Annotated in this window: 204 protein-coding genes, 1 tRNA gene and 2 pseudogenes (2 of these 207 only partly in view); 71 read left to right on the top strand and 136 right to left on the bottom strand. The window is 64.0% G+C overall.

All coding sequences use genetic code 11. From position 1 onward, the window contains the following. A protein-coding gene (locus tag NLM25_RS10505) for an MFS transporter (protein ID WP_254136892.1) crosses the window boundary here: on the bottom strand, positions 1-1215 show its 5' portion. It extends 117 nt beyond the left edge of the window; only the first 1215 of its 1332 coding nucleotides appear in the window; the start codon lies at positions 1213-1215; the stop codon falls past the left edge of the window. Between the two features lie 80 nt (positions 1216-1295). Between NLM25_RS10505 and NLM25_RS10500 the strand changes: the two genes are divergently transcribed. Continuing rightward, on the top strand, positions 1296-1724 hold the full coding sequence (locus NLM25_RS10500; protein ID WP_254141151.1) for a DUF2809 domain-containing protein: 429 nt from the start codon (positions 1296-1298) through the stop codon (positions 1722-1724). An 80-nt stretch (positions 1725-1804) separates the two neighbouring features. On the opposite strand, the gene NLM25_RS10495 is transcribed toward NLM25_RS10500, so the two are convergent. Both NLM25_RS10495 and NLM25_RS10490 read right to left on the bottom strand, forming a co-directional pair. Continuing rightward, a complete protein-coding gene (locus NLM25_RS10495) occupies positions 1805-2968 on the bottom strand; it encodes a winged helix-turn-helix domain-containing protein (RefSeq protein ID WP_254136891.1) in 1164 nt (387 codons plus the stop codon). Positions 2969-3173: 205 nt separating this feature from the next. Then, on the bottom strand, positions 3174-3419 hold the full coding sequence (locus NLM25_RS10490; RefSeq protein ID WP_254141150.1) for a hypothetical protein: 246 nt from the start codon (positions 3417-3419) through the stop codon (positions 3174-3176). A gap of 468 nt (positions 3420-3887) precedes the next feature. Here NLM25_RS10490 and NLM25_RS10485 point away from each other — a divergent pair, with 468 nt between their 5' ends. Continuing rightward, entirely contained in the window at positions 3888-4532 is a 645-nt protein-coding gene (locus tag NLM25_RS10485; RefSeq protein WP_254116812.1) for an OmpA family protein, read from the top strand. Positions 4533-4590: 58 nt separating this feature from the next. Here the strand turns inward: NLM25_RS10485 and NLM25_RS10480 are convergent, their stop codons facing one another. Beyond that, the gene (locus NLM25_RS10480; RefSeq protein WP_254136890.1) at positions 4591-6021 is read right to left on the bottom strand and encodes a phospholipid carrier-dependent glycosyltransferase; all 1431 of its coding nucleotides are present in this window, start codon (positions 6019-6021) and stop codon (positions 4591-4593) included. 51 nt (positions 6022-6072) lie between these two features. Between NLM25_RS10480 and NLM25_RS10475 the strand changes: the two genes are divergently transcribed. Further along, positions 6073-6774: a FecR domain-containing protein gene (locus tag NLM25_RS10475; protein WP_254136889.1), complete on the top strand. Its 702-nt coding sequence runs from the start codon at positions 6073-6075 to the stop codon at positions 6772-6774. 2 nt (positions 6775-6776) lie between these two features. Beyond that, positions 6777-7925: a hypothetical protein gene (locus NLM25_RS10470; RefSeq protein ID WP_254136888.1), complete on the top strand. Its 1149-nt coding sequence runs from the start codon at positions 6777-6779 to the stop codon at positions 7923-7925. Positions 7926-8048: 123 nt separating this feature from the next. Here NLM25_RS10470 and NLM25_RS10465 read toward each other — a convergent pair whose 3' ends face one another. From NLM25_RS10465 to NLM25_RS10455, 3 genes are all read right to left on the bottom strand, one after another. Continuing rightward, positions 8049-8537 carry a VOC family protein gene (locus NLM25_RS10465; protein ID WP_254136887.1) on the bottom strand — a complete coding sequence of 163 codons (489 nt, stop codon included), beginning with the start codon at positions 8535-8537 and terminating at the stop codon, positions 8049-8051. A gap of 35 nt (positions 8538-8572) precedes the next feature. After that, the gene (locus NLM25_RS10460; RefSeq protein ID WP_254136886.1) at positions 8573-9001 is read right to left on the bottom strand and encodes a VOC family protein; all 429 of its coding nucleotides are present in this window, start codon (positions 8999-9001) and stop codon (positions 8573-8575) included. Between the two features lie 128 nt (positions 9002-9129). Then, positions 9130-9645 (bottom strand): cupin domain-containing protein, encoded by a 516-nt coding sequence (locus NLM25_RS10455; protein ID WP_254116806.1) that lies wholly within the window; start codon positions 9643-9645, stop codon positions 9130-9132. 128 nt (positions 9646-9773) lie between these two features. Between NLM25_RS10455 and NLM25_RS10450 the strand changes: the two genes are divergently transcribed. Further along, entirely contained in the window at positions 9774-9992 is a 219-nt protein-coding gene (locus NLM25_RS10450; protein WP_254136885.1) for a CsbD family protein, read from the top strand. Between the two features lie 172 nt (positions 9993-10164). On the opposite strand, the gene NLM25_RS10445 is transcribed toward NLM25_RS10450, so the two are convergent. Together NLM25_RS10445 and ggt are read right to left on the bottom strand one after the other, a co-directional pair. After that, positions 10165-10629, bottom strand: a complete 465-nt coding sequence (locus NLM25_RS10445; protein WP_254116804.1) for an FKBP-type peptidyl-prolyl cis-trans isomerase — start codon at positions 10627-10629, stop codon at positions 10165-10167. 71 nt (positions 10630-10700) lie between these two features. Further along, the gene (gene ggt / locus NLM25_RS10440; RefSeq protein WP_254136884.1) at positions 10701-12287 is read right to left on the bottom strand and encodes a gamma-glutamyltransferase; all 1587 of its coding nucleotides are present in this window, start codon (positions 12285-12287) and stop codon (positions 10701-10703) included. A gap of 220 nt (positions 12288-12507) precedes the next feature. Here ggt and NLM25_RS10435 point away from each other — a divergent pair, with 220 nt between their 5' ends. Both NLM25_RS10435 and NLM25_RS10430 read left to right on the top strand, forming a co-directional pair. Then, positions 12508-13260, top strand: coding sequence for a rhodanese-related sulfurtransferase (locus NLM25_RS10435; RefSeq protein ID WP_254136883.1), 753 nt, complete (start codon positions 12508-12510; stop codon positions 13258-13260). Further along, complete coding sequence (locus NLM25_RS10430) at positions 13250-13468, top strand: SlyX family protein (protein ID WP_254116801.1); 219 nt, start codon at positions 13250-13252, stop codon at positions 13466-13468. The genes NLM25_RS10435 and NLM25_RS10430 overlap by 11 nt, the downstream gene beginning before the upstream one ends. A 10-nt stretch (positions 13469-13478) precedes the next feature. On the opposite strand, the gene NLM25_RS10425 is transcribed toward NLM25_RS10430, so the two are convergent. Both NLM25_RS10425 and NLM25_RS10420 read right to left on the bottom strand, forming a co-directional pair. Further along, on the bottom strand, positions 13479-15383 hold the full coding sequence (locus NLM25_RS10425; RefSeq protein ID WP_254136882.1) for a diguanylate cyclase domain-containing protein: 1905 nt from the start codon (positions 15381-15383) through the stop codon (positions 13479-13481). 186 nt (positions 15384-15569) lie between these two features. Continuing rightward, complete coding sequence (locus tag NLM25_RS10420) at positions 15570-15785, bottom strand: hypothetical protein (protein ID WP_254116799.1); 216 nt, start codon at positions 15783-15785, stop codon at positions 15570-15572. A 108-nt stretch (positions 15786-15893) separates the two neighbouring features. Between NLM25_RS10420 and hemE the strand changes: the two genes are divergently transcribed. Next, positions 15894-16928 (top strand): uroporphyrinogen decarboxylase, encoded by a 1035-nt coding sequence (gene hemE / locus NLM25_RS10415; RefSeq protein ID WP_254136881.1) that lies wholly within the window; start codon positions 15894-15896, stop codon positions 16926-16928. A 201-nt stretch (positions 16929-17129) separates the two neighbouring features. Here the strand turns inward: hemE and NLM25_RS10410 are convergent. Further along, positions 17130-17300 (bottom strand): annotated as a pseudogene (locus NLM25_RS10410) (hydroxymethylbilane synthase); the annotation flags it as partial. A 120-nt stretch (positions 17301-17420) separates the two neighbouring features. Here NLM25_RS10410 and NLM25_RS10405 point away from each other — a divergent pair. After that, on the top strand, positions 17421-18095 hold the full coding sequence (locus NLM25_RS10405) for a type 1 glutamine amidotransferase domain-containing protein (protein WP_254136880.1): 675 nt from the start codon (positions 17421-17423) through the stop codon (positions 18093-18095). A 43-nt stretch (positions 18096-18138) separates the two neighbouring features. Here NLM25_RS10405 and hemC read toward each other — a convergent pair whose 3' ends face one another. From hemC to NLM25_RS10390, 3 genes are read right to left on the bottom strand one after another with little or no spacing between them, the layout of a single operon-like run. Then, the gene (hemC, locus tag NLM25_RS10400; protein ID WP_254136879.1) at positions 18139-19119 is read right to left on the bottom strand and encodes a hydroxymethylbilane synthase; all 981 of its coding nucleotides are present in this window, start codon (positions 19117-19119) and stop codon (positions 18139-18141) included. Between the two features lie 25 nt (positions 19120-19144). Further along, on the bottom strand, positions 19145-20770 hold the full coding sequence (locus NLM25_RS10395) for a GMC family oxidoreductase (protein ID WP_254136878.1): 1626 nt from the start codon (positions 20768-20770) through the stop codon (positions 19145-19147). A 54-nt stretch (positions 20771-20824) separates the two neighbouring features. Continuing rightward, the gene (locus tag NLM25_RS10390) at positions 20825-21415 is read right to left on the bottom strand and encodes a TetR/AcrR family transcriptional regulator (protein ID WP_254136877.1); all 591 of its coding nucleotides are present in this window, start codon (positions 21413-21415) and stop codon (positions 20825-20827) included. 349 nt (positions 21416-21764) lie between these two features. On the opposite strand from NLM25_RS10390, the gene NLM25_RS10385 reads away from it, so the two are divergent. Next, positions 21765-22130 carry a nuclear transport factor 2 family protein gene (locus NLM25_RS10385; protein WP_254136876.1) on the top strand — a complete coding sequence of 122 codons (366 nt, stop codon included), beginning with the start codon at positions 21765-21767 and terminating at the stop codon, positions 22128-22130. A gap of 9 nt (positions 22131-22139) precedes the next feature. Here NLM25_RS10385 and NLM25_RS10380 read toward each other — a convergent pair whose 3' ends face one another. Both NLM25_RS10380 and NLM25_RS10375 read right to left on the bottom strand, forming a co-directional pair. Further along, positions 22140-26477 carry an S-layer family protein gene (locus NLM25_RS10380; protein WP_254136875.1) on the bottom strand — a complete coding sequence of 1446 codons (4338 nt, stop codon included), beginning with the start codon at positions 26475-26477 and terminating at the stop codon, positions 22140-22142. Positions 26478-26583: 106 nt separating this feature from the next. Next, positions 26584-26868 (bottom strand): hypothetical protein, encoded by a 285-nt coding sequence (locus tag NLM25_RS10375; RefSeq protein ID WP_254136874.1) that lies wholly within the window; start codon positions 26866-26868, stop codon positions 26584-26586. Between the two features lie 205 nt (positions 26869-27073). Here NLM25_RS10375 and NLM25_RS10370 point away from each other — a divergent pair, with 205 nt between their 5' ends. Together NLM25_RS10370 and NLM25_RS10365 are read left to right on the top strand one after the other, a co-directional pair. Further along, positions 27074-29035: a bifunctional diguanylate cyclase/phosphodiesterase gene (locus tag NLM25_RS10370; protein ID WP_254136873.1), complete on the top strand. Its 1962-nt coding sequence runs from the start codon at positions 27074-27076 to the stop codon at positions 29033-29035. 49 nt (positions 29036-29084) lie between these two features. After that, positions 29085-29849, top strand: a complete 765-nt coding sequence (locus tag NLM25_RS10365) for a hypothetical protein (protein WP_254136872.1) — start codon at positions 29085-29087, stop codon at positions 29847-29849. 215 nt (positions 29850-30064) lie between these two features. Here the strand turns inward: NLM25_RS10365 and NLM25_RS10360 are convergent, their stop codons facing one another. The 5 genes from NLM25_RS10360 to pgm form a co-directional block, all read right to left on the bottom strand. Next, positions 30065-30436: a hypothetical protein gene (locus NLM25_RS10360; RefSeq protein WP_254136871.1), complete on the bottom strand. Its 372-nt coding sequence runs from the start codon at positions 30434-30436 to the stop codon at positions 30065-30067. A 173-nt stretch (positions 30437-30609) separates the two neighbouring features. Then, the gene (locus tag NLM25_RS10355) at positions 30610-31590 is read right to left on the bottom strand and encodes a PDR/VanB family oxidoreductase (RefSeq protein WP_254136870.1); all 981 of its coding nucleotides are present in this window, start codon (positions 31588-31590) and stop codon (positions 30610-30612) included. 9 nt (positions 31591-31599) lie between these two features. Beyond that, a complete protein-coding gene (locus NLM25_RS10350; protein ID WP_254136869.1) occupies positions 31600-32352 on the bottom strand; it encodes a GntR family transcriptional regulator in 753 nt (250 codons plus the stop codon). Positions 32353-32358: 6 nt separating this feature from the next. After that, complete coding sequence (locus tag NLM25_RS10345; RefSeq protein WP_254136868.1) at positions 32359-33408, bottom strand: Rieske 2Fe-2S domain-containing protein; 1050 nt, start codon at positions 33406-33408, stop codon at positions 32359-32361. A gap of 305 nt (positions 33409-33713) precedes the next feature. Then, positions 33714-35360, bottom strand: coding sequence for a phosphoglucomutase (alpha-D-glucose-1,6-bisphosphate-dependent) (gene pgm, locus NLM25_RS10340; RefSeq protein WP_254136867.1), 1647 nt, complete (start codon positions 35358-35360; stop codon positions 33714-33716). Between the two features lie 146 nt (positions 35361-35506). On the opposite strand from pgm, the gene NLM25_RS10335 reads away from it, so the two are divergent. Further along, the gene (locus tag NLM25_RS10335) at positions 35507-36649 is read left to right on the top strand and encodes a S9 family peptidase (protein WP_254136866.1); all 1143 of its coding nucleotides are present in this window, start codon (positions 35507-35509) and stop codon (positions 36647-36649) included. A gap of 33 nt (positions 36650-36682) precedes the next feature. On the opposite strand, the gene NLM25_RS10330 is transcribed toward NLM25_RS10335, so the two are convergent. Beyond that, complete coding sequence (locus NLM25_RS10330) at positions 36683-37498, bottom strand: response regulator (RefSeq protein WP_254136865.1); 816 nt, start codon at positions 37496-37498, stop codon at positions 36683-36685. Positions 37499-37793: 295 nt separating this feature from the next. On the opposite strand from NLM25_RS10330, the gene NLM25_RS10325 reads away from it, so the two are divergent. Together NLM25_RS10325 and NLM25_RS10320 are read left to right on the top strand one after the other, a co-directional pair. Further along, positions 37794-38951 carry an acyltransferase gene (locus NLM25_RS10325; protein WP_254136864.1) on the top strand — a complete coding sequence of 386 codons (1158 nt, stop codon included), beginning with the start codon at positions 37794-37796 and terminating at the stop codon, positions 38949-38951. A gap of 95 nt (positions 38952-39046) precedes the next feature. Then, entirely contained in the window at positions 39047-39895 is an 849-nt protein-coding gene (locus NLM25_RS10320) for an MBL fold metallo-hydrolase (protein WP_254136863.1), read from the top strand. Positions 39896-39913: 18 nt separating this feature from the next. On the opposite strand, the gene NLM25_RS10315 is transcribed toward NLM25_RS10320, so the two are convergent. The 5 genes from NLM25_RS10315 to NLM25_RS10295 form a co-directional block, all read right to left on the bottom strand. After that, positions 39914-40798 (bottom strand): aldose 1-epimerase family protein, encoded by an 885-nt coding sequence (locus tag NLM25_RS10315; protein WP_254136862.1) that lies wholly within the window; start codon positions 40796-40798, stop codon positions 39914-39916. Positions 40799-40903: 105 nt separating this feature from the next. Further along, positions 40904-42217: a UDP-glucose/GDP-mannose dehydrogenase family protein gene (locus NLM25_RS10310; RefSeq protein WP_254136861.1), complete on the bottom strand. Its 1314-nt coding sequence runs from the start codon at positions 42215-42217 to the stop codon at positions 40904-40906. Positions 42218-42393: 176 nt separating this feature from the next. Beyond that, entirely contained in the window at positions 42394-43335 is a 942-nt protein-coding gene (locus NLM25_RS10305) for a GDP-L-fucose synthase (RefSeq protein WP_309143590.1), read from the bottom strand. Further along, positions 43316-44386: a GDP-mannose 4,6-dehydratase gene (gene gmd, locus NLM25_RS10300; protein WP_254136860.1), complete on the bottom strand. Its 1071-nt coding sequence runs from the start codon at positions 44384-44386 to the stop codon at positions 43316-43318. Before gmd ends, NLM25_RS10305 begins: the two co-directional genes overlap by 20 nt. Before the next feature lie 165 nt (positions 44387-44551). Continuing rightward, entirely contained in the window at positions 44552-45571 is a 1020-nt protein-coding gene (locus tag NLM25_RS10295) for an NAD-dependent epimerase (protein ID WP_254116777.1), read from the bottom strand. A 279-nt stretch (positions 45572-45850) separates the two neighbouring features. Between NLM25_RS10295 and NLM25_RS10290 the strand changes: the two genes are divergently transcribed. Together NLM25_RS10290 and NLM25_RS10285 are read left to right on the top strand one after the other, a co-directional pair. Beyond that, positions 45851-46966, top strand: a complete 1116-nt coding sequence (locus NLM25_RS10290) for a glycosyltransferase family 1 protein (RefSeq protein ID WP_254136859.1) — start codon at positions 45851-45853, stop codon at positions 46964-46966. Positions 46967-47048: 82 nt separating this feature from the next. After that, on the top strand, positions 47049-48209 hold the full coding sequence (locus tag NLM25_RS10285) for a glycosyltransferase (protein WP_254136858.1): 1161 nt from the start codon (positions 47049-47051) through the stop codon (positions 48207-48209). A gap of 11 nt (positions 48210-48220) precedes the next feature. Here the strand turns inward: NLM25_RS10285 and NLM25_RS10280 are convergent, their stop codons facing one another. After that, the gene (locus NLM25_RS10280; protein WP_254116774.1) at positions 48221-48364 is read right to left on the bottom strand and encodes a hypothetical protein; all 144 of its coding nucleotides are present in this window, start codon (positions 48362-48364) and stop codon (positions 48221-48223) included. 537 nt (positions 48365-48901) lie between these two features. On the opposite strand from NLM25_RS10280, the gene NLM25_RS10275 reads away from it, so the two are divergent. From NLM25_RS10275 to NLM25_RS10255, 5 genes are all read left to right on the top strand, one after another. Further along, positions 48902-50131: a polysaccharide biosynthesis/export family protein gene (locus NLM25_RS10275; protein WP_254136857.1), complete on the top strand. Its 1230-nt coding sequence runs from the start codon at positions 48902-48904 to the stop codon at positions 50129-50131. A 159-nt stretch (positions 50132-50290) separates the two neighbouring features. Beyond that, positions 50291-51583: a hypothetical protein gene (locus NLM25_RS10270; protein WP_254141148.1), complete on the top strand. Its 1293-nt coding sequence runs from the start codon at positions 50291-50293 to the stop codon at positions 51581-51583. Further along, entirely contained in the window at positions 51466-52812 is a 1347-nt protein-coding gene (locus NLM25_RS10265; protein ID WP_254136856.1) for a glycosyltransferase family 4 protein, read from the top strand. Before NLM25_RS10270 ends, NLM25_RS10265 begins: the two co-directional genes overlap by 118 nt. A gap of 58 nt (positions 52813-52870) precedes the next feature. Beyond that, positions 52871-54082, top strand: a complete 1212-nt coding sequence (locus tag NLM25_RS10260) for a glycosyltransferase family 4 protein (protein ID WP_254136855.1) — start codon at positions 52871-52873, stop codon at positions 54080-54082. A gap of 72 nt (positions 54083-54154) precedes the next feature. Further along, entirely contained in the window at positions 54155-55546 is a 1392-nt protein-coding gene (locus NLM25_RS10255) for a hypothetical protein (RefSeq protein ID WP_254136854.1), read from the top strand. Positions 55547-55650: 104 nt separating this feature from the next. Here the strand turns inward: NLM25_RS10255 and NLM25_RS10250 are convergent, their stop codons facing one another. Both NLM25_RS10250 and NLM25_RS10245 read right to left on the bottom strand, forming a co-directional pair. Further along, complete coding sequence (locus tag NLM25_RS10250) at positions 55651-56874, bottom strand: glycosyltransferase family 4 protein (protein WP_254136853.1); 1224 nt, start codon at positions 56872-56874, stop codon at positions 55651-55653. A 154-nt stretch (positions 56875-57028) separates the two neighbouring features. Next, positions 57029-58156, bottom strand: coding sequence for a hypothetical protein (locus NLM25_RS10245; protein WP_254136852.1), 1128 nt, complete (start codon positions 58154-58156; stop codon positions 57029-57031). A 442-nt stretch (positions 58157-58598) separates the two neighbouring features. On the opposite strand from NLM25_RS10245, the gene NLM25_RS10240 reads away from it, so the two are divergent. Then, positions 58599-62960, top strand: coding sequence for an RHS repeat protein (locus NLM25_RS10240; RefSeq protein WP_254136851.1), 4362 nt, complete (start codon positions 58599-58601; stop codon positions 62958-62960). Between the two features lie 66 nt (positions 62961-63026). Here the strand turns inward: NLM25_RS10240 and NLM25_RS10235 are convergent, their stop codons facing one another. From NLM25_RS10235 to NLM25_RS10210, 6 genes are all read right to left on the bottom strand, one after another. After that, positions 63027-63764: a bifunctional 2-polyprenyl-6-hydroxyphenol methylase/3-demethylubiquinol 3-O-methyltransferase UbiG gene (locus NLM25_RS10235; protein ID WP_254116766.1), complete on the bottom strand. Its 738-nt coding sequence runs from the start codon at positions 63762-63764 to the stop codon at positions 63027-63029. A gap of 265 nt (positions 63765-64029) precedes the next feature. Further along, a complete protein-coding gene (locus NLM25_RS10230; RefSeq protein ID WP_254136850.1) occupies positions 64030-64581 on the bottom strand; it encodes a serine O-acetyltransferase in 552 nt (183 codons plus the stop codon). Positions 64582-64612: 31 nt separating this feature from the next. Further along, the gene (locus NLM25_RS10225; RefSeq protein ID WP_254136849.1) at positions 64613-66067 is read right to left on the bottom strand and encodes a lipopolysaccharide biosynthesis protein; all 1455 of its coding nucleotides are present in this window, start codon (positions 66065-66067) and stop codon (positions 64613-64615) included. Between the two features lie 39 nt (positions 66068-66106). Further along, entirely contained in the window at positions 66107-67153 is a 1047-nt protein-coding gene (locus NLM25_RS10220; RefSeq protein ID WP_254136848.1) for an acyltransferase, read from the bottom strand. An 82-nt stretch (positions 67154-67235) separates the two neighbouring features. After that, positions 67236-68588 carry a hypothetical protein gene (locus NLM25_RS10215; protein WP_254136847.1) on the bottom strand — a complete coding sequence of 451 codons (1353 nt, stop codon included), beginning with the start codon at positions 68586-68588 and terminating at the stop codon, positions 67236-67238. A 4-nt stretch (positions 68589-68592) separates the two neighbouring features. Beyond that, positions 68593-69777, bottom strand: a complete 1185-nt coding sequence (locus NLM25_RS10210) for an acyltransferase (RefSeq protein WP_254136846.1) — start codon at positions 69775-69777, stop codon at positions 68593-68595. A gap of 268 nt (positions 69778-70045) precedes the next feature. Here NLM25_RS10210 and NLM25_RS10205 point away from each other — a divergent pair, with 268 nt between their 5' ends. The 6 genes from NLM25_RS10205 to NLM25_RS10180 all read left to right on the top strand — a co-directional run bounded on the left by NLM25_RS10205 (position 70046) and on the right by NLM25_RS10180 (position 76803). Then, positions 70046-71425: an O-antigen ligase gene (locus NLM25_RS10205; protein ID WP_254136845.1), complete on the top strand. Its 1380-nt coding sequence runs from the start codon at positions 70046-70048 to the stop codon at positions 71423-71425. A gap of 30 nt (positions 71426-71455) precedes the next feature. Next, positions 71456-72103: a hypothetical protein gene (locus NLM25_RS10200; RefSeq protein ID WP_254136844.1), complete on the top strand. Its 648-nt coding sequence runs from the start codon at positions 71456-71458 to the stop codon at positions 72101-72103. 158 nt (positions 72104-72261) lie between these two features. Next, positions 72262-72903 (top strand): transglutaminase-like cysteine peptidase, encoded by a 642-nt coding sequence (locus NLM25_RS10195; protein ID WP_254136843.1) that lies wholly within the window; start codon positions 72262-72264, stop codon positions 72901-72903. 368 nt (positions 72904-73271) lie between these two features. Further along, entirely contained in the window at positions 73272-73802 is a 531-nt protein-coding gene (locus NLM25_RS10190) for a hypothetical protein (protein ID WP_254116757.1), read from the top strand. Positions 73803-73820: 18 nt separating this feature from the next. Then, a complete protein-coding gene (locus NLM25_RS10185) occupies positions 73821-76031 on the top strand; it encodes a GNVR domain-containing protein (RefSeq protein ID WP_254136842.1) in 2211 nt (736 codons plus the stop codon). Continuing rightward, positions 76015-76803 carry a hypothetical protein gene (locus tag NLM25_RS10180; protein WP_254136841.1) on the top strand — a complete coding sequence of 263 codons (789 nt, stop codon included), beginning with the start codon at positions 76015-76017 and terminating at the stop codon, positions 76801-76803. The genes NLM25_RS10185 and NLM25_RS10180 overlap by 17 nt, the downstream gene beginning before the upstream one ends. 84 nt (positions 76804-76887) lie before the next feature. Here NLM25_RS10180 and NLM25_RS10175 read toward each other — a convergent pair whose 3' ends face one another. Beyond that, on the bottom strand, positions 76888-78312 hold the full coding sequence (locus NLM25_RS10175) for an undecaprenyl-phosphate glucose phosphotransferase (protein WP_256565414.1): 1425 nt from the start codon (positions 78310-78312) through the stop codon (positions 76888-76890). Between the two features lie 347 nt (positions 78313-78659). Between NLM25_RS10175 and NLM25_RS10170 the strand changes: the two genes are divergently transcribed. Together NLM25_RS10170 and NLM25_RS10165 are read left to right on the top strand one after the other, a co-directional pair. Further along, positions 78660-78938 (top strand): hypothetical protein, encoded by a 279-nt coding sequence (locus NLM25_RS10170; RefSeq protein WP_254116753.1) that lies wholly within the window; start codon positions 78660-78662, stop codon positions 78936-78938. 158 nt (positions 78939-79096) lie between these two features. Beyond that, positions 79097-79831, top strand: coding sequence for a metallophosphoesterase family protein (locus NLM25_RS10165; RefSeq protein ID WP_254116752.1), 735 nt, complete (start codon positions 79097-79099; stop codon positions 79829-79831). A 28-nt stretch (positions 79832-79859) separates the two neighbouring features. Here NLM25_RS10165 and NLM25_RS10160 read toward each other — a convergent pair whose 3' ends face one another. The 3 genes from NLM25_RS10160 to NLM25_RS10150 all read right to left on the bottom strand — a co-directional run bounded on the left by NLM25_RS10160 (position 79860) and on the right by NLM25_RS10150 (position 81229). Next, positions 79860-80282 carry a hypothetical protein gene (locus tag NLM25_RS10160; protein ID WP_254136840.1) on the bottom strand — a complete coding sequence of 141 codons (423 nt, stop codon included), beginning with the start codon at positions 80280-80282 and terminating at the stop codon, positions 79860-79862. Positions 80283-80332: 50 nt separating this feature from the next. After that, a complete protein-coding gene (locus tag NLM25_RS10155) occupies positions 80333-80611 on the bottom strand; it encodes a hypothetical protein (RefSeq protein ID WP_254136839.1) in 279 nt (92 codons plus the stop codon). Between the two features lie 411 nt (positions 80612-81022). Further along, complete coding sequence (locus tag NLM25_RS10150; protein ID WP_254116749.1) at positions 81023-81229, bottom strand: hypothetical protein; 207 nt, start codon at positions 81227-81229, stop codon at positions 81023-81025. 75 nt (positions 81230-81304) lie between these two features. Here NLM25_RS10150 and NLM25_RS10145 point away from each other — a divergent pair, with 75 nt between their 5' ends. The 5 genes from NLM25_RS10145 to NLM25_RS10125 all read left to right on the top strand — a co-directional run bounded on the left by NLM25_RS10145 (position 81305) and on the right by NLM25_RS10125 (position 83658). Then, the gene (locus NLM25_RS10145; protein ID WP_254136838.1) at positions 81305-81667 is read left to right on the top strand and encodes a hypothetical protein; all 363 of its coding nucleotides are present in this window, start codon (positions 81305-81307) and stop codon (positions 81665-81667) included. Between the two features lie 464 nt (positions 81668-82131). Continuing rightward, complete coding sequence (locus NLM25_RS10140) at positions 82132-82305, top strand: hypothetical protein (RefSeq protein ID WP_254116747.1); 174 nt, start codon at positions 82132-82134, stop codon at positions 82303-82305. Positions 82306-82540: 235 nt separating this feature from the next. Further along, complete coding sequence (locus tag NLM25_RS10135; protein WP_212487844.1) at positions 82541-82792, top strand: hypothetical protein; 252 nt, start codon at positions 82541-82543, stop codon at positions 82790-82792. A 186-nt stretch (positions 82793-82978) separates the two neighbouring features. Next, complete coding sequence (locus NLM25_RS10130; protein WP_254116745.1) at positions 82979-83143, top strand: hypothetical protein; 165 nt, start codon at positions 82979-82981, stop codon at positions 83141-83143. A 149-nt stretch (positions 83144-83292) separates the two neighbouring features. Then, positions 83293-83658, top strand: a complete 366-nt coding sequence (locus tag NLM25_RS10125; RefSeq protein ID WP_254136837.1) for a VanZ family protein — start codon at positions 83293-83295, stop codon at positions 83656-83658. 29 nt (positions 83659-83687) lie between these two features. Here the strand turns inward: NLM25_RS10125 and NLM25_RS10120 are convergent, their stop codons facing one another. The 12 genes from NLM25_RS10120 to NLM25_RS10065 all read right to left on the bottom strand — a co-directional run bounded on the left by NLM25_RS10120 (position 83688) and on the right by NLM25_RS10065 (position 95873). Beyond that, a complete protein-coding gene (locus tag NLM25_RS10120; RefSeq protein ID WP_254136836.1) occupies positions 83688-83972 on the bottom strand; it encodes a hypothetical protein in 285 nt (94 codons plus the stop codon). Positions 83973-84081: 109 nt separating this feature from the next. Then, a complete protein-coding gene (locus NLM25_RS10115) occupies positions 84082-84531 on the bottom strand; it encodes a hypothetical protein (protein ID WP_254116742.1) in 450 nt (149 codons plus the stop codon). Positions 84532-84680: 149 nt separating this feature from the next. Further along, on the bottom strand, positions 84681-86408 hold the full coding sequence (locus NLM25_RS10110) for a chemotaxis protein (RefSeq protein ID WP_254136835.1): 1728 nt from the start codon (positions 86406-86408) through the stop codon (positions 84681-84683). Positions 86409-86413: 5 nt separating this feature from the next. Continuing rightward, a complete protein-coding gene (locus tag NLM25_RS10105) occupies positions 86414-87505 on the bottom strand; it encodes a chemotaxis response regulator protein-glutamate methylesterase (protein ID WP_254116740.1) in 1092 nt (363 codons plus the stop codon). 16 nt (positions 87506-87521) lie between these two features. After that, a complete protein-coding gene (locus NLM25_RS10100) occupies positions 87522-88376 on the bottom strand; it encodes a protein-glutamate O-methyltransferase CheR (RefSeq protein ID WP_254136834.1) in 855 nt (284 codons plus the stop codon). A gap of 141 nt (positions 88377-88517) precedes the next feature. Continuing rightward, a complete protein-coding gene (locus NLM25_RS10095; protein ID WP_254116738.1) occupies positions 88518-90320 on the bottom strand; it encodes a methyl-accepting chemotaxis protein in 1803 nt (600 codons plus the stop codon). 60 nt (positions 90321-90380) lie between these two features. Beyond that, the gene (locus NLM25_RS10090) at positions 90381-90857 is read right to left on the bottom strand and encodes a chemotaxis protein CheW (protein WP_254116737.1); all 477 of its coding nucleotides are present in this window, start codon (positions 90855-90857) and stop codon (positions 90381-90383) included. A gap of 65 nt (positions 90858-90922) precedes the next feature. Then, a complete protein-coding gene (locus tag NLM25_RS10085) occupies positions 90923-92617 on the bottom strand; it encodes a methyl-accepting chemotaxis protein (RefSeq protein WP_254136833.1) in 1695 nt (564 codons plus the stop codon). Positions 92618-92654: 37 nt separating this feature from the next. Next, positions 92655-93116 (bottom strand): chemotaxis protein CheW, encoded by a 462-nt coding sequence (locus tag NLM25_RS10080; protein WP_254116735.1) that lies wholly within the window; start codon positions 93114-93116, stop codon positions 92655-92657. Continuing rightward, positions 93116-95188: a chemotaxis protein CheA gene (locus tag NLM25_RS10075; protein WP_254136832.1), complete on the bottom strand. Its 2073-nt coding sequence runs from the start codon at positions 95186-95188 to the stop codon at positions 93116-93118. Before NLM25_RS10075 ends, NLM25_RS10080 begins: the two co-directional genes overlap by 1 nt. After that, positions 95185-95550: a response regulator gene (locus NLM25_RS10070; protein ID WP_018644022.1), complete on the bottom strand. Its 366-nt coding sequence runs from the start codon at positions 95548-95550 to the stop codon at positions 95185-95187. Before NLM25_RS10070 ends, NLM25_RS10075 begins: the two co-directional genes overlap by 4 nt. Continuing rightward, positions 95550-95873: a lipid asymmetry maintenance protein MlaB gene (locus NLM25_RS10065; RefSeq protein ID WP_254116733.1), complete on the bottom strand. Its 324-nt coding sequence runs from the start codon at positions 95871-95873 to the stop codon at positions 95550-95552. The genes NLM25_RS10070 and NLM25_RS10065 overlap by 1 nt, the downstream gene beginning before the upstream one ends. Before the next feature lie 285 nt (positions 95874-96158). On the opposite strand from NLM25_RS10065, the gene NLM25_RS10060 reads away from it, so the two are divergent. Beyond that, entirely contained in the window at positions 96159-97295 is a 1137-nt protein-coding gene (locus NLM25_RS10060) for an HD domain-containing phosphohydrolase (protein ID WP_254136831.1), read from the top strand. 79 nt (positions 97296-97374) lie between these two features. On the opposite strand, the gene NLM25_RS10055 is transcribed toward NLM25_RS10060, so the two are convergent. The 17 genes and pseudogenes from NLM25_RS10055 to NLM25_RS09975 all read right to left on the bottom strand — a co-directional run bounded on the left by NLM25_RS10055 (position 97375) and on the right by NLM25_RS09975 (position 116982). Next, complete coding sequence (locus NLM25_RS10055) at positions 97375-98334, bottom strand: ABC transporter substrate-binding protein (protein WP_254141147.1); 960 nt, start codon at positions 98332-98334, stop codon at positions 97375-97377. 44 nt (positions 98335-98378) lie between these two features. Continuing rightward, on the bottom strand, positions 98379-100484 hold the full coding sequence (locus NLM25_RS10050; protein ID WP_254136830.1) for an adenylate/guanylate cyclase domain-containing protein: 2106 nt from the start codon (positions 100482-100484) through the stop codon (positions 98379-98381). Between the two features lie 21 nt (positions 100485-100505). Then, positions 100506-101522, bottom strand: coding sequence for a transporter (locus tag NLM25_RS10045; protein ID WP_254136829.1), 1017 nt, complete (start codon positions 101520-101522; stop codon positions 100506-100508). Positions 101523-101598: 76 nt separating this feature from the next. Further along, entirely contained in the window at positions 101599-103026 is a 1428-nt protein-coding gene (locus NLM25_RS10040; protein WP_254136828.1) for a DUF1254 domain-containing protein, read from the bottom strand. Positions 103027-103221: 195 nt separating this feature from the next. Beyond that, complete coding sequence (locus tag NLM25_RS10035; RefSeq protein WP_254136827.1) at positions 103222-104163, bottom strand: HlyD family secretion protein; 942 nt, start codon at positions 104161-104163, stop codon at positions 103222-103224. After that, positions 104163-104402 carry a DUF3302 domain-containing protein gene (locus tag NLM25_RS10030; RefSeq protein WP_254116727.1) on the bottom strand — a complete coding sequence of 80 codons (240 nt, stop codon included), beginning with the start codon at positions 104400-104402 and terminating at the stop codon, positions 104163-104165. Before NLM25_RS10030 ends, NLM25_RS10035 begins: the two co-directional genes overlap by 1 nt. 33 nt (positions 104403-104435) lie before the next feature. Further along, the gene (locus NLM25_RS10025) at positions 104436-104885 is read right to left on the bottom strand and encodes a hypothetical protein (protein WP_254116726.1); all 450 of its coding nucleotides are present in this window, start codon (positions 104883-104885) and stop codon (positions 104436-104438) included. Between the two features lie 140 nt (positions 104886-105025). Further along, the gene (locus tag NLM25_RS10020; protein ID WP_254136826.1) at positions 105026-106030 is read right to left on the bottom strand and encodes an HAD family phosphatase; all 1005 of its coding nucleotides are present in this window, start codon (positions 106028-106030) and stop codon (positions 105026-105028) included. Between the two features lie 36 nt (positions 106031-106066). After that, positions 106067-107754, bottom strand: a pseudogene (locus NLM25_RS10015) (arylsulfatase). 94 nt (positions 107755-107848) lie between these two features. Next, a complete protein-coding gene (locus NLM25_RS10010; RefSeq protein ID WP_254136825.1) occupies positions 107849-109243 on the bottom strand; it encodes a BatD family protein in 1395 nt (464 codons plus the stop codon). Next, complete coding sequence (locus NLM25_RS10005) at positions 109240-110763, bottom strand: VWA domain-containing protein (protein WP_254136824.1); 1524 nt, start codon at positions 110761-110763, stop codon at positions 109240-109242. Before NLM25_RS10005 ends, NLM25_RS10010 begins: the two co-directional genes overlap by 4 nt. Continuing rightward, the gene (locus NLM25_RS10000) at positions 110756-111754 is read right to left on the bottom strand and encodes a VWA domain-containing protein (protein WP_254136823.1); all 999 of its coding nucleotides are present in this window, start codon (positions 111752-111754) and stop codon (positions 110756-110758) included. The genes NLM25_RS10005 and NLM25_RS10000 overlap by 8 nt, the downstream gene beginning before the upstream one ends. After that, positions 111747-112238, bottom strand: a complete 492-nt coding sequence (locus NLM25_RS09995) for a DUF4381 domain-containing protein (RefSeq protein WP_254136822.1) — start codon at positions 112236-112238, stop codon at positions 111747-111749. Before NLM25_RS09995 ends, NLM25_RS10000 begins: the two co-directional genes overlap by 8 nt. Beyond that, positions 112231-113166 carry a DUF58 domain-containing protein gene (locus tag NLM25_RS09990; protein WP_254136821.1) on the bottom strand — a complete coding sequence of 312 codons (936 nt, stop codon included), beginning with the start codon at positions 113164-113166 and terminating at the stop codon, positions 112231-112233. Before NLM25_RS09990 ends, NLM25_RS09995 begins: the two co-directional genes overlap by 8 nt. A 58-nt stretch (positions 113167-113224) precedes the next feature. Further along, a complete protein-coding gene (locus NLM25_RS09985) occupies positions 113225-114226 on the bottom strand; it encodes an AAA family ATPase (protein ID WP_375167826.1) in 1002 nt (333 codons plus the stop codon). Positions 114227-114322: 96 nt separating this feature from the next. Beyond that, positions 114323-115963: an arylsulfatase gene (locus NLM25_RS09980; protein WP_254136819.1), complete on the bottom strand. Its 1641-nt coding sequence runs from the start codon at positions 115961-115963 to the stop codon at positions 114323-114325. Positions 115964-115974: 11 nt separating this feature from the next. Further along, complete coding sequence (locus tag NLM25_RS09975; protein WP_254141146.1) at positions 115975-116982, bottom strand: formylglycine-generating enzyme family protein; 1008 nt, start codon at positions 116980-116982, stop codon at positions 115975-115977. A gap of 565 nt (positions 116983-117547) precedes the next feature. On the opposite strand from NLM25_RS09975, the gene NLM25_RS09970 reads away from it, so the two are divergent. Continuing rightward, positions 117548-118216: a hypothetical protein gene (locus NLM25_RS09970; RefSeq protein ID WP_254136818.1), complete on the top strand. Its 669-nt coding sequence runs from the start codon at positions 117548-117550 to the stop codon at positions 118214-118216. Between the two features lie 19 nt (positions 118217-118235). Then, positions 118236-120383, top strand: coding sequence for an adenylate/guanylate cyclase domain-containing protein (locus NLM25_RS09965; RefSeq protein WP_254136817.1), 2148 nt, complete (start codon positions 118236-118238; stop codon positions 120381-120383). Positions 120384-120409: 26 nt separating this feature from the next. Here NLM25_RS09965 and NLM25_RS09960 read toward each other — a convergent pair whose 3' ends face one another. Continuing rightward, positions 120410-121474, bottom strand: coding sequence for an SDR family oxidoreductase (locus NLM25_RS09960; RefSeq protein ID WP_254136816.1), 1065 nt, complete (start codon positions 121472-121474; stop codon positions 120410-120412). A 173-nt stretch (positions 121475-121647) separates the two neighbouring features. Then, positions 121648-122820, bottom strand: coding sequence for a 4-hydroxybenzoate 3-monooxygenase (pobA, locus tag NLM25_RS09955; RefSeq protein ID WP_254136815.1), 1173 nt, complete (start codon positions 122818-122820; stop codon positions 121648-121650). Between the two features lie 51 nt (positions 122821-122871). On the opposite strand from pobA, the gene NLM25_RS09950 reads away from it, so the two are divergent. Further along, positions 122872-123777, top strand: a complete 906-nt coding sequence (locus tag NLM25_RS09950; RefSeq protein WP_254136814.1) for a helix-turn-helix domain-containing protein — start codon at positions 122872-122874, stop codon at positions 123775-123777. 358 nt (positions 123778-124135) lie between these two features. After that, positions 124136-124747, top strand: a complete 612-nt coding sequence (locus NLM25_RS09945) for an NYN domain-containing protein (RefSeq protein WP_254116711.1) — start codon at positions 124136-124138, stop codon at positions 124745-124747. 24 nt (positions 124748-124771) lie between these two features. Here the strand turns inward: NLM25_RS09945 and pcaG are convergent, their stop codons facing one another. Then, positions 124772-125398 (bottom strand): protocatechuate 3,4-dioxygenase subunit alpha, encoded by a 627-nt coding sequence (gene pcaG / locus NLM25_RS09940; protein WP_254136813.1) that lies wholly within the window; start codon positions 125396-125398, stop codon positions 124772-124774. Between the two features lie 3 nt (positions 125399-125401). Beyond that, positions 125402-126190 carry a protocatechuate 3,4-dioxygenase subunit beta gene (gene pcaH, locus NLM25_RS09935; RefSeq protein WP_254116709.1) on the bottom strand — a complete coding sequence of 263 codons (789 nt, stop codon included), beginning with the start codon at positions 126188-126190 and terminating at the stop codon, positions 125402-125404. A 94-nt stretch (positions 126191-126284) separates the two neighbouring features. Between pcaH and NLM25_RS09930 the strand changes: the two genes are divergently transcribed. From NLM25_RS09930 to NLM25_RS09915, 4 genes are all read left to right on the top strand, one after another. Beyond that, positions 126285-127211, top strand: a complete 927-nt coding sequence (locus tag NLM25_RS09930; protein WP_254136812.1) for a LysR family transcriptional regulator — start codon at positions 126285-126287, stop codon at positions 127209-127211. A gap of 120 nt (positions 127212-127331) precedes the next feature. Beyond that, the gene (gene pncB / locus NLM25_RS09925) at positions 127332-128636 is read left to right on the top strand and encodes a nicotinate phosphoribosyltransferase (RefSeq protein ID WP_254136811.1); all 1305 of its coding nucleotides are present in this window, start codon (positions 127332-127334) and stop codon (positions 128634-128636) included. A 246-nt stretch (positions 128637-128882) separates the two neighbouring features. Further along, positions 128883-130196: a GGDEF domain-containing protein gene (locus tag NLM25_RS09920; RefSeq protein ID WP_254136810.1), complete on the top strand. Its 1314-nt coding sequence runs from the start codon at positions 128883-128885 to the stop codon at positions 130194-130196. Positions 130197-130454: 258 nt separating this feature from the next. After that, positions 130455-133112: an autotransporter domain-containing protein gene (locus tag NLM25_RS09915; RefSeq protein ID WP_254136809.1), complete on the top strand. Its 2658-nt coding sequence runs from the start codon at positions 130455-130457 to the stop codon at positions 133110-133112. Between the two features lie 12 nt (positions 133113-133124). Here NLM25_RS09915 and NLM25_RS09910 read toward each other — a convergent pair whose 3' ends face one another. Then, positions 133125-133757, bottom strand: coding sequence for a TetR/AcrR family transcriptional regulator (locus NLM25_RS09910; protein WP_254141145.1), 633 nt, complete (start codon positions 133755-133757; stop codon positions 133125-133127). 675 nt (positions 133758-134432) lie between these two features. Between NLM25_RS09910 and NLM25_RS09905 the strand changes: the two genes are divergently transcribed. Next, positions 134433-137837, top strand: coding sequence for an acyl-[ACP]--phospholipid O-acyltransferase (locus tag NLM25_RS09905; RefSeq protein WP_254136808.1), 3405 nt, complete (start codon positions 134433-134435; stop codon positions 137835-137837). Beyond that, positions 137830-138528, top strand: a complete 699-nt coding sequence (locus NLM25_RS09900) for an alpha/beta fold hydrolase (RefSeq protein ID WP_254136807.1) — start codon at positions 137830-137832, stop codon at positions 138526-138528. Before NLM25_RS09905 ends, NLM25_RS09900 begins: the two co-directional genes overlap by 8 nt. Here NLM25_RS09900 and NLM25_RS09895 read toward each other — a convergent pair. The 4 genes from NLM25_RS09895 to tcuA form a co-directional block, all read right to left on the bottom strand. Then, complete coding sequence (locus tag NLM25_RS09895) at positions 138521-139087, bottom strand: disulfide bond formation protein B (protein WP_254116702.1); 567 nt, start codon at positions 139085-139087, stop codon at positions 138521-138523. The two genes, NLM25_RS09900 and NLM25_RS09895, sit on opposite strands and share 8 nt — an antisense overlap. A gap of 10 nt (positions 139088-139097) precedes the next feature. Beyond that, positions 139098-139256: a DUF5993 family protein gene (locus NLM25_RS09890; protein ID WP_254116701.1), complete on the bottom strand. Its 159-nt coding sequence runs from the start codon at positions 139254-139256 to the stop codon at positions 139098-139100. 72 nt (positions 139257-139328) lie between these two features. Then, complete coding sequence (gene tcuB, locus NLM25_RS09885) at positions 139329-140435, bottom strand: tricarballylate utilization 4Fe-4S protein TcuB (RefSeq protein ID WP_254136806.1); 1107 nt, start codon at positions 140433-140435, stop codon at positions 139329-139331. Further along, the gene (tcuA, locus tag NLM25_RS09880; RefSeq protein WP_254136805.1) at positions 140422-141813 is read right to left on the bottom strand and encodes an FAD-dependent tricarballylate dehydrogenase TcuA; all 1392 of its coding nucleotides are present in this window, start codon (positions 141811-141813) and stop codon (positions 140422-140424) included. Before tcuA ends, tcuB begins: the two co-directional genes overlap by 14 nt. 149 nt (positions 141814-141962) lie before the next feature. On the opposite strand from tcuA, the gene NLM25_RS09875 reads away from it, so the two are divergent. Further along, on the top strand, positions 141963-142646 hold the full coding sequence (locus tag NLM25_RS09875; RefSeq protein ID WP_254116698.1) for a GntR family transcriptional regulator: 684 nt from the start codon (positions 141963-141965) through the stop codon (positions 142644-142646). Positions 142647-142670: 24 nt separating this feature from the next. On the opposite strand, the gene ybaK is transcribed toward NLM25_RS09875, so the two are convergent. The 8 genes from ybaK to mobB all read right to left on the bottom strand — a co-directional run bounded on the left by ybaK (position 142671) and on the right by mobB (position 152623). After that, positions 142671-143144, bottom strand: coding sequence for a Cys-tRNA(Pro) deacylase (ybaK, locus tag NLM25_RS09870; protein WP_254136804.1), 474 nt, complete (start codon positions 143142-143144; stop codon positions 142671-142673). A gap of 307 nt (positions 143145-143451) precedes the next feature. Further along, complete coding sequence (gene fdhF, locus NLM25_RS09865; RefSeq protein ID WP_254136803.1) at positions 143452-146220, bottom strand: formate dehydrogenase subunit alpha; 2769 nt, start codon at positions 146218-146220, stop codon at positions 143452-143454. Next, a complete protein-coding gene (locus NLM25_RS09860; RefSeq protein WP_254136802.1) occupies positions 146217-147926 on the bottom strand; it encodes an NADH-ubiquinone oxidoreductase-F iron-sulfur binding region domain-containing protein in 1710 nt (569 codons plus the stop codon). The genes fdhF and NLM25_RS09860 overlap by 4 nt, the downstream gene beginning before the upstream one ends. A gap of 248 nt (positions 147927-148174) precedes the next feature. Further along, positions 148175-148450 (bottom strand): hypothetical protein, encoded by a 276-nt coding sequence (locus NLM25_RS09855; RefSeq protein WP_254136801.1) that lies wholly within the window; start codon positions 148448-148450, stop codon positions 148175-148177. Between the two features lie 93 nt (positions 148451-148543). Beyond that, complete coding sequence (locus NLM25_RS09850; protein ID WP_254136800.1) at positions 148544-150199, bottom strand: OFA family MFS transporter; 1656 nt, start codon at positions 150197-150199, stop codon at positions 148544-148546. A 322-nt stretch (positions 150200-150521) separates the two neighbouring features. After that, positions 150522-150785, bottom strand: coding sequence for a sulfurtransferase TusA family protein (locus tag NLM25_RS09845; RefSeq protein ID WP_254116692.1), 264 nt, complete (start codon positions 150783-150785; stop codon positions 150522-150524). Between the two features lie 44 nt (positions 150786-150829). Beyond that, positions 150830-152086: a gephyrin-like molybdotransferase Glp gene (gene glp, locus NLM25_RS09840; protein ID WP_254136799.1), complete on the bottom strand. Its 1257-nt coding sequence runs from the start codon at positions 152084-152086 to the stop codon at positions 150830-150832. Between the two features lie 9 nt (positions 152087-152095). Next, positions 152096-152623 carry a molybdopterin-guanine dinucleotide biosynthesis protein B gene (gene mobB / locus NLM25_RS09835; RefSeq protein WP_254136798.1) on the bottom strand — a complete coding sequence of 176 codons (528 nt, stop codon included), beginning with the start codon at positions 152621-152623 and terminating at the stop codon, positions 152096-152098. A gap of 207 nt (positions 152624-152830) precedes the next feature. On the opposite strand from mobB, the gene fdhD reads away from it, so the two are divergent. Then, positions 152831-153721, top strand: coding sequence for a formate dehydrogenase accessory sulfurtransferase FdhD (gene fdhD, locus NLM25_RS09830; protein WP_254136797.1), 891 nt, complete (start codon positions 152831-152833; stop codon positions 153719-153721). After that, a complete protein-coding gene (gene mobA / locus NLM25_RS09825) occupies positions 153666-154343 on the top strand; it encodes a molybdenum cofactor guanylyltransferase MobA (RefSeq protein WP_254136796.1) in 678 nt (225 codons plus the stop codon). Before fdhD ends, mobA begins: the two co-directional genes overlap by 56 nt. A 6-nt stretch (positions 154344-154349) precedes the next feature. Here the strand turns inward: mobA and NLM25_RS09820 are convergent, their stop codons facing one another. From NLM25_RS09820 to NLM25_RS09805, 4 genes are read right to left on the bottom strand one after another with little or no spacing between them, the layout of a single operon-like run. Then, complete coding sequence (locus NLM25_RS09820; RefSeq protein ID WP_254136795.1) at positions 154350-155480, bottom strand: FAD-dependent monooxygenase; 1131 nt, start codon at positions 155478-155480, stop codon at positions 154350-154352. Positions 155481-155533: 53 nt separating this feature from the next. After that, the gene (locus NLM25_RS09815; protein ID WP_254136794.1) at positions 155534-157483 is read right to left on the bottom strand and encodes a molybdopterin biosynthesis protein; all 1950 of its coding nucleotides are present in this window, start codon (positions 157481-157483) and stop codon (positions 155534-155536) included. A 13-nt stretch (positions 157484-157496) separates the two neighbouring features. After that, complete coding sequence (locus NLM25_RS09810; RefSeq protein ID WP_254136793.1) at positions 157497-158603, bottom strand: molybdopterin-binding protein; 1107 nt, start codon at positions 158601-158603, stop codon at positions 157497-157499. Between the two features lie 54 nt (positions 158604-158657). Next, positions 158658-159491 (bottom strand): substrate-binding domain-containing protein, encoded by an 834-nt coding sequence (locus NLM25_RS09805; RefSeq protein ID WP_254136792.1) that lies wholly within the window; start codon positions 159489-159491, stop codon positions 158658-158660. A 298-nt stretch (positions 159492-159789) separates the two neighbouring features. Here NLM25_RS09805 and NLM25_RS09800 point away from each other — a divergent pair, with 298 nt between their 5' ends. Continuing rightward, positions 159790-160683: a helix-turn-helix transcriptional regulator gene (locus tag NLM25_RS09800; RefSeq protein WP_254136791.1), complete on the top strand. Its 894-nt coding sequence runs from the start codon at positions 159790-159792 to the stop codon at positions 160681-160683. A gap of 100 nt (positions 160684-160783) precedes the next feature. Then, on the top strand, positions 160784-162007 hold the full coding sequence (locus NLM25_RS09795; RefSeq protein ID WP_254136790.1) for an ABC transporter substrate-binding protein: 1224 nt from the start codon (positions 160784-160786) through the stop codon (positions 162005-162007). Positions 162008-162115: 108 nt separating this feature from the next. On the opposite strand, the gene NLM25_RS09790 is transcribed toward NLM25_RS09795, so the two are convergent. Further along, a complete protein-coding gene (locus NLM25_RS09790) occupies positions 162116-163081 on the bottom strand; it encodes a TAXI family TRAP transporter solute-binding subunit (RefSeq protein ID WP_254136789.1) in 966 nt (321 codons plus the stop codon). Between the two features lie 107 nt (positions 163082-163188). Between NLM25_RS09790 and NLM25_RS09785 the strand changes: the two genes are divergently transcribed. From NLM25_RS09785 to NLM25_RS09775, 3 genes are all read left to right on the top strand, one after another. After that, positions 163189-164163 carry a tripartite tricarboxylate transporter substrate binding protein gene (locus NLM25_RS09785; protein ID WP_254136788.1) on the top strand — a complete coding sequence of 325 codons (975 nt, stop codon included), beginning with the start codon at positions 163189-163191 and terminating at the stop codon, positions 164161-164163. A 347-nt stretch (positions 164164-164510) separates the two neighbouring features. Beyond that, a tRNA-Ile gene (locus tag NLM25_RS09780) sits at positions 164511-164586 on the top strand. Positions 164587-164983: 397 nt separating this feature from the next. Further along, positions 164984-165781 carry a hypothetical protein gene (locus tag NLM25_RS09775; RefSeq protein WP_254136787.1) on the top strand — a complete coding sequence of 266 codons (798 nt, stop codon included), beginning with the start codon at positions 164984-164986 and terminating at the stop codon, positions 165779-165781. A gap of 505 nt (positions 165782-166286) precedes the next feature. Here NLM25_RS09775 and NLM25_RS09770 read toward each other — a convergent pair. The 7 genes from NLM25_RS09770 to NLM25_RS09745 form a co-directional block, all read right to left on the bottom strand. Then, positions 166287-166757, bottom strand: coding sequence for a metallophosphoesterase family protein (locus NLM25_RS09770; protein ID WP_254141144.1), 471 nt, complete (start codon positions 166755-166757; stop codon positions 166287-166289). A gap of 1249 nt (positions 166758-168006) precedes the next feature. Next, positions 168007-169122 carry a DUF2336 domain-containing protein gene (locus NLM25_RS09765; RefSeq protein WP_254136786.1) on the bottom strand — a complete coding sequence of 372 codons (1116 nt, stop codon included), beginning with the start codon at positions 169120-169122 and terminating at the stop codon, positions 168007-168009. A 248-nt stretch (positions 169123-169370) separates the two neighbouring features. Beyond that, on the bottom strand, positions 169371-169631 hold the full coding sequence (locus NLM25_RS44405) for a non-oxidative hydroxyarylic acid decarboxylases subunit D (RefSeq protein ID WP_375167825.1): 261 nt from the start codon (positions 169629-169631) through the stop codon (positions 169371-169373). Continuing rightward, entirely contained in the window at positions 169628-171055 is a 1428-nt protein-coding gene (locus tag NLM25_RS09760) for a non-oxidative hydroxyarylic acid decarboxylases subunit C (protein ID WP_254136785.1), read from the bottom strand. Before NLM25_RS09760 ends, NLM25_RS44405 begins: the two co-directional genes overlap by 4 nt. A gap of 27 nt (positions 171056-171082) precedes the next feature. Next, complete coding sequence (locus NLM25_RS09755; RefSeq protein WP_254136784.1) at positions 171083-171574, bottom strand: pyridoxamine 5'-phosphate oxidase family protein; 492 nt, start codon at positions 171572-171574, stop codon at positions 171083-171085. Continuing rightward, entirely contained in the window at positions 171571-172197 is a 627-nt protein-coding gene (locus tag NLM25_RS09750) for a UbiX family flavin prenyltransferase (RefSeq protein WP_254136783.1), read from the bottom strand. Before NLM25_RS09750 ends, NLM25_RS09755 begins: the two co-directional genes overlap by 4 nt. A 656-nt stretch (positions 172198-172853) precedes the next feature. Next, the gene (locus tag NLM25_RS09745) at positions 172854-173039 is read right to left on the bottom strand and encodes a hypothetical protein (RefSeq protein ID WP_254116659.1); all 186 of its coding nucleotides are present in this window, start codon (positions 173037-173039) and stop codon (positions 172854-172856) included. A gap of 237 nt (positions 173040-173276) precedes the next feature. On the opposite strand from NLM25_RS09745, the gene NLM25_RS09740 reads away from it, so the two are divergent. After that, the gene (locus NLM25_RS09740; protein WP_254136782.1) at positions 173277-173657 is read left to right on the top strand and encodes a hypothetical protein; all 381 of its coding nucleotides are present in this window, start codon (positions 173277-173279) and stop codon (positions 173655-173657) included. A 104-nt stretch (positions 173658-173761) separates the two neighbouring features. Here NLM25_RS09740 and NLM25_RS09735 read toward each other — a convergent pair whose 3' ends face one another. Both NLM25_RS09735 and NLM25_RS09730 read right to left on the bottom strand, forming a co-directional pair. Further along, entirely contained in the window at positions 173762-176278 is a 2517-nt protein-coding gene (locus NLM25_RS09735) for an arylsulfatase (protein ID WP_254116655.1), read from the bottom strand. Beyond that, positions 176268-177257 (bottom strand): formylglycine-generating enzyme family protein, encoded by a 990-nt coding sequence (locus NLM25_RS09730; protein ID WP_254136781.1) that lies wholly within the window; start codon positions 177255-177257, stop codon positions 176268-176270. The genes NLM25_RS09735 and NLM25_RS09730 overlap by 11 nt, the downstream gene beginning before the upstream one ends. A gap of 625 nt (positions 177258-177882) precedes the next feature. Here NLM25_RS09730 and NLM25_RS09725 point away from each other — a divergent pair. Then, complete coding sequence (locus NLM25_RS09725; RefSeq protein ID WP_254136780.1) at positions 177883-178194, top strand: hypothetical protein; 312 nt, start codon at positions 177883-177885, stop codon at positions 178192-178194. 187 nt (positions 178195-178381) lie between these two features. On the opposite strand, the gene NLM25_RS09720 is transcribed toward NLM25_RS09725, so the two are convergent. Next, the gene (locus NLM25_RS09720; RefSeq protein ID WP_254136779.1) at positions 178382-178999 is read right to left on the bottom strand and encodes a hypothetical protein; all 618 of its coding nucleotides are present in this window, start codon (positions 178997-178999) and stop codon (positions 178382-178384) included. A gap of 566 nt (positions 179000-179565) precedes the next feature. Between NLM25_RS09720 and NLM25_RS09715 the strand changes: the two genes are divergently transcribed. The 4 genes from NLM25_RS09715 (at position 179566) to NLM25_RS09700 (ending at position 184939) form a co-directional block, all read left to right on the top strand. Continuing rightward, positions 179566-180888, top strand: coding sequence for a hypothetical protein (locus tag NLM25_RS09715; RefSeq protein WP_254136778.1), 1323 nt, complete (start codon positions 179566-179568; stop codon positions 180886-180888). A gap of 248 nt (positions 180889-181136) precedes the next feature. After that, on the top strand, positions 181137-181595 hold the full coding sequence (locus NLM25_RS09710) for a hypothetical protein (protein WP_254116646.1): 459 nt from the start codon (positions 181137-181139) through the stop codon (positions 181593-181595). Positions 181596-181724: 129 nt separating this feature from the next. Further along, entirely contained in the window at positions 181725-183470 is a 1746-nt protein-coding gene (locus NLM25_RS09705; RefSeq protein ID WP_254136777.1) for a type I secretion system permease/ATPase, read from the top strand. A gap of 227 nt (positions 183471-183697) precedes the next feature. Beyond that, positions 183698-184939 (top strand): HlyD family type I secretion periplasmic adaptor subunit, encoded by a 1242-nt coding sequence (locus NLM25_RS09700; RefSeq protein ID WP_254136776.1) that lies wholly within the window; start codon positions 183698-183700, stop codon positions 184937-184939. Here NLM25_RS09700 and NLM25_RS09695 read toward each other — a convergent pair. From NLM25_RS09695 to NLM25_RS09675, 4 genes are all read right to left on the bottom strand, one after another. After that, the gene (locus tag NLM25_RS09695; RefSeq protein WP_254116641.1) at positions 184936-185718 is read right to left on the bottom strand and encodes a response regulator transcription factor; all 783 of its coding nucleotides are present in this window, start codon (positions 185716-185718) and stop codon (positions 184936-184938) included. The genes NLM25_RS09700 and NLM25_RS09695 overlap by 4 nt on opposite strands. A 212-nt stretch (positions 185719-185930) precedes the next feature. Continuing rightward, the gene (locus NLM25_RS09690) at positions 185931-186515 is read right to left on the bottom strand and encodes a hypothetical protein (RefSeq protein WP_254136775.1); all 585 of its coding nucleotides are present in this window, start codon (positions 186513-186515) and stop codon (positions 185931-185933) included. Positions 186516-186899: 384 nt separating this feature from the next. Then, positions 186900-187112 carry a hypothetical protein gene (locus tag NLM25_RS09685; RefSeq protein WP_254116637.1) on the bottom strand — a complete coding sequence of 71 codons (213 nt, stop codon included), beginning with the start codon at positions 187110-187112 and terminating at the stop codon, positions 186900-186902. A gap of 260 nt (positions 187113-187372) precedes the next feature. Next, positions 187373-187588, bottom strand: a complete 216-nt coding sequence (locus NLM25_RS09675) for a hypothetical protein (protein WP_254116635.1) — start codon at positions 187586-187588, stop codon at positions 187373-187375. 552 nt (positions 187589-188140) lie between these two features. Between NLM25_RS09675 and NLM25_RS09670 the strand changes: the two genes are divergently transcribed. After that, positions 188141-188983: an enoyl-CoA hydratase-related protein gene (locus tag NLM25_RS09670; RefSeq protein WP_254136773.1), complete on the top strand. Its 843-nt coding sequence runs from the start codon at positions 188141-188143 to the stop codon at positions 188981-188983. A 76-nt stretch (positions 188984-189059) separates the two neighbouring features. Here NLM25_RS09670 and NLM25_RS09665 read toward each other — a convergent pair whose 3' ends face one another. The 6 genes from NLM25_RS09665 to NLM25_RS09640 all read right to left on the bottom strand — a co-directional run bounded on the left by NLM25_RS09665 (position 189060) and on the right by NLM25_RS09640 (position 195103). After that, the gene (locus tag NLM25_RS09665) at positions 189060-189857 is read right to left on the bottom strand and encodes an adenylate/guanylate cyclase domain-containing protein (protein ID WP_254136772.1); all 798 of its coding nucleotides are present in this window, start codon (positions 189855-189857) and stop codon (positions 189060-189062) included. A 316-nt stretch (positions 189858-190173) separates the two neighbouring features. Further along, positions 190174-191364, bottom strand: coding sequence for an adenylate/guanylate cyclase domain-containing protein (locus tag NLM25_RS09660; RefSeq protein ID WP_254136771.1), 1191 nt, complete (start codon positions 191362-191364; stop codon positions 190174-190176). A 106-nt stretch (positions 191365-191470) separates the two neighbouring features. Continuing rightward, positions 191471-192055, bottom strand: a complete 585-nt coding sequence (locus tag NLM25_RS09655) for a HutD family protein (protein ID WP_254136770.1) — start codon at positions 192053-192055, stop codon at positions 191471-191473. A gap of 98 nt (positions 192056-192153) precedes the next feature. After that, positions 192154-192675 carry a hypothetical protein gene (locus NLM25_RS09650; protein WP_254136769.1) on the bottom strand — a complete coding sequence of 174 codons (522 nt, stop codon included), beginning with the start codon at positions 192673-192675 and terminating at the stop codon, positions 192154-192156. Positions 192676-192921: 246 nt separating this feature from the next. Beyond that, on the bottom strand, positions 192922-194130 hold the full coding sequence (locus tag NLM25_RS09645) for an ABC transporter substrate-binding protein (RefSeq protein ID WP_254136768.1): 1209 nt from the start codon (positions 194128-194130) through the stop codon (positions 192922-192924). 25 nt (positions 194131-194155) lie between these two features. Beyond that, the gene (locus NLM25_RS09640) at positions 194156-195103 is read right to left on the bottom strand and encodes an alpha/beta fold hydrolase (RefSeq protein ID WP_254136767.1); all 948 of its coding nucleotides are present in this window, start codon (positions 195101-195103) and stop codon (positions 194156-194158) included. A gap of 94 nt (positions 195104-195197) precedes the next feature. Here NLM25_RS09640 and NLM25_RS09635 point away from each other — a divergent pair, with 94 nt between their 5' ends. Continuing rightward, the gene (locus NLM25_RS09635) at positions 195198-195722 is read left to right on the top strand and encodes a MarR family winged helix-turn-helix transcriptional regulator (protein WP_254136766.1); all 525 of its coding nucleotides are present in this window, start codon (positions 195198-195200) and stop codon (positions 195720-195722) included. 29 nt (positions 195723-195751) lie between these two features. Here the strand turns inward: NLM25_RS09635 and NLM25_RS09630 are convergent, their stop codons facing one another. Genes NLM25_RS09630 through NLM25_RS09620 form a run of 3 tightly spaced genes read right to left on the bottom strand, consistent with a single transcriptional unit; the run spans position 195752 to position 198647 of the window. Then, positions 195752-196906, bottom strand: a complete 1155-nt coding sequence (locus NLM25_RS09630; protein ID WP_254136765.1) for an ABC transporter substrate-binding protein — start codon at positions 196904-196906, stop codon at positions 195752-195754. A 27-nt stretch (positions 196907-196933) separates the two neighbouring features. Then, positions 196934-197779, bottom strand: a complete 846-nt coding sequence (locus tag NLM25_RS09625; protein WP_254136764.1) for an amidohydrolase — start codon at positions 197777-197779, stop codon at positions 196934-196936. A 25-nt stretch (positions 197780-197804) separates the two neighbouring features. Then, positions 197805-198647 (bottom strand): shikimate dehydrogenase, encoded by an 843-nt coding sequence (locus NLM25_RS09620; protein ID WP_254136763.1) that lies wholly within the window; start codon positions 198645-198647, stop codon positions 197805-197807. 611 nt (positions 198648-199258) lie between these two features. On the opposite strand from NLM25_RS09620, the gene NLM25_RS09615 reads away from it, so the two are divergent. Beyond that, on the top strand, positions 199259-199525 hold the full coding sequence (locus NLM25_RS09615) for a hypothetical protein (RefSeq protein WP_254116623.1): 267 nt from the start codon (positions 199259-199261) through the stop codon (positions 199523-199525). Positions 199526-199620: 95 nt separating this feature from the next. Here the strand turns inward: NLM25_RS09615 and NLM25_RS09610 are convergent, their stop codons facing one another. Genes NLM25_RS09610 through NLM25_RS09600 form a run of 3 tightly spaced genes read right to left on the bottom strand, consistent with a single transcriptional unit; the run spans position 199621 to position 201706 of the window. After that, positions 199621-200466 (bottom strand): SDR family NAD(P)-dependent oxidoreductase, encoded by an 846-nt coding sequence (locus NLM25_RS09610; RefSeq protein WP_254136762.1) that lies wholly within the window; start codon positions 200464-200466, stop codon positions 199621-199623. Between the two features lie 9 nt (positions 200467-200475). Next, positions 200476-201027 carry a carboxymuconolactone decarboxylase family protein gene (locus NLM25_RS09605; RefSeq protein ID WP_254136761.1) on the bottom strand — a complete coding sequence of 184 codons (552 nt, stop codon included), beginning with the start codon at positions 201025-201027 and terminating at the stop codon, positions 200476-200478. Then, positions 201005-201706, bottom strand: coding sequence for a TetR/AcrR family transcriptional regulator (locus tag NLM25_RS09600; protein ID WP_254136760.1), 702 nt, complete (start codon positions 201704-201706; stop codon positions 201005-201007). The genes NLM25_RS09605 and NLM25_RS09600 overlap by 23 nt, the downstream gene beginning before the upstream one ends. A gap of 166 nt (positions 201707-201872) precedes the next feature. On the opposite strand from NLM25_RS09600, the gene NLM25_RS09595 reads away from it, so the two are divergent. From NLM25_RS09595 to NLM25_RS09575, 5 genes are all read left to right on the top strand, one after another. Then, the gene (locus NLM25_RS09595; protein WP_254136759.1) at positions 201873-203078 is read left to right on the top strand and encodes an ABC transporter substrate-binding protein; all 1206 of its coding nucleotides are present in this window, start codon (positions 201873-201875) and stop codon (positions 203076-203078) included. Between the two features lie 28 nt (positions 203079-203106). After that, the gene (locus NLM25_RS09590; protein ID WP_254136758.1) at positions 203107-203976 is read left to right on the top strand and encodes an MBL fold metallo-hydrolase; all 870 of its coding nucleotides are present in this window, start codon (positions 203107-203109) and stop codon (positions 203974-203976) included. Between the two features lie 11 nt (positions 203977-203987). After that, positions 203988-204956: a tripartite tricarboxylate transporter substrate binding protein gene (locus tag NLM25_RS09585; protein ID WP_254136757.1), complete on the top strand. Its 969-nt coding sequence runs from the start codon at positions 203988-203990 to the stop codon at positions 204954-204956. 198 nt (positions 204957-205154) lie between these two features. Next, positions 205155-205694, top strand: a complete 540-nt coding sequence (locus NLM25_RS09580) for a VOC family protein (RefSeq protein ID WP_254136756.1) — start codon at positions 205155-205157, stop codon at positions 205692-205694. A gap of 99 nt (positions 205695-205793) precedes the next feature. Then, positions 205794-206606 carry a class I SAM-dependent methyltransferase gene (locus NLM25_RS09575; RefSeq protein ID WP_254136755.1) on the top strand — a complete coding sequence of 271 codons (813 nt, stop codon included), beginning with the start codon at positions 205794-205796 and terminating at the stop codon, positions 206604-206606. A gap of 24 nt (positions 206607-206630) precedes the next feature. On the opposite strand, the gene NLM25_RS09570 is transcribed toward NLM25_RS09575, so the two are convergent. The 17 genes from NLM25_RS09570 to NLM25_RS09490 all read right to left on the bottom strand — a co-directional run bounded on the left by NLM25_RS09570 (position 206631) and on the right by NLM25_RS09490 (position 225078). Next, complete coding sequence (locus tag NLM25_RS09570) at positions 206631-208196, bottom strand: L,D-transpeptidase (protein ID WP_254136754.1); 1566 nt, start codon at positions 208194-208196, stop codon at positions 206631-206633. Between the two features lie 224 nt (positions 208197-208420). After that, positions 208421-208639, bottom strand: a complete 219-nt coding sequence (locus tag NLM25_RS09565) for a hypothetical protein (protein WP_254116613.1) — start codon at positions 208637-208639, stop codon at positions 208421-208423. 106 nt (positions 208640-208745) lie between these two features. After that, complete coding sequence (locus NLM25_RS09560) at positions 208746-209939, bottom strand: CaiB/BaiF CoA-transferase family protein (RefSeq protein WP_254136753.1); 1194 nt, start codon at positions 209937-209939, stop codon at positions 208746-208748. A 91-nt stretch (positions 209940-210030) separates the two neighbouring features. Next, a complete protein-coding gene (locus NLM25_RS09555; protein WP_254116611.1) occupies positions 210031-211245 on the bottom strand; it encodes an ABC transporter substrate-binding protein in 1215 nt (404 codons plus the stop codon). Positions 211246-211460: 215 nt separating this feature from the next. After that, positions 211461-212156, bottom strand: coding sequence for an ABC transporter ATP-binding protein (locus tag NLM25_RS09550; RefSeq protein ID WP_014497636.1), 696 nt, complete (start codon positions 212154-212156; stop codon positions 211461-211463). Then, positions 212156-212917, bottom strand: a complete 762-nt coding sequence (locus tag NLM25_RS09545; protein ID WP_254136752.1) for an ABC transporter ATP-binding protein — start codon at positions 212915-212917, stop codon at positions 212156-212158. The genes NLM25_RS09550 and NLM25_RS09545 overlap by 1 nt, the downstream gene beginning before the upstream one ends. Further along, positions 212914-214206, bottom strand: a complete 1293-nt coding sequence (locus tag NLM25_RS09540) for a branched-chain amino acid ABC transporter permease (RefSeq protein WP_254136751.1) — start codon at positions 214204-214206, stop codon at positions 212914-212916. Before NLM25_RS09540 ends, NLM25_RS09545 begins: the two co-directional genes overlap by 4 nt. Then, positions 214203-215150, bottom strand: a complete 948-nt coding sequence (locus NLM25_RS09535) for a branched-chain amino acid ABC transporter permease (RefSeq protein WP_254116608.1) — start codon at positions 215148-215150, stop codon at positions 214203-214205. The genes NLM25_RS09540 and NLM25_RS09535 overlap by 4 nt, the downstream gene beginning before the upstream one ends. A 120-nt stretch (positions 215151-215270) precedes the next feature. Next, the gene (locus NLM25_RS09530) at positions 215271-216503 is read right to left on the bottom strand and encodes a branched-chain amino acid ABC transporter substrate-binding protein (RefSeq protein WP_254136750.1); all 1233 of its coding nucleotides are present in this window, start codon (positions 216501-216503) and stop codon (positions 215271-215273) included. A gap of 245 nt (positions 216504-216748) precedes the next feature. Then, positions 216749-217873 (bottom strand): mandelate racemase/muconate lactonizing enzyme family protein, encoded by a 1125-nt coding sequence (locus NLM25_RS09525; RefSeq protein WP_254136749.1) that lies wholly within the window; start codon positions 217871-217873, stop codon positions 216749-216751. Positions 217874-217912: 39 nt separating this feature from the next. Then, a complete protein-coding gene (locus NLM25_RS09520) occupies positions 217913-218950 on the bottom strand; it encodes a tagatose 1,6-diphosphate aldolase (RefSeq protein WP_254136748.1) in 1038 nt (345 codons plus the stop codon). Beyond that, complete coding sequence (locus NLM25_RS09515; protein WP_254136747.1) at positions 218947-219906, bottom strand: PfkB family carbohydrate kinase; 960 nt, start codon at positions 219904-219906, stop codon at positions 218947-218949. Before NLM25_RS09515 ends, NLM25_RS09520 begins: the two co-directional genes overlap by 4 nt. Then, positions 219903-220976, bottom strand: a complete 1074-nt coding sequence (locus NLM25_RS09510; protein WP_254136746.1) for an ABC transporter ATP-binding protein — start codon at positions 220974-220976, stop codon at positions 219903-219905. Before NLM25_RS09510 ends, NLM25_RS09515 begins: the two co-directional genes overlap by 4 nt. 6 nt (positions 220977-220982) lie before the next feature. Further along, positions 220983-221987, bottom strand: a complete 1005-nt coding sequence (locus tag NLM25_RS09505) for a zinc-binding dehydrogenase (RefSeq protein ID WP_254136745.1) — start codon at positions 221985-221987, stop codon at positions 220983-220985. Between the two features lie 8 nt (positions 221988-221995). Next, the gene (locus NLM25_RS09500; RefSeq protein ID WP_254136744.1) at positions 221996-222823 is read right to left on the bottom strand and encodes a carbohydrate ABC transporter permease; all 828 of its coding nucleotides are present in this window, start codon (positions 222821-222823) and stop codon (positions 221996-221998) included. Positions 222824-222827: 4 nt separating this feature from the next. Then, the gene (locus tag NLM25_RS09495) at positions 222828-223715 is read right to left on the bottom strand and encodes a carbohydrate ABC transporter permease (RefSeq protein ID WP_254136743.1); all 888 of its coding nucleotides are present in this window, start codon (positions 223713-223715) and stop codon (positions 222828-222830) included. A 61-nt stretch (positions 223716-223776) separates the two neighbouring features. Continuing rightward, complete coding sequence (locus tag NLM25_RS09490; protein ID WP_254136742.1) at positions 223777-225078, bottom strand: sugar ABC transporter substrate-binding protein; 1302 nt, start codon at positions 225076-225078, stop codon at positions 223777-223779. A 192-nt stretch (positions 225079-225270) separates the two neighbouring features. Here NLM25_RS09490 and NLM25_RS09485 point away from each other — a divergent pair, with 192 nt between their 5' ends. Both NLM25_RS09485 and NLM25_RS09480 read left to right on the top strand, forming a co-directional pair. Further along, positions 225271-226311, top strand: coding sequence for a LacI family DNA-binding transcriptional regulator (locus NLM25_RS09485; RefSeq protein WP_254116598.1), 1041 nt, complete (start codon positions 225271-225273; stop codon positions 226309-226311). 22 nt (positions 226312-226333) lie between these two features. Next, positions 226334-227068, top strand: coding sequence for an SDR family NAD(P)-dependent oxidoreductase (locus NLM25_RS09480; protein WP_254136741.1), 735 nt, complete (start codon positions 226334-226336; stop codon positions 227066-227068). Between the two features lie 9 nt (positions 227069-227077). Here the strand turns inward: NLM25_RS09480 and NLM25_RS09475 are convergent, their stop codons facing one another. Next, positions 227078-227910, bottom strand: the 3' portion of a protein-coding gene (locus tag NLM25_RS09475; RefSeq protein WP_254136740.1) for a lipopolysaccharide biosynthesis protein. Its footprint extends 604 nt past the window's final position; only the last 833 of its 1437 coding nucleotides appear in the window; its start codon lies beyond the right edge, outside the window; the stop codon is at positions 227078-227080.

The raw sequence follows: 227910 nt of genomic DNA, 5'->3' as shown, positions 1-227910 counted from the left end.
CGCTTCCTTGACCCAGCCGATCAGATAGGGGCCGCCGAACCCGGCGAGGTTGCCGATCGAGTTGATCAGCGCGATGGCGCCGGCCGCAGCCGTGCCGGAGAGCCAGGCGGTCGGCAGGGTCCAGAACACGCCGAAGCAGCAGAACACGCCGATCGCCGCGACCGTCAGCGCCACCATCGTCATGGTGGGATCGGTGAGATAGGAGGAGACGGCAAGTGCGACGGCGGTCAGCAGCAGCGGCGCGCCGACATGCTTCACGCGCTCGCGCGTCGCATCCGAATGCCGTGCCCACAGGATCATCGCGATGGTGCCGAACAGATACGGGATCGCGGTGACGAAGCCGGTCTGCGCGTTGGTGAGGCCGAACGCCTTGACGATCTGCGGCAGCCAGAACTGCATGCCGTAGAGCGCGCCGACGAAGCCGAAATAGATCAGGCTGAGCGCGATCACCTTGGGCGAGGACAGCGCTTCGCCGAGCGACAGATGCTTCACCGCCTGCTTGGCCGCAATTTCCGAGTCGAGCCTGCCCTTGAGCCAGGCCTTCTGTTCGGCCGAGAGCCAGTCCGCCTTCTCCGGCTTGTCGGTGAGGTAGAACCAGGTGACGATGCCCAGCAGCACCGAGGGGATGCCCTCGATGATGAACAGCCACTGCCAGCCCTTCAGCCCCATCACGCCGTCAAGCCCGAGCAGCAGGCCCGAGATCGGCGCGCCAATCACGGTCGAGACCGGCACGGCGATGGCGAAGGCGGCGAGGAAGCGGGCGCGATATTCGGCCGGATACCAGTAGGTGAGATAGAGGATGATGCCGGGGAAGAAGCCGGCCTCGGCGACGCCGAGCAGGAAGCGCAGGACGTAGAAGCTCGTCACACCGCTGACCAGCGCCATCAGCGCCGAGATGATGCCCCAGGTCACCATGATGCGGGCGATCCAGCGGCTCGCGCCGAACTTTTCCAGCGCCAGATTGCTCGGCACCTCGAAAATGAAATAGCCGATGAAGAAGATGCCCGCACCCCAGGAGAAGATCAGCGGCGTGAACTTCAGCTCCGCATTCATGGTCAGCGCGGCGAAGCCGAGATTGACGCGGTCGAGATAGGAGAAGAAGTAGGCCAGCACCAGGAACGGAATCAGGCGCCAGGAGATGGCGCGGATTGTCGAGGTCTCGATTTCCGACTTGGCTGAACCGGCGGAACCGGCATAGGTCGTGGTCTGGCTCATGGCTTCCCCCCGGGGTTGTTGCTTTTATGGGCTGATCCGCGGTTTTCAGCATCACGAGCAAAGAGTCAATGGAACAAGCAATGCGCGGGGCGCAGCCGGTCAAACCCGTGGCGCCGCGACAGCGGTCGCTGATCCGCGCCGCCCTGGCGCTGGTCGTGATCGCCTGCGGGCTGTCGTTGCGCTGGTACGGCTTTCCGCTCGGGCTTCCGGCCTTCGTCGTGAAGTACGGCGGCTCGCTGCTGTGGGCGACGATGGTGTTTCTGCTGGTCGGGGTCGTGCTGCCGCGGCTGACGCGGAGCCGGATGGCGGCCATCGCGGTGGCGATCGCGATCGCGGTCGAATTCTCCCGGCTGGTGCATACGCCCTGGCTCGACGCGTTCCGGCTAACGACGGCCGGGGCCTTGCTGCTCGGGCGCATCTTCTCGCTGTGGAATCTGGTGGCCTATGCGGCCGGGATTGCGTTTGGGGTTTGGATCGATCGGCTCGTCGGGAAGCGTAGGGTGGATTAGCGAAGCGTAATCCACCGCTTCGCCCCCGCAGAGACAAACAGTGGTGGATTACGCCTTCGGCTAATCCACCCTACGATCTGTCACTCCGACAATTGAAATCGCTCGAACCGATCGAGCTCCTGCTCGATCACGCGCTTCAGCTCCTTGCGCCCCGCCGTCTTCTTGCCCTGCCCGACCCAGGTCCATTTCTGCATCAGGAGTTTCTTGCCCTGCCGGTCGGTCTTGAGGTCGAGCGCGGCGACGATCTCGTCGCCGACCAGCACGGGCAGCGCGAAGTAGCCGAGCTTGCGCTTGGCCTTCGGCACATAGGCCTCGAACAGATGATTGTAGCCGAAGAAGAGATTGGTGCGCTTGCGCTGGATGATCAGGGGATCGAACGGGGAGAGGATGTGAACGAGATCGGGCGAGGCGCCCTCACCGGGCTCCAGCGCCGCAGGCGCGGCCCAATGCTCCTGCTTGCCGGCGCCTTCGATCGCAACGGGCACCAGCTCGCCGCGGCGCACGCGCGAGGTGATCAGCTGCGCGACCGCCTTCTTGCTCGGCGCATCGAGGTGGCAGATCGAATCCAGGCTGACCACGCCCTGCGAGCGAAGCGCGCGGTCGAGCAGATAGGCCGTGATGTCCCTTGCCGACGCCGGCTTCGGCAGCTTGTCCCAGCCGAAGTGCCGCGTCATCAGCTCATAGGTCTTGAGCATGCCCTGGCGCGCGCTGACGGTCGCAACGCCGGTGTAGAAGGCGAGCTGCAACGCGCGCTTCGAGGGTTTTCGGCTCTGCCACAAATGCTCCTTCTCGGTGAGCACGTCGTCCTCGATGTCGCGGATCGTCAGCGGACCGGCACGAAGGAGCCGCATCACCTTGCGGGTGTCGGCCGGCTTCACCGAGGCATACCATTTATGCCCCTCGCGCTTGTGCTCGCGCATCGCCGGCAGAAAGAAGCGGAAGTCGCTCGCCGGCACGTAAGACAGTGCATGGGTCCAGTATTCGAACACGCTTCTGTCGACGCTCTGGGCCTGGCGCAGATCGGTGCGGCGGTAGGACGGGATGCGGCTGAACAGGATATGGTGGTGGCTGCGTTCAATGACGTTGATGGTGTCGATCTGCACATAGCCGAGATGAGCGATGACATCCGCCACCGCCTGCGCGCCCTCCCCGAACGGCGCGCGCTCGTCCAGCCGCTGGGCATGCAGCCAGATCTGCCGGGCCTGTGTCGTGGGGATCGGAAGCGGTTTGGGCGCGCGTGACATTTCAGGAGGCAATGTAGCGGGATTCGCGCAGAGAAAAAGGGAGGCGGCAGAGAAGTCGTGCGAGGAAAAAGCCGCGCTGCCAACTGCTGACAACGCGGCCGCACCGTGCGCGCCTCGCACTTACTTCATCGAGATGGCCTTCTGCGACTTCATATAGTGCGTGCAGGCGCTCTTCATCTTGCCATTGCTCATGATGGCGAAGGCCTCAACGGCCATCCTTGTGCGCCTTGGGCCGGTCACCGAGGCTGCCGGTGGCGACGTCAGGCTCGCAGGACGCCTTGCCGCGCCCCTCCGCCTGGCAGCGATAGACGCTGCCGGTGAGGCGGTCGACCAGCCACATGTTCTCGTCGTTCGGACCGTCGAGGCCGACATAGCGGCTGGTTAGCCCCGTGATCAGCGTCGACAGCAGGATTGCCACGGCAATCATCGCCGCGCCGATATAGATGGGCATGGAGCCCAGTGAGACGGTCCGATCCGGCGGGCCATTGCGATAGAACTGGTAGTCAGTTGGCCTCGGCACAGGATGAAACTCGGCTCCCCTTCGCTCGCGGTGGCGATCGAATGGGTCTGCTAGGCGCCCATCTGGCCGATTTCTTGTCCGCGAGCAGGCCATGCCGCGACCGCTTTGCGACGAACGATGAACGCACGTTTCCGACAGGGAAAGGCGGCCCGGTCTTCTTCCGAGAAAGCGAGTTGGTTCAGCACTCTGCTTTCGATGCCGAATGCGACAGCGCTGCTTCCCGGTGGCAGGGCACTGCTGCTGGCGCGACAGGCCATGGATGCCGATTGGCTCCGGCGTTAAGATGCAACGGGACTTTTTGGCCATTTGGAATGTGATCGGCATCACATTTGGGCATTTGAACCTGCCCTAGGCTCGCAGCATCAAATCGCCATCAGGCGTAACAGCGAGGATACGACAATGACCCGTTTTGATAAGTTTTTTGGACTGAAGGCGATCACCCTCACGGCTGCGCTGTCGATGACGGCGGGCCTGGCTTTCGCCGGCGAAAAGACCTTCTCGGCCGACCAGATCGTGGATGCGTTGAAGTCGAAGCCGGCGACCCGCGGCTTGTCCACCGGTCCGCAGGCCGACCCGGCGGCGCAGGCCAAGGAATCGACCTTCCTGAGCACCGTGCGCAACCGCGCGACCCGATCGCTCTCGACGGGCGAGCGCGAGCAGATCGCCGAGCTCGCAGCGACCAAGCCGAAGATCGATCTGGAGATCCAGTTCGACTACAACTCGGCCGACATCGCCAAGACTTCGGTGCCGTCGGTGCAGGCGCTCGGCAAGGCTCTGTCCGATCCGACGCTGAAGGGCTCGACCTTCGTGGTCGCCGGCCACACCGATGCGGTCGGCGGCGAAGAGTACAATCAAGGACTCTCCGAACGTCGCGCCGAAACCATCAAGAAGTACCTGGTGCAGAACTACGGCCTCAACGGCACCGACCTCGTCGCCGTCGGCTATGGCAAGACCAAGCTGAAGGACACCGCCAACGGCGCCGACCCGATCAACCGCCGCGTCCAGGTCGTGAACATGGAAGCGAAGTCGACGGCGTCCAAATAATCGCGAAGTCATCGCCGAGCGAAACACGCCGCCTGCCATCACACGGCAGGCGGCGATGTCATATCCAGCTCTGGAACAGCATCAGCCGGTTGAAGGTCTGCATCGACGTGCCGATGAAGGCCGCCGAGACCGGCAGCATCATCGCAAAGCCGACAGCCGCGATGCCGACATAGGCCCACAGCAGCCAGCGCGGCAGCCCGTCCCGTCGCAGCACATAGACCAGCGCAAGCGACGCCACGCTAGCGGCCGGCAGATAGTAGTAGATGAAGCCGAGCGTGCGTGGCAGCAAAGCCCAGGCAAGCCAGCAGCCGAAATAGAACGCCGCGATCAGGAACGCATCCCAGCGGCGGGCGACGATGAAATCGCGCAGCACGACCACGAGCGCTGGCAGTGCGGGCCACAGCACCAGGGGATTGCCGAGGAAGACGATCGCCGAGACATTGTCTTCCGCCGTCTTGTCGAACAGGAACCACACCGGCCGCGCGAGAAGCGGCCAGGACGGCCACGCGCTCATATAGGTGTGGCCGGCGATCGCGGTGGTGGTGTTTTCGGCGAATATCCGGCGCTGCGCCTCGATCAGATCCGGCAGCGACACTCCGTAGAGCGGAACGAAGGCGGCAAGATACGTCAGCGCCGGCAGCACGGCGAAGCAGGTCACGGCATGCTGCACGCGAAAATCGGGCCAGAGGTCGGGACGGTACCAGTCATCGGGCTTCGCGTCGGCAAACAGCGTCCGCCAGCCCTGCATCAGGCGAATGACCGCAACGAGGACGATGCAGATGCCGAGCGGAAACAGGCCGCTCCATTTGCAGGCCGCAGCGAGGCCAAACAATACGCCCGCGAGCGCGAACAGCGCATGCGGGCGCTCTCTTCGAAAGCCGTGCATGAAGGCGGCGATCGCGAGCAGGCCGAATCCGAGCGCGAAAATGTCGAGCATGGCGATGCGCGCCTGCACGTAGAGCATCTGGTTGAAGCCGGCGATCAACGCGGCGGCGATCGCGGGCCCTTGCGCGGAGAACAGCGCAAGTCCGCACAGATAGATCGCGACGATCGCCAGCGCACCGAACAAGGTCGACGGATAGCGCCAGCCCAGCGCATTGTCGCCGAAGGCCGCGATCGATGCCGCGATCAGCTCCTTGGCCAGCGGCGGATGCATCGGATTGAGCATCGGCTGCGACATCGCGGGTGCCAGCATCTGCCGCGCCGCGGGCACGTAATGCACCTCGTCGAAGACGAATTTCTCCGGCGCAGTCAGGCCGATCAGCAGCGCGAGATGTGCGATCAGGAAAATCGCGACAGCGATTACTGCGCTCCGCGACACCTTTGGAGCTGCGGGCAATTCGAGCGGCGCTTGTGGGGCTGTTTTGCGTGGCAAATCTGCTTCACCGCGGAGAAAAATAGGAATGGCACTTTTCATTGAACGCATTCTGCTGCAACTGTCACTAAGCATAACGCACGTCCCGCGCCGCTTGTGATAATTTCGCCACATCAGAAGCGCGCGCAGTCCGGTACGATCAGGGACATATCGATCGGTTGCGAGATGAATTTGCGTTTCTTGTTTTTCCCCGCACTGCTATCGGCTGTGTTGTGCGCGGCGCCTGGCGCACAGGCGCAGACGCGCGTCGGCGAAGCCGTCGTGATCCAGAAAGAAGTGGTGCGCGTGGCCGCGACCACGACGCCGATCAGCGTCGGCGACAGCATGCTGCGCGATGAGACCGTGCGCACCGGCGCCGACAGCGCCGCGCGCTTCGTCATGGCCGACAGCACCAATCTGTCGCTCGGACCCAGCGCGACGCTCAAGCTCGACCGCACCGTCTTCAACGATGAGCACAGCTATCGCGACGTCGCGATCCGCATGACCACTGGCGCATTCCGCTTCGTCACCGGACATTCGGAGAAGACCGCCTACAAGATCACGACACCGCTCGCGACCATCGGCGTGCGCGGCACCACGCTCGACATTCTCTCGCAGCGCGGACGCTCCGTCGTCGTGCTCCAGGACGGCGCCGCCAGCGTCTGCACGACGAGCTCCCAGTGCGTGCAGCTCACGCAGCCCGGCGACACCGCAATCATCATTTCCGCCGGCGGCAAGGTCAGCATCACCAAGAGCAACACGCCGCCCTGGACCTTTGCCGCCAACTGCGCCGCAAGTGCCGGGCTGTGCTCGGTCAACCAGTATGCGGACGCCTCGCCGACCGTCACGCCCGCCGTCCAGGACGACGGCATGCTGTGCGGGCGGTGACGATGGCGAAACTCGACGTCAGACGTTTCGTCCTCGCCGCTGTACTGACCGCAACCGCGGCGTTTGCGCTTGGCGCGTTCGATGCCCGTCCGGCGGCAGCCCAGGGGGCGGGGTGCGAGTCCGAGTGCGGTGGTCCGAGCCCCACCCCGACCTATTCACCGTCCCCGACGCCGACCCCCACACCGACGCCCTCGCCTTCGCCGAGCCCCTATCCGTCGCCTAGCCCGTATCCGCCGCCTCCACCGTCGGGCCCGACCGGCGCAGATTCCAGCGGCAATTCGATCGGCGGCCTCGCCAACCAGCGCTTCAACCAGATGATCACCAACCGGGTGCTCGGCACGGTGCTGCTCGGCGTCAACGAGCAGGTCAATTGCAGCGACTGCATCAGCGCGTTCGGCTCGGCCGGCTCGTTCTCGGCCGGCATTCACGGCCGCAAGGAGCTGACCAACAACCTGTCGCTGCTCGCCGGCATCGCCTACACGCAATACAACGAGGGCGGCTACAACATCACCAGCGCGCCGATCGGCGCCTTCGCTCTGCGCTATGACTTCACCGACTGGGGCTCGTCGCGCCCGTTCTTCGACGTCGGCACCATCCTGACGCCGTGGGAGAAGGCGCGCTACACCCGCAGCTACAACACCAGCCTCGGGACGGTGAGCGTCACGGGCTCGACCAACGCTTCGAACTACGCCGTATACAGCCGCGCCGGCTGGATCAGCCGCGTGTCCCCGCGCGACGAAGTCGCGGCCTCGATCGAAGTCTGGCAGCTCTGGCAGCGCGTGTCCGGCTACTCCGACAGCGCGGTCGCGTTCAATCCGTTCGACGCCACGATTGCGACCGGCACCGACCGCACCAGCCTGGTCAAGATCGGCGGCCAGTGGACCCATCTGTTCGGCAGCAACATCGAGACCAATATCAACGGCGGCTGGGTGCAATCGTTCGCGAGCCACAGCGGCATCGTCGCCACCGTGACCGGCGACGGCTTGGTGGTGCCGACGATGGGCAACCAGGGCTGGTTCGAATATGGCGGCCGCCTCGGCTTCCGCGTGCAAAAGGGCTGGGTCGTCGACCTGTTCGCCAACGGCACGCTGGGCCCGCAGCCGGTGGGGAACACCATCCACGGCGGCGTGGGGCTAAGAATTAATTATTAGCCGGCGGGCACGGTCTCGTAGGGTGGGCAAAGCGGAGCGTGCCCACCGCTTTTCTCAACCGGAGACAGATGGTGGGCACGGCGCAAGAGCGCCTTTGCCCACCCTACTGCACCTGTCTTAGCCTCACGCCGCCGACTTGCCCTCGAACGCGCGGCGCAGCACATCCACGTCCAGCTTCACCATCTTCATCATGGCCTGCATCGCGCGTGCGGCAGCCGCCTTGTCGGGACTCGACAGGAAGTCGAACATCACCTTCGGCACGACCTGCCAGGACACGCCCCAGCGATCGCTGATCCAGCCGCACTGCTGCTCCTTGCCGCCATGAGCCAGGAAAGCATCCCACACGCTGTCAACCTGAGCCTGATCGTCGCAATGGATCATCAGCGAGATTGCGTGGGTGTATTCCACCTTCATCCCGCCGTTGAGCGCGACGAGAGGCTGTCCCGCCACAGTGAACTCGACGACGAGCACGGAGCCTTGCCTGCCGGAGGGGTTGTCCGACACGTTGCGCTGGACGTGCGTTACTTCCGAATTCGGAACGAGCGAGACGTAGAATTTTGCGGCTTCCTCGGCATCGCCGTTGAACCACATGCAGGGTACGAGCTTGGACATGGAGAGTGCTCCTCTTCGGTGGTCGTGGACTGCGATCAGGCGCTCGCCATTTCGGACTGCGCGGCGAAGGCTGCCATGTCCAGCCAGTTCACACCCCACATATGACCGTCCGGATCCTCGAAGCTGCGGCCGTACATGAAGCTGTATTCGTCCTTCGGGCTGGGATCGGCCACCCCGCCTGCAGCCTCGGCCTTGCCGACGATCTCGTCGACCTCGTTCCGGCTGTCGGCGGACAGACAGAACAGCGCCTGGTTCGTGGTCTTTGCATCGGCGATCGGCTTCGGCGTGAACTGGCGGAATTTGTCGTGGGTCGTCAGCATCGCGTAGATGGTCTCGGAAAAGACCATGCAGCTCGCCGTATCATCGCTGAATTGCGGGTTCCGGGTCGCACCGACCGCTTCGTAAAAGGCGGTCGCGCGCTTGAGGTCGGTCACCGGCAGATTGAGGAAGATCATCCTGGGCATCGGAAGCTCCTTGGGCGGGGTTCTGCCCAAGGACGGACGGCCTGACGGCCATCCGACACGGCTTCCGAATATTTTTTTGCACCCAGAGTTGCGGGGTTCTGTCGCGCCGACCCCGCGCGGCTTCGGCCTTACTTCTTCTCGTTGGGGTCCCGATGGATCGGGTCGACCCACAGCACGGTCTCGGGCTTCTCGACCGGCTCGATGTCGAGATTGATCGCGACCGCCTCGCCGTCGCTGCGCACCAGCACACATTCCAGCACCTCGTCGGGGCTGGCGTTGATCTCCTGGTGCGGCACGTAGGGCGGCACGAAGATGAAATCGCCGGGGCCGGCCTCCGCCGTGAATTGCAGGCTCTCGCCCCAGCGCATCCGCGCCTTGCCCTTCACCACGTAGATGACGCTTTCGAGATGACCATGGTGATGTGCGCCGGTCTTGGCGTCGGGCCTGATGCTGACCGTGCCCGCCCACAATTTCTGCGCGCCGACGCGCGCGAAATTGATCGCGGCCGCGCGGTCCATGCCGGCTGTCGACGGCACGTTGGTATCGAGCTGATTGCCGGGAATGACGCGCACGCCGTCATGCTTCCAGCGATCGTCGTGATGATCGTGGTCATGGTGGGAATGCGTGTGGTCATGGCCGGTCATGATACTTGCTTTCTGTTGGTTCCGTGCGGGCGAAACTAACCAAAGCCGCGACATCAAGCCATACCAAAATCGGAACTCTCGTAGCCGCCAGAGGTTGTCTTCGCGAGCAAACTGCAAGGAGAGTTTCCATGGGTAGCACGAGCGACAAGGTCAAGGGCACCGCCAACGAAGCCATCGGCAAGGCCAAGCAGGGCATCGGTGAAGCCACCGGTTCCGAGCGTCTTCAGGGCGAAGGCGCGGTCCAGGAAGTGAAGGGCAAAGGCCAGAAGGCCATGGGCGACGCCAAGGACGCGGCCAAGGAAGCGATTGATCGCGCGGCCGCGGCGGCACGTCGCGCGGCGGAATAACGCGCACAAGCCTGAATGCGAAAAGACCGGCCGTAAGGCCGGTCTTTTTGTTTGTCCATTCTCATCGTCATCCCCGGGCGCGAAGCGAACCCGGGATCTCGGGATTCCCCGGTGCGCGATTGCGCACCTGAGGTCTGGTCCTTCGGACCATCCCGGAATGACGGCTACGCCGTCACTTCACTGCGAGCAATTCGACGTCGAACATCAGCGTCGCGTTCGGCGGGATCACGCCGCCGGCGCCGCGGGCACCGTAGCCGAGCTGCGGCGGGATGATCAGCGTGCGCTTGCCGCCGACCTTCATGGTGGAAACGCCCTCGTCCCAGCCGGCGATGACGCGGCCCTTGCCGATCGGGAATTCGAACGGTTCATTGCGATCGACGGACGAGTCGAATTTCTTGCCCTTCTGGCCGTTCTCGTAGAGCCAGCCGGTATAGTGCATCACGCAGATCTGGCCGGGCTTCGGCGAAGCGCCTGTGCCGACGACGCTGTCGATGGTCTGCAATCCTGAAGCTGTGGTCATGGTCTTTCCTGCGGTCTGGGCCGAGGCCGTGGTGGAAACGAATGTCGAGACGCTGCCGATCACGGTGATCGCGAGTGCCGACATGATGGCGAGGAGCGCGCGCTGGAAACGCTGCATAGAACACCTTCCGTTTGAGGCGGGAGGTGTCTAGCGCAACGCGGGTACGGTTTCCAGCCCCGGGGCCTCGATCAATAACCGAGCGCGCAGCCGTCCTTGCGCGGATCGGAACCGCCGGTGAGCGTGCCCTTGTCCCAGTCGATCCAGATCGCCTGGGCACCGCCGAGCGGGCCGACCACGCTGGTGGTCTTGTGGCCGAGCTTCTTCAGCCCTTCGACGATGTCGGCCGGCACGCTGTCCTCGAGCTGGTACTGGCCCTCGTAATGCAGGCCGCGCGGCATGTCGATCGCCTCCTGCACGTCGCAGCCATAGTCGAGGATGTTGGTGACGACGTGGGTCTGGCCGACCGGCTGATACTGGCCGCCCATCACCGCGAACGGCATCACGGAGCGGCCGCCCTTGGTGAGCAGGCTCGGCATGATCGTGTGCAGCGGGCGCTTGCCGCCGGCGATGCAGTTGGGGTGGCCGGGCTGGATGCGGAAGCCGCCGGCACGGTTCTGGAACAGCACGCCGGTGTTGTTCGAGACGATCGCCGAGCCGAAGGAATGCGCGATCGAATTGATGAACGAGCAGACGTTGCGGTCCTTGTCTACGACCGTGATGTAGATGGTCGAGGGATTCATCGGCGGCGCGACGTTCGGGAGGTCGAGCATGCCGTCCATGCGGATCTTGCTGATGTACTCGTCGGCAAAGCCCTTCGCGAGCATCTCGGCAACGTCGATCTTCATGTGATCGGGATCGGCGACGTGCATCTCGCGGTTCATGTAGGCGATGCGCGCGGCCTCGGCTTCGAGATGGAAGCGCTCGACGCTGAGCGGAGCAAACTTGGTCAGATCGAAGCGCGACAGGATGTTGAGCATCAGCAGCGCGGTGACGCCGGGGCCGTTCGGCGGGCACTGCCAGACGTCATAGCCCTTGTACGCGGTGCCGATCGGCGTCGTCGTCTCGGTGGTGTGCGCGGCGAAATCGTCGAGCGTGTGCAGGCCGCCGATGCCCCTGAGCGTCTCGACCATGTCTTCCGCGATCGCGCCCTTGTAGAAGGCGTCGCGGCCGTCCTTGGCGATCGCGCGCAGCGTCTTGCCGAGCTCGGCCTGGCGGATGACGTCGCCGGCCACCGGCGGCTTGCCGCCTGGCAGCAGATAACGCACCGTGTTGGTGCCACCCTTCAGTTTCTCGAACTGGTTCTTCCAGTCGAAGGCGATGCGCGGCGCGACGACATAACCCTCTTCGGCCGCCTTGATCGCGGGCTGCAGCAGCCGGTCGAAGCCGAACTTGCCGTGATCGCGCAGCACGGTCGCGAAGGCGTCGATCACGCCGGGAATCGAGACCGCATGCGCCGAGGTCAGCGGCACGGAGTTGATCTTGCGTTCGAGATACCAGTCGGCGTTAGCCGCCTTCGGCGCCCGGCCGGAGCCGTTATAGGCGATGATCTTGCCCTCGCCACGCGGCTGGATCAGTGCAAAGCAGTCGCCGCCGATGCCGGTCGATTGCGGCTCGATCACGCCGAGCAAGGCCGAACCCGCCACCGCCGCGTCCACCGCCGTGCCGCCCTCGCGCAGCACCTCGATCGCGGCGAGCGACGCCTGCGGATGCGAGGTCGCCACCATCGCGTTGGTGGCGTGGACGGTCGACCTGCCGGGGAAATGGAAGCTTCTCATGTCAATTCTTGCTCTCGTTGGGCTGTCGTTAGGCTCTCTTGGGCCGTGGGGCGCGCGGCGCACCATCCCGGAAAAACCGGGCCTACATGACACATTCCGGCCCGCCGGGGCAATGCTGGCATACCAGCGAAATGGCTGCCATCCGCTGGGCGTATAGACCTTTTGCCGTCCGGGGCCATGCGGGTTTTCCGGGCGGCGGCTGCCTGCTAAACGAGCCGCCATGATCCACAAGGTCGCCGCCTTCTACCAATTCGCCGCCCTGCCCGATTACCGCGAGCTGCGCGAGCCGTTGCGCGCGTTCTGCGCAAGCCTTGCGCTCAAGGGCAGCGTGCTGCTCGCCCGGGAAGGCATCAACGGCACGATTGCGGGTGCGCCCGAGGCGATCGACGCCTTCGTCCACGAGCTCGCGCACGGCAGCCTGTTCGCCGGCCGGCTGACCAATCTCGAATTGAAGTTCTCGACTGCGGAGGCAATGCCGTTCGGCCGGCTCAAGGTGCGGCTGAAGAAGGAGATCGTCACGCTCGGCGACGAGGCCGCCGATCCGACCCGCCAGGTCGGCACCTATGTCGACGCCGCCGAGTGGAACGCGCTGATCGCGGCGCCCGACATGCTGGTGCTCGACACCCGCAACGCGTTCGAGGTGGCGATGGGCACGTTCGAGGGCGCGGTCGACCCCGATATCAAGAGCTTTGGCCAGTTCAAGGATTTTGCCGCAAAACAGCTCGATCCGGCAAAGCATCGCAGGATCGCAATGTTCTGCACCGGCGGCATCCGCTGCGAGAAGGCGAGCGCACATTTGCTCGCGCGCGGCTTCGCCGAGGTCTATCACCTCAAGGGCGGTATCCTCAAATATCTGGAGGAGGTGCCGCAGGCGCAGAGCCGCTGGCGCGGCGAATGCTTCGTGTTCGACGAGCGCGTGGCGCTCGGTCACGGATTGCGCGAACGAGACAAGGGGCACGACCGTGACGAATGACATCAAGATGCTGGGCGAGCGCATCGACACGCTGGAGATGCGCATCGCCTATCAGGACGATACGATCGAGACGCTGAACCAGACGATTACCGCGCAGTGGAAACAGATCGACGTGCTGACGCGGAAGATCGCGGAGCTTGGCGAGCGACTTCAGGAAGCCGAGACGAATGCGCCGGGTCCAGCCAACGAGCCCCCGCCGCATTATTGAGGATGATGCGCTACAGCCCTGACGCCTTGGGCAGCAGGCGCGCCACCTCGACCGACATCATCAGGCGGTTGCGCCCACCTTCCTTCGCCGCATAGAGCGCCTGATCGGCGGCCTCGATGAGCGAGCCCACACCGGCGGTGCGTTCCAGCGCCGGCCGGCAGGCCGCGCCGCCGAGCGAAGCAGTGACGCAGCCCGACGCGTGATTGGTACCGTGGACGAGGCCCGCCTCGCGGATGGCACGGCGGATCCGCTCGCCGATCCGCGCGCAGCCCGTGGCATCGGTGTTCGGCAGCAGCATGGCGAATTCCTCGCCGCCATAGCGCGCAGCCAGATCTCCGGCGCGCTGCATCTCGGCCGCGATGACCTGCGCCACCACGCGCAGACAGGCATCGCCCGCGGGGTGACCGTATTCGTCGTTGTAGGCCTTGAAGTGGTCGACGTCGATCATCAGCAAGGCGAGGCTGGAACGGTCGCGATAGGCGCGCGCCCATTCCTCCTTCAACCGTTCGTCGAAGCGGCGGCGGTTGGCGAGCCCGGTGAGGCTGTCCTCGATCGCGAGCGTCTCGAGCCTGGTCTCCAGCTTCTTCTGCTCAGTGATGTCGCGCGAGATCGCGACCACCCCGTCGACGACGCCGCTTTCCTTGCGCGTGACCCGCATGGTCGATTCGAGCCAGACTTCGGTGTTCGTCCGGTGCGTGTTACGATAGGTGACGCGCGCCTCCTCCGCGTCGCCGCGCTTCATGGCATCGACGATGGCCTGGACGTGCGGCCGGTCCTCCTCATGAATGCCCGCAAGTGCGGGCGTACCGATCAGCTGATTGGCGCGCCAGCCGACGACACGGGCCGACGAGGGAGAGACGTAGCGCAGCCGCTCGTCGAGCCCGATGCGGGTGACCATGTCGCTGGAGCCTTCCGCGAGCAGGCGGAAATGAGCTTCCTTCTCGACCAGGGCCGCGGCCATGCGCTGGCCGCGCTGCAACTGCCGCACCAGCACCGCGCCGATCACCGCGATCAGCATGACCAGCGCGAGCACGTAGAGCATGCGGGAAATCGCGGCTGCGCGCCAGGGGGCAAGCAGTTCGTCCTTGTCGACGGTGGCAAGCAGGACGAGCGGATAGCGGCCAGAGCGCTTGAAGAAGCTGACGCGCGCGGCCCCGTCCAACGGTGACTTGAAATGGTAGGCGCCGCTCGGCCGTTGCAGGCTCGCGTCACGGAACAGCGGGGTGTCGGCGACGCTGCGGCCGACGAATTTATCGTTGCTCGGGTTGCGCGCGATGATCAAGCCGTCGCCATACATCAGCGCCACCGAACTGTTACGGCCGATCTCGAACTGCTCGTAGAAATGCGAGAGATATTTCGAGCTGATGGTCGCGAGCACCACGCCACCGAAACTGCCGTCCAGCTTGTTGAAGCGACGCGACAGCGTGACGACCCATTCGCCATCGAGCTGGCTCTTCACGGGGTGGCCGACATAGGGCTCGCGTTTCGGGGAGAGCTGGTGATGGCGGAAAAATGCATCGTCGCTGAGCGTCGAGCCGATCGTGCCGGGCGAAGTCAGCCAGTTGCCCTTGTCGTCGATGATGGCGAGGCCGTGCACGCGCTCCATCGCCTTCTTGCGCGCCTCCAGGAGGTTGCGCAGCTTGGCGATCGTGGCCGGCTCGGTGCCGTCCATCTCCAGCCGGCTGACGACGCCGACGACGCCGGAATCCAGCAGATCGAGGCTGTCCTCCGCATGCTGCGTCAGCGAGCGCGCAACATTCGCCATCTCGGTTTCGGCGCCCTTGAGCACAGCATCTCGCGCGGCCCATTCTCGCCAGCCGCTGACGCCGAGGATGGTCGCGCAAGTGAGCACGACGAACGCGGCCGCCCGCAACGGCAGGCGGCTCCATCCGGCTCTCTGTGAGGCGAGGTTCATGCGGCAGAATTCTCCGATAGCCGGAAATTCCACCGCTTCTGTTATTGAACCCTGAAACGCTTGCGGACATTCGCAACGATATGCGGCTTTTCCCGTACTCCTACGGACCTGAGCGTCGCCGGATCGCTAACAATGCGTTAGCGACCCTATCGGAAACCGGCTCTCTGCCCTCGCTGAAGAGCGGCCCTAGCTGAAGATCGCCTTAACCTTGTCCCACAGCGAGGGATTGTCGGCGTCCGCATCGGCCTTCGACGGCGTCGGCTGCGCGGCGCTCACGGGATCGGACGCGGGGAAGCTGTCCTTCAGCCCGGCGTCGAGCTTGGTGTGGCGATCGGCGGCGAGCGCTTCGCGCAGATCGTCGGCGTGCTTGTCATGCGGCGCGGGATTGAATGTCTCAGCCATGGATACCTCCTCCATGGCAGGTCAACGCGGCGCATTTGCGCTGGTTCCCCTGTTCCGCTCGGGCCTTGGGCGGTGTATCAGGGACCTCAATCTGCATCAGGATTTCTCGTGCCCCAGTCTGCGACAAAGCCCTTCATCGACGTGCTCTCCGGCCAGCGGCAGGCCATTCCGCCCATGTGGATGATGCGGCAGGCCGGCCGCTATTTGCCGGAATATCGGGAGGTGCGCGCCAGGGCCGGCGGCTTCCTCGATCTCTGCTTTAACCCGGAACTCGCCGCCGAAGTCACGCTGCAACCGATCCGCAGATTCGGCTTCGATGCGGCGATCATCTTCTCCGACATCCTGGTGATCCCTTACGCGCTCGGGCGCTCCGTGCGCTTCGAGGTCGGCGAGGGTCCGCGGCTGGAGCCGCTGGATGATCCGGCCAAGGTCGCGACGCTCGCCGCGCGGGCCGACTTCGACAAGCTCACACCGGTATTCGAGGCGCTCAAGATCGTGCGCGGCGCGCTCGATGCAAAAATCGCGCTGATCGGCTTCTGCGGTGCACCGTGGACGGTGGCGACCTACATGGTCGCAGGCCACGGCACGCCCGACCAGGCGCCGGCGCGGATGATGGCCTACCGGCACCCGGAGGCGTTTGCGAAAATCATCGACGTGCTGGTCGAGAACTCGATCGAATATCTGCTGGCGCAGTTGGCCGCCGGTGCCAATGCGTTGCAGATCTTCGACACCTGGGCCGGTGTGCTGCCGCCGGCCGAATTCGCACGCTGGTCGGTCGAGCCGACCCGGCGGATCGTCGAGGGCGTGCGCGCAAAAGTGCCGGATGCGAAGATCATCGGCTTTCCACGCGGCGCAGGCGCACAGCTGCCTGGTTACGTCGAGGCGACCGGCGTGAATGCCGTCAGCATCGACTGGACCGCGGAGCCGGCCTTCATCCGCGAGCGCGTGCAGAGCCGCGTCGCCGTGCAGGGTAATCTCGATCCGCTGGCGCTGATCACGGGCGGCGCTGCGCTCGACCGCGCGGTCGACGACACGCTGGCGAACTTTGCGCAAGGGCGCTTCATCTTCAACCTCGGCCACGGCATCCAGCCGGAGACACCGATCGTCCATGTCGAGCAGATGCTGAGGCGCGTGCGGGGGTGATTTGTTGCGGCTTTAAACGGGCTCAAACAAAACCAACGAAAACAACCCCATGCACAGTAGAGAGACCACGCCAGATCAATGGCTTAGAGCACGCTAAATCAGCCGGCGTGTCATCGCACCAGATCGCACTGCGGTTTGACACGTCGGGCAAAACAGGAGCAGGATGGCATCATCCCGCAGATCTTGAATTCACAGGCCAGCTCAGCGCGGCCGGCTGCGCGCGATGATCTCGGCGGCGCCCTTGTCCAGCAGATCCAGTCCGACACTACGACCGAGCTCACGCGGGCGATTGGCGGGGCCTGTGCGCGAGGCTCCGATGATGGTGTTGCCGGAGAGGTCGAGCGCGGCGGCGGTCTGCGACATCGGGTCGCCTGCCGAGGCAGCAGCTACCGTTCCTTTTTGAAATATCGGTCCGATGGTGTCTGCCACACTGGACTAACACAACCATAAACGAAGCGCATGGAATTTAGAAATCGATAGAGGGGCCGCACCGTGACTCAGCATGTTTTGTTTATCGTCACCAATGCAGCCATCATCGGGCCGAACAATCGCAAGACCGGTTTCTTTTTTGCTGAAGTCGCTCATCCTTTTGAGGTGCTTGACGGGGCGGGGATCGCGGTGGAGTTCGCGTCCGTTGCAGGCGGATGGACACCCTACGATGCCTACGACCAAAAGGATGAGGCCCAGAAGACCTTTTTCGAAAGCAAGGCTTTCCGTCGTCTCAATCGGAGCCGTAAGTTATCGGAGGTCGATACCGCGGACTATGACGCCATCCTGATTCCCGGCGGCCTTGGACCAATGGTCGATATCGCGCGGAATACCGAAGTCCAAAGAGCCGTCGCTCGTTCCTGGACCACAGGGAAATTCGTATCGGCCGTCTGTCATGGCCCGTGCTCGCTGCTCGGCGTAGACCTTGGCGACGGCGTTCCCTTCGTGCGCGGCAAGAAACTCACCTCGTTCTCGAAGAAGGAAGAATACGACTATGCCCGCGATGATGTCCCGTATGAACTTGAGGATGCGCTCCGGGCTGAAGGCGCGGACTATTCGTCAACGGAAAACTGGCAACCAAAGGTGGTTGTCGATGGTCGACTGATAACGGGCCAAAATCCGGCCTCCGCAGGCCCGATGGCAAGGGAACTCCTGGCGGCGCTCCGGAAACTTTCCTAAAGGCAAGTCGATCCGAGAGCCGCCGTACCGCAGAGGTCGCGCCCTAGCGCGGTCGGCTGCGCTCGATGATCTCGGCGGCGCCCTTGTCCAGCAGATCCAGTCCCACGGCACGGCCGAGCTCGCGTGGACGGTTCGCCGGGCCGGTGCGCGCAGCTTCGATGATGGTGTTGCCGGAGAGGTCGAGCACGGACGCGGTGAGCGACATCTGATCGCCTGCGATGGTCGAGAAGCCCGCGACCGGCGAATTGCAATGGCCGTTCAGCACCCACAGCACCTCGCGCTCGGCATCGGCGCAGGCGTGCGCGGCGGGATCGTCGATCGATGACAGGATCTGTCTTGTCTGCCAGTCCTGCGCGGCGCATTCGACCGCGACGATGCCCTGGCCTGCCGCGGGCAGCATCTCCGCCGCGGTGAATTCGTAGGCGATGCGGCTGGCAAGGCCGACGCGATCGAGGCCCGAGCGCGCCATGATCAGCGCATCCGCCGGCCCCACCGCGCCGCCATCCGGCAAGCGCTGCATCTCGCCATTGTCGAGTTTTCGCACGCGCGTGTCGGCGGCGCCGCGGAAGTGGATCACTTCGACATCAGGAAACAGCCGCCGCGCGTAAGCGGCGCGGCGCACGGCGTTGGTACCAATTTTGAAACCCTTGCCGCGCGACTGGCGCAGCGCCTCGATCGTCACGCCGTCCCGCAACACCAGCGCATCGCTGGGAGGATCGCGCGACAGCGTGGCGCCGATGACGAGGCCGGGCGTGTCCTCGTTGCCCGGCATGTCCTTCAGCGAATGCATCGCGGCCTGCAATTCGCCCGACAGCACGGCGGCGCGGATCTGCGCCACGAAGGCGCCGCCCTTGCCGCCATGCGGCAACAGCTTGCTGGTCTGGTCGAGATCGCCCGTGGTGTCGAACTTGACGATCTCGACGTCGAGACCGGGCATGGCGGCGCTCAGGCGGCGCGCAATCTCTTCCGTCTGCGCCAGCGCCATCGCGCTCTTGCGTGTGCCGATCTTGAATCGCGTAGCCAAGTCTTCGTCCTTTCGAGGCGCGAATTTACCGCGCATCCTCCAATATCATGTCGGAGGCCTTTTCGGCGATCATGATGATCGGCGCGTTGGTGTTCCCCGACACGAGGTCCGGCATGATCGAGCCGTCGACGATTCGAAGGCCTTCGAGCCCCCTCACCTTCAGCCGCTGGTCCACCACCGCGAGCGCGTCGTTGCCCATACGACAGGTCGAGGTCGGATGGTAGATGGTGCTGCCACGCTCGCGGCAATAATCCAGAATCTCGGCATCCGTGGATACCTTCGTGCCAGGATCGTACTCGCCGACCACGAACGACTTCAGCGCCGGCGCATTCAATATCTTGCGCAGGATCTTGATGCCTTCGACGTTGGTGGTGCGGTCGGTCTCGGTCGACATGTAGTTGATGCGGATTTCCGGCGGCACGGTCGGGTCCGCGCTCTTGATGCGCAATGACCCGCGGCTTTCGGGCCGGAGCTGGCACACCGACGCCGTGAAACCGGAAAAATCATGCAGCCTCTCGCCCATCTTGTCGGTCGAGAACGGCAGGAAGTGCACCTGGATATCGGGCGATGCCAGCCGCGGATTGGTCTTGAAGAACGCGCCGGCCGTGCCGGCCGCGATCGTCAGCCAGCCCTTCCGGAACAGGGCATAGCGTGCACCGGCGAGCGTGCGGCGGAGCGGATTGTTGACGGTGTCGTTCAGCGTGATCTTCTGCGAGCATCGCATCACGATGCGGACCTGCATGTGGTCCTGGAGGTCGTGACCGACGCCCTGCGCATCCAGCACGACGTCGATGCCGTGCTTGCGCAGCAGATCGGCGGGACCGACGCCGGAGAGCTGAAGCAGCTGCGGCGAATTGTAGGCGCCACTCGACAACACGATCTCCTTGCGCGCCCGCGCGCGGCGCACGGTGGTGCCTTGCCGGTATTCGACGCCGACGGCGCGGCGACCCTCGAACAGCACGCGCTGGCCGAGCGCCTCGGTCTCGACCTTGAGATTGCCGCGCGTCTTCGCGGGGCCCAGATAGGCCACCGCCGTCGAGGCGCGGCGGCCGTTGCGCGTCGTGGTCTGGAACAGGCCGACGCCTTCCTGCGTGGCGCCGTTGAAATCGGGGTTGTAAGGCAGACCAGTCTCGACGGCGGCGTCGATGAACGCCTTCGACAGCGGATCGGTCACGACCATGTTGGAGACCGGGAGCGGCCCGCCGCTGCCATGATATTGATCGGCCCCGCGCGTCTGGTTCTCGGCCTTCTTGAAATAGGGCAGCACGTCGTCATAGCCCCAGCCGGCATTGCCGTGCTGGCGCCAGCGATCGTAATCCTCGTGCTGGCCGCGGACATAGAGCAGTCCGTTGATCGAGCTCGATCCGCCCAGGGTCTTGCCGCGCGGCTGGAACACTTGCCGGCCCTTCAGCTCGGGCTCCGGCTCGGTCTGGTACATCCAGTTGACGGTCTTTTCCTTGAACAGTTTTCCGTAACCGAGCGGCACGTGGATCCAGATGTTGGAATCCCTCGGGCCGGCCTCGAGCAGCAGCACCGAATGTTTGCCGTTCGCCGACAACCGGTTGGCCAGCACGCAGCCGGCGGAGCCGGCGCCGACGATGATGTAATCGAATTCAGGATCGGATGGCGTAAGGGAGGAATTTGCGTTCATGCGCTACGCTTCTTCTTGTTGGTGTGGGCGTTTCCAGTTGCGTGATTAGCACAATCATGCGCGCAGACGCAGCGCCTCGACCAGCGACTTGAACGCACGGGCATATTCCGCCCCTGCCCTTGCGATATCCGCGCGCCCGGCGCAGGCAACCGCCGCCTCCGTCACCGCGCCAAGCAGCAGCCGCGCCAGCGGCTCGACCGGCTGCCGCGCGATCAGGCCAGCGTCCATCGCCGCCGCAATCGCGCGCGGCAGCTTGCCGCCGAAGTGCTTGGCGTCGATCTCGCGCCAGCGCTCCCAGCCGAGCACGGCCGGGCCGTCGCGCAGGATGATCTGGCCGGTCGGACCTTTCGCGGTCGCGGCGAAATAATGCTGGGTGCCGGCGACCATCGCGGCGAGCACGTCCTTCTCTGCGCGCGCGGTACTGTCGATCTCGGCAACGAGGTCGCGCGAGACCAGGTCGAACACGGCCTCGAACACCGCCTCCTTGGTCTTGAAGTGATGATAGACCGCGCCCTTGGCGATGCCGGCGCTGTCCGCGATCTCGTCCATCGTGGTGGCGGAAAATCCTTGCGTCCCGAACAGGCGGCGCGCCGCGGTCAGGATCGCCTCCGTCGTCGCCGCCCGCCGCTCCGCCTGTTTCGCCATGGGTCTCGTCTAGTGCGTGATGGGTTGAGGTCGAAGCTCGTTCGAGCACGAGCAGCGCTCTGTCTGTTCCCTCCCCCCTTGCGGGGGAGGGTCAGGGAGAGGGGTGCCACACGGGGATTCCATCAATCGTACATCCGCTCGGTGAATCTTCGACAATTGGCGCTCTTTGCTGGGCTACCCCTCTCCCTAGCCCTCCCCCTTGCGGGGGAGGGAACGCACCTCCGTCGGGGCGCCAGCCGAGTCTCATGCCTTCAGTCTCTAATTGAATTCGCCACAAGCGGCCAGTTGACTTTTCGACCATCAGTCGGTATTTACCGACTATCAGTCGGTTTTAATCGTGAGGTGCGGCATGCCGAGCCGTGACATCGTCGAAGCGTTTGCGAAGCGGTTGGAGGATGGAGACTTCGTCGGCGCGATCGAGAATTTCTACACGCCTGACGCGGCGACCTATGAGAACAATGCGCCGCCGACGGTCGGGCGGGACAAGCTTGCAGCCAAGGAACGCGGCGTGCTCGCCGCCTTCAAGGAGGTCAAGGCCGTGCGCGTCGGGCCGAGCCTGATCGAAGGCGACAGCGTCGCCTCGCGCTGGATCTTCAGCTTCACCAACGCCGAGGGCGTCACGCGGACGCTGGAGGAGATCGCCTGGCAGACCTGGCAAGGCGACAAGCTGATCGAGGAACGGTTCTATTACGACCCGAAACAACTGGGGCGTTAACGCCCCTTCTCACCAAGCGTAACGCACAACACCCTTGCCGGCGTAGCTGCGCGTGACGTTGGAGAATTCGCCCTCGAAGGTCGCAGCCGCCGCCCAGCCGTTGAGCCATTTCTTCTCGGCCGATGCCGTGACCAGCGCCGTCTCCGATGCCATCGCCGCACCGTTCACGACGAAGCTGGCGCCGGGCAAGGTCTGGAACGTGGCCCCGATCGCACGGTTGGAATTAAAGTCGTGTGCCCAGGCCACACGGCCGCGCAGCGTGACGATGCCGTCATTCTGAGCGAACGCCTTGTCGGTGCGCAGGCCGAGCTCGCTGCGGGTATCCGTAACGCTCTTGGCGCCATAGGCGAGCGCGAACTGGTTGCTGCCGCTAATCGCCTGCTCGGCATAGGCCGGCAGGTCGAACGCCGTGACCTGCGCCGCTGCGTAGGGCGTCAGGCCGATGCCTTGCGATACGAAGCGATAGCCGCCTTCGAGTCGGCCCGAATACGCATTGGCTTTGAACTCGGCGCGCAGGCGATCGACGCCGGCGACGGTCACGGTGCGGTCGGTGACGATGTCCTGCCAGCCATAGGCCAGCGCCCCCGTGATGTAGGCGGGGCCTGCGTTGTGGCGGAAGAACGCGCCGGCCTGGAAAAGATCCGAGCGGCCGCCGCCGAGATTGTTGGCGACGGAGAAATTGGTGCCGCCGCCGGCGAGTGCGAAGCCCAGCAGCGTGTCGCGCGACAAGCGATAGTCCGCGCCGACCGCAGTCGCATAGAGGCTGCTCGTGGTGGTGTTGGAGCCGAGCGCATTGTTGCCGTCGGTCTGCTGCGAACCGCCGAAGCCGGCCGCCCAGACGCTCCAGCGCTGCTCGAAGGACGGCGCGACCGGCGCCTTGGTGTAGGCGGCGAAGGCATCGCGGGCGCTCGCCGAACGTCCCTTCCCGGTCGCGGCGTAAGCCATGCTCTCTTCGGCATAGGCATTCGGCGTCCCGCCGGCGCTGACGGGATCGCCGCGGCCGGCAACGAACGGGTCCGTCATCACGCCCATGAACTGGGTCATCGCGTTGAACGTCGACTGCAGCGGCGCGCTGCCGACCTCCCCCGAGAGCTGCGTCAGCCCGGCCGGCGTGAGGCCGCCGAACGCCATCGGGATCCCGCCGGTCGTGTTGAAGAAGTTGACGACCGCGTTGCCGACGTTCTGCTGGTTGACGTTCAGGCTGCCCGATGGCGGCGCAAAGTTCAGCACGAGGTTCAGATAGGCGTGAGTATTGGTTGCGTCATAGCTCACGCTGGTGCTGAAGCCCGCTGGCAGGCCAAGGGTGGAGACGGTGGAATTGAACGTGCCGGTGATGCTTCCCGCGGTGAGGATAGTGTATTGCTTCGCGACGTAGCTGCCGACCGCAAAGTTCGCGCCCAGGGTTGCGCCGCCGAGGTTTGCATTGCCGCTGACGATGCCGGAGGTGGACGTCGCCGGGGTCACCTCCACGAGGTAGGTCGAAGCCGCATCCAAGACAAGGCTTCCGGAGACGGTCATCGACCCGCCGACCACACCTCCGCCAGGCGTGAAGAGGCCACCGTTGACGGTGAGATTCCCGACGGTGCCGACGCCCAGGAGTGAGCCGTTGTTCACTGTCGTCATCGACGAGCTGGCAATCGAGCCATCGACCCTGAGCACGCCAGCGTTGATTGTGGTCGTTCCGGTGTAGCTGCTGATGCCCGTCAGCGCCTCTGAGACGCCGCTGGAAATCATCAGATTGCCGCTGCCCTGGATCGCGCCGGCAAAGACCTGCGTGCCACCCGCGATCGTCAAATTCTTGGCACCGAGCTTCACGGTGCTGCCGCTGACGCCCGAGAAATCAGTAATCGAAAGCCCGGTGGTGACGCCGGAGATGTCGAGCGTTCCCGCCGCGTTGGTAAGGCTCACCGCACCGCCGATGGTGCCGCTGCCGGTCACGAACACCGTGCCGCCGGAGATCGTCGCCGCTCCGCTGATCGTGGCGACGTTGTTGAAGGTGCCGCCGTTGTTGTTCAGCGTCGTGATCGAGCCGGTGCCGTTGTTGTTGAACGTTCCGGAGGTGTTGGTCACGCCGGCCATCGTGCCGTCGTTGTTCACCGTGCCGCCGTTGTTCGTGGTCGCGCCCTGGACCTGGCCGCTACCGAAGTTGTTGAGTGTACCGCCCGTCAGTCCGAACGTGCTCATGAACGTACCGACATTTTGCACGGTGCCTGAAGACACGGTCGCAGCGCCGGTGACCTTCGCCGTGGTGTCGTTGCCGAAGATGCCGCCATTGTTGGCCAGCGTCGTGATCGTGCCGTTGTTGTTGTTGTTGAACGTTCCAGTGTTGGTCACGCCGGCCATGGTGGCGTTGTTGTTCACCGTGCCGCCGTTGTTCGTCGTCGCGCCCTGGACCTGACCACCGGTGTTGTTGGTGAACGTGCCGCCCGTCAGGCCGAGCGTGCTGGAGAACGTGCCCGCGTTCGTCACGGTGCCGGCCGAGATCGTCGCCGCGCCGGAGACCGTGGCGCCGCTCGCGTTCGCGAAGGTGCCGCCATTGTTGTTCAGCGTCGTGATCGAGCCGCCGTTGTTGTTGTTGAACGTTCCGGAGGTGTTGGTCACGCCCGCCATCGTGGCGAAGCTGTTGATCACGGTGCCGCCGTTGTTCGTGGTCGCGCCCTGGATATGGGCACTGCTACCGGAGTTCGTGAGCGTGCCGGCCGAGATCGTCACGGCACCCGAAATCGTTCCGTCGTTGTTGAAGGTGCCACCATTGTTGTTCAGGGTCGTGATCGAACCGCTGTAGTAATTGGTGAACGTTCCGGACGTGTTGATCACGCCCGCCATGGTGTCGTAGTTGCTTGCGGTGCCGCCGTTGTTGGTGGTGGTGCCCTGAATCTGCCCGTGAACGCCGTTGATAAGGCTGCCGCCCGTCATGTCGAGCGTGCCGGCGATCGTACCGTAGTTCCCCAAGCTGCCCGCCGACATGGTCGCGGCGCCGGAGATCGTAGCGCCGGTCGCATTGATGGTGCTACCGCCGTTGTTGGTCAGCGTCGTGATCGTACCGCCGTTGTAGTTGTTGAACGTGCCGGAGGTGTTGGTCACGCTGGCCATTGTGGCGTAGTTGGTCACCGTGCCACCGTTGTTGGTGGTCGCACCCTGGACCTGGCCGCCGGTGTTGTTGGTGAACGTGCCGCCGGTCAGGCCGAGCGTGCTGGAGAACGTGCCGGCGTTCGTCACGGTGCCGCCGGAGATCGTCGCCGCGCCGGAGACCGTTGCGCCGCTCGCGTTGGTGAAGGTGCCGCTGCTGTTGCTCAGCGTCGTGATCGAACCGCCGCTGTTGTTGTTGAACGTCCCGGTATTGGTCACCGGCCCCATGGCGCCGTTGTTGGTGACGATGCCGGCGTTGCTCAGGTTGCCGGTCACGGTACCGCCGCTGTTGACGATCGTCGCGCTGGCGTTGTTCGTCAGGCCGCCATTGGCGTTGAGAGTCGTGCCCGCGTTGACCACGATGCCTCCGCCCGGATCGGTGCCCGAATTCGTGATCAATCCTGCGACGGTGTACGAGCCGGTGGAAAAAAACAGGACAGACGAGGCGGTGCTGTTGGTGAACGTGCTGTCGCTGGTGACCGTCCCGAAGATTTCGAAGAGGCCGCCGGTGCTGTTGTCGATCGCGCCGTTGAACGCGCCGGCATGGGCACCGATCGAGCCGATGTTGGTCACCCCGCCATTGGTTGAACCGGCCGTCTGGATGTAGCCGAAAAAGTTGGTCAGACCGCCGTTCAGCGTGCCCGAATTGTGCGTGACGCCATTGTTGGCGAGGCCGCCATTTTGCGTGCCGGTGTTGTCGTAGGTCGCGCTCATATTCGTAACGGACACGGCAGACGTCAGGGTGCCGCTGTTGACGAAGGTGCCGGCCGAGACACTCGTCGTCGTGAACGAGTTGGTCCCACTCAGCGTCAGCGTGCTGGCGCCGGCCTGTGAGATGCCCGCTCCCGTCATGTTGTTGCTGATCGAGATGCTCTGATTGGTATTGGCGTTGTTGACGAGGTTCGGTCCGGCGCCGTTGAAGTTCACGTCGGAGCCCGACACGGCATAGTTGCTGGCGTTTGCTCCGAACGTCCACGAATCCGGGGTGATCGGGCCGGCAGTGACCGTGATGGTCGCACTGCCCCCTCCGTTGAATTGAGCGGACTGGCCGGCATTGATCGGCGGAGCGCCCGCCGGCGGATTGGACCAGTTCGTGTCGAGATTGTAATCGCTGGTGGCTGTCGAGTTGCCGAAGCCGTGCCACACACTCTGCGCCTGAGCCGAAGCTGAAAACAGGCAGCTCGCCAATGCCGAGGTCGCGAGCAGCAGACGCTTCATTCCCATTCCAACCACCGGCAATTCCAAAATTCCAAAAATCGCGTCTAGATAGAGTAAATGGAACCTTAAGTTCACACTATGTCTAATGAGCAACACCGCGTGGCAATCAGATACCAGCCGTCGTATTTCGACGCACGAGGCTGTGATGCAGCGACATTCGTGCGCGGGATGAGAATTCGCGACAGATTTGGCGCGGCGGCAGGCTGGCGAAGAGCGGCTGCCACTCGAAGCAGCCGGGATGGTGACTGCGCAAACCCAGCACACCGCCGTCATCGCCCGGCTTGACCGGGCGATCCAGTACGCCGAGGCGGCTGTGATTCAATCGATGGGCCGCGGCGTACTTGATGCCCCGGTCAAGCCGGGGCATGACAGCGGAGTTAGTGGCGAGCACCCTTCCAGCCGCTGCGTTTCCTCGCGTTACAGCCGTAACGCGAGGCGCCGCATTTGTATCGATTTGTTATCGATACTGCGCACGAACACGCAGAAGTGGTCACGGCGGGCGTGGTGAACGGGGATAATTCATAGTTCGTCAAAGGTTTGCGGCGAATTCTCCCGATCGAGCCGAACAAGAACGGCCCATGCTGCTAGGCCCTGGAATGCGGACTCAAACGACCAGCTATGTCGCCCGGCTGTTCGCCGGCGATCTGTCGGCCTTTGGCGGTCCTGCAACCGACGAAGCCGTCGCCGGACATATCCGCGCCGACCAGATGTCACTGGTGCTCGGCTATTCCGTCGGTATCATGCTGGCCAACGCCTGCAACGCGGCCGTGCTCGCCATCGCGCTGTGGCATTCGCCGGACTGGAAGTTTGCGCTGGCCTGGGCCGTGATCGTGGCCGGGGCCGCGATCGCGTTCGGCCTACAATCCCACGCCTCGCGCCGCGTCACAAAACCGCAATTCGTCTCGCGCCGGGCGATGCACCGGCTGGTGCGCAACGCCTTCGTGCTCGGCGTAGCCTGGGGCATCGTCCCGGTTGCCTTCTTCGACAATGCCGCAACAGGCGGCCAGCTCGTCATCACCTGCCTTTGCTCGGGAATGCTGGCCGGCGGCGCGCTGGCCTTCGCCACGATCCCGATTGCGGCCATCGCCTTCACGAGCCCCATCTTCGTCGGCATCGCCATCTGCCTCGGCCGCGACGGCGATCCCGCCTATGTGCTGATGGCCATCCTGGTGGTGGTTTACGGCAGCGTGCTGCTGCGCGCGGTGTTCGTCAATTCATTCGCGTTCGCGCGGCGCGTGATCCGGCAGATCGAGGCGGAGCGCACGGTCCGCCAGGATCCCCTCACGCTGTTGCCCAACCGCTTCGCCTTCAACGAGACGCTCGAGGCCGCGCTCAAGCGGCTGGCACTATCAGGCGAGGAATTCGCGGTGCTGCTGCTCGACCTCGACCGCTTCAAGGAGGTCAACGACAAGTTCGGCCACCCCGCCGGCGACGAATTCCTGGTCCAGGTCGCAAGCCGCCTGCAGCGCTGCACGCGCGCGGCCGAGCACGTCGCGCGCATCGGCGGCGACGAGTTCGCGCTGGTGATGGCCAATCTGGCGCGGCCGGAGGATGCGCTCGAGATCGCCGAACGCTTCGTCGCGGCCTTCACCGAGGCCTTCCAGATCGAGGGCCGCCAGATCGTCGGCGCAACCAGCGTCGGCATCGTGCTGGCGCCGCGCGACGGCACCACGCAGCTCGACATCATGAAGAACGCCGACGCCGCGCTCTATCGCGCCAAGAAGGCGGGTCCCGGCACGGTCTGCTTCTTCGAGGCCAGCGACGACCGGGTGTCACGCGACCGCAAGGCCCTGCAGGCGGACCTCGAACGCGCCATCGCGCGCAATGAGCTGTTCCTGGTGTTCCAGCCGTTCCTCGATCTCGCCGAGAACCGCATCACCGGCTTCGAGGCGCTGCTGCGCTGGCAGCATCCCCGGCGCGGGCTGGTGCCACCGAGCGAATTCATCCCGATCGCCGAGGAGACCGGGATGATCCACGAGATCGGCGAATGGGTGATCAGGCAGGCCTGCGTGACGTTGTCGGACTGGCCCGAGGACATCCGGGTCGCCGTGAACTTCTCCGCGGCGCAGTTTCACAACACCGGCATTTTGCAGATCATCGTGCAGGCGCTCGCCGACGCGAAGGTCCCCCCGCACCGGCTCGAGATCGAGATCACGGAATCGATGCTGCTGTCGAAATACGGCTCCGCGGCGTCAATCCTGAACGCGCTGCTCGAGCTCGGCATCACGGTGGCGCTCGACGATTTCGGCACCGGCTTCTCCTCACTCACGTACTTGCGCAAGCTGCCGTTCAGCCGCATCAAGATCGACCAGTCCTTCATCCGCGACATGCTGGTGCAGCCCGACTGCGCCGCGATCGTGAAGTCGGTGATCTCGCTGGCGCGCGATTTGCGCATCGGCGTGGTTGCCGAAGGCGTCGAGACCACCGACCAGCTCGAATATCTGCGCCAGTTCAGTTGCGACGAAGTGCAGGGCTATCTGATCAGCCGGCCAGTGTCGGCCGAGGACGTTCTGGCGCTGCTCGACCCGAAGAAGCTTCGGGCGATCCAGGCGGCGTAGGGAAACCTCCAATTTAGGAATAGGATGGTGGCCCAACGGCGGGCTGGCCATGGAAAATCTGACGCACTACCCTCTTTTGTTGTTCGCGGTTTCTTTCGTAGCGCTATCTGCCGTCGCAGTGGCGGGCTCCTGGTTGCGCCGGCGCAATCCTGACACCGACCACGAACACAACGAGCATCTCAATGTCATCCTTGGGGCCACCCTGACGCTGCTCGGCCTGATCATCGGCTTCAGTTTTTCCATGGCGATCAATCGCTATGACCAGCGCAAGCATTTCGAGGAGGCGGAAGCCAACGCGATCGGAACCGAAATGTTGCGCGCCGACTTGCTGCCATCCGCCAGTGCCGCAAACGTTCGCAAGATTCTTGCGGAATACACCCGCCTACGGATCGAGTTCTATCTCAACAAGGACGATGATCAGCGCAATCGGATCGACGAGCGGACGGCCCAGTTGCAGGCCGATCTCTGGTCTGCGGTCCGCACGTCGGCGTCGGCTCAGCCAACGCCGGTCGAGGCGCTGGCACTTGCCGGCATGAACGACGTGATCAATTCGCAAGGCTATACGCAGGCCGCATTCTGGAACCGGATCCCCATCGCCGCGTGGTATCTCATGGCGGTCATGGCGTTATGCTCCAACGCGCTAATGGGCTATCGATCGCGAAGCGCCAAAAGCGGGGCATGGCTGGTGTTCGTCCTGCCTTTGATCTTCTCCTTTGCCTTCCTCCTGATCGCCGACATCGATGCTCCGCGGCACGGCTTGATTGAGGTGCGGCCGCAGAACCTGGAAAGCCTGGCGAAGTCCATTGGTGGTTAAGTCCACGTCATCGGCGTCCACACATGACCCTGCCTGCGAAGTCCGGGTGGAGGCGGCGGATCGAAGCACTGGTGATGGTGCGGGGACTCTCGATCCGGAGGCCGCACCCTCACCCAGTCGTGATGCCCGACATGGATTGCAAACTTCGAAAAAAATCGCAGTCCGTCGTGAAACAGGCGGCGCGTTGGCGAACCGCCTGGGTTGGCATGGATCGCCTATTGGCAGAGATGCAGGAGACCGTCAGCACCCTTGAAGTAGGTGCCGGGCCGGCAGACGATGCCGTTGCGGGCAGCATACGTATTCCAGTTGCCGTGCCAGCCCATCTCGCCGGACGACATGGCGTAGGAATTGCCCCAGTTGCCAACGGTAGCGGCCGGCGCCACCGGCTGCCGATATGCCGTTCGCGGAGTTGATTGCCGATATCGATAGTTGCCGGTGGGGGTGCTCCCGGTTCCAAGACCCGTGCAGGTCGCGAATTCAGCTTGGCATAAGTCAGGATTGGAAAGGGCCGCCTGCGCCAGTGCACCAGAGCTGGACAGGGCTGATGCCGCAATCACGATTGCGCCGAGAACTTTTAGGTTTGTCATGGCTTGCTCCATTGCAACAAGCCCCCCTACCGATCGACCCTCGCTAAAGAGTCGCAGCATTGATCTAGATCAAACCTCCGCGTTGGTCCGGTTGTGGGCCCTTATCCGACCCGCCAGGGCGAACCGAATCTGACCGCTCCCGCGGGCGGACCTGTCGCATGAGTACACGCCTCTCAGACCGCATCCGCCCGCACCAACGTGTCCACGGTGATGGTACCGCGGGCGCGCGAGACGCAGGCGCAGATCTTCTGGTTGCTCTGCTTCTGGTGATCGCTGAAGAAGACGTCGCGATGGTCGATCTCGCCGTCGACCTCGACCACGTCGATGGCGCACAGGCCGCATTCGCCGCGCTTGCAATCGTACATCACGTCGTGGCCGCTCGCATTGAGCACATCCAGCATCGAGCGCTCGCGCGGGATTTCGAGCTCGACATTGGTATCCTTCAGGCGCACGCGAAACGTTTCGGTAGGCAGCGTCCCGCTGGAGCCGAAAGTCTCGTAGCGGAGATCGGGAAGCGGATGGCCGGCGCCGATCCAGGCGTGGCGTGCGGCATCCAGCATCCGCATCGGGCCGCAGAACAGCGTCAGTGCACCTTGCGGCAATGACGCGAACAGCGCATCGAGATCGAGCCGCTCGCCTTCGTCGCTGGCGTGAACGACCAGGCGATCGCCGAGCGCATCCGTGAGATCGTCGAGATAGGCCGCCTCAGAGCGCGAGCGCACCGCATAATGCAGCGTCACATTCGCGCCGCGGCGGGCCAGCGCCTGTGCGGCACCGAGGATCGGCGTGATGCCAATACCGCCGGCGATCAGGCAATAGTTTTCACGCGCCCAATCCACCGCAAGCAGCGAGGCGGGCTGCGTGATGTCGAGCCGCGCGCCTGGCTTGAGCTGCCACATGTAGCGCGAGCCGCCGCGGGAATCCTCGGCGCGACGCACCACGATCCGCAAGCCGCGCGGGGCTACCTCGCCGACCAGCGAATAGGACCGCGTCTCCGGCAGGCCGTCGATGGTCACGCTGACATTGATGTGGCTGCCGACCGGATAGGCGGCGCCGTCGAACTGATCCGGCAGGATCAGGAATTCGCGGATGCCCGGCGCGAGATCGCGCGTCGAGACGAGCGTCGCCGGTATCCAGGTTTCGATGAAGCGCATGGCACTCCCCTAGTCGGTTGCGGTCTTGATCAGCGCGAGCGCCGGCAAGAGGTCGAGATGGGTCCGGTTGCGCAGCGCGAGCCGCAAATTGCGCACTGCGAGCCGCGCGTGCTCGCGCATCACCGCTTCGGCGCGGGCGCCTTCGCGATTCTCGATCGCGTCGATCACGACGCGATGATGCTCCTGGCCGATGATCAGGATCTGCTGTGCCTCGGGCAATGCCGACTGCGCCATCACAAAACCGCTTGGCGAGGCGAACGGCAGCGCCGAGGCACGATCGATCTGCCGTATCAAAGGCGGGCTGCGCGACAATTCCGTCAGAAGCGCGTGGAAGCGCGCGTTCAGCGTGACATAGGACGAGAAGGCCTCGATCGAGATCGGCACCTGGCGCAGCAGCTCGTCGATCGCGGCAAGGCATTCCTTCAATGGCTCGAGCTCGCGCGCGGAGACGCCGCGCTCGGCGGCGAACCGGGCGGCCAGCCCCTCCAGCGTGCCGCGCAGCTCGATGGAATCGGAAATGTCGCGCTCGGAAAATGCCTTCACCATGAAGCCGCCGGAGGGGATCGCCTCCAGCAGGCCCTCCTCCTCCAGCCGCACCAGCGCCATGCGCACCGGCGTGCGCGAGGCGCCGGTGGTTTCCACCGCCTGCAGCTCGGAGATGCGCTCACCCGGGCGCAACGCCCCCGACAGGAGCTGGTCGCGCAACGCGAGCTGCGCCTTCACGGTCTGCGAGACGGAGCGGTCGACCTCGCGTTCGGCCATATCAGCTTACTCCGCAGCCTGGAGGTGCTGCGGCGGGTTTTCCTTCGCCACCATCCTGTCGATCAGCTTGCGCGTCCACATCGCGCCGGCGTCGATGTTGAGATTGTAGAAGATGCGATCGGGGTTCTCGTCCATCGCACGCTGCTGCGCTTCGAGGATCAGCTCGTCCTCGTGGAAGATGCCGGAGACACCCTCGCGGATCTCGGTGGTGATGCGCTGCTCGCCGAGCTGATAGTTGCGCACGAAGGCCCAGAAATAGTGGCAGGTCTTCTCGGTCTCCGGCGTGATGGTGTTGAGCACGAAGCCGTTGACGCCCTGCGAGCGGTCGCCTTCCGGCGCGCCGGTGCCTGTCGGCGCCACGCCGACGTCGATCGCGATGGTGCACGGCGCTTCGAACCGGATGATCTGCCAGCGGTCGACGAGGCCGGGCTTGCCGAGTTGCTTGGCCCAGAACGGCGGCGCCTCGATGCCGCGCATCCAGCGCGTCACCGTCACCGTCTTCTCGCCATGGGTGACGTCGAACGGCGCTTCGGCGACCGCGTCGTTCCCGATCGAGGAGCCGTGCACGAAGGTTTCGTGGGTGAGGTCCATGAGATTGTCGAGCACGAGGCGGTAGTCGCAATTGACGTGGATGGTCTTGCCATCGCCGGCCCAGGCCGGATCGTGATTCCAGTGCATGTCAGGGACGAGCGCGGGATCGGCGAGCGCAGGGTCGCCCATCCAGAGCCAGATGTAGCGATGACGTTCGACCACGGGATAGGCGCGCACGCAGGCCGACGGATTGATGGTCTCCTGCGAGGGCATGAAGGTGCAGCGTCCCTGCGAATTGTACTTCAGGCCGTGATAGCCGCAGACGACGGTGTCGCCTTCGAGCCGGCCCTTGGACAGCGGCACCAGGCGGTGCCAGCAGGCATCCTCCAGCGCGGCCACCGAGCCATCGGCCTTGCGGTACATCACGACATGCTTGCCACAGATCGTCCGCGGCAAGAGCGCCGGCTTGACGTCAGCGTCCCAGGCGGCGGCGTACCAGGCGTTCATCGGGAAGGGTTTTGTCACCGGCGATCTCCCAAGGCTTATGTATGCGTTATGTATACAATAGCAGCGGGATAGAATCGTTCAAGGTCGAAAGACGTGTATTATAATACCTATATGTGATCTAATGTATACAAACCTAACCGCAGGTCATTCCCCGCGAAGGCGGGGAATCCAGTACGCCGCGGCAGACATTGGGTTCACACAAGCAGGGCCGCGGAGTACTGGATCACCCGCTTTCGCGGGTGATGACAGCTCAGGATACGGCTAGCCCTCCCCGAGCCCTCCCTTGCAGGACCAGTCTGAGAAGAGGCGCTTGCCTCGACGCCTTACGCCCCGAAAACCCTCGCCAGCCCGGCCTGGGCCTCTTCCTGAATCCGCTTCAGATGCTCGGTGCTCCGAAAACTCTCGGCGTAGATCTTGTAGACATCCTCCGTCCCGGAGGGCCTTGCGGCAAACCAGCCGAAATCGGTTTCGACCTTGATGCCACCGAACGGCTGGCCGTTGCCCGGCGCCTTGCTCAGGGTTGAGCGAACCGGATCGCCGGCGAGATCCTTCAGGCCGAGCTGCTCGGGCGTGACGGATTTCAGGATGTTCTTCTGCGGCGTCGTGGCCGCGACGTCGATGCGCGCGTAGTGGGGCACGCCGAGCTCGGCGGTGAGATCATTGAAGAACTGGCTGGGATCGCGGCCGGTCTTCGCCATGATCTCGGCTGCGAGCAGGCCGAGGATGATGCCGTCCTTGTCGGTGGTCCACACCGTGCCGTCGCGGCGCAGGAACGAGGCCCCTGCACTCTCCTCGCCGCCGAAACCGAAGCTGCCGCTGACGAGTCCGTCGACGAACCATTTGAAGCCGACCGGCGTCTCGACCAGCTTGCGGCCGAGCTTCTTGGCGACGCGGTCGATGATCGAGCTCGACACCACGGTCTTGCCGATCGCGGCATCCTTGCCCCAGTCCGGGCGGTGCGCGAACAGATAGGCGATCGCGGTCGCAAGATAATGGTTCGGATTCATCAATCCGTTGCTCCGCGTCACGATGCCGTGGCGGTCGGCATCGGTGTCGTTGGCAAAGGCGACGTCGAAGCGGTCGCGCATCGCGATCAGGCTCGCCATCGCGTAAGGCGAAGAGCAATCCATGCGGATCTTGCCGTCCCAGTCCACCGTCATGAAACGGAAGGTCGGGTCGATCGCCTCGTTCACGACGGTGGCCTTCAGGCCGTAACGCTCGATGATCGGATGCCAGTAATGCACGGCGGCGCCGCCGAGCGGATCGATGCCGATATTGATGCCGGCGGATTTGACGAGATCGAGATCGACGACATTGCCGAGATCGGCGACGTAGGGCGTGATGAAGTCGTAGGCGTGGACGTTCGATGATTTGCGTGCCTTGGCATAATCGATGCGCTTCACATCCTTCAGGCCGTCGGCGAGATAGGCATTGGCGCGCTTCTCGATCACGGAGGTCGCATCGGTGTCGGCCGGCCCGCCATGCGGCGGATTGTATTTGTAGCCGCCGTCTTCGGGGGGATTGTGCGAGGGCGTCACGACGACGCCGTCCGCAAGGCCGCTACTGCGGCCCTTGTTGTAGGTCAGGATCGCGTGCGAGATCACCGGCGTCGGCGTGTAGCCGCCGTCCTTGTCGATCATGATGTCGACGCCGTTGGCCGCGAACACCTCGATGGCGCTGACCAGCGCCGGCTCGGCCAGCGCATGGGTGTCGATGCCGATGAAGAGCGGGCCGGTCAGGCCCTTTTCCCGCCGGTAGTCGCAAATTGCCTGCGTGGTCGCGAGGATGTGGCCCTCGTTGAAGCTGTTCTTGAACGAGGTGCCGCGATGGCCGGAGGTGCCGAACGCCACCCGCTGCGCGGGATCGCCGACATCGGGCTTGCCGGCGAAATAGGCCGTCACCAGCCGCGGAACGTTGGTGAGCGCGTCCGGCGAGACAAGCTTGCCCGCCGCGGGATGAACATCAGCCACTGAAATATCCTCGTCCTGTCGTCCAGAGATTGCGGAGCAGCATAGCATCGGGCAGCCCCCCGCCAAGAGCACAACACGCGCGACGGGCTGGCCGTTCCTGAGATCATGCTATGGTCTTTCAGATCGGGGCTTTTTCGAGTCGGGGCATGACGTTGTTTCACAGGCTCTTGGTTCTTCTGATGGCCTGGCTTGCGACGGCCGGCATCGCGCCCAATGCGATGGCCGCGGAGTTCTACACGGAAGACCTGCGCATTCCGATGACGGAGGCCGGGCCGCAGGGGCTGGAGGCCTTTCTGGTCCGGCCGGCCGGAACGAAGCGCTATCCGCTCGCGCTGCTCAGCCACGGCTCGCCGCGCAAGTTCGAGGACCGCGCGACCATGTCGGCGCATAAATATTATGGCATCGCGCTGGAATACGCCCGGCGCGGTTTTGCCGCGCTGATCGTGATGCGGCGCGGCTATGGCACCTCGCCCGGCGGGCGCGTCGACAGCGTCGGTGGTTGCGCGAATGCCGCCTATCTGCCGGCGGCGGCGGTCGCTGTCGCGGACTTGCGCGCGGCGATCGACGCCATGGGACGCAGGGCCGACGTCACGACATCGGGCATGATCGCGGCCGGCCATTCCGCCGGCGGGCTCGCCACCGTCGCCCTGACCGCGCAGGCGCCCGCAGGTCTCGTCGCCGCGATCAGCTTTGCCGGCGGCCGCGGCTCGCGGGATGACGACGACGTCTGCAATGAGGATGGGCTGGCGCAGGCATTTGCCACCTTCGGCAAGACGTCACGCGTGCCGATGCTGTGGGTCTATGCGAGCAACGATTCATTCTTCGGTCCCGATCTCGCGCGCCGCCTCTATGGCGGATTTCGCGGCAACGGCGGTAACGCGAAATTCATCGCGGCGCCGCCCTACGGCGACGACGGCCACTATCTCTATTCGGTGGTGGGCCGGCCGCAATGGACGCCGTATCTCGACGCCTTCCTGCGCGAGCGCGGGCTCGGCCACGACATGTTGAGCCCGCCCGATCCACTGCCGCCGCCGAGCCAGCTCAACGAGGCCGCGCGCGCCGAATTCTCGCGCTATCTCGCCAGCACCATGCCGCACAAGGCTTTTGCGGTGTCGCCGAACGGCGGTTACGGCTGGCGCTCGGGGCGCACCACGGTCGACGACGCCCGGCGCGACTCGCTTGGCGCCTGCATGAAATGGTCGCCGACCTGCACGCTGTATGCGGTCGATGACCGGCTGGCCGGGGCCGCGCAAAGGGCATCGACGGACCATAGCGCCCGCGCGCGATAGGCGCGAGGGCGATCGGATCTTCGAACGATGGGGCTAGAGCCGTTCGCTGAGCGCGAGCTTGTAGCCGACGCCGGTGACGGTCGCGATCACGGGCGTGCCGCTGCCGACGAGCTTGCGGCGCAGCCGCGCCACCAGCGCATCGACCGTGCGGATGTCGACCTCGGCCTGGCGGTTGCTGACGACCTCGATCAGATAGTCGCGGCTGAGCGGCCGGCCGTCGGCGCCGACCAGCGCCGCCAGCAGATCGAACTCGGCGCGCGTCAAAGCCACCGGCTTGCCGTCGCTGCCGAGCAGCTCGCGCCGCGTCAGGTCGATGATCCAGTCGCCGAAGGCGATCGAATTGTGGTTGCGCGCCGCCTTGCGGTCGATCGAGCGCCGCCGCAGCACGCTGCGCGCGCGCGCGAGCAGGTCGCGCAGATTGATCGGCTTGGTCACGTAATGGTCGCCGGCGATCTCGAGGCCGAGGATGCGATCGACGTCGGTGTCGCGGCGCGTCACGAAGATGATGCCCGCATTGCTGGTCGCCTGGATCTCCTTGGCGAGCTCGAAGCCGTCGCCATCTGGCAACTGCACGTCGAGAAAAACGAGATCGGTGCGCGAGCGCAGCGCCTGGCGGCATTCCGCGCAGGAGCCGGCGCCGACCACGTCGAAATTGTTCTCGTTGAAATAGCCGACCAGCATCGTCCGCGTCACGGGATCGTCTTCGACGACGATCAGCCGCTCGCGGCCGGCAGGCCTTGCTTCCTGACGCGCGGAATCAGACACGTTGTTGGATATCCTGTGTGCTTGCGGGCCGGCTTGAAAACCCAAGTCGTCGCGCAGCGCACCGTCATGTGAACGTACATTCACGACTTATTCGAGCCCCCGAAATTGCCTGCCGGATACTAGGCGTGTTGTGCAGCCCGAACAATATTGGTCATGATCTTGGCACATTAAGTATGAATTGGCCCACAATTCTCATCGCGCGCATCATCATGCTGGCGTGGTCCGGGCGAGCGCCGGCCGGGCCCCTCGGCACCCCCGATCCCGCACATTCGGTTCCGGACTCAACCGCTGGTTAACGTAAAGAGAGTCTTCGGCTACGGAAAATCCGGCCGTGCCTCTATGGTCCCGATTGCAAATGCGAAACCACGGAGCAGGCGCGATGCATGGGCAGGCCCGGTTGGCTGCCGGACGAACCGACCAGGGCGTAACGCCCTTCGGCCGCTCGCACACGCTCGACGTGCTGCGCGGCCTCGCCATCGTCGGCGTGATGGCGATCCACGTTTCGCAATCCTTTCCGTCAAATATCCACGCCGTCGACTACGCCTTCATGTGCGGCTGGACCGGCGTCAACGTGTTCTACTTCGTCAGCGCCATGACGATGTGCCTGATGTGGACGCAGCGCACCGAAACCAGCCCGACGCGCAAATTCTACATCCGGCGCTTCCTGCGCATCGCGCCGCTGTTCTGGCTCGCGATCCCGGTCTACCTCCTCCTCAACGGTACGGGTCCGAGCTACAACGCGCCCAACGGCATCGGGCCGCTGCAGGTGATCCTGACGGCGACGTTCCTGCACGGCTTCTGGCCGGACAGCATCAACAGCGTCGTGCCGGGCGACTGGTCGATCGCGGCGGAGATGATTTTCTATCTCGTCTTCCCGTTCGTGATCACGGCGTTCGGGTCGCGACGCCATCTCTATCTCGCGCTCGCGATCGTGCTGCATCTCGTCAATGTCTGCCTGTTCAAGCCGTTCGCCTTCGCGCTGTTCTCGGCCTATTACGGACCCGGCCACGAGACCTTCGTCTGGAATGCGCTGCACCTCAGCTTCCTGAACCAGTTGCCTGTCTTCCTCGTGGGATGCGCGCTGTTCTTCTCGCTGCGCGACGGCTTTGCGAAGTCGGACGCCGCGATCTTCGCGGTCTTCATCGCGCTGTCCTTCATCGCCGACCGCGCGACCGGTTCGCACGAATTCAACTATCTGATGATCAACCTCGTGCTCGGCGCGCTGGTTGCCGGCTGCATCAAGCTTGCGATCCGCTTCCAGCCGATCGAGGCGCTCGGCCGCAATTCCTACTCGATGTATTTGTCGCACTTCGCGGTGATCTACGGCCTGCGCCAGGTCTGGCCGCTGGCGGACGGGCTGGTCTCGCTGCTGATCGCCTATGCCGTCACCGCCGCGCTCAGCTACCTCGTCGCGCGCGCGACGTGGCATCTGATCGAACGGCATGCGCAGGACCTCGCGCATCGCCTGACGTCGGCGGGATCGGGCCGTTCGACCATCCGGCCGACCGTCGCCGCCACGGCGACGAGCATGCATTAAGGCCCTGCTGCCGCAGCCTGACCCTGACGCGGCTTGCCTAGCCCGGGCCTTCGAATCTACTCTACGCGCCGAAATCTGCACGCTGGAGTAGGCCCATGGAAGTCATCCTGCTCGGCACAGGCGGCCCGCGTCCGGACCCGCGCCGCATGGCGACGACCACGCTGATCAGGCTCGGCGAGGAGAACATCCTGTTCGACGCCGGCCGCGGCGTCACGGTGCAGCTGAGCAAGGCCGGCGTACCGCTCAGCGCCATCAACACCGTCTTTCTCACCCATCACCACTTCGACCACATCGGCGACCTCTACGATGTAATGCTGAATTCTTGGATGTATGGGCGCAAGGACGAGCTGCGCATCTATGGGCCGCCCGATACCGAGCGGCTCGTCAACACGCTGGTCACGCAGGTCTACGACAAGGACATCGCCTGGCGCGATCAGGGCGAGCCGACTTTTGGCGGCTGGAAGCCGGTGGCGGCGACGGACATCATTCCCGGCCCCGTTCTCGACACCGGCCGCTGGAAGATCAGCGCCGAGCTCGTCTCGCATGGTGACGGCCTCGACATGTCGCCGGCGTTCCTCGCACGCTGGATGTGTCTCGGCTACCGCTTCGAAGCGGAAGGCAAGGTCATTGCGATCTCCGGCGACACGGTCCCCTGCCCCGGTCTCGAGCGGCTGGCTGAGGGAGCCGACCTGCTGGTCCAGGTCTGCTTCCTCGCAACCCCGGAGATCAACAACGACCACTTCCGCCGGCTGGCGAAATACACGATCGCCTGCGGCGACACCGTCGGCAAGGTCGCGGCCAAGGCGGGCGTCAAGAAGCTCGCGCTGACCCATCACCGCCCCCGCACCGACGATAACATGCTCAATGCGCTGCTCGCGGATGTCAGGCAGGACTATTCGGGTCCCGTCGTGCTCGGCGAGGACCTCACGCGGATCGAGGTGTGAGAGCCGCGGAGGCCGGCCTCAGGACGACCCGACCTCGATCCGGTACGACAACTGCTCCTCCGCACCAGGTGCGATGTGCATCAGGCCCGGCTTGTCGCTGAATTCGCCGTCGAAGCCGGCGGGACTGGCATAGCCGCGCCAGGGCTCGATGCACAGAAACGGCGCGCCCGACGGCTTCGACCAGACACCGAGCTCGCGAAAGCCGCGCCATGACATCTTCAGCCAAGCTCCGGTGCCCTGCGTAGCGGCGTAACGCGCGGAACGGCTCTCGACTTTGTCGAAGATGATCGCGTCGTCGGCGAAGAGGCGTTCGGTCAAGGGCAACACCGTGCCGTTAACGGGACTTGGCTCCGCTGCCGCGCGCAGCAAGCCGCCGTCGAGACGGCGGACGGGAGACGGCTCTGCGTTCGCGAAGGTCAGCGCGTAGCTCTCCTTCGCCATTTCAGGCTGAAGCGGCCAGTTGAAAGCGGGATGGCCGCCGAGCGAGGCCGGCAATGTCTCGTTGCCGGTATTGGCGATCGTGAGCGAGAGATCGAGACCGGATTCATCGATCGTATAGGCAGCCGTCAGCCGGAATGCGAACGGATAGAGCGCCCGCGTTGCTTCGCTGTCTTCGAGCACCAGCGTGCAGCGGCTCGCGTCCCGCGCGCCCCACGCAAAGCGGCTGTCACGCGCAAAGCCGTGCTGGGTCATCCGATACGTCTTGCCCCGGTGCCGCAGCTCGTCATTGGCGAGACGCCCGACGATCGGAAACAACAGCGGTGCGTGGCGCGGCCAGGCCGGCCCCGCCTGCCAGACGAATTCGACGCCGCCGCCGTCCTTCAGCGAGCACAGCTCGGCGCCATGCGCCTTGATGGTCGCGGCGAGCCCGCCGCTCCGGATCGTGTGCGTGTCGTCGGTCATGACAATCTCCATGGCGGCAGCCGCGACCGGATCATATCGCATCAGAAACGATTTCGCTCGCCTCGCGATGAGACGGGCGAAGATCAGCTCGTCGCTGGCGCGGCGCTAGGCCTGGGACGACCGCCCGACGCTCTCATAGACGAAGCCGGCGGCTTCCATGTCTTCGGGACGGTAGATGTTGCGGAGGTCGACGACGATGGGCTGCGTCATGGTCGTCTTCAGCCGGTCAAGATCGAGCGCGCGGAACTGCACCCATTCGGTGACGATGACGAGCGCATCGGCACCTTCAGCGCAGGAATAGGCGTCCTCGCAATAAATGATGTTCGGCAGCTCGCCCTTGGCCTGCTCCATGCCGACGGGATCGAAGGCCTTGACCGTCGCGCCCATGTCGATCAGGCCGGTGACGAGCGGGATCGACGGCGCATCGCGCATGTCGTCGGTGTCGGGCTTGAAGGTGAGGCCGAGCACGGCGATGGTCTTGCCGCGCAAGCTACCGCCGAGCGCCTGGCCGACCTTGCGCGCCATCGCGCGCTTGCGGTTCTCGTTGACCGCCAGCACGGATTCGACGATGCGCAGCGAGACGTCGTAGTCCTGCGCGATCTTGATCAGCGCCTTGGTGTCCTTCGGGAAGCACGAGCCGCCGAAGCCCGGACCGGCATGCAGGAACTTGGTGCCGATGCGGTTGTCGAGGCCAATGCCGCGCGCGACCTCCTGGACGTTGGCGCCGACCTTTTCGGAGAGATCCGCGATCTCGTTGATGAAGGTGATCTTGGTCGCGAGGAACGCGTTCGCGGCGTATTTGATCATCTCGGCAGTGCGGCGCGCGGTGAACATCAGCGGTGCCTGGTTCAGCGACAGCGGGCGATAGACGTCGCCCATCACCTTGCGGCCGCGCTCGTCGGAGGTGCCGACCACGATGCGATCGGGATATTTGAAGTCGCGGATCGCCGCGCCCTCGCGCAGGAATTCGGGGTTCGAGGCGACGACGACATCGGCCGACGGATTGGCCTCGCGGATGATGCGCTCGACCTCGTCGCCGGTGCCGACCGGGACGGTCGACTTGGTCACGACCACGGTGAAGCCCGACAGCGACTGCGCGATCTCTTTCGCGGCGGCGTAGACATAGGACAGGTCGGCGTGGCCGTCACCGCGGCGCGACGGCGTGCCGACCGCGATGAAGACGGCGTCGGCGTCCGCGACCGGCTTCGACAGGTCGGTGGTGAAGTCGAGCCGCTTCGCCTTCACATTGGTCGCGACCAGCTCGTCGAGGCCGGGCTCGTAGATCGGGATCTCGCCGCGATGGAGCGCTGCGATCTTCTTCTCGTCCTTGTCGACGCAGGTGACGTCGTGACCGAAATCCGCAAAGCAGGCTCCGGACACCAGTCCCACATAGCCCGTTCCGATCATCGCGATTCGCATGAAAAACTCTTTCCGTTGAAGACGGATGTTCCACCGAACACCCTAGACCATTTCTCTATCCGGCCGCACGCCCAACATTAGGGCAGGTTGCGTCGCGTACCGAATAAACCTTAACCGCCGCGCGTGACAGGCGTTGCGGATGACTCCTGAAATACGCGACATGCAGTGGCTGCATTCTACGTATGCGACAGGTACGCTTCGTAAGCGCGCTTCAAGCCGTCCTCGAGCGAGGTCGTGGCGCGCCAGCCGAGCTTTGTGAGGCGGCTGACGTCGAGCAGCTTGCGCGGCGTGCCGTCGGGGCGCGAGGTGTCGAAGCCGATCTCGCCGCGGTAGCCGACGATGTCAGCCACGACACGCGCGAACTCGGCGATGGTGATGTCCTCGCCGGTGCCGATGTTGACGAGGCCGGCGCCGGAATAGGTCTTCATCAGGTGTACGCAGGCATCCGCCATGTCGTCGACATAGAGGAACTCGCGCCGCGGCGTGCCGGTGCCCCACACCGCGACACGCTGCGCGCCCGCGACCTTCGCCTCGTGGAAGCGGCGGATCAGCGCGGCGACGACGTGGCTCAGTTCCGGATGATAATTGTCGCCGGGGCCATAGAGATTGGTCGGCATCACGCTGATGAAGTCGCTGCCATACTGGCTGCGATAGGCCTCCGCCATCTTGATGCCGGCGATCTTGGCAATGGCATAAGGCTCGTTGGTCGGCTCCAGCGGGCCGGTCAGCACCGAATCCTCGCGCAGCGGCTGCGGCGCCAGTTTTGGATAGATGCAGGACGAGCCCAGGAACATCAGCTTCTCGGCGCCGTTCCGATGCGCCGCCTGGATCACGTTCGCCGCGATCGCGATGTTGTCGTAGATGAACTCGGCGCGCAGCGTGTCGTTGGCGACGATGCCGCCGACCTTGGCGGCGGCGAGGAAGATCACCTGCGGCCGCGTTGTCGCGAACCAGTCGAACACGGCGGCCTGGTTGCACAGATCGAGCTCGCGCCGGTCGACCGTGACGAGCTGCACGTCCTCCCGCGCCAGCCGACGCGCAATCGCGCTGCCGACCATGCCGCGATGGCCGGCGACGTAGACGGTCTTGCCGCTCAGCTCAAACGCTGCGCTTGCCACGGCCGGCGTCCCGTTTTGCCTCCGCCAGATCGCTGGCCATCATCTCCGCGACGAGCTCGGCAAAGCTGCGCTTCGGCTTCCAGCCGAGCTTGTCCCGCGCCTTGCTGGCATCGCCGACGAGGAGATCGACCTCGGTCGGACGGAAATAGGTCGGATCGATCCTCACCACCGTCTTGCCGCTCTTCGCATCGACGCCGGTCTCCTCGACGCCCATCCCGCGCCATTCGATGCGGCGGCCGACATGCGCAAAGGACAGCTCGACCATCTCGCGTACCGAGCGCATCTCGCCGGTGGCGAGCACGAAGTCGTCGGGCGTGTCGGCCTGGAGGATCATGTGCATGCCCTCGACATAGTCGCGCGCATGGCCCCAGTCGCGCTTGGCCGAGAGATTGCCGAGATAAAGCGTGTCCTCGAGCCCGACCTCGATGCGCGCGACGCCGCGCGTGATCTTGCGGGTGACGAAGGTCTCGCCGCGGATCGGGCTCTCATGGTTGAACAGGATGCCGTTGCTTGCGAACATGCCGTAGGCCTCGCGGTAGTTCACCGTGATCCAGTAGCCGTAGAGCTTTGCGACGCCGTAGGGCGAGCGCGGATAGAACGGCGTGGTCTCCTTCTGCGGGATCTCCTGCACGAGGCCGTAGAGCTCGGAGGTCGAGGCCTGGTAGAACCGCGTCTCTTTCTCCATGCCGAGGATGCGGATCGCTTCCAGGAGGCGCAGCACGCCGATGGCGTCGGCATTGGCGGTGTATTCCGGGCTCTCGAAGCTGACGGCGACGTGGCTCTGGGCCGCCAGATTGTAGATCTCGGTCGGCCGGATCTGCTGCACCAGGCGGATCAAATTGGTCGAGTCCGTCATGTCGCCATAGTGCATCAGGAACGGCACGTTGCCGACATGCGGGTCCTGGTAGAGATGGTCGACCCGCGCGGTGTTGAACGAGGACGAGCGCCGCTTGATGCCGTGCACGACATAGCCGAGCGACAGCAGATATTCGGCGAGATAGGCGCCGTCCTGACCGGTAACGCCGGTGATGAGAGCGATCCGCTCAGCCATGATCCGCTCAGCTTTGGGCCTGCGCCTGGTTCCGGGTCAAAGAGATTCAGAGGACGGGATAACCACCGTTCGCGCCCGCTGACAAGGTCGCCGGCGGCCAAAAGCGCAAGAACCGGCACAAGAACCGGCGTTCCCGACCGGCGCGCGGTGCCGCCGATCGCAGGATCAGACGCCGTGGTACTCTCGATACCATTCGACGAAGCGGCCAAGGCCGTCCGCGATTGACGTCGACGGCGAGAAACCGACATCGCGCTGGAGCGCCGAAATATCGGCGCGCGTCTCCAGGACGTCGCCGGCCTGCATCGGCAGCAGCTTGCGGATCGCGGGCTTGCCGATGATCTTCTCGAGCGTCTCGACGAACTCGATCAGGTTGACCGACCTGTTGTTGCCGATGTTGTAGACGCGATACGGCGCATAGCTCGTCGAGTTTTCCGGCTGCTCGGCCTTCCACGCGGGATTCCGCGTCGCGGGCCGATCGAGCGTGCGGATCACGCCTTCGACGATGTCGTCGACATAGGTGAAGTCGCGCCACATGTCGCCATTATTGAAAATCTTGATCGGCTCATTCGCGAAGATCGCACGCGTGAACAGATAGGCGGCCATGTCGGGCCGGCCCCACGGGCCGTAGACGGTGAAGAAGCGAAGCCCGGTCACCGGCAGCTTGTGAACATGCGCGAACGTATGCGCCATCAGTTCGTTGGCCTTCTTGCTCGCGGCATAAAGGCTGACCGGATGGTTCACCGAGTGCTCGGTCGAATACGGCAAGGTGCGGTTGGCGCCATACACCGAGCTCGACGAGGCGTAGACCAGATGCGCCAGGCCATGGCGCCGGCCGGCTTCGAGCACGGTGACAAAGCCGTCACAATTGGCGCGGATGCTGGTGATGGGATCGTCGATCGACGCGCGCACGCCGGGCTGCGCTGCCAGATGCACGACGCGATCGGGCGAGACCTCGTCGAAGACGCGCGTCACGGCGTCGAAATCCGAGAGATCGATCTCGTAGAATTTGAACCCTGGATGGTGCTCGAGCGTTGCGAGACGCGCACGCTTCAGCGCGGGATCGTAATACGGAGTGAATGCGTCGATGCCAACGACCTGCTCGCCACGTGCCAACAGTCGTTCACAAACATGCATTCCGATAAAGCCGGCAGCGCCGGTCACGATCACTGGCCGCAAAGTTGTCATCTCGTTCATTCCGCGAAGCATTGCCAGACCAGGACATGAGAGGCAAGGTTTGGACAGTCACGACAATCATCAAATCACTCGGCCCATGTAAGCGCATCGAAATGTGTAGGAAACATGATGGCGTCATGCATCACCGCATGCTATCCGCCTGCGAGGATGCTCTGACGATAGCGCCCACTTGTGCTACACGTCATCGAACGCATATTCGGCGCGATGCCCAGTCTTGAGGCATTGTTCGCGCAACAGACACGCAACATCCCGCAAAGAAAAAGATCGACTTTGAAACTCTCCATCAACGGCAGGTTTTTGTCACAATCGCTAACGGGCGTGCAGCGCTACGCAGCCGAGATCGTCAAGGCGATGGACCGCTTGCTCGCGAGCGGAGAGGCTCCACAGCAACTGCTGGATGCAGAGTGGCAGATCCTGGCGCCGCCGAATGCGCAGACGCTTCCCGGTCTTCGCCGCATCACCATCAAGCAGGTCGGCTCATTGCAGGGGCACGCGTGGGACCAGATCGATCTGGCGCGCGCCGCGGCCGGCACGCGCCTCGTCAGCCTCGCCAATTCCGGTCCGGTTCTCCACCGCGACCATCTCGTCGTGATTCACGACGCGCAGGTTTTCCGGCGGCCGGACTTCTTCAGCTGGCGCTACCTCGCTTTGCATCGGACGCTCGGCCATCTGCTGGCGCGCACGGCAACGATCGCAACAGTTTCCGCGTTTTCGCGCAACGAACTTGCCGAGGTGCTGTCGCTGGATCCCGCCTCGATTCCCGTCATTGCCAACAGCGCAGAACATTTCGCGACCGTCGCGCCCGACTTTTCGATCATCGACAAGCTGCATCTCGCGCCCCATCAGTTCTTCCTTTTCGTCGGCTCGATGACGAAGAACAAGAATGTCGAGACCGCCATTCGTGCCGCCGAGCGGCTTGGCCGCGCCGAGTTTCCTCTGGTCGTGGTCGGAGGCGACAACAGCAAGGTGTTTGGTGGCGCTGCCGCGGAATCGAGGGCCGGCGTTGTCATCGCCGGGCGCCTGAAGGACGAGGAGATCGCGGCGCTGTTCTCCCGGGCCGCGGCGTTCGTGTTCCCGAGCCTTTACGAGGGATTCGGCGTGCCTCCTCTGGAGGCGATGTTCTTCGCCTGCCCGGTCATCGCGAGTTCCGCCGACGCCGTGCGCGAGACCTGCGACGATGCCGCCGTCTATTTCGATCCGCTCGACGCGGACGAGCTGTCGGCACGGATGCGCGAAAGAATCGCACTCGGCAGGATTTCGCCGGCGGAACAGGAGAAGCAGCGGCAGCGCCTGACGACATATTCCTGGGCCAAGTCCGCCGCAGCGATGCTCGAGTTCCTCGCCAAACCGGCGCCGCACACCGCACCCGGTCGCCCGAAACCATGATGCGGCCCAATTATTGCTGCCCAGGAGCGTTAGACGTGCGCCTGCAAGTTCCGGCGTCTTCAAGACAAGGAAGGAATGACCGTTGTCCAGCGGCCTGAAAATTCTGCATGTCGCCGAAACGGTCCGTGGCGGCATCGCGACCTACCTCAACGAGCTGCATCCGCATCAGAGCGCGAGCTTCGGCCGCGGGAACGTCAACTATGTCGTTCCCTCCGACCATCGCGGCGACCTGGTGAATATCGAGGACGACGCCGTCACCACGTTTCCGCGCGACGGCCGCAACGCGGTCGGCCTGTTTCGCATGCTGTTTGCGACCATGCGCGCGGTCCGGCAGCTTCAGCCCGACATCATCCATCTGCACTCGTCCTTCGCCGGGCTCGTGGTGCGCCCGGTGCTCTGGCTCACCTATCGGCGCTCGCGCATCGTCTATTGCCCGCACGGCTGGGCCTTCGGCCGCGAGACCGGCCGCCTCAGCCGCGAGGTCACGAAATTCACCGAGCTCGTGCTGTCGAAATTCACCCACCGCATCGTCTGCATCTCGGAAAGCGAGCAGGCCGATGCCAGGCAGGTCGGAATCGCGGCAAAGCGCCTCGCTCTTGTGCACAACGGGATTTCCAAGCAGCGCCCCGCGCTCGACAAGGGCGCGGCGCCGTGGCGGTCGGACAAGATCAAGGTCCTCTTCATCGGACGCCTCGACCGTCAAAAGGGCTACGATCTCCTGATCGAGGCGGCGCGCGCGCTCGGAGACAAGCTCGACGTGCGCCTCATCGGCGCCTCGGTCGTCAGCAAATTCCGCAGGAGCGACCTGCCCGCCAACGTCTCGTTTCTGGGCTGGATGAACCGCAACCAGATCGAGGCCGAACTCGACCAGGCCGACATGGTCGCCATACCCTCGCGCTGGGAGGCGTTTGGCCTGGTCGCGATCGAGGCGATGCGGGCGGCCAAGCCGATCATTGCCTTCCGCATCGGCGCCCTGCCGGAGATCGTCGAAGACAATGCGACGGGCGTGCTGTGCGACGAAGTCTCGGCCGAAAAGCTGGTTGAAGGTTTTCAGCGCGCAACCAGGCTGGACCTGGCTACGGTCGGCCGTGCCGGATATGAGCGCTTTGCCCGCCTCTACGACATCGAGCAGACCCACCGCACCCTCAGCCAGGTCTATGCCGACGTCCTGCATGTGCGGACGAGCGAATCCGGGCAGCAGGCGAAACTGCAGTCCGACATCCCGAACAATGTGCGATCGTAGCGATCGGCCGATCAGGCCATCCGCCGGGCATCGCCCTGCGCAAACTCGCCGTCATTCACGCGGTTGTCGGAGAAGGACCAAGCGATTGCGAACATGACCACCATCGCGCAAGTGAGAAAGCCGGCCGCAAACAGCAGTGATCCGGTGTGCAACATCGTCTTCGCCTTCCCTTTTGTTTGACCGACCACTAGCCGGATCGGGATTAGGAAGACCTTACGGACACCAGCGTGACGCCAGCTTCCAAATCTAAGCGTTAACGGAGGTGGAATCCCCTCGCAGAAATATTGGTCGAACGATCCGGCGAGACCACAGCCCGAACGCCACGTCCGTCGCAAGACGACGAAACCACAACGCAGGGTTAGCTCACGCTCGAATCCAACACTTGAAGTTTATCGCGATATCATCACGCGGCGACGCCGTCGCATGTGCAGCTTCATCGCCGCGCGCGGCTGACGCGAGATATCGCAGCCTCATTCGTGACATCGATCTGACACGCGCATGTCTAGTTTGCGAACTGCATAGAAAAAAGATACTCCGCACAAAAATTGGACAGTAATTCGCGCGTATATCGCGGTTCACAAGTTGCAATAAGGTCACAGGCATAAGTGCTTTACCATAAAGTCGAAGACGTAGCAGTGACTCCGCAGCACGGGATTTGTACGGTGATTCCGATTTTAGACGAGTACGAGGGAATGCCGGTGGCTAAGACCGAACGTTTTGATTTCGATTTCGGTATTAGCCGAATCCTTGCCGTTGCTGCGATCAGCGTCTCCTTGACGGGTTGCGGTAGCTTCATTCCATTAGACGCTCCTGATGCCGTCGCAACGCAAACAAATGCCGCGCTCATCACCGAGCCGACCGCGCCGCTTGCCTATGCCCTGATGCCGGTCAATCCGGCGATCCTGCAGGCGACCAACGCGTTCACGGACTCCTCCGGAATGGTGTTCTCCCGCCTCCCCGGCGGCAACTATCGCGACGTCACGATCGGCATCGGCGATATCGTCACCGTGACCGTCTACGAAGCGCAGGCGGGCGGCCTGTTCATTCCGCGCGAAGCCGGCGTGCGTCCGGGCAACTTCGTGGACATTCCGCGACAGCAGGTCGACCAGTCCGGCAACATCAACATCCCCTACGCCGGATCGATCAAGGTCGCAGGGCTGACGCCGCGCGCCGTTTCGAACATCATCCGCGAGCGTCTCAAGGACCGCGCCATCGATCCGCAGGCCGTCGTGAGCGTCGCCGAACAGCGCGGCAACCAGATCAGCGTGCTCGGCGAAGTCAACTCGCCGCTCCGCTTCCCGGTCGATCCGGGCGGGATTCGCCTGATGGGCGCGATCGCGCGCGCCGGCGGCCCGAAATATCCGTCCTACGAGAGCACGATCACGATCAAGCGCGAGGGCCGCACCTACAGCGAGACGATGTCCTCGGTGGTGCACAATCCCAACGAGGATGCGCTGCTCGCGCCGGGCGACGTGGTCTTCCTGACCCGCATTCCGCGCGTCTACATGGTGTTCGGTTCGACGCCGTCTCCGGGCTCGATCGGCGGCACCAACAATCGCCGCTTCTCGTTCGAGAACGACAACATGTCGCTGGCTGAAGCCATCGCGAAGGCGGGCGGCCTCGACGGCGCCCGTGCGGACTCCAAGTCCATCTACGTCTACCGTTTCGAGCCCAAGCCGCTGCTGGAGAAGATCGGCATCGCCGTATCCCAGTTCCCGACGAAGACCGTCCCCGCCGTCTACAAGTTCGACATGAGCAAGCCGGACGGCTGGTTCCAGGCGGATACGTTCAGGATGCGCGATCATGACGTGATTTCGGTGGCGGAATCGCCGTCGACCGAATTCATCAAGCTCATGCTCCCGTTGAACGCGGCAACCGCCAACGCGGACAACATCAGCTCGGTGGTCGTGAACTCCAAATAGCCCAACTCAGCGCGCTCAATGACGAGCGCGCAGACAAGGCGCCCCACCGCATTGGGGCCACAGAAGAGTATTAGCCTTGTCGGGTTGACGCGAGCAGGAGTGGACACGAGCGTGACCGAGCAAAACAGGAAGCGCGCCCTGCGTCGTTTCCGGATGTTGATGTGCGGGCTCTGCGTCGCGGCCAGCCTCTCATATCCTGCCAACGCGCAGAATGCGCAGCCGCTCGATCAGCGCTTCCTGCTGGGCGTCGGCACGCACCAGGGCCTCGGCGGCGTCACCAGCGCCCGCGGCTACGTGCCCGCGACGGCCGTCAAGCAGATGAAGGAGCTCGGGGTCACCTCGTTCCGCGACGACTTCCCCTGGTCGGATTTCGAGCTGCCCGGCAAGCGGCTCGGCTTCAATGCGCTGAACGGCCGCCTCGAGACCCAGATCAGGACCAGCGGCGGAATCCCGCTGCTCATTCTCGGCACCGGCCATCACCTCGTCCCGAACTCCGATCCGCCGACGACCGACGAAGCGCGCCAGAGATTCGTCACCTATGCCACGGCGGCCGCGCAGGCGGTCGCCAACCGTCGGCCGATCTTCGAATTGTGGAACGAGTACAATCTCAGGGCGCGCGCAGAGCCGCTCTTCACCGTCGAGAACTACGTGACGCTCGCTCGCCTGGTGCAGCCCGCGGTCAAGCAGGCGGTGCCCTCCGCACCCTTCGTGGTGGGCGCGCTCGGCGACGATCCGGGCTGGAAATGGACCGACGCGCTCTTGAAGACCGATGTGCTGCGCGTCGCGGACGGCATGTCCATCCACATCTATAACCATTGCTCATCACCGGCCGGGCGCACCGCGGCTGAGGCGATCGAGCGGCTGCAAAATCTTCATCAACGCGTCGCACAGGCGACCGGCAATCCCGACTATCCGATCTATCTGACCGAAACGGGCTGGCCGACGCCAAGCGCGAAATGCGGCGTGACCGAGCAGCTTGCCGCCGACAACATGGCGCAGATCATTCTCTGGGCCTCGACCGCCAGTTCCTGGCTCAAGGGGATATGGCTTTACGAGCTGAAGGACAGCGGGACGAAGCCTGGCGAACTGGAGGACAATTTCGGCATTTATCATTTCGACAATTCGCCGAAGCCCGCCGTGTGTTCCATTCGCGAGAGCTGGGCCTTCATCCGCACCAGCCTGAAGGCAACGCGCACCACGCCCGCGCCGGGCGTCGTGCAGATCCGGAGTGACAGCGGATCGGAAACCAAACTGGCGCTTTGGACGGAGACCGCGTCCAGGCGCTTCGAAGTTCGATTAAAAAATACGGAACCTAATGCCGAGATCAGCTATGTATGTCAGCAAGCGCCGGGCCCTGCCGCCGGCGCGTGGACGGCGCTATCGACAACGCCGTTGCTTGTCAGCATCAAGGGCACGGCCGTGCCGGATTTCGAGATCCGGCCATCGAACTGATGCTGCGGCGAGCTGCTGAATCCGGGGCTACCTTGAAAATACTGATCGTTAACACGCTCTATCCGCCCGAAATCATCGGGGGCGCCGAAGTGTCTGTGTCGTTGCTCGCGGAGTCATTCGCTCAGCGCGGCCACCAGGTGTCGGTGGTCTGCCTTCAGAACAAGCAGGATCGCACCATCGACGAACTCAAGGGCGTGCGCGTCTACCGTGTGCCGATGGACAACGACTACTGGCCGTTCGGCAACGACAGGAAGCCCTCCTCGGTCCAGCGCCTGAAATGGCATCTGCAGGACACCTGGAATCGCAGGTCCGCGGCGCGCTTCGCCGAAATTCTCGACATCGAGAAGCCCGACGTCGTCCACACCAACAACCTTACGGGTTTCTCGGTCTCGCTGTGGTCGGAAGCCAAGCGGCGCAACATCAGGATCGTGCACACGCTGCGCGACTATTCCCTGCTCTGCAAGCGCTCGACGCTGTTTCGGGGCGATGCGACATGCGCACAGCGCTGCACCGTCTGCGCCGCCATGACGTCGCCCTATTTGCTGGCCTCGCGCATGGTCGATGCGGTGGTCTCGAACAGCCAGTTCGTGCTCGACCAGCACACCAGGCTGAAATATTTCCCCGGCACGGACAGCCGCGTCATCTTCAACATCGCCGATCCCACCTCCGTGGTGCCGTCACCAGCTTCAAGCTCGGATGACCTGATATTCGGGTTCATCGGCAGGCTCGAGGCTGAAAAAGGTATCGAAGTAGTCCTAAAAGCCGCCGAGCAGCTGCCCGCGGAGGGTTGGCAACTGAAAATTGCCGGAAAGGGGCTTGAGGATTACGTGCGGGGGCTAAAAAGCCGCAGCGGAAGGCAGGTCGAATGGCTTGGCTTTGCCAAGGCAGCCGAATTCTATGCCAGCATCGACGTCTGCCTGGTGAGTTCGGTCTGGCCGGAGCCTCTGCCGCGGACGTTGATCGAAAGCATCAACGCAGGCCGGGCAACAATTTGTTCGACTGCGGGTGGGATTCCTGAGATCGCGGGGTTTTCGAATATGGTTGGGTCCTACGAGCCCAACGATCACAAGCGATTGGGAGAATTGATGCTGAAGGCAGTCAACGAGCGGTCGCGCTGGAAAACCGCCCGGCCTCCCCAGCCAGGATTTGCCGAGAGGTTCTCTGCGGATTCAGTGACCGGACAATATTTGGACGTCTATTTGAACAACAATCGAACCAACCGGCCATAAGCCCAAACGGAGATTTCAGCAAAGCCATTTGGCAAGGATAGCTGGACAGACATTTTCGATGAAGATCCTTATCACGTCATCCCTCTATCCGACGCCGTTGGCACCGAAAGTGGTCGGGGGCGCGGAAACTTTTGTCCGACGCCTCGCCGAGACCCTGGTCGGGCAGAACGGCAGCGTGGAAGTGATACGTGCCGCGTCCGCATCGAACCAGCAGATGGAGACCTGCAACGGCATCGACGTGTATTCGGCGCCCGTGCACAATATCTACTTCCCTTTCGCCAAGCAGCACAGCTCGCCGGTACGCGGCATCTGGCACGCGATCGAGGACTGGCAGCAGATGTCGGCGCTCGTCGCGGCGCGGATCAAAGCCTTCAAGCCTGACATCCTGCACTCCAACAATCTCTCCGGCCTGACGACGGCGGTGTGGCGGACCGCGGCAGAGATGGGCATTCCGGTCCTGCACACGCTTCACGACTATTATCTCACCTGCCCGCGCTGCTCGCGCTTCTCGGACGGGCACGCCTGCGAATCGAGCTGCATGAGCTGTCAGCTCCTGACCTTTCGCCGTCGCGGGGCGACGCGGCATCTGGACGCCGTCGTCGGCGTCAGCCAGCGCATTCTCGACATCCATACCCAGCTCGGCCTGTTCACGCAGACGCCGTTGAAGATCGTCATTCGCAACGCTTCGACCGCCGACGTCGGCAGCGACGAAAACACGATGATCGACGGCACCGTCACGTTCGGCTTCATCGGGCGACTGACCGAGGAGAAGGGCATCTACAATCTCGTTCGCGCCATCGCGACGATCCCGCCCGAACGAATCCGGCTCGTCATCGCGGGCCATGCGTCCGACAGCCAGCGCAAGCACATCAAGAGCCTCGCCCCCAATGCACGGATCGAGTTTCTCGGCTTCGTCCAGCCGAAGCAGTTCTACGAGCAGGTGAACGTCGTGGTCGTACCCTCGGTCTGGGAAGATCCAAGCCCGCTCGTCGTCGCCGACGCGCAAGCCGCCTGCAAGCCCCTGCTCGGCACGCCGTTCGGCGGCATCCAGGAGGCGATCAAGCCCGGCCTGACCGGCTGGTTGACGTCTCCCGATCCGGACTCGATCGCCAAGAACATTGCGGCGATCGTCGACGCGCCCCAGCAGATCGTGGAGATGAGCGGACGATTGAAGTCGGGCATCGACAAATGGGCCTTTGACGACGTGGTCGCCGGCTATCGCAACGTCTACAACCAGCTCATGCGCGGCCGCGGCATGCCTCGCACGTAGCGCAGGCCGAACGCAGATGCCGACGACTCTCTCCAATCATCCCACCATGTTCTCCCTCACGCGTCGCCAGACATGATCAGCCTGCTCGCATTCGGCAGCTATATCTACCAGAGTGCGTCCGCGATCGTTCTGATCTTCGCCGTCAGCCATATCCTCTCGCCGGCCCAGTACACCTCGTTCTCGCTGGCGCTGGCGACGAGCCAGCTGTTCTGCGTCTTCGTGTTCGAATGGCTGCAACTGGCCGGCGTTCGTTTCCTCGCCGCCGCTTCCGGAGAAGAGGCCGCGCGTCTGCGCTTCTCGCTGTTCGCCGCGGGGCTGGTCAGCGCGCTGGTGCTGCTGCTCGTCGGCGCCGTGGCGGGCCTCGTGGGCACGCTCGAGACAAGCGTCGTCGCCCTCGCGCTGGCGATGGCTGTGCTGCAAGGCGCCACCGACCTTTATTTCATGATCGTCCGCGTCTCCGACCGGTTGGGGACCGCATCCGCCCTGCTGATCCTGCGCGCGAGCGTGCTGCTGGCCGGCGCTGTCGCGGGCGCCCAGCTCTACGGCACGGCAGCGGCAACGCTGTGCGGCATGGCCTCGGGCTACGGCGCGGTGCTTCTGATGAGCCTCGCCGTGCATCGCACGTCGCTCCAGCGCGCGTCGCGACATGCATTGCTGACGGACTGGGGCAATTTCTGCCGCTACGGCATCATGGCCGCGGCCGCCTCCGTCATTCACCTCGCCGTGCCCGTCACGCTGCGCCTGATCGTGATCGCCACGCTGGGGCGGGCCTCGACGGGCGCCGCCGGCTTCTCGATGGCGATCGACCTTTTGCAACGCCCGTTCTCCGTCCTGGTGGCCGCCATTCACACGGTCTGCTATCCCAATGTCGTGGTCCAGTTCGAGCGCGGCGTCGACGGCGAAGCGCGCAGGGCGACCGCGCGCATGCTCGAATTCATCCTGTGCGCGACGATCGTGATGCTGGGCGGACTGATCGGCCTCCTGCCCGATGCGGCGCATCTGTTCGTCCCGGCCGATCTGCTGGTCGATTTCCTCAACGCAGCGCCGATTGCCGCGATCTTCTACTTCCTCCACACCCACCTTCAGGCCACGCTCGCGATCGTGCCGCATCTGACCAAATCGGCCACGAGGCTGGTGGTCGTCGCAGCGTGCCAATTGCTGCTCGTGTCGGCGGCATCCTCGATCGGAGCGTTGCTGCACATATCGGTGGCCGGACAGATCGCGAGCGCGGCATTGGCCACGGCGCTCATCATCCTGTTCGCAAGCGGTCCGCTGATCCGGTTCCGGGCAGCGCCACGGGCGCTGCTGATCGTGGAAGCAAGCGTCGCGGCCGCCGCGGTCGCCATGCTCGCGGCAGCTCCGTCGGACTCCCTGTTCTGGCTTGCGGGAAAGACCGCCTTTGCCGGCCTCGCCGTCGTCCTGGTGACGTGGCGAGGCGATCTGCTGGCTTCGGCGCGCAGCTAGAATTAGAGCGTTTTCGAGCGAAGCGGATACCGGCTCGCGTGAAGAAAGCGCGTCAATCAACAATCCAGCGCTTCGGTTCTGATGCAATCAGAACCGAAAATGCCCTAGGCCTTCACCGCATGCGCCAGCGAATTGCCGCTGACATCGCCGGTCAAGCCGTAGATCTTGAGGGTCTCGTCGACCATCGGACCGACGCCGAAATATTGCTGGGCACGCGCCAGGGCATTGCGCGACAGCGCGGCGCGCATCGCCGGATCGGCCACCTTCTCGAGCGCGCCCACAAGCGCATCGACGTCCTCGAACGGCACGATGAAGCCGGTCTGGCCCTGGATGATCTGATCGGTCGCGCCGCCCGCCGGCGTCCTGACCGGCACCAGTCCCGTCGCCATGGCTTCGGCAACGCCGAGCGGGAATCCCTCGAACCGGCTCGGCAGCGCGAACACGTCGGCGGCCCAGAGAATTTCACGGACGTCGCCCATGAAGCCGAGGAACTTGAACGTGTCCTTGTCCTTCTCGTCGGCGAAGGCGAACGACTTGATCTCCTTCTCGCGCTCGGCTCCGCCGCTGCCCACGAAGTAGCACTTGATGTCGATCGGCGACGGGCTGGCGCCGTCGCGGATCTTGCGCGCCGCCTTGATGAGGAGGTCGTGGCCCTTCACCCAGGCGAGACGCGCCGCCAGCAGGCACATGAACTCACCGTCGGCGACGCCGAATTTCGCGCGCGCATCGCGGCGCTCGGCATCCGAGGGCGGGCGGAAATGCACCGTGTCGACGCCGCCATAGACCTTGGCGATCCGGTTCTTGCCGAACAGCACGTAGCGGCGCAGATGCCGGAGCGATTCCTCCGACATCAGGATGAGGGTGTGGGGAAAGAACAGGTTGAAGAACAGGACCTGGACCGGGCTGAAGGTCGATTGCGGCGCATTCTGCACCTTCTCGATGTTGCCAAGCACCGAGGGATGATAGGTCGCGACGCAGCGCGCGCCGGTGAGCAGCGCGAGCAGCCTGCCCCACATCAGCATGCCCAGCCCGTGGACGTTGATCACGGTGATGTTGTTCTTCCGTATCAGCTTCAGCAGCTGCATGAAGATCGACAGCGAGGGCAGCTTCCGAAGTCCGGGGACGACAAGCCATTCCTTGACGGCCGCCGCCAGCTTCTGGCGCTTGTATTCGGATTTCTCGTCCGAGCGCACGGCGCCGGACACCAGGTGAATCTGCACGCCCCGGCCATGCAGTCCCGTGGCCAAGGTCTCGCAATAGGATGCAATCCCGTCATTGCAATTCACGACCTCAACCAGAAACATGACATTCGGGGCGGGATCCTGCATGGGAATGGCCTTACTCCGTTCGATCAACGACATTTCGGTCAGTGCTTAGCGGCAAATTCCATGCCGTGCTAGCGGTTTGCCCGCAACAGCGTTGCGCGCCTAACATATTGACGTTGCGGATCTGCGACACTCCGCCCCGGCATCAAAAGCGGCTTCAAAAGCCGCGTTTCTGAAGCTCGGCGGCTTCCGCCGGGGTGAGCTTGCCCCCGGCAAAACGTGACACGAGATAGAGGGCCACTTTCGGGCGATTCAAATCGTACATCAGGCCGAAGCGGTTTTCCGGAGGCTTCTTGCCGGGTTCATCGACGATCTCGTAGATGCTGACACTGTCGATCGCTACGTCCTTCTGATCACGGATGGCCGTCAACATGCTGTTCAAATTCTGGAGACAACGCTCGGTTGCAGTATCTCCGGGCGCATTTCCATAGTCGGGCTTGTAGATCTCGCCACAATTGACCTCGTTGAAGAGGACGTGCCGGCGATAGGAGGCGAGCTTCTTGAACAGATCGAAGCGCGGGTTCCAGCCGTTCCAGGCACGATGCGGGCTTTGTCCCAGCACTTCATAATAGTGATAGGAAATCAGGTCGTAGCGGACGCCGCGCTGCTCCATGAAATCGAGAAAGCCGAACATGGTGGACGTCGTGTTCAGGATCTTCTTGATGTGCAGCCCGCTCTCCTGGTTGATCCGGTCGATCGCGTCGGACGCTCCACGCAGAACGGCGGCCCAGTCCTCCATGGCCGGCATCTCGAATTCCGCAGCGGTCGTTCCGCTACCGAAGAGGCGCTTGTCGTCCCTGCCCCGCGCAACGAGGTTGATCTCGTTCTCCAATTCCCATTGATCGATCTCGTTCTTGAATTGCCGCACGAAGTCGTAGGTCCGGGTGTATCCCTGCTGATACAGGGCGTCGCGATCGCCTGCGGGATAGCGGCCGCCATCGGTGCGGTCGCCCCAACGGAAAGGAAGGCCCAGCACCGGCTGCAGCTTTATCCCGTAAACCTTCGCCAGCCGGACGGCGTTCTCGAGCATCGGACCTTCCGTCTGCTCGGTGTCCTTCGTCAGATTGACGCCGATCCTGAATACCGTGAAGCCTCGCTCCTTCATCACGCGAAAGACCGGCTCGGGATCCTTTCGCATCGATGACGGACTGCTCACGCCCCACTCGAGCGCTTCGGCAGGCAACGATGCCGGCACGCTCATGGCTGCGACAAAAAGGAACGCACTGATCTGCTGGAGAAAGTTCCATCGCATCCGCTTGCTGACTCCCTCGTTGCTTCGGGACATTTCGGAAGACTCCCGTCGAGCGCTCCACGCAGAACAAGTGTCACATTCGAAATTCGATCCGTGTATCTACGGCCAGCCGCTTCTAGGCAATTCGACCTGCTCTGGCCATAGGCTTAATTGCGCTCAAGCAATCGAGCAGAGTTGCCTGTGCGACAAGCAAATGCGTTTCGATTAGGCACCGGCACAACATCGATCGAACATCGTCGTTGCATCGCCATGCCGACGTCACGCTGACAGCACATTGACGTGGTGAATCAGAAATCAAACTCAGTCCAAGCAGATTCGTGCACTGGTCCGCATCGTGCAGGACTCCTCGGCAAGAAAATCACCGGGGTGCGTCCATTTTTACCGATCTCACCAACTCGAAAAACAGAGATTGGCCGATACGACAGACACAAGCGGCAACGAAATCTCGCGCTCCAGAAAAGGCTTTGGAATACCGATGACTACCGCATCACCTGATCAGACGATCCTGTCGGCGAGCACCTTTATCAGTTCCATCGGCGTCAATACCCACACTGGTTATTCGTGGGGGGCCTACAACAACCTCGCCCTCGTAGAGGACGACCTCAAATATCTCGGCGTCACGAAGCTGCGAGACGGACTTGCGTCGAGCCCGTCGGCACAACCGATCCTCGATGGACTCGCGAAAGACGGCTACACGTTCGACTTCGTGGTTCCGTCGAGCGTGCCGGAGGGCGGCACGTCCGCGCTCCAGGCCTATCTGGACTCCGTCAAGGCTTTCGCGACCAGCCATCCCGGCAGCGTCGACGCGATGGAGGGCCTCAACGAGATCAACCTCTATTCGTTCAGCTACAATGGAAGCTCGAGCATCGAGGCTGCGGCGCAGTTCCAGGCTGCCTATTACAACGCCATCAAGGCCGATGCCACGCTGAGCAAGATTTCGGTCTACAACTTGTCGTTGGGCTTCAACGACTCCACCGACTACGTGAAGCTCGGCGACCTCTCGGGAGCGACCGATTACGCCAACTCCCACGCCTATGTCAGCACGAGCCTGACGCCGGCGGCCGCCCTCCAGGCCCTGCTCGGCAATGCCACGTCGGTCACCGGCAGCGATCCGGTCGTGATCACCGAGACCGGCTACACCACCAAGAGCGACACACCTTATATTGGCGCCAGCGAGAACGTGCAGGCGAAGTCGATCCTGAATACGCTGGTCGATGCCTACAAGGGCGGCGTCGGCACCACTTATCTGTATCAGCTGCTCGACGCCTCGGCGACCAACGATGCGTCCGATCCGGAGTCGCATTGGGGCCTGTTCAACAGCGACGGAACCCCCAAGCTCGCGGCCACGGCCATCCACAATCTGACGACCATCCTGGCCGACGACGGCAAGGGCGGCCACACGCCGACGGCCTCGCTGAACTACACGCTCGACGGTCTGCCGGCGACCGGCAACAGCATGGTTCTCGGCAAGAGCAACGGTGCCTATGAACTGGTGGTCTGGGCCGAGCCCAAGATCTGGAACGACGCCACCGACACCGAGATCTCGAATCCGACCACGTCGGTCACCGTCAACCTCGGCAGCGTCCACCACCTGATCAGCGTTTACGACCCGTTAAAGGGCAGCTCGCCGATCGCCACCTACACCGACGTCAGCCAGATCGTGGTTCCGGTCTCGGATCACCCCCTGATCATCGAGATCGACGCTCCCGCGGGGGGCGGTGAAGCCGAGCCCGCCGTGACCGACGTCAGCGGAACCGCCGCCGACATCGTGTCGCAGATGTCCGACCTGAACGCCTCGGGCTCGCTCGAGACGATCACGCTGACCGACACCCATGTCCTTCCGGTCGCCTCCGAAGCGACCATGGAATACATGATCTCGCACTACGCCAAGGCGCTGGCGGCCATCCAGGGCGGCTATCAGTTCTCCGTCACCAACTCCACCGCGGCCTGGAGCGTGACCAAGATCTACGACTCCTCGGCGAATCTGCAGTCGACCGCGACGTCCAACTTCACGAACGGCGTCATCACCAGCAAGGTCACGAACTACGCCGACGGGTCGTCGGACAATATCGCCTACAGCGGCGGCAAGATGGTGCGCGACGTCACCATCTCGGCTGACGGCAACAAGGACACCAAGACCTACGATACGAGCGGCAATCTGATCGCGGACATGGTCCAGAACAAGGACGGCTCGTCCTCGAACACGCTCTACAGCGCGGGTGTCAAGACCAAGTCCTATGTCACCAACGCCGACGGCAGCCACGACAACTACTATTACAACATCACCGGCCAGTCCTACACCAGCGAGCACGATCGGCTCGACGCGAGCGGCAAGCTGCTGTCGGTGAGCCGCACGCATGCCGACGGCACGATGGCCTACAGCCAGGTGTTCAACAGCGACGGCAGCAAGGTCACGACCCAGTACGATTCGACCGGCCACAAGACTACGGCCATCACCGTCACGTCGACCTCCACCACGACCGAGCTCTACACCACGGCCGGCGCGCTCAAGCAGCAGATCGTGCAGACGACCTCCGGCAACGTGACCACGACGAACTACAACGGCTCGCTGCTGGCGTCGGTCTACGTGGTCAACGCCGACGGGTCCAAGCAATCGAAGCTGTATGATTCCAGCGGCAAGATCGCCAGCGACCAGGTCCAGAGCAAGGACGGCTCGTCGTCGAACACGTTCTATACGGCCGGGGTCAAGACCAAGGCCTACGTGACCAACGCCGACGGCACCCACGACAACTATTACTACAACATCACCGGCCAGTCCTACACCAGCGAGCACGACCATCTCGATGCGAACAACAAGCTGGTGTCGGTCAGCCGCACGCATGCCGACGGCACGATGGCCTACAGCCAAGTGTTCAACAGCGACGGCAGCAAGGTCACGACCCAGTACGATTCCACGGGCCACAAGACCTCGGTCATCACCGTCACGTCGTCGGCCACGACGACCGAGCTCTACACCGCGGCCGGCGCGCTCAAGCAGACGATCGTGCAGACGACCACCGGCAACGTGACCACGACGAACTACAACGGCTCGCTGCTGGTGTCGTCCTACGTGGTCAACGCCGACGGGTCGAAGGACAGCAAGCTGTACGACTCCAATGGCATCATCGCCAGCGACCTGGCCCAGAACAGCGACGGCTCGTCCTCGAACACGATCTACACGGCCGGCGTCAAGACGAAGGTCTACGTCACCAACGCCGACGGCAGCCGCGACAACTACTATTACAACATCAGCGGCCAGTCCTACACCAACGAGCACGACCACATCGACGCCAGCGGACGGCTCCTGCTGGTCAGCCGCACGCATGCCGACGGCACGATGGCCTACAACCAGGTGATCAACAGCGACGGCAGCAAGGTCACGACCCAGTACGACTCCACGGGTCACAAGACCTCGGTCGTCACCATCACCTCGACGGTCACGACCACCGACACCTACGATCCATCGACCGGAGCGCTGAAGCAGGAGATCGCCAAGACGAGCTCCGGCAACGTCACCACGACGAACTACAACGGCCCGCTGCTGGCATCGGTCTATGTCGTCAACGCCGACGGATCGAAGGATACCAAGCTGTACGATTCCAGCGGCAAGATCGCCACCGACCTGATCCAGAACAAGGACGGCTCATCCTCGAACACGGTCTATACGGCCGGCGTCAAGATGAAGGTCTACGTCACCAACGCCGACGGCAGTCACGACAACACCTGGTACAACATCACCGGCCAGAGCTACACGACGGAGATCCAGCACACCACCGCCGCCGGCACATTGACCAGCCTGACCCGCCTCCACGCGGACGACACCCTTGCCTACAAGCAGGTGATCAACAGCGACGGCAGCAAGGTCACCGACCTCTATGACAGCAACGGTCACAAGACGAGCGAGGTCCTCAACGGCACCGATGGGTCGACCACGACGGACACCTACAATTCGTCCGGCGACGTCACCCAGCACGTCGTCAAGACCGCGGGCGGCGACGTCACGACCTCGAACTACGCGAACGGATTGCCGACGTCGATCTACGTCGTCAACGCCGACGGGTCCAAGGACACCAAGCTGTTCGACAGCAGCGGCGACCTCACCAGCGACTACGTGCTGAACAAGGACGGATCGAACTCGACGACCATCTACTCGTCGGGCGTCAAGACCAAGGCCTACGTCAACAATGCCGACGGCAGCCACGACAACTATGCGTACAACATCACCGGCAAGAGCTACGTCACGGAGCATCAGCATCTCGACGCCTCGAACAAGGTGACCTCAGTCGAACGCTCGCATGCGGACGGCACGCTCGACTACACGCAGGTCCTCAAATCGGACGGCAGCAAGATCACGGATGTCTACGACAGCACCGGGGTCAAGACGACCGAGACCGTCAACAACGCCGATGGCAGCTCGGATGTCTTCAAGTTCAAGGTCTCCGGCCTGCCGGGTGCCGTCGAGCACGACAGCTACAATACCAGCGGCTCCCTGCTCTCGATCGACGTGGCCAACAGTGACGGCACCCACACTGTCACGGCGGTGAGCGCGGGACTGACGCTGAATGGCGGAAGCGGCAACGACGTCTTCTCCGCGGCGCCGGGCACCACGACCATCATGTTCGACGGCGGCAACGACCAGATCAAGAGCTTCCACGCCGGAACAGCGTCCAACCACGACACGATCGAGATTCTCAAATCGCTGGTGGCCGACTACAGCCACCTGCAGATTTCGCAGTCGGGCTCGGATACGCTGATCCAGCTCTCGACGACCGACTCGATCGTGTTGAAGAACGTGAACTCGACCACGCTCGATCACGGCAACTTCCTGTTCGTCTGACGCACGCGATCTTGCCGGCAGGCACGCCTGCCGGCGAAGTCAGCGGAACGAACAGGTGAAACGACGTCAGTGCGGCCGCGAAGCCGTGGCCGCACCGATGAAGATGATGTCCTCGGCCAGCAGCGGGAGCTGCCGCAGCAGCATCGACTTCAGCCTTCCGGCGCGCATGAAAGTCGCCATCTTCACCTCGACCGGCGCGTAGCCGGCGTCGATTGCGACCTTCGCGATCGTATAGGGCGTGAAGAAGAACCGGTGATCGCTGTTGATCGTCTCGACGTTCTGCAGGATGCCCTTGATGTTTCCGCCCCTGAAGGCATTCGGAACGGTGATCACGATCTGGTCGACGACGTCGCCGTAGTTCTCCCTGAAGCGCGACAGGAACGCGACCGGATTCGGAATGTGCTCGACGACTTCGCCGAACACGGCGATATCGAACTTCCGGCTGGATACCGCCTCGATCTTTTCACCCGATGTCACGTCGCCGGCGACCATGTTGTCGAGCCCGGAAATTCGCGACGCCTCCCGCACGGCTTCCGCGTCGATGTCGACACCGACCGTGTATTCGGAGCACTCCGTGATCAGGCCGTGGAGCCAATCCCTGTTGTCGATCTTGCGCTTGATCAGCGGCAGGTGGTCACAGCACCCGACGTGCAGGACCCGCTTGCCCCTGCAGATGTCGACCAGGACGTCGCATCTGTATCTGACGTCTCCGTCGCCCCCATACTGCACGACGATAGTGTCCTTGAACTTCGAGCCGTCGAGATAGGGATAGACCTGCGAGAAATCCGTGATGATCGACGACATCGGCTTGCCCTCGGTGTCTGAGATGTTTCCAGACACAACTATACATCGCAAACCATCAGAATTGTGACCGGCTCTGGCGGGCGCGCATTTGATCGCCATCACGAATGACAGAACTCGCAATGGAACCTGCGCCTGCTCGCCGTGCCGGCTATCTGCTTTCAATTAGTGCAAGTGAATTTGATTGGAGCTCTTGCTGAACTCCGGACAGGGAACTCGTTGCGACGACCGGCGCGGCCGCAGCCACGCACCGCGAGTTCCCGATCACTCAGGCGCGCATTCTTCCCGGTGCTTCCGCGCGCACGACCCGCGCCGGTGCGCCCGCAACGACGGCATTCGGCGGAACGTCACGCGTCACGACCGCGTTGGCCGCGACGTTGACGCCTGCACCCAGCGTAATCGGGCCAACGAGCACGGCGCCCGTGTAGATGACGGCATTGTCGCCGATGGTCGGACAGCCCGGCTCGTCCCACGCGCGCCGGCCAAGGGTCACGTTGTGATACAGCATGACGGAACGACCGATCCGCGCGCCCTCGCCGATCACGACGCCGGTCGGGTGCGGCAGGATCAGTCCCGGGCCGATCTCCGCGAGAACCGAGATGTAGCAGCCTCGCCGCATCAGCATGCGCACGAGCAGCCAGGTGATCTGGTGTCCCCACCGGGTCTGGAAGCGCAGCATCTTGGCGATGCGCCAGGTCGTGATCACGGCAAAGCCGGGGCTCGTGAGCAAGGCGATGACGGCGGCACCGACGCCGGACCTGCCGGTGTTTGCCATCAGGTCCTCGCGCCACGGAATTCCCGCCTGGCGCTCCTCGCCCATTCCCGCTCCTGAAGACATCTACCAATCTCTATTAGCTTGCCGAGGGAAGATTAGCCTGAATCGGCGAAGCCGAGCCGCCAAGCAACGACTGCACGCTGGTCCAGATCCGGCGCCTGAATACCACGTAGCTGCCAAGCACGATCAGCGCATAGACGGCCGTCGCGATCAGCCAATGTGACAGGCTTGCGACGTCGCCCCTGGTCGCGACGAGCGCGCACAAGGCGCCGAGCGAGGTGGCGACCGTGGCCGGCATCAGCGCGCCGAACAACGAGGCGTAGGAGACCGCGCAGTTGCGGGCCCCGATCATCAGCATGAGAGCGCAAACCAGGATCGATACGATCAGATACACCACGGCCACGGCGGTGAGCCCGAGCGGCAACGCCACGACAAATGCAAGGATCATGCTGGCGCTGTTGGCGGTGCTGACCCAGAACTGCAGCCGGGCCTTGTCGTGGGCCAGCAGGATCGGTCCGGCATAGGCCGCAATCGACTGGGCCGCGCCGGCAGGCGCAAGGATGGCAATCAGCGGCAGAACCTCCTGCCAGTGCGGCGAGAGGAACGTCGCGACGGGATATTTCAGCCCGAAGGTCAGATAGATCATCGCCGGGAACGTGATCATGGCCGTCATGCCGAGGACCGCGCAGATCGCGGCCTTGCGCCGCTCCCGTTCACTGTCGCCGTTCATCCGGCTCAGGGTCGCCATGAGGACACCCCCGCCCGGCCACGACAGGATCATCAGCGGGAGCGTCATGAACTGAAATGCGAGACCAAACAGGCCGACGGCCGCCGCGCCCAGCTTGGCGCCGATCATGAGGTTGCCGACGTTTCTCGCAGTGAAGTTGAGGACGTTCGAAGCCAGCACCCAGCCGCCGAACGACAGCATCTGGGCGACGCCGCGCCATTTGAAGCACAAATGAATGTGGCGCCTGGTGTTCACATAGAACGCGACCGCGCGCACCGCCTGCATCAGGACATAGTAGGCGATCAGCGCCCAGATCCCCCATCCCAGCAGGGCGCCGACCACGCCCACCGTCGCGGAAACCAATGCCGCGCCAGCTTCGATCAGGGCGATGGTCTGATATTGCAGGGAACGTTCCAGAACCGCGCGCGGTCCCATCGCGGAAATGGACAGGACGACCGAGCCGGAGAGCGCCGCGAGCACCGACGGCAGTCCCGGCATGTTGACGGCGGCTCCCAGCGGCTTCGATAGCGCCGCCAGCACCAGGGCACAGCCGATCCCGATCGCGACCATCAGCGTCGTCGCCGCACCGGCCTCCTGCTTCGTCAGCGACGTCCGCTGGATCATCGCGCTCGACAACCCGAGATCGGTCAGCATGGAGATGAAGGCGATGAACGGCAGCGAAAACGCCACGAGCCCGAATTCCGTGGGCGTCACGAAATAGGTGATCAGCAGCGTGATGAGGAACTGAACGGCCGACTTCACGACGTTCACGCTCGACATCGAAAGCAGATTCTTGATGATCATGACGTCACCCGTGCGTGATCGATTGCGAGGGGGGTGCGCTCAGGCGACATAACGCGCTTCACGACGCACTCCGAACAACAGGCCCCGTAGCGCCGGATCGAGCAGACGGCGCAGTCTCACCTCGATCAGCTCGTAACTCACCGTGCAGGCAATCAGGGCCACGATTAAACCAAGGCCCGCAAACCCCGCCCAGAGAAGCCAGAGGTTCACGCCGTGCGCGGCGAGCTTCGCCCCGATGATCTGCAACGGGAACAGCGCGAAGGGATGGACCAGATAGAGGCTATAGCTGATCTTTCCGAGAAATTGCAAAGGCCTCGCGCTCAAGGCGGCAGCCAGCCCGGAATCCGGAGCAAGGACCATTCCAAACAGCAGCGTGCCCGGAATGAGCCCCACCAGGGGATGCAGATATTCGATCGACACGTACATCGCGGCGCCGCAGAGGATACCGACCAGCACACCGGGCCAACCGGCAACGCGGATCCGCAGATCGACGAAGCTGAACAGCAATCCGACCAGAAAGAACGCGGCGATCGGCCGATAGATGATGCCCGCGGCAGCGAGCGCGACAAACGGTGCAGCCAGCACCCAGTTCCGCGCCGCCGCGACGAAGGCAAGCGCGAACAGGATGTAGAACGCCCATTCATAACTGAGCGTCCAGGCGTTCTGCTGGCCGATCGGCAATCCCAGCGCATCCGGCAGGAACGCCAGATTGACGAAGAACAGCTTGAGATACGTCGCCAGGTCGATCCCCTTGAAGAACTTGTAGCCGACCAGCGGCCCGATCGTGAACAGGATCACATGCAGGATCACGAACACCGGCAGGATGCGCAGGCAGCGGTCGAGGAAGAATTTTCCGACGCTGCGGTGGCGCACGAGGCTCGCCGGGATCAGGAAGCCGCTGATCATGAAGAAGAGCTCGACCCCATGCCCGCCCATGTTGATCGTCGCCTCGAGCCACGACCAGATCGGCGGCAGGAAGCCCGCCAGAAGCGGCATGTCCTGAAGGTGCACGATCAGAACGGTCAGCGCCGCAACGCCGCGCAGTCCCTGGATAGCCGGCAGGAAGCCCTTGTTGTCATCGCTCACGGCCTGTTCTCCGTTCGCCATCCAAGGTCGACGCCGGGCAAGGCCGATACGCCGAAAAACGCCGTGCGGGGTGACATCGGTTTCACGCTGGCCGCGAGACCAGATCGTTGACGTCAGGCGCAAGCGGGGCCACGTCTGCCGGAGCTTCCTCGCGCTTCGATCCGCCGAAGACATCGCTGAAGGCCACGGCGAGCATGATCAGGCCGCTCGCAGGACCATAGGCAAGCACGGTGATGGTGAAGAGATTCATCGCGAAGGCCGCCGAGAGCTTGTAGATGTCCCTGGACCTGGCGATCGCGACGATCGAAAGCACCACGAACACCAGGAAGATCGGCCCGAACATGAGATAGGTGCCGAGATAGAAATTATCGACCGGCACGTAGTAGCTCAGCTTGTTCGAGAACAGCAACTGCGGATAGTTGAAGCAACCGAGCCCGCAGCCGAAGACGAACCCGACGGGCATCAGGTCGCTCATGTACACGAACGGCAATTGCCAGCTGTTGTTGACGCGATCCTGGAGGCTGAAGAGGCCTTTCGAAATGCTGGTCAGCCCGTTCCCCGCGAATAGAGCGATGAGAAGGAACGGGACCAGGATCGACAGAAACGATGCCAGCGACATGCGCCGGAGCATGGGAAACTTCTCACGCTCGGGCAGGATCCGGATGATGACGAGACACACGACGTAGATCACCATCACGCCGAGCGAGGTTTTGCTGGTCGTCAGCTTGATGGCGTAGAGTCCGATCGGCGCCCAGAACAGGCACCACAGCAGGCTGCGGCGCGCTGACGTCAACACGAAGGTGATGAAGACGAAGAAAGCGGCCATCGTGCTGTCGGCCGCAAGGCCAGCCAGCCGCGTTTCCGACGCTGCCCACCAGAGCCGGCTTGCCTGCCGTGTCGCTCCGAACGTCTCGTAGGCGAAGCCGACCCACGGCAGCTGGACGCGCCAAGACAGGAAAATCCCGAAGATCGTCAGGTAGAAGAGCGGATGGATCCAGGCCAGCAGTCGCCGGTACTCGCCGAAATTGCGGCCGCAGAAGCAGAACCCCACGAATACCGGCGCAATCATCTTGAAGGACGACATCATGCCGGTGAAGTAGCCGAGGAAGACGTATCCGAGATAAAGCGCAAACGCCATGTAGAACAGCGTCAGGATCGCGACCAGGCTCTTTCCCACCAGGATGTAGCGCTGAATGAACGCGAGGATGCACACCATCGCGAAGATGTCGGGCAGGAACCAGATGGCGTCGATTTTGGCGACCGACAGGTAGTAGCGCAATGCGCCGGCCAGTGCGTCTCTATAAAAGTAGAGACACAGGGCGATTGCCTCGAGATTGAAGGTCAAACCGCTCGCCTGCGCGCCGTCGTCAATGGGCGGCTCCGCAAAGCGGAAGCCCGGAGCGGCAAGCGCGGGAGATGATGAATAGCCGGCCATCAATTCACTCGGCCGCAGCGAGCGACTTGGCTGGACGGGGCCTGAGCAGCCCGAGAACCAGCCGCGATCCCGGCATTTCGATGGTGGCGTAGGTCAGGCTCGAAAGCGCGAGCACGGCACCGACGAAACCGACGAGGAGCACCGAGGCAGGCAGGCCAGGCAGCAGACCATCCAGCGACTGGAAGCGGGCCGCTCCAACGCCGCGCGCGAAATATTCGAGCAGGACGAGCACCAGCGCGTGGACCATGTAGATCGAATAGGAGCGCTTGCCGAGCCACACCAGCGGCTTCGCCGTCAGCAGCTCGGGCAAGGGGCGGTTGGGAAACAGCATCAGCGAGCCGAGCAGGATCGCAAACACCACCGGCGCGATGAAGCTGATGGCGGGCAGCCATGCGACCACCGAGATGATCACGATCGCCGTCACCGCCGCGCCGATCTGCACGGCCGACTGAAGCATGGGACTGACGCCCGGCCGCACCATCGCCACGGCGCGAACCGTCAGCACACCGAGAAAGAAGCTGAGGATGCAGCGAACGATGCCGAACTGGTAATGAAAGTCGAGAGTTTCCATGCCGAGCACGAACAGGATGATGCCGAGGCTGCCGACGACCAGCAATATCGAGAGGGCGTAGACCATCCGGACGTTCCTCGCGGCCTGCGCCGCGAGCATCACGGCCGCAAACACGAGGTAGGTGTAGAACTCCGCGCTGATGCTCCAGCTCGGCCCGTTCCAGCTCAGATAGTTGATGATGCCGGACGCCTGAAGCAGCAGCAGGTTCACGATGAAGGAGACATAGTTGTTGACCGGCATTTCGGGCGGCGCGAAATGCAGGATACCGACCGCCACCAAGCCGAGCTTCATCAACCGGAACGACAGAAAGGCGAGCAACGTCGCCAGGTGGAGCGGATAGATTCGCGCAATGCGTCGCGCGACGAAGTCACGGAAGTCGAACGCGCCGAAGTCCGACTTCATGTAGCTCATCGAGATGACGATGCCGCTGAGCACGAAGAACAGATCGACGCAGAGCCACGAATTGTGGAAGAACGCGACGTCGATCCACGCCCTGTTCGGCAGGATCGTCTTGAGCGTCTCCGAGCCGACAAAATGGTGAACGACCACGCACAGCGCCGCGAGACCTCGAACGCTGTCGAGCGGCACGTAGTGCGCTTTTGGCTTATGAACCGGCACGGGCAGAGCACCTGACAATGAGCGAGAACGAAATGCTGCGTCGCAGCATAATGCCTTCCTTCGACCTGCGGTTCAACCGTTAACCGTCAAGTTGAACCGAGATTTACCGACATGCTTAGCGCTCATCGTCGCTCGACGTCCGGCTCGTGAATCGAGGCGGAGGTAAACGCGCCGATCGTGCTGAAATCGTGACCGGATGCGCATTAACTTGATCTCGCGCGAAGTTCTGATAGCTCCATCGCCGCTGAGCTGAACGACAGAGGGGCCTTTGGGCGCGATATCGCGATTTTTCGCTGCAGCCGTGTTCGTGCTGGCGCCACTTCCACTCGGATCCCTCGACCTCGCGTGGATTTGTTTCTGGAATTTTCTGCTCGTTTGCAGCTTGCTCACCGCCGATCTATCCGCCGTGAGCCGTCGCAACGCCATGTTGCTCATTCCATTGGCAGTGGCGATCGCAACCGTGGGCGTCATGGTCGCGTTGCAAATGTGGAGCAGCCCTGCTGCGCAATCCGCAGCCGTCTGGGAACTGCCGCGGCAATTTTTCGGTGTTGCATTGCCTGAGCGCCTCTCCGTGACGGCGCGCGGGCCTTGGCTCGCGTTCGGATCAGTCCTGCTGCTCTCACTCGCCTTCACGCGCGCCGTGATCCTTGCAAGCGAGGCGAGCGCTGCGCGCTCGCTGCTACGCATACTGGCATGGGCGGGCTGTCTGTACGCGCTCTACGGAATCCTGGCGGAGTTGATCGCACCGGACATGATCCTGTTCAGGCAGAAAGAAGCGTATCTGGGCTTTGTCACGGGAACGTTCGTCAATCGAAATACGGCGGCGACGTTCTTCGGCACCTGTGCCCTGCTGTTTCTGGTGCCGCTTCTGCGCACGATGCACCGCCAGGAAGGCGGGCCGGCGGAGCAACCGGGTTGGCGATCGCGGCTGGATCAGATCCTGTCCGCGCCGGTGGCACTTGGTGCGGGATTTGCGATCTGCACGATCGCGCTTGCCATGACCGGATCGCGGGCGGGCCTTCTGTTGTCAGTCGGCGCGTTCGTGCTGGCCATCATCCTTTATCTCATGCCGCTGGAGCTCGGCAGATCGCGGAAGTGGCTGGTCCTCGGCGGGTCGGCGGCAGCAGGACTCGTGCTCCTGCAGCTCGTAGGCGGCATCGTGGCGGACCGAATCGTCGAACATGGGCTGATCGACCCTCAGAGGCTGACGGCCTACCAGGCCTCACTGGAGATCATCGCAGACCATGGGCTGCTCGGCGTCGGGCTGGGCAATTTCGAAGCTGTTTTTCCCGCCAACAGACCCGCATCGCTCGGCAGTCTCGGCATCTGGGACCGCGCTCACAGCACGCCCCTGGAAATTGCCGTCGAATTGGGCATTCCCGCCTTCGCAATCATCGCGCTGGCCTGCCTCTGGTACTTTTACCATTTGTTTACCGGAAGCTTGCGCCGAAAGCGCGATCGCTACATACCCGTCATCGGCGCGAGCGTCGCTGTCTTGGGGGTTGCACATAGCTGCATCGATTTCTCGCTACAAATACCGGGTTACGGCGTGTTTTTCGCAGCTGTCGTCGGATGCGGCCTCGCGCAATCGCTACCGTCACAGATGCGAAAAGAGCGTGGCAAATCTGTGCAAGTCGAGTTAAACTAAAATTATAATTATTGGAATATGGGCAGGGTGATGAATTGGAATTCTGGTAGGCGCTTCACGGTGATCGTCGGAGCGCTGGCGTTTTTTGCCGGAATGCCGGCAGCATTCGGCGCAACGGGCGTGAGCTCGAGCTGCGTTGCCAACAACACCGGCGCTGTTTCAGCCGAGCGCGCCACCGACTTTCTGGCCAATCCGAGCGGACTGCTCGATCAGTTCAAGGACGGACAAGGCGGCCTCGCCTCAGCTGTCCGCGACCTCTTGACCGCGCGTCCCGAGACCGTCGAGGGCATTGCCTCATTGGCGAAGGCCAGCAGCGCCGATCAAAGCCGCGCCATCGGCGCCGGCCTCGGCACCGCCGCCTCGGTCTGTGTCCTGTCGCAGCCCGGCGTTGCCCAACTGATTCAGGAGGCGGTTCTCAAGACGGAGAATCCCGACCTGATCCAATCGTTCACCAGCATCACCGGCGATATCCCGACCGAAGCGACGAACGGTGCCGACCCGACCGGCGAGACCACGGCCGGCGGCGGACCGGGCTCGACCGCCGCAGAGGCACGCGGTGGTGGGGCAAGCTCGACCGAACCCACGGCCGTGAACCAGAGCGGCCCCGGCGCGGCGTCACAGACGCTGTTTGCGGCGACATCCACCGCGGTTCTGACGTCCGTAAGCCCGTCGCGTTAATGGCCGGAACCGCTGCGTTGGCAGCGAATTAACCAACCTCCCTCGGCCGGTCTCGCGACCGGCCGATTTCGCTACAATTGTAAATTTCGGCGGAACCAAAGCTCAAATCGTTTGTGAGATACCCGTAGCGTCAAAAGAAAACGCCAGACGGGGATGTCATGAGCTGGATTATCAAATCGCTGGTCGCGATCGGGATCGCGTCGACCGGCACCGCCGCCAAGGCCGAGATTCTGAACGACGGCTCGCTCAACCAGGCGAAGAGTGCGTTCATCCGCGAGTACGACAACGCGCTCGCGCCGCTGCAATTCGTCAAGTTCTGCATAAACAATGACGCCGAATGCGCGGTAGACGCCGCCGACCGGACACTGCCCTCGGGCGACCGGGCGATGAGCATGCTGCGCGAGGTCAACAGTGCGGTCAACGCGTCGATCACGCCAATGCAGAAATCGACCAATCCGATGGTCGCGCGCTGGACCGTTTCGCCGTCCGCCGGCGATTGCAACGACTACGCGGTCACCAAGCGTCATCAGCTGATCGAGATGGGTTGGCCCAAATCAGCACTGCGGCTTGCGGTCGTGCTGACCAATGGCGGCCAGGGCCATCTCGTGCTGGTCGCGCGTCTTGCCGACGGCGATTTCGTTCTGGACAATCTTTCTGCCTCGGTACGCCCGTGGAACGCTGCGGAGTACGAGTGGATCTCGATGCAGTCCGGCGGCAACCCGCGCTTCTGGGTCGCGGTCGGCGACCATGGCGAGCGGCTGCGCGCCACGCGTCTTGCGATGCTGCGAACCATCGAATAGATCGCGCGAAGTTTCGCGAACACGCCAATCGCAGGTTGAAGGCGCGAGGAGCCCCCTCGCGCCTTTGTCATTGCATGGTCATCTGCCTAAGAATCAAGCTTGACGCATCAAGACGTGAGCGATCATTCGCAGAATCTGCGCCTGATCGCAGCACAAGCGTCGTTCATGTTGAAGATCCAGCGAGGATGGCAATTTGGTCCGCGTTGGTTTATATTTTGCGCCGCACAAGAATTTGACATAGTTTTGGGCCATCAAAGACCTACGGCCCAATCCCATACAGCATCAATAATTCGCAACGAGATATGAGCGCGATCCTCCTCAAACTCGATAGCTTGTTGCGTGGTCCTCTCCGGGCCTCACGGATCGTCATGGTCGTCGTCGCTGCGCTGTCTGCAACACTTGCGACGCCGGCGCGGGCCCAATGCGTCGACCGCGCCGAGCGCGCACCTCCCGGCGCAGTCAGCGCCTTCATCTCGGACCCGTCGGTCATTCTTCGGCTGTCGAAGAACGACAGAGACAAGCTTACGGGCCGGCTGACCGGCGTGCTGGTGACCGATATCGCGGCACTTGATTCGGTGCGCGACATGCTGCGTGAAGCGAGCCAGGCCGATCGCATCGCAATCGGCATCGGGCTTCATCGTGCCGAAGACCGTTGCGTATCCACAAAACCCGACGTCGCACGCAGGATCAGCGAATTCGTCAACAAGCTGCACGACGGCGCGGTGCTCAAGGGATATTACGCGGATCAGGACGCGGCGATGGCGCCGGCTCCGGGGAGCCCCGCTCCACCCACAGCCACCAACCTGCCGGCAGGTCCGAGCTCGAGCGCCGGCCTGATGTCGGGCGAATGGAAGACCGACGTCGCCGATCCGTTCAAACCCGTCCCCCTTCCCGAGTGACAATCAAGATTCCCAGAAATGTTTCAGCCACGAGATCAGTTTCCGCAACGCCCGAAGTATGCCATCGAGGTCGGTGGCACGACGCTCAGCGCCGAACGCGCTCTGGACATCGTGCGTCGCCAGTGGCCGCTGATCGTCGCCATCGTGGCCGGTACGCTCGCACTCGTTCTCGTCTACCTGATCAGCGCAACGCCGATGTACACCGCGAATGCGCGCATCCTGATGGACACGCGACAAACCCAGGTGCTGGATAAGGACAGCGGAACCGCCAACGCGCTGATCGACCCGGGCTTCGTCGACAGCCAGGTCGAGATTCTCCAGTCTGACGACCTGATCCTGTCGATCGTCCGCCGCCTGAAGCTGACCGAAGACGCGGAATTCAACGGCTCCGAGCCGGGATTGCTTCCGCTCATCATCGGCAAGGTCATGTCGCTGTTCGGATCGGACGGCCCTCCCAGCAAGGAGCGGGTCGAGCGTGGCGCGGTCGAGCTGCTGCAGAAGAATCTCAAGGTCGAGCGCGTGCTCACGACCTATGTCCTCTCCCTGAACTACCGCTCGATCGATCCGAACAAGGCGGCAAAGATCGCGAACGCAATCGCGGACGCCTACATCGTGGGTGCCCTGGAGGCGAAGTATCAGTCGACCAAGCGCGCCGGCGAGTGGCTCCAGCAGCGCAGCGCCGAGCTGCGCGAGCAGGCGACGGCGAGCGACCGCGCCGTGCAGACCTTCAAGGCCGAGAACAACATCGTCGGCACCAGCCGCGGCTTGATGAGCGAGCAGCAGCTCGCGGACGCCAACTCGCAGCTCGTCACCGCGCGCGCCGCCACCGCCGAGGCCAAGGCGCGCCTCGACCGGATCGAGGCGCTGCTCGACAAGGACCTCGTCCAGCCGACGGTGACGGACGCCCTCAACAACACCGTGATCACGCGCCTGCGCGCCCAGTATCTCGACCTCGCGGCTCAGTATGCCGATTGGTCGAGCCGCTACGGCAAGACCCACCAGGCGGCCATCAACCTCGCCAACCGCATGGAAGAGCTGCGCAAGGCGATCGCTGACGAAGTGCGCCGTATCGCGGACGCCTATCGCAGCGAATACGAGATCGCCAAGAGCCGCGAGACGTCGCTGGACGAAAACCTCAAGAACCTCGTGTCGCAGGCCGGCAGCACCAGCCAGGCCCAGGTCAAGCTGCGCGACCTCGAAAGCGCGGCGGACACCTATCGCAACCTCTACAACAACTTCCTCGAGAAGCTCCAGAACGCGACGCAGAACCAAAGCTTCCCGATCAGCGAAGCGCGCATCATCAGCACGGCGGTCAAGCCGGACAAGAAGAGCTCGCCCAAGACCCTGCTGGCGCTGATGGGCGGCCTGTTCGGCGGTCTGTGCTTCGGCTTCGGTGCCGCTTTCGCGAGAGAGCTGCTCAGCGACGTGCTGCGCTCGCCGAGCGATGTCGAGGATCAGCTCGGCGTGAAATGCCTCGGCGTCCTGCCCGATATCCGCCCGTCCAGGACCTCCGCGGACGGTCCGGACGCCAACGTTTCCAGCTATGTCGTCGAGCACCCGTTCTCGCGATTTGCCGAAACGCTGCGCAACATCAAGGTCTCAATCGACGTCGCGCGGCTCTCGCGCGAGGTCAAGGTGATCGGCATTCTGTCGTCTCTCCCGAAGGAGGGAAAAACCACGGTCGCGGCCAATTTCGGTCATCTCACCGCGTTGACCGGACACCGCACGCTGCTGATCGACGGCGACCTCCACACCCGCTCGCTGACGCGGGCGCTGGCACCCCATTCCAAGAGCGGCCTCGTCGAAGCCCTCAAGGATCCGCGCTCGTTCGGCTACCACATCCAGCGCAGCAAGGAGAGCGGGCTCGACTTCCTGCCCTCCGTCGTCGCCTCGCGCATGGTGAACTCGGCAGACGTGATCGCATCCAAGTCGATGGCCGACCTGCTCGCGGTCGTGCGCGAGGAGTATGAATACATCATCATCGATCTGGCGCCGGTGATGCCGGTGTCCGACGCCAAGGCCGTCAGCCACCTCGTCGATGCGATGGTCTACGTCATCGAGTGGGGCCGCACGACCCGCAACGCGCTCCAGGAATCGATGGCGAGCTCGGAAGGCATTCAGAAGAAGCTCCTGGGTGCCGTGCTCAACCGCGCCAATCCGAAAATGCTCAAGCGGATCGAGGCGTACAAGGGTTCGCACTACAACAGCTATTATGTCGAGGGAGCCTAGCGGCGAGCCGCCGGCCCAGCCGGCGGGATCCGCGTTTCGCTGGGTTCTGCGCGGCTCGACCGTCGCTCTCGCTGCGGTCACGCTGCTCTGGATCGCATCCGTTGCTCCTGACGTCACCAATCCCGCTGTTCCGCAGATTGCCGGCCGCGTCGCGCGCGGCGAGCGCTACGAGCTCGACCGCCTGAGATGGATCGTGGCGGAGAATCTGCCGTCCGCCCGCCGGTTATGCAGCGCCAAGACGCTGCGCGAGATCCTGCTGCTCCAGCTCGCGATCGCGGACGAATCGACGCGCTCAGGCGACCTTAAGCAGACCGACCTCGACGCGGCCGCCGTCGCGTCCACGAGCCGCACTCTGCTCGCCTGTGCACCGACCGAAGGACTGGGCTGGTTCGGCAGCTACTGGGCCGAGATTCGCCAGGCCGGCTTCGGGCCGCGAACGGCGCAGTTGCTCGAACTGTCCTATCGCTTCGCGCCGCACGAAGCCTGGCTCCAGCTCATCCGCGCGCCTCTGGCGCTCCGCATCTTCAATGCGGCCTCGCCCGGGCTCAAGGATTACGCCGTCCAGGACTTCGCCGACATCTTCCAGGCGCGCCTGTTCCCGAGCGCTGCCGCGCTCTACCAGGCGGCCGCGGCGAGCGCCCGCCCCGGGCTTCTGGACCGGACATGCAATGCCCCGGACATCGACCGGGAGCTCCTGATGCATTTCGTGACGGAAAAGGGATTGCCGCTTCGCCACCGCTGCTATCCCTTCGAGGATCGCCCGCACGGTTGAACGCGCTGAAAGAAAAAGCCCGGCGCGCCAAACGAGGCGGCCGGGCTTCATTGTCGCGATTGCAGGCCAGGACAGCGCTTGACGCTAGTAGGCTTCCTGATGGATCAGCGCCAGCGCGGTCTTCAGGATGATCCTGATGTCGAGCCAGATGCTCCAGTTGCTGACGTACCAGACGTCGTACTCGACCCGCTTCTCCATCAGATCGATGGTCGGCGTCTCGCCGCGGAAACCGTTGACCTGCGCCCAACCGGTCAGGCCCGGCTTCATGTGATGCCGGTACACGTAATTGCTGATGATCTGGTCGTAGTAATTGTCGTGCGCGAGCGCATGCGGGCGCGGTCCGACCAGCGACATCTCGCCGCGCAGAACGTTCCAGAGCTGCGGCAGCTCGTCGATGCTGGTCCGCCGCAGCACACGGCCGACACGCGTCACGCGCGCGTCGCTCTTCGTCGCCTGCGTGACGACATGACCGTTTTCCGCCACCGTCATGGAGCGGAACTTCCAGATATCGAATTGCTTGCCGTTGAAGCCGCGCCGCGACTGCTTGAAGATCACCTTGCCCTTGGAATCGAGCTTGATCATGATCGCAGCCGTGATCAGCAGCGGCGCCAGCAACAGCAGCGCGAACGAGGCAAGGCCGATGTCGAGGCAGCGCTTCTGCGCCTGCTCGAACACGCTGAGCGGCGCACGCTGGATCTCGATCGCGACCGTGCCGCTGACGGGCTGGAACGGACGCGAGACCAGATCGGCGATCGGGAAATCCGGCAGGAGGCGGATCGGCTGGGGAACAACGCGCAGGTGCTGGCTCAGCTTCTGGAGAAGCGGCATTTCGTCCCAGTCGATGACCAGGAGATATTCTTCCACATCCGCCGTGCGCGCCTGACGGGTGATGTCGCGAATCTCGCGATCCCAGCCCGCACCCTCCTCGGACGGATCGAGCACGAAATGCCGCACGACATTGAAGCCGTGCTTGCGCAGATCCTTGAAGCGGGTCGAGGTGAAATCGAGAGGCTTGAGGCTGACCAGCACGACCTTGCGGTCCACCAGACGGCCCTTGGCGTAGCCCGAGGTCAGCGCCAGGCGCCACAACACGCGCAGACCGCCCAAGGCAGCGCCGCCGGTCGCGGCGAACAGCAGCGTGGTTCCGCGCGACATGTCCGCGGACGATTTGAGCAGGAACGCCTCGACGGCGAGAATGGTCAGCGAGATCAACCAGACCGCCAAAGCCTTGCGCAGCTGCCAGACCGTGTTCAGCAGGCGGTGGTGATCATAGACGCCCTGGAAATAAGCGATCGTCACGAACACCGCGCCGACGACCAGACCTGCTCCGACGGATGAGTCCTGCTCCGATACGAGCACGCGATAGAGACCGTTCGCCGCGAAATAGCTGAGCAGCACGGCGACGAAGTCGCCGGCGATCAAAGCCACTTGGAGGGGTCTTTGGAGGGCTCCGCGTCGGTTCGATATAACCGAATAATAGTTTTCCGAACCGTAAGTTGCTACAGCCATCCGAACCTCGCTGCCTCGTCACGCCAGTCGCAACCAGAATTGCGAGCAAACCGATCGAAAATTTTCGATGTGCGCCGAAGTATATCTTAACTAAACAAAGCGACATTGCGGCAGTGCACCGAAAAAATCAAATCGATTTTTCTGCAATGCAGCGTCGCTGCATGTGAATGCTCAAACTACTGTCACACACGTGACAATTAAGCGGGCATCGCGCCGCATTTCGCAACAAATCGCGTCAAATTCGCACAGCATTGTCGCGAGTATTTGAACGGCTGTTCAACCATGCCGCTTAAGCCGTTATTAGGCCGCAGCCATTAACACTCGTGACCAATTCGGGGAGTTGTGTCGTGAGTACCGTTGCCGTTTTCAGTCTGTTGATCGGGTCGTTGCTGGGAGGCCGATTCCGAATCTTCATCCTGCCGCCCGCCATCGTTCTCGGTGCGACGATCCTTGGTGCGGGCTCCGCCTGGCAGGGACATGATTCAGCTCACACGGTTGTGACAATCCTCGTCTTCGCGTCGGTGCTCCAGCTCGGCTATTTCTGCGGCGCGGTTCTGGTCCGCGCGCGAGCGGCGGCCTACCGTGGCAAGACTGCGCCATCGTTCGACAGCCGCAGCTTCGGCTAGCCTCGCGCAAGCTTGGGGACAGGTGATTCGCAACGCCGGCGAATGATCGGCCACGCGTTCGCTTGCCGGCGGGGTCAAAAAAAGCTGCTTGGGGCACACGGATTTCGCCGATAGCATATTGACATCTCGGGCGAAGCTCTCTGAAAGAGTTGGACCCCATGCCCACGATCGCGTTCCCCAATTCGCCCCGGCCGAAGCTACCGAACGGCGTGCGCATCTATGCGATCAGCGACATCCACGGCTGCGCGCATCTGCTCGAGCAGATGTTCGCCGTGATCGATGCGGACATGGCGAATAGCCGGCCATATCGCGCGATCGAGGTCTTCCTCGGCGACTACATCGATCGCGGACCGGACTCGCGCCATACCCTCGATCTCCTGATCAGGCGCAGCCGCCGCCGCAACACCGTCTTCCTCAAGGGCAATCACGAGGCCTACTTCACCTCGGTGCTGGAAGATCCCTCCCGCGCCGCCGAATGGTTTCAGTTCGGCGGGCTCCAGACCCTGATGTCGTACGGCGTGTCGGCCGCGCCCGGCATTGGCAAGGACGAGCTGCCCGATCTGGTGCGCGAGCTCACTTCCGTGATGCCGCCGGAGCACATTGCATTCATGCGCCAGTTGCGGCCGACCTTCACATGCGGCGACTTCTTCTTCGTCCATGCGGGGGTGCGTCCGGGAATTCCGCTTTCCGAGCAGCGCGAGCAGGATCTGCTGTGGATCAGGGATGAATTTCTCCAGAGCAAGCGGCGCTTCGGCAAATATGTCGTGCACGGCCATACGCCGGTGAAGCAGGCCGAGCTGCTCGAGAATCGGGCCAACATCGATACCGGGGCCTATGCCACCGGCAACCTGACGCTGCTGTCCATTCAGGGCAACAGCATGCTCGCGATCTAGGCGCCCCGCGCGCGCGGCGCGCCGGACGTTAGTTGGTGGGACTTGCCGGAGCCCGATACTCCGGGAAGCGGCTCAGCATCGTGGCCTTCAGGAACTTGAAATGGGCGATCGAGGCGCCGAGCTCCTTGAGCCGGCGCTGGCCATTCAGGATCTCCTTGTCGAACAGATCCTGGTGGTGATTGTCGAGCGCCTCGCGCTCGAGATATTCGTCGTCGCCGTTGCCGATCGTCACGGCCGCACGCGCCAGCACGTCTTCCACCCGGCGGTTGAGACCCGATTGCTCGCGCTCCGCCGCATGCAGGGCGTCGTCGATCGCGATCATGATGGCTTCGATGCGCGTACGATCGGTCTCGGCGTCACGCTCGGGCGAGCGCGCGCGAAACGTCTGTTCTCCCCCGAAGCGATCTTTCAGGAAATTATGAGTGCGGGCCCGCAGGAAGAGCTGAAACATGCGTCCATTTCCGATTCGAGGCGCCAGACCGGAAAATGGGCCCGGGATGGTTAAGAAAGACTGAATCCTTCGCGCCGCTCGGTGCGACTTTGCGCCATCCAGTCCCTCCAGGCGCCCTCGTGCTTCTCATAGAGCTCGAGCCGGCGCCGCTCGCCGGCGTCAGGCCACGCATTGCGGCCATTGGACGCGACCTGTCCCTCGCCGGGCGCCTGCTCGCGGTCGAGCCGCTCGAACTCGAACGTCTCCTCCGGCGTCAGACCGATCAGGACGCGGTCGCCTCTCTTGTCGACGAAATACCGCCGCGGCGCATTGTTCGTCGGGCCCGTCATGCCGTCTCCCCGAAATCCCGTCATGATCCACTTCCCTCCGCCATCATGCGAACCGAGAAACGACGACCACACCCAGGTTGCAAATCATCAGAATGCACGCCGCGCCCTCGCCAGTGAATTATTCTGCCGGAACGCGGTCGGACTGTAGGGACGGTGGAACGGATGACGTTCCGCGCGGTCGCGAGAGCGCCGCGCGCGTATTGCATAGCCTGCACCAAAGCCGGCAAGGAGCGAAACCAGGATCGCAACCAGCATCATTCGGGATTCGCTCCAGTTAGCGAGCGTCTTGTCTCATGATGCGACAGTCTCATCGTCGAGTTGTGTCGAGATCATGATGAGCGCCGCTGATTTTCAGGTCATGCCGGAGATTTTTTGGGCAGCAACCGCATGCCAAGCAGTCGAACGCTCGCTTCAACTGAAGAACCAGAGGAACAATCGCACCAGCAGCAGCGTGATGAAATACACCCAGCCCGCCATCGCGATCAGCGCAACGCTGAAAAAGGCGCCTTCGAATGCCCGCTCTCTGAGCTTGGTGAGAGGAAGTGCCGCTCGCGCTCTCTGAAGCATCTCGGTCTTCTTGTTGATTGTTGATTTGGATTTGTTCGTGCGCGCGACCATAGCCGAACGAATTCGACGATCTCGTGACGACTTGCCCGAGAGAAGCGCAATGCTGCTCGTCGAGATTGATATCGCATGCATCCGTCGCGATTGAATCTATTTTCGTTCCAGGCTGTTGCGATCAATCCACACCGTGCTTCAACTCAAATTGATTCGTCGAAGCTGCAGCGCCGTCGCGCCCAGATTCCCGATCGCGCAGGTGTTGGCGCAGGAACGATACCTTCGGCATCGCGCATCGTCGGCCACGAGAAGATGGAGCGCGCGGCACGCCCTGCCCGGCAGCCCGGCTTCATGCAAAGGGGCAGGCGAACGGGTTCCAACCTCGCCGGCGACCAGCGTGGTGTTGAAGCAGCAACTCTACCTGTCTTCGGCAAGCCGATGACCGATTGCCCGCTGGCCACCCCGATGCAGGCGCCGAGACGCTCGTTCCGCACGTGATCGTTCGCGGATTGACCAATGAACTTCCGACGGCCGCAACGTGCGCGACCGGCTCGATGTCGCGGATCACGCGGAGACGCTGACGCGGGTCGTCGAGCACGGCCAGCTCGTCAAGACCTGCCACATCGGCGCGCCCCGCGAGCGGACTGGCGAAGACCGTCAGCGGGTTCTGCGGCCACCGGACGTGGTGGCAGAACATCCTCGATCGCCGCGATCGGAGCACGCGTGTCGGCCTCAACCAACGAAAACTCCGTGGTAATACGGAGCGTTACGCGCCGATTTCATCCCGGTAAGGTTGAGCAGTTAGCTTAATCCGCGTTGTTTGTTGCGAAGCGCGCGGGATCGCATATCCATCCTCTCACCGGGCTTCCCCAAGGCCCGGCCCCACCCAAGCAAAGCCGTCGAGCGAACGTGGGTCCGCTTGGCGGCTTTGTCGTTGTGTCGACGAGAGGATGATTTCGGTTATGGCGCGCAGGCCCTGGTCGTTCAAGGAAGACCGCCGGCTGATGGAATTGGCCAAGTCTTCGACTTCGCTGGAAGAAGCAGCGAAACTTCTCGGGCGCTCGCCCGATGCGGTCAAGCGTATGGCCTTGCGCCTCGGCCTGACGCTGAAGTCCAAGGGCTCCAAGAAGAGCTAGTATCCGTCGCGCCGGCCGTGCGCGACAGGTCATGGACGGGCGCGTCTGCCCTCATCAACCGATGGATCGCAGTCTCCAATCGACGCAGGCCCCAACGCCTCCAGCGCTCTCGATCTCTCCGCGCCCGGATGTTAGGCTATCCAACATTGAGGATTGAACCTCGCCCCTTTCCGGCGCAGAACGGTCGCCGGACCGGCTTAGGTCTCAGTTCGATGGTTTGTTGGAGGAATACATCATGTTGTCCCGTGCGCTCGCCGTAGCTTTGCTCCTGGCTCTGCCTTCAGTGGCGTCGGCGCAGGTCCCCGTACGGTTCGGATTTCCGAACGGCGCGCCGTGGTGCGCTTTTGGTTTCGACTGCCGCTTCCTGAACTTCCGGGAATGCGCCGACTGGATCTACGACCCCGCGCGAAACTGCCTCAAGAATCCGTACTTCGCGGCCCATTACCCCACCAATGTCGACAAGGGCTGGTCCTACAACCGGCGTTGAACGTCGGTCCCTGCAAACGGCTGGTCATGCAGTCAGGCACGTCGCATCGTGCCTGACGATCTGGTTGGCTCGATTCGTCGATGACGACAATTTGGGCACAGCCTGCCGCCGTCCGCCGATCCATAGGCGGAACTCTCGTCCGAGCTTCGCATTGTTTCCGAAATGAATGCGGGAGGCGAAGCCGCCATGGCCAACTCTTTCCTTATCGTGATGTCGACGTGGTTCGCCATCAACATCCTGTTCGTGGCCGCGAGATTGTGGGTGACAGGACCAGCGAGCTGGCAGATTGATGCCAGCCCTCGCCAACTCAGCGCCGTCTACGTGAAATCGCGGCAGCAACGACGCGTTTGATGTTGCCTGAGTCTAGGCGGAACGGGCCGCAAGAGCGGCGCCCTGCCGTTTGCCCGTGAACCTCGGTTCATGCCCTCGAAGGTTCATGAACTTTAACGATGTTCTCGGCTTTCGAAGCGGCCAGCTAGCCGACCAGTTATGTTGGCGCCATGCGCCGCAACCATCTCATTGCAGCCGCGGTCATCTGTCTCGCGCTCATCGTCTATGCCACGCTCGCCAAGCTCGCGGGCAGGCCGGCACTCATGGGCCACGCGGAGGCTTACTGGGTCGTCGTCATCGAGCGCTTCAGCGCATACGGCCTGTTGGGCTTCCTTCTGTCCTTCCTGCTACCGGGGCGAGTCAAGCTGGCTTGCGCATTCGTGCTAGCCGTCGCAGTCGGGCTCGAGGTCTTGCAGGCGGTGACGCCGGATCGTGACCCACGGTTCATCGATGTGCTGCAAAAGGCCGCCGGCGGCACCGTCGGCGTCCTTCTGGCCCAAACCATTCTGGCTTTTCTGCCGATGCCGCCCTCGTAGGGCGGCGGCCTTCCGCCGGCACGGCGAGCTTACGCCACTCCGCGCCGCAAGCCGGGTTGATCGATCGAGAGGACCCCGGACATCTGGCGATGGGCATCGCGCAACGCCGTGATAGCGTCGTCGAGATCGAATTCGGCTTCGCGGATGGTCTCGAAGAACCGTGCCATCAAGGCGAGGTTCAGCTTGACGCGGGTATTCCCGTCGCGGCTCTTGCGGCGATCGAGCGACAGATGCATCGCCTGCATCCTTGCCTCGGTGGCGCTACAGCCGCTGAGTGTCGCGAGTTCGTCATATGTCATCCAGATCTGAGGCATGTCCCTGTCCGTCTTTTGTTGTGGGCCTCAACCTAGATTTCACCTCTAAAAGCAGTCTTGCGGTGGTGCGGTCCCACCATGTTTTCGCGACAACAGCGTCAATGCAAACCTAAGACACGGGCGGCGTCTTGGTGGGCGAGAACGGGTGGCGCGGCCTGGAACGGCTGTCGAGCCCCTTTGGCAGCTTGTCGGCATTGAGCTTCACGACTGCGCATTTGGCGTCAGCTGCCGGTGCATCTTCCTGGCTGTAGATCAGCGTCGCCTCGAATTTGACGTCGGGCGCTTCTCTGGCCGTTCCCGAGCAGGTCGCCACCAGGCCGTTGCACACACCCGCAAGATTGACCTCGACCTCGTCCGGCCCGAACACGCTCGGCGGGCCGTCGGCATGCCGGTTCACGGTCAGGACGGCCGAGAAGTGCCGCTCATCGACGCGATAGGAGCCGCCATAGGTGAAGAAGCTGTCGCGGCCCGAGATCCGGCCGTGGTCCAGATCCACGAGCCCGGTGCCCTGGCCACGGGGGGTCCTGAACCAGGCAGCGTATTTACCGTCTCTCAGCATGGGAAATTTCCCGACGTGAAAATTGACCTGTATTTGCGACCAACTCTGGGGCGCGACAATGACCGAACGGCCGGCCCTTTGAGCAGGGTTAATGCGCCGAAAATCCAATCCGTCAAATTGCCGCCGACCCCTGCCGTCAGCGGCGAGCGTCAAAACAATTCTATGCCGTCATCCGCGGTCTCGACCGCCTCGACGCGCCGCGTGGCGGCGATCGACGCAAGGCCGAGCGTTTGCAGGAATTCGCGGTGAACGTCCCGCTCGCGCTCCATCGTGTAGCGCGCGAAGAGATCGTCGAGCATCGCCTGATCCTGCGCCTCCGGCTGTGGCCGCTGCGCGCCCGCGCTCGCGGTTTCGAGGCGCGCGGCAACCGCGGGCAAGGCTGCGGAGCTCTCGCCGAGCGAGTTCATCAGACCCTGCGCCGAATTCATCAGGCCTTCGAATTCCGCGCCCTCGTCGACGAGCCGGCCCATCAGCCTGCCGAGCCGTTCGTTGCCGGCCTCGACCTCGCGCAGTGCCTGGAGGATCTGCGGCTCGAACTTGGCGAGCTGCGTGGGATCGCCCTGCACGCGGAGCTCCTTCAGCTCGTTCGCCGAGCGCTCGATGCCGTCGAGCACAGGCCGCAAGCGCCCCGCGCCGGCCGAGACCTGATCGGCGGTCGCCTTGAGCTCGTTCGCGATCACGACGAAAGCGCTGCCGCGGCTGCCGAGATGGCTGGCCTTGAGGCCCGCATTCATCCCGATCAGGGTAATGTCGACGGTCGCCTCGGCGAGCCCGGCGATCGCCTGGCGAAACTTTGCCAGCGTGTCCTCGACGATGGCGAGCGCCTCGTCGACCGAGCGGCCGGCGCTCTCGCAAGTGGCAATCAGGGCCGATGCATGTGCCAGCGCCTGCTTGATGCGCGCGAGGAACGAAGATGAGCCGCCCTCCTCGCCGCCGAACAGCGTGCGGCCATGGCCGACGACATTGCCCGCATCCTGCAAGATGGCGGTGAGTGCGCGAACGATCTGGCCGATGTCGCCGCCGAATTCGCGCTGGGCGTCCCTGAGCAGAGCCGCCTGCAACTGGCAGATCGCACGTGCACCGTCGTCGCTCGCAACCGCTTCGGGAACGAGGCTCGGCGCAGATTCCGCTGCACGGCCGAGGCCGTGACAGACATGTTCGAGGCGCTGGCGCGCGCTGTCGCCGGCCTGCAAGGAAATGATCGCTCCGCCGACCGCCTCGGCGATCTTCCTGGTGCTGATGCTCGCGAGGTCGGCGAGCTGGCTGCTGTCGCGGCGCTGGGCCCGCAATCCGGAATAGGCTGAACCGAGCTCGGCGCTCTCCGACACCAGTTGATTTCGATAACGGCTCTCGAACTCCCTCTGCCGGCCGGACGCCATCGCAACGGCTTCCGACAGGCGCTGCTGGTCCCGCGCACAGCCCTCGATCGAACGCTGCACGGCCTTGCCGAGATCGTAGGCCTCCTGCGTGAAGGCGAGAAAGCCCTCGCGGTCGCCATCCAGCGAAGCCGCCTCGATCCGCGCGCTGCGCGCGATGATGGTGATCATCTGGATGTGCTTGAACAGCGGCTTGAGCAGCGAGGACGCCTCCGCCGTGCTCGTGCCGATGGTCGCAAGCAGGACGCTCTCGGCCGGCAGCGCCTCCGCCAGCTCGCTGAGCCGCGCGGCGATCTCCTGCAACGCGGTGGCGGCACCCTCGATCTCGGCGCCGGAGAGCTCCTCCGAGAGCGTCGCGAGGCCCTGGTTCAGCTCCTTGAAGATGAGGTGGCCGCGACCGAGCTCGTGACCGACCCGCGCGAAGACGTCCTCGATCCGCGACGAGACATCCTCGATCGCGACGGTCGCCTCAGCGAGCGTGTTGGCCGGAATGGCGGACATCGCAATCAACCTGCCACCGCCACATGTCCGGCCTGGTACCAGAGCATGATCTCGCGCGGGATATGATGCAGCGAGACCACCTTCTCGACACCGCCATGCGCGATGGCTTCCTTGGGCATGCCGAACACCACGCAGCTCTCCTCGTCCTGCGCGCGTGTCGAGGCGCCGAGCTTGCGCATCTCCAGCATCCCGCGCGCGCCGTCGTCACCCATACCCGTCATGATCACGCCGAGCGCGTTGGCGCCCGCGTGCTGGGCCGCCGAGCGAAACAGCACGTCGACCGAGGGGCGATGCCGCGACACCGGCGGCCCGTCCTTGATCGCGATCTGGTAGCGCAGGCCGATGCGCTGGAGCAACATGTGACGGGCCCCCGGCGCGATATAGGCGCAGCCCGGCAGCACCGGCTCGCCGTCCTCCGCCTCCTTGACCTTGATCTGGCAAATGCTGTCGAGACGCCTGGCGAAGGCCGCGGTGAACCCTGCCGGCATGTGCTGGACGATGACGATGGGCGGACAGTGCGGCGGCAGCATCTCGAGGACGTCGTTGAGCGCTTCGGTCCCGCCGGTCGATGCGCCGATGCACACGATGCGTTCAGTCGTCGGCCGGACCCTGCCCTGCACCGGCGGCGGAATGATCGCGTCGGCGGTCAGCTTCCTCTCGATCGTACGGCGCTCCGCCCGCGGGCGCACCCGCGCACGCGCCGCCGATTTCACGGCCTCGCGCAGCCGCGTCGAGCATTCGAGCAGCGCCTGCCGCGTGTCGATCTTCGGCTTCGGCACGATGTCGACCGCGCCCGCCTCGAACGCCTCGAACATCACGTTCGAACCCTCTTCGGTGAGCGAGGAGCAGATGATCACCGGGATCGGACGCTGCGCCATGATCTTGCGCAGGAACGTCATGCCGTCCATCCGCGGCATTTCCAGGTCGAGGATCATGACATCCGGGATTTCGTTCTGGAGACGCCGCGCCGCTGCGAACGGATCGGAGGCCGTCCCCATCACCTCGATGTCGGGATCGTCATTGAGGATCGTTTGCAGGATTTGGCGAACCGACGCCGAATCGTCCACGATCAGTACGCGAACTTTCTCCCTCGGCATTTTAGTCGCGCTCCGGCTAGACCTGGAAAATGGTTGGCTGAACTTGCTTCAAACCCGGCACTGCACTGTGAATCATCGATTCCGAATGTCCGACCAGCAGATAGCCGCCCGGCCGCAAATGGTTGCACAAATGCTCGACCACCTTGCGCTGCGTCTCACGTTCGAAATAGATCAGGACGTTGCGGCAGAAGATGATGTCGACGTCGCGATCGACGGGATAGGATGAATCCATCAGGTTCATCCGCATGAAATGCGTCATGCGGCGCAACTCCGGCACCACCCGCACCTCGCCGCGCATCTTGTCGCGCGACGTCAGAAAATATCGTTTCAGGAAAGGTTCCGGCACCGGTGCGAGCACGTCACGGGTGTAGATCGCGCTCTTGGCGAGGCGCAGCACCGCGGTCGAAATGTCAGTCCCGAGGATGCGGTACTGAAACCGTGATCCGCTCCGCGTCATGTCATCCAGCACCATGGCGGTGGTGTAGGCTTCCATGCCGGTGGAGCTCGCCGAGCTCCAGATCTTGAGGTTCGCGTTCCTGCGCCCGTGCGACTTGAGCAGGGACGGGATTGCGACCTCTCGCATGAAGGTGAAGTGCTGGGGCTCGCGGAAAAAGTCGGTCTTGTTTGTCGTCACCACGTCGATGAGGTGGGTCAGCTCGGTGTCGAAATGATCCGCATCGAACAGGTTGTCGACATATTCGTTGAGGTCGGAGAAGTTCAGCGCGCGCACGCGCTTGTGCAGCCGCCCCTCCAGCATCAGCCGCTTGCCCTGCGGCAGCTTGATGCCGACCTGGCCCTCGATCAGTTCGGCGATGGTCCGGAAGTGGCGGTCCGACAGATGGACGGCCGTATCCTGCAGGGCAGGCATCATCGCGGGCTGCCCCCATCCGGGATGGCCGCCGCCTGCACTGAATGTCGGGCCGAACGGGCCATCTCGAATCCTACGCGTTTACGCTGGTGACTGAAGAGGGGTCGGCCCACCGGCGAAGGCGGGCCGATTCCGTAAACGGATCTAGCGCTGGAACTCGGCGTCCCGATCGTCCTCGCCGTCGTTCATGTCGAAGGCGAAGCCGCCGCCACCGGCCACCTTCACGGCGCGAGCCGGCTTGGCCTGCGGCTTCTTGGCCGGACGCTCGGTGGCCGCCATGGTCGCTGCCTTGGCACGGAGCTGATTGACCGCCCGGTCGATCGGCGCAGCCGCCTGGGCGCGGCCCTGCTCGATGCGGAAATAGGCGATGGTCGACTGAAGCTGCTCGGCCTGCGAGGCAAGCTCCTCGGACGTCGAGGACACCTGCTCGGAGGCGCTGGCATTCTGCTGACCGACCTTGTCGAGCTGCTGGATCGCCTGGTTGATCTGAGCCGAGCCGACGTCCTGCTCGCGGCAGGCCGCGGTGATCTCCTCGACAAGCTCTGCCGTCCTCTTGATATCGGGGACCAGCTTGGAGAGCATGGAGCCGGCTTCCTGCGCCACCTTGACGGTCTCGGCCGAGAGCGTACCGATCTCGGCGGCGGCCGCCTGGCTGCGCTCGGCGAGCTTGCGCACCTCGGACGCGACCACCGCAAAGCCCTTGCCGTGCTCGCCGGCGCGCGCTGCCTCGACCGCGGCGTTGAGCGCGAGCAGGTCGGTCTGGCGCGCGATCTCCTGCACGATCGTGATCTTCTCGGCGATGGTCTGCATCGCGTTGACGGCACGCCCCACAGCGGCGCCGCTGGCCTCGGCGTCCTTGGCCGACTGCGCGGCGATCTTCTCGGTCTGGTTGGCGTTGTCCGCGTTCTGCTTCACGTTCGAGGCCATCTCCTCCATTGAAGAAGACGCTTCTTCCGCGGACGAAGCCTGCTCGGTCGCGCCCTGCGACAGCTGCTCGGCGCTGGCGGACAGCTCCTGGCTGCCGGCGGAGACGTTCTGCGCCGCGGTCAGGGCTTCCGACACGATCTGCCGAAGCTTTTCGACCATGCGCTCGAGCGCGAGGCCGAGCGTATCCTTGTCCGACAGCGGCTTGGCCTCGACCGTGAGATCGCCCTGGGCGATCTGGTTGGCCAGCGCCGCAGTCGCATTCAGATTCACCGTCATCGCGTTCAGCGACTTGATGAGATCGCCGATCTCGTCGTTGCTGGACGACTCGATCTTGTGGCTGAGATCGCCGATCGCCACCGCGTCGGCAAGGCCCACGGCCTGCGCCAGCGCGCGGCTGATGTTCAGCGCGATCCAGGTCGCGGCAACCGCGGCGATCAGCAAGGAGGCGATGACTAGGCTCAACAGTATCAGTTCGGCGCGGGCGCCATCCTGCTTGGCCTGTTCGGCCTGTTCGGCCATGTTCTTCTTGACGTTCTTGATGTAGCCGTCGGCCGCTTCGATCGCGTCCGCGACGACCTTGCGGCCATCGTGCATGGAACGATCCAGCGCTTTCGGCTTGTCGGTCCTTGCAAGCTGGACCGTCTCGTCTTGATAGGCGTTCAGCTTGGCGAACGCGACGTTGAAGCTCTCCATCAGCTTCTTGCCGCTTTCGCTGGCGGCCGCGTAGATCTCGTCCTTGGACTTGGCGACCGCGTCGCGGTTCTTGATGAGATCGGCCCGGAACTGATCGTGCTCTGCGTCGGACGCCGCGAGGATCGAGTTCTTCTCGGCGCGCACGAGGAACAGGATGCCTTCCTTCAGCTCGGCGGCCTTTTCCATCCGGCCTGCACGGCTGACCAGAAGCTCGGTGGTGCCGACCATGTCCGCCAGCTTCATGTAGCCGACCGCGCCCGCGATCATGGAGAGCAGGATGACGACGCCGAAGGCGCTGGCAAGCTTGGCTTTGACGGTGAATCTCATGTCAGTCTCGTTGGTTCGAATTGGGGTGCTTACGCTCGATCACGCTTCACACTTGCAAACTCAGGCGGCGCGCGACGTATCGCGCCCTTCAGGGATCTCGTCGTTCGCCATCAGCTTGGCGAGATCGAAGATGACGACGAATTTCTCACCCTTGCGGCCGATGCCGGCGGCATAGTCGGACTGCCATTTGCCGCCGACTTCGGGGATGGGCTCGATCGCCTGCTCGTCGATGTCGGTGACCTCGAACACGCAATCGGCGACGAAGCCGACGCCGACCAGGCGATCCTTCATCGGCACGTCGAGGATGATGATGCGGGTCGCTTCAGTCGCCTCCACGGTCGGCAGGCCGAGCTTGGTGCGGAGGTCGACGATCGGATAGCCGCTCCCGCGCACGTCGATCATGCCGAGCAGGAAATTCGGCGCATGTGGCAGCCGTGAGATCGGCCGCATATCGAGAATTTCCCGGACATTGCGGATGCTGATGCCGAACGTCTCGCCGGCGAGCCCGAGCGTCAGATATTGCGAGGTTGCGGCCATGATGCAGTCCAGAGGTCCCAAGGTTTGCGAATAGGCGCGGTCCGGCACGAGGCCGGACCGGTAGATCAGCGTTGGAACTCGGCGTCGCGATCGTCCTCGCCGTCATGCATGTCGAATGCGAAGCCGCCGCCGCTGGCGACCTTCATCGCGCGCGCCGGCTTGCGGGCAGGCGCGGACTTCTTCGCGCCGCGATCCGCAGCCGCCATGTGCGCGGCCTTGGCACGGAGCTGGGTGACCGCCCGGTCGATCGGCGCGGGCGCGCGCTCGTCGCGGCCGGCATGCTCGATGCGGAAGAACGAGATGGTCGACTGAAGCTGCTCGGCCTGCGAGGCGAGCTCCTCGGAGGTCGATGACACCTGCTCGGACGCGCTGGCGTTCTGCTGCCCGACCTTGTCGAGCTGCTGGATCGCCTGGTTGATCTGGGCCGAGCCGACGTCCTGCTCGCGGCAGGCCGCAGTGATCTCCTGGACCAGCTCGGCGGTCTTCTTGATGTCGGGAACGAGCTTGGACAGCATGTCGCCGGCTTCCTGCGCGACCTTGACGGTTTCCGTCGACAGCGTGCCGATGTCGGCGGCGGCCGCCTGGCTGCGTTCGGCGAGCTTGCGCACTTCGGAGGCGACCACCGCAAAACCCTTGCCGTGCTCGCCGGCGCGCGCGGCCTCGACCGCGGCGTTGAGCGCGAGCAAATCGGTCTGGCGCGCGATCTCCTGCACGATCGTGATCTTCTCGGCGATGGTCTGCATCGCCTGGACGGCACGGCCGACGGCGACGCCGCTGGCTTCGGCATCCTGGGCCGATCGCGCGGCGATCTTCTCGGTCTGGTTGGCGTTGTCGGCGTTCTGCTTCACGTTCGAAGCCATCTCCTCCATCGAGGACGAGGCTTCCTCTGCCGACGAGGCCTGCTCGGTCGCGCCCTGCGACAGCTGCTCGGCGCTCGCGGAGAGCTCCTGGCTGCCGGCGGAGACGTTCTGCGCGGCGGTGAGCGCTTCGGCCACGATCTGCTTGAGCTTCTCGACCATCGTATTCAGCGAGGTGACGAGATCGCCGATCTCGTCGTTGCTGGTGACCTTGATCGACTGGCTGAGATCGCCATCGGCAACCGCACCGGCGAGGCCGACGGCACGGCCGAGGCCACGCGCGATGCTGAAGGAGATCCAGATCGCGGCGATCAGACCGATGACGAGCGAGGCCACCACGGCCGAGATCAGCAGAAGCTGAGCCCGGTTGCCGTCCTGGTGCGCCTGAGCCGCCTGGTCGTTCATGTTCTTCTTGACGTTGGTGACGTAAGCGTTGCCGGCTTCCATCGCCTCGGCGACGGCCTTGCGAACCTCGGTCATGGAGCGCTCGGCCGCCTTCGCCTTGTCCGTCCGCGCGAGCTTGAGGACTTCGTCCTGAACCGCGTTCATACGCACATAGGCGGCGCCGAAATTGTCGAGCAGCTTCTTGCCCTCGGGCGAGGCCGCGGCGTGGATTTCTTCCTTCAGCTTCAGAAGCGTCTCACGCTGCTTTGCAATCTCGGCGAGGAAGCGCTCCGCTTCGCTCTCGGGAGCCACGATGAGGTTCTTCTCGGCGCGAACCTGAAGCAGAATGCCCTTTTCGATTTCCGCCGCACGGTCCATCCGGCCGGCGCGCGACACCAGGCTGTCGGCGGTGTCGATCATCTCGCTCAGCTTGACATAAGCGAGGCCGCCCGCCGCCATCGAGAGCAACAGGACGACGCCGAACGCGCTGGCAAGCTTTGCCTTGACCGTAATTCTCATCTTCAGCCCCTACCGATCTCGCCCCCGAGACCTCATGTCAGTTCAGAATGCGTTCCATGTTTGGAACGATGACGAACTCTTCGCGCCATTTGGCGATGAAGCGGATGAACTCCGGCTTCCAGTGCATGCCGACGCGCGGCGTCTGCTGCACATCGGCCTGCGAAATCTCCGTAACCTCGTAGACCTTGTCGGCCGTCATGCCGACCAGCACCGGCTCGCCGTCGAGCTCGATCTCGATGACGACGATGCGCGTGTCGGCGGAATCCGCGAGTTGCGGCATGCCGAAGCGGATGCGCAAATCCGCCAGCGGGATAACGTTGCCGCGCACGTTGATGACGCTGGGAACGAAGGCGCGCGCTCCCGCGACCCTGGTCACGGGGACGGGATCGATGATCTCGCGCACGAGGCCCGCGTCGAGCGCGAACTTCTCCTCGCCGAGCCCGATCATCACGACCTGCATCGCGCCCGCCTGATGCTCGCCAGCCTGCATCTCGTTCATCACGCCGCCTCGCTGATATGCTGCTTCTCGACCTTCGACTGCGCCAGCGCGACGAGCTGGGCGACATCGAGGATCAGCGCCGCCGTACCGTCGCCCAGGATCGTCGCGCCCGAGAAGATCGTGACGTCCGAGTGCAGCTTGGAGAGCGACTTGATCACGGTCTGGTGGTTGCCGATGATCTGGTCGGCGACGAGGCCGACGCGGGTCTCCCCGGTCGAGATGATGATCGTCTTCTGGTGCCGGTCGGGCGAACCCGAGGCGGACATGATCTCGCGCAGGCGCAGGAACGGGACGAGGTTGCCGCGCACGTTGAGGAAGTTGCGGCCGCGCGAGCGTTCGTCCTCGGCCGTCAGCTCGACGCATTCCTCCACCGCCGACAGCGGAATGATGTAGCGGCCTTCGCCGACGCGGATCAAAAGACCTTCGATGATCGCCAGCGTCAGCGGCAGGCGCAGCGTCACCGTGGTGCCCTGGCCCGGACGCGTCGACAGGTCGATCGTGCCGCGCATGTTCTCGATGGTGCGCTTGACCACGTCCATGCCGACGCCGCGGCCGGACAGCGCCGAGATGGTCTGGGCGGTCGAGAAGCCCGGGTGGAACAGGAACTGGTGGATCTCGTGATCGGTCAGCACGGCGCCGGAGGCGATCAGCCCCTGCTCTTCCGCTTTCGCGCGGATGCGCGCGGTGTTGAAGCCGCCGCCATTGTCCTTCACGGTGACGAGCACCTGCGCACCGGAATGAACGGCGGCGAGCTCGATCCGGCCCTGCTCCGTCTTGCCGTTGGCGGCGCGGGTCGCGGTGTCTTCGATACCGTGGTCGATGGCGTTGCGGATCAGGTGAACCAGCGGATCGGCCAGGCACTCGATCATGGTCTTGTCGAGCTCGGTATCCTCGCCCGTGGTGACGAATTCGACCGGCTTCGACAGGTCGCGCGACAAATCATGCACCAGGCGGCGGAAGCGGCCGAACAGCGAGCCGATCGGCACCATGCGCGCGCCCATCGTGGTGTCGCGCAGGGAGGAGGCGAGGCGCTCGATTTCCTCGGCGATCATCTTGATCGAGAGGTCCGAGCCGGACGAGGCGAGCTGCGACAGCCGCGCCTGCGCGATGACCAGCTCGCCGACCCGATCCATCAACTCGTCGAGACGCTCGGCCTGGACCCGGACGGTGGCGATGCCGCGATCCTGCTTGGCTTCGGGCTTCGCTTCCGGCTTTGGCTCGGCTTTGGGCTCCGCCTTGGCGATGGGCTGCTCGGCAACAGGCGCTGCGACGGCCTCGAGCACCGGCGCAATCATCTCGGCCACCGGGGCCGGCTCCTCGTCGAGCAGCTGCAACAGCGGTAGCGGCGCGGGCGCTTCGACATGCTCCAGCGGCGAGAGCGTCAGCTTCATCTCGTCCGAGACGAACATGAAGACGTCGTCGATCGCGTCCTTGTCGCAGGCCGCGTGCAGCTTGACGTCCCACTTCAGATAGCAGTCTTCCGGCTCCAGCTCGTCGAGGAACGGTATGCCGTCGGTCACGGGCACGACGAAGCACGGGCCGAGCTTGCAAAGGTCTTCCAGCAGATCGAGCGGGTTCGAGCCGTTACGCAGGATGTGGGATTCGAATTCCAGATACAGGTGCCAGCCGGCCTGCTTGCTCTCGCTGGGGGCCAGCGGCGGCGCTTCAGCGATTTCGGCGACGGGCGCGACAGGCTGGTCGGGAAACACATAGCGCTTGAGGTCGTCGAGGATGGCCTCGCCGATGATGTCGTCGGTCGACTGCGGATCCTCGATCAGCGCGCGGATATAGTCCTTGGCCGCGAGTGCGACCGAGATCAGCTCCTGCGTCGGCTTGATCTCGCCCTTGCGGACGCGGTCGAACGCGGTCTCGAATTCGTGGGTGAAGGATGCGACCTTGTCGAAGCCGAACATGGCGCCCGAGCCCTTGATCGTGTGCAGGGCGCGGAAGGCGGAATCGACCAGCTCGCGGTCGTCGGGACGCTGGCCGAGATCGAGCAGGGCCCCTTCCAGGACCTCGAACAGCTCGCTGGCTTCCTGGCGAAAGACCTCGGTCGGGTCCATCGCGCTCATGCGCGCACCAGCTTGCCGACGACGGCGAGCAGCTGTTCGGGCTTGAAGGGCTTGGTGATCCAGCCGGTGGCGCCCGCGCTCTTGGCTTCCTGCTTCACCGCGTCATTGGATTCGGTGGTCAGGAACACGATGGGCATGCCGACCGCGCTCGGCAGCTTGCGCAGCGCGCGGATCAGCTCCAACCCGTTCATGACGGGCATATTGAGGTCGGTGATGACGAGGTCGAGCTTGCCGGCCTGGGCCTTGGCAAGCCCCTGCGCGCCGTCACCGGCCTCGATCACGCTGTGACCGGCCGGCTCGAGCACGACCTTGATCATCTGCCGGATGCTCGGGGAGTCGTCGACCGTGAGAATCGTGGCCATCAGGTGCCATCTTTCTTTTGCGGGAAATGCTGATCGATCATCGCATCGCTGGCGAAGCCGGCGCGGCGAAGGGTGTTGCGCAGAGACTGGGAGAATGATGTGAGCACCACCGGGCGGCCCTGGGCCTCGCCCGTCCTGGCGGTCGACAGCAGAAGCTGGATCGAGGTCACGTCGGCCTTGTCGACGCTCGAACAATCGATCTCAAGCCGGTCCTGCCGGCCGAAGGCTTCGCGGATCAGGTCATAGACGTTGCGGATCGCAGCGATGCTGCAATCCGCCGGCAGCCGCAGGGACCACTTCGGCTCGGTGACATCAGACGACATTCGTCCCCCAAACTCCAGGGACTCGCTGCACGCATCGCGCGAATCCCGCACGACGACTATTCGCGTTGGAGAGTGCGCAAACCCTTAATGGGCATCACCGTACAACTACGGGTCACATATCGAAGAACTTCGCCTGTGCATGCAGACGTGCATGGATCGCTCAATTCTCATGCGTTGTGCGCATTCATGAGTCAGTTCGCCGCAGCCCAAGCGTTTGCTCCGCGTTAAATCGCAAAGGCTATTCGTGGAGGTCATGCCTCGCCATCCGAACGAGCCCGGCCGCCGATGCTGACCCAAGCGCTTCTGATTGATGACAGCCGCTCTGTCCTCAATTTCCTGAAACGTCATATCGAAGCCGAAGGCCTGGTCGAGGCCACGACCTTCCTTGATCCCGTCGAGGCGCTGGCTTGTGCGCGCGAGCGCGTCTTCGATCTCGTGCTGGTCGATTACGAGATGCCGCATATGGACGGCATCAGCTTCATCCGCGCCTTCCGCACCCTGCCCGGCTGCGCCGACATCCCGATCGCGATGATCACGTCGCGACAGACCGATGACGTCAAGAAGGAAGCGCTGCAGGCTGGTGCAACCGATTTCTTACCGAAACAGCCACAGAGCGTCGAGATGACGGTGCGCCTGCGCAATTTGGTGCGGCTTGGTGCAGCCGTACGCAAGCAGAACGACCGTGCCGCGGATCTCGCGAACGCGGTGGCGGCCGTGACCCAGAAGCTCGGCGAGCGCGAGGAGGAGATCATCCTGCGGCTCGCGCTCGCGGTCGAATACCGCGACAACGACACCGGCGAGCACACGCTGCGGGTCGCCCGCTACAGCCGCATCATCGCCGAGCAGCTCGGTCTGCCGGCCCGGCTCTGCCGTGACATCTATCTGGCCGCGCCCCTGCACGATGTCGGCAAGGTCGCCATCCCCGACAGCATCCTTCTCAAGCCCGGCAAGCTGACCGACGACGAGATGGCGGTGATCCGGACCCACGCGACGATCGGCGAAAGGATCCTGGCGGACTCCAGCTGCGAGCTGATCCAGCTCGGTGCTCAAATTGCCGCAGGTCACCACGAACGCTGGGACGGCGCGGGCTATCCGAACGGCCTCAAGGCGGACGAGATCCCGGTTGCCGCGCGCGTGGTCGCGGTCGCCGACGTGTTCGACGCCCTGACGACGCGCCGGCCATATAAAGAGCCGATGCCGCTGGACGTCGCGCGCAACTACCTGATCGAGAACCAGGGCCGGCAGTTCGATCCGGCCTGCGTCGAGGCTTTCCTGTCGCGCTGGGACGAGGTCGTGGGGATCGCCGCCGGGCGGGGCGCAGCCCTGCTTCAAAAAGCCGTGGCCTCCACGGCCCCCATGAGAGAGACCGCCGAGGGCCGTCCCGCCCGGGATAGCCTGGAAACGGCCTGCCCGGCCGCGTGACCCGAACTGATTGCCGCGCCAATCCGGCATTCGTCCGATCGGCCGCATCTTGCCTGACGAGGGGCGTGAACGAACCGGGCTACTGCACGATGTCCAGATAGAGCTGTGTGTCGAAGTAATCAGACGCGCGCACAGCGCCTGTGATGCCGGCGTCCGCCATGAAGAAATCGCTGACCTGCTGAAGCCACTTCACCACGGTCCCATCGGTGTATAATCGCTTCCATTCCCGCGACGAAAACAGCTTCTGCGCCTTGAAAGCCTCGACAATGTCCGCGACCGCGGCCTGGCTGTAGTGCTTCTTCTGGAGAGCTTCGGCGGCGGCCGCAGGGCTGCGCACCATGTAGTCGTTGGCGTCCGCCCATGCACGAATGACCCGTCCGAGGATATCCTTGTTCGCCGCAGCATAGTCGACGCGGGCCGCCCAGCCGCCGAGGACGGCGGATTGCGGATAGAACGCCGACGCATCCACGAGCCTGACCGCGTCGGGCACGGCCTCGCGCACGGCGATATTGAACGGCACCCAGAGTGCCACGGCCGGGACCTCGCCGGCGATGAACGCCTTGACCGCAGCCGACATGCTGCCGTTGACGACCTCGACCTCCGACGGATTGTTGGAATTGGCACGCAGCGCGCGATCCAGGAAGATGTGCGCCGTCGTCTGCCTGGTCGTTGCGATCCGCTTGCCCCTCAGAGCGGCGAAACCGTCCACCCCGAGGGCCGGCCTGACCCAGAGCTGGGCCGTGGCGATCTCGATGTCGTTGATGAGGAAGCCGCGCCCGGCGCCGCGCGCCAGATAGCTCGAGATGACCCCGCCCGCCGAAAGCACGTCGATCTGGCCTTTCGCCATCGCCTCGAACACTTCCGGCCCGGTGTTGAACTCCAGCAATTCGAAGTCGATCCCCTGCCTGTCGAACGTACCGCGATCGAGCCCGGTCCAGATGTGGCCATCCACGGCGACGACGTGGAGATAGCCGAGCCTGATCTTTGCGCGGGCCTGGGCCAGCGCCGGCGCGGCCAGCGTCGGGGTAACGGCCAGCATCGCCGCCCGGTGCAGCAATTGCCGCCGGCTGACGCGACGCGCGTTCACGCCGCCTGCCCTTTGTTCGGCCCGGAGGCACGCAACTGCTGGACATGATGTTGCGCGATGCCGTCCCTGGGATAATCGAGCATGAAGCCGGAGAGCTGAGCCAGGGTCGTCTCGGCCGCGCCCTCCCGTGCGATCGAGGCGAAAACTTCGTCCCAGCGCCGGCACATCGCAATGTCGGCCTCGCTTGCCTCCGCAAGCTCGCCACGCAGCTCGCTCACCTCGATCGCATCGGCAAATCCCTTGGGCCTGATGCTGTCGACGCTTCGAAACAGGAACGCATGACTGGCACGTGCGCGGACGGCGGCGCTGACCAGAACGCGCGTACCGTAATTCTTGTTCAAGCCCTCCAGCCGTGACGCCAGGTTGATGGTCGCGCCGAGCGCCGTGTAGTTCATCCGGTCGCTCGACCCGATATTGCCGACGACGGCATCGCCGACATGCAAGCCGAAGCGGGTCTCGTAAGGCGGCCAGCCCTCGCGCCGAAACTCCTTGTTGAGCGCCTCGTTCGCCGCAAGGCATGCCAGGATGGCGCGACACGCGTTGACGGTGTGGTTCGGATCATCCGCCGGCGCGTTCCAGAACGCCATCACGGCATCGCCGATATATTTGTCGATCGTGCCCTGATGCCGCATGATCTCGTCCGACAGCGCAGCGAAGTAGCGCGAGGTGTAGACCATCACCTGCGACGGGTCGGCCCTCTCGGTCTTGGCGGTGAAGTCGGCGACGTCGGTGAACAGAACCGTGACCTCGCGCCTGGCCCCGCCGAGGCTGAGCGAGGACCCGGTTTCGATCAACTGCCGCACGACCTGGCGAGGAATGAAGCTCGCAAAACTCCGCACCACGTTGCGCATGGTGAAAACCGAGCGGCCGAGTTCCTCGATCTCGGCGATGACAGAATGAATCCGCGGCCGCTCTGCGATCTGAAAGCGCTGGATCTCGTCGGTCTGATCGACGATCTTCCGCAGCGGCCGCGCCATCAGCGATCCCAGCCAGAACGCGAATGGCAGGGTGGCGCCCACGAATGCGAGCGCAAGGGCGAACAGCGTGCGGCGTTCGCCGACGATCCGCGAGTAGAATTCGTCGAGCGGCGCGATCATCGCAATGGAGACATTGGCGGACCCGGTGGTCGCAAGCCGATGCACTGCCGCGACGTAGGTTCGATCCGACGCATCCTCGAAGAACTGCTGCGCCGGCCCACCCTGCCGCCAGGAGGCGATGATCGGTGCGATCGCGGGCAGCCGGAGCGCGCTGATCTGCGGCAGATCGTCCTGCCGTTCCGGTATCTCCGCCATCAAGCGGCTCATTTCGGGGTGACCAACGATGCGACCGGATTCGTTGAACAGGAAAGCGAGACCGGAGTGCCCGATCTTCTGCTGCGCCAGCATGTCCTCGAACCGGTTCAGAAGCACGTCGCCGGCGACGACGCCGCGACGCCCTTCCCTCAGCGGCGACCGCAGCGTGTAGCCGGGCTCGCCCGTGGCATAGAAGACGTAGGGGCCGGTCAGCAGCGTCTTGTCGTTCTTGAACGCCTCGACATACCATGGCCGCTGCCGCGGGTCGTAACCTGCGGGGCCAGCGACTTCCGCAACCTGGATGAGGTTCTCCGACAGAAACTGGGTGACAGGCTTGGCGCCGGCCGTGCGCGATATCACGACCAGCCGGAAAGCTGCATCCTGGTCGACGTTCAGTCCCTTCCTGAAGGCCGAATTGGCGCGGTCGATGACGTCCATCTCGATGAAGGAGCCGTCCTCGTAACCGACATAGAGATTGAAGAGCTGCGGGTTGTTCCGCAGCATCGCAGCCATCAGAACGTACAGCCGCGAATTGTCGGCAATCTCGGCCTCCTGAATCGATGGCAGGCCGGACAGGATGTCGAGATTGTCGCGGACGTTCTTGAACTGCTCATCGACGTGATCGGCGCCGAGCTGGGCCACTTTCTCGATGAAGCCGCTGGCCGCGGCCCGCGTGATCACCGTCACGCGTTCGAAGCTGAGATAGACCAGCGTCAAGCCCACGAGCAGCACGACGGCCACGAACACCGTGATGATCGATGTCTGAAAGCCGATGCGCAACGCGCGCTTGCTAGTGCGGTCTCCGGTCATCGGAGCTCCGTGACGCCTCCATTAATATTTTCGAACGATCGGTTTCGACGGGGCCGTCGCGGGCGCCGCCTGCGAGACCGAGAAGGTAACCCACGTCGACCAGCTGTTCGGACGGTTTTCGACCTCGAGGTCCTTGTATCCCCTGACATTGAGATAGCCCTGGTAGCCGTCCGACATCGGGATCATGAATCCGATCTGCGGGCCGATGCCGACGGCCTGCCCCCTGAAGCCGCCAAGCTTCGCACCGGGCCCCCTGTCGTCCGTGATCTGCTGGAAGAAATAGCCGGCGACCCCGACGTGAACGGTCTTGCTGACGAACTGCGACGCGGCCCAGTCGATGTGGAAATCGATGCCGTTCTGGTACTGGAGAAACGGGTTCGTGAAATTGTAGGTGAGCCCGCCGACGATCGAGAACTCATGGCCGGTTTTCAGGTCGAGATAGGTGTAGCCGGCTCCCGCGTCGATCGCGGGAAAGCCGAAGCTCAAATTGGCGAGCCGGCTGGAATCGTAGGTGCCGCTCGGGATGTTGCCGGTGATGTAGACCATCTCGTTGTGAACGCCCTGATTCCATTTCAGCGTGCCCTGGTAGAACACGTCGGTCAGCGTGGTGCGGTTGTCGGTCGCGCTTCCCGAGATGGTGTTGCCGCGTGGACCGGTCAGCGTCGCGTCGACGCCGACGCCGATGTTGCCAGGCGCGGTGATCAGCGTGACCGCGGCCTGACCGCCGAGCACAGGCATCGCGGAGGTGTAGGTGATGCCCTGAACGAGCACATCGGCGTGCGCATTGAGGCCGGCGGTCACCGAGCCGGGTACGCCCCCGCTGGTGACGAAATTCTGCCCTCCGCCCCCTTTCTCGTTTAGATGGATGTAGATGGTGGAATAGGCCCAGCCCGGCGTCACCGGAACGGCGGCAAGGCTGCCGAAGATGCCCGGAAGCCAGAAGCCCACGCCGCCCGAATCCGCCAGCGCGGGCTGGGCAGAGAAGCTGGTCAACGCCAATGTGGCTGCAAACCCGGCCTTTCCTAGATGTCCCCTCATGTCACGTCCCCTTCCGTTCCATCAAGTCGTCCACCCCGACAGGTCATGCCTGTCCTTAGCTCTCGTCGCGGCCCGCCTATTTCGTGGCGCCTCCAATTGTGGTTGCGACCCGCTCGACGTCAGGCAATCTCCAGCTGTGATCGAACAACGGCTTCTCCGGCCCGTAAAGACGGAAAAGCAACTCGAATTTTCGGGTGGGATCAGTGGGCACCCAATTGGCATCCTTGCCGTCCGGCGCCTTCGGACCGAAATAGACATCGACGGAGCCGTCGGCGTTTTTTTGAAGACCCGGGCTGATCGACGCGCGGCTCGCGCGCGGCATGTTGCGCACCAGCGCATGGGTCTCGCGGTCGTAGACGGTGGCCGACCAGTACTGCTTCACCGGCGCGTTTGCCGGCACGCTCAAGCGATAGGTGACGCTACCGTCAAAGTCCTGACCATCCTTGTCCTTGTTGGCCATCAGATAGAACTGCGCGGTGCCGAGCCGCTTGATGCCGGTGTAGCCGAGCGTGTAGGTCACGCCGCGCATGTCGACCGGATAGGCATTCGGGTCGCCGTAGCCGCCGCTCGCCGCCTTCACCATCTCCGGCACGGCCGCCGGGAACCAGCGAATGCCGGGATTGATGACCGGGAAGCCGGCGTCATAGATCTGCGCAAGGAGTGCATGCGCCTCTCGTGCGGCCTGGTCGAGCAGCGTGACCGTCTTCTGATCAGGATTGAACGGCCTGCCCTTGACGATTCCGATGGTCGCGAGTTGGTCGATCATGGCGCGGTCGCGATCGAGCCACGGCTCGTTCTGCACCACGCGGTCGAGGCCGCGGTAGAAGCTCGCATCGTAGGGAATCGTCGCGTCGAACAGGACGTCGTAAGCGTCCGTGAAGTTCGTCGGCGGCGGCTCCTTCGCGCTCGCGAGCGGATAAACCTTGATCTGCTTGCCGTAGGCCACCGACTTCTCGACATCGGCATCGCCATGGCTGACGAGATTTGAGCGCAGCAGCGCAAAGCCGCTGAACACGTCGGGCTGGAGTGCAATGTAGCCCGCAGGCACCTCACCCTTATGCCCAGGCGGCAGGATCAGATACTTGCCGCCCTGCCCCTTGTCGGCGCCTTCGGGACCAGTATCCTCCAGCGGCATCTGCCAGAGCGTCACGATGTTGCCGGCGATCGAGCCGCCCTGCGCCGGCGGAATCTCGACCACCACCGGCCCGTCCTTCACGTTCCAGAACGACATGAAGTAGATCGAATCCGGATTGGGCGTCAGCGTCTGGTTCTTCCAGTTCACCGGCTTCGACCAGTAGACGATCTCGTTCGGCTTCGCCTTCGTCATCTTGAGCATGGTCTGAAGCATCAGATCGGCGTTCACCGCCGGCATGCCCCAGATCATCGCCTCGACCGCACGACGCTGAATGTTGCGCGCGGCGAGCTCGTCCGGCGACATATTCTGGGCATGCGCGCTGAGGACCGATAGAACCAGGGCAACGGCGCCGACGATTGCTCTTCTCATCACAGCCTCCCTCGCTCTACGTTCCACTCGCCGGCTGCGGCTCGGGGAATTTCCACTTGCCGCTCAAGATCTCCGGGCGTCGCGCGGGTGAAATTGTCGACCGTCACCGGCACCGGTGATTGCGCATGTGCAACCGGGATACTTAGAAGAAAGATCGAGGCGGGCAGTGCGGCTATTCTCATTACTTCCTCTCATTCAGAACGGATTGACGTAGTTCAGGATCGCGAGCTGACGCAGGACCACGCGACGGACGATGTGGGCCGGCTTGACGTGGTCGGTGTAGATCGCCGCCGTGCCGGCGCTGCCGGCCGGCAGGCGCCTCGCAAACTCCGCATCCTCGAGCCTGACCCGGACGACGAACGGCGCGGCCTCGATCGCCTTCGGCAGGACCGCCGTGCCCGAGGTCTGCGTCTGTCCCGGTGCGATCGCCTGGAGCACGCTCTCGACCTTGCCGGCGTAGATTTGCCCGGGCGCAAATTTGAAGGTGGCCTCGACCTCCTGACCGGGTGCGATATAGCGCGCATCGATCTGGTTGATCTCGATGCCGATGATGGTCGAGGACGTATCGATGAAGGCCATCACCGGCGACAGTGGCAGGCTAGACACACGCGCCCCCTTGCGCAGCGCGAGGTTGGTGACGTAACCGTCTGCCGGTGCGCGTACGACGGTCTTGTCGAGATTCCATTGCGCGGACTCCAGTTGGCCGGACAGCTGGTCGACCTCGGACTGCCGCTGCTCGACATCGAAGCCGCGCCCGGCATCGCGTTCGAACAGCTGCGTCATCTGACCGAGACGCGTCTTGGCGAGCTTGAACTGGGCGTCGATCGCCTTGACTTGCGCTGCGTAAGGCGTCGGGTCGATCTTGAACAGCACGTCGCCGGATTTGAGCGGCGCGTTGGCGATGACCGGTACGTCCGTCACCTCGCCCGCCACGTCGGGCACGATCGAGACGGCGTTACGTACGACCAGCGCATTGCCCTGCGGTGCGCCCCATCCCATCGGGATCAGCAGCCCCAGCAGCACGACCACCATTACGATCGCCGGAGACACTTTCCAGAACAGGTTGAAGGGCACGATCTTGAAGTGCACCAGCAGGAAGAGCAGCACGAGGTAGATATTGAGAATTGCAACGGCCATCACGCATCTCCTGCCTTGCGCGCGGGCACGTCGAGATAGGCCCAGATGAAGGCGATCGGCCACAATGCGAAGCCGAAAAACAGCGTGATCCAGCCTGCGACCATCACGGCTTGCGCATGCGGATGATTACGCGATTTCGCGATGTGCCCGGGCAGCCATCCGGCGATGCAGACCACGGCGATCGCACTGGCAAGCAGGATCACCAGCACGATCCAGGCGAAGATGTCGTAGCCGCTCATGGCGGTGACCTCCGTTTCATCGGAGCGTTGCCATCACTGGCAGTAGTCCCAGAAGCCCTGCGTCCGGGACGGATCGGTGTAGTACCAGCACATGCCGGGCGCAGGCGCAGCACCTGCCCACGCTGCGGCCGTCGCCGCTGTCACCATGCCGATGGCCGCACCGGCCGCGATGGCGCCACCTCTCGGCCAGCCGTACCAGCCCGGTCGCGCCCAGCCGCCGCGGCCGGCGACCGCCGTCGTGTGGCGAACCGCGACGTTGCCGCGCGGTCCCCTGACGGCGGTGGTACCGCGATAGGCCGCTCCACGCGGACCAACGGCAGCCCCGCCACGATGAACGACTGCACCGCCACGAGGACCGACTGCCGCCCCGCCGCGGCGCCCGGCGGCGCGCACCTCGATGAGGTCGGGCGATGCGACCGCGTCCTGGTGTATTGCACCGGGTTGAAGTGGCGCGGCGGACACCGTCTCAACGGACAGGGACACGCCGGATGCCAGCAAAACAAGAGCCGTTGCCAGCGAAGTTGTGCGCGCTTGAATAGACATTTTGTTCCTCTTCATGCTTCCCGTTGCTGTTTTTCAAATGTGCTGTGCGCCGGAATTCGAGCGCCACTTGCGGCGGCCGCTCAGGGCTTGGCGTCTGGTTTCGCCGGAAACACCTCCTTCCAATCCTGCTTCATGTCGACGACGGTCCACCCGGCGACCCCGGCCGCGTCGAGCGCCTTGTCGAGCTTGCCGAACTTGGATTGACGGTCGTAGGCGTATTCGCGCGCCGCGTCGGTGTGATGCACGATGCCCGCAAAGCGCGCGCCCGCTCCGGCGGTCGTCCACTGCAGCATCTGCAGATCGCCGTCGGAGTTGCCGAAGGCGAAGATCGGACGCCGTCCGATGAACCGGTTGATCCCGACCGGCTTGCCGGCGCCGTCGTCGATGAACTCGATCTTGGCGAGCTTCATCAATTGCGGCTTGCCATCCGTAGCGGTCTCGAATTGCACGACGCCGGACGAGCCGACCACCTGCTCGGGTGGGATGCCGTAGGCCTTCTCGACCCAGGGCCGCATGAACTCGACGCCGCCGCCTGACACGATGAACGTCTTGAAGCCGTTGGCCCGCAAATAGGCCAGGAGCTCCAGCATCGGCTGGTAGACAAGGCTGTTGTAGGGCCGCTCGAACCGCGGATGGCGCGCGGTGGAGAGCCAGTCGGTGACGGACTTCGAGAAAGCATCCGTCGTCATGCCCGCATGCGTCGCCGCAACGATTTGCAGAAGTCCCTTCTGCCCGGACTCGGCGAGTGCCTTGGTGTCCTTGTCGAGCAGCGCCTTGAACGGCTGCTTCTGCTTCCACTCCGGGTGCTTCGGTGCCATCGCCTTGACCTGGTCGATCGCGAACGCGAGCTGGAAATACATCGGCTGCTCGCACCAAAGTGTCCCGTCATTGTCGAAAACCGCGATGCGTTCGGCGGGCGGGACGAAATCCGGCCCGCCGTCACGCGTGACGCGCGCGACGAAGTCGGCAATCGCCTTCTTCGCCGCGCCGTCGTTCCAGGACGGCAATGGATCGGCCGGCTGCGCCACCGCGACGCCAATGGACACGAGACATGCAAGTAGCATGACGCCAAGCCGGTTGATCATCGCAACTGCCCTTCCTTGCCGTTATTGCACCTCTCACTATTGCGGCTTCAAGCGTTCGAGGTCGTTGAGCCGCTTCAATGCAGCCTGCTGCCGCAGCAGGCTGTAGTTGATGCCGCCCGCATTCAGCGAGCTGCCTTCCTGGTAGGGGAACTGATCGAAATCGGAGAAGAACTCCTTGATCTTTCCCTGCACGGGCACGATCAGCCACATGTTCTGGGCGAGGAATTGTATGGCTCCCCCGCCCTCCTCCAGACCTCGTTCATAGGGGTCCATGCGCAGGTTTGCGATCAGCGACCAAGCGGTCACCTCACGGGTACCGGTCGCAATATTTCCCTTGGAAGAGGCGAAGCTCAGCTTCCAGTCGTTCCACCTAATCGCGTTGAGATTGCCGCCCTGATCGAAGTAGTAGATTGCATCGCGCGGCGGCGTGGTCGTCTCTCCCTTGAAGAACGGAAGGAAATTATAGCCGTCGAGATGCACCTTGAAATTCTTGCCGCCAGCGCCGGAAAACCCTGTCTTCATCTTCTCCTTGATATCGGGGATTCCCGCCGCGGCTGCCAGCGTCGGGAACCAATCGATCAGCGAGATGATCTCGTTGTATTGCGTGCCCGGCTTCACCACGCCCGGCCAACGCACCATCATCGGAATGCGCATGCCGCCTTCCCATGTTGTGCCCTTCTCGCCGTGGAACGGGGTCATGGCGCCATCAGGCCACAGCGCGATCTCTGCGCCGTTGTCCGTGGTGTAGAGCACGATGGTGTTGTCGGCGATGCCGAGATCGTCGAGTTGCTTCAGCAACTCGCCGACCATCCCGTCGTGCTCCACCATGCCGTCGGCGTGAATACCCTTGCCGGTCTTGCCGAGCGACTCCTTCTTGAGATGGGTGAAGACGTGCATGCGCGTCGAGTTGAACCAGACGAAGAACGGCTTGTCGGCTCTGGCCTGCCGGCCAATGAAGTCCTTGGCGGCCCCCAGGAACTCCTCGTCGACTGTCGGCATGCGCGCGGTGTTGAGCGGGCCGGTGTCCTCGATCTTGCCGTCCGCGGATGACTTGATGACGCCACGCGGCCCGAACTGCTTCCGGAAGTTCGGGTCCTTCGGATAGAAATAGCCCTCAGGCTCTTCCTCCGCGTTGAGATGGTAGAGATTACCGAAGAATTCGTCGAAGCCGTGCTTGGTCGGCAAATGCTCGTCACGGTCACCAAGATGGTTCTTGCCGAACTGACCGGTTGCGTAACCTTGCGCTTTCATCACGTCCGCAATCGTCGGCATCCAGTCCTGGATGCCGTGGGGATCGCCGGGCATGCCGATGGTGAGAAGGCCGGTCCGGAACGGCTCCTGGCCAAGGATGAAGGACGCGCGGCCCGCCGTGCAGCTCTGCTGGCCGTAGGAATCGGTGAAGATCGCGCCTTCGCGCGCGATCCGGTCGATGTTGGGCGTGCGATAGCCCATCATGCCCATGGTGTAGGCGCTGATCTGGGAATTCCGATGTCATCGCCGAAGATGACGAGAATGTTGGGCTTGCGGCCACCTGGCGGCGGCGCTGCGGCCGGCGACGGCGAAGGTGCGGCTTTCTGTGCCTGCGCGAGCGCCTGCGATGTCAGCGCCGCAGCGGCAACGATGGACGATGTGCCGAGCAGCACGGCCCGGCGATGGATGGCTGAATTGTCGCTGCTGTTGGAGTCGGTAACGGGATTGTTCGCGGTCTTCGTCTCGTTGGTCATTCGACGCTCCTTGATCCACGTGATTGTTGGCTAGCGCAGGTGATACCGAGTTTCGATCGTCCGTTCCGTCTGAAATGGTCTCCTTGTGCTTCGCTTATCTGGCGGGCCTTCTGTTCTGATGTGCAGCGACGTGCGAAGTTCCAACCGGATTCAAAAATTTGGGCAAGCCCGCCGCGTCACTGTGGCCGGCACGCGGACGCAGCCGATGGCGAGCAGCGGACACGTGGCGCAATAAATCGCGCGGGGACCAGCGGGCCGGGTCGCGTCGGCTTGCAAACAGTTTCCTCTCGAGCGCCCCGAGTTGCCGATCCAGCTCCGGATCGCGCGCAGCGGCCTTGAAGTCACGGGCCGTGAGGGACGGTGACGCTGCGTCGACGTGCGGCAGCCATTCGAGCAGCGCAAAATACGATCTTCCGGCGTCGCGATGACGGATCGCGCGTCGCAATCGTCGGAATGCAAACGCCTCCGACCGGAGATAAGCCGTGTGCCGGCGATGGAAATCCATCGCCGCGCGGCGAGCGATACGAGGTGCGAACCAGGCCAGCACGGCAGCAACGACCGCCAGCAGCAGCGCAGTCAGCCAGTGATCCGTGACAAAATCGGCGATGCGGTCCCAATTCCGCTCCTCATTCGAGCCGACCGCGAAGGTCGAGCCTGCCGCTGCCGCGACGCCCTTGACCGGCACGGCATCGAGATGCGCTTGTTCGACCTTGCCGCTCCCGACATTCCACCAGCCCATATCGACGGCGGGCAGCAAATAGTCGCCCGCACGCTCCACCATGTAAGTCGCGGAGTCGACGCGGGTCGACGTCATGACGTCGGTGCGTCCGTCGACCTTGTCATCGAGCTTCGGCTGCGCCGGATAGAGCTTTAGGCCGTCGATGACTGGGAATTGCTGAGGGGGCAGCAACATCGCCGGCGTGCCCTCCGCCCTGATCGTGATCGTCCGGGTCACGGCATCGCCGGCCTTGAGCGGATCGGCCGAGCGCTTGATGTCCTGCTCGACGGTCAAGCTGCTGGCCGACACGAACGGGTTCAGCGTGCTTGCCGCATCCGGGATGAACGCCTCGAATGAAGCCGACGGCAGCGCGAGGTTCACGTCGCGTACGGCAGGTGGCTCGGCCGCATATTTGATCCTGACGCTCTGGCCTGCCACGGCATAAGAGCCCGGTTCCTGCGGCGAGATCGCGTATTCGAAGCGTACCCCTGCATAGGACACGCCGTCGCGCTGCTCGTTGGTGTTGACGCTTTGCAGTTGCCGAGTCACTGCGTTGCGAACCTGGAAGTCCGGCAGTTCGGGCGGCGATGTCATGTAGTTCGGCGCCAGGACCAGGATGCTCAGCGTCGTCTGCTGCCCGACCACGATTCGTGGCGGGTCGATTGTCATCTGCACGATCGGATCAGGCGTCACAGCCTGTTGCGCGCGCGCACCCTGCGACTGGAGCGCACAGCCGAGCAGCACAGCGATGGAGCCCACCCAAGCTCTCATTGCGATGCCCTCCCTTGTGCCGGAGCGGCCGCCTGGATCGCAAACTTCAGCTTGAGAAAGTCTGCCGGCGAGGTCTGGACCTGGCGCATCCAGGCTTCGGCCGCGCCGGCCGTCGTGACGTCCTGCGGCGTGACAGTGATCCGCTTGCCGCCCTTCTGCTTGGGATCAACCCGCATTTCGTCCGCCTTCAGGTCGGGCGGCGCGGCGTCGTTTTGCTCCTGCTTGCGGCGCTTCTCCTCCTGCGCATCCAGCGCCGCCTGCACGATGGCGCGATTGGTCTTCGCGGCGGCATTGCCGGGCTCTGCCTTCAACACCTCGTCGTAGATCTTGAGTGCCTTCTCGTAGGCATGATTCTGCGCCTGCGCATTGCCGAGCGCGAATTTGCCTTCCAATGTGTCGACCTTCGCGAACTCCTCGGCTGCGGCGATGAAATCATAGCTGCGGTAAGCCGAGATGCCGCGCCACATCGGATCAGCGAACAGGGTTTGCGCGGCGCGGTAATCACCGCGGTCGAAGGCGAGCCGCCCCTGCTGATCCGGCGTCAGCCACAGGCTGGTGAACCGCGATGCCGACTCGGCGCGCGACGGCGATGCGTGCGAGACGAGGCAGAGAGCGAGAATCCAGGCCACCGTCGTGCCACGCCGGAACCAGAGCAGGCTCAACAATGCCAGCAACGGCAGCAGCCAATAACCCTCGTCGCGCCATTGCGTGCCGAACGCATCGCCCTGGGCGGCCTGGAAACGTGTCTCGATCCGCCGTTCGAGCCGCGCGATGTCGGTGCCGTCGATACTGACCCTGACGGCATCGAAGCCGGCCGGCAGTGGAGAGGCGTCCGCGCTGACCGCCAGGACGACGAGATTGTTGCGCCCGGCCGCCTGACGCACCGTGGCCGCATCGGCAGCGCCGAAATCGTCGGCGACCAGCAGGATGGTTCCGGCAACGGGCTCTGACGCCAGCGCATTCGCAGCCAGCGAGGTCGCCGCGACGACATTCTTGCCGTCGGTCGGCATCAATCCCGGAGCCAGCGCGGCCAGGAACGGCGCGATCACAGAGCGGTCGTCGGTCGGCGGCATCACCAGATGCGCGGTGCCGGCATAGGCGACGAGTCCCGTCCTGGCGCCGGCGCGCGCCGCAAGCAGATCACTGATCTTCTGCTTGGCACGTTCGAGGCGGGAGGGCGCGACATCGGTCCCGCTCATCGACGAGCCGACGGCGAGCGCAATCATCAGCGGCGCCTTGTCTTCGACAAAGGGCGGCAATTCACGTCGCCACGTCGGCCCGGACAGAGCGACGATGCCGAGCGTCAGCGCTCCAGCGACCAGATAGAGCGGATCGATGTGGCGTCCGCGCTGCGGCCGCACGATCAGATGGGTCAGGAGATGGGGCGCGATCACCCTGCCCCATTGCACGCCCGCGCTTCGCCGGCGAAGCAACACGGCGAACACGATGGCAAGCGGGATCAGCGCCAGAAGCCAGAGCGGGCGCAGGAGATGAAAGGGCATCGTGGCCACCTCAGGCATGGCTCACGCTCCTCATCCGGCGCCATTCGCTTCCGAGCAGAAGCGCGAGCCACAGCAGCAGGCCGAGCACGACAGCGGCGCCGAGCGGCCATTGAAACAGCGGCTGCTTCGGCCGCCACGACTGGGTCTGTAGCTTTGCCGGCGCCAGCCGGTCGATGTCGGCATAAATCGCCTGGAGCTGGGCACCGTTTTCGGCCCTGAAGAAATGGCCGCCCGTGGTGCTAGCGACGCGCTGCAAGACGCCGAGATCGACGCGGTTCTCGCCAGAGGCTGCGGGATCTCCGACGCCGATCGTATAGACGGTGACGTCGTTCTGATGGGCGATGTCGGCTGCGTGTTCGGGCGGAACGCGGCTTGCCGTGTCGTTGCCGTCGGTCAAGAGCACCAGCAGCTTCTGCTTAGATGTGCTGGCCGCGAACGTCTTGATGGCAAGGCCGATCGTATCGCCGATCGCCGTCTGCTGGCCCGCCATGCCGACCGCAGCTTGATCGAGCAGTTGCTGCGCGGTCTGAAGGTCCTGGGTGAACGGCACCTGCACATACGCCCTGGTGCCGAACAGGATCAGGCCAATACGATCGCCCTTGCGGCGGGCAATGAAATCGCTGAGCACGCGTTTGACGCCATCGAGACGGGTGAGCGTCGTGCCGTCCGGCGCCTTGAAGTCGCGCTGGTCCATCGACCCCGAGATGTCGATCGCCAGGATCAGGTCGCGTGCGGATACATCCCGCGTCACGGCATCGCCGACCCATTGCGGCCGTGCCAGCGCCACAACCAGCAGCGCCCAGATCACCGCTGCCGCGATCATCTGCACCGCCCGCCGTTCCAGAACGACGGCGCCGCGCTGTGGTGTCTGACCGGTCGCCGCTGCCAGCCTGTCGAAGAACGGCACCTGGATCGACGCCTGCCGCGCCCGGTAAGGCGGCAGCAGCCACCAGACCAGGATCGGCAGCGGCAACAAGAGGAGCAGCCATGGCCAGGCGAATTCAAGCATGGTGCCCCCTGATCCAGCGGCGGACGAGGTGGACCAGCAATTGCAGCTCTGCTCCCTCGGGCGGGAGCTGCCGATATGGACCGCTCACGAGCAGGCGACCGACGCCATGCGAGAATTCGTCACCGCCATAGCTGCGATCGAGGAAGGAGAGCCATGCCGGCCCGACCAGGGGCGCGACTTTCTCCCGCGGGAACGCTGCGAGCGCCGTGCGCCGCACCAGCATCGTCAGCCGCGACAGCAGTTCCGACGGCCCCGCATTGCCGGCGTGCTCGATCCCTTGCAGCTCTGCGAGCGCCTCGCGACGATATCGGTTGATGTGGCGAAGATGCGCATAGCGCCAAGCCGCTACGCTGACGGCGGCAACCAGAAGCACGATTGCGAGCCACGCCTCCCAGGTTTGCGGCCAGAGGCTCACCTCGCGCGGCAGCGCGATGTCGATCAAGCCGGCCACGGGATCAACAGCTGCGGCGGAGCCATCAGCCAAGGGCTGCCTCCGTCTGGCTGTGCGCGGCCGTTCGGCCCTGACGCGCCGGCAGTCCACCGAGCAGGCGGCGGAGCTGTGCAGCGGTGTCTTCCGCCGCGCTCAGTGGCAGCACGGGGATTCCGATCTCGCGGGTCCAGTCGAAGATGCCCTTCAGGCGATCCTGCGTGGCCTGCGACACGCTCTTGCGGACGCTGGCGCGCCCGACATCGAGCCGGATCTGCAATTCACCGTCGGTCACGGTCATGCTGGCCGATGGCGGCAGATCACTTTGCAGGGGATCGTGGACGAGAGCTGCGATCACGTCGTTGTGCCGGGCAAGGGCCTTAACCGCTTCACGAGTCGTCGTGTCCGCGCCGTCGAAATCACTGATGATGACGATGACGGCGTCGTGCGGTGCACGGCGGCGAGCATGATCGAGTGCGGTATTGAGCATTGCCGGCGCCGAGACCAGTCCGCGCCCGACACCTAGCGCCTGGTTCTGCGCGACGATGGCGGCCAGGATCTGAAGCACGGTCGCGCGGCTGCGCCGTGCCCTCACCTCGACCAGCTCACGGTCACCGAACACAACCGCGCCGACACGGTCCCCGGCGCCCAGCACGCGCCATGCCCCGATCGCTGCGGCCTCGGCCGCCGTGACCGATTTCATCGCGCGCCGGCTGCCGAAAAACATCGACAGGCGCTGGTCGACCACGAGGATCGTCTGCCGGTCGCGCTCTTCGTTGAAGACGCGGATATGCGGCTTCTGCAGACGCGCCGTCACCTTCCAGTCGATTGAGCGGACGTCGTCGCCGGCGCGATAGTCCCTGATCTCCTCAAAGTTCAGGCCTCGGCCACGCATGCGGGAAGCGAAGCGACCGGAAAGCAGGCTATGAACCGGCTGGCGCGGCAGGAAGGAGACTTTGCGTCCGCGATATTCGAGCGCGATCATGTCGTCGAGATCGACATAGACACCCGGCAATCTGGCTGATGTCTCGCTCATGTCCGCCTCAGGCCGTCGCGACCAGTTCGGTGATCTTGTCGATCGCCTGATCAGGCGTGACGCCCTGCGAGATCGCCTCGTAGCTGAGGATGATGCGATGCCGCAGGCAATCGTGGATCACCGCCCGAACGTGATCGGGCGTCACGAAGTCATACTCATCGAGCCAGGCGCGGGCGCGCGCACAGCGGTCGAGCGCGAGGCTGCCGCGCGGGCTCGCGCCGACCTGGATCCATTTGCTCAGGGGCTCGCCATAGCGGCCGGGGAAACGCGTCGCGTAGACGACGTCGACCATGTACTTCTCGGCGAGATCCGACACGAAGATGCCGTCGATCTCGCCGCGCGCGTCCAGGATGGCCTGCTGAGGAATCGGCGGCGGCTCCGAGGAATGATCCTTCGGGGCTTGCGCATTCTCGGTGCGGTTGAGCCGGATGATCTCGCCTTCCGTGGCCTCGTCCGGATAGGTGATGACGACATGCATCAGGAAACGGTCGAGCTGCGCTTCGGGCAGCGGATAGGTCCCCTCCTGCTCGATCGGATTCTCGGTCGCGAGCACCATGAACAGATCGGGCATCTTGTAGGTCTTGCCGGCGACCGTGACCTGACGTTCCTCCATGGCCTCCAGCAGCGCGGACTGCACCTTGGCCGGCGCGCGGTTGATCTCGTCCGCGAGCACCAGGTTGGCGAAGATCGGTCCCTTCTGAAACTCGAACTGGCCGCCCTTGTCGGTCTGGACGTAGATCTCCGCGCCGGTCACATCCGACGGCAACAGATCCGGCGTGAACTGCACGCGCGACAGATCCGCCGCGAGATGCTTGGCGAGCGTCTTGACCGCGCGGGTCTTGGCAAGGCCGGGCAGGCTCTCGATCAGCAGGTTGCCGTTGGCAAGCAGACCGATCAGCATGCTCTCGACCAGATGATCCTGCCCGAGCACGGACTTGCCGATGCGCGACTTGAGATCGAGCACGGCGTCGCGGGCGGATGAGCTCTTCGAAGGTTTTGAGTCTGTCACGGCTCTCATCTGATTCATACGCTAATTTTTTATTGTTGCGGATCAGGAAGAGCTCCGGTCGCCGGACGCGGCGGCCGGATGCAAGCGTCTGAAGCGCTATTTCGGCGCGGTCTTATCGAGCGACTTCATCAGTCCTTCGACCATCTGGTCGATGCTGAAGCTCGCCGAGCGCTGGCTTGGCGGGTAGTCCTTGAAGGTCTGAAGGAATGGAGCCACGCGCCAGGTTCCGTACTGGATCAGATAGGCGTTCTTCGCGAACCAATCGTAGTATTGATCGGACACTACGTCGGCACGCTCGAAAGGATCCATCCGCAAGTTGAACATTTTCGGCGCGCGCAAGCAGGTGAATGGGTTCGCCCAGACCTCGAAGCCGCCCGGCTTGCGCTGCTCGCAGAACACGATCTTCCAGTCGTTGTAGCGATAAGCGACCAGATCGCCGTCGTCGTTGAAATAGAAGAACTCGTTCCGCGCCGACTTCGGCTGCTGTCCCGTCAAGTAGGGCAATTGGTTGTAGCCATCGAGATGAACCTTGAAGGTCTTGCCGCCGAGATCGGTGCCCTTCAGGAGGCGGTCCTTGACGTCGGTGTCGCCGGCCGCAGCCAGCAACGTCGGAAACCAGTCGAGACCCGAGACGATCTCGTTGGAGACCTCGCCGGCCTTGATGCGGCCGGGCCAGCGGATCATCGCGGGAACGCGGAATGCGCCTTCCCAGTTCGTGTCCTTCTCGCTGCGGAACGGCGTCGTCGCGGCGTCCGGCCAGGACCACTGGTTGGGGCCGTTGTCGGTGGTGTAGACAACGATGGTGTTGTTGGCGATGCCGAGTTCGTCGAGCGTCTTGAGAAGCTTGCCGACGTCGCCATCGTGCTCGATCATGCCGTCGGCATATTCATTGCCGGGCATGCCGCTCTGTCCCTGCATCGAGGGGCGCACGTGGGTGAAGGCGTGCATGCGCGTGGTGTTCATCCAGGTAAAGAAAGGCTTGTTGGCGCGCGCCTGCCGCTTCATGAAATCGATCGCGGCGTCCGTGGTCTCGTCGTCGACCGTTTCCATCCGCTTGCGGTTCAGCGGTCCCGTGTCCTCGATCTTGCCGTCGGCCGAGGCCTTGAGCACGCCGCGGGGTGAATTGCTCTTGGTGAACGTTGTATCGTTCTTCGGATAATAAGGACGCTCCGGCTCTTCCTCAGCATTGAGGTGATAGAGATTACCGAAGAACTCGTCGAAGCCATGCTTGACCGGAAGATATTCGTCGCGGTCGCCAAGATGGTTCTTGCCGAACTGGCCCGTGGCGTAACCGAGCGGCTTGAGCGCCTGCGCGATCGTCACGTCGCGGTCCTGCAATCCAACCGCCGCGCCGGGAATGCCGACCTTGCACAAGCCGGTGCGCAGGCAGACTTGTCCGGTGATGAAGGTGGATCGGCCCGCCGTGCAGCTGTTCTCGGCGTAGTAATCGGTGAAGATCATGCCTTCGTTGGCGATCCGATCGATGTTCGGCGTCTTGTATCCGACGAGGCCCCGCGTGTAGGCGCTGATGTTGGATTGGCCGACGTCGTCTCCGAAGATGACAAGAATGTTCGGCTTGGCCGTGTTCGGCTGCTGCGCGACGGCTGACGTGTCGATGAGAGGACTCAGGCTTGTCGCAACCAGAGCCGCACGGAGCAGACCACGGAAAAGCGATTTTCGGCTCTTGTCAGTTTCGTTTGCGCAAGTCTTGGCCGTCTCCTTCACGTCACTTCCCATTTTGATACTCCCTACTTCCCCGAAGGTACCGGTGAGCTGGCGTCAGCAGGTATCCGCACCACGCAGCGAAAGCCGACGTGACTTGTTGAGGTATCGATCGGCTCGGCGTGCCGTGCAGCGGGGCGGTAACGTCGGCAGTAATTGGGGGCACACAGATGCGAACCGCCCTTCAACACTTTCCGCGGGATGCGTATGGTTGGTTGACATGGATCAAAGCTCGCATCCTCATTTCCGCCGCGCGGATTGCGTGGAATGCAACACGGCTTTGCCGCATCCGCATGGTGCTTTAACGACCACCAGTCCGCGGTCCACTCCCAGACATTGCCGATCATGTCGTGGAGGCCGTAGCCGTTCGCAGGGAAAGCCATGACCGGCGAGGTACGCTCGAATCCATCCTCGCCGGTGTTCTGGACGGGAAAATTGCCTTGCCAGATGTTGGCCATGTGCTTGCCGCCGGGCATCAGCGCATCGCCCCAGGCAAACTCCTCGTCGTCGAGGCCGCCGCGCGCGGCGAACTCCCATTCGGCTTCCGTCGGCAGCTCCTTGCCAGCCCAGCGGGCGTAGGCGGCCGCGTCGCTATAGGAGACGTGGACGACGGGGTGATCGTCGAGGCCCTTGATGTTGCTGCCGGGGCCATAGGGATGTCGCCAGTTGGCGCCGCGCATGAACGACCACCACTGGCTCCAGTCGGACAGGTCGGTGATGCGCGGCAGCGGCGAGAACACGAGCGAGCCGGCGTAGAGCATCTCCTTCAGCGCGCCGGGATAGTCCTTGGGGTCCGGAACGATCTGCGCTTCGGTGACGTGGCCGGTCGCGTTGACGAATTGCTTGAACTGCCGGTTGGTGACCGGCGTGCGGTCGATCCAGAAACCATCGACGGAGACGCGATGGCTCGGCGCCTCCTCAGGGTAATGATGGTCGGATCCCATACGGAAGGTCCCGCCGGGAATGAAGACCATCTCGCCGGTCTTCACATTATCCGGCAACCACTCGCAGTGATCCCGATCCGCCCGCAACAACATGGTGGAAACTCCGATACACGCATGCCACCCGATGCTACGGCGCGGACTTCAGCAGGCGTCGACGGCGGCACGTTGCCCGGCATTCTGGACGCATCGCCCTTGTCCCCTCTTTTTGGCGCTCGGGGTGAAGATGAAAGACGCCGCATTGCGTCAGCATCTCTTCCTCTTTCGCGCGCGTTTTTTTACCAATCGGCAAAACCCCGCCGCGTGCGCCCTGCCATTCGCGGAGCGCCTCCGACCAAATTCGCCAACGTTACAAACGGTATCCGAAGATTGGACTGCTGTGATGTGCAGTTTGTGCCAGCACGCCGGACCGGCTGGTGAGGCTTAACGACCCAGGTCCTGCGCGAGCGCGCTCCGGCACGACAACGGTTGAGGACCTCATTAGCCCCCGCCAAGCCGGCAATCCTTGGGTGCAGATCCCGTTCACATTGAACCTATCTGGGATAAAGTGCACCAATATCTAAGAGTGATTCTGGTCACACTTGCCTGGACGTTCCGCTGCTAAGCATGGGGCCAGGTTGGGACCGGTCATACATCGGTCAATTGGATGAGAATTCCCATGAAAAGCCTGATCGGCGCCGCAGTCGGCGCGCTCTGTTTTGCGGCCCCCGCTTTGGCGGAGACCCCGGCCGCGATCGTCGAGGACGTCCAGGGCAAGGTCGATGGCATCGCGTTCATGGACTATGTGGCGCCGGGCAAGATCATCAAGCTCGGGCCCAAGGCCAGCATCACGCTCAGCTATCTCAAATCCTGCCAGCGCGAGACCATCAGCGAGGGCGTCGTCCTGGTCGGCGCCGAGCAGAGCACCGTGCAGCTCGGCGAGGTCAAGCGGGAGAAGGTCCCCTGCGACACCAATGCGGCAAAACTGTCGGAGCGCGAGGCGAACCAGAGCGCCGCGACGACCTTCCGTACCATGCGGTCGGACTCGAAGGGCGCGCCGGCCAAGCTGCCGACGCTCTACGGCGTCGCCCCGCTGGTGCAGGCCAAGAGCGGCAGCACGCTGGTGATCGAACGCACCGACGGCAAGGAGCCCACGATCAGCGTGCCGCTCAAGAACGATGTCATGATCAGCGGCAAGTTCTACGACTTTGCCAAGGCCGGGAAATCGCTGACCCCGGGCGGCAGCTATCTCGCCATTCTCGGCACCAAGCGCTACGCCTTCCAGGTCGACGCCAGCGCCACGTCGTCACCGACGCCGATCGTCGGCCGCCTGTTGCGGCTCGAATAGGCAGCCTAGCGACGGGGCGATGCGGCGGATCGGCAGGCGGGACATCGTTGCGGCGATCCTGATTGCGCTCATTGCGGGCGCGGTCTTCACGTCGCCGCCGCTCCAGGCGCTGCAAGGCCTGTCGCTCGATATCCTCACGGCCCTGCGCGGCAAGCTCATCAGCGACCGCCGCGATCCCGCGACATCGCCGGTCGTCGTCGTCGCTATCGACGGCGAGACCTACGACACCCCGCCCTTCAAGGGATCGCCGACGCAGACCTGGACGCGCGAGATCGGCCGGGTGCTCGGCAGCATCACCGACGGCGGCGCCAAGGTGATCGGCTTCGACGTGATCTTTCCGAGCTCGATCGAGCAGTCGGAGATTCCCTTTGGCGACGCGCCGCTTGGCACGCGCATGAAGGGGTTTGACCGGGACTATCTGATCGCGCTCCGGCAACTCTCCGACAACGGAAAACTGGTGCTCGGCGAGATCCTGAGCAACGACCATCCGGACAGACCTTACCGCGCGCAGCAATTGGCGGTGCGAACCAACATCCGCGCACTCAATGTCCATACCGACGCGGACGATGTCATCAGGCGAATGCCGCTCAGCTTCTCGATCGACGGCAAGCCGGTGCCCGCCATGGCCGTCGAGCTCGCGGCGCGCGCGCTCGGCGGAAAGCCCGAGATTGCGCCCTCCGGTGCGACCGAGCTGTCGGGCTACGCGATCCCAAGTGCAGTGCCGAACACGCTGACACTCAACTTTCGAGGGCTGGGCGGCGACGTTCCGACCTTCTCCTTCGCCGATCTGCGCGCCTGCGTCGAAAAAGATGACCACGAATTCTTCCGCCGCGCTTTCGACGGCAAGGTCGTGCTGCTCGGCACCATCCTCAATTTCGAGGACCGCAAGCTCACCTCGATGCGCCTGTCCGGCGGGCATGACGGCGCGCCGGCCGCGCGATGCGCCCTGCCCGGCCCGGCAAGAACCGCAAAGGCTCGCAGCGACGTCGCCGGTGTCTTCGTGCATGCGGCCGTCGTCCGAAACCTGATCGAGCGCGATGCCGTGACCGAACTCGGCTTTCCGCTGCGGACCATTCTTACGATCGTGTTCGCGGCGGTCATCGCTTGCGCAGCCTGCATGCTGGCACCGAGCGGCGCCCTCATTGCCTGGTTCGCCCTCACCGCGGTTTACGCCGCCGTCGCCGTCGGCGCATTCGTCCACGCCCTGGCGCTGCCTTTGACCGAGCCTGCGCTCGCGAGCCTTGCCGCACTCGCGATGATGATCGGCTATCGCTTCGTGCTGGCCGATCGCGACGAACGCTTCCTGCGCAAGAGCTTCGCCTTCTATCTCGCCCCGGAAGTGATCAACACCATGGTCGCCTCCGGCAAGATGCCGGCGCTCGGCGGTGAGTCACGCAACGTCACCATGTTCTTCTCCGATCTCAGCGGCTTCTCCTCCATTGCCGAGACCATGACGCCGGGCGAGCTGGTGACGCTGATGAACGAATATCTCTCCGCCATGACCGACATCATCGAAGGCCATGGCGGCTACGTCGACAAATATATCGGCGACTCCATCGTCGCGATGTTCGGCGCGCCGGCCGACGATCCCGCGCACGCGCGCAACGCTGTGCATGCCGCGCTGAAATGCCACGAGAAGCTCGCGGACCTCAACGCCAACAATCCGGCCTTCGCCGGCCACGGCCTGTCGCACCGCATCGGCCTCAACAGCGGCGAGGCCGTCGTCGGCAATATCGGCTCACGGCGCCGCTTCAACTACACCGTCATGAGCGACACCGTGAACGTCGCCTCCCGCCTGGAAGGCGCCAACAAATATTACGGCACCGCCATCATGGCCTCGGAAACGACGATGGCGCAGACCGGCGGCACCTTTGCCTGGCGCGAGCTCGATGCGATCAGGGTGATGGGCCGCGGCGAGGCGATCAAGGTGTTCGAGCCGCTGGCGGACAAGGGCGCAGAGAGCACGGAGCAGACAAAGGTGGCCGCGGCGTATGCGGACGGGCTGGCCTGCTGGCGGACAAGGGAATTTGCGAGGGCGGCTGAGGCGTTCGACGGCGTCGCGAAAATCGACCCGGCGTCGGCACTGTTCGCCAGACGCGCGAAAGCCCTCGCCGCAAATCCACCATCGCCAGAGTGGACGCCGGTCAATACGCTGGAAGGAAAGTAACGGTTTCTCACCCTTCGTCAGAAGGCTCAAGGAATCACGTTCGCGGCGCGCAACCTGCTGAAGAGATCGAAAAAACTATCGTCCGTCGCCTGATATTCGAGGAAACCGAGCTTGCGGCTCTTGCTCATATCGGTGACGACTTCGATAGGTCGGCCCAAGTCGGCATCGGTATGCCATGCCGACGAAAGGACGGAGAGGTCGCTTTCGACGAGATCATACTTGCGCGCAATATCAGCCCATATCCGGCTTGAATCGGCAAGCTGCCGCTGAAGCGGCGAAATTTCGTCTGGAAGGGGGGCGGGCTGCAACCCGAACCAGTCGGCCAGTCGCGCCCACATCCAGCTCCATCGGAAGACATCGCCATTGACGACGTTGAACGCCTGGTTTCGCGCCGTCGTCGTCATCGCGGCCCATTCCAGGTGCCGCGCCAGCAATCTGGCATCCGTCATATCCGTCAAGCCAGTCCATTGCGTCGCCGAGCCGGGAAAGAGAAAGGACCGCCCCGTTTCTCGACAGATCGTCGCGTAGACGGCAAGCGTCGTTCCCATGTTCATGGCGTTTCCGATCGCATAGCCGATGATCGTGTGCGGGCGGTGAATGCTCCAGCTGAAACCACCGCGCCTGGCTGCATCGAATAGTTCATCCTCCTGCGCGTAGTAGAAGTTCTCGACATCCAGCCGCGGTTGCTCCTCGCGGAATGGCGTCGCGGGCAGCCTGCCCTTACCGTAGGACTCGAACGGTCCCAGGTAATGCTTTAGCCCTGTGACCAGCGCGACATGAGAGAGCGTACTTGCGCCGGAGAGTGCCCGCAGCACGTTGCGCACCATCGCAGCGTTAACGCGGATATTTTCTGCCTCGGTCGGCTGACGCAGCCATGTGGCGAGAAACACGTGGGTGGGACGAAGGCTCGCCAGGATGTCGCGAAGCGAGGCTGGATCCTGCAGATCGGCCGCGATGGCACGAACACCCTCAAGGTCGCTTGGTGGGCGCCTTGCGAGCCCAAGCACCTGCCAGCCGCGATTGCTAAGATGGCGGGCGAGATTGTTGCCGACAATACCGCTCGCACCGACCACAAGCGCTGTGTTCGTCATCGCCGTGCCTCCTGTTCGGTCGAGGAGGTAGGAACGATCGCACAAGGCAACAGACCATTTCGGCGCCCGTCACCACTTATTGAAAGGGAACCGGCCTGACGGGCGAACTCGCTTCGTGCCGCGAGGAGAGCTCCCCTTCGAAGCGGCAATGTCGGCTAACCGGTCACAAACCGCTAAAACGGCAGTCCCACATAATTCTCCGCCAGCAGCCGCTGTGCCGTCTCGGACGAAAGCAGGTATTCGAGCTCCGTCTGCTGAAGCCGGTCCTCGTAGTCGAGCCGGTCGGGAAAGCGATGCAGCAGCATCGTCATCCACCACGAAAAACGCTGTGCTTTCCAGATCCGCGCAAGCGCCTTGGCGGAATAGCCCGCAAGGCCGGAATCGTCGCCGTGCTGATAATGCGCGAGCATGGCGTGGTAGAGGTAGTAGATGTCGGAGCCTGCGCTGTTGAGCCCGCGCGCGCCGGTCGGCGGCACGATGTGGGCGGCATCGCCGGCGAGGAACAGGCGGCCGTAGCTCATCGGCTCGGCGACGAAACTGCGCAGGGGCGCGATGCTCTTCTCGATCGATGGACCCGTGATCAGGCGGCCGGCGACCTCGTCCGGCAGGCGGCGCTTCAGCTCGGCCCAGAACGCATCGTCGCTCCAGTCCTCCACCTTGTCGGTCAATGGCACCTGGACATAGTAGCGGCTCAGCACTTGCGAGCGCAGGGAACAGAGCGCAAAGCCGCGCGCGTGCTTCACATAGATCAGCTCCGGCGACACCGGTTTCGTTCGGGACAGCACGCCGAGCCAGCCGAACGGATACACCTTCTCGTATTCGCGTAGCACGTCCTTCGGGATCGCCTTGCGGCTGACGCCGTGAAAGCCGTCGGCACCAACGACGTAATCGCAATCGATGCGGACGATTTCGTCGTTCGACCGATAGGTCACGTAGGGCCGGTCCGACGTCAGATCGTGCGGGGTCACGTCCTCGGCATTGTGCACGACCTTGCCGCCGAGCCGGTCGCGCGCCTCGTAGAGGTCCCGCGTCAGCTCGGTCTGGCCGTAGACCAGCACCGAATTGCCGCCGGAATGCTTGTGCAGGTCGATATGGGAGAGGACGCCGTCATGCGCGATCTCGAAGCCGTTGTGGATCTCGCCCTCGCGGTCCATCCGCTCGCCGCACTGCGCCTCGCGCATCAGCCTGGCGAAGCCGTGCTCGAGCACGCCGGCACGGATGCGGGCCAGCACGTGGTCGCGGCTGTATTTCTCCAGCACGACCGTGTCGATGCCCTTCAGGTGCAGGAGCTGGGACAACAGCAGCCCGGACGGCCCACCGCCGATGATGCAGACCTGAACTTTCATTTTTGCGTCCTCCCGTCGGTGCGCTTTTTGCAGATGGGGCGCTGCAAACCGATGGAGGGTTTCGTCTTTGTCTTGTACTATTCGAACATGAGAAGCGCAGCCCCTGCCCCGGCAATCCGGGTCTACAACCTCTTCGGCGAGTCCGGCGATCTGCCCGACGTCGTGCATTGCGAGACGATCGCGTCGCGCTCGGTGCTGCACGACTGGACTCTGGCCGTGCACCGCCATGCCCGGCTGCACCAGGTGCTGCTGATCGAGCGCGGCGGCGGCGAGGCGACGCTCGACGGGCGCGCGGTGCCGCTCCGGCCGATGCAGATCGTCAACGTGCCGGTCGGTCATGTCCACGGCTTCCGTTTCGAGCCTGATACCCAGGGCTGGGTGCTGACCATCGCCGCGGAAATCCTGGACGAGGCACTGCTTGCCTCGGAAGGACTGCGCGGCGCCCTGTCACGATCGGCCGTGGTGCGCGGCACGCCGCAGATCCGCACCACCATGAAGCAGATCTTCGCCGAGCACGCCGCGCGCGATTTCGGCCGAGCGCATGTGCTGCGTGCATTGTCGGCGGCGATGATCGGGCTGGTGGCTCGCGCGCTCACCAGCGAGAGCGGCGGCAACGGCACGGCGGAAAGCGGCCTCTTCCGCCGCTTCGAGGCGCTGCTGGAACAGCATCATCTGGAACGCTGGAGCGTTGCTGACTATGCCGATGCGCTGTCGATCACGCCGACCCATCTCAACCGGGTGACGCGGGCGGCGACCGGCGACACCGCCTCGCACCTGATCCTCAACCGGCTGATCCGCGAGGCGCGGCGCAATCTCGTCTACACCAATCTGCCGGTCTCGACGATCGCCTACACGCTCGGTTTCGACGACCCCGCCTATTTCAGCCGCGTCTACGCCGCAGCCACGGGACTGTCGCCGCGCGCCTTTCGCGCGCGGCTCCATGGCGACGAAGGCTGACGCATCGGACGAAAGACCAGGCTTGCCCATCGACCGGAGGCCACGCTGCGAACCGCAATGGCCCCTGTTGCCGGCGCAGCCACTTACCTTCGTATATGCGGTGCTATCCTTTGGATAGAAGCGCTTAACCTCAGTACAATTGAGCAGGGAATGCGCGCGCCTTAGCGTGGCTGCATTCGGCGCCCTGGCGCTGGTGGCATGGAACCCTCCCTAACCTTGGCGCAAGGCGGCCCCCCGTCCGGTCGCCGGCGCCGCTTTTTCAGCAAGCCATCGGCGCCTTCGGTATCTTCCGGCCGACAGACCGCACCCTGGCGGCTGGATCGGCCGGCTTTCGCGCGGAACGGGAGGTTTGTGCATAATGTCTTCGATTGAGAAGATCGCACTCTTTATCGACGGCTCCAATCTCTATGCCACCTCAAAGGCGCTCGGTTTCGACATCGATTACAGGCGTCTGCTCGGCGAATTCCAAAGCCGCGGTACGCTGTTGCGGGCGTTCTACTACACGACCGTCGTCGAGGATCAGGAGTATTCTTCAATCCGCCCCTTGATCGATTGGCTCGACTATAACGGATACACCGTCGTCACCAAGCTCACCAAGGAGTTCATCGACGCCACCACCGGCCGCCGCAAGTTGAAGGGCAGAATGGATGTCGACCTCGCTGTAAAAGCGATGGAACTCGCCGGGCACGTCGATCAGATCGTGTTGTTCTCGGGCGATGGGGATTTTCGTTCGCTGGTGGAAGCCGTGCAACGCCGCGGTGTCCGCGTGACGGTCGTCTCCACACTCTCCACTCAGCCCCCCATGGTCGCCGACGACCTACGCCGACAGGCGGACGTGTTCATTGATTTGGCGGAACTGAAACCAAAAGTGGGGCGCGATCCGGCTGGCCGGCCGGGATCGCGCGAGATGCGTCAGCTACCGCAATTCCTCTCGCGCGGAGCGATCGATCGCGGCGACCAGGTGGAATGATCCTGCGGGACGGCCGCCGATCCCTCACACGTCGAAGAACACCGTCTCTTCCGGCCCCTGCAAATTGATCGTGAAGGAGTACACGACCTTGCCGGCGCGCTCGGTGCGCTTTGCGATCAACGTCGCCCGCCGGGCAGGCTGCTCGATCAGGTTGAGCACCGGGTCGGCGGCGTTCGCAGCCTCTTCATCGGAGAAATAGAGCCGCGTGTTGAGGCCGATGTTGATGCCGCGCGCAACGATCCAGACATTGACATGCGGCGCGCATTTGCGCCCCGCCTTGTCGGTGATGGCGCCGGGCTTGATGGTCTCGAAGGTGACGAGGCCGCTGTCGAAATCCGAACCCCCGCGCCCCCAGCCGCGGAAATCCTCGTCCAGCGCGCCGGAGGAGCGGTCTGCCGGATGGTTGTAGCGGCCGGCCGCATTGGCCTGCCAGATCTCGAGCAGCACGTCGCGCAGCGGCGAGCCGCTACCGTCGAGTACCTTGCCTTCCAGCGTGATGCGTTCGCCCTTGGTGCCCGGCGTCACCAGCACGTTCGAAAAATTCTTCTCGAAGATGTCGAAGCCGGCCATGGCCGGGATAAGGCCGATATGGACGTAGGGCCCGGCGGTCTGCGAGGCCGTTTCCTTGAGATAGTTGAGCGGCTGCGGCATGGCTCAGTTCCCTGCGGTGCGATTTTCGAAGTAGGTGGAGCGCTGGCCGCGCAGCACGATGTCGAAACGGTAGGCGAGCGAGTCGAGCGGCGTCGAGGCGTTGAGGTCGAGCGGCGCCACGAGGCGGTCGAGCGCGTCCTTGTCCGGGATCGTCGTCAGGATCGGACAGACCGGGATCAGGGGATCGCCCTCGAAATACATCTGCGTGATCAGCCGCTGCGCAAAGCCCGAGCCAAACACCGAGAAATGGATGTGGGCGGGACGCCAGCTGTTGACGTAGTTGCGCCAGGGATAGGGGCCCGGCTTCACGGTGCGGAAATAATAGTAGCCGGTGTCGTCGCTCAGCGCGCGGCCGCAGCCGCCGAAATTCGGATCGACCGGCGCCAGATACGTGTCCTTCCTGTGCCGGTAGCGGCCGCCGGCATTGGCCTGCCAGAATTCGACCAGCGTGTTCGGCACGCCGCGGCCGGTCTCGTCCAGCACGCGGCCATGGACGATGATGCGCTCGCCGACGGGATCGCCGTCCTTGGCGTAGTTGCGGATCAGGTCGTTGTCGAGCGGGCCGAGATCGTTGTGGCCGAACACCGGCCCCGTGATCTCCGAGATCGAATTCTCAAGCGACAGCAGCGCCTGGCGCGGTGAACGCAGCACCGAGGATTTGTAACCGGGCGCATGCGCCGGCGGATGAATATTGCGGTCGCGCTGGAAGAAGCCGCCGTCGCCGAGCGGCGGCGTGAACGGCTCGGGGCGATTGAGGCGGGGATCCTGCAAGGCTGGCGCCTGGACATTCATCGGCGTTGTCTCTCCCTGGGGCGCCGGTTCCGGGCGCGCGGCTTATCGGGAGATCATGGGCTGACCTATTCTCAAGATAAATAGATCGATTATAATGAATTATATGAAAGAAATCGATCATTTGGCGCTCGACGGCCACGCCCTCGAACTGTTCCTTGCCGTGCTGGAAGAAGGCTCCGTGACGGCGGCGGCCACGCGACTCGGACTGACGCAATCGGCGGTCAGCCACGGGCTGAACAAGCTGCGGCGGATCGCGGGCGATCCGCTGTTTGCCAAATCCGGCCGCGGCATCGTCGCCACCGCCCATGCCCAGGCCTTGGCTGCGAAGGCGCGGGCGCTGATCGACGAGATGCGCAGCTTTGCCGGCGGCGTCACCTTCGAGCCGGCGCGGGCGCAGCTTTCGCTGACGATCGCAGCCAATGATTTCCAGCGCGATCTGCTGCTGCCGCGGTTCTTCGATCATGTCGCGGCGCAGGTGAAGAGCCTGAACCTGCGCGTGATCCCCTCGCAGTCGCCCTCGCCCGCGATGCTGCGCGAAAACCGCTGCGATCTCCTGATCACGCCGCTGCCGCCCTCCGGCGTCGACATCGTGCAGAAGCGCCTGCTCAGCGACCACTACGTCTGCTACTTCGATCCCAGGGCGCGGACCGCTCCGGCCGGCCGCAGCACCTATCTCGCGGCGCGCCACGTCACGGTGGTCTATACCGACAACGAGCGGCTCGACTTCGACCGCCGGCTGGCGGCGAACGGCTTCCATCGTGACATCGCCATCTCCGTGCCGAGCTTTTCCGGCGTACCGCCCTTCCTGCGCGGCTCGCAGATGCTGGCGAGCATGCCGAGCCTGCTCGCCTCCGGCGTGATGCGCGGTTTCGCGCAAACGCCGATTCCACTGGCGTCGCGGACGCGCACGCTGGCCGAGCTGCCGATGTTCATGGTCTGGCACCAGCGCTACCAGAAAGATCCGGCCCATCGCTGGATCAGGGCACAACTGGAGTCTGTGGCTGCAACCGCCGGGAGCTGAATTCGGCGCGCGGGTTACGCCCCGTTCTCCGCGCGCCTCTTCCGCGGTCCGCGCCCATGCGATGGCCCGCCCCCATCAAACCCACTGGTTGCGTCGGGACGGCCACGCTAGAATTGTCCCATGACAGTGACCGACATTGCGAGCCGGACCTACAATCACAGCTGGCGGCTGGATCCCATCATCCGCAGCCTGCTTGATACCGACTTCTACAAGCTATTGATGTTGCAAATGATTCGGGAATCGTACCCGGGTCAGCAGGTGACCTTCTCGGTCATCAACCGCTCGCGCCATGTGCGGCTCGCCGAGATCATCGACGAGGGCGAGCTGCGCGCCCAGCTCGACCATGCCCGCACCCTCCGCTTCACCAAGAAAGAACTGATCTGGCTTGCCGGTAACACCTTCTACGGCAAGACCCACATGTTCTCGGCGGACTTCATCCGCTGGCTGGCCGAATTCCGACTGCCCGAATACGAGCTGCGCAAGGTCGAGGGCCAGTACGAGCTGCATTTCCACGGTCCCTGGACCCACACCACGATGTGGGAAATTCCGGCGCTCGCCATCCTCAACGAGTTGCGATCGCGCGCCGCGATGAAGGGCCGCGGCCGCTTCGAGCTCGACGTGCTCTATGCCCGCGCCAAGGCCAAGCTGTGGACCAAGGTCGAGCGGCTGCGCCAGCTCGAGAATTTGCGGCTCTCCGACTTCGGCACCCGTCGCCGCCACGGTTTCCTCTGGCAGCGCTGGTGCGTCGAGGCGGTGAAGGAAGGCCTGGGCCCGTCCTTCATCGGCACCTCCAACGTGCTGCTGGCGATGGACAATGATCTCGAAGCCATCGGCACCAACGCGCACGAGCTGCCGATGGTGGCGGCTGCGCTCGCCAAGGACGACGAGGAATTGCGCTGGGCGCCGTATCGCATCCTCGACCAGTGGCGCCAGACCTATGGCGGCAACCTCCTGATCGCGCTGCCCGACGCCTTCGGCACCAAGGCCTTCCTGCGCGATGCACCGGAATGGGTCGCCGACTGGACCGGCTTCCGCCCCGACAGCGCCCCCCCGGTCCAGGCCGGCGAGGAGATCGTTGCCTGGTGGCAGAAGAAGGGCCGCAACCCGAAGGACAAGCTGCTCGTGTTTTCCGACGCGATGGATGTCGGCTCGATCGAGGAGACCTATCACCACTTCACCGGCCGCGTCCGGCTCTCGTTCGGCTGGGGCACCAACCTCACCAACGATTTCGTCGGCTGCGCACCGGACGGCTCGTTCAATCTCGATCCGATCTCGCTGGTCTGCAAGGTGTCGTCGGTCGACGGACGCCCGGCCGTCAAGCTCTCCGACAATCCGGAGAAGGCCACCGGCATGCCGTCGGAGATCGAGCGTTATTTGCGCGTGTTCGGCGACGCCGGCCGCGTCCGCACGCCGGTGCTGGTCTAGCGCCAAACCAAATCTCTCGGTCAGGTAAACCACGCTGGACAAATGCGAGGGACTGGCGCGGCCATTGCCGCGCTGGTTCCGGTTTGCCGGCATTTGAAGCGATCTGCCGGCACCGGCTTCACAACGCTTTCACCCTGCGGCGCAGTCGCCTGCGTCTTTGATGCCCAGTTAAGCAACTTTCTCCACTACTTGGCGTTGCAGGCGCGACGCTCCGCTGGGGTCGTTGAGCGATTTGGGGAATGCAGGGTGTTTCGCAGAACAGCGACGTCGACGAGGAGACGCAGTTTCCTTCACGTCATCAAGCTCGTCTCGCCATTCGTGATGGTCGTCGTTTTGCAGGCGGCGATCGCGGGATTCAGCCTCGAGGTGATGTCATCGGTCCGCGCCTATGTCGCGGGCGAAGCGATGTGGTCGCGGTCACAGAAGAACGCCGTCTACTTCCTCAATCTCTACCTGCATTCGGGCGAGGCGAGCCAGTTCGCGCAGTACCAGACCTCGCTCGCCGTCCCCATCGGCGACGAATACGCAAGGTGGGCCCTCGAGCGCGATCCGGTCGACGTCGAGGCCGCCCGCATCGGCTTTCTGCAAGGCGGCAACCATCCCGACGACATTCCGGGGTTGATCTGGCTGTTTCGCTATTTCAATCGCGTCAGCTTCCTCCAGGAAGCGATCCGTGAATGGGCGGCCACCGATCCCATGCTGCTGGAGCTCAGCATCTTCGGCGAGGTCATCCGGTCTGAATTGCAGCACGGCCCCGTCGAGGACCGCGACCGCCTGCGGCTCCTGTCGTCGCGGCTCTCGGACCTCAACGCGCAGTTCACGGTGCATGCAAAACGGTTCTCTGCTGTCCTCGGCGAAGGCTCCCGCGCCATCAAGGTGACGCTGACGTGCATCAACATCGTGGCGGCCGCGACGCTGATCCTGCTCCTGATCTGGCACACGCGGCGCTTGATGCTGCAACGGCAGGCGTTCGAGGATGCGCTGCATGCCGAAAAGGAGCGTCTGGCCTGGCAGGCATCGCACGACTGGTTGACCGGCCTGTCCAACCGCCGCGCCTTCGAGGCGCGCCTGCAAAGCGAGCTGGACAATAGCGCAACGGGTTCGCTCGGCCTGATCCTGCTCGACCTCGACCAGTTCAAGAACGTCAACGACAGCTGCGGCCATCTCGCCGGAGACCGCCTGCTCTGCCAGGTCTCGCGCCTACTGCAACAGGACCGGCGGCCGCATGATCTGGTGGCCCGGCTCGGCGGCGACGAGTTCGGCCTGATCCTGCCGCGGTGCGCGCCCTCGAACGCCGTCGATATCGCAGAACGGCTGCGACGGTCGCTCGAGCTGTTCAATTTCGCCTGGGACGATCATTATTTTGCGGTGACCGCCAGCATCGGCGTCGCCTGTATCGCAGACGGCAACACCACGCTCGAGGATGCGATGCGGCGCGCGGATGCCGCCTGCTATCGCGCCAAGGAAAAGGGGCGCAACCGCGTTCAGGTCGACGGCGGCAGACCGGACGTCGTGGTGGTCGCGTCACGGACGCGCGAGGTCGTCGCGGCGCAAGGCTGATTGCCGGCTCGGGAAGCTGGGTTCGCCCCAAGCTCTGGCGATGGCGCGCTAATCCGCCTTGGCGCGAAAAGGGAAACCGGCGCCCGGCGCAGTTGTGACGCTGCGGCCACATCGCTCTGAAAACGCAGCGTCTTTCGCATTTCGACATATCACCTTGCGCGCTGGCCCACGATGGCCGGCGCCTCTCTCGCTAAGCATGGCACTGCCCAATATTTGCGGCGCGATTCCACCGGGACGTGCCGTGAGAGGAGTTCGGAAGTGCCTTGGAATCGTTTGCTGGCCCCGCGCAAGATCGTCCGTTCGAACACGCTTCGGCGGCGCACGCTACTCCTGAGCACCGCGATCGGTGCCTTCGCCGCAAGCAGTTCGCTGCCGTGGTTCATCACGCCGGCGCAAGCGGTGTGCGTGGTGACCGGGAGCGGCACGCTAACGACTCTTCAGTCGGGCGATTCAATTACCTGCGTCGGAAGCAACACCCAGATCAAAACAGCCCCCGTGGTCAACAATGTCACCATCAACATTGGCGACGGCACCACGGCGACCACAGTGAGCGACCCCACCTTTGCGAGCGTACTCCTTCAAGCGGCATCCAACAGCGCAATCAGGGTCTTCGGCAACGCATCGGTCATGTCGACCAGCAGCGACGGCATCGCCGTGACCGGTGGCACCAACAATACCATAACCATCGATGCAGGGGCCGTGGTTGGGTCGACGGCCTTCCCCTCGACGAGCCTCGGCCTGGCCAATTCGAGCAACAACCTCGTCGTGATCGGAGGCACGGTTGGAAGCGCCGCTCCCGCAGCCATCGGCATCGGCATCGGCGCCGGGGCGGCGGGCAACCAGGTGAACATCCTGTCGAGCGGCCTTGTCCAGGCCGGCAACGTCGCCGCCATCGATCTCAACAGCGCAGGCAATGGCAACGTCATCAATAATGCCGGCGTGATCTCAAGTGTTAGCACGGCAATCCTCGGCTCGATCAATCAGGACACCGTCATCAACTCGGGCGCGATCACCAGCAGCGGCGTCAGCACGGCTGTCGATCTCAAGGACGGCAGCGACGTCTTCGAATTGCGCGCGGGATCGAACATCACGGGGCGGGTCCTCGGCGGCAACGGAACGGACACGCTGCGTCTGGGTGGGACCGTCAACGCTGCGTTCGACCTCAACACGTTTGGTGTGTCCGGTCAGTTCCGGGAATTCGAGGCTCTGGAGAAGACCGGAAGCTCCAACTGGACGCTGCATGGCTCGACAAACGAATTCGCGAGCATGAATGTCCTGGCCGGCACCCTTGAGGTGAGCGGCTCGATGCCAAACATCGGGACGGTCGTGAGCGGCGGCACGCTCAGTGGCAGCGGCATGATCGGATCGCTCACAGTGCTGTCGGGCGGCACGGTCGCGCCTGGCAATCTCGGTCAACTCGTCGTCAGCAGCAATGCGGCGTTCCAGTCGGGGTCGACGTACGCGATCTCGGTCAACGCGGCCGGACAATCAGACAAGATTGCCGCCGTGAGCGCGACGCTGACCGGCGGCACCGTCGCCGTCACCACGCTTGCAGGCGCCTACAATCCCTCGACGCAATATACCATCCTCAGCACGACGGCTGGCCTCACCGGCAGCTTCGCGGGCGTGACTGTCAGCGGATACAATCCGCAGCTGTTCGCGTCCTCCCTCAGCTATGACGGATTCAACGTTCTCCTGACGCTCAACTACAACAACGCCGGATTCCCCTCCATCGCCCAGACGCAGAACCAGAACGCCGTGGCCGGCGCACTGAGCGCATTCGGTCCCAATCTGCCCTTCCTCTCGTCTTTCGCAGGCCAGAGCGACGCCCAGCTCCGTTACAATCTGGACCAGCTTTCGGGTGAAGCGGCGACCGGCGCCCAGCAGGGCGCCTTCGAGTTCACGAGCCAGTTCCTCGGCCTGATGCTCGATCCATTCGTCGGCGGGCGCGGTGGCGTGAGCGCGGGCGACACAGCGCTCGGCTTCAGCCCCGAGCGCGCCGCGATGCCTGAAGATATTGCCCTCGCCTACAACAAGGTTCTGGGCGTGCCGCCTGCGAAAGCGCCTGTCTTTGCTGAGCGCTGGACGGCTTGGGGCACCGCGTTCGGCGGCACCAACCGCACCAGCGGCGATCCCGTCGTGATCGGCAGTCATGACCTCAGCGCGCGCGCCGTCGGCGTCGCAGCCGGCGCCGATTATCACTTCAGCCGCGATGCGCTCGTCGGCTTCGCGCTCTCGGGCGGCGGCACCAGATGGGATCTCGCGCAGGCGATCGGCGGCGGCAAGAGCGATGCGATGCAGGCCGGCGTCTACACCGCGGTGCGCACAGGCCCGGCCTATTTCGCCGCCTCGCTCGCCGTGGCCAATCACTGGATGTCGACGGACCGACTCGCGCCGTTCGGCAACCAGCTCACCGCGAAGTTCGACGCGCAAACCGTCGGCGGCCGCATCGAGGGCGGCTATCGCTTCGTCACGGCGATCGGCGGCGTCACGCCATACGCGGCGGCGCAGGCGCAGGCATTTCGCACACCGACTTATACCGAGACCGATCTCGCCGGCAGCGGCTTTGGCCTGACCTATCGGGGACGCACCGCCAGCGACGTCAGGAGCGAGCTCGGCGCGCGCTTCGACCGCGCGACGCTCCTGACGCCGAATGCGGTCCTGACGTTGCGCGGCCGCGCGGCCTGGGCCCATGATTGGGTGAGCGATCCGACGCTCGTCGCCGCATTCCAGGTGCTGCCCGGCGCGAGCTTCATCGTCAACGGCGCGACGCCGGCAAAGAACGCCGCGCTCGCATCTGCCGGAGCCGAGCTGAAGTTCTCGAACGGCGTTGCGCTGTCGGCCAAATTCGACGGCGAGTTCGCGGCTCACAGCACGACCTATTCCGGGACCGCGAGCCTTCGATACGCGTGGTAGCCGCTTGGCGCCTCAAGCCGACCGTACGCCGACCGGCACGATCCCGAGGCCGGCGAGATGCGTATCGACGAATTGCTCGACCTGCTGGCGCAGCATCTGGGGCGGCACTGCAATCATGCGCTCCTCGAGGCCGAGCGAGATGATTCCATGCACGGCGGAAAACAGCGAGCGCGACAGCAGCGCGATCCTCACATCGTCCGCATCCGGTAGCAGCCGCACCAGGGGTGGATGCATCAGCGCGAAGGCGTCCATCACCATCTGAAGGATGTCGTCGGGATAAGGGCGGTCGTCCTCCATCCGATGCTCGAACAGCGATCGCAGCAGATTGGCGTGCTCCGCGAAGAATTCGAGGTAGGTCCCGGCAAGCCCATAGAGCTGGCGGACCGGATCCTCCGCCGGAACGCCGCCGAGCCGTACCGTCAGCGCCTGAACGGTCTCCCGGTTCACGGTCAGGATCACCCCGTCGAAGTCGCCGAACTCGTTATAGACGCTGCCAACCGAGCAGCCGGCGGCCTCCGCGACATCCCGAACCTTCAACGATCTCAGCCCCTTAGCTGCAATGATGCCGCGGGCGATCTCGAGGATCAGGAGCCTGCGCCGATTTTTTTTCTGGTCTCGCGGCGATTCTGCTTGAACATTGTTCATTTTAAAGCTACTCATGTGAACATTGTTCAAATTAACCTGGAGACCTGCAAAATGCAAACCCTCGCTGTTGATATCGCCTCCACCTTCGTCGATGACGCCGTGGCTCTCATCGCAGGATCTGGCCGCGCCTTCCTGCGGTTCGCGATGGCACCGGTCGATCGCATTGCAAATGCCTGCGACATTGCCGGCGTGCTCACGGAGCGTCGCGCCACCTTCCGGATGTGGCGAGCGAGCCGCGGCCGCGCAAATCATCAGGGCCGCCGGTTCAGCCTGCTCGGCCGCCTCTCGCCCTTTCGCCACCTCGCCCATCTCACCTGAGGCGGGCGCAGCCGGGACGTTCCGGTCGGCTCGAATGCAAGATCCGGTTGCAAGGAAGGACTTACCATGTCCCGACATTGGCACCCGGTCCGGAAATCCTCGGCGATGCGGTTCAGCTTTTCCTCATCGCCCCACGCGATACCCCGATAGGCGCGACCCGTCCGTCCGAACTGCGGCCGCGACCAGAAAATTGCGAACCTAACGAGACCACTTGGAGACCAACAGGATCAGGGGGACCGAGGGGACAGAGCAGGCAGCGACCGTCGTCACCCTGCAATCGTTTATCCCGCATCCTTCCGGTCGTGACGTTTCACCTACCGTAAACACCTCAGGCTGCCTTTCAAAACAGGACTGGTCATGATCAGGGACTTGATGTCGTCACGCCGCTTCGCGCCGCTGTTCTGGGCGCAATTCTTCTCGGCGCTCAATGACAACGTGCTCAAGAACGCACTCGTCATCATCCTGCTTTACAGCGCCGCAACCGGCCATGGCGATGCCCTGGTGACGGTCGCAGGCGCCGTCTTCATCTTCCCCTATTTCATCCTGTCCGGCCTCGGCGGTCAGCTCGCCGACAAATACGTCAAATCCGTCGTCGCAAGGCGGCTCAAATTCGTCGAGATCTTCGCCGCCTGCTTTGCTGCTGCCGGCTTCTTCCTCCACTCGGTGCCGCTGCTGTTCACGGCGCTCGCGCTGTTCGGCACCATCGCCGCCCTGTTCGGCCCGGTGAAATACGCCATGCTGCCGGACCAGCTCGAGCTCGGTGAGCTCGCGACCGGCAACGCCCTGGTCGAAGGCGCGACCTTCATGGCCATCCTGCTCGGCACCGTCGCCGGCGGCCAGTTCGTGGCCGGCTCCACCCATATGGGCTGGGTCGCATCGGCCGTCGTTGTGCTGGCCCTGTTGTCCTGGGCCTTCGCCTCCCGCATTCCGCAGACAACCCCCTCTGCACCCGATCTGCCCGTCGATGCGAATCCCTGGACCTCGACGCTCAGCCTGCTCAAAACGCTCTACGCCGACCACCGGCTGTGGGACGGCACCGTGATCGTCTCCTGGTTCTGGCTGGTCGGCGCGATCGTGCTGTCGCTGCTGCCGGCGCTGGTCAAGGAGGTCGTCGGTGGCACCGAGGGCGTGGTGACGCTCTGCCTTGCGATCTTCGCGATCGGCATTGCCATCGGCTCACTGTTCGCGGCCAGCCTCAGCCACGTTCGGCCGAACCTCGCACTGGTGCCGATCGGCGCCATCATCATGGGCTTTGCCGGCCTCGACCTCGCCTGGGCCATCGCCGTGACCGCCAAGGGGCAGAACATCGCTGCGGTCGACTTCGCAACCTCGTTCGCGGGTCTGCGCATGCTGATCGACTTCGTCGCCTTCGCATTCGGCGGCGGCCTGTTCGTCGTTCCGTCCTTTGCCGCCGTGCAAGCGTGGTCGGCGCCGAATGAGCGCGCCCGCATCATCGCCGCCGGCAACGTGCTGCAGGCCGCCTTCATGGTGGTCGGCTCGCTGTTCGTGGCGCTGCTGCAGGCGGGCGGATTGCATGTCGGCTGGATCTTCTTCGGACTCGGCGTCGCAAGCTTCGGCGCGGTCTGGTTCGTGCTGACGAAATGGGGCAAGGAAGGCGTGCGCGATTTCGGCGGGCTGCTGTTCCGTGCGCTGTTCCGCACCGAAGTTCGCGGGCTCGAGAACCTGCCGCCTGCCGGCACGCGGATGCTGATCGCGCCCAACCATGTCAGCCTGATCGACGGCCCGCTGCTGCACGCCGTGCTGCCGATCGACGCGAGCTTCGCCGTGGATACCGGCATCTCCAAGGCCTGGTGGGCCAAGCCGTTCCTTCGCGTGGTCAAGCACTACACCATGGACCCGACCAAGCCGCTGGCCGCGCGCGACCTGATCAAGCTCGTTGCCGCCGGCGAACCGGTGGTGATCTTCCCGGAAGGACGCATCACCGTCTCCGGCTCGCTGATGAAGGTCTATGACGGCACCGCGATGATCGCGGACAAGGCCGACGCTGTCGTCGTGCCCGTCCGCATCGAAGGCGCACAACGCTCGCATCTCAGCTATCTCAACTCTAGCCAGATCAAGCGCTCGTGGTTCCCGCGGGTGACGGTCACGATCCTGCCGCCGGTCAAGCTTCCGGTCGATCCGGCCCTGAAGGGCAAGGCGCGCCGCAATGCGGCGGGCGCCGCGCTTCAGGACGTGATGATCGATGCGATGGTCAAGAACGCCATGCTCGATCACTCGCTGTTCGAAGCGCTCGGACATGCCTATCGCGACCGCGACACCGGCAAGGTCATCATCGAGGACGCGCTCGGCACCAAGCTGACCTATCGCAAGCTGATCCTCGGCGCGCAGGTCCTGAGCCGCAAGCTCGAGACCGGCACCTCCATCGGCGAGAATGTCGGCGTGCTGCTGCCGAATTCCGCGGGCGTCGCCGTCGTCTTCATGGCGCTGCAGAGCATCGGCCGCGTCCCGGCGATGCTCAACTTCTCGGCCGGACCGGTCAACGTGCTTGCCGCCATGAAGGCCGCGCAGGTCAAGACCGTGCTGACCTCGAAGGCCTTCATCGAGAAAGGCAAGCTCGACAAGCTGATGGCCGCGATCTCTGCCGAGGCGCGCGTCGTTTATCTCGAGGATGTCCGCGCCTCGATCGGCGCGGCCGACAAGATCAAGGGCCTGCTGGCCGGCACCGCGCCGCGCGTCACCCGCCAGGCGAACGATCCGGCCGTCGTGCTGTTCACGTCGGGCTCGGAAGGCACGCCCAAGGGCGTGGTGCTGTCCCACCGCAACATCCTCGCCAACGCAGCGCAGGCGCTGGCGCGGGTCGACGCCAACGCCAACGACAAGGTGTTCAACGTGCTGCCGGTGTTCCACTCCTTCGGGCTGACCGGCGGAATGATGATGCCGATGCTCGCGGGCATTCCGATCTACATGTACCCCTCGCCGCTGCACTACCGGATCGTGCCCGAGCTGATCTACCAGACCGGCGCCACCATCCTGTTCGGCACCGACACCTTCCTCACCGGCTATGCGCGCTCGGCACATGCCTACGACTTCCGCACGCTGCGCCTGGTGATCGCCGGCGCCGAGGCGGTGAAGGATCGCACCCGGCAGGTGTTCATGGAGCGCTACGGCATCCGCATTCTCGAAGGCTACGGTGTCACCGAGACGGCGCCGGTGCTGGCGATGAACACGCCGATGGCCAACCGTCCCGGCACTGTCGGCCGCCTGTCGCCGCTGATGGAAAGCAAGCTCGACCCGGTCCCCGGCATCGAGGAAGGCGGACGCCTGTCGGTGCGCGGACCGAACGTGATGCTCGGATACTTGCGGGCCGAAAATCCTGGCGTGCTCGAACCGCTCGCCGAGGGCTGGCACGACACCGGCGACATCGTGGCGATTGACCCGGCCGGCTTCATCACCATCAAGGGCCGCGCCAAGCGCTTCGCCAAGATCGCGGGCGAAATGGTCTCGCTGTCGGCGGTCGAAAGCATTGCAACCGCGCTGTGGCCGCAGGCCGCATCGGTCGCCGTGTCGATCCCGGACCAGCGCAAGGGCGAGCGCATCGTGCTGCTGACGACGGAGAAGAACGCCGAACGCAGCGCAATGCAGGGCCAGGCCAAGGCGATCGGCGCGTCCGAACTGACCGTGCCCGCGGCGATCATGGTGGTCGACAAGGTGCCGCTGCTCGGCACCGGCAAGACCGACTATGTCACCGCAACGACGATGGCCCGCGAGCAGGCGTCCTCGGCGGAGCGCGAGGTTGCGTGAGATCCAACCCATCGCCATCGCACCGGCGGACACCCGGTGCGATGGCGTGGCTTTGCTTCATGGCATCGGGGTCGGCTCCTGGACGCTGAAGCGGCTTGAGCGAGCGCTACAACGCCGCGGTTTTGCGACGCTCAACCTCGACTACCCCAGCCGCAAGAAACCGATCGAGGCACTCGCCGAGGAGATCCACGCGCCAGTCGCTGCATTTGCGGCGCAATGCGACGGCGCGATCCACTTCGTCGCACATTCCATGGGCGGGCTGCTCGCGCGTGTTTATATTTCGAGGCATCGGCCGGCACGGCTCGGCCGCGTCGTGATGCTGGGCACGCCCAACGGCGGCAGCGAGGTCGCCGATCTGCTGAAGGATATTTCAATCTACCGCGCCGTTTTCGGCCCGGCCGGCCTGCAGCTTACGACCGCTCAAGCCCCCGCGCTCGCCGACCTGCCGTCGCCCGACTACCCCGTTGGCATCATCGCGGGGTGTCGCACCATCGCGCCGATCGCCTCGACCTTTGTTCTGCCCCGTCCCAATGACGGCAGGGTCTCGGTTGCGAGCGCGAAACTGGCCGACATGGCCGACCACATCGTCGTCAAGGCGTCCCATACCGGACTGCCCCGCCATACCGTTGCGATCGAGCAGACAATCGCCTTTCTGCACGATGGCCGCTTTCGCAACGCTCAGCTCACCTGAGCAGGAGATAGCGAACCGGGTTGTCGTCGCACTGCCCCGCTCCGCACTCCAGCACGGTGGACAGCAGATTTGCGGCGACCAGCAAGGCGAAGATCGCAAATACCGCGTGAGATGCCGGCCCGTTGAGGGGTGCGTCCCCTTCTCGCTTGCCGGTCACATCCTTCAGAACGAAGACAAGCGCGACATAGCAGACGAGCCCGACCGCCGCGATGAGCGCCCAGGTGTAGAAATGCAAGCCCAGCAGCGTCGAGCCGTATCCGGGATCGCCGGGCGCGAGATGCAGCGACACCTGCCGGATCGAGATGAAGCCGGTGACGAGGCTGGCTATGAGGATCATCGCATAGTGCGAGGGACGTTCACCAAGGCGCATGTTGAACAGGAACCCCATGCCGACCGCAATGAACCCGGCCCTTTGGAGCAGGCACAGCGGGCAAGGCAACTCACCGAGCGCAAGCTGATAAAAGAATGCGACGGTCAGGACCGACGAGATCCCGAGCAGCCCGAGCACGTTCAGGACCGCGCCGACCGGTTGTTGCTCGTTGATCGCTGTGGTGCTCATCTCGACACCCTCAGAAGGAAAATTTGAGCGGATCAGTCGCGTGGTGGAAGAACCACGCGACGATGACGACAATTGTTGTGCTCCAGAGCGCATAGCTCAGCCCCGCGCGCGAACGCCAGACGCAGGCGCAGCCCACCAGCGCCAGCAGAAAGGGCAGAAACATGTACATCGGCACGGGCTCCTTGCGCGATTCGCTTCCTGGGCGAGCGGGCGCAAGACATACGTCAGCCCTGCACGCCCCTCAAGAGCCGGCCTCGCTGCGCCGCTCCTGCGCATAGCGCACCAGCGCCGCGAAGCGATAGATGCCGTGCACGAATTTGCCGTAGGGCATGGTGATGAACAGCGCGAACACCGCGCCGAGATGCAGCGCCAGCAGCGGCCCCATCGCGGCAGTCTCGCGCAGCACCAGAAGCAGCATACCCGTGACGCCGGTCAGGAACAGCATGGCGATGAAGCCGACGTCCATGCCGTAGCGGTTCTCGTCGAGCAGTGCCGGATCACGGCGCGCCTTCGCGACGAAGAGCCCGATCGGACCGACGATGAGGCCGATGCCGCCGAGCGTGCCGAGCACGACGGGGACGTCCCACCAGGGATACGGCGCCTCGCGGGACAGGAGATAATGATACAGCGTGGCGACCGAGGTCGCGGCAAAGCACAGCAGGAAGCCGTAAAACGTCAGGTGATGAAAAAACTTGCGCCGGTCGGTCGGCTTGTCGTCCTCGTTGTAGCAGCCGACGCCGCCGCCATGGAGATAGCGCAGTTCGCCGGCGTCGCGGATCGCCTGGAAGATGGAGCCACCGTCGGCGCGTCCGCCGATCGGCGTACCGATGTCGCGCCAGAACGCGCGCACGCTCATGACCAGCGCGAGCACCGCATAGAGGAACGCTGCGCTGAAGAGCGCAGCCATCGCGTTGTGCGGCATCAGCTTGTAGAACGCGCCAGGCCCGGTGTGCACGCCGAACAGCACGCTGCGGTCATTCAAGGCGGCGAAACCGAGGATGAAGGCGGCCATGCTGAGCGCAGCAATGATGCTGATGACGAGGCCGTTGCGCGCGAAGGCGCCGGACAGCGCACCCGGCCAGGCATAGGCCGCATAGGACTCGGCGCGCGCCACCGCGAGCGTCTTCGGGACGTTGACATTGAACTCGTGCGGCGGCGAGAACTGGCAGTCGACGTAGCAGGCGCCGCAGGAGTGGCAGAGGTTGGCGAGGTAGTTGAGGTCGCCGTCGGAAAAGGCGCGGCGCATTTCCATGGCCGGAAACACCGCGCACAGACCTTCGCAGTAGCGGCAGGAATTGCAGACCGTCATCAGGCGGTCGGCCTCGTCAAGGATCCTAGTTCCGTGCATGTTTCGCCGCTTCCCGTCCTGCGATCCGCCCGAACACGCTGCCGATGGTCATGCCCATGCCGGCGGCATAGCCTTTGCCGAGCACGTTGCCCGCCATGATCTCGCCGGCCGCGAACATGTTGGCCGACGGTTTGCCGTCTGCCATCAGCATCCGCGCCTCCTTGTTCACGCGCGTGCCGAGATAGGTGAAGGTGATGCCGGGCCGCACCGGATAGGCGAGATAGGGCGGCGTCTCGATCCGCCTCGCCCAGTGCGTCTTGGGCGGCGTGATGCCTTCGGTCACGCAGTCGTCCAGGATGGTATGGTCGAAGGTGCCCGGCCGCACTGCCGCGTTGAACTGGGTGATGGTCTTCTCCAGCGCGGCGGGATCGAGTTCGAGCTTGCCGGCGAGCTCGGCGACCGTCTGCCCCGCGATCGGCGGGAACAGCGTCGGCATGAAGCTCGTGACGACCGTTGAATCAAAAATGATGTAGGCGATCTGGTCGGGCTGCGCTGCCACCAGCCGGCCCCAGATGGCGTAGCGCTTCGGCCAGATGTCCTCGCCCTCGTCATAGAAGCGCTGCGAGTGCTTGTTGACGACGATGCCGAACACGACGGAGTCGTGACGCGTGATGATGCCGCCGTCGAATTTCGGCGCGCGGGCATCGATTGCCACCGCATGACATTGCGTGGGATCGCCGACCTCCTGCACGCCCTTGTCGAGCAGCATCTTCAGGATCGAGCCGCGGTTATAGGGCGTGCCGCGGATCAGGAAATTGTCGGCGGCCTCGCCCCAATACTGCTTCAGCCATTCGATGTTGGCCTCGAACCCGCCGGCCGCCGCGACCAGCGCGGTCGCGCGGATCTCGGTCTCGCCCCCGATCGGCCGCTTGAGGCGCGCGGCGAGGAACATGCCGTCCTCGATCACGAGGTCCGTGACTTCGGCGTCGTATTCGACGTCGACGCCGAGCCGCTCCGCGGTGAGATAGAGCGCGTTGAGCATCGCGCGGCCGCCGCCGAGGAAGAAGGAGTTGGTGCGGCCAAGGCTCAGCGTGCCGCCGAGCGAGGGCTGCCAGCGCACGCCCTGCTCCACGATCCAGTTCAGGATGTCCTTGGACTCGCGGATCATGTGTCGCGCGAGCACCTCGTCGGTCTGCCCGCCGGTGACGCGCAGCAGATCCTCCCAGAACTCCTCCTCGGTGTAGGGGCCAGTGAGGATTTCCGTCGCCGCGTCATGGGCGCAGCGCATGTTGCGGGTGTGGCGCGTGTTGCCGCCGCGATAGAATTTCGGCGCGCCCTCCAGCACGAGCACCGAGGCACCGCCGCGGCGCGCCGAGATCGCCGCGCACAGCGCCGCGTTGCCGCCGCCGATCACCAGCACGTCGTATTTGCTGCTCATGCCGTCTGCCCGATGCGACGAAGTTAGAGACATTCTGCCGCTGATGGCCCCGATCAATCCGGACGGCCATTGCGTACTTTTGTATACAAAGATATACATCCGCGGTGCAAGCGGCATCTCTGCATGGGCAGGATGCGCCGTGAGGGAACATGGCCAGACGCCCGGCAAAGACAGGCGGATCGATCGCGCGCGGCGCCGGCGTCGCGCTGGGCGAAGCCGTGTTCCGCTCGCTCTGCGAGGCGCTCCAGGCCGGCAGCTACCGCGCCGGCGACCGATTGCGCGAGGAAGAAGTCGCCCAGCGGCTGAAGGTCAGCCGCACGCCGGTTCGTGAGGCGCTCGGCCGTCTCGCGGCCCGCGGCTTCGTCGAGCCTGCCGGCGGCCGCGGGCTGATCGTGCGCAACCTCGACATTTCCGAGGTGCTCGAGCTCTACGCCATGCGCGAGATCATGGAGGGCGCCGCCGCGCGCCTCGCTGCCGAGCATGCCTCGGCACCAGAGATCGATGCGCTCAGGGACATCGAGCAGGCGTTTGTCGAGGCGTCCGAAACCGACGCCGCCGAGATGGCGAGGCTCAACCGCGCCTTCCACGAAGCCATCTGCCGCGCCGCGCGCAACCGCTATCTCGACAATGCCTCGCGTGAACTGCAGGACTGGATCGCGCTGCTCGGTCCCACCACCTTCACCGTAACCGGCCGTCCGTCAACCAGCCACGGGGAACATCAGGCCATCATCGACGCGATCGCCGCCCGCGACGGCGACAAGGCGGAACAACTCGCCCGCGCGCACATTCGTGAAGCACTGCGCTGCCGTCTGAAGCTGTTGCAGAAGCAATAGCGGCGGGACGCTAAGGCAAGGCGCTCAGGCAATCACGTCAGCAACGACCGCCTTCAACACGCCCCGCGCATCGTCCGGCTTGAGCCGGACCTGCAAGCCGCGCTGGCCGCCGTTGATATAGACCCGATCATGCGTGAGCGCGCTCTGCTCGATCACGGTCCACACCGGTTTCCGTTGCCCGAAAGGACTGATGCCGCCGACCTTGAAGCCGGTGACGCGCTCGGCTTCCGGCGGCTTCATCATCTGCGCCGCCTTGCCGCCGGCGGCAGCTGCGAGCTTCTTCATGGATACTTCCTGGTCGGACGGGACGACGACGCAGACCGGCTTGCCGTCGACCAGCGCCATCAGCGTCTTCAGCACGCGCGCCGGATCTTCCCCGAGCGCGGACGCCGCCTGGAGCCCGATGCTTTCGGCGTCAGGATCGTAGTCGTAGGTGTGGACGGTGAAGGCAACGCCGGCGGCCGCGAGCGCGCGCGTGGCAGGGGTGGCTTTGGACATGCGCGATATGTAGCACCGTCATTGCGAGGAGCGAAGCGATGAAGCAATCCAGACTGTCTCCGCGGAGGAATTCTGGATTGCTTCGCTGCGCTCGCGATGACGGTGTGGATGCCTTTGCCTGCCACACCCTCAGTGTCGTCCCCGCGAACGCGGGGACCCATAGCCACAGGGAGTGGTTTGGTGAAGAGTAGTGGTCCGGGACTGCGACCGCTACCCATCGAGAGATCACGCGGTATGGGTCCCCGCGTTCGCGGGGACGACAGCGGTGGGTTGGGCGACGCCGTGCCGCCCAATGACGACGGAGGTCCTACTCCGCCGCGTCCCGCATCTCCGCGCGCTCGGCCCTGACCGCGCAGAACTTGAACTCCGGGATCTTGCCGAACGGGTCGAGCGCCGGATTGGTCAGGAGATTGGCCGCCGCTTCCGCGTAGCAGAACGGCATGAACACCATGTTCTCCGGCACGTCGCGATCGGAGCGGACCTTGACCTCGACTGCGCCGCGGCGGGTCTCCAACCGGATGAAATCGCCGGGCGCGAGCTTCTTCTTGCGCATGTCCTTCGGCGACATGAACGCGACCGCCTCCGGCTCGATCTGGTCGAGCACCTGGGCGCGGCGCGTCATCGAGCCGGTGTGCCAGTGCTCCAGCACGCGGCCGGTCGACAGCACCATCGGATACTCGGCGTCGGGCAGCTCGTCCGGCGGAATGACCTTGGCCGGCACGATCTTGCCGCGGCCGCTCGCAGTCGGGAAGCCCGTGGTGAAGATGATCTCGTTGCCGGGCTTGTTCGGGTCGTCGACCGGATAGGTCACCGCGCCTTCGCGCACCAGCCGCTCCCAGGTGATGTTCTTCAGCGACGGCATCAGCTGCGCCATCTCGGTGAAGACGTCGCCGGGCCCGGCATAATTCCAGGGCAGGCCCATGCGCTTGCCGATCTCCTGGATGATCCAGAGATCCTGCCGCGCATCGCCCGGCGGCTTGATCACCTGCCGTGCGAGCTGCACGCGGCGATCGGTGTTGGTGAAGGAGCCGTCCTTCTCCGCGAAGGCCGAGGCGGGCAGGATGACGTCGGCGTGGAACGCGGTCTCGGTGACGAAGAGATCCTGCACGACGAGATGATCGAGCATGGCGAGCGCGTGGCGCGCATGCTGCAGATCGGGATCGGACATCGCGGGGTTCTCGCCCTCGATGTACATGCCATTGATCTCGCCGGCATGGATCGCGTTCATGATCTCGACCACGGTCAGGCCGCGGACGGGATCGAGATCCTGCTGCCAGAGCTTTTCGAACGCCCCGCGCATGTCGTCACGGCTGACCGGCTGATAGTCCGGCAGGAACATCGGGATCAGGCCGGCGTCGGAGGCGCCCTGCACGTTGTTCTGGCCGCGCAGCGGATGCAGGCCGGTGCCGGGACGGCCGACCTGGCCGGTGATCAGCGCCAGCGCAATCAGGCAGCGCGCGTTGTCGGTGCCGTGGACGTGCTGGCTGATGCCCATGCCCCAGAAGATGATCGAGGATTTCGCGCGCGCATAGGTCCGCGCCACCTCGCGCAGGGTTTGCGCCGGGATGCCGCAGATCGCCTCCATCTTCTCCGGCGTGAACTCCTTGATCTTCTCCTTGAGGTCCTCAAAACCCTCGGTATAGCCGGCGATGTACTGGTCGTCGGTCAGGCCTTCGGTGATGATCGTGTTGATCATCGCGTTCAGCATGGCGACGTCGGAGCCGGGCTTGAACTGCAGATGCTTGGTCGCATGGCGCGACAGCGTCTGCCGGCGCGGGTCCATCACGAACAGCTTTGCGCCATTCTGCTTGACCGCGTTCTTGATGAAGGTGGCGGCGACCGGATGGTTCACGGTCGGATTGGCGCCGATCACGATGATGACCTCGGCGTCCATCGCAGCCGAGAACGGCGCCGACACCGCGCCCGAGCTCAGGCCTTCGAACAGAGCCGCAACCGACGAGGCGTGGCACAGGCGGGTGCAGTGGTCGACATTGTTCGAGCCGAAACCGGTGCGCACTAGCTTCTGGAACAGATAGGCCTCTTCGTTCGAGCCCTTGGCCGAACCGAAGCCGGCCAGCGCCTTCACGCCCTTCTCGTCGCGAATCTTGACGAGACCCTTGGCGGCGATGTCGAGCGCTTCCTCCCAGCTCGCTTCACGGAAATGGGTGAAGGGATTGGCCGGATCGACCTGGTCGTTGGCATCCTTCTTCGCATTCGGCAACCGCACCAGCGGCTTGGTCAGGCGATGCGGATGGTGGATGTAGTCGAAGCCGAAGCGGCCCTTCACGCAGAGCCGGTTGTGGTTGGCCGGGCCGTCACGGCCCTCGGCATAGATCACCTTCTCGTCCTTGACCTCGTAGGTCACCTGGCAGCCGACGCCGCAGAACGGGCAGAGCGAATCCACCTTCTTGTCGGCATAGGTGACACGGGTCTGGTTCTCATCGAGCATGACGGCCGGCATCAGCGCGCCGGTCGGGCAGGCCTGCACGCATTCGCCGCAGGCGACGCAGGTGGACTCGCCCATGGGATCGTCGAAGTCGAACACGATTTTCGAGCCATGGCTGCGATAAGCCATGCCGATGACGTCGTTGACCTGGACCTCGCGGCAGGCGCGCACGCACAGGCCGCACTGGATGCAGGCATCGAGATTGACGCGCATCGCCGGATGGCTGGCATCGGTGGCCCAGCGCTCGGCGGCGGGGAAGCGGCTTTCGGTGACGCCGGTGGTCTCGGCCCAGTGCCAGAATTTCGAATCCGGATCGTGGCTGGTCTCGCGCGCCGGCTGATCGGCGACCAGCAGCTCCATCACCATCTTCTGCGCGGACACCGCACGCGCGGACTCGGTCTTCACCTTCATGCCGACCGACGGCGTTCGCTTGCACGACGCGGCGAGCACGCGCTCGCCCTCGATCTCGACCATACAGGCACGGCAATTGCCGTCGGGGCGGTAGTCGGGCGCCGGCGAATAGCACAGATGCGGAATCTCGCGGCCCTGGCGCTTTGCAACCTGCCAGATCGTTTCGCCGGCATTGGCTTCGACCTGCTTGCCGTCGAGCTCGAACTTGATTTTGGTCATTCGGCCGCTTCCTTGAACTCGTCAGGGAAATATTTGATCACGGTGGAGAGCGGATTCGATGCCGCCTGACCAAGCCCGCAGATCGAGGCATCGCGCATCGCCTGGCTCAATTCTTCCAGCAAGGCGCGGTTCCAGACCGGCTTCTGCATCAGCAGCGCTGCCTTCTGGGTTCCGACGCGGCACGGCGTGCACTGGCCGCAACTCTCGTCCTCGAAGAACTTCATCAGGTTCAGCGCCGCCGCGCGCACGCTGTCCTTCTGCGACAGGATCACGATCGCGGCCGAGCCGATGAAGCAGCCGTATTTCTCCAGCGTGCCGAAATCGAGCGGGATGTCGTCCATCGACGCCGGCAGGATGCCGCCCGACGCGCCGCCCGGCAGGTACGCGTGGAACTGATGGCCGTCGGCCATGCCGCCACAATACTCGTCGATGAGTTCACGGATCGTCAGCCCGGCAGGCGCGAGCTTGACGCCGGGCTCCTTGACCCGGCCCGAAACCGAATAGCTGCGCAGGCCGTGGCGACCGTTGCGCCCTTGCGACATCCACCAGGATGCGCCCTTCTCAAAGAGGTCACGCACCCAGAACAGCGTTTCGAGATTGTTGATCAGGGTCGGCAGACCGAAGAGTCCGACCTGGAAAGGATAAGGCGGCTTGTGCCGCGGCAGACCGCGCTTCCCCTCGATGCTCTCGAGAAGAGCGGATTCCTCGCCACAGATGTAAGCGCCGGCGCCCCGCCGCAGGTGAATGTTGGGACCGCCCGGCGGCAGCTTGGCGATCTCAACCGGGAGCAATTTGTGGGCCGCCGGGTACTCATCGCGCAGATAGATATAGATGTCGTCGGCATCGATGACATGCGCAGCGATCAAGGTTCCTTCGAGGAAACGATGGACGTCGCGAAGCAGGTAAAACCGATCCTTGAAGGTGCCGGGTTCGCCCTCGTCCCCGTTGACGACCATCAAACGCGGACCGGGCTCGTTGAGCACCGCACGCCACTTGCGTCCCGTTGGAAAGCCCGCGCCACCCAAGCCGCGAAGGCTGGAATCGTCGAGGACCTTGAGAATGTCGTCCTTGCTGATCTTCCCGGCGCGAAGATCGCCGAGCAGCTTGTAACCACCATCCCTCACATAGGTGTCATAATCGACATAGGCCGGAATGATCGGATCGGTCTCGCGCCGCGCCACAGTGTCGAGCACTTCGGCGTTGGTCGCGTTCAGGACATAGCGATGCCCGACTTCGGCAACCGGCGCGCTGTCACAAAACCCGACGCAGGGTGCCCGCACCACTCGAATGCCCGGGCCGGCCGAGCTCTGCAAATCCTCGAGCAGCTTCTCGCCGCCAAGCATCGCGCAGGTCAGGGAGTCGCAGACCCGGATCGTCAGCGGCGCGATATCGGGCTCGCCCTCCTTCACCACGTCGAAATGCGCGTAGAAGGTCGCGGTCTCGAACACCTCGGCGAAGGCGAGCTTCATCTCGTCGGCCAGCGCGGCGAGATGCGCGGCCGAAATCTGGTGATATCTGTCCTGGATCAGGTGCAGATATTCGATCAGGAGGTCGCGCCGCCGCGGCCTGTCGCCGAGCAGCTGCTCGATCTCATGGGCGGCGGTGGGATCGACCTGCCGCCCCTTGGGCGTGGCCTTGGCTCGCTTGCGTCCCTCGCCCGGATGCTCGAATTCTCTGACCTTGTGGACGTCGTCGTTGCTGCTCATGGAAACGTCGCGTTCTCCTGAAAAAGCGCGATGATCTCAGGCGGAACCGTCATCACGGTCCCTCCTCATTCCCAGGCCCGACCATCGGGAACCACGTCGCCCGCGTTTCGCGGTTCAGGCCTCATTCCAAGCAACTCTAGCCTCTGGTATACCAGACGCCAAGCAAATTTAGAACGTCTCTATAATCATTTAGAGGCAGGCAGCGTTGCTGCCATGCCCCCTCACGCAAACTCGACCGGAACCCGATCTCAGGTCTTGCTCATGCACTCTTCGATGTAGAACCAGCGGTCGTCGCCCGTGAGGCCCTTGGACTTCACGTCGGCGCGGCAGGCCTTGAGCTTCGGCTTGTTGGCCGCCCACTTTGCCTTCATGTCCTTCAGCTTCTGCATGGTGAGCTTGATCTTGCCTGGCTTGGCTTCGGTCGTTGCGGCAGGTGCCGCCGGTGTCGTCGCCGTCTGGGCAGATGCGGCATGAAGGCCAGCGACAAGCAGCACGGCCGCAAGGCAAATTCGGGTACGAAGCATTTCAATCCCCCTAAGTCCCATTCTCGATGATGTCTAAAAGGCGAACGCCGCGGGACGCTGATGATCAGCATCCCGCGGCAGTGTCGACGGCGATCAGAAGATCTTGACCGCGCTCTCCAGCGTCTTCCAGACACCCCAAAGCAGGGGAACGCCGACGAAGGCCCAGAACATCGCCGCCTTGGCGTCAAGCCCGCCAAAGCCGATGCCGTAGGAGCCGTGCGGCCCCGCGGCAGCGGCGTTGGCGCTTGCCGCCTGCAACTTGGCGACATCGGCCTCCTTCATGTGCCACTTCGAATCGACCGGCTTGATCAGGTAGTTGCAGATCAGGCCCGCGATCAGCATCGCGCACAGGATGTACATGGTCGTGTTGTAGAGCTGGTCGCGCGGCACGCCCGCCGCGAGCTGGAACTCGCGGATGTAGTTCACGACGACCGGGCCGATGATGCCCGCGGTCGACCACGCCGTCAGCAGCCGGCCGTGGATGGCGCCGACGAACTGGGTCCCGAACATGTCGGCGAGATAGGCCGGCACGGTGGCGAAGCCGCCGCCATACATCGACAGGATGATGCCGAAGCCGAGTACGAAGAGCAGCTTCGAGCCCATCGCCGCAAAGGTCGGCGCCAGCGCATAGAGCACGATTCCGAGGATGAAGAACGTGTAGTAGGTGTTCTTGCGCCCGATCTTGTCCGACAGCGATGCCCAGAAGAAGCGGCCGCCGATGTTGAACAGCGACAGCAATCCGGCGAAGCCGGCGGCGATCGCGGCGATCTGCGCCTTCTGCCCGGCATCGAGCGCGTTGAAGCCAACGTCCGGCAGGCCGATCAACTTGCCGGCGAAGATCTCCTGGAGCATCGGCGAGGCCATGCCGATCACGCCGATACCCGCCGACACGTTCAGACAGAGCACCCACCAGATCAGCCAGAACTGCGGCGTCTTGTGCGCGTCGTTGAGATGGACGTTGTTCTTCGAGATCATCGCGTTGGCCTTCGACGGCGGGGTCCAGCCCTCGGGCTGCCAGCCGGGCGGCGGCAGGCGATAGCGGAACGCGCCGATCATCATGAAGACGAAGTAGATGACGCCCATCGCGACGAAGGTCTCCCAGACGCCGACCGAGGTCGGGGTCTTGAAGTAGTTCATCAAGAGGTTCGCCAGCGGCGCGCCGATCATGGCACCGCCGCCGAAGCCCATGATGGCCATGCCGGTCGCCATGCCGCGACGGTCCGGAAACCATTTAACGAGCGTCGACACCGGCGAGATGTAGCCGAGGCCGAGACCGATGCCGCCGATGACGCCCGAGCCCAGCCACAACAGCCAGAGCTGATGGGTGTAGATACCGATCGCACCGAGGAAGAGGCCGCCGCACCAGCAGAGCGCCGAGACGAAGCCGGCCTTGCGCGGGCCGACGCGCTCGAGCCAGCCGCCCCAGACCGCAGCCGCGATACCGAGCAGCACGAAGAAGAGCGTGTACATCCACCCCATGCTCGCGACCTTCCAGTCGCAGCTGGTCGTGAACAGCTCCTGAAACAGCGACATGTCTGCGCACGCCTTCGGCGCGGTCACTCCGATCGCGCGCGACAGCGGCAGCCAGAACACGGAGAAGCCGTAGGCCATGCCGATGCAGAGATGGATGCACAGCGCAGCCGGCGGCACCAGCCACCGATTGAACCCGGCGGTCGCGATGGTCCGCTCGCGATCAAGAAAACCTGCGCCAGCGCCTGAAAGTGTCCCAGCGCTCTCAATTGAAGCCATACATTCCTCCCCTGCAGTTGCCCTTCTGAGCAAGCCTGCCGCTACGATCCTGTGCCTCAGCCCGTTGCAGGGCAGCCGACGGTCCCTGCTGCTCCGCATAATCATCCGACGCGCGCCAGGATCGTCACGCGCATCCGAGTCGTTAACCCCTCAGGCGGGGCTCTATGCCGATACACCGTGCAGGCTTCGTGAGTGTGGCCCGTTGATCCGCGTATCGCAGACAAGACTCAACCTCCGCGCCTGCACGGAGATTGTCAATTGGGGCAGAAGCCATGATTGATGTCGATAGACAAAAGGTAGGTATCAGCAGAGTGACCGTGCACTACGAGCGCAGCGCACCATTGGCTTTCTCTATCGAACCATCGGCTTTTTCTATCAAGAACACGATGCGCGCCTCGTTGCGCTCGGTGATCTCCACCGTGTCGCCCGTCTCGCGGATCAGGTTCGGAATGTCAATCACCGACAAGGGATCAGTGCAGTGCACTTCGAGTTGATCGCCCGGCTGCAATGGCTTGAGCGCCTTGCGCGTCTTCAAGGCCGGCAGCGGGCACTTAAGCCCGGTGAGATCAAGCGTCGTTCTGGTCATGGGCGCAACATGGCGGGCTGGGTCAACGGCGTCAACGCGAGGGCTCAGAGCAGATCGGCATAGGACAAGAAACCTACGCGCTGCCCCGGTTCGACCTGCGTGACGTCCTCACCGAGTTCGACGAGACCGTCGGTCTCCACCAGCGACGATAACAGCCCGGCGCCTTCGCGCGGAAACTTGACCGCCTCCAGCGTGCCGTCCTCTGCACGCCGCAACGAGGTGCGAACATATTCGCGGCGACCGATCTTCTTCTTGTAGGCAAACGCCGCGCGCACCGGGATCGGCAAGAGCGGCTCCGGCAGACTACCCGCAAGCGCCAGCACCGTCGGCCGCACCACGCGAACGAAGGTGACAAAACTCGCAACGGGATTGCCTGGCAAGCCGATCAGCGGGGTGCCCGCGATGATGCCCATCGCCACGGGACGGCCGGGCTTGATCGCCATCCGCCACAACACCAGCGAGCCGATGCTCTCGACCGCCGCCTTGACGTGGTCCTCCTCGCCGGTCGAGACGCCGCCGGTGGTGAGGATCAGGTCGTGGCTACCTGCAACCTGCTTCAGGCCATTTGCGAGCGAATTGCGCTCGTCGCGCAAGATGCCGAGATCAGAGACCTCGCAGCCGAGCCGGCGCAGCATCGCCATCAGCATGAAGCGGTTGGAATCGAACAGCTGTGACGCCGCGCGCGGCTCGCCGGGCGAAGCGAGCTCGTCACCGGTCGAGAACACGGCGACGCGGATGCGCCTGACGACGTCGAGCCTGACAAGGCCGAATGCTGCGGCAAGCGCGACATGCTGCGGCCGAAGACGCTGGCCGGCACGCAGCGCGACGTGCCCTTGCGGAATGTCCTCACCCGCGGGGCGGACATTCGCGCCGGGCTTCAGCCCCGGCGGCAACACGATTTTGCCGGCCTCATCGAGGCGGACGTCTTCCTGCATGAAGACCGTCTCGGCATCCGGCGGCATCGGCGCGCCCGTGAAGATGCGCGCGGTGTGGCCCGGCTTGATTGCGGCGTGCGCCAAACCGCCGGCCTGGATACGGCCATCGAGCGGCAACGCTTGCTCCGCGCTTTGCGGGAGATCGGCGTTGCGCACGGCATAGCCATCGACAGCGGAGTTGGTGAAGGGCGGCAGCGGCAGCGGCGCTGCGATATCGCGCGCCAGCACGCGCCCGTCCGCATCGACGAGCGCCACGGTTTCGAGATCGGCAATCGCATTAACGCGCGTGGTGATCAGGCCAACGGCCTCGTCGACCGACATCATCGGTCCACCAAAGGCAAAGCAATCGTCCGACAGTTGCGCCATGGTGCCTCGTCAGCGCATCGCGGCGCTTTTTGCCACCGCTTCTTCGACCGGCATCGCCGCACGCAGCAGCAATGCCGCCGCAGCCGCGATATCATCGAGATGGACGGTCGGCAGGCGGGTTTCAATGGCGATGTCGGCCACGATCCCGACAATTCCGGGATCATCGGGAAACAGCAGCGGCTTGTCGTTGGCGGCGCGATGCACCTCGATCTTCCGGTGCGGCTCGCGCTTGAAGCCTTCGACCACGACGAGATCGACGGCAGACAGCTTGCTCAGGAGTTCCGGCAGCCGAGGCTCAGCCGCGCCGCGCAATTCATGCATCAGGGCCCAGCGGTTCGACGACGCTACGAGCACCTCGGCCGCGCCGGCCTCGCGGTGACGCCAGGAATCCTTGCCGGGCACGTCGACGTCGAACTGGTGATGCGCATGCTTGATGACGGAGACGCGCAGGCCTTGCGCGTTGAAATGCGGAATCAGCCGCGTCAGCAACGTGGTCTTGCCCGCACCGCTCCAGCCTGCAAGGCCGATGACCTTCATTCCAGCTCCGTCTCCGCGCACAACATGGCCCTTGGTGGAACCATCGTTCCTCCCCGCCATTGCGAGCGCAGCGAAGCAATCCAGAGTCTTTCCGCGGCGGCACTCGCGATTGCTTCGCCACGCTCGCAATGGCGAGCAGAGGCATTTCGCCTATTCCCCACCATGCTTATATCGGCTTGACCCGAATGTCATGCTAACGTCGCGCCCATGATGAAGATCGACAAAACCCCGGTGCCCCTGATTGTCCCCGACACGGACGACCCGCGCCTGACCCAGAGCGTGACCGGGACCGACCAGACCGGCGCCAGGGTCGAGATCAAGGTGCCGATGGAACGGCCGCTGACGCTCTACCTGAATTCGCAGGAGATCGTCACCATGATGACGATCGGCGACTATCCGGAATATCTGGCGCTGGGCTATCTGCTCAACCAGAACATGCTGAAATATAGTGACGAGGTCACCGAGGTCGAATACGACGACGACCTCCAGGTGGTCGTGGTGCGCACCACACACCACACCAATTTCGAAGCCAAGCTGAAGAAGCGCACCCAGACCTCGGGCTGCGCGCAGGGCACCGCCTTCGGCGACCTGCTGGAGGCGGTCGAGAGCGTCGCGCTGCCGAAGGCCGAGCTGCGCACCTCCTGGCTCTACCAGATGACGCAGACCATCAACACCATGCCCTCGCTGTATCTCGAGGCCGGCGCGATCCACGGCTGCGTGCTGTGCAAGGAGGGCGAGCCGCTCTGCTACACCGAGGACGTCGGCCGCCACAACGCGGTCGACAAGATCGCGGGCTGGATGTACCGCCACGGCGTCGATCCCAGCGACAAGATCCTCTACACCACGGGACGCCTGACCTCGGAGATGGTGATCAAGACGGTGCGCATGGGCATTCCGATCCTGGTATCGCGCTCCGGCTTCACCGCCTGGGGCGTCGATCTCGCAAGACAAGTCGGACTGACGCTGGTCGGCCGCACGCGCGGCAAGCGCTTCATCGCGCTCGCGGGCGAGGAGCGCATCGTCCACGACCAGGACCTCGCTTATGTCGAGGAAGAATCCGCGAAGCACAAGCGCAAGGGTGAAGGTGGTGACGACTGAAATTCCGGCCACGCAAGGCGTGCTGCTCGCCGGCGGCCTGGCGCGGCGCATGGGCGGCGGCGACAAGCCGATGCGGACCATCGGCGGCCGCACCATCCTGGAGCGCGTAATCGCGCGCCTCTCCCCCCAGTGCAGCGGACTGATCCTCAACGCCAACGGCGATCCCGCGCGCTTCGCCCCGTTCGGCTTGCAGGTCGTCGCCGACGAAGTACCCGGCTTTCCCGGCCCGCTCGCCGGCATTCTCGCCGCGCTCGACTGGACAGCGGCGAACCGGCCTGACATCGAATGGGTGCTGAGCGCCGCAGGCGACTGCCCGTTCCTGCCGCGGGACCTCGTGGCGCGCCTGCATGAAGCCCGCGAGCGGGAAAACGCCCAGCTCGCGGTCGCCGCATCGGGCGACCAGTCGCATCCGGTGATCGGGCTCTGGCGCGTCGGCTTGCGTAACGAGCTGCGCCACGCGCTGGTCGTCGAGGACCTCCGCAAGATCGACCGCTGGACCGCGCGCTACCCGCTGGCGACGGTGACATGGCCGGCCGAGCCGCTCGATCCGTTCTTCAATGCCAACACGGTCGAGGATATCGCCGAAGCCGAGCGGCTCGCCGCGCTGGATGCGGCGTCTTAATCAGGCTCAAGCCGCCAGCGGCACGGTCCAGGCGTCGTAGCCGTAGACCCAGCTCGTATCGGTCCGCTCCTTCAGCCAGATGTTGGCACGCGAGGTCTCCTGCACACGCGTGGTACGCGGCTTGCGGGTCGCCTCGAAGCGGCGGAATGCGTCCGCTACGCCGTCGCGGCCGACACCGTCGAGGCAGCGCGACAGCACGGCGGCGTCCTCGATCGCCATGGCTGCGCCTTGCGCCATGTAGGGCGTCATGGGGTGGCAGGCATCGCCGAGCAGCGTCACCTTACCGTCGCTCCAGCACTCCAGCGCGTCGCGGTCCATGATCGCCCATTTGTGCACCTCTGGGCACGCCGCGAGCACCTGCCCGACCTGCGGATGAAAGCCTTCGAACGAGGCGCGCAGATCGCGCACGTCACCCTTCGCCGACCAGGACTCGATGCGGAAGTCCGGCTCGGGCTGGCTGGTGACGAGATAGACCTCGCTACGATCAGGCTTGACGTAATAGATCACGATGTGGCGGTCCTCGCCCCACCATTTGGTGCAGTCGTCGATCTTCTCCCCGCCAAGCAGCGCGGCGGGATAGGTGGTGCGATAGGCGATGCGGCCGGTGAATTTGACCGGCGCGGTGTCGAACAGGATGTCGCGCACCGCCGAATGGACGCCGTCCGCGCCGACCACGGCGTCGGCCATGGTACTCGTGCCATCGGCAAAGCGCAGCCGGACGCCCTCGCCAGTCTCGTCGAGGCCAACGAGCTTGTGGTTGAGCCTTACAAACTCATCCGGCACGACGCTCGCCAGCGCCGCGTGCAGATCGCCGCGATGGGCGAGCAGGTAGGGCGCGCCGAACTTCTCCTCCGCGCTCTCGCCAAAGATCATGTCGAACTTGATGTCGCCGCTCTTCCAGTTGCGGTTGTTCCAGGAGCGCGGATAGAACGAGTGCTCGCGCATCCGCGCTTCCAGCCCCAGCGTGCGCAGCACCTTCATGGCGTTACAGCCGATCTGGATGCCGGCGCCGATGCGGGCAAACTGGGAGGCCTGCTCGTAGACCATCGCGTCGACGCCGACACGCCTGAGCGCTGCGGCGGTCGCAAGCCCACCCATGCCGGCACCGACGATCGCAACCGAAAGCGGCCTCGCCATCGTGTCCCCCACCCAATTTACCGCGCGACTTGAATGCCGCGTCGTCGTCTACGCTATGCAGGCCGGAAACCGGCCCGCTCCAGCGCCGCGCGCGCCTCGTCCGAGCCGAGTGCGTCGAGAAAAGCTTGCACCGCCGGCCGCTGCTTGCGCGCTGTCACCAGCGCGAAGTCATAATGCTCTTCCGCGAGCGGAATGAAACCGAGGCCGACCGCATGGGCGACCGGCGCAATGGTCATGCCCCAGTCGGCGCGGTGCTGTGCGACGGCCGCGGCAACGGCGTTGTGCGAACGCGGCTGGTTCCAATAGCCTTCCGGACGCGCGCCGCCGAGCAGCCGGTCGATCAGGATGCGCGTGCCGGCGCCCTGGTTGCGGTTGACCATGATGCAGGTGGGATCGGACAGCGCCGCGGCGACGGCGTCCTTGGCGCCGTGGCCTTCGAACCGCTTGTCGCCCTTGCGGAACACGATGCCCTGCATCCGCCGCCAGCCCGCCACGAGCTCGAGACCGTCGACGAGATACGGCGTGTTGTAGGTCTCGCTCTTGTCGTCGAACAGATGGATCGGCGCGAGATCGCATTCGCCGCGCCGCGCCACCGCAAGCCCACCGAGACTGCCGACGGCGATCGAGCGTACGGTGAGGCCGGCATGCGCAAGCTGTGCGGTGACGAGATCGAGACCGGTGCAATGGCTGCCGACAATGACGAGATCGGGCACGCGCACATGCGGCGTGAACAGCGTCACCTCGGTATCGGTCCCGGCCGGCACCTGGTCGGCGAGCGCGTCGATGCGCAGGAAACCGTCGGCCTGCGCGAAGGACGTGATCGCGCCCGAGCCCTTGCCGGAGGGATAGGCGATCAGGCCGTCTTTGCCCTCGACCAGCGAGACCATGACGAATTCTGTGCGGCCGAGCTCGGAGGCGATGCGCACCGGTACTGTTACGTTGACCTTGGCGTCGGAGCGCGGCGGCAGCCCGGCCATCCTGCGCAGCACCGGCACGATCATGTCGTGAAAAGTGAACATCGCCGAGGTCGGAAAGCCCGGCAGGATCACCACCGGCTTGCCGTCGCACACCGCAAGGCACAGCGGCTTGCCGGGCTTGAGCGCAACGCCATGCGCGATGATCCCGGGCTCGCCGAGCCGGCCGATGATGCGGTGCGACAGGTCGCCGGCGCCTTTCGACGTGCCGCCCGAGAGCACCAGCATGTCGGATTCGGCCAGCGCAGCGCGCATGGCGGCTTCGAGCTTTGCCTCATCGTCGGGAATGGCGCCGAGGAAAACCGCCCCGCCGCCGTTCTCGTCGATCGCAGCCGCGACGATGGCGCCGTTGGTGTCGTAGATCGCAGCCGGCGCGAGCGCCTCGCCGGGCTGAACCAGTTCGTCACCGGTGGAGATCACGGCAACACGCGGCCTGCGCGCGACTTGCACCTCGGCGAGGCCGCAAGCCGCCAGCATGCCGATCTCGCGCGAGCCAATGATCGTGCCGGCGCGCAGCAGCGCCTCGCCGCGCGCGATGTCGGATCCGGCATAGGACACGAACTGTCCCGGCGAGACGCCACGCCGGACTTCGATCGCATCGGAGCCGGCAAGCTGGGTGTGCTCGACCATGACGACGGCATCAGCGCCACGGGGCAACGGGCCGCCGGTCGCGATCGGCGTTGCGGTCCCCACTGCTACTTGCAGCTTGGGCGCAGTGCCGCAGTGGATGATCTCGCCATTCAGTGCAAGGCGAACAGGTGCGCTTTCGCCGGCCGCGGCAAGGTCCGCCGAGCGCACGGCAAAGCCGTCGACATTCGACCGGTCGAACGGGGGAACGTCCATCGGCGCAGTGACGTCTTCGGCGAGCGCCGCGCCGAGTGCTGCACCGAGCTTGCGCGTTTCGCCCGGCAGCGCGCGCGGGAACAGGGCCGCCTCGAAACGCGCCAGGGCTTCCTCACGCGAGAGGATCTTGAGGAACTGCTCCTGCTCGAATGCGCTGCGGTCTTGCGATTGCGGGATCGTTGTCATGCCCAAACCCATATCATTCCCGCATCAGATAGGCATCCACCGGCGTCCCTGCCGCAAATCCCTCGTGGCTGGCGGGAACGATCAGCCATGCATCGGCGCGGACAATTGCGTGAAGCGGCCATTCCCCCACCGCAAGCGGGAGCCAGGCATGATGTTCCTCGGCCAGCAGGGCGATTTCGGCGACGCCGACGCTGGATGCGATTTTTCGCGCAAGCGGCAAGGTCATGCGCCGGCGCAGCTGCCGCGCCGACAGACGGTCGACGAGCGGAAGCACGAGCGCGAGCCAGGCCCCGAGCGCATGATCGGGCGAGCCGGGCAAGGCGACGACGGGAACCTTTCCGAGCCGCCCGACCGCGGCGGTGCGGCCGGGCTGGAGGGCGAGGCCATGGGCGAGCACGTCGCCATGCTGGGCCAGCGCGCTGACGGCGGCATCCTTGCGACCGACGCCGCTGCCGCCGATCGTCACGACGAGATCGCAGGAGAGATCGCCGAATGCCTCCGCGATCGATGCCGCATCTCGCACGGCAGCTTCACGCGTGTGCACATGCAGCCCTGCTGCGCGCGCGATCTCTGCAATCATGTGCATCGTCGCGGTGGCGCCCGGCACGTTGACGATGCACAGCCGCGGCTGTCGTACGCTCAGGCTTTCAACACCGGCGGAGCGCGCGAGCAGCAGAGTGGCAGGATTGATCAGATGCCCTTCCGCCACGGCAGGCGCGCGCCCGGCGATGTCGCTTCCGGCGCGCCTGACGCCCTGTCCGGGGACGCCCTCCGCCAGCACCTGGGCGAGTGGACCCGACACCTCGACTGTGCCGGCATCGAGCACGCAATCACATCCCGGCGGCATCGCGTCGCCGGCGTCGACCCAGACCGGCGGTGTTGTCAGCGGCAGCGGCGAATAGGCGGACGCACCGACAAGATCGTTGGCGCAGAGCGCCCAGCCATCCGCAGCGGCGATGTCGCGCGGCGGAGACGCCGCAAGGAGCGGCGTCCCTGCCGCGATGCAGCCGGCAGCCTCGGCCAGGGGCAACTCGATCGCCGCTGTCGGATCTACGCCTCGCAGCAACGCAGCGAGCGCAGTGTCGAGCGGCGTCAATGATGGCGGCAGGCGCTGGGTCATGCGCCATGATGGACCATGCATCGTCCGGTTTGGCAACCGCCGCCGATGCGAAGGTCAGCCGCCGGACTTGCCCGCATTGGGGAAGAACAGCTGCTCGCCGTCGACCTTGTAGCCGGCGATCGCCGCCTGCCCTTCCGGCGAGATCAGCCAGTCGATGAAGGTCTGACCCAGCTCCTTCTTCACGTTCGGAAATCTTTCCGGGTTCACCAGCATCGCGCCGTACTGATTGAGCAGCCGCTTGTCGCCTTCGACGACGATGTCGAGATCGCCGCGATCCCTGAAGGCGATCCAGCTGCCACGGTCGGACAGCACATAGGCGTTCGCCGTGCGCGCCGCGTCGAGGGCTGCGTCCATGCCCTGCTTGGCTTCGCGATACCATGCGCCCTTGGCAGCGGCGATATCGATACCGGCGACGATCCAGAGCGCGAGCTCCGCGGCATGGGTGCCCGACCGATCGCCGCGCGTCACGAACGGCGTGCCCTTGGCCTCGATCATCTTAAGCGCGGTGGCGATGTCCTTGCCCTTCACGGCGGCGGGATCGCTCTTCGGCCCGATCAGCACATAGTCGTTGTACATCACGTCGAAGCGCTTCACGCCAAACCCGTCGGCGACGAACTTCTCCTCCTGCGGCCGCGCGTGCATCAGCACGACGTCGACTTCGCCCCGTCGCGCCCCGTCGAGCACTTCATCGGCGCGCCGCGCGATCACCGTCACGTCGATGCCGGTCTTCTCGCGGAAGATCGGCAGCAGATAATCGAGCAGGCCGGACTCCTGTGTCGCAGTGGTCGAGGCCAGCACGATCGCGCGGTCCTCCGCGGATGACGCCGCGACGCCCGCGGCGAGGCCGCAGAGAAGCGCGAGTGCAACGGACAGGCGGCGGACGACCATGATCGGGTTCCCATTGGTTATGACGCGATCATGATGATGATCGATTGCGCCGCACTCGTGACGCCTTTGCTCATTGCGCTCGCCACTCGGGACATTTCGGCAATGCGGCGAGCGACGACTGCAAGGCCCGCATCTCGCGAGCGCTTCGAGATCATTCACCAAAGCAAAAATCGCGCGAGAGGATGTGTTGCAAAGCAGCGAGATGATCGGGCATGGTTCCGGCGGACACAAATTGAAATGCAGAATTCCACCTGCGTCGATCGTCAAAAAGAAGCAAGAATTTGCATAGGAATGCAGGATGGAATTCCTGACGACCAGCGAAGCCGCCGACTATCTTCGGCTCGGCGAACGCAAGCTCTACGAACTCGTCACCACCGGTGCGATCCCCTGCACCAAGGTGACCGGGAAGTGGCTCTTCCCGCGGCACGAACTCGACCTCTGGGTGCTGTCGGGAATGGCGCGTCCGGCCGGCATGCTGACCGCGGAGCCGCCGCCAGTCGTGGGCGGCAGCCAGGACGAGCTTTTGGACTGGAGCCTGCGTGAATCCGGCTCGGGCCTGGGATCGATGAGCGAGGGCAGCGCGCGCGGGCTCGAGCGCCTGCAACGCGACGAGGTGATGGCGGTGGCGGTGCACTTCCACGGCCTCGACGCCGACGGCAGTCTTGCCTCCGACGCCAGTGCGACGGCGCTGCGTGACGCTCCGGACCTGCACGATGCGGTGCTGGTCGCCTTCGTGCGCCGCGAGCAAGGTCTCGTGCTACCGCCGGGCAATCCGAAACGGCTGCGCGGCCTCTCCGACGTGCTTGCGCTCGGTGTCAGGATGGCGATGCGACAACAGGGCACAGGTGCGCAGATGCTGCTCGACGTGCTGCTCCAGCGCGCCGGCGCCTCGACGCGCGATCTGCGCCGGGTCGAGACGTCGGCCCTCACCGGGCCGGATCTCGCCGAGATCGTCCGCGCGGGACAAGCCGATTGCGGAATCGCGACGCGGGCGGCGGCGCGCTCGGCCGGGCTCGATTTCGTGCCGCTGGTCTGGGAGAACCTCGATCTCGCAATGCGGCAGCGCAGCTATTTCCGCCCGCCGATGCAGGCCCTGATCCGGTTCCTCAGCGAAAGACGGCTGCGGCAGCGCGCCGAGGAGCTGACCGGCTACGACCCCTCGCCGGCCGGCCAGATCCGCTTCGCGGCCTGACGTTGACGCCCGCCCCCAAATAGTTGCAAAAGAAACCAATTCAGCCGGGCATACCCGGGGCAACACCGGCCAACGCGCCGGATCAGGGGAGGACACAAGCGTGAATCCAACAAGATTTGGACTGCCGGTCGCGGCCGCCTTTGGAGCGATGGCGGCGGCGCTGTTGCCGGGCACCGCTTCGGCACAGGTTTCCGACAACGTCGTCAAGATCGGCGTGCTCACCGACATGAACGGCCCCGCCTCCGCGCCGACCGGCCAGGGTTCGGTGACGGCGGCGCAGATGGCGATCGACGATTTCGGCGGCACCGTGCTCGGCAAGCCGATCAGCATCGTGATCGGCGACCACCAGCTCAAGGCCGACATCGGTGCCTCGCTCGCGCGGCGCTGGTTCGATGTCGACCAGGTCGATCTGATCGTCGACGTGCCGGTCTCCGCGGTCGGGCTCGCGGTGCAGAACATCGCCAACGAGAAGAAGCGGCTGTTCATCACCCACTCCACCGGCACGGCGGATTTCCACGGCAAGTTCTGCTCGCCCTATGCGATCCAGTGGGTGTTCGACACCCGCGCGCTCGCGGTCGGCACCGCGGACGCGGTTGTCAAGCGCGGCGGCGACAGCTGGTTCTTCATCACCGACGACTACGCCTTCGGCCATTCACTGGAGCGCGACGCCTCCAGCGTCATCACCGCCAATGGCGGCAAGGTGCTGGGCTCGGTGCGGCCGCCGCTGGCAACGCCGGACCTCTCCTCCTTCGTGCTCCAGGCGCAGGCCTCCAAGGCCAAGATCATCGGCATTGCCGCCGGTCCCCCCAACAACATGAACGAGATCAAGACCGGCTCGGAGTTCGGCGTGTTCAAGGGCGGCCAGCAGATGGCGGCGCTGCTGGCGCTGATCACCGACATCCACGGCCTCGGCCTGCAGGCAGCCCAGGGGCTGTTGCTGACGACGTCGTTCTATTGGGACATGGACGACAAGACCCGCGAATGGTCGAAGCGCTATTTCGCCAAGATGAACAAGATGCCGTCGATGTGGCAGGCCGGCGTCTATTCGAGCGTGATGCACTACCTCAACGCCATCAAGGAGACCGGCACCGACGATCCACTCAAGGTCGCCGCGAAGATGCGCGAAAAGCCGATCGAGGATTTCTTCGCCCGCAACGGTCGCTTGCGCGAAGACAATCTGATGGTGCACGACCTCTGGCTGGTGCAGGTGAAGACGCCGGAGGAAAGCAAATATCCGTGGGACTATTACAAGATCCTCACGACGATCTCGGGCGACAAGGCCTTCGGGCCGCCGGACCCGGCGTGTCCGCTGGTGAAGAAGTGAGCGTGTAGCGGTCATTCCGGGATGGTCCGAAGGACCAGACCCGGAATCTCGAGATTCCGGGTTCGGTGCTGCGCACCGCCCCGGAATGACGGTCGCCTTAAGCGACCGTCACTTCATCACCCCGATCTCGCGAAAATACTTCATCACGCCCGGATGGATCAGCTCCGGCTTCGGCGCGGCCGCGACCGTGTTCGATGCCGTGGTCTCGCAGGCCTGCGCGAGTTGCTTGCAGAAACTCGCCTCGACGCCGTGCAGCGTCTTCGCCAGACGGTAGGCGACATCGTCGGGCAGGTCTTCGCGCGTGAGGACAAAGCTCCAGGAGCCGAGCGAGGCGATCGGCTCGGCCTGCTTCGGATAGGAGGCGGCCGGCACAATCAGTGGCTTCAGGAACGCATGCTTGGCGCGGATGCGCGCGATCTCCTCGGTGCTGGGGGCGATGAAGCGCGCGCCTGACGCGCTCGATGCCACCGCGGCAAAGCCGGGCCAGCCGATGCCCGCCCCCCACAGCGCGGCAACGCGGCCATCCTCGACCATCGCGGGACCGTCGCCGGCGCGGTCGAGATAGATCGCCTTGAAGTCCTCGTCCTGCTTCAACCCCAATCCATCGAGCACATAGCGCGCCAGGATCGGCAGGCCCGAGCCTTTTGCGCCGAACGCCACGGGTTGGCCGACGAGATCGCGGATGGTCTTGTAGGGACTGTCCGCCCGCACCACGAACATGCCGGGATTGGAATAGATCGCCGTGAGAATCTTCAGCCGAACCGGCGCACGGCCGATGCCGGCGAAGGCCTCATAGGCCGGCTCGCCCGCGACCAGAGCGAGATCGAGCTCGCCCTTCTCCAGCAGCGGAATGTTCTCGTTGCTGCCCTTGGTGTTGCGGGGCGCGATGGTGATTTGCGGATCGGCCGCGTTCATCGCTTGCGCAAAGGCATTGCCATAGAGCGGGAAGCCGCCGCCGGGCGTCGCGGTGCCGAGGCTGAGTGTCGTGATCGGAATGGCGTTGCCTCCGGTTTGAGCAGCGGCGGGGCCTGCGAGCAGCGCCGCGCCGAGAAGGATGATCGAAGCGAATCTCATGATTGGTCCCGGCGGGCCTGCGTCAACACCGACTTGCGACGATGTAGGCAGCGGCGCGATTTTGTGAAAGCATGCGGCCCAACGACAATAGAACAATGGGAGACGTCATGTTGCGAATTTTGCGTAACACTGTTTTTGGGCTCGCGTTAATTTCAGGTCTTTTCGGCGCCTCCCCTCCCGCCTCCGCCGCCTACCCCGACCGCCCCGTGCACTGGATCATCGGCTTTTCCGCCGGCGGCCCGGTCGACATCGTGGCGCGGATCATGGCGCAGTGGCTGTCGGACCGTCTCGGCCAGCAGTTCATCGTCGAGAACCGCGCCGGCTCCGGCGGCAACATCGCGGCCGGCGCCGCGATCAACGCAGCCCCGGACGGCTACACGCTGCTGTTCGTCGCGCCCAACAACGCGATCTCGACCTCGCTCTACAAGAAGCTGCCGTTCGACTTCCTGCGCGACACCACCCCGGTCGCGAGCATCATGCAGCTCACCAACATGCTGGTCGTCTCCAACGCGTTTCCCGCCAAGACGGTCCAGGAGTTCATCGACTACTGCAAGGCCAATCCCGGCAAGATCTCGTTTGCCTCGTCCGGCAACGGCACCTCGGTGCACATGTCGGCCGAGCTGTTCAAGGTCATGACCAAGTGCGACATGGTGCACGTGCCCTATCGCGGCTCTGCGATCGCCTTTCCCGACATCATCTCCAACAAGGTGCAGCTGATCTTCGACAATTTGCCCTCCGCGCTGGAGCAGGCGAAGGGCGGCAATGTCCGCGCGCTCGGCGTGACCTCGCCGCAGCGCTGGCCGAGCGTGCCTGACGTGCCCGCGATCGCCGAGACCGTGCCGGGCTTCGAATCGGTCGGCTTCTACGGCATCTCCGCGCCGAAGGGCACGCCGCCCGAGGTGATCGAGATCCTCAACAAGGCCGTCGGCGAAGCGCTGAAGGACCCGAAGCTGATCGCCCGCCTCGCCGAGACCGGCGGCATCCCCAAGCCGATGACGCCGGCCGAGTTCGGCAAGCTGGTCGCTGATGAGACCGAGAAGTGGAAGAAGGTCGTGGAGTTCGCCGGGGTGTCGGTGGACTAGCGGCGTCTTCGCCGCCGGCCACGTCGCCCGTCGGGAAGACGTTCGGGGGACCCACGGGTCCCCCTCACAACAAAAACTTACGAAAACAACCCCATGCACAGTACAAGAGGTCAGTGATTACAAGGGGTTACGGAAGCGACAAACGGGCCTTCGCGAGGGGCGATTTGACCCGTCGGGCAAAACAGGACTATAAGAGCATCATCGAAAATTTCGGGTATTCAAAAATTACCAACGATGCCGCGCCGGCGTTTCCGTCCGCCCGAGCCAGCATTGCACCCCCGCCCCCATCCCTGTAAACGAACCGCGCACCGTTGCCGGCCGCAGATTCTGCGAGCCGTCCCGCGGCGGGGCCTGTAGCTCAATGGTTAGAGCCGGCCGCTCATAACGGTCTGGTTGCAGGTTCGAGTCCTGCCGGGCCCACCAAACCGCCGTGCCCCGATTTTTTTTAAGCTTGAAATTACCACCGCCCCAAAGGTGGTAATGACCCGCGCCTTTCAATCGGCCCTTATAGCCGTCACGAATTGCTCACGGGTAAGATCAGATACCCGGTGCAGTCCAGCACTGTCACCGTAATTAAGACGGGGTCCATTGGACGCGGACTGACCTTGCCGGTCACGCGGTCCCATTGCGTCCGCAGTTCTGCGGTTCGCGAAAAGTATTCGGTCATTAGATTACTCAATGAAGGGCAGCGGTTAGGCTGCTGGTTGTGCGTACCAAAGAGCCGGGCACGTGTCGGTGTCAGCTGCCGCATAGACACAACCATAAAAATATGTTGGATGCACTATCCAACCTATGCGGTTGCTTCTGGGGGAAGAGGCGGATGAGCTACGAGAGCAGTTTGATAATAGGTCTCTGGTTGATTTCATTTTGCTACGTTGTCTGGGAAACGGGTGATCGGACCAAGATTCAGTTTGGTCGCTACCTCAAAGCTAGCGAGGACGAGCCGTTTCTCGTCGCCATTCGCGAGTGGTGCAAAGCGCTTGGCTTTCTTGCAGCAACAGCCGCCGCTGTATTCGCCTTTCGCCAATTCGATCTGGCAAGAGAAAGGGCAGATTCCGATCGGCGCCCATGGATTGGCCTCGCCAATCCCTCGATGGCAAATCAAGAGGCGTTACTCGGCTCTGACGACGAGCTGAGTTTCTCAATAGCCTCTCAAGTGAAAAACTCCGGACTATCACCGGCGCTTCAGATTGCTACAGCCTCGGAGATTTACCTCAGCGAGACGAGGTATAGCGGCGAACACAAAGGCTTCGTTCGCTATTCAACTCAGCGGGAAGCGGAAGCAACAAAGACTGCTTGCGCCCAAGCAGAACAATCCCCAGCGGCGAACAGCCTGTTCCCCAACGACTCCGCTCCTGTCGAAACGTACAGCATCATTGACAGCGAACTAGTTCGCGAATACCGCGCAGAATTCGACCGCGTGGGAGATTTTGCTCACTTCAAAGTCGTCGTCTGTGTCGCCTACCGGGCCGCCCACGCTTCTAATTTTCACCACACGTCTTATCTTCTCTATGTCTTCCCTAACAACGGCCGCGCAATACCAAGCGCAACAGCAGACTATCAGAACGTCCCGGTCTCAATCTCACCGGGTATCAGCTACGCGAGCGTCGCAGACTAACGCAGGTAATTACGGTGACAGTGCACTCAATAATTTCCACCGCCTTTGCGGATTCGAAGACCAGTGAGTTGAGTGCACTGTCACCGTAATACCTTGGCCATAGCCGCTGTCGCCCTGGCCGTCGCGATTGCATCGACAATCACGTCAGAGTGCGTCGATACTCGTACGGTCAGCAACGACGCACCTCCCGGAACACTAGGACTCGCTAGGCCACACCCGCCGCTGGACCGTGCGGCCGGTGAACCGATACAAACGATAGGCGGGCCGCATAGCGCGAATATTCGGCAGCTCCTTGACCCGAACACTGGCCGCGGTTGAAAACCGCCGTACGGCCTCGCCAGCGCCCTTCAGGGCCTAGACCACCGCCGTTTTCGGTATCCATTCTGGGCTCACCTTCCCGCTCATGACGGTCTGGTTGCAGGTTCGAGTCCTGCCGGGCTCACCAATAAAGCGCATTTCCGTTCGCATTGGTGACACTTCGATCGCAGGCGCATGCGTGTGGCTGTCACACGTTGCCGAGATCATGAATAACCGGTTGGAGAGCGCCAACCCGATCCAGATCGAGCGTTGCCAGCGTGATCGGCAGCTTGAAGCGCCTGCGCCCCGCACTTCCCGGGTTCAAGTAGAGCACGCCATCGACGGTCTCGATCGCGACGCGATGGGAGTGGCCCGATATCACGACATCGATCCCAAGCTCCTTCGGGTTGATCGCAAGCTGCTTGAGATCGTGCAAGACGTAGAGGCCGCGGCCGCCAAGACGCAACGTTTCGGTGTCAAGAAAGCGCCTCGCCCAGTCACCTGTGTCGACGTTCCCCCTGATGGCGGTCACAGGCGCGATCCGGTTAAGGCGGTCCACGATCTCCGGAGCGCCGATATCACCGGCGTGGATGATGTGGGACACGCCGGCGAGGCAGTGCTCCGCCTCCGGCCTCAACAGCCCATGCGTGTCCGAAATCACCCCAATCTTGAGCGTCATCTTGGATCGCGATTCACTGCAGGATATCCAGCGGGCCGATCTCTTCACCGTTCCGATTGGTGACGAGGATCGAAAGCAACGACCTTCGAGGATTACGTTCATAGTGCATACGACGGCCCGGCCATCTTAACGGATTCGAAGACTCATGAATTGAGTGCGCTGCCACCGCAATACATATTGCGCCGCCCCCCGTCAGCATATCATCGGGTTATCCCCGTGGTCGCAAACTCCACCCGGCCGCTCCGAGGGCGCCGGCGCAAATGCGTGGGAGGCCAGCGCCGCGCTCGACCGATCGCCCTCGATGCGAGGAATGCCGGCCCCCACGCTCTGCTCGGCGCGTCGATCGCTGGCGCGGTGCTCGCTCGCCACGAGCGGTGTGCCAGAGATTGTGGTGACGACCAGTCCGGTCAACAGGGCCTTGGACAGCACCAACCCGATGGGATTTCTGAATGATGTCATCGTCGCTTACACTTTTTTCGATTGGATGATCTCCCGCGAGGCAAGAGATCCAATCCAACATCCCTAGACGTGCGTTGCCCGACGCATATTCCCAAGTCACGGAGCTTCGGGATGCTGAGCAACCAAGCAAAGAACGATCGCTGCGACCTCGAACATCTGCATGTCGCGATCAGCGGGCCGGAATCCGACCATTCGGGTTTATCTTCAGATACTCACCGCGATCGGTGCTGAAGGCCGTGGTGTTGAGCAACGCCAGGGATTGCCCCATAAGCCCTGTCGGGCCCAAACCAGGGAGCCGCGCCGCCAGGGAGTTCGAGGCCCATTCTGCCTGCCGGCGTCAGCTCGCAGCCGTTCAACACATCCCTGTTGGGATATTGCGCCTGAAACAACGCTGGATTTGAATTCGCCCACGTCGGGCACTGGGCACTTGCAGAGCTTATCACGCCAATCGACATCATCGCTGCAATAATGGAAGTCCTGAATCCAGTCATAGTCGTACTCCGAACGGTTGTTGTTTTCGTGCGGAGCGTTCGTTGGCTGGAATCGGCTGCTCTGTTGAAAGCGTTTCCTAGAACTTTTTTGGACAGGGATTACGTAGGTATGCGCTTGAGAAAAGACACGCAGTGGAAAATCACGGCTGCGCGAACGACGCTCACCGTTGCGTGACCCGCACCCAGATCCACGCATGTATGAAGTCGGGATTACGGTGACGGTACACTCGATGATTCAGGCCGCTTGCGCGGGTTCGAAGGCTCATGAACTAAGTGCTCTATTACCGCAATTGCCGGTCCTAGATCATGCGCCGAGGCTGTCGAAACGGGCTACCGAAGACCTCCTCCTTTCGCGTTCGGTAGATGGTGACAACCTCCCGGCACGCTTTGACATTCAACCGGTGGAAATCGATCTTCAATTGATCGAGCTCGCCGGCGGTTATCCGGTAGTTGGTCGCGCCCAGGAACAACAGCGCCATCGTGGTGGGCCATGAGAAATCGAGAGACTTGGCCAGGATCAACACCGGCTCGCGATCCTTCTCGATCAATGCCCGTTCCGCGACATCGATTGGAAGCCGACAGAGCAACGACAGGGCAACGGTGGTCTCGTTGAACTTGAGAGAGTGAGCAAGTTCGAAGACCTTGTCTTCCGTCAACTCGCCTCTCTCGTGCAGCTTTGCCACCGTGCGTTTCGCCGTGAAGTAATCCTTCGACGCCGGGCCAAACCTGGCGTGAATGGCCCCGGTGACATCCACGACGACGCGGTGGACCTCGCTTTCGATATCCGGACGCTCCCTCTTCAGCTTCTGCCGCACCTCTTCGGAGGCTTTGGCGATCAACTGGTGGAAGAGATGTCGGGGAATATCCTTTCGAAGTCCCACCGACTCGGCGAGGATCGAATCCCCTTCCGACCGCCGCACCAGGTGCAGAAATCCGGATTTGGAGAGACTAGCCCCGGCGTTGGATGCGACCGAGGTTACGACCTCGGGAGATCCCCGCACCACCAGGACATCGGTGACCGCTTCCGGGACCGTTTGTCGCCTGGAGATTGCAAGCAAATGTTGCTGGCTCTTGTTCCTGGCACACGCAATCAATGTCTCGGTGTCAAGGCGCTCCGACTGACTGAGAATCGGCCAGGCGACATCGATGCAGTCGTCGCTTGCCATTTGCCGGGTCAACGCATAGGGCGCGTTTGGGCTGCATGCGAGCTTTCCTGCGAGCTTCGCCCGGGCGCTCGCTTCAATCTCCTGCGCGAGACGACCGATGACCTCGCCGAAAGTCCAGATCTGCTCCTCGGAATAAGTTCCGGCGATCAGGATGTCTGCCGCATGCCAGAGCGCCCGCAGACAACTCTCGGGGTTTCCTCTCGCAACTGCTTCGTCCAACTCGGCCAAGAATGACGTGATAGCAGCCATTGATGCGCTCGCAGTTTGAAAATGATCGAACGACAAAAGCGGATTTCAAAGGAATGGGCGATGACACCACTCAAGACCTGAACACGCGGTAAAACTATTCCCTCGCCTTGGATCGGGCATAAGGTCCGGCTAATCAGATCGATCGAATTTTAAATATTGCCTGACCTGGAGGCCGGCGCCCTCGCCGTTCCGCGAGTCTGGCGGCGCGAGCAACGTCGCCGCATGACGGGCTCGACCTTTCCGCCAACTCACAAGGACGGCCGGCGCCGCGGAACGGGCGGGACGACCTTCAGCCTCGCAAGATCCTCGGGGCGCAACCGAAAGGCGGCAGGATATTTCTCGGGATCTACATTCTCCTCGGGCTCGGTCGATCTCCAGGCATAGAAGCAGGTTGAACAACTGAAGATGGTCCAAACGCCGGCAACGGAAGATTTGCCAACTACCCCGAGCGTGGCCGATCGACACCGCGGGCATGCGGTCGGAGCAACGCGAACGCTGGTTACAGTCATTTGCGCATCTCCTTCACCAGGCCCGAGAGCTTCGTTTGCCACTGATCGGTGCCGAGCGGCCTGTCCAGCTCTTCGCCGTAATCGCCGCGGACATCCGGCGCGACGGGCGTGGTGGCATCGATGATCATCTTGGTGGCGATGCCTCCCGGGCTGCACGCCGGATCCAGCAGATTCTCCGCGAGGTTCGGGATGGTCACGATATCGCCCGCAGGATTGACCTTCACGGACATTGCCCACATCACCTGCTTGAGGTCGAACGGATCGACGTTTTCGTCGACGACGATCACTATTTTGGCGTAGCCGAGACCGTGTGTCGTGGTGAGGACGCGCAGGCCGACATATTTGGCGAACCCGCCGTAACGGATTTTGGTCGAGACGACGACCACCAGACCATGGGTGTAGAGTGCATTGACCGCGACGACCTCGGGAAAGGTCGACTTGATTTGAAGGAAGATCGGCGCACTCGTCGTCATGGCTTGCAGGAAATCGATCTCGGTCCACGGCCGCCCCACATAGACCGCGTCATAAACAGGATCCTTCCGGTGCGACACCCGGTCGATCTCGATCACCGGATATTTGTGACATCCCGAGTAGTAGCCGGGGAATTCGCCGAACGGCCCCTCGGTCTCGCGCCGTCCGCAAAGCACGCGTCCCTCCAGCACGTATTCGGAGCCCCAGGGAATATCCAGGCCTTTGGCGGTCTTGACCACCCGATAGGGCGCACCTTGCATCACGGCTGCCATCTTGTACTCGAGTTGATCGTAGAGCAGCGGTGTGGCGCCCATCAGGGTAATGATGGGTTCATTTCCCAGCGCGATCGCGACCGGCAGGTCCTCCCCCCGCTCTTCCGCGTGAGCCATGTGGATCGCAATGTCATGCTGCGGCACGGTCTGGATTCCCAGGCGGTTTCGTCCCTTGACCTGCAAGCGATATATTCCGACGTTCTCGACATCATCGTTGTTCCAGTCGTCGAGATCGCGGCTGATCGTGCAGGCCTTGTCGATGAAGTAGCCGCCATCGCCCCGGTTGAGACGAAACAGCGGCAGAAGCTCATAGAGGTTCACATCCTTGTCGACGACAACTTCCTGCCAGGGCGCGTTCTCGACGCGCTCCAGCGTACCCGGATAGAGCTGAAAACGCCGGACGAACTCGAAAAACTGATCGCGCATGCTGGCGTCCTTGTCCATGCCGAGCGCGAGAGCGTGGTTGCACCACGATCCATGTACATTCATCGCGACCCGAGCGCTGCTGAAGCCAGCGATCTTGTCGAAATAGATTGCGGGACTCTCCTCGCCAATCTGCGTGAGGGCGCAGGCTGCGGCCGCCATATCAGGCTCGGGGAGAACCTGATCATGGATGCGCAGCAATTGCCGCTCCTGCTCGAGCACCGACAGGAATTCACGGAGATCCTTGTAGGCTCGCATCGTTGCCCCACTCTGCTGAAACGGGTTTCAAGCTGACCTCAAAGCGGCAATCTGCCTTTGCCAGCGCGGGAGCACGGCCTGGGGATCATGCAGCGCAAAGGTCACCCCGGTCGTCACGCTTGCGTAGGGCGCCACATGGTGGCGCACCGTTTCGACTTCTCCTTCGAAGAACGCCAGCGGCACCTGCGGAGAGGAATGAGCAAGCCGCCGACAGCGGAGCCTCAACTCGCACATCCCCCCATCGATCGAAAGCGCAATCGCCAACCGCCCGTCGCGTTCAAGATTGGACGTCATGCCCGATTGCGGGAACAGCGCAAGGCGGATGCGGCCGGAGGGCGTCACCAGCATGTCGCCGGCACTCAGCAGAGCGGCGCGAGGCCATCCGTCGGCATCGACCGTCGACAGACGCAGTGCCTGCGTCTTCGTGAGCAGTTCGGTGCCATCGAGATAACGCGCCAGTGCATCGGGAATCCTGCTGCTGCTCGCTGGAGCCGTGTAAGTGTGCTCGGCTTCCTTCATTCCGCACCTCCTCCCCCGGAGACGACCCGCGGCTCTGCGGAACGCGAAGGCAATTCGTTGGCCCGGCGCATGCCGTCCCATCGCTTGAGTTTCTGAAACTCCAGTCCAAAAAGGTCCAGTATGCGACCGACCGTGTGATCGACGAGATCATCAATGGTTTTCGGATTGCCGTAGAACGCCGGGACGGGCGGCGCGATGATCGCCCCCATGCGGCTCAGCGCCAACATATTTTCGAGATGTATGTCGTTGAGCGGTGTCTCCCGGGTCAGCAAAACCAGGCGACGCCGCTCCTTGAGCGCGACGTCGGCCGCCCGGACGATCAGTTCGTGAGCAAATCCATAGCGGATTGCCGCCAGCGTCTTCATGCTGCACGGCGCGATAATCATGCCATCGTGGCGAAACGAACCGCTTGCGATCGATGCACCCTGGTTATCGCGCGAATGGATAACTGAGGCGGTGGATGCGAGCTCGCGAGCGGAAAGCCCGGTTTCCTTGGCGATCGTGACTTCAGCCCACCGGCTCAGAACCAGGTGGGTCTCTACTTCCAGTTCGCGAAGCGCGACGAGCAGGCGCGCGCCATACACGGCACCAGTGGCTCCTGTCATTGCAACGACAATACGCATCGCCGCCGGCCTCCTGGAGGAGCCCCCGCCGCGACCGGCTCCCGGGAATAAAGAAACTATACAATTTCAGGTGGCGCCTTGCAACGACGCCACTGCCAATGGGCCGAGACAGGCAGATGTGATCTTTTTCAGAGGTTCGAGTCCTGCCGGGCCCACCACGCTTCGCCCAGCGGGCTACGCGTGGTGCAGCCGAGCGGAGAACGAGCGGGCGAAGCGTGATGTCCGGCGTAGCTTGAACGCAGTGAGAGCGAAGACGGACGAACTGCTGCGAACGCGTGAACCGCACCTATCGCCCACCACCGCAAGAACCAAGTCGTCAGTTGGGCGTTATCTCCGCACCATGGAGCCGTTTCGCGGAGGTCGAATGATGGACCCCAATCGAGCAGCCTTGGTCCTATGTGCTATCGCTCTGGCCATCGCCATTGGAGCAGCGGTCACGTCAGATCGCGTCGACACGCGTACGGCCAGCATCGACGCACCTCCCGGGACAATAGGACTAGCTCGGCCGCACCCGCCGCTGGACCGCGCGGCCGGTGAACCGATACAAACGGTAGGGGGCGCGCCTGGCGCGCATATTCGGCAGCGCCCCTGACCGAACACCGCGGCCCTTCGGGGCCGGATCGTGCTCTAGCTGAATCGATCGACGAGGCCTGCGCTCATGCCACTGCGCCAAGCCATGGCAGCCCTTGCGCCTCCACGTCGACCAGCTCATTCAGCTCCGCTTCCAGGTCCAACACGATATCGCGAAGCAGAGTCGCCGCCACCGGGTCTGTCGTTTCAAGCGCCATCAAACGAAAGCGCTCGACCTCGTGCCAGCGCTCCTTCCACTCGCTGTCAGTCATGGCTCCCCCATGCGCTGATCCCCCAGCGGGCACCGGTATAGGCTCCTCAAACTGTGAAGTTATTACGGCACGATGGGGCAGAGTCCCTGTCTCAACTCCGCCGGCGGCGGGCAAGGTGAGCACAGGGCAGATGCCGGGCCGGTCGGGAACGGGCGCCGTCCGAGCGTTGAACCGAAGTGACGCGCCGGCCGACCTATGAATTGGTGTCCGGCGGACCACCTTGGAATGAGGTGCCCGATGTCAAAATCAAAAGAGCTTGCCGACCGAGCCCTCGCGTTTGAAAAACGCGCTGCGACGGCGACCGATTTTTCGTCACGAGAACACTATCGTGAGATGGCCGCTCACTGCCGCGCGCTGTCCATCGAGCATCGCGAAGTCGAACAATTGCAAAAGCTTTCCCAGGCTGGATTTGAACAGCAGGCAAGGAGGAGCAGCCTCCCCTCATTTCAAAATGCTGATAGACCAGCCTATCGGCGCGCCATGGCGGTGGGCATCGCGCTCTGCGTCGCTTTTGTCGCTGTCAGCTTCTCATTGCGGCCGCAGCCGGCTGACGATCGCGTGCTGGTCAAGGCGGATCGCCTCACGCGGACCGCTGGCGATCCATCCAAGGTGAGATAGCCCGCCCCTGCTGTCTCTCCGCTCGATGGTGGATTCGGCAGCTTGATCGGTGCGGATGAGTCCGCGGACATTCTTCAATGTCCGCAGACTCGATGGCGCTCGAACTAGTCGCTTGCCCTGATCCGGGCGTGCTGGATGATCCGCTGCTCGTCGCTCGAGACCTGCGTCGGTCCAAGCTTGAACGTCAGCTTGTCGATCTTGCCGGTGAACTGGAACGGCAGCTTGTAGCTGTCATCCACTCCGGTGCGGGTATCCACGCCGACGTCAAACGACTCGTCGATCGCCATGATGAACGAGATCGAGTGCGGGATCGACTGGCGGGAAACCTCCTTGCCGTCGACCGACAGCACGCCGGTGCCGCCCTTGCCGTAGCCGGGCCCGTCATACTTGAAATCGAACGCGATGCTGTGCTTGCCGGGTTTGAGCGCAGTGCCCAACCAGTCGCGCGCGCCCACGCCCGATTCCCAGCGGTATCGCTTCAAATCCAGCATGTTGTAGACAAAGACCGGCTTGCCCTTCAGCAGATAGAGGCCATAGCCGCTGAAGCGACCGCCGAGCGTCACGATCATTCCCTCAGCCCCGCCCTGCGGGACGGTGATGTCGGCGGTTATCCTGTAGTCCTTGTTCATGATGTTGGGGGCGTTGCCGTCGGGGATGCCGGGATTGATGCCCTTGTATGTGAATTCGGTTCGCCCCGCGGTCGCACTCGGACGCGGCGTCGTCAGACGCGGCAGGACCGAATTATCCAGCGGCAAGACCTGGTACTTGTCCGCTTCGCCCAGGAACAGCGTCTGAAGCTCCTTCAGCTTGTCGGGATTGCTGGCTGCGAGGTCATTGGCTTGCGAGAAATCGTCGACGATATTGTAAAGCTCCCATTTGTAATTGGTGACGTCAGGCAGCTTTGCCGTTCCCAACAGCCATGGCGGCGCGGGCGGCGTGGTGCATGCATACCAACCGTCGTGGTAGATGCCGCGGTTCGCGAACATCTCGAAATACTGCGTGGTGCGCTTTGACGGCGCGTTCGCGTTCGACTGGTCGAACGTATAGGCCATGCTCACGCCCTCGATGGGCTTCTGTGCGATTCCGTTCACGGTCGCGGGCGCCGCGACGCCCGTGGCTTCCAGGATCGTCGGCACGATATCGATGATGTGATGGAACTGGGATCGAATGCCGCCGACGTCCTTGATGTGGCCGGGCCATGAGATAGCCATGCCCTGCCTGGTGCCGCCGAAATGCGACGCCACCTGCTTGGTCCACTTGAACGGGGTATCGAAGGCCCATGACCATGCCACCGACATATGCGGGTAGGTCTTGTCGGAGCCCCAGTTCTCGTAGTGCAGCATCAGCTCGACTTCCGGCAGCTTCAGAACGCCGTTATAGGCGGTCATCTGGTTCGGCGTGCCCTCGAGCGTGCCTTCCGCGCTGGTGCCGTTGTCGCCGCTGATGTAGATGATCAGCGTGTTGTCGAGCTTGCCCATGTCCTCGACCGCCTGGATGACGCGGCCGATCTCATTGTCGGTGTAGGCCGCGTAGGCGGCAAACACTTCGGCTTCGCGCGCATACAGCTTCTTCTGGATGAGCGAGAGCGAGTCCCACTTCGGCAGGGTATCCGGCCAGGGCGTGAGCGCCGTGTTCGCGGGGATGACCCCGAGGCGCTTCTGGTTGGCGAAGATCTGCTCGCGCAGCTTCTCCCAGCCCATGTCGAACTTGCCCTTGAACTTCTCGATCCATTCCTTTTTCGGCTGGTGCGGCGAATGGGTGCCGCCAGGGACGTAATAGACAAAGAACGGCTTGTCGGGCGCTGCCGCGTTCAGCCCGTTCATGTAGTTGATGGCCTCATCCGCCATGTCGGTGATGAGGTTGTAGCCGGTCTTGCCGATCCATGGGTAAACCTGGGTCGTGTTCTTGAAAAGATAGGGTGTCCACTGGTCGGTCTCGCCGCCCATGAAGCCGTAGAAATATTCGAATCCCATGCCGATCGGCCATTGGTCGAATGGCCCTGCGGCGCTGTAGAGATAGGTCGGCGTGTTGTGGTTCTTGCCGAACCACGAGGTGGCAAATCCGTTGTCCCGCAGGATGGTCCCGATCGTGGCACTCTCCTGGCCAATGACCGAGTTGTAGCCGGGATAGCCGGTCGACATTTCGCCGATCACGCCATACCCGACCGAATGGTGGTTGCGGCCGGTGATCAGCGCCGCCCGCGTCGGCGAGCAGAGCGCCGTCGAGTGAAACTGCGTATAGCGCAGGCCGGCCTTGGCGACGCGGTCCATCGCCGGGGTCGGAACGACACCGCCGAACGTGCCGGACACGCCATAACCCTGGTCGTCGGTCATGATCAGCAACACGTTCGGGGCACCCTTGGGCGGCGCGACGGACGGCGGCCAGTATGGTTTTGAGTCCTTGGCCTCCTCCTTGATCACGCCGCCGAACTTTGGAGGTTCGGGTGGAAGCTGCTTGCCATCGAGCGTCATCGTGGCGCTGGGCGTACCCGGTGTGCCGGTGATCTGCTGCGCCGCCGCCGGCGCAGCGAGAAGACCCGGCAAAGCAACGAGCAATGTTGCAAGACCGGAGGCCAACAGCAATTTTTGGCTCGGTCGCCAACTGCGCCGTTCATCGTTCATGACGTTTCTCCCGTTTGATGCAGCGGAATCCAACGTGACTGGTCGACGTATCGACCGGCTCGGCATGGCGTGCCGCCGGCCGGTAGCGGCGGCAATAATTGGGAGCGCACAGATGCGATCCACCCTTGAGCACCTTGCGCGGAATCCTGATGCCGGGCGTGCACGGGTCGTAGCTCAGCTCTTCGCGGCCGCCGCGCGGATTCTCCGGGATGCAACAGGCCTTTGGCGCATCGGCTTCGTGCTTCGCCGTGTACCAATCGGTGGTCCATTCCCAGACATTGCCGATCATGTCGTGGAGGCCATAACCGTTCGGCGGAAACGCCGTCACCGGCGATGTGCCTGCATACCCGTCGGTCGCCAGATTCTCGTGCGGAAACTCGCCCTGCCAGGTATTGGCCAACTGACGCCCGCCGGGTGCGAACATCTCGCCCCAGGCGAACTCGGCTCCGTCAAGGCCGCCGCGTGCGGCGAATTCCCACTCGGCCTCGGTCGGCAATTCCTTGCCCGCCCAGTTGGCGTAGGCCTGGGCATCCCGAAAGGCGACATGCACGACCGGGTGCTCGTGCAGTCCGCGGATCGAGCTGCCGGGTCCGTAAGGCCGTCGCCAGTTGGCGCCAAACCTGAACGTCCACCATTGGCCCCAATTGCACAGATCGACGCTCCGTTTCGGCGCGACAAACGCGAGAGAACCCGCCTTGAGCATATGCGGCAGCGCGCCCGGATAGTCCTTTGGATCCGGCGCCGTTTCGGCAAGCGTGACATGGCCGGTTGCCTCAACGAACTGCCGGAATTGCCGGTTGGTCACGGGCGCGCGGTCCATCCAGAATCCATCGACGGTCACGCGATGAACGGGCGCTTCCTCGGGATAGTGTCGATCCGACCCCATGCGAAACGTGCCGCCGGGAACGTAGAGCATGGCGCCGTCGCCAGACTGCAGCTGTTCATGATCAGATGACGAATTCGCATCGGCAAGGGTCATGACTGCTCCGAAGACGCATCCCTGTTGCCAGTCACCGGTCCGGGCTGAAACTTGGCCTAACCCTCACCCGATGCTGGATGGACCGGCAGCGGGACGCATTCGTTGACCTAAATCAAGCCACCGCTGCGCTGTCCGCGATCCGGGCGCGCAACGCGACGTCGCACGCTGATGCCTGCGTCTCGAAGCCTTCCTTTCGTCGATCTCTCAATAACAGGGCGGATAAGCCGCAGGCCGGACGCGCGTCGTAAGGCGCAGCCACTCTCGCTTCCAGGCGAGAGGTCGGGCATCGAGATGTGCAATATCGGTTGCAGTTAACGCCGCGTGGCGTCTGCAGGATCAAAAACGCGCGCTGGAATTAAACGTGATGGGCTTGTAGTCTTATCGCAGGGTGATGCTTCAACTACCTCCACAAGCATCACACTAGCACAATCTTAGAATGAGGGCCAGCCATGGTCATTATTCGTTCTGTGCCGCTACACGGCTACGGCGCGGCCTGCATTCTTGGAATTCCGAAATCACGCGATGGGGCTGGCTGTCGGAGACGATCTCCGCTGTCGATCGGCAGATTATTCTCGCGACTTCCAGCGTTATTCGAGACTCTTCAATCATCCGGCGCCGGAGGCCTATGATGCATCGCAACGTCGTTACGCCTATTCATCTGCTTGCTGGCGCTGTTCTCCTCGCGGCATCGATCGGAGGTTCACCTCACGCCGACCTGACGGTATCCGTCGCCCAAGCCGCGGAAGAAGTGCCGAAGGAGATGCTTGCTGCGCAGATCCGCACGCAGGGCTTTGCCTGCGAGAAGGCAGTCCAGGCCACAAAAGATGCCAAGCGCTCCAAGGCCGATCATGCCGTCTGGGTGCTGAAATGCAGCAACGCCACCTACAGGGTCAGCCGCGCTCCGGATATGGCAGCGAAGGTGGAGCCGTTGAAATAGGCGAATTCCGGCCACGCCCATACAGGACACTGTTTCACGCGCAATGTGCATCAGCGCGGTGTTGCGATCCTTTTATTGTCTCCGTCTTAGCCTTCACGGTATCGCTGGTTGATTTTGCGCGAGAGGTTCGCATTGCGCTGCGCGTCGAGCTCCGCCGTCGGCTGAGGCGGGATGAGTATCTCGCGCCCTACGATGGCGCCGGCCTTGGGGTCAGCACGGCCCACCGAATGGTTCGACTCGCGCTCAAGACGGAGAGAAGCCCGAAAGCCATCAGCAGCATGCCAAGCCAGGTCCAGCCCTGCCCGCCATCGCCGGCCTCGGCGGTGGAAAGGGCGAGCGGAGTCGCTGAGGCGGCAACCACGTCGCTGGCGGCCGGCGTGGCAGCCAGGAGTGCCTCCACGTCGATCTGGACGTCGATTTGGCGCGGCGTGATCCCGTTGGCCGTGAGCCGATCGTTTTTGGAGAGGGGGACCGGCGACACGCGGGTCGCGGTCCCGGTCGCAAGGACGGGACCGGCATCAACCACCTGTACGGGCGCGGACGGGCCCGGCCGGGACGTATCCTCGGGTGCGGAGCGCTGCAGCTCCGCGCGCGCATCCGCCACCGCCTTCCGCCTGGGCGCGGTGGGCCTGTTCTCTTCGGCCTTGGCGACACGATCTTTGGCGGCGCGATGTCTGGCGGCGCGATAGCGAACCGACTCCTTCGCCCTCCCGACCCCTTCGGCGACCTGGAACCAGCATCTGCGCCGGCCTTCCAGGCGATAGACCCAGTGCTGGCCGTCGGCCGACTTGCCGGGCCGTGACAAGCACCCAACTTCCGCTGACGCGGGCGCAGGGGCAGGGGCAGGCGCGGGATCGGCGTTGAAGAATGCGGAAAATGTGTTCGACGACGCAGACGTCGTCGAAAGACCGGCAAGACATGCAAAAGCGGCAAAACAAATTCGCAAATGACCGGACATGGAAACCCCCGGTGTTGCGCCCCTGGCCGGCCACGAGCCTTGGCCGCGATTTGGGTCGCAATGCGACTTGAATCCGGCAACGGCGAGGATTCATTTTGGCCGCAGGCGAGATGATCGCGCAGACAAAGGGGGATTGACGCAAAGGCTGTAACCGCAGCCAAACGGATGTAGCCGATGTTACGGCTGCCACCCGAAGCGCCATATCCGAACTGACGACTGGGCATTCGACCTTCCCGGGATGACATTCTGTCCGGAGCGCAGAACCCGTCCGATCGCGCGAAGCGATTGCGATGAGGGAGGCTACGATGGATTTTTCGCGGATGTCGGATGGAATCCGGCTGCATCACGCCTCTCGTCACCACGATGGATACGATGGCGAGGACGAACCGGGCCCCACGCCGAGTGCTCCGTTCGTGACCGACGCGGTCGGCGGTGGCGCCCCGGTCCACCGTCCCGGCCTGTTTGGAGATCAACTTGCAAGTCCTGGGGCGCACCAAGCGAGCGCGAATACCCAGCACAAGGACTCCGACCCGGTTCAATCCAGACATCAGGGGAACGACACGGGCAGCCACGCCGACAACCACGCTGCGGGGGACCAGAATGTTTCGTCCACGACGCCTGCTGCCAGCCCATCCCATCCCGGGATGGGCATTGCCTCGGTCGAGAGTGGGGCGAACGCGGCCGGGAACGGCGGGGATGGCCACTTCTATGGAGGTATCATTCACGCCTCCCTGTTGATCTATGAACCGATCAACATCTCGGTGAGCCTGGGATACGGCTCGGTCGCCCTGGCCAACCAGTCCAATGATGTGAATGTCGACCAATCCGCTTTTCAGATGGCCGGCGTCGGCGGCCATGGCGGCAATGACAACATGGCATCGGGTGGGAGCGTCAGCACGTCCTCAGGCTCCGGCATGATCGCGAGCGGCGACAACAGCGCCGGAAACGGCGGCAGCGGCTATTTCTCGGGTGCGATCGTGGACGCTCCCGTGGTGATCTATCATCCGATCAATATCGCGCTGGCGAGCGCGGGCGGCACTGCGCATGCAGGTCAATCGAACACGGTCGACATCGATCAATCGGCCGTTCAGATCGCGGGCGTCGGCGGAAGCGGCGGACATGGCAATGTGGCCGCCGGCGGCAGCGTTATCACGCTCGACCCCAGCTGGGGATCAAGCCACGGAGGGAACGTCTGGGACGTTCTCACTGGCGGGAATCAGGCCGGCAATGGCGGCGACGGCGTGTTTTGCGGCGAACTCGTCCATACCTCGTTCGTCATGTACAACCCGATCAACATTGCAATCGCGGGCTATGGCTCCAGCGCTTACGCGGTCCAGACAAATGTTGTCTCGATCGATCAATCCGCGGTTCAGATCGCCGGCATTGGCGGCCACGGCGGCAGCGACAACGTCGCAGCGGGCGGCCATGCAAGCCTTCTCTCCCATCATCTGTGGGGCGGCTCCGACGCGATCGCGACCGGCTCGAACAGCGCAGGCAATGGCGGCAACGGATATTTTGCCGGCAGCATGGTCGATGTCAGCGTCGCGATCTATGCACCCATCAACATCGCCATCGCAGGTCCCCATTCGACGGCCGTGGCCGATCAGGTCAACAACGTGCACATCGACCAGAGTGCGGTCCAGATCGCCGGAGTTGGCGGGAACGGCGGCGACGGCAATCTCGCGCTGGGTGGCGATGCCGCGCATCTCCTGTCAGATCATCACCTGGTGGCATAGCGAAACGCCGCACCATCCCCGCACGATCGATCGCATGGCGGCGCGCGCCGCCGCCACTCTTCGCATGCAAGGCGGGCGCAGAAGCGCCCTCCCCCGACACATCTCGTACTTTCGTACGTAGGCCTCAAACCGGCTAGTGTCCGATTTGACATCTATGTCATCGCGCATCGGCGGATCAGACTTGCCCCGCGCGTCCGCCTGATCGGGAGGATGTTGCACGACAATCAACAGAACGACGGAGGCCTCAAATGATGCCAAAGGCAATCAAAATCTCGGATACGATCGACGTCAAATCGATCAACACCGGTGGTCAAAGTGCCGGCAATGGCGGCGACGGCACGTTCAAGGGAGCCATCATCAGCAAGCCGACAGTCAACTACGATCCAACCAACAAGGCAGTAGGCGCCGATGTGCATGTGAGCACCGGCGATCACGTCAAGCAGACGGCGGATTGGGATGCCGGCGGAGCAAACGCCAAGGCCTCGTATTTTTCCAAGGCCCATGGCGGAGACGCCGAGTCGAACGGCAGCCAGAAATCCTACAGCGGCTACGATACCTCCAAGGTGTACGCCAACACGGATGCCACCCAGATCAACAAGGTCTTGGTGGATCAGCACCAGGAAGCCGCGGGCGGGATCGGCGGCGATGGCGGCGACGGCAACTTCGCATGGGGCGGCGGGGTCACGTTCCACCTCGACACGCTCTGATCAAGCTCGTCCGACTGGCGGGACTGGCGGCCACTACCGCCGGTCCCGGATTTCACGCCATGACCCGCCAATGCCGTTGCCAGAATGCGTTGGCCATCGGTCAAGCACGCCGGACCTCGATTTCGGGCGATGACGATCATGCTGATGCCGCCCATTCGGTTACCCATCCTGCCGCAGGTCCGGACGCCACTGCACGCCGCCCTCCGGTCCTGCGCGGGACCGCTCGGTCTCGTATTCGCATATAGCTGCAGCTACAACCTGCTGCTGTTTGCGCCATCCATCTATCTTCTTCAGATCTATGACCGGGTGTTGTCGAGCCGGAGCGGCGACACCTTGCTCCTGCTCACGCTCATAGTCGCGATCACGGTGGTCGTCGGCGGCGTGTTCGACGCCTTGCGGCGCGCCGTCCTCGGACGCCTTGGCGCCTGGCTCGACGATCGCCTTCGTCCTTGCGTGCTTTCGGCCGGCCTCGAATCGGCGTTTCGCAGCGATTGGACGCAAGCGACGGGCGCGTATCGGGATCTCACCGTGCTGCGCCAGTTCGTCGAGTCCGGCGCATGTACCCTGCTGTTCGACGCGCTCTGGGCGCCCCTGTTCCTCCTTGTCCTCTTTCTGATCCATCCCCTGCTTGGCGTGGTGGGCGCCTGCTGCGTCGCCTTCCTGTTCGCGCTCACGGTTGCGGGAGAGCTGGTCACGGAAGACGCCCTGCTCAGATCCAGCCTCGCCCTGTCCAGAAGCGGCGGTCGTCTCCAGACTGCCGCGGGCAACATCCACATGATCCGCGCCATGGGAATGTTCGATAGCGCTGCGCGCATGATCCACCGCGACGCGCAGCACGCGCGCCGAGAGCACGATGTGGCGCTCCGCCGAGGCGAGATCGTCTCACTGGCCGCAAAGCCGGTTCGCGCACTGTCGCAGGTCCTGATCATGGGGGCGGCCGCGTGGCTCGTGCTCGATCACGGCAAGAGTCCGGCCATCATCTTTGCTGCCACGCTGATGTTCGGCCGGGCGCTCGCGCCGGTCGAAAGTGCGGTCGCGGGCTGGAAATCACTCGTGACGGCCCTGACCGCCTGTCAGCGGCTCGGCGCGCTCCTCGCCGCATTCCCCGCCGCCCGGCAGCAGGGCACGGCGGTTGTCCCGCCGCAGGCGCGAAGCGGCCTCGTCGTCGACAATGTCGGCGTCAGGCTTGCGGGGTCCGACCATCTTCTGCTGAACGGCGTCTCGTTCAGCCTCATGCCCGGCGAATGCCTTGGCATTATCGGTCCGTCCGGGTCAGGCAAGTCCTTGCTCGGCCAGGTGATCGCCGGACTGTCGATGCCGACGCATGGCCGTGTCCTCCTCGACAATACCGACGTCTCGCTGCTTCGCGAAGGCCGAAGCGGCGACCGCCTCGGCTATCTCCCCCAGGACATCAACCTGCTCGGCGACACCATCAACGACATCATCGCACGCCTCGAAGATGCCGACCGGCGGAAGGTGGTCGAAGCGGCCAGGCTCGTCGGAATTCACGAGGCGATCATGCGCCTGCCGCTGGGTTACGACACGGTGGTTCACAGCGAAACAAACTTCTCGCGCGGGTATCGGCAGCGCCTCGGGCTCGCTCGCGCTTTCTTCGGCAGTCCACCCCTCATCGTTCTCGACGAACCCAACGCCAGCCTCGACTACGGCGGCGAGCGCATGCTCCTGGATGCCATCGAGCGCATGAAGCTCGCAGGCGTCATCCTCGTCGTCGTCACTCACAGGATGGGTCTCCTCGCCGCCACGGACAAGATTGCCATCATGGAGGACGGTGCGGTTGCCGCGTTCGGCGACAGCGAGGACATCTTTGAACGGCACCTGAGCCGCCCCCAGGTCACGTCGCAGGTTGCGCCATGATCTGGAACTCCCTCACCATCCGGATGCTTCCCGCCGTCTCGAGACTTCCCATCATCTGGGAGCAGCTCATGCGAGCTCCGGCGAGCCCCCCGCTCGCCCGGCGATCCGGCATTGTGGTGACCGCCATCGACGACTTCCAGCCTCTCGAATTTCCATGGTGCTCGACCCCGACGCAGATCTCTCCGCGCGGCAGACTTCGCGGCATCACCCTCGCGGGCAATCTGCTGGTGCTCGGCTTCATGCTGGGACTTGGTACATGGGCGAGCCTCGCGCCTCTCGAGAGCGCCGCGATCGCGTCCGGTGTCGTGGAATCGGAATCGAGCCGCAAGACGATTCAGCATCTGGAAGGCGGTATCGTCAGGAAGATCCTGGTTTCGGACGGCGATACCGTGCGAAGCGGCCAAACGCTGATCGCGCTGGACGACACCCGGGCCGGCTCGGAGATGCAAAGCCTTCAAGGCCAATTGTGGGATGCAGCTGCCCGCGCCGCACGGCTTCAGGCCGAGCAGCAGAGATTCGAGAGGATCGCAATTCCGGAGGCGCTGGAACAGGACAGCAAGCAGAGCGGGGTGGCCGCCGCTGCGGTGTCGGCGCAGGAGTTCATTTTTCAGGCACGCCTGCAGGTTCACGAGTCGCAGCTTGCGGTCATTCGCGAACGAAGGCGTCAGGTCGAGAAGGAGATCGAAGGTCTCAAGGCGCAGGAGAACGCCACCGGACAGCGGGTCGACATCGTCCGGGAGGAACTTGATATGGTCGCGACCCTCGTCACCAAGGGGCTCGAGCGGCGGCCGCGGCTTCTGAACCTGCAGCGGGAGCTGGCCGACGTCGAAGGCCGCCGCGGCGAGATCGCCGCGCAGATTTCCCGCGCCGGGCAGGTCATCAGCGAACAGCAGGCCACATTGTTCAAGCTCGAGAGCGAGAGGCAGAACGAGATCGCACAGTCGCTTCGTGAAGCGCAGAGCCAGATATTCCAGCTCCGCGAGCGGTTGCTTGCGGCCCGGGATCAGCTATCGCGAACGGAGGTGAAGGCGCCCGAGGACGGCGTGATAACCGATTTGCGGATTCATACAGCCGGCGGCGTCATCGGAGCCGGTGCTCCACTCATGGACCTGGTGCCCCGGCAAGACCGCCTCATCGTGTCCGCTCGCCTGAGGCCAGAGGACATCGACGTGGTTCATCCCGGCCTCAGTGCCGAGGTTCATCTCGTGCCATACAATCAGCGTCGCGTGCCCCGCCTGAAGGGAACCGTCGTGCATGTCTCCGCAGACCGGCTTCTCGACAAGCGTACCGACCAGCCATACTACGCGACCAGGATCCGGATCGACGACGCGCAGGTCGCGGCAAACGACATCCAGATCGTCCCCGGCATGCCGGTTCAGGTGTTCATCACGACAGGGCGCGGTACCGTGGCTCTCTACGCGCTCAGGCCCCTGCTCGACAGCTTCCGTGGTGCCTTCAGGGAGGACTAGTTTTCCAGCATTGGTGCTGCGCCGGAGTCGTGATCGCGACTCTGCGCGGGCAACCGGCCGCGCCAGCGGAGGACGGCTTCCGTCCGATTGTGCGCAGCACATTTCCTCATGATATGCTGGATGTGCATCTTGATCGTGCTTTCCGAGAGGCTCAATTTGGCGGCGATCAACTTGTTGGGCAGGCCGAGCTCCAATTCCGCCAGAACCTGTTGCTCACGAGGCGTGAGATCGGTCACGCTCCTGTCGATAGCCACTCCGGCTCCCGCGTTCACAAGATATGCGGGCGCAAGCCCGCGCGCATCCGGCGGCTCGAAATCCGGTATCCTGTTCGTCCCGCCGACCGGCAATGGCCTGTAGACGCCGCCGACAAGAACAAGGCGCAAGCCAGCTATGACGATCTCGATCGGCAGCGAGGTGGAGAGAAAGCCGCGCACGCCCCGCTGCATCGCGGCCTGCACGGTCGGTTCGTCGTCATGGTTCGACAGGACTACAATTGCGGCGTTGGGACAACACTCCGCAACGAAGGCAAGATCGTCCTCAACCAGGGGATCGCCGATGGACTTGTTCGCGATACTCAGCACCACCACACGAACATCGCGGGTTGACGTGCAGTCCAGGCCCTGGACCGTTGCCATGTCAAGGATCTCAAGTTCGTCCAATTCCCGCCTGAGGACGTTCAGAATGCATGTGCGAGGCAACAGGAGCGGCTCGATGATCACCAGAACCGGCAAGTGGAGCGAGTCATTCAGCCGTTTCGAGATGTTGGTTATGTCGTGCATGATGTCCTCGATATGAAAAGAACTTCCGCGATATTTCCATTCCGTATTGCGTCCCCTGCTGCCGCATTCATCCTGAATGCAGCAGCACGAGAGCGGCGCAGTGCCGCCATGAGGGCAGTGTCCGCTGCGGGATCACCTGGCGCCTGGGTGGAAATTCTTTCCGCTCAAATCATTTGGACGCGCATCACGCGTTGACGCAGTCGACGCATCCCCTATTTGCAGATGTTTCGATACGCCGTCGACGCCGCCGACCACGTTTTGCCGTCGACGACATAGGCTTCATCCTCCTTCACAAGATAAAGAAATGGTCTCTCTCCGGTCTGGCCGCCCGATGCGCTTCGTCCTTTCACACGCCCGCATATCGTGTCCACGGGGCGTCCAAGCATGTTCTTTCGCGTTGTGCGCTTCATTTCGGTGAATTCGGCCGATCCTGGATCCTCCATCTTCGCCGCGATGGTGACCCTCGCCTTGTCCAGGACAGGATCTGATGCGTCCGCGGGCCGTTCGGATGCCGGCACGCTGATCTTCGTCCGTGGGGACGCCGCTTTGGCGGGATCGGCCGATCCGCGCTTCTTCGGAGGCGATTTCTTGTCGGACCGCCCCGGAGTTGCAGAATCCGATTTGACGGTCGCAGGAACCGGCGCCGGCGCCGCCTGCATTGGCGGCGCGGGTCGGGCGACCGCAACCCTGTCGAAACAGGGGGGTGACGCGCAGCCGAGGAAATACCCTCGGGAAGGCGCGAACCAGCCAAAGCCGATCAGGACCCCTGCCAGCACTCCAACAAAAAGCAGTCCCATCCGATTCTCCTCCTCGGGAGCTCGGCTCGCACTCGTAACTAGGACTAATTCCGCGCTGGTGATCTATCTGTTGCGCAAAAGCATTAAACGCTCATTAAGCGCACGCGATTGTCCCGCACATGCCTGGGGCAGGCAGATCAGATCGGGCTCCAAACCTCTGCCGAAATGCGAAAAATGCCCATCGCGAAAGGGCCGATTTGGCCAGTGTCGGAGCACTGCCCCAGTTCCCCACCGGAGACGGCGTGAACGAAACGCAACGAACGGGATATTATCCCATCGCTCATAACGGTCTGGTTGCAGGTTCGAGTCCCGCCGGCCGCCTTCGCTGGTTCGAAAGCTCATGAATTGAGTCCCCCATCACCGTAATCCGCGATGCCTCGCGCCCTACGCTCCCCTGCGAGCTTCCTGCTTGCCGATGGTGCAGCGCCACGCCGCGAGACGTTCGGCCGGATGCTGCGCCATCCATTCGGCGAGCTGCGGCGCCCCCATCAGACAGGACTGCATCGTCACGTCGGCGAAGTCCGAGGTCGTGACGATCTGCTCGTGGCAGTCCGTTGGAGACGAGAGACTGCAGAGCACGGCAATGATCCTGATCATCTCACGAGAGCCCCCTCGGCCTGTTGGGGCTTGCATTGCTGTCCGCGCGGTCGGCGTACGGTTTGACAGGCTGCTCGCCGCCGGGATCAACCGGCGGAAAGACGGCTTCATAGTTGGCGCGCGCTTCGCGGATCAGACGAGCTCTCTCGCGCTCGGCCTTTGTGACTAATCGAACAACTTCGCCCATATCGGCTCCAAGGCTGGCAAGAGATGAGAGACTGATGTGGCGCGGTTGGCGGACTCGCCGCGCAACCCCGGCTTCAAGGGTACCATTCGTACTCAGTCCTGGCGGCCGGACGCGCCGATGCTCTGGCCGCATCGACGCTCGAAGCCTTCTCGGCGCGCCGCTGATAGTCATTGGCAAGCATCTCGAGCCGAGCGGCGACCGCGGCGTCCGTCATGGTTCGAGCTGCGCGGAGCAGACTCTGCGCCGTCTCCAGATATTCCTGTCCTCGTCGTGACATCTGCATCGTCATAGGGTCCTCCCGCGGTTCTCTGGAACCATGTTGAAAGCGATCGCGAAGCGGCCCACCCAGTCATGGTCGCCCTGCCGGCGCGCCGTGAAGCGCTCGACGCACTTTTTCGAGCAAAGGGGCTTTCGCCAAGAGTAGTAACGGACCAGACCAAACTTGCCGTCGCACACGGCACAGCGCCCGGTTCGACTGCGAATATCTTCGGAACAGTTTGGCATTGGCGTCTCCTGTTATCGTCGTGTCCGATGTTTCCGATCACCTTTTCTGTTGCATCGCGTGCACCGCATTTGACTGCCCTCCGCGACTCGAGCAGCACCGGCCGTATGGCCGTCAGTGCAGCCAACTTACGAGTCCTGCGCAGAGATATCTTTCAACAAGGCGCCAGCTATTACCTATCCGCACGACTCGGGGGCGCCCGCATGGGGCGCATTGCGGCAATCGTGTGTTTGCGTAATGGACGCCCCATCCCGAAATACGCTCGACGCCTCGCTGCTACGCTGGGCGTCGTTTTCGGACCGGTCGCGTTGCGCACCCAAAATCGGAAGATGAAAATCGATGACATCACCAATCGACGAGACCGCGCAGTCCACGCTCATGGCGGACATTCCGCACGATCAGGAGACGAAGATCACCATCGAGCGCAAAGGCCAGATCGTACTGATTGGCATCAATCGGCCTTACATCCACAACCGGCTGGATCCGGAGGCGACTGAAGGCTTGGCGAGCGCATATGACGCGTACGATCGGGATCCCTCGCTCCGTGCCGCGGTTCTATTCGGCCATGGCGACTGCTTCTCCAGAGGTGTCGATGTCGACGCCTTCAAAGCGTTCGCTCAGTCTGGAAAAAAGATGATGGATGGACCCGGCTTCATCGACCCTCTGGGGCGGACCAAGCCAGCGCTCACGAAGCCTCTGGTCGTCGCGGTGCATGGCGACACCTGGAATATGGCGCACGAGCTCTTCCTTGTCGCGGACATACGCGTCGCGTCGGAAGACACGGAGTTCGGTCAAGATGAGAACACGCACGGCCGCTTTCCCGGAGGCGGCGCTACGGTTCGTTTCCCCAGAGAAGCCGGATGGGGAAATGCCATGCGGTTCATCCTGACCGGCGATCATTGGGGTGCGAAGGAAGCCCTCCGAATGGGAACGGTTCAGGAAGTGGCCCCGAACCGGGATGCGGCTCTCGCGAAGGCCGTCGAGATCGCCAACAACATCGCCGCATGCGGCCCTCTCGGCATCAAGACGTCCCTGGCCTCCTCCCATATGGCGCTCGAAGATTCACAGACGGCGCTGGCGAGACTCGACGACCAGTATCGTGCGCTGTTCACGACCAGGGATTTCCGGGAAGGCCGCGATGCCCAGGCACAACAGCGTCCACCCGTTTACGAGGGACGGTGACAACACACGCGCGGGCACTCTTGTGGCGTTGCGTTGAGTGCATGGGGCCGCGCACCGGTCCCCTCTCCGCACTCCATTATCCCTCCACCCGCCACAGCCGCCACCGCTCCGGCACGCCCTTGAGCTGATGACTGCCGTGATCCCTAAAGCGAATCTGGGACTGCGTCTTCATCAGGTCCTTGACCGCGCTCGACACCAAAACTTCGCCGGCGCGCGCCTTGGCGGCGACGCGGGTGCCGATGTGGAAGGCGAGACCAACCATCTCGCCGCCGCTCACCGTGTATTCGCCGGCATGCAGGCCGACCCTGATCTCGAGCCCCAGCGTGCGCACGGCCTTCTGGATCGCGGTCGCGCAACTGATGCCGGCCGCCGGCGCCTTGAACGTCGCGAGCACGCCGTCGCCCGTCGTCACGACTTCCTTGCCGCGCGAAGACTTCAGCTCCTTGCGCACGGCGGCGTAGTAATGGCCCATGACCTTGGTCCAGCGCGCATCGCCGAGCTTGGCGGCCTTCGCGGTGGAGCCGACGATATCGACGATCAGGATGGTGGCGAGGGCCTGCTTGAGATCGGTGCTGCGCTCGGCGGACCCGCGCCGGAGCGCGATCGCGCCGGCCAGCGGCTCATAGCGATGGTTGCGGCGCCGCGCGATCGCGGCCTTGGCATAATCCTGGGCGCGCTGCGCCGTGCCGCAACGGACCGTCTTCTCCTGCGGCGAACGGGTCCAGTAGACCTTGCGCCCGTCGCCGGCGCCCTGGACCTCCACGGCGCCCCACTTCAGGAAAACCGCCGAGCCGACGCGCCTGACACACCACGCCTTCGACGTGTATCCCGATACGTTCGACTGAAGGATTCCAATGCGAAGGAATTTTGGCATGGACGCGCGGCCGATCGAAGGAACGTCTGAAGCGGACCCGGCGCAAAGCGTAATCATACAATCCTGCGTTGGCAACAGGACTCCCGGGCGCTTGACGCGTGCGGCGAGACCACCGGATAAACCGCGTCAATCATGCTGCAAGATTCCGCCGGCGGCTTGAGCTGGACCATGTCCGGCCGGCTTTCGGGTTGCAGCGGCACTGGGACATTCCGGCGATCCGACGGATGCGTCGGAACCTGGACCGGAGCAAAGCAGTAGCTGTCAAATATCGCGTCCTGCGAATGGGGCAGGCTGCGTGACCGCGATCGTCCCGCCTTCAGCCGTGAAATGCAAACAGCTCGATCGGATCGCTGAAGCCGCGCACCTCGTGCTTGCCGACATGCTCCAGCTCGAACTGCTTCTCCACCAGTTCGGCGAACGCATGCGACAGCAGCACGGCTCGTCCCAATTGCTTGGTGAGGGCTTCGAGGCGGGAGGCCATGTTGACGGCGGGGCCGATCACGGTGAAGTCGAGCCGGCTGGTTGATCCGATATTGCCATACATGACGTCGCCGACATGGACGCCGATGCCGTAATTCAGCGGCGCGCGGCCCGTGCCGTTGTTGCGTTCGTTCAGGGCGGCCATGGCCTGGCGGGCCTCGGTCACGGCATGCAGCAGGTTCGCGCAGGCGTTGGGCGCGCCGAGCGGGAAGATCGCGAGCAGGCCGTCGCCGATGAATTTCAGGATCTCGCCGCCGTGCCGCGCGATCGGCTCCGACATCGCGTCGAAATAGTCGTTGAGGAGATCGATGACGTCGTCGCGCGGCCAGTTGTCGGAGATCTTCGTGAAATCCCTGAGATCACAGATCATGATCGCGGCACGCACCGTCGTGCCGGTACCGCGCCGCGTGGCCCCGGCGAGGATGAGCTCGCCGGCATGGGAACCGACATAGGTCTCGAGCAGCGTTCGCGCCAGGCGGTTCTTGATGCGGATCTCGCTGACCAGCGCCAGCACGGGCAGCACGTTCTTCAGCGCAGCAACATGCGCGTCGTCGAAGCCGCCGGGGCGATCGGTCGCAAAGGTGACGAGATGGCGCTTGCCGAGGGTGTGATGCAGCGGCCAGGCGACGTAGTCGGTCAGGCCTTTCGCGCGCATCTCGTCATAGACCGCGTGCTTGCGGCCGCGCGACGGGTCGCCTTCGAGGTTCTCGCGCAGCTCGGTCGCACCGTCCAGCATTTCGCTGACAGGACTGCCGATGAATTCGGAGCGCTCGAGCACGTCGAAGTCGACCCGCGTGACCTTCGCCTCGCGCATGCCATCCGTCCACATGAAGGCGGCGCCGAGCCATTGCGGATGCTGGATCCGGACGTGCATCGTCGACCGCTTGATCGGAATGCCCGCTTGCTGGAGGCGGATGCACATCTCGGCAAAGATGTTGTCGATAAAGCGCTCGTCGCTGGTGCCGTTGGTCAACCAATCGACGACGCCGTCGGACAGCGTGGGGAGTTTCTTGTCTGGCGTGTTCATATCTGCCCTTCGGCGGTCTGCATGAGGGCAGATATCGTGCTCCGGCGCGGCGGCGTCAACCTGGCCAATTGCACGGATTGCGCGCAGGAATATCGGGTGCCGTCGCCTAGCCGGTAAGCCGGATCGATCCCAGCACCGCCAGCCCCGAAACCAGCGCGAGATTCGAGACCGCGGTCAGCTCGACCTTCAGCGTGTTTTCGTGCGAAATCGCAAAATCCTCGGCCCCGAGACGGATGCGGCAATCACCGCGCGCCGCGTAGACGAGATGCGTGCCGGCGGGGAGCTGCCGCTCGCCGGGCTCCCTGAGCGCCGCGAGCTCGATCTCCGCGGCGCCGCGCCGCGCCATCAGATTGACGACCTCGACCGGACCTTCCTCGAGCTCGGTCACGATCTCGAGCTCGCCGGTGAAGCGCACGGTCGTAAAAGGTTCACGCTCGTCGAAGTCCTGCGCGGGCGACTTCAGGACCAGCCCGCGCCCTCCGACCACCATCTGGAGCCGGTCGATGCCGGGCATATAGGAGAATGGACCGGGCGCCACGATCGGCGTCGAGGCAAAGCGCCAGAGCAGGCTGTCCCAGTCCTTCACCGGGCTGCCCGCACGATGCGCATCAGCGATGTCGGTGAAGATGCCGCCGCCGTTCTTCCAGGGCGAGCGGGTATAGTCCTCGGATTTGAGCAGCGTGGTTTTCATGTCCTGGAGCCGTCCGAAAAACGCATGGGGGCCGATATCATCCGCCCATCATGCGCGGGAAGGAGCAGCTTTGCCAACCGATTTGACGAGCGGCCTTCTCACGCCTTGGCGTCGAGGTTCAGCCGGGTGCTCAGCTCGTTGACCAGCGAATCCACGAACTGGTTCTGATAGGCCGAGATGCCGTTGAAATAGACCGGGCCGCCGGCCCGCACCAGCATGGCGCCACCGGACACTTCGGCATCCTTGGTACCGCCCTCGGATTTGGCATCGAGCTGGCCCATGGCGTCGTTGAGCTGCGCGGCGGTCTTGTCGTCCATTTCGCCATTGACCTGAAGCGTCGCGAGCAGCGCCCGATAGGCACTGCCGAGATCGGCTCCCGTGCCCGACTCGGCCGTGGCGGAGAAGCTGCCGTTGGTCTGGCCGGTGTAGCTCTTGTAGCTCAGCGTCTCCGTCGTGGTGCCGTCGGCGTTGGCGCGGCTGTCGAGCATCAGCTCGAACGCGCTGCCATAGGCGCCCGTCGTCAGCATGTTCGGATCGTTCGGATTCTTGTTCTTGCTCGCGCCTGATTTGTCGGAGCCTGCGGTCCAGTTCGGCGGGACGGTGTAGCTGACGCTGGTCACGGATTTATTCCTGTGGTCATTGCGCGGAAACATTCAGCAATTTACGTGCCAGCGAGAGCATTGTTGATTCTGATCGGCTTTCGCTTTTAGAGCTCACCGATATCGCTTCAACGTCGCGCGACGCTGCAAAAATTGCCCGGCAGTTTGATCCCATCGCACGATGGTGCGGGGCTTGCGCCTGCCCTCGTCGCCCTCACTCCTCCATGCCCTGGCGTCGAGTGGCAACTCGCCCGGCCGCCGCCTGATTCAGCGGCTGGAGGCCTTGACCAGCGGACATTTGCTTTCCGCAAGCGGCCAGACTGTCTCTTCGGGTGGAATTTTGCGCACGATCTCGAAATAGTCCCAGGGGTATTTCGACTCCGACGGCTTCTTGACGCGGACCAGATACATGGTGCGGGTCACGCGCCCGTCCTCGCGGACGCGGGCGTCTTCCGAGAAGACGTCCTCGACGGGAAGTGCTTTCATGGCAGCCGCGACCTTGTCGGCATCGTCGGTGCCGGCGCTGGCGACGGCTTTGAGATAGTGGCGCACCGCGCCATAGACGCCGGCATGCAGCATCGACGGCATCATGCCGGTCTTCGCAAAGAACGCCTTCGACCAGGCGCGCGTCGCCTCGTTCATGTCCCAATAGGACGCGGTGGTCAGGTAGGTGCCTTGCGCATCCCTGAGGCCGAGCGCGTGCACGTCCTGGAGGAACAGGATCAGCGCGGCGAGACTCTGGCCGCCCTGCACGAGGCCGAACTCGCCGGCCTGCCGCATCGCGTTGACGGTGTCGTTGCCGGCATTGGCGAGACCGATCACCTTGGCGCCCGAGGCCTGCGCACTCAACAGGAAGGAGGAGAAGTCCGGCGTGTTGAGCGGATGGCGGGCGGCGCCCAGCACCTTGCCGCCCGCAGCGGTGATGACGCTGGTGGCATCCTGCTGGAGCTGATGGCCGAAGGCATAGTCCGAAGCGAGGATGAACCAGGTGCTGCCGCCGGCCTTGACCACCGCGGACGCAGTGCCGCGGGAGACGGCGTAAGTGTCATACGTCCAATGGAAGCCGTAGGGCGAGCATTGCTCGTTGGTGAGCGCGGTCGTGCCGGGACCGGAATAGAGGACGATTCGCTTCTTCTCGCGGGCAAGACCCTGGACCGCAAGCGCAACGCCTGAATTCGGCACATCGACGATCGCATCGACATCCTCGACATCGAGCCAGCGGCGGGCGATCGCGGTGCCGACATCGGCCTTGTGCTGGTGATCGGCCGAGATGATCTGGATCGGCTTGCCGAGGACCTTGCCGCCGATTTCATCCGCCGCCATTTCCGCAGCGGCCAGCGAGCCCTTGCCGGTGATGTCGGCGGTCACGCCGGCCATGTCGGTCAGCACACCGAGCTTGACGACGTCGCCGCTGACTTGCGCCTGTGCTGCGACGGGAAGCGCAAACAATATCAGAGCGCGCGCAATCCATTTCATCTGTCGTCCCTTTCGATGCGAGATCTCAGCTTTTGACGGCGTCGAGCCAAGCCAGGATCATGGCGGCAAGATCGTCGCTGTTGTCCTCGACCATCATCATGTGTCCGTTGCCCTCTATGCCGCGCTCCGGAAGCCAGGCGAACTCCGCGCCGAGATAGGCGGCCGTCGCCGCATCGATCTCGCTCGGGTGGCGCGGGTCGTGATCTCCGGTCACGATCATGATCGGCCTGTCACGCAGACGCTCGGGATCATCGATCCTGAGCCCGCGTCCGCCGATGTTGAAGCGTTCGTTGAGGATTCGCGCGCTCTCCGGCGCGAACGAGCGGCAGTAATTGTCGAACGCGTGCTGCGGAAAGCGCGGCCCGTTGGCCCAATAGGCCGCGGCAAACTCCGCCGTCAGCCGCACGGGCCTGGTCTCGTCAGAATAGACGGGATGACCCGCGCCAGCGTCATCCCGCAAAGCGAGGATCGCCGAGGGATCGTCGGGCAGATCACGCAGCAGGTTGGCTGGCGGGCCCGGCGCAATGCCGACCACGGCACGAACGAGATCGGGACGCCGCTCCGCCATCCACCATGCCATCGGCCCGCTCGCCGAATGCACCAGCAGCACCGAAGGGCCGATCTGCTCGATCAGCGCCAGCAGCGAGGTCGCGACGTCCTCCGTTCCGAGCCGCGGGAAGTCCGCCGGCTGCGGCGAACGGCCGTGGCCGGGCCAGTCCGGCACGAACACGTCGCGGCCCGCCGCCGCGAACCGCTGTGCCCAGCCCGGCCGACCGTCCGGCGTGGCCAGATAGCAGGTCCCGGTGTGGCCGGCGCCGTGGACCATGACGACGGGCGCCCTGCCCGTGGCCGCGCGCGGCGATTGCAAATGATCGACATAGACCGGATGCGCCGGCGTGCCCGCATAGAAGCAACGAACCTCGCGCTCGCACGACGGGTCCACCGCTCTCGCCCCGGCCGGCGTCACCTCCATCCGATCCTCCACAACTATCGACGACGGCCGTTCTTGCGGGCCGCGCGGCGATGTTAAGATCATGCCGAACCGGAAAGCAACCAGAAAGTCTCATATGAGACCATCTCGAAAATCGACCCACCGCGCAGGCAAGGCAGATCCGACCGTGCCCGAGCCGCTCTCCACGGTGATCGGCGGCACCGAGCTGCAGATCGCCTACAGGATGGGCTACGTGCTGAACTTCTATCGCGAGCCGTCGTTCCGGCGGATCGAGATGGAGCTTGGCCTGACCCGACCGGAGATCGTGACCCTGATCTTCCTGAATTTCCGCGAGGGCGTGACGGCGAGCGAGATCTGCGAATTCTCGGGCCATCTCAAGGCCAATATCAGTCGCGGCATCATCGCGCTGGAGAAGAAGAAGCTGATACGGCGCGCCGCCGACAAGACCGACAGCCGCCGCCAGCAATTGTTCATGACGGCGGCCGGCCGTGCGCTCTACGCAAAATACATCCCGGCCCTACGCGAGCGGGAGCGCGCGATGCTGGCCTGCCTCACCCGCTCCGAGCGCAGCGAATTCGAGCGCCTGCTCGACAAGCTCGCCGCACACGTCCCGCAATGGGCCGCGCTCGACGAACTCTGAGGGCGGAGTTACGGAGCAGGCGGACGTCCTCACTCCCCCTTGCCGACCTTCAGCTTCGGCAATGTCTCGACGATCTTCTGCTTGCCGTCGACGATCTCGGCGAGGAAACTGGCGCGGTCGATGTCGCCGTTCTGGTCCCAGCTCGCCTCCATCAGCATGCCGGGGGCCTTATCCGGCCTCAGGGTCAGGCCCTTCATCGCCGCGCCAAACGCCTTGCTGTCGAACTTGCCGATCTTTTCGGTGACGTATTTGACGAGATAGACCGCGGTGTAGCCCTTGATGCCGTTGTGATCGGGCCGGTACTTGAAGCGCGCCGTGAATTTCGCCGCAAAATCCTCGATCGCCGGCACCGGTGCATCGGCGGAAAGGCCGACATGGCCGCGCACGCCATTGGCGGCGGGGCCGGCGAGCTCGACCACCTTCTGGCTGAGCAGCGTGGTCTCCCCAAACAGCGGCGTCGTCAGGCCCTGCCGCTTGGCCTCGATCAGGAAGCGCGCGCTCTCCTCCTCGTTGGTATAGACGAAGATCGCGTCGGCCTTGGCGCCCTTCAGCTTGATGACATCGGAGCCGAAATCGACCTGGCCCTGCTCGGTGGAGATGTCGGCCGCAACCTCGATGTTGCGCGACTTCATCTCCTTCACAAAATTGTCGTGGCCGCCCTTGCCGAAATCATTGTTGACCCAGAGAACCGCAACAGTCTTCACCTTGAGCTTGTCGTGCAGGTAGTTGGCGATCTTCGGCATCGAGAATTGCTGGCCGAAGGCGGTGCGGAACACCCATGGGTTGCCCTGCGTGGTGATATCGGCGGCCTCGGCGCCGACGATCTGCGGGATCTCGGCCGCTTGCGTCAGCGCCATGTTGACCTTGACCGAGCCGGAATAGATCGGCCCGAGCACGACATAGGGATCCTTGTCCAGGACCTTCTGCACCTGTGCGCGCGAGATGCCGGGGTTGCTCTGGGTGTCGAGATGCTCGGTCTGGATTTTTCGGCCCAGAATGCCGCCGGCGGCGTTGATCTCGTCGACCGCGAGCGCGACGCCGTCGCGCCAGTTGGTGCCGGACACCGCGCCGGGGCCGGAGAGCTCGATGACATCGGGGATGTAGACCGTACCCTGCGCGGCGGCTGCACCTGATAACAGCGATGCCGCGAGCGCGATGCCGAATGCCCCTGCAAGATGCCTCATGATGTCCTCCTCCCCTTTGCTTTCTTTTTATGATCGATCTGTCGTGTCGTCGAAATCGAGCAGCCTTGCCGGCGTTCGCCACAGCAGGCGATGCTGATCGCCCGCGTCCGGAAACAGCTTTGTCAGCACCGCGAGCAGCGGCCCGTAATCGAGCCGTTCAGGCGCGCGCAGGAATGGATAGTCTGATCCCCAAACGCAGCGATCGAGCGTGAAGGCCTCGACGAGGGCCGCGATGAACGGCCAGGTGTCCTCATAAGGATGCGGCTGCTGCGAGAATTTGTAGTAGCCGGACAGCTTGATGTGCGCGTCGCGCTCGCGGCCGATCGCCAGCAGCGCCTGGAATGCTTTGCCCCTCAAGCCCTGCGCGACCGACGGCCGCCCGCAATGGTCGAACACCAGACGCACATCTGATTTTTCAATGAGCGGCAGCAGGTCGAGCAACTGGTCCTGCTCGACCTGGATCTGGAGGAACAGGCCGAGGCTGGTCAGCTTCTCCAGCAGCGGCGCCGTGTTGCGATAATAATCGGCGCCATGGAATGGTACGTTGAAGGCGACGCCGACGATGCCTGCGGCTTTCAAACGCTCCAGCTCTTTGATGTCGACGTCGTTCTCGACCACGGCGACGCCTTTGAAGCGGCCGCCGCCCTGACTCAAGGTGTCGAGCAGGATGCGGCTGTCGCTGCCGTAACCGGTGTTGGTGGCGACCACGAGCGCGTGCCTGACGTCGAAGGCGTCGAAGACGCGGATGAGCTGCGCCGCGGGCGCGATCTCCTGCCCGCTCGGACGGTATGGCGTGTCAGCCCGGTAAGGAAAGCGGGCGGGATCGATGGCATGGATGTGGCAGTCGATCCTGGGAGACGCCGGCAGTGTCATGGCGCAAAACTCCCCGGCACGCGGTTCAGAACGTCGCCTCGATGGCTTTGATCAGCTCGGGCGTCACGTCGGGCATGACGCCGAACCAGGCCTTGAAGGCGAGCCGGGCCTGGTTGAGCAACAGGCCAAGCCCATTCACCGTGGTGCAGCCCCGCGCACGAGCTTCAGCCAGGAACGGCGTTTCGAGCGGCGTGTAGATGAGGTCGGCGGCGAGCGTCTCGGGCCTCAGGCGCGACAGGTCGATCTCGAGCGCGCCCTTACCGACCATGCCGCGGTCGGTGCAATTGACGAGCAGGGCGACGTCGGCGAGCGCGGCGCCGCGAGCGTCCCACGCTACGGTGCTGATGGCGGAGCCGAATTCGGTCGCGATGGCCTGCGCCTTTTCCGGCGTGCGATTGGCGATGCGGATCTCGCGCGCGCCGTTCTCCAGCAGCGCCACGACCACGGCGCGCGAGGCGCCACCGGCGCCCAGCAGCAGGATCGGCCCGGCCTCGCCGCGCCAGCCGGGCTTCGCATCGCGCAGGCTTTGTACAAAGCCGTTGCCGTCATTGTTGAAGCCGGAGAGCGTGCCGTCTTGCTCGACGACGATGGTGTTGACGGCGCCGATGCGCTTCGCCGTCTCGTTGACGCGGTCGAGCTTCGGCATCGCGGTCTGCTTGTGCGGCATGGTGACGTTGCAGCCGCGGAACCCGAGCGCGACGAGCCCGGAAAGCGCATCGTCGAGCCGCTCCGGCTCAACCGCGAGCGGCACATAGGCGCCGCGGATGCCATGGGCCTGCAGCCAGTAATTATGAATGACCGGCGAGCGCGAATGCGCGACCGGCATGCCGATCACGCCAGCCAAAGCAAAACCATCTGCCTGCGGCATGCTGCGATATCCCCCTCAACCCGGCTGCCCCCGCACACGGGCGGCGCTCCACGATCGCGACTTTAACGCGCGACCATCTTATTTGGTCATTTGTACAACATCATTAGGCGATATGGCCATGACGCGCAATCTGTATCTCGTGATGGCGGTACGGATGGGAGCGGGCGCCGACCAACGGAGCGGCTGCTTCCCGTTGCCTTCGTTGGCGGCAATTTAGGTCGAGAAGCTACCCCTTTTGGGTGCCTTGCACGGCGCTTGGAGTACGGGAATAGTCCATACACTTGAATAACGGTAATCGGCTCACGCTTCGGCAGGCAATTGCGTAACGCCCTCCTTTCAGTGGGAGAATTGCAATGCCCGTGTTGGACTTGCCGCACTGGTTGATAATTGCAGGTTCCGCGTTTGTATTCGGCGGGCTCATCGGCTTGGGAGTTCGCCGCAACAAGCATGTTGAGAGCGATCCCGTTCTGCTCCCGGGCGACTTGGCGGCATGGAGAGCCGAGGGATCAGAGACCCCGGGCGTTGCGGCCGTCCGGGATTCGCACAGGTAGGCACTGACGACTTGCACCCGCGGAGCAAAACTCTCGCGAAGCAAAACTCTGGAGAGTCATATGGCCCTGCTCTTTGCTCGCGTCGATACTCCGGTGAATGAGCTTGAAATCTGGATGGCGTGCAGCGGCGGATTTTCGTTTGTGATCAGCAACGAAGACCGCACCGGTCCTGGCCTTCACGGAAAGCCGGGCCTGGTTGCCTCATGGCGACCGGTCGAAGGGAACAAGTCCGCAGTCAAACTTGGCGGCTCCCCCTTCAAAACCTTCGCTGAAGCCGAGAAGGCATGCGAGGATCTCCTGAAAGCACTCGAGCAGATGAACGCATAGCAGACCCCGACGACGATTGCGGGTCGTCGCAGTGATGAGAGTCTTCTGCTTCGCCGAGGGCGTCGAATGCCGCGGTGCCAGATTGCGCTTTCGTCTTACATTCCGCTCAAACCGCTATCCACCGCGAGCGTCTGTGCGGTGACGTAGACGCTTTCGTCCGACAGGAAGAACAGCACGGCATAGGCGATCTCCCACGCGGTGGCCTGGCGGCCGAAGGGGACGTGGCCCTTGCCGCGGTTGGGACGGCCGGCGCCGGCTTCGCGGCCGTTGGGGGTGTCGACGAGACCGGGATAGACGAGGTTGGCGCGGATGCCGCGGCGCGATCCGAGATGGGCGATGTTGCGCATCAGGCCGCCGAGCGCAGCTTTCGACGAGTCGTACACCGCCATCTGCGAGCCCGCCTTCAGCGCGGCGATCGAGGAGATGAAGACGATGGCGCCGCCATTGTCGAACTTCGGCAGGGCCGCGCGGCAGCACAGCATCGGGCCGCGGACGTTGACGTCGTAGATCCTGTTCCACTCCTCAGGGCTGACATTATCGAGCCCGGTCTTGCCGAAGGTACCGATGTTCAGGACCATGCCGTCGAGGCCACCCATGGTGCGATGGGCTTCGTCGATCATGCGCCGGACGTCGGCTTCCGACGTGACGTCGGCCGTGATGGCAAAGCCCTCGCCGCCTTCGTCGGTGATGTGCTTGACGGTCTGCTGCGCGGACGTGTGGTTGAGGTCGGCGACCGCGACCTTCGCGCCCTCGCGTGCGCATAGAATGCTCATGGCGCGGCCGTTGCCGATCGGATCGGTGGCGGCGTCGAACACGCGCTGGCCGCCGCCGACGATCAGGATGCGGCGCCCCTTCAGGCGTCCCCTGCCCGGCGCTTCGCCCAAGGACTCCGCGCTCGGCGGACGGACGTAGCGCTCCGGTTTGCTGTCGGTTTCCGTCATCTCAGCCGCCTACTTCTTGCCGCCGTCATAGACCTTCATGCCCGCTGCCGGATCGAGATCGGTCTCGGTGGCCTCGGTGAGACGTGCCATCATCATGTAGAAGCCAAGCGCGACGATGGACTCGACGATCTCCTGGTCGCTGAAGTGCTTGCGCATGGCAGCGAAGATCGTCTCGGGAACGCGGACGTTCTCGACCACTTCGCGGCCAAACTTCAGCAAGGCGCGCTCGGCCTCGCTCAACGCGGCGGCATCATAGTCGCTGCGCTCGACCGCATCGATCTGTGCTTGCGTGCAGCCGACGCCGAGCGCGATCGGCACGTGCTGGCGCCATTCATAGGCGCCGCCTTCGAGCTGGGCGGCCTGCAAGATCAAAAGCTCGCGGTTGACCGCGCTGAGCTTCTGCTTGTGCAGGATCGAATTGCCGAGCCGCATCGCCGGGATCATGTTGGCCTCGGCATGGGCCATCATGCGAAAGATGTTGAGCTTGACCGGCATGCGGTCGAACGAGGCGCGGATGTCGCCGCTGGTCGTCTCCGGATCAATCAGGGGCAGCCTTGCCACGATTCTCTCCCTTGGTTCTTCGTTTCTTGTTGTCGTTCGTGCCGCCATCCGCCGCGATCAGCGACAGGAAGAAGGCGAGATAGCGGTCGATCGCCTCGATCACCTTCGGCCGCGGCGAAGGTGCCGCGCCCATCACGTAATGCTCGAGGCGGATGTAGATCAGGCCGGCGGCGAACAGGCGCGCGGTCTCGCGCGGGTCAGGCGTCTTGACCAAACCGGCGAGCGCGAAGCCGCGAAAATAATCCGTCATCATGCTCTGCTCGCGCGCATAGAAATGGTCGGCGAATTTGGCGCGAATGCCGGGTACGCGGTTACGCTCGGCGGTGATGACCTTCTGGAACTGATGCTCGCGCGGGTCGGACCATTGCTCGACGAGGTCCAATGCAAACTGCCGGCAGAGCGCGGCGGGCTGCCGCGCGAGCTGCCTGTAGCGCGGCTCCTCCAGCCGGCTCGCCGAGCTGGCCGGACCGTGCTCGCTGACGATCGCTTCCAGGATCGCGGCCTTGCCGGAGAAATGATTGTAGAGGCTGCTTTCGCGGATGCCGACGCGACGCGCCAGCTCGCGCATCGAGGCGCCGCCATAGCCGCTCTGCGCGAACAGATTAAGCGCTTCGCTCAGGATGCGCTCGCGGGTGGTGGGCGCAGCCGCTTCCGCTGCGCTGGAGGTGTGGACAGCCATCCGGCTTGACTAACGAACGATCGTTCGCTAGTCAACCGTACGAACGATCGTTCGTTTCGTCAATCTGGCGACAACGGTCGCGGCCCGCAAGTCCGCTTTCGGGCGCTGTTCTCGCGTTTCAACTCCGCTCCATGAGAGGCGGAGAGCAATTTGGGGAGACGACGTCATGGCGCGCTTTGCCCGCTTTCGCGCGGCCTGCATCCTGTTGCCGCTGCTCGCAGCCAGCACCGCTTCTGCCCAAACCGCGAAATACGATCCCGGCGCCGACGACAAGACCATCAAGATCGGCACCACCGCGCCGCTCAGCGGTCCGGTGTCGGCGTTCGCGCAGATCGCGAAATCCGCGGAGGCCTATTTTCGCAAGGTGAACGACGACGGCGGCGTCAACGGGCGGCGCATCCAGATGATCATCGCGGACGATGCCTACAGCCCGCCGAAGACGGTGGAGCAGACGCGGCGCCTGGTCGAGAGCGAGGAAGTGCTGCTGATCTTCGGCGGCGTCGGCACCCCGACCAACAGCGCCGTGCACAAATATCTCAACGACCGCAAGGTGCCGCAGCTCTTCCTCGGTTCTGGCGCGGCGAAGTGGGACGATCCCAAGAACTTTCCGTGGACCGTCGGCTGGCAGCCAACCTACCGCGACGAGGCCATCGCCTACGCCAGATACATCAAGGCGAGCCACGCCAATGCGAAGATCGGCGTGCTCTATCAGAACGACGATCTCGGCAAGGACTACCTGAAAGCGCTGGAGGAAGGGCTCGGCGGTGGCGAAGCGATCGTCGCGCGCGCGGCCTATGAGACCTCGGCGCCGACCGTCGACACCCAGATCCTGCAACTGAAGACCGCCGGCGCGGACGTCGTGCTGGTGGCGGCGACGCCGAAATTTGCCGCGCAGGCGATCCGCAAGATCGGCGAGATCGGCTGGAAGCCCGTCACCATCATCTCCAACGTCTCGGCCTCGATCAGCGGCGTACTGGAGCCGGCCGGCAAGGACAACTCCACCGGCGTCATCTCCAGCCAGTATCTGAAGGACGCGACCGATCCGGCGTCGAAGGACGATGCCGGCTATAAGGAATGGGCTGCCTTCATGGACAAATATCTGCCGGACGCCAACAAGAGCGACTGGCTCAACGTCTATGGCTACACCATCGCCCAGACGCTGGTGACGGTGCTGAAGGCCTCCGGCAACGACCTCACCCGCGCCAACGTGATGAAGCAGGCGACGACGATGAAGGACGTACGCTTGCCGATGCTGATCAACGGCACCGCGGTGAACAACTCGCCCGAGCACTATACGCCGATGACGAGCCTCCAGCTGATCCGCTTCGACGGTACCCGCTGGGTGCCGTTCGGCGACCTCCTGAAGAATTGAGCCAATGCGGGGGTTGCGGATCGGCAGCATGCGGGTGGATCTCGTCAGCGAGATCCCTTCGCTTGCGTTCGACAAGACCTGGCTGTTCGCCAACGTCACCGACGAGGTGATCGCGGAGAACCGCAACTGGCTCGATCACCGCTATATCGAGCCGGAGACCGGCCGCTTCATCCTCAGCCACCACTCCTATCTCGTGCGCACGCCGCGCTGGACGGCCATCGTCGACACCTGTTGCGGCAATCACAAGAAGCGGCCGCGGGTGCCGGCGTGGAATGACCTCAACCAGCCTTACCTTGAGAACATGCAGGCGCTCGGCGTTGCGCCTGAAGAGGTCGACTTCGTGATGTGCACGCATCTGCACGTCGATCACGTCGGCTGGAATACGCGGCTCGTGGACGGCCGCTGGGTACCGACCTTCCCCAACGCGCGCTATTTGATGGGCCGCGCCGAATATCGTCACTTCGAAGCCGCGCACAACGCCGCGCCGAAGAGTCCCGTGAACCACGGCTCGTTCGAGGATTCCGTGCTGCCGGTGGTCGCCGCGGGCCAGGCTGAGCTGGTCGAGACCGATCACCGCCTGTTTAGCGAGCGCGATGCGGCCTTGCGGTTCGCGCCGGCACCGGGCCACACCGCCGGCAACATGCAGATCCACCTCAACGGCGGACACGATCACGCGGTGATGTCGGGCGACGTCATCCATCATCCGATCCAGTGCGCCGCGCCGTGGCTGTCGAATGCCGCCGATGTCGATCCGGCCGCCGCGGTCGCAACGCGAATGGCGTTGCTGGAAGAGCTTGCCGATACGCCAAGCTATCTGCTCACCGGCCATTTTCCGGCGCCGACCGCGGGACGCGTGATCCGGCACGGCGACTCCTACAGATTTCGTTTCGAGGAATAGGGGGAAATCACATGATGCTGCGCACCGTCACGCTTTCGTTTCTCGCATTGCTGTCGGCGGCGCTGCCGTCGCGCGCCGAGGATCCGGCCGCCTATCCCACGCACAAGATCAAGATGCTGCTGCCTTACGCGGCTGGTGGCGGCGGCGACGTGGTCGGGCGGCTGCTCGCCGACAAGATGGGCAAGACGCTGGGACAGAGCATCTATATCGAGAACCACACCGGTGCAGCCGGCACGCTCGGCACGCAGATGGTCGCGACATCGGCGAATGACGGCTACACCATCACGGTCGGCGGCATGACCACGCATGTGCTGGCGCCTGCGATCTATCCAAAGCTGGCCTACGACCCGATCAAGGATTTCACGACCATCGGCCGCGTCGGGACGTCCTCGATCATGCTGGTGGCAACCAAGGACTTTCCCGCCAATGACATCAAGAGCCTGATCGCGCTGGCCAGGAAGGGTGAACCGATCCAGTACGGCAGCTGGGGCGTCGGATCGACCGGACAATTCTGCGCGGAAATCCTGATGCAGCAGACCGGCATCAAGATGGAGCACGTGCCGTTCAACGGCATTGCAAAGCTTGCCGGCGACCTGCTCGGCGGCCACATTTCGCTGGCGACGCTCGACATGGCGACCGCGACGCCGCTGGTCAAGGACGGCTCGATCAAGGCGCTGGCCGCCTGTGGCGAGCGCTCGCCGAGCCTGCCTGACGTCGCGACCTACAAGGAACAGGGCGTGGCGTTCGACCGCAGCCTGTCATGGGCGATGTATGCGCCGGCGGGACTCGCACCGCCGGTCGCGCAAAAACTGTCCGCGGCGCTGAAGGACGCGCTCGGCGATGCCGAGGTGAAGCAGAAGCTGCTGGGGCTCGGCATCACGCCGCAATTCGTGCCCGGCGACGAGCAGCGTGACATCAACGCCCGCGACATCGCAGCCTGGAAGCAGGTAGCCAAGGACGCAGGCATCGAGGTCAAGTGAACAAGAACGCGTGGAATCTGCGGGCGCGGCCATCCTTCGAGACGCCCGCCTGCGGCGGGCTCCTCAGGATGAGGACCCGTTGCGCGGTGGGGTATCAGCCCCTCATGGTGAGGAGCCCGCAAAGCGGGCGTCTCGAACCATGCAGGCCGAACTCGTCCAACAGTCTGAAGTGAAAAAATTGGGAACAGGAGCGCGGGCATGAGCCGCATCTTCGGCGCGGTGCGCCAGAACGGATATGTGGTGCGGGACATCCAGGCTGCGATGACGCACTGGATCGAAGTGATGGGCGTCGGTCCCTGGTACTACATGGACCGCGTCAAGACCGACTGGTTCCGCCATCGCGGCCAGGATTCCGCGGTCGAGATGAGCATCGCGCTGGCCAATTCCGGCGATCTCCAGATCGAGCTGATCCAGCAGCGCAACGACGCGCCCTCGCTGTACAAGGAGTTTCTGGACGCCGGCCACGAGGGCCTCCAGCACATGTCTTACTGGAGCCACGACTACCAGGCGCTCTACGACAGAGCGATCGGGCTCGGCTACAAGGTCGGCCATGAGGGCCAGATCGGCGGCGACAAGGGGCGCTTTGCCTATTTCGACACGCAGGCGCACCCGGGAACCATCATCGAGATCTCCGACATCAGCGGCACCAAGGGGCCGTTCTTCGAGAAAGTCCGGCAGGCAGCGATGAACTGGGACGGCACGCGAGCGATCCGTGAGGTCGGCGGCGCGAAACCCTAAGGCCGATCGCTGGATTGCGACCGGAACAAGCTGCCGGTGCGGTGAGACCGCGATCCATGGTAGCATGAGCCCAGTGTCCGAACCTTCAGCGAGGCAAGCATGTCTAGCACTGACAAGGTTTTCGCCGGCTCGATCCCGAAGCTCTACGACGAATATCTGGTGCCGATGATCTTCTCCGTCTATGCGGAGGACATCGCAAGGCGCGTCGCCGCGCGAGCCCCCTCCACGCTGCTCGAGATCGCAGCCGGCACCGGCGCCGTCACGCGCGCCGCGGCGGCGGCGTTGCCGCGCGGCGTCCGTTACGTCGCGACCGACCTCAACGAGCCGATGCTTGCAGTCGCCGCGCAGCGTCAGGTGGGTGACGATCGCATCAGCTGGCGCCAGGCGGATGCAATGGCGCTGCCGTTCGGCGACGCCGAGTTCGACGTGGTCTGCTGCCAGTTCGGCGCGATGTTCTTTCCGGACCGTGTCAAAGCTTACGAGGAGGTGAAGCGCGTCCTGAAGGGCGATGGCACGTTCGTGTTCAACGTCTGGGATCGCATCGAGGACAATGTGCTCTCGCAAGACGCGACGGCCGCGCTCGGCAAGATGTTTCCCGACGATCCCCCGCGTTTCATGATCCGGACGCCGCACGGTTATCACGACAAAGCCGTCATCAGCGCCGACCTCGAACGTGCGGGCTTCCGCGACATCACGATCGAAACGCGATCCGAGACCAGCCGCGCGCCGTCGGCCGAGTACGTCGCGATCGCGCTCTGCCAGGGCACACCGCTGCGCAGCGAGATCGAGGCCAGGGATGCCAGCAAGCTTCAGGCTGCAACCGACTTCGTTGCCGAGGCGCTGCGAACGCGCCACGGATCCGGTGCGGTCGAGGGCAAGATCCAGGCTATCGTGATCGAAGCCCGCCGGTAATTGCGGGCCCCGGTCTGCCGCGCCTTACCAGAAACTTCGCTGCATCGGCTGTGCCGGCTGATAATACTGGTACTGGCCGCGCCGGCGCGGATTGACGGGCTGCGGATATTGATCGCGCTGCTGGAAGAAGAAGCCGAAGCCGTTGCCGCCATTGGCCCAGCTGTCGTCGCTGGCAACGTCCATGGGAGGCGGCGCGGTCGGCTTGCGCGTGATGAAGCCGCCCTGCGGATGATTGCTCAGCACCGCGACGAACTCGGTGCGGTAATTGGTCTCGGCGCTCAACGGCTCGTCCGAGATGATGATCGACGAGCGCGGCAATGCGGTCGGCCCGATGCGATCCCACACGTCCCGCGGGATGGTGATGCGGTCGAGCGCGTCCTTGGCGTCGTCACCGCTTTCGATCGTGACCACGCTCCAGCGCAGGCCGGTATCGTTCTTCGCCATCGCGGTGAAGATGTGCGTGCCGAGCGGCTGGTCGGGATTGCGGATCGTGACGGGGACCTCGATGCTGGTGTCGAACACCTCGCCGCCGCCATCCGGCGCCGGCTTGTGCGTGTTCCGACGCACATAGAGCTTCTGCGTCGCGCGGCTGATGTAGACCGAGACCGGCTCGAGCGCGAGCTTGGCGTCGGTCGCAGCCGTCACCGCATCGGCCTTCCTGGTTGCCGCGACCTTCGCGGCTTCTTTCGTGGCAGCGACGGCGTCGCGCTTCGGCTGCGCGGCGGCCTTGGCGGCATCGAGCGCCGATGCTGCGTCTGCAGCCTTGGTGGCAACCTTCTGCTTCAGCTCCTCGGCCTGTGCCCGCGCCTGATCGGTCTTTGCACCTGCGACCTTCTTGTCCGCGAAGGCGAGCTCGGCGTCGGCCTTGGCCTTCTGCTGTTCCAGCTTGCGCAGCGACGCAGGAAGCGACGCGGCCTCCTTCGCGGCTGCGGCCGCAGCTTTCTTGGTTTCGGCGGCGGCCTGGGTCGCCTCCTCGGCTTCGGCCGAGAGCTTGTCGGCCCGGCTCGGCACTGCCGCGATGGCCTCGCGCTTCGGCACGAACAACGAGGCATGAGTGAAATCGATCGGAGCCGCGTCGTTCGGGGAGATGATCACCCGCATTCCGATGTTCGTCTTGTCGAACAGGCCCTCGGCGAAATTGAAGGGCATGCGCACGCAGCCGTGCGAGGCGGCATAGCCGGGCAGCGGCCCGCCATGCAGCGCGATGCCGTTCCAGGTGATGCGCTGCATGTTCGGCATCCAGGCATCGTCATACATGGTCGAGCGGTGGTCCTTGTCCTTCTCGACGATGGCGAAGACGCCGGCCGGCGTCTCGCGGCCCGTGGTGCCGGTGGAGACCGGCGCGCGCAGGATCCAGCCGTCGGCATCGTAGAAGGTGACCTGCTGGCTCTTGATCGACACGATCGCCATGATCGGTTCACCGGCCTCGCGCGGCGCCACCGCCTCGACCGGCTGGCGCGCCTGCTTGGCCGCCTCGGCGCTGGCGGTCAGCGCCGTCAGGGCGGCGACCGCGGCCAGCGCAACAAGTCCGGGAGGCCGCCAACGCCGCATCGCCGTGGTGGATTGCGCCGTCGTCATCAGGTCTTTCATGCCATACCCCGGTCCAGTACCAGTCCGTGCCTTAAGTCTGAGATTGCGATCTCTGGATTAAGAAATCGCAGCCACCTTGCGTTCCGTATCCGGCAATATTCAGTCCGGTCCGGCGGCAAATCTCTCATATACGACGGCTTGGAAAGGCGGAAGATGGCCCGGGGCCGGAGCTGGTCCGGAGCTGGCGGCGAATCGCTGCGGCAGAATGTCCGGTTTTGGCGCCGCTAACAGGTCCGGCGCCCGATCAGCCGCGTCATTGCAGCGCCGAACACGCCGAATAACGCAAAGGCCATGAGGGGCAGAGCCCGCAAGGCAGCCTGCCCGACCGGGTCATGCTCCCTCACCAGCAACACTGCGAACACCGTGAGGCTGAGGAGGACACAGATGAGAGCGGCGGCAAGACCCAGCTTGCGCAAAACGAAGGCAAGATCGGTCGTGGCCATGATCGAATCCGGGCTTTGATGAACAACCCCATACTAGACCTGCTCGAAGCAGCAGGATGTGACCGTCATCACAGAGATGTGTGACGGTCCCTGAGCACCGACCGGCTCAAGAGGCGACACCAACCGCCTTGCTGTCGACGAACGCCTGGATTTCGGCCTCGCTCAGGCCGGCCTCGCGGAGCACCTCGCGCGAGTGCTCGCCGAGGCGCGGCGCCATGCGATGGATGCCGGCCGGGCTTTCCGAGAACTTCGTCGCGGGCCGCGCCTGCCGGATCCGTCCTTCGGTGGGATGATCGATATCCGCAAACAGCCCGACCGCCGCGAGATGCGGCTGCTCGCCGATCTCGGTGAGCCGGGCGAAGGCCGTGTGCGGCACATCCAGCCGCAGCAGCAATTCCTCCCACTCCGCCGTGGTGCGGGTCGGACCGATCTCGCTCATGCGGTCGTAGATCTTGTCGATGTTTTGCGAGCGCAGCACCGGATCGCGCACGCCGAGCTCGTCGCTTAGTTCGGGGCGGCCGACGGCCTCGAAGAAGGCGCACCAATTGTCCCCGGAATAAGGCAGCATCGTCAGCCAGCCGTCCTTGGTCTGCACCGGGCGCCGGTTCTTCATCCGCTTGTAGCCGGTCGGGCCGATCGGCGGATCAAAGGCGTGCCCGCCAAGCATCTCGATGCTGTTGAAGCCCGCGATCGTCTCCAGCATCGGCACCTCGACCATCTGGCCCTGCCCGGTTCGCTCGCGCCGGAACAGAGCCGCGGACACCGCGCCGACCATCGCCATGGCGCAGATCTTGTCGCCGACGAGGCTCGGGATGAATTCCGGCTCCTCGTCCGATCCGATCGAGGACGCCAGGCCTGACGCGGCCTGGATGATCTCGTCGAAGGCGGGGCGCGCCGCCCACGGGCCGTCCTGGCCGAAGCCGGTCGCGGCAGCATAGATCAGCCGCGGGTTGAGTTTTGCGCAGGCTTCATAGCCGAAGCCGAGCCGCGCCATCGCCGCAGGCCGCACATTGGTGACGAGCGCGTCGACCGTCCGGATCAGCTTCGCCAGCGCGGCCTTGCCGTCCGGATGTTTCAGATCGAGCGCGAGGCTGCGCTTGTTGCGGTTGACTGCCATGAATTGGCCGCTCATGCCGCGATTCCGGAACACGCCGGTGTAGCGCCAGGTGTCGCCGGCGGGCGGCTCGACCTTGATGACATCGGCGCCCCAGTCACCGAGCATCTGCGCGGCATAGGGACCGAACAGCACGCTCGTCAGATCGAGAACGCGGATACCGCTGAGGGGGCCGGTCGCTGTCATCGTCTTTTCACTGTGGCTGGAGGAAGGTCGAGTGGGGCAATTGCAAGCGGGCGAGGCTGATGCCCTGCCCGCCTGCCACGAGACGTCGATTCTATTCGCCGAGCACGTCGCCGAACAGCTCCCAGGACTTGCCGTTGAACCGCGCCATCTGCAACTGGCGGATCGGCGTGACCTGCTCGGCCGAGGTGTTCAGCTTGATGCCCGGCAGCAGCATCGGCAGCTCGATGTCCTTGAAGGATTGCGTCTGCTTCATCAGGTTCGCGCGGGTCAAATCGTTGCCGGCGCGCTGCAGCACCAGCTCCATGATCTGCGCCATGGTGTAGCCGGTGACGTTGAAGACGTCGGCGGGATCGGCGCCTGAATTGTAGGTCTTCATCCATTCACGCCAGGCCTTCATGCCGGCATCATTCTCCCAGCGCGGATCGCCGGGGTCCTTCTGGAAGGCGCCGGTGACGATGCCGACGGAATTGTCGAGCCCGGCCGGCACCAGCACGGAGCCGACCGAGTTGGAGACGGCGGGAAGGATGATCTGCGGCTTCCAGCCGAGCTCGGCGATTTTCTTGATCGCTTGCGCCGCGAATTTCGGCGTGCACTCATTGAAGACGACGTCGGCGCCGGCGGCCTTGAACTTGACGATCTGGGAATCCACGGTCGGATCCGACGTCTCGTAGGTGGCCTCCGACACGATCTGGTTGACGTGCTCGCCGAGGCCTTCCTTGAAGCCGGCGAGATAGTCGCGGCCGGGATCCTCGTTTGGCGTGATGACGGCGATCTTGGCATTCGGCTTGTTCGCCAGAATCCACTTGGCGTAGATGCGACCCTCGGTCCGGTAGGTCGGCTGCGAGCCGGTGGTCCACGGAAAATGCTGCGGATCGTTCCAGCGGCTGGCGCCGCTCGACGGGAACAGCTGCGGGATCTTCTTGGCGTTGAGATATTTCTGCGCCGCGATATTCGGGCCGGTGCCGAGCATCGAGAACATCGCCAGCACCTCGTCGCTCTCGGCGAGGCGCCTGACCTGCTCGACCGTCTTCGACGGCGAATAGCCGTCGTCCATGCTGAGCAGCTCGACCTTGCGGCCGTTGATGCCGCCCTTGTCGTTGAGCATCTTGAAATAGGCGATCTCGGCGCGGCCGATCGCAGAATAGGCGGAGGCCGGTCCCGAATAGGGCATGGTCTGCCCGAGCTTGATGCTCGTGTCGGTCGCGCCGGTGTCGTAATTTCCGGCGCGTGCGGCCGAAGCAGCCCCCACGATTGCCAATAGAGCGACAGCTCCACGGACCAGCTGTTTTCCCGGCATGCTCGGCATCTCCTTCACAGGCAAGACGCATCGACGTGCGAGCTCACAGGCTGCCGCCGGCGCCCTCCACTTTCTTCTTGGTTTTCATCGGCCGCATCGATGGCGATGCCGGCGAGCGCGACGATACCTTGATTATGCAGCGTGAGATGTAGCGAAGAATTCAGATGCGTATGCGCAGCTTGCAGCCGTTCAGTTTTACGGCGCGTCACACGACAAAGTGAGCGTCAGACCTCGAGCCATTCCTGTCGCACGGCGGCATTGGCCTTCAGCTCGTCCGGCGTTCCCTCGAACACGACGCGGCCGTGGCCCATGATGTAGACGCGCTTGGAGATGCGCATCGCGATCGACAGCTTCTGCTCGACGAGGAGGATTGCAACGCCGGCCTGCGCGATGCGGGCAATGAGATCGCCGACCTGCTGCACGATCAGCGGCGCCAGACCTTCGGTCGGCTCGTCGATCATGATCAAGTCAGGATCGCCCATCAGCGTGCGGCAGGTCGTGAGCATCTGCTTCTCGCCGCCGGACAGCACGCCCGCGGCCGTATCGGCGCGCGCGGCGAGATTGGGGAACATGTCGAGCATGTCCTGCAGTCGCCATTTGCCGGGGCGGCGCGTGTCCTTGACGCCGAGCAGGAGGTTCTGGCGAACCGTCAGGCTCGGGAAGATGTCGCGATGCTCGGGGACATAACCCAGGCCAAGGCGCGCGATCTTGTAGCTGGGCAGGCCGGCGATGTCCTTGCCCTTGAAGCGGATCGTGCCTTGCGGCGCGACCTCGCCCATGATGGCCTTGACCGTGGTGGAGCGACCGACGCCGTTGCGGCCGAGCAGGCTCACGACCTCGCCCGCGGCGACATCGAGGTCGACGCCCTGAAGGATGTGGCTCTTGCCGTAATAGGCGTGGAGATCCCTGACCTCGAGCATCAGTGCGCTTCCTCGCCGAGATAGGCTTCCTTGACCTTCGGATCGCGCCGGATCTCTTCCGGCGTGCCCGATGCGATGATGTGGCCGTAAACGAGAACCGAGATGCGGTCGGCAAGGCCGAACACGACGCTCATGTCGTGCTCGACGATGACGAGGGTCTTGCCCTCGGTCAGCCGCCGGATCAGCGCCACCGCGCGGTCGGTTTCGGCATGGCTCATGCCGGCGGTCGGCTCGTCCAGCATCACGACGGTGGCCCCGCTCGCGATGGTGATGCCGATCTCGAGCTCGCGCTGCTCGGCGTAGGTCAGAAGTCCCGCCGGAACGTCGCGCCGGTGCGTCAGGTGGATGTCGTCCAGGATCTGCGCCGTGCGATCGCGCACCTCCGGCAGGCTGTCGACGTTCTTCCAGAAGGCGTAGCGATGTCCCGTCGCCCACAGCACGGCACAGCGGACGTTCTCCCAGACCGACATGCGGGCGAACACGTTGGTGACCTGGAACGAGCGCGACAGGCCGCGCCGGTTGATCTCGAACGGCCGCAGGCCCGAGATCACATCACCGTTCAGCTTCACCTCGCCCGAGGTCGGCTGGATGTGGCCGCTGATCAGGTTGAACGTCGTGGATTTTCCGGCGCCGTTCGGACCGATGACGGCGTGACGCTCGCCTTTCGCGACGCTGAGATTGAGGTCACGGATGATGCCGACATTGCCGAAGCGCTTTTCGACGGCGCGGACTTCGATGGCTGTGGCCTTGGCTTCGCTCATGCCAGATACCCCCGGTCACGGGCGACAGTCGCAGCCCTGTCCCACGCGTCCGCGATCCGCCGCCAGGTCAGCCGCGCGACGAACGCGCCGCCGACCACGAGGACCGCGGCAGAAATCCATGTCACCGGCGATTTCGGGTTGAATGCTATCCCGAACAGGTTGATAGCCTCGCCGCCGGAATACCGCGCGACCGTCTCGATGGTCAGGATGACGCCGCAGGCGAGCGCCACGGTCGGCACAACAGCGACGAGATAGGACGGGATCACGGTCCACAACGTTCCCGCGCGAACCAGCGGCCGGTGCATCATGAGCAAGCCGGCGATGCCGCCGGGCGAGAACATCACGATGCCGATGAAGATGATGCCGAAATAGAGCTGCCAGACGCTGGTGACGCTGGTCAGCCCGAGCTGGAGATAGGTGACGAGGATCGCACCGAGGATCGGGCCGAAGAAATAGGCGGTGCCGCCGATGAACGTGGAGAACAGCACGAGGCCGGACTGGATCGCGCCGAGATAGGCGGAGTTAGCGATCTCGAAATTGATCGCGGCGAGGCCACCGGCGACGCCGGCGAAGAACCCGGCAAAGCAGAAGGCGAGATAGCGGACCACGTGAGGATCGTAGCCGATGAACTGGACGCGCTCGGGATTGTCGCGGACCGCGTTGCTGATCCGCCCGAGCGGCGTCCGCGTCAGCGCGTACATCGCGATCGCCGACAGCACCAGCCAGAACGCGATCAAATAGTACACCTGAAGCTGCGGCCCGAACGACCAGCCGAACATCTTGGGCAGCGCGGTGCGATCCGTGGTGATGCCGGCTTCGCCGCCGAACACCGAGCGCAGGATCAGCGAAGACGACGCCACCAATTCGCCGATGCCGAGCGAGATCATCGCGAACACGGTGCCGGCGCGCTTGGTCATGACCCAGCCGATGATGATCGCGAAAACCAGACCACCGATCCCGCCGAACAGCGGGATGAACGGCAGCGGGATCGGCCAGCCGTGCGAGACCACCGCGTTCATCATGTGACAGGCCGCGAAACCGCCGAGGCCGTAGTGCACGGCGTGACCGAACGACAACAGGCCGGTCTGGCCGAGCAGGATATTGTAGGAGAGCGCGAAGACGATCGCGATGCCGATCAGGCTGAACGACGTCAGCGAGCCGCCGGAGGAGAAGATCATCGGCAGGACGATCAGCGCGGCGATGCCGATCAGCCAGACACCATAGAAGCGCAGGCTGCCGCCGGCGGGAGTCGCCGTGGCCTTCGATGCCGAACTCTTTACAGTCGTCATGACTCGCGCGTCCCCATCAGGCCCATGGGGCGAACGATCAGAATGAGCACCAGCAGCATATAGGGAACGATCGGCGCGACCTGCGCGATCGTGACATTCCAGATGTCGGTGAGCACGGACGGCCCCGCCGATGGATCGAGCGGTCCGAATGCACTCGCCAGCGAGCCGTTCAGCGCGACCGCAAAAGTCTGCACCAGGCCGATGACCAGCGAGGCGATGAAAGCGCCGGGCAAGGAGCCGAGGCCGCCGAACACGATGACGACGAACAGGATGGGTCCGAGTGCCGCGGCCATGTCCGACTGCGTCACCAGGGCCGGGCCCGCAATGACGCCGGCAATGCCGGCGAGCGCGCTGCCGACGCCGAACACCACCATGAACACGCGCCCGACATTGTGGCCGAGATGCCCGACCATGTGCGGATGCGTCAACGCCGCCTGCACGATCAGGCCGACGCGGGTGCGCTTGAGCACGATCAGGAGCGCGACGAAGATCACGACCGACACGGCCAGCATGAAGATCTTGTAGGCGGGATAGTTGGTCGAGAAGATCGTGAAGGCCGGGAAGTCGAGCAGCGCCGGGACGCGGTAGTCGACCGGGCTCTTGCCCCAGATCATCGAGACGATTTCTTCGATCGCAAACGCGAGACCGAACGTCAGCAGCAATTCGGCGACATGACCGTGCTTGTGGGTGTTGCGCAGGCCGTAGCGCTCCACCGCCATGCCGATCGCACCGACCAGCAGCGGCGCGAGCACCAGCGCCGGCCAGAAGCCGATCCACTTGGTGAGCTGGAAGCCGAAGAAGGCGCCGAGCATGTAGAAGCTGGCATGGGCGAAGTTGAGCACGCCCATCATGCTGAAGATGACGGTCAGCCCGCTCGACAGCAGGAAGAGCAGCATGCCGAACAGCACGCCGTTCAGGGTCGAAATGACAATGAGTTCAAGCACAGCGCACTCGTCTCCGGCCGGGGCCTGATGGCCCCGGGTGAACATCGTCCAATCAAACGTCGTCCGGCCGCCATTTTCCCGCGACCGATGGCGGCCGCGGGAAAACGACGGATGTCGTGATTACGGCCGCACCATCTTGCAGGTCGTGGAGACCATGGCCTGCGGCGTGTCGACCTTCGAGACCAGGTGCCAGCCCCAACCGGTGTTCTCCTCGTCGAACGGCTCGTTGGCGGCGAGTTTGCCGAAGGAGGAGATGTAGATCGGCTGGAAGAACTGGTGGTCGTCCTTGCGCATAACACCCTGGCCGCCGTCGAGAACCTCGAACTTCAGGTCCTCGAGCGCCGCCGCCACCTTCACGGGTTCGATCGAGTTGGCCTTCTCGGCCGCGGCCTTGAACATGCGCATCTCGTTGACCGCACGCGGATACCAGAGCGACATGTTGGCCTTGGCGCGGAAGGACTTCTCGAAGTCCATCGCGGCCTGGTTGCCCGAATTGGCGAAGCCCTCGGTGATCTGGAACACCTGGTGATCGAGACCGGTCTGCTTGATCGCGGTCGGACCGCCGGCGCCACCCGCATAATAGGTGTACCAGTTGACCTTCAGACCGGCATCCGCGGCGGCCTTGAGCAGCAGCGCAATGTCCTGGCCCCAATTGCCGGTGACGACGCTGTCGGCGCCGGACGCCTTGATCTTGGCGATGTAGGGCGAGAAGTCGGTGACCTTGAGCAGCGGGTGCAGCTCGTCGCCGACGATCTGGATGTCGGGGCGCTTGGCGCCGAGCATCTTGCGCGCATCGGTGCGGACGGACTGACCGAACGAATAGTCCTGGTTGATCAGGTACACCTTCTTGATCGACGGGACGTCCTTCATGTAGCTGGTGAGCGCCTCCATCTTGATGTCGGAGCTCGCATCCCAGCGGAAATGCCAGAAGCTGCACTTCTCGTTGGTCAGGCTCGGATCGACGGCGGCGTAGTTGAAGTACAGGACTTCCTTGCCGGGATTGCGCGTGTTGTTCTTGGTGACGAAATCCGACAGCGCCGCGGCGACGGACGAGCCGTTGCCCTGCGTGATGTAGTGGACCCCGGCGTCGATCGCCTTCTGGGCCTGCACCAGGCTCTCCTGCGGATTGGTCTTGTTGTCGAGCGGAACGATCTCGATCTTCTTGCCAAGGATGCCGCCCTTGGCGTTGAGCTCGTCGGCCAGATACTGGAATGTCTTCAAACCACCTTCGCCGACGCTGGCGCCGCCGCCCGAGAGCGGATCGATATAGCCGATCTTGATGGTATCCTCGGCCGACGCGGCATGACCGAGCATCGGGGCGATCACGGCAATGGCCAAAGTGAGCTTGCGCATTATTTCGTTTCCTCGCTGGCTATCGACTTTAGTCGATGGGCTTTTTTGCGCATGTTGCAGCGCAATTTCAGCCCTCTAATGAGCAGAACGAACTTTGATTTTCAAGCGCAACACGACATGGCTCGGGCCGCCGCTATGAAATGTGATGCGGCTGCCCATCGCCCCGGGAGCTTTCCGCGACAAGGAATAGAACGCAAGGGGAAACTCGCCGGCGCGGCGCGCGACGACGCCGGCGTCGGAGCCGTCTACAGGCTGCGATAGTTCGCGATCCCTGTCAGGTCTGGCGTGAACCCGAGCCCCGGTTCCTCGCCGAGGACGATCGTACCATCAGTGACATTGGCAACGGCACCGCAGAACCGGTCGCGCAGCGGATTGTCGTTGGCGTCGACCTCGAGCCAGCCGTCGCCGCCGATGCCGGCGAGCAGATGCGCCGAGGCCAGCAGTCCGATGCCGCCGCCGAGATAATGCGGGCAGAAAATCTTGCCCGATTTCAGAATGTCGCGCGCGATTGCGGCGCAGGCGCTGAGCCCGCCCCATTTCGCGATGTCGGGCTGGACCACGCCGAGCACGTCTTCTGCGAGGACCTCCTTGAAGTCTTCCACGCTGGAAATGTTCTCGCCGGCGGCAATCGGCATCTTCGCGGCCGCGCGCAGCTTGCGCCATTCCTCGCGCGGCCGGTCGGCGCGGATAGGCTCCTCCAGCCAGCGCAAATCGAATGCGGCGAGGTGCGGCAGCATTTCCAGTGCCTGATCCACCGACCAGCCCTGATTGGCGTCGGTGGCGAGCATGCCCGTGCCGATGATGGCGCGCAGCGCAGAGAGGTTGGCGAGGTCGGTCTCGGCTCCGAAGCCGACCTTCAGCTTCAGCGCGCGATGGCCGCGCTTGAGCGCAGCTTCCGCCGTCTGCGCTGCACCGCCGGGATTGATGCCGCTGGCATAGACCTTGATCCTGCTCGACTGTCCGCCGAGCAGCCGCCACAACGGCAAGCGCTGCCGGCGCGCTGAGAGGTCCCACAGCGCCAGATCGATGCCCGAAATCGCCTGCGCAAACGGACCGGGCTCACCGCATTGAAGGGCGAGAACTTCGGTGCCTTTGGTCAGAACCTCGAAGGCCTGGCCGGGACCGTCGAACCTGCGCCCGACGAGGCCCGGCGCAAGGACTTCGTTGACGAGCCGGGCGCGATGCTCCGCGCCCGGTGCCGGAAAGTTCGACCAGGCTTCACCCCATCCCTCGGCGCCGTCCTCGTCGATTGCGCGAACGAAGACGGCGGGACGGTTGAGCATCTTGCCGAACGAGGTCACCACCGGCGTCGCCAGCGGGTAGCGATAGCAGAACGCCTCGATCGAGCGGATGGTGAAGCTGTCGGTCATGTTGCAGATCCTGCGAGACGACGCGGAGCCGCCACCATCTCAGTAAGCGCGCGCGAAGTCACCTTCCTGCTTGATGTCAGTGAATCCCGGGAAGCGCGCTTTCCACGCCGCGCCCTTGGCCGTGGTCAGCTCGCTGAGCCGTTCCAGCACATTGAGACCATCCTTGCGCAGGCTCGCCGACACCGCCGCACGGTCGGGGAAATTCTTCAGGACGGCATCGAGCCAGATGGTGCGACCCGCCAGGAAGCCGCTAGCACCTGCGGCATAGGAGTAGTCGAGCACACGCTCGAATTTCTCCGGCGCAGCACCGCCCGATAGCAGCACCCAAGGGATGTTGCGCCCGCGGCAGATATCGCCGATCGCATCGAACTCCTTCTGTGCGGCCTTGGCTTCCGCGCTGCCGTCACGGGCCGGCAGGCTGTTGGCCGCCAGCGGGCTCTCCAGCTTGAGAAGATCGACGCCATATTCCGGCTTGGCAAACTCGCGCACGCTGTCGATGACGAGGCCCGGGAGCTTGCCGGGCGATTCCACGTAGTCGGCGGTATGATTGGCGCTGCCGAGGAACGGATAGACCAGCAGTTCGAGCACGTACGGAATATCGTGGCGGGCGCAGTCCTCGCCGATCTCGCGCACGAACTTCTTTTGGTGCTCGTTCACCGCGGCATCGGCGTCCGGCCGGTACCAGGCCAGCACCTTGACGGCGTCGCCGCCCATGGCGCGGATCTTCTCCACGCTCCAATTGGTGATGGCACGCGACTTGCGGCCGCCCGCGGTCTCCTCGACGCGGTGCTCCTCAAGGGTCATGATCAGGCCGCAGCGCGGCGGCAGCAGGTCGATCGCGGCAGGCACAGCGAAATTCGGATCGAACAGCATCGAGCTGCAATGCGGCGCGAGGTTTTCGACGAGGAGGCGCTTGGCCGCCGTGACGTCGGAATATTCGACCTGCTCCCGCGTGATGCCTTTTGCCTTCGCGATGGCATCGAACAGTGGCGGTCGCTGATCCAGCGCGACCATGCGAAAGTGGCCGTCCGCGTCAGCAAGCCGTGCCAGGCCGCGGTTCTTTCCAATCGTTCTCATGGCTTCGTCCTCATAAATACTAGACACTCGTTGATATCGGGGATTCCGTTGCGGCCGCCGGCGTGGCGGCATTTCATGGCGGCCGTGGCCGCCGAGAACGCCATCGCGGCGCGGGCGTCGAGACCAGCGCCGATCGCCAGCGCATAGGCGCCGTGGAAGACGTCGCCCGCGCCTGTGGTGTCGACGACGTCGACGGCATAGGCGGCCTGCCGGTGCAGCTGGCCGCTCTCGCACCAGCTGACGCCGCCCTCGCCGCGCGTGACGGCGATGACGCGGCAGCCGAAGCGCGCGAGCGCAGCCAGAGATTTATCTTCGGCGGAACCGGCAAAGGCGGCGAGCGCCGGCTCGGAGAAGATCGCGTGGTCGGTCAGCGGCAGCAGCCGCTCGAACACATCAGGCTCGGCCATGTCGCCGTCGAGCACCGTCGCAATGCCGCGCGCCCGCGCCTCGCGGAACAGCGTCGCGGCACCCTCGACCCAGCGCGGGTCGGCCAGCACGGACGATGCGCGGGCGACCGCTTCGAGCGGAAGCCAGTCCGCGGCTTCAGGATAAAGGCCGCGAAAGTTCACGATCTGCCGCTCGCCGTGGCTGTCGACGATGACGCCTGACACCGACGAGCGGCCATCCGGAAACAGCCGAAAGTTCTCGACATCGACGCCTTCAGCGGTGAAGGCCGCTTTCATCTCATGCCCGGCGGCATCATTCCCTGCCCGCCCCCAGAACGCGACGGACGCGCCGAGCTTTGCCACCGCGACGCTCGCATTGGCGGCCATGCCGCCGCCGAGCGTGCCGTAGCCGGTGGCCTTGATCTTCTCGCTTCCGCCCGCGAAAGGCCGATCGACGCGCCAGACCTGGTCGAGCGCCGACAGCCCGAGGCAGATCACGCGCACGGGCCTTGCGCCGGACGCGACGTCCGCCAGCACCGAGAGATCACCGATGTTCGCCGACGCGCTCACCGCAAAACCTGTCCGTTGGCGGCATCGAACAAATGCGTTTTGCCCGGCTGCGGACGGAGGCTGAGCCGATCGCCGACCTTCGGCCGCAGCGACGGATCGACCCGCGCGATGGCGGAGACGCCGGCGAGATCGAAATGGATCAGCGTATCCGATCCGAGCGGCTCGACCAGCCTGACATTGATGGCGATGCCATCGGCGGCGTCGGGCGCGACGGCGAAATGTTCGGGGCGAATGCCCAGCACGGCGCTGCCGGCCTTGCTCAGGCGGGCTGCGGTCTCGCCGTCCAGCGGCACCAACGTTCCACCTTGCGAAAGGATCGCGCGCTCCTGGCGCCATTCGACCGGGAAGAAGTTCATCGCGGGCGAACCGATGAAGCCCGCGACGAACTGGTTGGCCGGCCGCTCGTAGACCGTCTCCGGCGTGTCGTATTGCTGGATCGTGCCGCTCTGGAGCACCACGATGCGGTCGGCCATGGTCATGGCCTCGATCTGGTCGTGGGTGACGAAGACCATGGTGGTCTTCAGCTCCTGCGACAGCGCCTTGATCTCGGCGCGCACCTGCCCGCGCAGCTTGGCATCGAGATTGGAGAGCGGCTCGTCGAACAGGAACGCCTTGGGATTGCGCACGATGGCGCGGCCCATGGCGACGCGCTGGCGCTGGCCTCCGGAGAGCTCCTTCGGCTTTCGGTCCAGATAAGGCTCGATGTGCAGCAGAGCGGCGGCGCGCTTCACGCGGGCGTCGATCTCCGCCTTCGGCGTGCCCCGCAATTCCAGCGCAAACGACATGTTGTCGTAGACCCGCATGTGCGGATAGAGCGCGTAGTCCTGGAACACCATGGCGATGTCGCGCTGCGCGGCCTGCACGCCGTTGACGCGCTTGTCGCCGATGTAGAGATCGCCCGACGAGATCGGCTCCAGCCCTGCGATGATCCGCAGCAAGGTCGACTTGCCGCAGCCGGACGGGCCGACGAACACGACGAATTCGTGGTCCGCGATCTCCAGATTGAGATCGGGGATCACGGTGAAATTGCCGTAGCGTTTGGTGAGGTTGCGGATCGAGATCGAGGCCATGATCGCTCAGTCCAGCGCCAAGACGGGCTTGATTAGCTCGCCCTTGGCGAAGCGGGCGAAATTTTCGGGCAGGGCCTGCAGGCCGAACTCGCCGTCGACGAGAACGCGGTATTCGTCCTTGTACTTGCGCAGCAGTTCGACATTCGGCTCGAAATCCGAGACCGGAAAATAGAAGGTCCGGATCATGTAGAAATCCTTGCGGCGGAACACCTTGCCTTCCTCGATGGTCCAGGGCGCGGCGTTCTCGCCGACCAGCACCAGCGCGCCGCGCGGCAGCACCAGCTCGATGCCGAGGTTGCGCGCCGCATGCGCGCCCGAGCATTCCATGATGAGGGCGAAGCGCTTCGAGGTATCGCCAACGGGGTGCGCCTTGGCGCCGAAGGATTGCGCGATTCTGAGGCGTGCCGCATTGGGATCGGCGACATAGATGTCGCCGTAGCCGAGCGCGCGGAGCGCCAGCACGACGCCGAGACCGACGGGTCCTGCGCCCATGACAAGAACGGGGCCGGCCTCGTTCGCCGGCACCACGCGGCTGACGAAGCGCACGGCGTGTCCCGACGTGCCGATGGTGTCGAGCAGCAGTGGCGCAAGACTGTCCTCGATATCGTCAGGCACCGGCAGCAGGCAGTTTTCCGGCACCGGCACGTATTCGGCGTAGCCGCCCGGCCTGTTCCAGCCGATCAGGCTGGAGACTTCCAGGCACATCTGGGTGTCACCGCGCTTGCACGCCGCGCAGTGGTCGCAGTGCAAGGGAATGTAGACGGCACAGCGGCGACCGTGCAGACGATGGCCTGGCTGCTCGACGACGCCAAAGATCTCGTGACCTGCAGTGAACTCGGCACCCTTGTGCCAGAGCTTGAAGTCCGAGCCGCACAGCGCCGTGCGCGAGACGCGAACCAGCACCTCGCCGGCGCCGACATCGGGCATCGCGACGCGCTCGATGGTGATGCGGTCGTTGCCGTGGAACACCGCGGCCTGCATGATCGAATTCGAACGGGGAGATACGTTCATCGGATACCTTAGCCTTTCACCGCGCCGAGCGTCAGTCCGGAGACCAGCCAGCGCTGAACCAGGGCCGCCAGCACCAGCGGCGGCAATGCGATCAACGTCGCCGCGGCCATGAGAGCGCCCCATTGCGTCGAGCCTTCGCCGATGAAGTTGAAGGCCGCCGCGATCAGCGTCTTGGTGTCGCCATTGGAGAGCACCAGCGCAAACAGGAAGTAGTTCCACGAGAAGACGAAGGCGAGGATCGCCGAAACCGCGACGCCGGACGCCACCAGCGGCAGCGCGATGCGCCAGAGGATGCGCGTGACGCTGCATCCATCGACCTGCGCCGCCTCGAACACGCTGCGCGGGATGGCGTCGAAGGACGGCAGCAGCACCCAGATCACGATCGGCAGCGTAATCACCGCATGGCTGAGGATCAGCGCGGTGTAGGAGCCGATCATGCCGATTTGCCGGAACATGACGTACCACGGCAGCAGGAACAGCGTGCCGGGCGCCATCCGCGCCGCCAGCGTCAGGATCGCCGGCCACGAAATGCGCGTCCAGGAGACTGCGAAGGCGGCGGGAATGCCGAACAGCAGCCCGAGCGCGGTCGAGCCGACGGTGACGATGAGGCTGTTGAGCGCGTAGCTCAGGAACGGCGTGGTCCTGGTCAGCTCGACATAATTGTCGAGCGTCGGCGTGAAGACCAGCGTCGGCGGGTAGGCCGTGACCTCGAACGACGGCTTGAACGAGGACAGCACCATCCAGACCGTCGGCGCCATGATGAGCACGCCGGCGAGCACGAGCTGCAACGTATTGAGCCAGCGGATCCAGCGGTCGGTGTTGGCGGCATCTGTCATGACATCACCACGCCACTGCGCCGCGCAGGCGGTTGAAGGCGAGCACGGCGCCGAACACGATCGCCGTCAACGTCAGCATCAGGGCGCTGGCATAGCCGATGTTGAAGAATTCGAAGCCCACCCGGAAGCCGTAGATATTGAGCGTGTTCGAGGCGTTGCCCGGTCCGCCCTGGGTGGTGATGTAGATGATGTCGAAGAAGCGCAGCAGGTCGACGCTGCGCAGGATCGCAGCAGTGACGATGGTCGGCAGCAGCAGCGGCAGCGTGATGCGCTGAAACGTCTTGAACGGAGATGCGCCGTCGATCTGCGCGGCCTCGTAGACGCTCGGCGGCAGCGATTGCAATCCGCCCAGCACGATCAGGGCGACGTAGGGCGTCCACTGCCAGCTGTCGATCAGCGCGACGGTTGGAATGACCCAGGTGGGCGAGGCCAGCCAGTCGGACGGCGGCAGCCCGAACGATTGCAGGATATAGTTGGCGGCACCGAGCGACGGATCGAGGATCACCAGCCACATCATGCCGGCCACAACAGGCGGCATCATGAAGGGCGAAATGAACAGCGACCGCACGATGCCCGGCAGCCGCTTGGCGTGGAACAGCACCAGTGCGAGCCAGACGCCGAAGACGAGCTGTAGCACCAGCGACAGCACGAACAGCGCGATCGTGATCCACAAGCCATGCCAGAACTCGTAGTCGGAGATCAGCTTCGAATAATTGGCGAGGCCGGCGAAGGACTGCTTGCCGGTTGACGAGAATGTCTGAAAGCCGAGCCAGATCGTATAGACCACCGGAAACGCGATCATTGCGACCGTGAAGATCACGGCCGGCGCCGAGAGCGCCGCCATTTCCAGCTTCTGCCGGTCCTGCGTGAGTGGCGCAGCCGTATCAGACATGCGTTCGTGTCCTCGATCGAGTTGGATGCCGGCCGGCGCGAAGCCAGCCGGCGTCGGGCGGTCAGTTCAGCGCGATCAGCGCGTCCAGCGCCTTGTCGGCATCGGCGCAAGCCTGATCGACGGTCTTTTGCTTCAGGATCAGATCCTGCACCGCCTGCCCGATGAACTCGCGCGATTGCGGATTGGCGACGATGGGGTAGCCGACTTCCGACGAGCCCTTGGTGGCGAGCACGTCGAGCGCAGCCTGCCATTCCTTGCGAACCGGCTCCTCGTCGATCCACTTGCGATATTCGGGATCGTTCGCGACCGACGGACGCGGCGGGGCAATGCCCTGAAGCGCCATCTTCTTCTGCACTTCGGGGCTGGTCGCCCACTGCACGAAGTACCAGGCCGCCTCCGGCTGCTTGCTGTGCGAGGACACCGCCATGCCCCAGCCGATCGTGGTCGGCACCTGGCCGGCCTCGCCGGCCGGGAACGGCAACAGACCGGTGTCCTTCAGGCGCGCGCCGCCTTCCATCACCGTGCGCAATTCATTCGAGGATTCGAACGCCATTGCGGCGCGACCGCCGCGATAGAGCGCCGAAATCTGCTGGAAGCTGTAATTGACGACGCCGGGCGGCCCGAAATCGCGCAGCAGCCGGCTGTAGGTGTCGAGCGCTTCCTTGCCCTTGGCCGAGCACAGGTTCGACTTGCCGTTGGCCATATAAGTGCCGCCGACATTGTGAAGCATGTTGCTGAAGGTGTAGGCGACCGCGGGCTTGAGGCCGCGCGAGACGAAGGGCGTCACCGTGCTGTCGCAGCTCTTGATCTTCTCGGCGGCGGCCTCGACGTCCTTGATCGTCTTCGGCGCCTCGAGGCCGCATTTCTTGAAGATGTCGGTGCGGTAATAGAAGATCGGACCTTCGAGGTTCATCGGCATGCTGGTGAGCTTGCCGTTGAAGGTCGCGGCCTTCAGCAAGGCCTGGCTCAGCCCCGCCGGATCGTAGTCCTTGGCGACCTCGTTCTTGGCCATCGCGGTGAGATCGCCGTACCAGCCGGCGGCGGCGAACTGCTCGCCTTCGCGCGAGGGCAGCGTCATGAACACGTCCACCTCGTCGCTGTTCGCATTCATGACCGTGACCAGACGCTGGCGCATCTGCTGTTCCTGATAGCCGTCGACCTTCAGGGTCATGCCGGTCAGCTTCTCGAAATCGGCCTTGTAGGTCAGCAGCGCCTGCGCCACCGGGTTGTTGTTGGCGAGAAAGGTGACGGTCTTGCCCTTGAACTTCGTCCAGTCGAAATCGGCGGCGTTCGCCTGCGCGCTGACGGCGGCTATCGCGAGAACGGGCAACGCGACGCGCGTCGCGAGCATCCTGGCCTTCATTGAACTCTCCTCCCGGCTGGCCGCCTTAAGCTGGCGGACCATTTTGAACACGACTGAGCACGATTTGAAAACGGTTACAAAATAGACCTCACATCGGCCGTGTCAAGCGATGGACAAGCCGCACAATCTGCGGCAGATTTGCGACATTTCCGCTACCACCCGGCTTGCGCCGCAGGATGTAACGTTACATTCATGAGACTGACTAACGCCAAGTCTGTGAAACAGGGCATCCGCGCCGTGGCGGCGCGCGCCGGCGTCTCGACGGCATCGGTCTCGCGCGCCCTCAACAATCCCGATGCGGTGAGCCCCTCGTTGCGTGCGCGCATCGAACAGGCCATCGAGGCGCTCGGCTACATCCCGCACGCGCCCGCGCGCATTCTGTCGTCACGTCGCTCGCGCACCCTTGGCGCGATCGTACCGACGATCGACAACACGATGTTCGCGCGCGGCATCGCCTCGCTGCAGCAATATCTGTCTTCGGTCGGATACATGCTGTTTCTCACCACCAGCGGATACGATCTCGACGTCGAATTGCAGCAGGCGCGCAATCTGATCAGCCGCGGTGTCGACGGCCTCGTGCTGCGCGGCGATTGCCATCACGAGGGATTGCGCAAGCTGCTCGCGGACAATGCGGTGCCGTTCATCAATGTCGGCATCTACCAGCCCGACAGGCCCTACCCTTGCGTCGGCACCGACAACGAGGCCGCCGCCCATCGCGCCGCCGCGCATGTCATCGAGCTCGGCCACCGCCGCATCGGGATCGTCTCGGCGCTCCAGCGCAACAACGACCGCGCCAGCGCCCGCGTCGCCGGCTTTCGCCGCGCGCTCACCGAGAACGGCCTCGAGCTTCCCCCACAATGGCACGTCGAGGTGCCCTATACGCTGGACGATGCCCGCGAGGCCGCTCGCTATCTCCTGAACCTCAAGGACCGCCCGACGGCTGTGGTGTGCGGCAATGACGTCATCGCCTATGGCGTGCTGCTGGAGGCAGAGCGCGACGGTTTCTCCGTGCCGCGCGATCTGTCGGTGGTCGGCTTCGACGACCTCGACTGGAGCCGCCATCTGCGGCCGAGCCTGACCACGATCCACGTTCCGACCGGAGAAACCTGGCAGCGCGCCGGTGAATATCTGGTGCGGAGCCTCGCCGGCGAGCAGACCATCATGCATCGCGAGATCGACTTCTCGCTGGTGGTCCGCGAATCCACGGCTCCGCCTCCGAAATCCCTGAAGTGAGACCCTGCCCATGAGTTCGCCGATGAGTTCGAATTTTTCTCTCGCGCCCGGCTTTCATGCCGTCGTGATCGGCGGCGCCGGCGACATTGGCGCTGCGATCAGCAATCAGTTTTGCGATCTCGGCGCGACGGTGTCAGCCACGGGCGCCAACGAGGCGGATCTCGCGCGCACTCTCCTGAAGCCACGCGCCGGGCTCGCGCTCGCAACGCTCGATGTCACCGATGACGATGCTGTCACGTCCTTCGCCCGGCAGCACGAGCGCGTCGACGCGCTGGTCAACTGCGCCGGAATTCTCGCGCGCGACAAGGAATTCGAGATCGAAACCTTCATGAAGGTGATCGACGTCAACCTCACCGGCACGTTCCGCACCTGCATGGCGTTCCGCCCGCTGCTCGCGGCGCAAAAGGGCTCGATCGTCAACATCGCCTCGATGAATGCCACACTGGCGCTGCCGCGGATTCCCGCCTATTGCGCCAGCAAGGGCGGTGTCGTGATGCTGACCAAGGCACTGGCCTTGAAGTGGGCCGAGGACGGCATCCGCGTCAACGCGGTCGCGCCCGGCTATGTCGAAACCGCGATCAACGCCGCCGGCCGCACCGATCTGGCCCATTATCAGCGCATCGCCGACCGCACCGCGTTCAAGCGCTGGGGACAGCCGGAGGACATTGCCGGCGCGGTTGCCTTCCTCTGCATGCCGGCTTCGCAATATGCGACCGGCACCGTCGTTGCCGTGGATGGCGGATTTCTGGCGGGGTAGCGCGCGGGCCTACACGCCCAGGGCCTTGCGGTTGAATGTCCGCAGGAAGCGCAGCGACAACGTCCGCACATTCGCGACGTTCAGCAGCCACGCCGCGGCGACATAAGCCAAGCCGCCGGCGAAGCTGACGACGATCAACGCCACGAAGCCGGTGCCGTTGACCTGCGACCGCGCGAGCAGGATTGCAGCGGCCATCGCCGCCGCGGATACGGCGACGCCAGCAAGCCGATTGACCTCGAACGGCACGGGATGGGCGCGGTGCATCAGGACGACGGCGACGACGAAGCCGATCGCCTCGGTCGCGAGCGTCGCCAGCGCCGCGCCGTAGAGGTCGTAACCCGCGACCAGCGCGAACATCAGGACGACGCTGACGACCAGCGTGAGGAACGACTGCGCCGCGAGCATGAAAGGCCGCTCGGCAAGCTGGAAACTGATCTGCACGTAGAACTGGTTGGCGATGCCGAAGAAGCGGGCGAGCACCAGCGTCGGCAGCAATGCCGACACGCCGGCGCGGAAGTCGACACCCACGAGCGTGCCCGCGACCTGATCCGCCGCGAGTGCGAGCCAGACGGCGACGGGCGCGACGACGACGAGCAGCAGTTCGAGACTCTCGGTCAGCCGCTCCCGCGTCGTCTCGTTGTTCTTCTCCGACAATGAGCGGAACACCAGCGGCACGGTCGCCGCGGCAACGCTGGAGGCGATCATGACCATGAACTGGCGCGGCAGATCGGCGGCGACGCCGAAAATGCCGGCGGCGTCCTTGCCGAGCAGATAAGCGACGATGAGCCGGTCGCACGCCGAATAGACCGCAACGGAGAGTCCGGCCAGCGTCAGCGGCAGGC

Source organism: Bradyrhizobium sp. CCGB01 (assembly GCF_024199795.1).
Lineage (GTDB): Bacteria > Pseudomonadota > Alphaproteobacteria > Rhizobiales > Xanthobacteraceae > Bradyrhizobium.
The sequence above is the reverse complement of the archived record's forward strand: the minus strand, read 5'-3'. Positions and strand labels throughout refer to the sequence as shown.

What these genes read in the sequence shown, in the direction of transcription:
- NLM25_RS09575 (WP_254136755.1), top strand. Translation starts at nt 205,794, where the DNA reads ATGTCTAGCACTGACAAGGTTTTCGCCGGCTCGATCCCGAAGCTCTAC.
- NLM25_RS09980 (WP_254136819.1), bottom strand. Translation starts at nt 115,963, where the DNA reads ATGGGAAGTGACGTGAAGGAGACGGCCAAGACTTGCGCAAACGAAACT.
- NLM25_RS10265 (WP_254136856.1), top strand. Translation starts at nt 51,466, where the DNA reads ATGTCAGCAAGCGCCGGGCCCTGCCGCCGGCGCGTGGACGGCGCTATC.
- NLM25_RS10295 (WP_254116777.1), bottom strand. Translation starts at nt 45,571, where the DNA reads ATGACAACTTTGCGGCCAGTGATCGTGACCGGCGCTGCCGGCTTTATC.
- pncB (WP_254136811.1), top strand. Translation starts at nt 127,332, where the DNA reads ATGACAGTGACCGACATTGCGAGCCGGACCTACAATCACAGCTGGCGG.
- fdhD (WP_254136797.1), top strand. Translation starts at nt 152,831, where the DNA reads ATGATGAAGATCGACAAAACCCCGGTGCCCCTGATTGTCCCCGACACG.
- NLM25_RS09610 (WP_254136762.1), bottom strand. Translation starts at nt 200,466, where the DNA reads ATGACGGAAACCGACAGCAAACCGGAGCGCTACGTCCGTCCGCCGAGC.
- NLM25_RS09595 (WP_254136759.1), top strand. Translation starts at nt 201,873, where the DNA reads ATGGCGCGCTTTGCCCGCTTTCGCGCGGCCTGCATCCTGTTGCCGCTG.
- NLM25_RS10190 (WP_254116757.1), top strand. Translation starts at nt 73,272, where the DNA reads ATGGTCGTCGTCGCTGCGCTGTCTGCAACACTTGCGACGCCGGCGCGG.
- NLM25_RS09620 (WP_254136763.1), bottom strand. Translation starts at nt 198,647, where the DNA reads ATGCCGCAGGCAGATGGTTTTGCTTTGGCTGGCGTGATCGGCATGCCG.
- NLM25_RS09560 (WP_254136753.1), bottom strand. Translation starts at nt 209,939, where the DNA reads ATGACAGCGACCGGCCCCCTCAGCGGTATCCGCGTTCTCGATCTGACG.
- NLM25_RS09485 (WP_254116598.1), top strand. Translation starts at nt 225,271, where the DNA reads ATGAGACTGACTAACGCCAAGTCTGTGAAACAGGGCATCCGCGCCGTG.
- NLM25_RS10495 (WP_254136891.1), bottom strand. Translation starts at nt 2,968, where the DNA reads ATGTCACGCGCGCCCAAACCGCTTCCGATCCCCACGACACAGGCCCGG.
- NLM25_RS10200 (WP_254136844.1), top strand. Translation starts at nt 71,456, where the DNA reads ATGAATTGGAATTCTGGTAGGCGCTTCACGGTGATCGTCGGAGCGCTG.
- NLM25_RS10180 (WP_254136841.1), top strand. Translation starts at nt 76,015, where the DNA reads ATGTCGAGGGAGCCTAGCGGCGAGCCGCCGGCCCAGCCGGCGGGATCC.
- NLM25_RS09570 (WP_254136754.1), bottom strand. Translation starts at nt 208,196, where the DNA reads ATGAAAGACCTGATGACGACGGCGCAATCCACCACGGCGATGCGGCGT.
- NLM25_RS10275 (WP_254136857.1), top strand. Translation starts at nt 48,902, where the DNA reads ATGCCGGTGGCTAAGACCGAACGTTTTGATTTCGATTTCGGTATTAGC.
- NLM25_RS09790 (WP_254136789.1), bottom strand. Translation starts at nt 163,081, where the DNA reads ATGAGATTCGCTTCGATCATCCTTCTCGGCGCGGCGCTGCTCGCAGGC.
- NLM25_RS10280 (WP_254116774.1), bottom strand. Translation starts at nt 48,364, where the DNA reads ATGTTGCACACCGGATCACTGCTGTTTGCGGCCGGCTTTCTCACTTGC.
- NLM25_RS10135 (WP_212487844.1), top strand. Translation starts at nt 82,541, where the DNA reads ATGTTGTCCCGTGCGCTCGCCGTAGCTTTGCTCCTGGCTCTGCCTTCA.
- NLM25_RS09660 (WP_254136771.1), bottom strand. Translation starts at nt 191,364, where the DNA reads ATGAACACGCCAGACAAGAAACTCCCCACGCTGTCCGACGGCGTCGTC.
- NLM25_RS10260 (WP_254136855.1), top strand. Translation starts at nt 52,871, where the DNA reads ATGAAGATCCTTATCACGTCATCCCTCTATCCGACGCCGTTGGCACCG.
- NLM25_RS10450 (WP_254136885.1), top strand. Translation starts at nt 9,774, where the DNA reads ATGGGTAGCACGAGCGACAAGGTCAAGGGCACCGCCAACGAAGCCATC.
- NLM25_RS10255 (WP_254136854.1), top strand. Translation starts at nt 54,155, where the DNA reads ATGATCAGCCTGCTCGCATTCGGCAGCTATATCTACCAGAGTGCGTCC.
- NLM25_RS10235 (WP_254116766.1), bottom strand. Translation starts at nt 63,764, where the DNA reads ATGTCGTCGATCATCACGGATTTCTCGCAGGTCTATCCCTATCTCGAC.
- NLM25_RS09510 (WP_254136746.1), bottom strand. Translation starts at nt 220,976, where the DNA reads ATGGCCTCGATCTCGATCCGCAACCTCACCAAACGCTACGGCAATTTC.
- NLM25_RS10390 (WP_254136877.1), bottom strand. Translation starts at nt 21,415, where the DNA reads ATGGCGAAACAGGCGGAGCGGCGGGCGGCGACGACGGAGGCGATCCTG.
- NLM25_RS10335 (WP_254136866.1), top strand. Translation starts at nt 35,507, where the DNA reads ATGACGTTGTTTCACAGGCTCTTGGTTCTTCTGATGGCCTGGCTTGCG.
- ybaK (WP_254136804.1), bottom strand. Translation starts at nt 143,144, where the DNA reads ATGTCCAAAGCCACCCCTGCCACGCGCGCGCTCGCGGCCGCCGGCGTT.
- NLM25_RS09670 (WP_254136773.1), top strand. Translation starts at nt 188,141, where the DNA reads ATGACATCACCAATCGACGAGACCGCGCAGTCCACGCTCATGGCGGAC.
- NLM25_RS10270 (WP_254141148.1), top strand. Translation starts at nt 50,291, where the DNA reads ATGTGCGGGCTCTGCGTCGCGGCCAGCCTCTCATATCCTGCCAACGCG.
- NLM25_RS09765 (WP_254136786.1), bottom strand. Translation starts at nt 169,122, where the DNA reads ATGGCTGCTATCACGTCATTCTTGGCCGAGTTGGACGAAGCAGTTGCG.
- NLM25_RS10160 (WP_254136840.1), bottom strand. Translation starts at nt 80,282, where the DNA reads ATGTTTCAGCTCTTCCTGCGGGCCCGCACTCATAATTTCCTGAAAGAT.
- NLM25_RS10100 (WP_254136834.1), bottom strand. Translation starts at nt 88,376, where the DNA reads ATGATGCCTGCCCTGCAGGATACGGCCGTCCATCTGTCGGACCGCCAC.
- tcuA (WP_254136805.1), bottom strand. Translation starts at nt 141,813, where the DNA reads ATGAGCAGCAAATACGACGTGCTGGTGATCGGCGGCGGCAACGCGGCG.
- NLM25_RS10030 (WP_254116727.1), bottom strand. Translation starts at nt 104,402, where the DNA reads ATGAGCGGCTACGACATCTTCGCCTGGATCGTGCTGGTGATCCTGCTT.
- NLM25_RS09785 (WP_254136788.1), top strand. Translation starts at nt 163,189, where the DNA reads ATGTTGCGAATTTTGCGTAACACTGTTTTTGGGCTCGCGTTAATTTCA.
- NLM25_RS10150 (WP_254116749.1), bottom strand. Translation starts at nt 81,229, where the DNA reads ATGGTCGCGCGCACGAACAAATCCAAATCAACAATCAACAAGAAGACC.
- pobA (WP_254136815.1), bottom strand. Translation starts at nt 122,820, where the DNA reads ATGAAAGTTCAGGTCTGCATCATCGGCGGTGGGCCGTCCGGGCTGCTG.
- NLM25_RS10120 (WP_254136836.1), bottom strand. Translation starts at nt 83,972, where the DNA reads ATGCCTCAGATCTGGATGACATATGACGAACTCGCGACACTCAGCGGC.
- NLM25_RS10425 (WP_254136882.1), bottom strand. Translation starts at nt 15,383, where the DNA reads ATGAACCTCGCCTCACAGAGAGCCGGATGGAGCCGCCTGCCGTTGCGG.
- NLM25_RS09800 (WP_254136791.1), top strand. Translation starts at nt 159,790, where the DNA reads ATGGAATTCCTGACGACCAGCGAAGCCGCCGACTATCTTCGGCTCGGC.
- NLM25_RS09855 (WP_254136801.1), bottom strand. Translation starts at nt 148,450, where the DNA reads ATGCTTCGTACCCGAATTTGCCTTGCGGCCGTGCTGCTTGTCGCTGGC.
- NLM25_RS10045 (WP_254136829.1), bottom strand. Translation starts at nt 101,522, where the DNA reads ATGAGGGGACATCTAGGAAAGGCCGGGTTTGCAGCCACATTGGCGTTG.
- pcaH (WP_254116709.1), bottom strand. Translation starts at nt 126,190, where the DNA reads ATGAATGTCCAGGCGCCAGCCTTGCAGGATCCCCGCCTCAATCGCCCC.
- NLM25_RS09525 (WP_254136749.1), bottom strand. Translation starts at nt 217,873, where the DNA reads ATGACCGACAGCTTCACCATCCGCTCGATCGAGGCGTTCTGCTATCGC.
- NLM25_RS09685 (WP_254116637.1), bottom strand. Translation starts at nt 187,112, where the DNA reads ATGATCAGGATCATTGCCGTGCTCTGCAGTCTCTCGTCTCCAACGGAC.
- NLM25_RS09755 (WP_254136784.1), bottom strand. Translation starts at nt 171,574, where the DNA reads ATGAAGGAAGCCGAGCACACTTACACGGCTCCAGCGAGCAGCAGCAGG.
- NLM25_RS10380 (WP_254136875.1), bottom strand. Translation starts at nt 26,477, where the DNA reads ATGAAGCGTCTGCTGCTCGCGACCTCGGCATTGGCGAGCTGCCTGTTT.
- NLM25_RS10485 (WP_254116812.1), top strand. Translation starts at nt 3,888, where the DNA reads ATGACCCGTTTTGATAAGTTTTTTGGACTGAAGGCGATCACCCTCACG.
- NLM25_RS09555 (WP_254116611.1), bottom strand. Translation starts at nt 211,245, where the DNA reads ATGCCGAGCATGCCGGGAAAACAGCTGGTCCGTGGAGCTGTCGCTCTA.
- NLM25_RS10165 (WP_254116752.1), top strand. Translation starts at nt 79,097, where the DNA reads ATGCCCACGATCGCGTTCCCCAATTCGCCCCGGCCGAAGCTACCGAAC.
- NLM25_RS10020 (WP_254136826.1), bottom strand. Translation starts at nt 106,030, where the DNA reads ATGATCAACCGGCTTGGCGTCATGCTACTTGCATGTCTCGTGTCCATT.
- NLM25_RS10105 (WP_254116740.1), bottom strand. Translation starts at nt 87,505, where the DNA reads ATGCCGAGGGAGAAAGTTCGCGTACTGATCGTGGACGATTCGGCGTCG.
- NLM25_RS09970 (WP_254136818.1), top strand. Translation starts at nt 117,548, where the DNA reads ATGAAAAGCCTGATCGGCGCCGCAGTCGGCGCGCTCTGTTTTGCGGCC.
- NLM25_RS09490 (WP_254136742.1), bottom strand. Translation starts at nt 225,078, where the DNA reads ATGAAGGCCAGGATGCTCGCGACGCGCGTCGCGTTGCCCGTTCTCGCG.
- NLM25_RS10010 (WP_254136825.1), bottom strand. Translation starts at nt 109,243, where the DNA reads ATGAGAGCTTGGGTGGGCTCCATCGCTGTGCTGCTCGGCTGTGCGCTC.
- NLM25_RS09730 (WP_254136781.1), bottom strand. Translation starts at nt 177,257, where the DNA reads ATGACCCTTGCCGATGCGAATTCGTCATCTGATCATGAACAGCTGCAG.
- NLM25_RS09710 (WP_254116646.1), top strand. Translation starts at nt 181,137, where the DNA reads ATGATGCCAAAGGCAATCAAAATCTCGGATACGATCGACGTCAAATCG.
- pcaG (WP_254136813.1), bottom strand. Translation starts at nt 125,398, where the DNA reads ATGCCGCAGCCGCTCAACTATCTCAAGGAAACGGCCTCGCAGACCGCC.
- NLM25_RS09665 (WP_254136772.1), bottom strand. Translation starts at nt 189,857, where the DNA reads ATGCCAAAATTCCTTCGCATTGGAATCCTTCAGTCGAACGTATCGGGA.
- NLM25_RS10095 (WP_254116738.1), bottom strand. Translation starts at nt 90,320, where the DNA reads ATGAGATTCACCGTCAAAGCCAAGCTTGCCAGCGCCTTCGGCGTCGTC.
- NLM25_RS09500 (WP_254136744.1), bottom strand. Translation starts at nt 222,823, where the DNA reads ATGACAGATGCCGCCAACACCGACCGCTGGATCCGCTGGCTCAATACG.
- NLM25_RS10110 (WP_254136835.1), bottom strand. Translation starts at nt 86,408, where the DNA reads ATGTCCGCCATTCCGGCCAACACGCTCGCTGAGGCGACCGTCGCGATC.
- NLM25_RS10225 (WP_254136849.1), bottom strand. Translation starts at nt 66,067, where the DNA reads ATGATCATCAAGAATCTGCTTTCGATGTCGAGCGTGAACGTCGTGAAG.
- NLM25_RS09745 (WP_254116659.1), bottom strand. Translation starts at nt 173,039, where the DNA reads ATGACTGACAGCGAGTGGAAGGAGCGCTGGCACGAGGTCGAGCGCTTT.
- NLM25_RS10435 (WP_254136883.1), top strand. Translation starts at nt 12,508, where the DNA reads ATGATCCACAAGGTCGCCGCCTTCTACCAATTCGCCGCCCTGCCCGAT.
- NLM25_RS09750 (WP_254136783.1), bottom strand. Translation starts at nt 172,197, where the DNA reads ATGCGTATTGTCGTTGCAATGACAGGAGCCACTGGTGCCGTGTATGGC.
- NLM25_RS09905 (WP_254136808.1), top strand. Translation starts at nt 134,433, where the DNA reads ATGATCAGGGACTTGATGTCGTCACGCCGCTTCGCGCCGCTGTTCTGG.
- NLM25_RS09645 (WP_254136768.1), bottom strand. Translation starts at nt 194,130, where the DNA reads ATGAAATGGATTGCGCGCGCTCTGATATTGTTTGCGCTTCCCGTCGCA.
- NLM25_RS09690 (WP_254136775.1), bottom strand. Translation starts at nt 186,515, where the DNA reads ATGGGACTGCTTTTTGTTGGAGTGCTGGCAGGGGTCCTGATCGGCTTT.
- NLM25_RS10230 (WP_254136850.1), bottom strand. Translation starts at nt 64,581, where the DNA reads ATGGGCGAGGAGCGCCAGGCGGGAATTCCGTGGCGCGAGGACCTGATG.
- NLM25_RS09550 (WP_014497636.1), bottom strand. Translation starts at nt 212,156, where the DNA reads ATGCTCGAGGTCAGGGATCTCCACGCCTATTACGGCAAGAGCCACATC.
- mobA (WP_254136796.1), top strand. Translation starts at nt 153,666, where the DNA reads ATGTCGAGGAAGAATCCGCGAAGCACAAGCGCAAGGGTGAAGGTGGTG.
- NLM25_RS09725 (WP_254136780.1), top strand. Translation starts at nt 177,883, where the DNA reads ATGATGCATCGCAACGTCGTTACGCCTATTCATCTGCTTGCTGGCGCT.
- NLM25_RS10445 (WP_254116804.1), bottom strand. Translation starts at nt 10,629, where the DNA reads ATGCAGCGTTTCCAGCGCGCGCTCCTCGCCATCATGTCGGCACTCGCG.
- NLM25_RS09695 (WP_254116641.1), bottom strand. Translation starts at nt 185,718, where the DNA reads ATGCACGACATAACCAACATCTCGAAACGGCTGAATGACTCGCTCCAC.
- NLM25_RS10320 (WP_254136863.1), top strand. Translation starts at nt 39,047, where the DNA reads ATGGAAGTCATCCTGCTCGGCACAGGCGGCCCGCGTCCGGACCCGCGC.
- NLM25_RS10050 (WP_254136830.1), bottom strand. Translation starts at nt 100,484, where the DNA reads ATGACCGGAGACCGCACTAGCAAGCGCGCGTTGCGCATCGGCTTTCAG.
- NLM25_RS10465 (WP_254136887.1), bottom strand. Translation starts at nt 8,537, where the DNA reads ATGTCCAAGCTCGTACCCTGCATGTGGTTCAACGGCGATGCCGAGGAA.
- NLM25_RS10370 (WP_254136873.1), top strand. Translation starts at nt 27,074, where the DNA reads ATGCGGACTCAAACGACCAGCTATGTCGCCCGGCTGTTCGCCGGCGAT.
- NLM25_RS09705 (WP_254136777.1), top strand. Translation starts at nt 181,725, where the DNA reads ATGACGATCATGCTGATGCCGCCCATTCGGTTACCCATCCTGCCGCAG.
- NLM25_RS10140 (WP_254116747.1), top strand. Translation starts at nt 82,132, where the DNA reads ATGGCGCGCAGGCCCTGGTCGTTCAAGGAAGACCGCCGGCTGATGGAA.
- NLM25_RS09655 (WP_254136770.1), bottom strand. Translation starts at nt 192,055, where the DNA reads ATGAAAACCACGCTGCTCAAATCCGAGGACTATACCCGCTCGCCCTGG.
- NLM25_RS10000 (WP_254136823.1), bottom strand. Translation starts at nt 111,754, where the DNA reads ATGCTTGAATTCGCCTGGCCATGGCTGCTCCTCTTGTTGCCGCTGCCG.
- NLM25_RS10420 (WP_254116799.1), bottom strand. Translation starts at nt 15,785, where the DNA reads ATGGCTGAGACATTCAATCCCGCGCCGCATGACAAGCACGCCGACGAT.
- NLM25_RS09675 (WP_254116635.1), bottom strand. Translation starts at nt 187,588, where the DNA reads ATGACGATGCAGATGTCACGACGAGGACAGGAATATCTGGAGACGGCG.
- NLM25_RS09625 (WP_254136764.1), bottom strand. Translation starts at nt 197,779, where the DNA reads ATGACACTGCCGGCGTCTCCCAGGATCGACTGCCACATCCATGCCATC.
- tcuB (WP_254136806.1), bottom strand. Translation starts at nt 140,435, where the DNA reads ATGCACGGAACTAGGATCCTTGACGAGGCCGACCGCCTGATGACGGTC.
- NLM25_RS10460 (WP_254136886.1), bottom strand. Translation starts at nt 9,001, where the DNA reads ATGCCCAGGATGATCTTCCTCAATCTGCCGGTGACCGACCTCAAGCGC.
- NLM25_RS09640 (WP_254136767.1), bottom strand. Translation starts at nt 195,103, where the DNA reads ATGGAGGTGACGCCGGCCGGGGCGAGAGCGGTGGACCCGTCGTGCGAG.
- NLM25_RS10070 (WP_018644022.1), bottom strand. Translation starts at nt 95,550, where the DNA reads ATGGCCACGATTCTCACGGTCGACGACTCCCCGAGCATCCGGCAGATG.
- NLM25_RS10130 (WP_254116745.1), top strand. Translation starts at nt 82,979, where the DNA reads ATGGCCAACTCTTTCCTTATCGTGATGTCGACGTGGTTCGCCATCAAC.
- NLM25_RS09805 (WP_254136792.1), bottom strand. Translation starts at nt 159,491, where the DNA reads ATGGTCGTCCGCCGCCTGTCCGTTGCACTCGCGCTTCTCTGCGGCCTC.
- NLM25_RS09530 (WP_254136750.1), bottom strand. Translation starts at nt 216,503, where the DNA reads ATGCGCAAGCTCACTTTGGCCATTGCCGTGATCGCCCCGATGCTCGGT.
- NLM25_RS10475 (WP_254136889.1), top strand. Translation starts at nt 6,073, where the DNA reads ATGAATTTGCGTTTCTTGTTTTTCCCCGCACTGCTATCGGCTGTGTTG.
- NLM25_RS09585 (WP_254136757.1), top strand. Translation starts at nt 203,988, where the DNA reads ATGATGCTGCGCACCGTCACGCTTTCGTTTCTCGCATTGCTGTCGGCG.
- NLM25_RS10075 (WP_254136832.1), bottom strand. Translation starts at nt 95,188, where the DNA reads ATGAGCGCGATGGACCCGACCGAGGTCTTTCGCCAGGAAGCCAGCGAG.
- NLM25_RS09815 (WP_254136794.1), bottom strand. Translation starts at nt 157,483, where the DNA reads ATGACAACGATCCCGCAATCGCAAGACCGCAGCGCATTCGAGCAGGAG.
- NLM25_RS09890 (WP_254116701.1), bottom strand. Translation starts at nt 139,256, where the DNA reads ATGTACATGTTTCTGCCCTTTCTGCTGGCGCTGGTGGGCTGCGCCTGC.
- NLM25_RS09760 (WP_254136785.1), bottom strand. Translation starts at nt 171,055, where the DNA reads ATGCGAGCCTACAAGGATCTCCGTGAATTCCTGTCGGTGCTCGAGCAG.
- NLM25_RS10215 (WP_254136847.1), bottom strand. Translation starts at nt 68,588, where the DNA reads ATGGCCGGCTATTCATCATCTCCCGCGCTTGCCGCTCCGGGCTTCCGC.
- NLM25_RS09770 (WP_254141144.1), bottom strand. Translation starts at nt 166,757, where the DNA reads ATGACGCTCAAGATTGGGGTGATTTCGGACACGCATGGGCTGTTGAGG.
- fdhF (WP_254136803.1), bottom strand. Translation starts at nt 146,220, where the DNA reads ATGACCAAAATCAAGTTCGAGCTCGACGGCAAGCAGGTCGAAGCCAAT.
- NLM25_RS09635 (WP_254136766.1), top strand. Translation starts at nt 195,198, where the DNA reads ATGAGACCATCTCGAAAATCGACCCACCGCGCAGGCAAGGCAGATCCG.
- NLM25_RS10065 (WP_254116733.1), bottom strand. Translation starts at nt 95,873, where the DNA reads ATGTCGTCTGATGTCACCGAGCCGAAGTGGTCCCTGCGGCTGCCGGCG.
- NLM25_RS10385 (WP_254136876.1), top strand. Translation starts at nt 21,765, where the DNA reads ATGCCGAGCCGTGACATCGTCGAAGCGTTTGCGAAGCGGTTGGAGGAT.
- NLM25_RS09930 (WP_254136812.1), top strand. Translation starts at nt 126,285, where the DNA reads ATGAATTATATGAAAGAAATCGATCATTTGGCGCTCGACGGCCACGCC.
- NLM25_RS10355 (WP_254136870.1), bottom strand. Translation starts at nt 31,590, where the DNA reads ATGCGCTTCATCGAAACCTGGATACCGGCGACGCTCGTCTCGACGCGC.
- NLM25_RS10185 (WP_254136842.1), top strand. Translation starts at nt 73,821, where the DNA reads ATGTTTCAGCCACGAGATCAGTTTCCGCAACGCCCGAAGTATGCCATC.
- NLM25_RS10125 (WP_254136837.1), top strand. Translation starts at nt 83,293, where the DNA reads ATGCGCCGCAACCATCTCATTGCAGCCGCGGTCATCTGTCTCGCGCTC.
- NLM25_RS09540 (WP_254136751.1), bottom strand. Translation starts at nt 214,206, where the DNA reads ATGACGACTGTAAAGAGTTCGGCATCGAAGGCCACGGCGACTCCCGCC.
- NLM25_RS09545 (WP_254136752.1), bottom strand. Translation starts at nt 212,917, where the DNA reads ATGAGCGAAGCCAAGGCCACAGCCATCGAAGTCCGCGCCGTCGAAAAG.
- NLM25_RS10060 (WP_254136831.1), top strand. Translation starts at nt 96,159, where the DNA reads ATGCTGACCCAAGCGCTTCTGATTGATGACAGCCGCTCTGTCCTCAAT.
- NLM25_RS10090 (WP_254116737.1), bottom strand. Translation starts at nt 90,857, where the DNA reads ATGGCCGCAACCTCGCAATATCTGACGCTCGGGCTCGCCGGCGAGACG.
- NLM25_RS10470 (WP_254136888.1), top strand. Translation starts at nt 6,777, where the DNA reads ATGGCGAAACTCGACGTCAGACGTTTCGTCCTCGCCGCTGTACTGACC.
- NLM25_RS10500 (WP_254141151.1), top strand. Translation starts at nt 1,296, where the DNA reads ATGCGCGGGGCGCAGCCGGTCAAACCCGTGGCGCCGCGACAGCGGTCG.
- NLM25_RS09505 (WP_254136745.1), bottom strand. Translation starts at nt 221,987, where the DNA reads ATGAACGTATCTCCCCGTTCGAATTCGATCATGCAGGCCGCGGTGTTC.
- NLM25_RS09520 (WP_254136748.1), bottom strand. Translation starts at nt 218,950, where the DNA reads ATGAGAACGATTGGAAAGAACCGCGGCCTGGCACGGCTTGCTGACGCG.
- NLM25_RS10350 (WP_254136869.1), bottom strand. Translation starts at nt 32,352, where the DNA reads ATGGCCGAACGCGAGGTCGACCGCTCCGTCTCGCAGACCGTGAAGGCG.
- NLM25_RS10365 (WP_254136872.1), top strand. Translation starts at nt 29,085, where the DNA reads ATGGAAAATCTGACGCACTACCCTCTTTTGTTGTTCGCGGTTTCTTTC.
- NLM25_RS09875 (WP_254116698.1), top strand. Translation starts at nt 141,963, where the DNA reads ATGGCCAGACGCCCGGCAAAGACAGGCGGATCGATCGCGCGCGGCGCC.
- NLM25_RS09810 (WP_254136793.1), bottom strand. Translation starts at nt 158,603, where the DNA reads ATGACCCAGCGCCTGCCGCCATCATTGACGCCGCTCGACACTGCGCTC.
- NLM25_RS10035 (WP_254136827.1), bottom strand. Translation starts at nt 104,163, where the DNA reads ATGGCCGTTGCAATTCTCAATATCTACCTCGTGCTGCTCTTCCTGCTG.
- NLM25_RS09910 (WP_254141145.1), bottom strand. Translation starts at nt 133,757, where the DNA reads ATGAACAATGTTCAAGCAGAATCGCCGCGAGACCAGAAAAAAAATCGG.
- NLM25_RS10005 (WP_254136824.1), bottom strand. Translation starts at nt 110,763, where the DNA reads ATGCCTGAGGTGGCCACGATGCCCTTTCATCTCCTGCGCCCGCTCTGG.
- NLM25_RS09850 (WP_254136800.1), bottom strand. Translation starts at nt 150,199, where the DNA reads ATGGCTTCAATTGAGAGCGCTGGGACACTTTCAGGCGCTGGCGCAGGT.
- NLM25_RS09615 (WP_254116623.1), top strand. Translation starts at nt 199,259, where the DNA reads ATGGCCCTGCTCTTTGCTCGCGTCGATACTCCGGTGAATGAGCTTGAA.
- NLM25_RS10490 (WP_254141150.1), bottom strand. Translation starts at nt 3,419, where the DNA reads ATGCCCATCTATATCGGCGCGGCGATGATTGCCGTGGCAATCCTGCTG.
- NLM25_RS09845 (WP_254116692.1), bottom strand. Translation starts at nt 150,785, where the DNA reads ATGACCAGAACGACGCTTGATCTCACCGGGCTTAAGTGCCCGCTGCCG.
- NLM25_RS09580 (WP_254136756.1), top strand. Translation starts at nt 205,155, where the DNA reads ATGAGCCGCATCTTCGGCGCGGTGCGCCAGAACGGATATGTGGTGCGG.
- NLM25_RS10395 (WP_254136878.1), bottom strand. Translation starts at nt 20,770, where the DNA reads ATGAACGCAAATTCCTCCCTTACGCCATCCGATCCTGAATTCGATTAC.
- NLM25_RS09990 (WP_254136821.1), bottom strand. Translation starts at nt 113,166, where the DNA reads ATGATCGCGCTCGAATATCGCGGACGCAAAGTCTCCTTCCTGCCGCGC.
- NLM25_RS09630 (WP_254136765.1), bottom strand. Translation starts at nt 196,906, where the DNA reads ATGAGGCATCTTGCAGGGGCATTCGGCATCGCGCTCGCGGCATCGCTG.
- NLM25_RS10315 (WP_254136862.1), bottom strand. Translation starts at nt 40,798, where the DNA reads ATGACCGACGACACGCACACGATCCGGAGCGGCGGGCTCGCCGCGACC.
- NLM25_RS10195 (WP_254136843.1), top strand. Translation starts at nt 72,262, where the DNA reads ATGAGCTGGATTATCAAATCGCTGGTCGCGATCGGGATCGCGTCGACC.
- mobB (WP_254136798.1), bottom strand. Translation starts at nt 152,623, where the DNA reads ATGAAGGTCATCGGCCTTGCAGGCTGGAGCGGTGCGGGCAAGACCACG.
- NLM25_RS44405 (WP_375167825.1), bottom strand. Translation starts at nt 169,631, where the DNA reads ATGACTGTAACCAGCGTTCGCGTTGCTCCGACCGCATGCCCGCGGTGT.
- NLM25_RS09735 (WP_254116655.1), bottom strand. Translation starts at nt 176,278, where the DNA reads ATGAACGATGAACGGCGCAGTTGGCGACCGAGCCAAAAATTGCTGTTG.
- NLM25_RS09965 (WP_254136817.1), top strand. Translation starts at nt 118,236, where the DNA reads ATGCGGCGGATCGGCAGGCGGGACATCGTTGCGGCGATCCTGATTGCG.
- NLM25_RS10250 (WP_254136853.1), bottom strand. Translation starts at nt 56,874, where the DNA reads ATGCAGGATCCCGCCCCGAATGTCATGTTTCTGGTTGAGGTCGTGAAT.
- NLM25_RS10080 (WP_254116735.1), bottom strand. Translation starts at nt 93,116, where the DNA reads ATGAACGAGATGCAGGCTGGCGAGCATCAGGCGGGCGCGATGCAGGTC.
- NLM25_RS10455 (WP_254116806.1), bottom strand. Translation starts at nt 9,645, where the DNA reads ATGACCGGCCATGACCACACGCATTCCCACCATGACCACGATCATCAC.
- NLM25_RS09775 (WP_254136787.1), top strand. Translation starts at nt 164,984, where the DNA reads ATGAGCTACGAGAGCAGTTTGATAATAGGTCTCTGGTTGATTTCATTT.
- NLM25_RS10055 (WP_254141147.1), bottom strand. Translation starts at nt 98,334, where the DNA reads ATGCTGGCCGTTACCCCGACGCTGGCCGCGCCGGCGCTGGCCCAGGCC.
- NLM25_RS10480 (WP_254136890.1), bottom strand. Translation starts at nt 6,021, where the DNA reads ATGTGGCGAAATTATCACAAGCGGCGCGGGACGTGCGTTATGCTTAGT.
- NLM25_RS10115 (WP_254116742.1), bottom strand. Translation starts at nt 84,531, where the DNA reads ATGCTGAGAGACGGTAAATACGCTGCCTGGTTCAGGACCCCCCGTGGC.
- NLM25_RS09950 (WP_254136814.1), top strand. Translation starts at nt 122,872, where the DNA reads ATGGAGGGTTTCGTCTTTGTCTTGTACTATTCGAACATGAGAAGCGCA.
- NLM25_RS09600 (WP_254136760.1), bottom strand. Translation starts at nt 201,706, where the DNA reads ATGGCTGTCCACACCTCCAGCGCAGCGGAAGCGGCTGCGCCCACCACC.
- NLM25_RS10360 (WP_254136871.1), bottom strand. Translation starts at nt 30,436, where the DNA reads ATGACAAACCTAAAAGTTCTCGGCGCAATCGTGATTGCGGCATCAGCC.
- NLM25_RS09820 (WP_254136795.1), bottom strand. Translation starts at nt 155,480, where the DNA reads ATGGCGAGGCCGCTTTCGGTTGCGATCGTCGGTGCCGGCATGGGTGGG.
- glp (WP_254136799.1), bottom strand. Translation starts at nt 152,086, where the DNA reads ATGGCGCAACTGTCGGACGATTGCTTTGCCTTTGGTGGACCGATGATG.
- NLM25_RS09895 (WP_254116702.1), bottom strand. Translation starts at nt 139,087, where the DNA reads ATGAGCACCACAGCGATCAACGAGCAACAACCGGTCGGCGCGGTCCTG.
- NLM25_RS09480 (WP_254136741.1), top strand. Translation starts at nt 226,334, where the DNA reads ATGAGTTCGAATTTTTCTCTCGCGCCCGGCTTTCATGCCGTCGTGATC.
- NLM25_RS09945 (WP_254116711.1), top strand. Translation starts at nt 124,136, where the DNA reads ATGTCTTCGATTGAGAAGATCGCACTCTTTATCGACGGCTCCAATCTC.
- NLM25_RS10155 (WP_254136839.1), bottom strand. Translation starts at nt 80,611, where the DNA reads ATGACGGGCCCGACGAACAATGCGCCGCGGCGGTATTTCGTCGACAAG.
- NLM25_RS09860 (WP_254136802.1), bottom strand. Translation starts at nt 147,926, where the DNA reads ATGAGCAGCAACGACGACGTCCACAAGGTCAGAGAATTCGAGCATCCG.
- NLM25_RS09740 (WP_254136782.1), top strand. Translation starts at nt 173,277, where the DNA reads ATGTCAAAATCAAAAGAGCTTGCCGACCGAGCCCTCGCGTTTGAAAAA.
- NLM25_RS10040 (WP_254136828.1), bottom strand. Translation starts at nt 103,026, where the DNA reads ATGAGAAGAGCAATCGTCGGCGCCGTTGCCCTGGTTCTATCGGTCCTC.
- NLM25_RS09590 (WP_254136758.1), top strand. Translation starts at nt 203,107, where the DNA reads ATGCGGGTGGATCTCGTCAGCGAGATCCCTTCGCTTGCGTTCGACAAG.
- NLM25_RS09565 (WP_254116613.1), bottom strand. Translation starts at nt 208,639, where the DNA reads ATGGCCACGACCGATCTTGCCTTCGTTTTGCGCAAGCTGGGTCTTGCC.
- gmd (WP_254136860.1), bottom strand. Translation starts at nt 44,386, where the DNA reads ATGGCTGAGCGGATCGCTCTCATCACCGGCGTTACCGGTCAGGACGGC.
- NLM25_RS10245 (WP_254136852.1), bottom strand. Translation starts at nt 58,156, where the DNA reads ATGTCCCGAAGCAACGAGGGAGTCAGCAAGCGGATGCGATGGAACTTT.
- NLM25_RS10175 (WP_256565414.1), bottom strand. Translation starts at nt 78,312, where the DNA reads ATGGCTGTAGCAACTTACGGTTCGGAAAACTATTATTCGGTTATATCG.
- NLM25_RS10145 (WP_254136838.1), top strand. Translation starts at nt 81,305, where the DNA reads ATGCATCCGTCGCGATTGAATCTATTTTCGTTCCAGGCTGTTGCGATC.
- ggt (WP_254136884.1), bottom strand. Translation starts at nt 12,287, where the DNA reads ATGAGAAGCTTCCATTTCCCCGGCAGGTCGACCGTCCACGCCACCAAC.
- NLM25_RS09960 (WP_254136816.1), bottom strand. Translation starts at nt 121,474, where the DNA reads ATGACGAACACAGCGCTTGTGGTCGGTGCGAGCGGTATTGTCGGCAAC.
- NLM25_RS10325 (WP_254136864.1), top strand. Translation starts at nt 37,794, where the DNA reads ATGCATGGGCAGGCCCGGTTGGCTGCCGGACGAACCGACCAGGGCGTA.
- NLM25_RS10085 (WP_254136833.1), bottom strand. Translation starts at nt 92,617, where the DNA reads ATGAGAATTACGGTCAAGGCAAAGCTTGCCAGCGCGTTCGGCGTCGTC.
- NLM25_RS10310 (WP_254136861.1), bottom strand. Translation starts at nt 42,217, where the DNA reads ATGCGAATCGCGATGATCGGAACGGGCTATGTGGGACTGGTGTCCGGA.
- NLM25_RS10240 (WP_254136851.1), top strand. Translation starts at nt 58,599, where the DNA reads ATGACTACCGCATCACCTGATCAGACGATCCTGTCGGCGAGCACCTTT.
- NLM25_RS09495 (WP_254136743.1), bottom strand. Translation starts at nt 223,715, where the DNA reads ATGTCTGATACGGCTGCGCCACTCACGCAGGACCGGCAGAAGCTGGAA.